General features: G+C 58.6%; 169 protein-coding genes, 2 tRNA genes and 1 riboswitch (2 of these 172 cut by a window edge). Of the genes, 83 read left to right on the forward strand and 88 right to left on the reverse strand.

Annotation, left to right across the window (positions count from 1 at the left end):
• From IT444_00445 to sucB, 3 genes are all read left to right on the forward strand, one after another.
• A protein-coding gene (locus IT444_00445; protein MCC7191222.1) for a VWA domain-containing protein crosses the window boundary here: on the forward strand, positions 1-311 show its end. The gene continues 1,939 nt to the left of window position 1, outside the view; the window shows 311 of its 2,250 coding nt (coding positions 1,940-2,250); its start codon lies beyond the left edge, outside the window; the stop codon is at positions 309-311.
• Between the two features lie 146 nt (positions 312-457).
• Entirely contained in the window at positions 458-3,304 is a 2,847-nt protein-coding gene (locus IT444_00450; protein ID MCC7191223.1) for a 2-oxoglutarate dehydrogenase E1 component, read from the forward strand.
• 112 nt (positions 3,305-3,416) lie between these two features.
• Positions 3,417-4,532 (forward strand): dihydrolipoyllysine-residue succinyltransferase, encoded by a 1,116-nt coding sequence (sucB, locus tag IT444_00455; GenBank protein ID MCC7191224.1) that lies wholly within the window; start codon positions 3,417-3,419, stop codon positions 4,530-4,532.
• 43 nt (positions 4,533-4,575) lie between these two features.
• Here sucB and IT444_00460 read toward each other — a convergent pair whose 3' ends face one another.
• From IT444_00460 to IT444_00500, 9 genes are all read right to left on the reverse strand, one after another.
• Entirely contained in the window at positions 4,576-5,865 is a 1,290-nt protein-coding gene (locus IT444_00460) for an NPCBM/NEW2 domain-containing protein (protein MCC7191225.1), read from the reverse strand.
• A 69-nt stretch (positions 5,866-5,934) separates the two neighbouring features.
• Positions 5,935-6,549, reverse strand: coding sequence for a hypothetical protein (locus IT444_00465; GenBank protein MCC7191226.1), 615 nt, complete (start codon positions 6,547-6,549; stop codon positions 5,935-5,937).
• 87 nt (positions 6,550-6,636) lie between these two features.
• On the reverse strand, positions 6,637-8,088 hold the full coding sequence (locus IT444_00470; GenBank protein MCC7191227.1) for a hypothetical protein: 1,452 nt from the start codon (positions 8,086-8,088) through the stop codon (positions 6,637-6,639).
• A 65-nt stretch (positions 8,089-8,153) separates the two neighbouring features.
• A complete protein-coding gene (locus IT444_00475; GenBank protein ID MCC7191228.1) occupies positions 8,154-10,382 on the reverse strand; it encodes a hypothetical protein in 2,229 nt (742 codons plus the stop codon).
• Between the two features lie 2 nt (positions 10,383-10,384).
• A complete protein-coding gene (locus IT444_00480; GenBank protein ID MCC7191229.1) occupies positions 10,385-12,841 on the reverse strand; it encodes a hypothetical protein in 2,457 nt (818 codons plus the stop codon).
• Positions 12,842-12,902: 61 nt separating this feature from the next.
• Positions 12,903-15,044, reverse strand: a complete 2,142-nt coding sequence (locus IT444_00485; GenBank protein MCC7191230.1) for a BatA domain-containing protein — start codon at positions 15,042-15,044, stop codon at positions 12,903-12,905.
• Between the two features lie 4 nt (positions 15,045-15,048).
• The gene (locus IT444_00490) at positions 15,049-16,071 is read right to left on the reverse strand and encodes a DUF58 domain-containing protein (protein MCC7191231.1); all 1,023 of its coding nucleotides are present in this window, start codon (positions 16,069-16,071) and stop codon (positions 15,049-15,051) included.
• The gene (locus IT444_00495) at positions 16,040-17,110 is read right to left on the reverse strand and encodes a MoxR family ATPase (GenBank protein MCC7191232.1); all 1,071 of its coding nucleotides are present in this window, start codon (positions 17,108-17,110) and stop codon (positions 16,040-16,042) included. Before IT444_00495 ends, IT444_00490 begins: the two co-directional genes overlap by 32 nt.
• 45 nt (positions 17,111-17,155) lie before the next feature.
• The gene (locus IT444_00500; protein ID MCC7191233.1) at positions 17,156-18,217 is read right to left on the reverse strand and encodes a terpene cyclase/mutase family protein; all 1,062 of its coding nucleotides are present in this window, start codon (positions 18,215-18,217) and stop codon (positions 17,156-17,158) included.
• Positions 18,218-18,478: 261 nt separating this feature from the next.
• On the opposite strand from IT444_00500, the gene IT444_00505 reads away from it, so the two are divergent.
• Positions 18,479-19,672 (forward strand): hypothetical protein, encoded by a 1,194-nt coding sequence (locus tag IT444_00505; GenBank protein ID MCC7191234.1) that lies wholly within the window; start codon positions 18,479-18,481, stop codon positions 19,670-19,672.
• A 71-nt stretch (positions 19,673-19,743) separates the two neighbouring features.
• Here IT444_00505 and IT444_00510 read toward each other — a convergent pair whose 3' ends face one another.
• Positions 19,744-20,661: a type II secretion system protein gene (locus IT444_00510; GenBank protein ID MCC7191235.1), complete on the reverse strand. Its 918-nt coding sequence runs from the start codon at positions 20,659-20,661 to the stop codon at positions 19,744-19,746.
• 87 nt (positions 20,662-20,748) lie between these two features.
• On the reverse strand, positions 20,749-21,450 hold the full coding sequence (locus IT444_00515; GenBank protein MCC7191236.1) for a GntR family transcriptional regulator: 702 nt from the start codon (positions 21,448-21,450) through the stop codon (positions 20,749-20,751).
• Between the two features lie 306 nt (positions 21,451-21,756).
• On the opposite strand from IT444_00515, the gene IT444_00520 reads away from it, so the two are divergent.
• Positions 21,757-22,830, forward strand: a complete 1,074-nt coding sequence (locus IT444_00520) for a hypothetical protein (GenBank protein ID MCC7191237.1) — start codon at positions 21,757-21,759, stop codon at positions 22,828-22,830.
• A gap of 30 nt (positions 22,831-22,860) precedes the next feature.
• Here IT444_00520 and IT444_00525 read toward each other — a convergent pair whose 3' ends face one another.
• Positions 22,861-24,228, reverse strand: coding sequence for a serine/threonine protein kinase (locus tag IT444_00525; GenBank protein ID MCC7191238.1), 1,368 nt, complete (start codon positions 24,226-24,228; stop codon positions 22,861-22,863).
• 213 nt (positions 24,229-24,441) lie between these two features.
• Between IT444_00525 and IT444_00530 the strand changes: the two genes are divergently transcribed.
• The gene (locus tag IT444_00530) at positions 24,442-25,254 is read left to right on the forward strand and encodes a creatininase family protein (protein MCC7191239.1); all 813 of its coding nucleotides are present in this window, start codon (positions 24,442-24,444) and stop codon (positions 25,252-25,254) included.
• Between the two features lie 12 nt (positions 25,255-25,266).
• Positions 25,267-26,727, forward strand: a complete 1,461-nt coding sequence (locus IT444_00535; GenBank protein ID MCC7191240.1) for a hypothetical protein — start codon at positions 25,267-25,269, stop codon at positions 26,725-26,727.
• Between the two features lie 42 nt (positions 26,728-26,769).
• On the opposite strand, the gene IT444_00540 is transcribed toward IT444_00535, so the two are convergent.
• The 10 genes from IT444_00540 to IT444_00585 all read right to left on the reverse strand — a co-directional run bounded on the left by IT444_00540 (position 26,770) and on the right by IT444_00585 (position 44,596).
• Positions 26,770-29,826, reverse strand: a complete 3,057-nt coding sequence (locus IT444_00540) for a discoidin domain-containing protein (GenBank protein MCC7191241.1) — start codon at positions 29,824-29,826, stop codon at positions 26,770-26,772.
• Between the two features lie 90 nt (positions 29,827-29,916).
• On the reverse strand, positions 29,917-30,792 hold the full coding sequence (locus tag IT444_00545) for a hypothetical protein (GenBank protein MCC7191242.1): 876 nt from the start codon (positions 30,790-30,792) through the stop codon (positions 29,917-29,919).
• Between the two features lie 118 nt (positions 30,793-30,910).
• A complete protein-coding gene (locus IT444_00550) occupies positions 30,911-33,178 on the reverse strand; it encodes a hypothetical protein (protein MCC7191243.1) in 2,268 nt (755 codons plus the stop codon).
• Positions 33,175-35,547, reverse strand: a complete 2,373-nt coding sequence (locus IT444_00555) for a BatA and WFA domain-containing protein (protein MCC7191244.1) — start codon at positions 35,545-35,547, stop codon at positions 33,175-33,177. The genes IT444_00550 and IT444_00555 overlap by 4 nt, the downstream gene beginning before the upstream one ends.
• A gap of 58 nt (positions 35,548-35,605) precedes the next feature.
• The gene (locus IT444_00560; GenBank protein MCC7191245.1) at positions 35,606-36,517 is read right to left on the reverse strand and encodes a DUF58 domain-containing protein; all 912 of its coding nucleotides are present in this window, start codon (positions 36,515-36,517) and stop codon (positions 35,606-35,608) included.
• A 14-nt stretch (positions 36,518-36,531) separates the two neighbouring features.
• Complete coding sequence (locus IT444_00565) at positions 36,532-37,356, reverse strand: hypothetical protein (protein ID MCC7191246.1); 825 nt, start codon at positions 37,354-37,356, stop codon at positions 36,532-36,534.
• Between the two features lie 2 nt (positions 37,357-37,358).
• Positions 37,359-38,930, reverse strand: a complete 1,572-nt coding sequence (locus IT444_00570; GenBank protein ID MCC7191247.1) for a DUF4159 domain-containing protein — start codon at positions 38,928-38,930, stop codon at positions 37,359-37,361.
• Between the two features lie 75 nt (positions 38,931-39,005).
• A complete protein-coding gene (locus IT444_00575; protein ID MCC7191248.1) occupies positions 39,006-41,423 on the reverse strand; it encodes a MoxR family ATPase in 2,418 nt (805 codons plus the stop codon).
• A gap of 202 nt (positions 41,424-41,625) precedes the next feature.
• Complete coding sequence (locus tag IT444_00580; protein ID MCC7191249.1) at positions 41,626-42,372, reverse strand: carboxypeptidase regulatory-like domain-containing protein; 747 nt, start codon at positions 42,370-42,372, stop codon at positions 41,626-41,628.
• Positions 42,373-42,454: 82 nt separating this feature from the next.
• Positions 42,455-44,596, reverse strand: a complete 2,142-nt coding sequence (locus tag IT444_00585; GenBank protein ID MCC7191250.1) for a tetratricopeptide repeat protein — start codon at positions 44,594-44,596, stop codon at positions 42,455-42,457.
• Positions 44,597-44,793: 197 nt separating this feature from the next.
• On the opposite strand from IT444_00585, the gene IT444_00590 reads away from it, so the two are divergent.
• Entirely contained in the window at positions 44,794-45,630 is an 837-nt protein-coding gene (locus tag IT444_00590; protein ID MCC7191251.1) for a prepilin-type N-terminal cleavage/methylation domain-containing protein, read from the forward strand.
• A 42-nt stretch (positions 45,631-45,672) separates the two neighbouring features.
• Here IT444_00590 and IT444_00595 read toward each other — a convergent pair whose 3' ends face one another.
• Complete coding sequence (locus IT444_00595; protein MCC7191252.1) at positions 45,673-46,515, reverse strand: M48 family metallopeptidase; 843 nt, start codon at positions 46,513-46,515, stop codon at positions 45,673-45,675.
• 146 nt (positions 46,516-46,661) lie between these two features.
• Entirely contained in the window at positions 46,662-50,405 is a 3,744-nt protein-coding gene (locus tag IT444_00600) for a hypothetical protein (protein MCC7191253.1), read from the reverse strand.
• Positions 50,406-50,609: 204 nt separating this feature from the next.
• Here IT444_00600 and IT444_00605 point away from each other — a divergent pair, with 204 nt between their 5' ends.
• Positions 50,610-51,206 carry a nitroreductase family protein gene (locus tag IT444_00605; protein MCC7191254.1) on the forward strand — a complete coding sequence of 199 codons (597 nt, stop codon included), beginning with the start codon at positions 50,610-50,612 and terminating at the stop codon, positions 51,204-51,206.
• Positions 51,207-51,212: 6 nt separating this feature from the next.
• A complete protein-coding gene (locus IT444_00610; protein ID MCC7191255.1) occupies positions 51,213-53,663 on the forward strand; it encodes a DUF4838 domain-containing protein in 2,451 nt (816 codons plus the stop codon).
• A 146-nt stretch (positions 53,664-53,809) separates the two neighbouring features.
• Here IT444_00610 and IT444_00615 read toward each other — a convergent pair whose 3' ends face one another.
• The 7 genes from IT444_00615 to IT444_00645 form a co-directional block, all read right to left on the reverse strand.
• The gene (locus IT444_00615) at positions 53,810-54,460 is read right to left on the reverse strand and encodes a hypothetical protein (protein ID MCC7191256.1); all 651 of its coding nucleotides are present in this window, start codon (positions 54,458-54,460) and stop codon (positions 53,810-53,812) included.
• A 27-nt stretch (positions 54,461-54,487) separates the two neighbouring features.
• Positions 54,488-55,567, reverse strand: coding sequence for a Gfo/Idh/MocA family oxidoreductase (locus tag IT444_00620; GenBank protein MCC7191257.1), 1,080 nt, complete (start codon positions 55,565-55,567; stop codon positions 54,488-54,490).
• A gap of 150 nt (positions 55,568-55,717) precedes the next feature.
• On the reverse strand, positions 55,718-56,278 hold the full coding sequence (locus tag IT444_00625) for a DnaJ domain-containing protein (protein ID MCC7191258.1): 561 nt from the start codon (positions 56,276-56,278) through the stop codon (positions 55,718-55,720).
• 127 nt (positions 56,279-56,405) lie between these two features.
• Positions 56,406-57,395: a thioredoxin-disulfide reductase gene (gene trxB, locus IT444_00630; GenBank protein MCC7191259.1), complete on the reverse strand. Its 990-nt coding sequence runs from the start codon at positions 57,393-57,395 to the stop codon at positions 56,406-56,408.
• A 180-nt stretch (positions 57,396-57,575) separates the two neighbouring features.
• Positions 57,576-57,995: a PEP-CTERM sorting domain-containing protein gene (locus tag IT444_00635; GenBank protein ID MCC7191260.1), complete on the reverse strand. Its 420-nt coding sequence runs from the start codon at positions 57,993-57,995 to the stop codon at positions 57,576-57,578.
• Positions 57,996-58,426: 431 nt separating this feature from the next.
• Positions 58,427-59,221 (reverse strand): prepilin-type N-terminal cleavage/methylation domain-containing protein, encoded by a 795-nt coding sequence (locus IT444_00640; protein MCC7191261.1) that lies wholly within the window; start codon positions 59,219-59,221, stop codon positions 58,427-58,429.
• Positions 59,222-59,238: 17 nt separating this feature from the next.
• Positions 59,239-60,324, reverse strand: coding sequence for a PEP-CTERM sorting domain-containing protein (locus IT444_00645; protein MCC7191262.1), 1,086 nt, complete (start codon positions 60,322-60,324; stop codon positions 59,239-59,241).
• 146 nt (positions 60,325-60,470) lie between these two features.
• A riboswitch (cobalamin riboswitch) is annotated at positions 60,471-60,714 on the reverse strand.
• Positions 60,715-60,840: 126 nt separating this feature from the next.
• On the opposite strand from IT444_00645, the gene IT444_00650 reads away from it, so the two are divergent.
• From IT444_00650 to IT444_00660, 3 genes are read left to right on the forward strand one after another with little or no spacing between them, the layout of a single operon-like run.
• Positions 60,841-61,554: an NAD(P)-dependent oxidoreductase gene (locus IT444_00650; protein MCC7191263.1), complete on the forward strand. Its 714-nt coding sequence runs from the start codon at positions 60,841-60,843 to the stop codon at positions 61,552-61,554.
• On the forward strand, positions 61,551-62,282 hold the full coding sequence (locus IT444_00655) for an NAD(P)-dependent oxidoreductase (GenBank protein ID MCC7191264.1): 732 nt from the start codon (positions 61,551-61,553) through the stop codon (positions 62,280-62,282). The genes IT444_00650 and IT444_00655 overlap by 4 nt, the downstream gene beginning before the upstream one ends.
• Entirely contained in the window at positions 62,279-63,013 is a 735-nt protein-coding gene (locus IT444_00660) for an NAD(P)-dependent oxidoreductase (GenBank protein ID MCC7191265.1), read from the forward strand. Before IT444_00655 ends, IT444_00660 begins: the two co-directional genes overlap by 4 nt.
• An 80-nt stretch (positions 63,014-63,093) precedes the next feature.
• On the opposite strand, the gene IT444_00665 is transcribed toward IT444_00660, so the two are convergent.
• Complete coding sequence (locus IT444_00665; protein ID MCC7191266.1) at positions 63,094-65,427, reverse strand: glycoside hydrolase family 127 protein; 2,334 nt, start codon at positions 65,425-65,427, stop codon at positions 63,094-63,096.
• 107 nt (positions 65,428-65,534) lie between these two features.
• On the opposite strand from IT444_00665, the gene IT444_00670 reads away from it, so the two are divergent.
• The 8 genes from IT444_00670 (at position 65,535) to IT444_00705 (ending at position 74,729) form a co-directional block, all read left to right on the forward strand.
• Positions 65,535-66,416: an NAD(P)-dependent oxidoreductase gene (locus tag IT444_00670; GenBank protein ID MCC7191267.1), complete on the forward strand. Its 882-nt coding sequence runs from the start codon at positions 65,535-65,537 to the stop codon at positions 66,414-66,416.
• A gap of 184 nt (positions 66,417-66,600) precedes the next feature.
• Positions 66,601-67,488 (forward strand): sugar phosphate isomerase/epimerase, encoded by an 888-nt coding sequence (locus tag IT444_00675; GenBank protein ID MCC7191268.1) that lies wholly within the window; start codon positions 66,601-66,603, stop codon positions 67,486-67,488.
• 280 nt (positions 67,489-67,768) lie between these two features.
• Positions 67,769-67,840, forward strand: a tRNA-Gly gene (locus IT444_00680).
• 206 nt (positions 67,841-68,046) lie between these two features.
• Entirely contained in the window at positions 68,047-69,045 is a 999-nt protein-coding gene (locus IT444_00685; protein MCC7191269.1) for a type II secretion system protein, read from the forward strand.
• A gap of 132 nt (positions 69,046-69,177) precedes the next feature.
• Entirely contained in the window at positions 69,178-70,515 is a 1,338-nt protein-coding gene (locus IT444_00690; protein MCC7191270.1) for a PepSY domain-containing protein, read from the forward strand.
• A 107-nt stretch (positions 70,516-70,622) separates the two neighbouring features.
• A complete protein-coding gene (locus IT444_00695) occupies positions 70,623-71,969 on the forward strand; it encodes an alpha-glucosidase/alpha-galactosidase (GenBank protein ID MCC7191271.1) in 1,347 nt (448 codons plus the stop codon).
• 25 nt (positions 71,970-71,994) lie between these two features.
• Complete coding sequence (locus IT444_00700; protein MCC7191272.1) at positions 71,995-73,776, forward strand: hypothetical protein; 1,782 nt, start codon at positions 71,995-71,997, stop codon at positions 73,774-73,776.
• A 257-nt stretch (positions 73,777-74,033) separates the two neighbouring features.
• Positions 74,034-74,729 (forward strand): MgtC/SapB family protein, encoded by a 696-nt coding sequence (locus IT444_00705; protein MCC7191273.1) that lies wholly within the window; start codon positions 74,034-74,036, stop codon positions 74,727-74,729.
• A 53-nt stretch (positions 74,730-74,782) separates the two neighbouring features.
• On the opposite strand, the gene IT444_00710 is transcribed toward IT444_00705, so the two are convergent.
• From IT444_00710 to IT444_00720, 3 genes are read right to left on the reverse strand one after another with little or no spacing between them, the layout of a single operon-like run.
• Positions 74,783-76,693, reverse strand: coding sequence for a type IIA DNA topoisomerase subunit B (locus tag IT444_00710; protein ID MCC7191274.1), 1,911 nt, complete (start codon positions 76,691-76,693; stop codon positions 74,783-74,785).
• A 59-nt stretch (positions 76,694-76,752) separates the two neighbouring features.
• A complete protein-coding gene (locus tag IT444_00715) occupies positions 76,753-77,094 on the reverse strand; it encodes a hypothetical protein (GenBank protein ID MCC7191275.1) in 342 nt (113 codons plus the stop codon).
• A gap of 11 nt (positions 77,095-77,105) precedes the next feature.
• On the reverse strand, positions 77,106-79,502 hold the full coding sequence (locus IT444_00720; GenBank protein ID MCC7191276.1) for a DNA topoisomerase IV subunit A: 2,397 nt from the start codon (positions 79,500-79,502) through the stop codon (positions 77,106-77,108).
• Positions 79,503-79,883: 381 nt separating this feature from the next.
• Here IT444_00720 and IT444_00725 point away from each other — a divergent pair, with 381 nt between their 5' ends.
• Positions 79,884-80,639, forward strand: coding sequence for a hypothetical protein (locus tag IT444_00725; protein ID MCC7191277.1), 756 nt, complete (start codon positions 79,884-79,886; stop codon positions 80,637-80,639).
• A gap of 63 nt (positions 80,640-80,702) precedes the next feature.
• Here the strand turns inward: IT444_00725 and IT444_00730 are convergent, their stop codons facing one another.
• Positions 80,703-82,889 carry a hypothetical protein gene (locus IT444_00730; protein ID MCC7191278.1) on the reverse strand — a complete coding sequence of 729 codons (2,187 nt, stop codon included), beginning with the start codon at positions 82,887-82,889 and terminating at the stop codon, positions 80,703-80,705.
• 151 nt (positions 82,890-83,040) lie between these two features.
• On the opposite strand from IT444_00730, the gene IT444_00735 reads away from it, so the two are divergent.
• Both IT444_00735 and thrS read left to right on the forward strand, forming a co-directional pair.
• A complete protein-coding gene (locus tag IT444_00735) occupies positions 83,041-83,889 on the forward strand; it encodes a phytanoyl-CoA dioxygenase family protein (GenBank protein MCC7191279.1) in 849 nt (282 codons plus the stop codon).
• Positions 83,890-84,015: 126 nt separating this feature from the next.
• Positions 84,016-86,091, forward strand: coding sequence for a threonine--tRNA ligase (gene thrS, locus IT444_00740; protein MCC7191280.1), 2,076 nt, complete (start codon positions 84,016-84,018; stop codon positions 86,089-86,091).
• Positions 86,092-86,150: 59 nt separating this feature from the next.
• On the opposite strand, the gene IT444_00745 is transcribed toward thrS, so the two are convergent.
• Positions 86,151-86,972 (reverse strand): phosphodiester glycosidase family protein, encoded by an 822-nt coding sequence (locus IT444_00745; GenBank protein MCC7191281.1) that lies wholly within the window; start codon positions 86,970-86,972, stop codon positions 86,151-86,153.
• On the opposite strand from IT444_00745, the gene IT444_00750 reads away from it, so the two are divergent.
• From IT444_00750 to lpxI, 3 genes are all read left to right on the forward strand, one after another.
• Entirely contained in the window at positions 86,956-87,162 is a 207-nt protein-coding gene (locus IT444_00750; GenBank protein MCC7191282.1) for a hypothetical protein, read from the forward strand. The two genes, IT444_00745 and IT444_00750, sit on opposite strands and share 17 nt — an antisense overlap.
• A gap of 168 nt (positions 87,163-87,330) precedes the next feature.
• A complete protein-coding gene (locus tag IT444_00755) occupies positions 87,331-88,038 on the forward strand; it encodes a transglutaminase family protein (protein ID MCC7191283.1) in 708 nt (235 codons plus the stop codon).
• A gap of 65 nt (positions 88,039-88,103) precedes the next feature.
• Positions 88,104-88,934 (forward strand): UDP-2,3-diacylglucosamine diphosphatase LpxI, encoded by an 831-nt coding sequence (gene lpxI / locus IT444_00760; protein MCC7191284.1) that lies wholly within the window; start codon positions 88,104-88,106, stop codon positions 88,932-88,934.
• A 37-nt stretch (positions 88,935-88,971) separates the two neighbouring features.
• On the opposite strand, the gene IT444_00765 is transcribed toward lpxI, so the two are convergent.
• The 10 genes from IT444_00765 to IT444_00810 form a co-directional block, all read right to left on the reverse strand.
• Positions 88,972-90,609 carry an FHA domain-containing protein gene (locus IT444_00765; GenBank protein MCC7191285.1) on the reverse strand — a complete coding sequence of 546 codons (1,638 nt, stop codon included), beginning with the start codon at positions 90,607-90,609 and terminating at the stop codon, positions 88,972-88,974.
• A 61-nt stretch (positions 90,610-90,670) separates the two neighbouring features.
• Entirely contained in the window at positions 90,671-92,242 is a 1,572-nt protein-coding gene (locus tag IT444_00770; GenBank protein ID MCC7191286.1) for an argininosuccinate lyase, read from the reverse strand.
• Between the two features lie 135 nt (positions 92,243-92,377).
• On the reverse strand, positions 92,378-93,466 hold the full coding sequence (locus IT444_00775; protein MCC7191287.1) for a response regulator: 1,089 nt from the start codon (positions 93,464-93,466) through the stop codon (positions 92,378-92,380).
• Positions 93,467-93,617: 151 nt separating this feature from the next.
• Positions 93,618-95,879 carry an HDOD domain-containing protein gene (locus IT444_00780; protein ID MCC7191288.1) on the reverse strand — a complete coding sequence of 754 codons (2,262 nt, stop codon included), beginning with the start codon at positions 95,877-95,879 and terminating at the stop codon, positions 93,618-93,620.
• A 108-nt stretch (positions 95,880-95,987) separates the two neighbouring features.
• Entirely contained in the window at positions 95,988-96,581 is a 594-nt protein-coding gene (locus IT444_00785; protein MCC7191289.1) for a response regulator, read from the reverse strand.
• 214 nt (positions 96,582-96,795) lie between these two features.
• On the reverse strand, positions 96,796-97,869 hold the full coding sequence (locus tag IT444_00790; GenBank protein ID MCC7191290.1) for a hypothetical protein: 1,074 nt from the start codon (positions 97,867-97,869) through the stop codon (positions 96,796-96,798).
• 113 nt (positions 97,870-97,982) lie between these two features.
• Positions 97,983-98,231 carry a hypothetical protein gene (locus IT444_00795; GenBank protein ID MCC7191291.1) on the reverse strand — a complete coding sequence of 83 codons (249 nt, stop codon included), beginning with the start codon at positions 98,229-98,231 and terminating at the stop codon, positions 97,983-97,985.
• Between the two features lie 99 nt (positions 98,232-98,330).
• Entirely contained in the window at positions 98,331-99,158 is an 828-nt protein-coding gene (locus tag IT444_00800; GenBank protein ID MCC7191292.1) for a phytanoyl-CoA dioxygenase family protein, read from the reverse strand.
• 68 nt (positions 99,159-99,226) lie between these two features.
• A complete protein-coding gene (locus IT444_00805; protein MCC7191293.1) occupies positions 99,227-100,051 on the reverse strand; it encodes a phytanoyl-CoA dioxygenase family protein in 825 nt (274 codons plus the stop codon).
• Between the two features lie 36 nt (positions 100,052-100,087).
• Positions 100,088-100,399 (reverse strand): hypothetical protein, encoded by a 312-nt coding sequence (locus IT444_00810; protein ID MCC7191294.1) that lies wholly within the window; start codon positions 100,397-100,399, stop codon positions 100,088-100,090.
• Positions 100,400-101,172: 773 nt separating this feature from the next.
• Here IT444_00810 and IT444_00815 point away from each other — a divergent pair.
• Positions 101,173-104,046 carry a glycosyltransferase gene (locus IT444_00815; protein MCC7191295.1) on the forward strand — a complete coding sequence of 958 codons (2,874 nt, stop codon included), beginning with the start codon at positions 101,173-101,175 and terminating at the stop codon, positions 104,044-104,046.
• Between the two features lie 74 nt (positions 104,047-104,120).
• Here IT444_00815 and dacB read toward each other — a convergent pair whose 3' ends face one another.
• From dacB to IT444_00835, 4 genes are all read right to left on the reverse strand, one after another.
• Entirely contained in the window at positions 104,121-105,683 is a 1,563-nt protein-coding gene (dacB, locus tag IT444_00820; protein ID MCC7191296.1) for a D-alanyl-D-alanine carboxypeptidase/D-alanyl-D-alanine-endopeptidase, read from the reverse strand.
• Positions 105,684-105,899: 216 nt separating this feature from the next.
• Positions 105,900-107,039 carry a glycosyltransferase gene (locus IT444_00825; protein ID MCC7191297.1) on the reverse strand — a complete coding sequence of 380 codons (1,140 nt, stop codon included), beginning with the start codon at positions 107,037-107,039 and terminating at the stop codon, positions 105,900-105,902.
• Positions 107,040-107,104: 65 nt separating this feature from the next.
• Positions 107,105-108,433, reverse strand: a complete 1,329-nt coding sequence (locus IT444_00830; GenBank protein ID MCC7191298.1) for an O-antigen ligase family protein — start codon at positions 108,431-108,433, stop codon at positions 107,105-107,107.
• Positions 108,434-108,436: 3 nt separating this feature from the next.
• Positions 108,437-109,660, reverse strand: a complete 1,224-nt coding sequence (locus tag IT444_00835) for a glycosyltransferase family 4 protein (protein MCC7191299.1) — start codon at positions 109,658-109,660, stop codon at positions 108,437-108,439.
• A gap of 360 nt (positions 109,661-110,020) precedes the next feature.
• On the opposite strand from IT444_00835, the gene IT444_00840 reads away from it, so the two are divergent.
• Genes IT444_00840 through IT444_00885 form a run of 10 tightly spaced genes read left to right on the forward strand, consistent with a single transcriptional unit; the run spans position 110,021 to position 120,839 of the window.
• Positions 110,021-110,905, forward strand: coding sequence for an ABC transporter permease (locus tag IT444_00840; protein ID MCC7191300.1), 885 nt, complete (start codon positions 110,021-110,023; stop codon positions 110,903-110,905).
• A 41-nt stretch (positions 110,906-110,946) separates the two neighbouring features.
• Positions 110,947-112,206, forward strand: coding sequence for an ABC transporter ATP-binding protein (locus IT444_00845; GenBank protein MCC7191301.1), 1,260 nt, complete (start codon positions 110,947-110,949; stop codon positions 112,204-112,206).
• Between the two features lie 16 nt (positions 112,207-112,222).
• Positions 112,223-113,392: a polysaccharide pyruvyl transferase family protein gene (locus IT444_00850; protein ID MCC7191302.1), complete on the forward strand. Its 1,170-nt coding sequence runs from the start codon at positions 112,223-112,225 to the stop codon at positions 113,390-113,392.
• Entirely contained in the window at positions 113,382-114,452 is a 1,071-nt protein-coding gene (locus tag IT444_00855; protein ID MCC7191303.1) for a glycosyltransferase, read from the forward strand. Before IT444_00850 ends, IT444_00855 begins: the two co-directional genes overlap by 11 nt.
• Positions 114,453-114,454: 2 nt before the next feature.
• A complete protein-coding gene (locus IT444_00860; GenBank protein MCC7191304.1) occupies positions 114,455-115,405 on the forward strand; it encodes a hypothetical protein in 951 nt (316 codons plus the stop codon).
• Positions 115,402-116,361, forward strand: coding sequence for a hypothetical protein (locus tag IT444_00865; GenBank protein MCC7191305.1), 960 nt, complete (start codon positions 115,402-115,404; stop codon positions 116,359-116,361). The genes IT444_00860 and IT444_00865 overlap by 4 nt, the downstream gene beginning before the upstream one ends.
• The gene (locus IT444_00870; protein MCC7191306.1) at positions 116,358-117,644 is read left to right on the forward strand and encodes a polysaccharide pyruvyl transferase family protein; all 1,287 of its coding nucleotides are present in this window, start codon (positions 116,358-116,360) and stop codon (positions 117,642-117,644) included. The genes IT444_00865 and IT444_00870 overlap by 4 nt, the downstream gene beginning before the upstream one ends.
• Complete coding sequence (locus IT444_00875; GenBank protein ID MCC7191307.1) at positions 117,641-118,663, forward strand: glycosyltransferase family 2 protein; 1,023 nt, start codon at positions 117,641-117,643, stop codon at positions 118,661-118,663. Before IT444_00870 ends, IT444_00875 begins: the two co-directional genes overlap by 4 nt.
• Positions 118,664-118,680: 17 nt before the next feature.
• Positions 118,681-119,808, forward strand: coding sequence for a glycosyltransferase family 4 protein (locus IT444_00880; GenBank protein ID MCC7191308.1), 1,128 nt, complete (start codon positions 118,681-118,683; stop codon positions 119,806-119,808).
• 23 nt (positions 119,809-119,831) lie between these two features.
• Positions 119,832-120,839, forward strand: a complete 1,008-nt coding sequence (locus tag IT444_00885; protein MCC7191309.1) for a glycosyltransferase — start codon at positions 119,832-119,834, stop codon at positions 120,837-120,839.
• Between the two features lie 34 nt (positions 120,840-120,873).
• Here IT444_00885 and IT444_00890 read toward each other — a convergent pair.
• Positions 120,874-120,956: transfer RNA gene (locus IT444_00890), tRNA-Tyr, on the reverse strand.
• A gap of 317 nt (positions 120,957-121,273) precedes the next feature.
• Here IT444_00890 and IT444_00895 point away from each other — a divergent pair.
• The 4 genes from IT444_00895 to xylB all read left to right on the forward strand — a co-directional run bounded on the left by IT444_00895 (position 121,274) and on the right by xylB (position 125,609).
• On the forward strand, positions 121,274-121,906 hold the full coding sequence (locus IT444_00895) for an HNH endonuclease (protein MCC7191310.1): 633 nt from the start codon (positions 121,274-121,276) through the stop codon (positions 121,904-121,906).
• A 49-nt stretch (positions 121,907-121,955) separates the two neighbouring features.
• A complete protein-coding gene (locus IT444_00900; GenBank protein MCC7191311.1) occupies positions 121,956-122,450 on the forward strand; it encodes a crossover junction endodeoxyribonuclease RuvC in 495 nt (164 codons plus the stop codon).
• A 182-nt stretch (positions 122,451-122,632) separates the two neighbouring features.
• Complete coding sequence (locus tag IT444_00905) at positions 122,633-123,829, forward strand: TIM barrel protein (protein MCC7191312.1); 1,197 nt, start codon at positions 122,633-122,635, stop codon at positions 123,827-123,829.
• A 253-nt stretch (positions 123,830-124,082) separates the two neighbouring features.
• Positions 124,083-125,609, forward strand: a complete 1,527-nt coding sequence (gene xylB, locus IT444_00910) for a xylulokinase (GenBank protein ID MCC7191313.1) — start codon at positions 124,083-124,085, stop codon at positions 125,607-125,609.
• Between the two features lie 94 nt (positions 125,610-125,703).
• Here the strand turns inward: xylB and IT444_00915 are convergent, their stop codons facing one another.
• The 3 genes from IT444_00915 to IT444_00925 are packed head-to-tail and all read right to left on the reverse strand — an operon-like array spanning position 125,704 to position 127,599.
• Entirely contained in the window at positions 125,704-126,408 is a 705-nt protein-coding gene (locus IT444_00915; GenBank protein ID MCC7191314.1) for a hypothetical protein, read from the reverse strand.
• A 59-nt stretch (positions 126,409-126,467) separates the two neighbouring features.
• Positions 126,468-126,932, reverse strand: a complete 465-nt coding sequence (locus IT444_00920) for a hypothetical protein (protein ID MCC7191315.1) — start codon at positions 126,930-126,932, stop codon at positions 126,468-126,470.
• 49 nt (positions 126,933-126,981) lie between these two features.
• Complete coding sequence (locus tag IT444_00925) at positions 126,982-127,599, reverse strand: sigma-70 family RNA polymerase sigma factor (GenBank protein MCC7191316.1); 618 nt, start codon at positions 127,597-127,599, stop codon at positions 126,982-126,984.
• A gap of 164 nt (positions 127,600-127,763) precedes the next feature.
• Here IT444_00925 and IT444_00930 point away from each other — a divergent pair, with 164 nt between their 5' ends.
• Positions 127,764-128,663: a metallophosphoesterase gene (locus tag IT444_00930; protein MCC7191317.1), complete on the forward strand. Its 900-nt coding sequence runs from the start codon at positions 127,764-127,766 to the stop codon at positions 128,661-128,663.
• Positions 128,664-128,826: 163 nt separating this feature from the next.
• Complete coding sequence (locus tag IT444_00935) at positions 128,827-129,495, forward strand: superoxide dismutase family protein (GenBank protein ID MCC7191318.1); 669 nt, start codon at positions 128,827-128,829, stop codon at positions 129,493-129,495.
• Here the strand turns inward: IT444_00935 and IT444_00940 are convergent, their stop codons facing one another.
• Positions 129,496-130,035, reverse strand: coding sequence for a TlpA family protein disulfide reductase (locus IT444_00940; GenBank protein MCC7191319.1), 540 nt, complete (start codon positions 130,033-130,035; stop codon positions 129,496-129,498). It abuts the gene before it with no gap.
• Positions 130,036-130,048: 13 nt separating this feature from the next.
• Here IT444_00940 and IT444_00945 point away from each other — a divergent pair, with 13 nt between their 5' ends.
• The gene (locus IT444_00945; GenBank protein ID MCC7191320.1) at positions 130,049-130,198 is read left to right on the forward strand and encodes a hypothetical protein; all 150 of its coding nucleotides are present in this window, start codon (positions 130,049-130,051) and stop codon (positions 130,196-130,198) included.
• Between the two features lie 15 nt (positions 130,199-130,213).
• Here the strand turns inward: IT444_00945 and IT444_00950 are convergent, their stop codons facing one another.
• Both IT444_00950 and IT444_00955 read right to left on the reverse strand, forming a co-directional pair.
• Positions 130,214-130,399: a hypothetical protein gene (locus tag IT444_00950; GenBank protein MCC7191321.1), complete on the reverse strand. Its 186-nt coding sequence runs from the start codon at positions 130,397-130,399 to the stop codon at positions 130,214-130,216.
• A 95-nt stretch (positions 130,400-130,494) separates the two neighbouring features.
• Positions 130,495-134,190, reverse strand: coding sequence for an SWIM zinc finger family protein (locus tag IT444_00955; protein ID MCC7191322.1), 3,696 nt, complete (start codon positions 134,188-134,190; stop codon positions 130,495-130,497).
• A 178-nt stretch (positions 134,191-134,368) separates the two neighbouring features.
• Between IT444_00955 and IT444_00960 the strand changes: the two genes are divergently transcribed.
• From IT444_00960 to IT444_00985, 6 genes are all read left to right on the forward strand, one after another.
• Positions 134,369-135,226: a CPBP family intramembrane metalloprotease gene (locus IT444_00960; protein MCC7191323.1), complete on the forward strand. Its 858-nt coding sequence runs from the start codon at positions 134,369-134,371 to the stop codon at positions 135,224-135,226.
• Positions 135,227-135,286: 60 nt separating this feature from the next.
• On the forward strand, positions 135,287-136,333 hold the full coding sequence (mtnA, locus tag IT444_00965) for an S-methyl-5-thioribose-1-phosphate isomerase (GenBank protein ID MCC7191324.1): 1,047 nt from the start codon (positions 135,287-135,289) through the stop codon (positions 136,331-136,333).
• Positions 136,334-136,342: 9 nt separating this feature from the next.
• Complete coding sequence (locus tag IT444_00970) at positions 136,343-137,524, forward strand: redoxin domain-containing protein (protein MCC7191325.1); 1,182 nt, start codon at positions 136,343-136,345, stop codon at positions 137,522-137,524.
• Positions 137,525-137,612: 88 nt separating this feature from the next.
• On the forward strand, positions 137,613-138,650 hold the full coding sequence (locus tag IT444_00975) for an NAD(P)-dependent alcohol dehydrogenase (protein MCC7191326.1): 1,038 nt from the start codon (positions 137,613-137,615) through the stop codon (positions 138,648-138,650).
• A gap of 64 nt (positions 138,651-138,714) precedes the next feature.
• Positions 138,715-138,897: a PLDc N-terminal domain-containing protein gene (locus IT444_00980; GenBank protein MCC7191327.1), complete on the forward strand. Its 183-nt coding sequence runs from the start codon at positions 138,715-138,717 to the stop codon at positions 138,895-138,897.
• A 75-nt stretch (positions 138,898-138,972) separates the two neighbouring features.
• Positions 138,973-139,728 (forward strand): glucose 1-dehydrogenase, encoded by a 756-nt coding sequence (locus tag IT444_00985; protein MCC7191328.1) that lies wholly within the window; start codon positions 138,973-138,975, stop codon positions 139,726-139,728.
• Positions 139,729-139,761: 33 nt separating this feature from the next.
• Here IT444_00985 and IT444_00990 read toward each other — a convergent pair whose 3' ends face one another.
• The 4 genes from IT444_00990 to trxA form a co-directional block, all read right to left on the reverse strand.
• The gene (locus IT444_00990) at positions 139,762-140,985 is read right to left on the reverse strand and encodes a YkgJ family cysteine cluster protein (protein ID MCC7191329.1); all 1,224 of its coding nucleotides are present in this window, start codon (positions 140,983-140,985) and stop codon (positions 139,762-139,764) included.
• A 102-nt stretch (positions 140,986-141,087) separates the two neighbouring features.
• The gene (gene ribB, locus IT444_00995; GenBank protein MCC7191330.1) at positions 141,088-142,284 is read right to left on the reverse strand and encodes a 3,4-dihydroxy-2-butanone-4-phosphate synthase; all 1,197 of its coding nucleotides are present in this window, start codon (positions 142,282-142,284) and stop codon (positions 141,088-141,090) included.
• A gap of 152 nt (positions 142,285-142,436) precedes the next feature.
• Positions 142,437-143,654, reverse strand: coding sequence for an insulinase family protein (locus IT444_01000; protein MCC7191331.1), 1,218 nt, complete (start codon positions 143,652-143,654; stop codon positions 142,437-142,439).
• Between the two features lie 184 nt (positions 143,655-143,838).
• Entirely contained in the window at positions 143,839-144,171 is a 333-nt protein-coding gene (gene trxA, locus IT444_01005) for a thioredoxin (GenBank protein ID MCC7191332.1), read from the reverse strand.
• A gap of 231 nt (positions 144,172-144,402) precedes the next feature.
• On the opposite strand from trxA, the gene IT444_01010 reads away from it, so the two are divergent.
• A complete protein-coding gene (locus IT444_01010; protein MCC7191333.1) occupies positions 144,403-145,749 on the forward strand; it encodes a nucleotide sugar dehydrogenase in 1,347 nt (448 codons plus the stop codon).
• A gap of 68 nt (positions 145,750-145,817) precedes the next feature.
• Here IT444_01010 and IT444_01015 read toward each other — a convergent pair whose 3' ends face one another.
• From IT444_01015 to IT444_01025, 3 genes are read right to left on the reverse strand one after another with little or no spacing between them, the layout of a single operon-like run.
• Entirely contained in the window at positions 145,818-147,215 is a 1,398-nt protein-coding gene (locus IT444_01015; protein ID MCC7191334.1) for an MBL fold metallo-hydrolase, read from the reverse strand.
• Between the two features lie 30 nt (positions 147,216-147,245).
• Positions 147,246-147,668, reverse strand: coding sequence for a DUF393 domain-containing protein (locus IT444_01020; GenBank protein ID MCC7191335.1), 423 nt, complete (start codon positions 147,666-147,668; stop codon positions 147,246-147,248).
• 51 nt (positions 147,669-147,719) lie between these two features.
• Positions 147,720-148,382, reverse strand: a complete 663-nt coding sequence (locus IT444_01025) for a metal-dependent transcriptional regulator (protein ID MCC7191336.1) — start codon at positions 148,380-148,382, stop codon at positions 147,720-147,722.
• Between the two features lie 208 nt (positions 148,383-148,590).
• Between IT444_01025 and IT444_01030 the strand changes: the two genes are divergently transcribed.
• Both IT444_01030 and IT444_01035 read left to right on the forward strand, forming a co-directional pair.
• On the forward strand, positions 148,591-149,985 hold the full coding sequence (locus tag IT444_01030) for an Nramp family divalent metal transporter (protein MCC7191337.1): 1,395 nt from the start codon (positions 148,591-148,593) through the stop codon (positions 149,983-149,985).
• Positions 149,986-149,990: 5 nt separating this feature from the next.
• Positions 149,991-150,410 carry a universal stress protein gene (locus tag IT444_01035; protein MCC7191338.1) on the forward strand — a complete coding sequence of 140 codons (420 nt, stop codon included), beginning with the start codon at positions 149,991-149,993 and terminating at the stop codon, positions 150,408-150,410.
• 61 nt (positions 150,411-150,471) lie between these two features.
• Here IT444_01035 and IT444_01040 read toward each other — a convergent pair whose 3' ends face one another.
• Both IT444_01040 and IT444_01045 read right to left on the reverse strand, forming a co-directional pair.
• Positions 150,472-151,590 (reverse strand): NAD(P)/FAD-dependent oxidoreductase, encoded by a 1,119-nt coding sequence (locus IT444_01040; GenBank protein MCC7191339.1) that lies wholly within the window; start codon positions 151,588-151,590, stop codon positions 150,472-150,474.
• A 2-nt stretch (positions 151,591-151,592) separates the two neighbouring features.
• A complete protein-coding gene (locus IT444_01045; protein ID MCC7191340.1) occupies positions 151,593-152,867 on the reverse strand; it encodes a class I SAM-dependent methyltransferase in 1,275 nt (424 codons plus the stop codon).
• 295 nt (positions 152,868-153,162) lie between these two features.
• Between IT444_01045 and IT444_01050 the strand changes: the two genes are divergently transcribed.
• Entirely contained in the window at positions 153,163-154,572 is a 1,410-nt protein-coding gene (locus IT444_01050) for a toll/interleukin-1 receptor domain-containing protein (protein ID MCC7191341.1), read from the forward strand.
• Positions 154,569-160,610 carry a hypothetical protein gene (locus IT444_01055; protein MCC7191342.1) on the forward strand — a complete coding sequence of 2,014 codons (6,042 nt, stop codon included), beginning with the start codon at positions 154,569-154,571 and terminating at the stop codon, positions 160,608-160,610. Before IT444_01050 ends, IT444_01055 begins: the two co-directional genes overlap by 4 nt.
• Here the strand turns inward: IT444_01055 and IT444_01060 are convergent.
• Positions 160,591-163,164 carry a patatin-like phospholipase family protein gene (locus tag IT444_01060; GenBank protein ID MCC7191343.1) on the reverse strand — a complete coding sequence of 858 codons (2,574 nt, stop codon included), beginning with the start codon at positions 163,162-163,164 and terminating at the stop codon, positions 160,591-160,593. The two genes, IT444_01055 and IT444_01060, sit on opposite strands and share 20 nt — an antisense overlap.
• 63 nt (positions 163,165-163,227) lie before the next feature.
• Here IT444_01060 and IT444_01065 point away from each other — a divergent pair, with 63 nt between their 5' ends.
• Together IT444_01065 and IT444_01070 are read left to right on the forward strand one after the other, a co-directional pair.
• Positions 163,228-165,162, forward strand: coding sequence for a hypothetical protein (locus IT444_01065; protein MCC7191344.1), 1,935 nt, complete (start codon positions 163,228-163,230; stop codon positions 165,160-165,162).
• A 135-nt stretch (positions 165,163-165,297) separates the two neighbouring features.
• Complete coding sequence (locus IT444_01070; protein MCC7191345.1) at positions 165,298-171,606, forward strand: hypothetical protein; 6,309 nt, start codon at positions 165,298-165,300, stop codon at positions 171,604-171,606.
• A 29-nt stretch (positions 171,607-171,635) separates the two neighbouring features.
• On the opposite strand, the gene murQ is transcribed toward IT444_01070, so the two are convergent.
• Together murQ and IT444_01080 are read right to left on the reverse strand one after the other, a co-directional pair.
• Complete coding sequence (gene murQ, locus IT444_01075; GenBank protein MCC7191346.1) at positions 171,636-172,568, reverse strand: N-acetylmuramic acid 6-phosphate etherase; 933 nt, start codon at positions 172,566-172,568, stop codon at positions 171,636-171,638.
• 82 nt (positions 172,569-172,650) lie between these two features.
• Positions 172,651-173,796 (reverse strand): anhydro-N-acetylmuramic acid kinase, encoded by a 1,146-nt coding sequence (locus IT444_01080; protein ID MCC7191347.1) that lies wholly within the window; start codon positions 173,794-173,796, stop codon positions 172,651-172,653.
• Between the two features lie 56 nt (positions 173,797-173,852).
• Here IT444_01080 and IT444_01085 point away from each other — a divergent pair, with 56 nt between their 5' ends.
• The 3 genes from IT444_01085 to IT444_01095 all read left to right on the forward strand — a co-directional run bounded on the left by IT444_01085 (position 173,853) and on the right by IT444_01095 (position 177,143).
• Positions 173,853-174,956 carry a Gfo/Idh/MocA family oxidoreductase gene (locus IT444_01085; protein MCC7191348.1) on the forward strand — a complete coding sequence of 368 codons (1,104 nt, stop codon included), beginning with the start codon at positions 173,853-173,855 and terminating at the stop codon, positions 174,954-174,956.
• A complete protein-coding gene (locus IT444_01090) occupies positions 174,953-175,789 on the forward strand; it encodes a sugar phosphate isomerase/epimerase (protein ID MCC7191349.1) in 837 nt (278 codons plus the stop codon). Before IT444_01085 ends, IT444_01090 begins: the two co-directional genes overlap by 4 nt.
• 82 nt (positions 175,790-175,871) lie before the next feature.
• A complete protein-coding gene (locus IT444_01095) occupies positions 175,872-177,143 on the forward strand; it encodes an MFS transporter (GenBank protein ID MCC7191350.1) in 1,272 nt (423 codons plus the stop codon).
• A gap of 67 nt (positions 177,144-177,210) precedes the next feature.
• On the opposite strand, the gene IT444_01100 is transcribed toward IT444_01095, so the two are convergent.
• A complete protein-coding gene (locus tag IT444_01100; protein MCC7191351.1) occupies positions 177,211-178,227 on the reverse strand; it encodes a tyrosine recombinase XerD in 1,017 nt (338 codons plus the stop codon).
• 247 nt (positions 178,228-178,474) lie between these two features.
• On the opposite strand from IT444_01100, the gene IT444_01105 reads away from it, so the two are divergent.
• Complete coding sequence (locus IT444_01105) at positions 178,475-179,254, forward strand: prepilin-type N-terminal cleavage/methylation domain-containing protein (GenBank protein ID MCC7191352.1); 780 nt, start codon at positions 178,475-178,477, stop codon at positions 179,252-179,254.
• A gap of 166 nt (positions 179,255-179,420) precedes the next feature.
• Positions 179,421-180,866, forward strand: a complete 1,446-nt coding sequence (locus IT444_01110) for a hypothetical protein (GenBank protein MCC7191353.1) — start codon at positions 179,421-179,423, stop codon at positions 180,864-180,866.
• Between the two features lie 43 nt (positions 180,867-180,909).
• Here IT444_01110 and IT444_01115 read toward each other — a convergent pair whose 3' ends face one another.
• The 8 genes from IT444_01115 to trmB form a co-directional block, all read right to left on the reverse strand.
• On the reverse strand, positions 180,910-182,193 hold the full coding sequence (locus IT444_01115; protein ID MCC7191354.1) for a TIGR03087 family PEP-CTERM/XrtA system glycosyltransferase: 1,284 nt from the start codon (positions 182,191-182,193) through the stop codon (positions 180,910-180,912).
• Between the two features lie 89 nt (positions 182,194-182,282).
• Positions 182,283-183,239, reverse strand: a complete 957-nt coding sequence (locus tag IT444_01120) for a CpsD/CapB family tyrosine-protein kinase (GenBank protein MCC7191355.1) — start codon at positions 183,237-183,239, stop codon at positions 182,283-182,285.
• Positions 183,220-184,149: a Flp pilus assembly complex ATPase component TadA gene (tadA, locus tag IT444_01125; GenBank protein ID MCC7191356.1), complete on the reverse strand. Its 930-nt coding sequence runs from the start codon at positions 184,147-184,149 to the stop codon at positions 183,220-183,222. The genes IT444_01120 and tadA overlap by 20 nt, the downstream gene beginning before the upstream one ends.
• A gap of 3 nt (positions 184,150-184,152) precedes the next feature.
• A complete protein-coding gene (locus tag IT444_01130) occupies positions 184,153-185,796 on the reverse strand; it encodes a hypothetical protein (protein MCC7191357.1) in 1,644 nt (547 codons plus the stop codon).
• Positions 185,797-185,888: 92 nt separating this feature from the next.
• Positions 185,889-186,623, reverse strand: coding sequence for a polysaccharide biosynthesis/export family protein (locus IT444_01135; GenBank protein MCC7191358.1), 735 nt, complete (start codon positions 186,621-186,623; stop codon positions 185,889-185,891).
• Between the two features lie 189 nt (positions 186,624-186,812).
• Entirely contained in the window at positions 186,813-187,472 is a 660-nt protein-coding gene (locus tag IT444_01140; GenBank protein MCC7191359.1) for a sugar transferase, read from the reverse strand.
• 582 nt (positions 187,473-188,054) lie between these two features.
• Positions 188,055-188,621 carry a protease complex subunit PrcB family protein gene (locus IT444_01145; GenBank protein MCC7191360.1) on the reverse strand — a complete coding sequence of 189 codons (567 nt, stop codon included), beginning with the start codon at positions 188,619-188,621 and terminating at the stop codon, positions 188,055-188,057.
• Positions 188,622-188,679: 58 nt separating this feature from the next.
• Positions 188,680-189,354 (reverse strand): tRNA (guanosine(46)-N7)-methyltransferase TrmB, encoded by a 675-nt coding sequence (gene trmB / locus IT444_01150; GenBank protein MCC7191361.1) that lies wholly within the window; start codon positions 189,352-189,354, stop codon positions 188,680-188,682.
• Positions 189,355-189,482: 128 nt separating this feature from the next.
• On the opposite strand from trmB, the gene IT444_01155 reads away from it, so the two are divergent.
• Entirely contained in the window at positions 189,483-191,366 is a 1,884-nt protein-coding gene (locus IT444_01155; GenBank protein ID MCC7191362.1) for a hypothetical protein, read from the forward strand.
• Positions 191,367-191,395: 29 nt separating this feature from the next.
• Here IT444_01155 and IT444_01160 read toward each other — a convergent pair whose 3' ends face one another.
• On the reverse strand, positions 191,396-192,295 hold the full coding sequence (locus IT444_01160) for a DUF3473 domain-containing protein (protein MCC7191363.1): 900 nt from the start codon (positions 192,293-192,295) through the stop codon (positions 191,396-191,398).
• Positions 192,296-192,460: 165 nt separating this feature from the next.
• Between IT444_01160 and pyk the strand changes: the two genes are divergently transcribed.
• Positions 192,461-193,975 (forward strand): pyruvate kinase, encoded by a 1,515-nt coding sequence (gene pyk / locus IT444_01165; GenBank protein ID MCC7191364.1) that lies wholly within the window; start codon positions 192,461-192,463, stop codon positions 193,973-193,975.
• Between the two features lie 78 nt (positions 193,976-194,053).
• Here the strand turns inward: pyk and IT444_01170 are convergent, their stop codons facing one another.
• Positions 194,054-195,655 carry an FAD-binding oxidoreductase gene (locus IT444_01170; protein MCC7191365.1) on the reverse strand — a complete coding sequence of 534 codons (1,602 nt, stop codon included), beginning with the start codon at positions 195,653-195,655 and terminating at the stop codon, positions 194,054-194,056.
• 50 nt (positions 195,656-195,705) lie between these two features.
• A complete protein-coding gene (locus IT444_01175; GenBank protein MCC7191366.1) occupies positions 195,706-198,108 on the reverse strand; it encodes an aminotransferase class III-fold pyridoxal phosphate-dependent enzyme in 2,403 nt (800 codons plus the stop codon).
• 174 nt (positions 198,109-198,282) lie between these two features.
• Here IT444_01175 and IT444_01180 point away from each other — a divergent pair, with 174 nt between their 5' ends.
• A complete protein-coding gene (locus tag IT444_01180) occupies positions 198,283-199,074 on the forward strand; it encodes an SDR family oxidoreductase (protein ID MCC7191367.1) in 792 nt (263 codons plus the stop codon).
• 39 nt (positions 199,075-199,113) lie between these two features.
• Here the strand turns inward: IT444_01180 and IT444_01185 are convergent, their stop codons facing one another.
• From IT444_01185 to IT444_01200, 4 genes are all read right to left on the reverse strand, one after another.
• Entirely contained in the window at positions 199,114-199,587 is a 474-nt protein-coding gene (locus IT444_01185; GenBank protein ID MCC7191368.1) for a hypothetical protein, read from the reverse strand.
• Between the two features lie 46 nt (positions 199,588-199,633).
• Entirely contained in the window at positions 199,634-200,470 is an 837-nt protein-coding gene (locus tag IT444_01190; protein MCC7191369.1) for a dienelactone hydrolase family protein, read from the reverse strand.
• Between the two features lie 83 nt (positions 200,471-200,553).
• Positions 200,554-202,056, reverse strand: a complete 1,503-nt coding sequence (lpdA, locus tag IT444_01195) for a dihydrolipoyl dehydrogenase (protein MCC7191370.1) — start codon at positions 202,054-202,056, stop codon at positions 200,554-200,556.
• Positions 202,057-202,189: 133 nt separating this feature from the next.
• Complete coding sequence (locus tag IT444_01200) at positions 202,190-203,407, reverse strand: hypothetical protein (protein MCC7191371.1); 1,218 nt, start codon at positions 203,405-203,407, stop codon at positions 202,190-202,192.
• 314 nt (positions 203,408-203,721) lie between these two features.
• On the opposite strand from IT444_01200, the gene dnaA reads away from it, so the two are divergent.
• The 3 genes from dnaA to can all read left to right on the forward strand — a co-directional run bounded on the left by dnaA (position 203,722) and on the right by can (position 207,041).
• Positions 203,722-205,236, forward strand: coding sequence for a chromosomal replication initiator protein DnaA (gene dnaA / locus IT444_01205; protein ID MCC7191372.1), 1,515 nt, complete (start codon positions 203,722-203,724; stop codon positions 205,234-205,236).
• A 123-nt stretch (positions 205,237-205,359) separates the two neighbouring features.
• Positions 205,360-205,941 carry a DUF2585 family protein gene (locus IT444_01210; GenBank protein ID MCC7191373.1) on the forward strand — a complete coding sequence of 194 codons (582 nt, stop codon included), beginning with the start codon at positions 205,360-205,362 and terminating at the stop codon, positions 205,939-205,941.
• 455 nt (positions 205,942-206,396) lie between these two features.
• Positions 206,397-207,041 (forward strand): carbonate dehydratase, encoded by a 645-nt coding sequence (gene can / locus IT444_01215; GenBank protein MCC7191374.1) that lies wholly within the window; start codon positions 206,397-206,399, stop codon positions 207,039-207,041.
• Between the two features lie 75 nt (positions 207,042-207,116).
• Here can and mutM read toward each other — a convergent pair whose 3' ends face one another.
• Complete coding sequence (gene mutM, locus IT444_01220) at positions 207,117-208,010, reverse strand: bifunctional DNA-formamidopyrimidine glycosylase/DNA-(apurinic or apyrimidinic site) lyase (protein MCC7191375.1); 894 nt, start codon at positions 208,008-208,010, stop codon at positions 207,117-207,119.
• Positions 208,011-208,380: 370 nt separating this feature from the next.
• Here mutM and IT444_01225 point away from each other — a divergent pair, with 370 nt between their 5' ends.
• The 10 genes from IT444_01225 to ppk1 all read left to right on the forward strand — a co-directional run bounded on the left by IT444_01225 (position 208,381) and on the right by ppk1 (position 225,236).
• Entirely contained in the window at positions 208,381-209,457 is a 1,077-nt protein-coding gene (locus tag IT444_01225; protein ID MCC7191376.1) for a MoxR family ATPase, read from the forward strand.
• Between the two features lie 59 nt (positions 209,458-209,516).
• Positions 209,517-210,551, forward strand: a complete 1,035-nt coding sequence (locus tag IT444_01230) for a DUF58 domain-containing protein (protein MCC7191377.1) — start codon at positions 209,517-209,519, stop codon at positions 210,549-210,551.
• Positions 210,552-210,575: 24 nt separating this feature from the next.
• On the forward strand, positions 210,576-212,807 hold the full coding sequence (locus tag IT444_01235; GenBank protein ID MCC7191378.1) for a BatA domain-containing protein: 2,232 nt from the start codon (positions 210,576-210,578) through the stop codon (positions 212,805-212,807).
• A gap of 74 nt (positions 212,808-212,881) precedes the next feature.
• Positions 212,882-215,371 (forward strand): hypothetical protein, encoded by a 2,490-nt coding sequence (locus IT444_01240; GenBank protein ID MCC7191379.1) that lies wholly within the window; start codon positions 212,882-212,884, stop codon positions 215,369-215,371.
• A gap of 52 nt (positions 215,372-215,423) precedes the next feature.
• A complete protein-coding gene (locus IT444_01245) occupies positions 215,424-218,927 on the forward strand; it encodes a hypothetical protein (protein ID MCC7191380.1) in 3,504 nt (1,167 codons plus the stop codon).
• Entirely contained in the window at positions 218,924-219,661 is a 738-nt protein-coding gene (locus tag IT444_01250) for a hypothetical protein (GenBank protein MCC7191381.1), read from the forward strand. The genes IT444_01245 and IT444_01250 overlap by 4 nt, the downstream gene beginning before the upstream one ends.
• Positions 219,658-220,755, forward strand: a complete 1,098-nt coding sequence (locus tag IT444_01255) for a terpene cyclase/mutase family protein (protein ID MCC7191382.1) — start codon at positions 219,658-219,660, stop codon at positions 220,753-220,755. Before IT444_01250 ends, IT444_01255 begins: the two co-directional genes overlap by 4 nt.
• 15 nt (positions 220,756-220,770) lie before the next feature.
• Positions 220,771-222,015, forward strand: a complete 1,245-nt coding sequence (locus IT444_01260) for a hypothetical protein (protein MCC7191383.1) — start codon at positions 220,771-220,773, stop codon at positions 222,013-222,015.
• A 52-nt stretch (positions 222,016-222,067) separates the two neighbouring features.
• Complete coding sequence (locus IT444_01265; protein ID MCC7191384.1) at positions 222,068-222,859, forward strand: class I SAM-dependent methyltransferase; 792 nt, start codon at positions 222,068-222,070, stop codon at positions 222,857-222,859.
• A gap of 190 nt (positions 222,860-223,049) precedes the next feature.
• Entirely contained in the window at positions 223,050-225,236 is a 2,187-nt protein-coding gene (gene ppk1, locus IT444_01270; GenBank protein MCC7191385.1) for a polyphosphate kinase 1, read from the forward strand.
• Positions 225,237-225,283: 47 nt separating this feature from the next.
• On the opposite strand, the gene IT444_01275 is transcribed toward ppk1, so the two are convergent.
• Positions 225,284-226,039: a 7-cyano-7-deazaguanine synthase gene (locus IT444_01275; protein MCC7191386.1), complete on the reverse strand. Its 756-nt coding sequence runs from the start codon at positions 226,037-226,039 to the stop codon at positions 225,284-225,286.
• A gap of 69 nt (positions 226,040-226,108) precedes the next feature.
• Between IT444_01275 and IT444_01280 the strand changes: the two genes are divergently transcribed.
• The 4 genes from IT444_01280 to IT444_01295 form a co-directional block, all read left to right on the forward strand.
• On the forward strand, positions 226,109-226,825 hold the full coding sequence (locus IT444_01280; GenBank protein ID MCC7191387.1) for a type 1 glutamine amidotransferase: 717 nt from the start codon (positions 226,109-226,111) through the stop codon (positions 226,823-226,825).
• A 117-nt stretch (positions 226,826-226,942) separates the two neighbouring features.
• Positions 226,943-227,917 (forward strand): aldo/keto reductase, encoded by a 975-nt coding sequence (locus tag IT444_01285; protein MCC7191388.1) that lies wholly within the window; start codon positions 226,943-226,945, stop codon positions 227,915-227,917.
• Positions 227,918-228,082: 165 nt separating this feature from the next.
• On the forward strand, positions 228,083-229,564 hold the full coding sequence (locus IT444_01290) for a DUF1800 domain-containing protein (GenBank protein MCC7191389.1): 1,482 nt from the start codon (positions 228,083-228,085) through the stop codon (positions 229,562-229,564).
• A 66-nt stretch (positions 229,565-229,630) separates the two neighbouring features.
• Positions 229,631-230,686 carry the 5' portion of a DUF1501 domain-containing protein gene (locus tag IT444_01295; protein MCC7191390.1) on the forward strand. It continues 249 nt past the right edge of the window, so 1,056 of the gene's 1,305 nt are visible here — the first part of the coding sequence; its start codon is at positions 229,631-229,633; its stop codon lies beyond the right edge, outside the window.

Genomic DNA, 230,686 nt, shown 5'->3' on the forward strand with positions numbered 1-230,686 from the left:
CCGCATCCGTAAACAGCGAAGGCAAACTGCTGGCGGAAGTGGTCACCCCCATCGACATCGAAGAGCCGCGAGGCGAAGCGTCCGGCACGGATGTGGACGCTGCTAATCTCGCCCGCATCGCCTCCGCCACCGGCGGAAAGGCGATCAACCTCGACGATGCGAAAACCTGGCCGACTTCCGTTACCACGGATCGTGTCACACTCGATAAGCGGCACGACTGGGATCTATGGAACAACTTCACGCTGCTGGTCGTGCTGTGCCTGCTGCTGGGAACGGACTGGTTGCTGCGTCTGCTGCGCGGGTATGTTTGACCGACACATCCATCGCGAAGTTCACGAGACACTAAAAGGCTGGAGATTTACGGGAATAACAGCCATTTCCCGCCATGAAGCGGAAGTCTGACGCTGTCGTCGATATCATTCTCATAACGACAAGCGATTTAATCAGGCATCCCGCCATGAGTAATTCCAACCCTGCCTCTGAACCGTCCATACCCGGAGCCAACGGAACCGACATTCTGAGCCTTCCGTTTGCCGAGGGGCTGTATGAAGACTTCCTCCGCGACCCGTCATCGGTTCCTGAAGATTGGCGAAGGTATTTCGTTCAGATCACCCCGGCGAATGGTCGGTCGATGCGGGTGCGGCCATCAATGCGTCCCGCGAGCCTGTTTAATCCGACCGGGGCGAATGGCCACGGCCCAGCCGGCTCCACGTCGGCCCCTGCTGTTCCCGCTGCTGCTGCGCAATACCTTCAGGATCGCGTCGATCAACTCGTCCGCCACTACCGCGTCCGCGGCCACATGATCGCACAGATCGACCCGCTGGGTATCCCGCGTCCCGACATGCCTGAGCTTGACTACCGCTATGTCAAACTCACGGAGGAAGACCTCGACAGGACATTCTCCACCGTCACCCTCGGCGGAGCGGATGTGCAGACGCTGCGTGCCCTGCTCCAGCGATTGAAAAACACCTACTGCCGATCGATCGGTGCGCAGTTCATGCACATCGACGATGAGGAGGTCCGGCAGTGGCTGCAAAATCGGATGGAGGGCACGGAAAACCGCATCGAGCTGACACGCAAGGAGCAGCTGCGCATTCTCACCCGCCTGACTGATGCGGTGATCTTCGAGGAGTTCATCCAGAAAAAATTTGTCGGGGCCAAGAGTTTCAGCCTCGAAGGAGGCGAGAGCTTGATTCCCCTGCTCGATCTGGCCATCGAAAAGGCGGGGGAACAGCAGATCGATGAGATCGTGCTGGGCATGGCGCACCGCGGCCGCCTGAATGTGCTGGCGAATATCATGGGCAAAAGCCCGGAGATGATCTTCCGGGAGTTTCAGGACGCCACCAGCGGCAATCAGCCCCCACGCGGCGACGTGAAATATCATCTGGGCTACAGCACCGACTGGACCACGCAAACCGGTCACAAGATTCATCTTTCTCTGGCGTTCAATCCCAGCCACCTCGAATATGTAAACTCCGTGGCACTGGGCCGTATGCGCGCCAAAATGGATCGCGTTGGCGACTGCGACCGCGTGAAGGGCATGACGCTGCTGATTCACGGCGACGCGGCGTTTGCCGGTGAAGGTGTCGTGCAGGAGACGCTTAATCTCAGCGAGCTTGACCCCTACAGCACCGGCGGCACGCTGCACGTGATCGTCAACAACCAGGTCGGGTTCACCACACCTCCCGAACAGGCACGCTCCAGCACTTACGCGACGGACATCGCCAAGATGCTCCAAAGCCCGATCTTCCACGTCAACGGCGAGGACTGCGAGGCTGTGGCGCAGGTGGTGCGGCTGGCGATGGATTTCCGCAAAGTGTTCAAGCGTGACGTGGTAATCGACATGTACTGCTTCCGCCGCCGTGGGCATAACGAAGGCGACGAGCCGAGCTTCACACAGCCGTTGATGTATGCGGCCATGGATCTGCGTAAAAACACGCGCGAGGGATATCTCGAACATCTCCTGAAGCTGGGCGGCGTGACGCGACAGGAAGCGGATCGCATCGCCGCCGATCGTCACGAGGCACTTGAGCGGGAGCTGGCTGAAGCGCGTGAACCGGAGGAAGGAGCCGGTGAGCCAAGCGATCGATCGCGCATCTGGATCGGGTATCGAGGCGGGCGAGAGAAAGAGGTGGCGGACGTGCCGACAGGCGTGCCGCGTGCCCGGTTGACACAGTTACTCGAAAAGCTCGCGGAGCTTCCGGAAGATTTCATTCTTCATCCAAAGCTGGCGCGGTTCATCAAGGGGCGGCGTGACATGGCTGCGGGTGTTCGACCCATCGACTGGTCCGCTGGTGAGGCACTGGCGATGGCGTCACTGGCGACCGATGGAGTACGGGTGCGGATGACGGGGCAGGACTGCGAGCGCGGCACATTCAGCCACCGCCACGCCGTGCTGCACGACGTGGAGGACGGTCACCGCCACATGCCGCTTCAGCACCTGACGCCCGATCAGGCCCAGGTCGAGATTTACAACAGCCCGCTCTCCGAGGCAGGCGTGCTGGGATTCGAGTACGGCTACAGCCTCGATTTCCCAAGCGCACTGGTGATATGGGAAGCACAATTCGGAGACTTCATCAACGCGGCACAGGTCATCGTCGATCAATTCATCGTCAGCGCGGAACAGAAATGGCGTCGTCTGAGCGGACTGGTCCTGCTCCTGCCGCATGGCTTTGAAGGTCAAGGCCCGGAGCACTCCAGCGCCAGACTCGAACGCTTTCTGGCACTAGCGAGCGAGGACAACATTCAGGTCTGCAACGCGACCACTCCCGCACAGTATTTTCACCTGTTGCGAAGGCAGGTACTCAGGCCGTGGCGCAAACCGCTGATTGTCATGTCACCCAAGAGTCTGCTGCGACATCCTGAGGTCGTCTCGCCGCTGGATGATTTCGAGTCCGGAACCTTCCAGCGAGTGATCGACGATGCCCAGATCAGTGAACCCGGCAAGGTCAAACAGATTCTGCTCTGTTCGGGCAAGATTTTTTACGAGTTGAAAAAGCGACGTGATGAGATCGCGCGGACGGACACCGCCATCGTGCGAGTTGAGCAGTATTATCCCGTACCGGAAGCGGAGCTTCGAGCGATCGTGAAGCGTTACTCCAACGCTGATCGAGCGATCTGGGTACAGGAGGAAGGCCGAAACCACGGAGCGTGGCGGTTTTTCCATTTCGAGTTTGGTGACAAACTGTTCGACAAGCTGCCGTTTACGGGTATTTATCGCCCGCCGTCTGCCAGCCCGGCGACGGGATCGAGCAACCAGCACAAGATCGAGCAGGAAGCGATTTTGAAGGAAGCACTGGGATAACCACCCGTGCGGCACGGGTCAGGCGGTTTCACTGTGCCGCGAACTCACTGCCTCGTTGAGTCGCGGACTCAAAGGGGTATCCTGATACGAGACAAGCACGGAAGGAAAGTTCATGGCTCTTGAGCTGAAAGTGCCGACTGTCGGCGAATCGATTACCGAGGTACAGATCGGACGCTGGCATAAGTCCGAAGGCGACAGCGTCGCCAAAGACGAGACGATTGTTGAGATTGAGACCGACAAGGTCACCGTTGAGCTGCCCGCGCCCGTCGCTGGAACCATCGGCAAAATCATCAAAAAGACCGGCGAGGCGGCTGCGGTGGGTGATGTCATCGGCATGCTCGACGCCAACGGCTCCGCATCCACACCCGCACAAGCACCGCCGAAATCCGTACCTGCACCGTCACCGACAAAACCTGCGCCGACGGCGAAGGAAGCGCCTCCCTCCGCGCCGGTTAAGCCCGCCGCTGCAGCGCCAACAACCGCAGCACCCATCAAACCGCAAGTCGCCGTCGAGCGCACACCGCCCGCCGGGGATGAAGAAATCATTCCGATGACGCCGCTGCGCCGCCGCATCGCTGAGCGGCTCGTCGAAGCGCAGCACAGCGCCGCGTTGCTGACCACCTTCAACGAAGTCGATATGTCGGCTGTCATGGCACTGAGGGCACAGCTCCAGGAAGCATTTCAGGCGGCGCATCAGGTGAAGCTCGGCTTCATGTCGTTCTTCGTCAAGGCGGCAATCCATGCGCTGAAACTAGTCCCGCAAGTCAACTCCGAAATCCGCGGCACGGATGTGATCTACAAAAATCACTACGACATCGGCATCGCCATCGGCGGGGGCAAGGGGCTGGTCGTCCCCGTGCTCCGCCGCGCAGAGCGCATGAGCTTTGCGGAAATCGAAAAATCCATCGCCGAGTTCGCCGCCCGCGCCAAGGAAAACAAAATCGCGCTCGAGGAGCTTCAGGGCGGCACCTTCACCATCAGCAACGGCGGCGTGTACGGGTCACTGCTCTCGACACCGATCGTCAATCCTCCGCAAAGCGGCATCCTCGGCCTGCATGCGATTCAGGATCGTCCCATCGCCAAAGATAAACAGGTCGTGATCCGCCCGATGATGTACATGGCGCTGACCTATGACCACCGCGTAATTGACGGCCGTGAGGCGGTGACGTTCCTCAAGAGTATCAAAGAAGTGATCGAGGAGCCTGCGCGGATGCTGGTGGAAGTGTGAATGACCGTGCGACCGAACAGCACCAAGCGGGGAATTGAGCAGATCATTTCATCGCAGGGCGCAGCAGCTTTACGTCCGCCCAGCCGACCTGATCGCCGACATCCTGGCCGTGTCCGTAATCAACCTCCAGCGTGAGACGGCGGACGCCCGTGAGGTTTACTCCGAGGTCAACGGGCTTCTGATCGCCGCGCAGGTCAGGGTTTTCATAGAGCGGTTTGCCGTCACCAAGGACACGCACCGCTGCTCGACCAAGCTTGCCGTCGGGCTGGAGCATGCCGACCCTGGCGCGGAAAAACTCAAACTTTCCTCCGATGTCATAGTGCAGCAGACTGCGGGAATGCATCGCGATACCTTTGGCGTAAGTGCCGTCCGTCAAAGTCAGCCCTTTACCGCCCCGCAGTGATGAGTCGATGCGATAGGGCAAAATCCGGTCGAAGTAGGGAACCTGCTCGACCTTGATCGGCGTCAGCTCTGACAGGTACGTCAATCGACCGTTGATGACGTTGATCTTTGACACCCGCGCCAGCGGCAGGAGCACGTCAGCTGCCCAAATGGTCCTGACAGCCGCGGCATCATTCTTCAGGCTTGTCCATTCGCCGGAAATCATGTCGCCTGAAACAAGCGTGAAGCTCATCTGGAGCTTGTCGGACGGCGTGTATTGGTGCGTTGCGAGTACGATTCCAACAAGCCTTGCCGGATCAATCTGTCGTTCCTCGCCGCCGTAGCGGAAGATCAGGGCATCGTTGGTCAAGCCCACCACCGTGCCCCGCACACCCTGGATGCGGTCATCAGAATGAGATTTGACCAGAGCGATATCTTCAAGACCGCCATTGAGTGCCACCGATTCTGGAACATCATCGCGTAATGAGCCGGCTTGCCATATCTCCTTCACGTCTTGAAGTGGAATCGGGATTGGTTTTCCCAAATCTGAACTGGAAAGCGTGATCGTCGTAGCGGACCAGCCATCAATGAAGCCGGTAAGCTGATCGCCGCACAGGAGCACGAGTCGCCACGAGATCGCATCTGCGGGGCGGCCAGCCGCCGGTTGTGTAGTGGATGGTGAGCCGGGCTGTGTCGTACTCGACGGTTCGACCACAGCGGGGTTGACGGGAACAAATCCCGCCATGTCGATCGATACGATTTCATCCAGCCGGACGCTCTGACGCTTTTCCTTATTGCCGTCTCGGACAGCAACGGTCAGCGTGCCGGCATCGAGAGAGACAAGCTGACCGCTGAAATCCTTTCCATCAATGGTGCGCACCGTGACGCCTTGAGCGACTGATCCGACAACCAGCATGAACAGGACGGCCAGTAACTTTATTCGCTGTAACACGGAAATATTCCCCGAGAGAAATGTTGGAGAGGCTGATGGCGGCATGGAAAATATAGACTCCTGACCTCATCAGGGCACGGACGGCTGGGTAGTCGCGGATTCGTCGCGCTCCACCTGTTCCTGCGCCAGCCGACGATAGTAACTCTGAAGCACCGCCTCGAAACCGGGTGGGAAGCCCTCGCTCGTGGCTTGAAGAATCCGCTCACGCTGCTTGGGAGAAAGTTCCGCCCAGTTTTTTCGACTGGCTTTGGGTGCGTGCAGATCGCCGATCCCACCCGGCCCGCTGGCGATATTCGAGTCTCTCATCGGACTGTTTGGGTTCGCAGGGGACATTCCCTTCCCCCCGCCGCTGCCCTTGCCGCCGCCTCCTCCGCCGGTCTGTTTTTCCAGTTCGCGGATGATCGAATCGAGATCCTTGATGATTTTGTTCTGCCTATCCTGCACGAGTTTGTCGGTCTGCTCTTTGGATAGGTCCGTTACCACCGCGTCCATTGCCTGAGTGATCTTTCCGATCCGATCGCCCTGATCTGCATCGCGTGATCCGCGCAGTCCCATATCGCCGGGCTTGATTTTGGGTTGCGGGAGACGGGGCAGGAGTTGATCGCCTCCGTCGAGGCCGCGAGCAAAGGCGGGCAACGTGAACAGCACCACGACCAGTAAGACACTCGAAGCAATTCGCATCATCACACCCTTTCGTGGTCTGCGAAGAAGCTGCCCCGCGCTTCATGCAGGAGCGGAAGACGAGGAAACGGCCTGTGTTCCTCAGCCGCCCTACTCCTTGACGCGACGCTGGATCATCTCAAGCGTGTTGCGCACCTGCGATTGATGCTCGCGCACGCTGCCGACTTTCTCTTTGAGTTCCGGAGGCAGGTCGGCTTCCGCACGCGCTCGGCGGCCATCCACGTCCAGCGTCTCTTCGTTGACCCGGACCTGAAGCAGTCGCACGATGCGCAGCTCCGAGAGCATCTTGTTTCTGCCGTCGTTCTGTCCCTGACCGCCCGGCTGGTTTCCGTTTTCCTGATTTTCGCCGTCTTCAGGCGGGGCGGAATCTTTCACCGCATCGATCAACTCCTGGAGATCCTTCTCGATCTCTTTCAGTATGGCGATAACGGTGTCGTTAGCGCGGCCGGTCTTAAGATCACCTGACACATAAATCATCCGCCTCTGAATGGATTGCAAGGCTGGCGGCAGCGCAATACTGAACTCCGTCTCCTGAATCAGCCGAATCGCCTGGTCAGTCATCTGCACGATGCGATCCTCTGACGCAGCCAGCCTCTGCGTGCTCAACACAGCCTCGCGTTCACCGGCCAGCACCTTAGGTGCCAGTGCCTGCGTGGTCTGGCGCACCTTCACCTGGCGCTCCAGAATCTGCGTGAGATTGGCCATGATCTGTTCGCGGACCTGTTTCTGAATGTCGTTGACGAGCTGATCCCGCTCTTTCTTGAGTTTGTCACGGGCGTCCTGAAGCTTTTTCGCAGCATTGCCCTGCTGGCCTCCCGCAGCACCGGCTTTCTGCTTGCCAAGGTTGCCTTCGGCACTCTTCATCTCCTTGCCCGCATCACCCAGATCACCGGCGGCATCGCGGGACTCCGGGCCAAGATCCTTCACCTCCTGCTCGATGGCTTCGGTCTTTTCGCGGTTTCGCTCCTGCTCACCTTTGAGATTCTCGAAGTCACCAGGCTCGACAGCCTCACCTTTGCCCTGCTTGTCCGCAAGCTCATCGCTGAACTTTGCCTCTCGAAGCTGCTCCTTGATCGCAGGGTCCAGCTTGGTGAGGATTGCTTCGATCTTCCTGATGCGGTCGAGCTTGATCGCCAGGTCCAGATCATTCGAGAGCAGGAGCGTGCGCAGCTCCTCAAGTTTGCGGATCACATCACGCTGCTGCTCGACGGCGGCGGCAAGCTCACGCTTGTCGATCAGCAGCCGCACGTCCTTCATCTGCTCGACAATGAGTTCCTCACGCGCCTTCTGCACAGCCAGAAGCAACCGCGCAGAGTCCTGCGGCTCAAGGTCACGGGTCAGCTCCGCGAGCTTGAACATCCGCTCCTGAAGCTCCCGCATGTAGGCCTCAGCTTTTTGTTGATCAAACTCGATCTGCTCCGCCAGATCGATCGACTTCTTCGCCGTCACCGCATCGGCAGCGCGAGCCGGCGACACCAAGCAGGACAACAACATCGCGAGAATCGCAACCATCAGCGACAGGCGAGTGTTTCCTTTAATCATTTTGTGACCTTGATTTGCAGCAACGGACGGTCTCTCATGGTACGCCGTTGATGCACCTCCTTCAATCATTTCTGGCCAGGCGGCACCGGTGCGGGCTGCGTCGAAGACGCCGGCCGGGAAGCTGGATGATCCTTGAACAGACCCTCCACCTCCTTTTGACGAATGGCATCGGTACTTTGTTTCACCTGATTCTGCAGTTTGATGACCTCGTTGAGTTGATTCAGAACATCCACAAAACTATCCCAATCAGCCATCTGTTTGAGAATGTCCCGCATCTGGACCACGATCCGCTCCTGACGGGTGATCGCTGAAGTCAAACCCTGACTGATTTTGTTGGCATCCCGGTTACCGAGCATGGCATCAAGTGCTTCACGTTGCTGAGTCATCAATCCTGCATCAAGCTGTCGGAGCGGTTCGAGAATCTTCTTCTCCATGAGATCAAACGCTTCAGGACCGCCGAGCCCGTTGAGCCGCATTTCGGTCATGGTCTCAGCCATGCTCACCGCGACACGGGCTGCGTCACGCTGCACCGCGCGGTGCTGCCGTGCGATTGCGTCCAGAGCATCGTTCGACAAGAGCGCTTCGAGTTGCTCACGGACTTTATCTGCTTCTTCCAGTGCTTTACGGAACCGCGAACGGTCGCCCTGCTGTCGGATGAGGATGTCACGGAACAATTCCTCCGGCGAGACGATGCGGAAACTCACCAGCCGCGACTGGCCGGTCTGCGCGCCGATGTATCGCTCGTCACTGGCCGTCGCCAGCAGTGTCAGCAGCGAACCCACTGCAGGTTTGAGCGGTGTCAGTTCCAGCACACGCTGATCCTGGACTTCGAGTTGAGTCGCTGGCTTTACTGGACCGTAGATCTTTTCAATCGTCTGCGTGCCAGCATTGACATCCGTTGCGTCGGGCGGGGTGAGCCGACTGACCAACTGCACGTCGGCGAGACCAAAGTCATCTCTGGCGAGCACCGTCAGCGGGATTTTTGCGATCGGCGTGACTCGCGATTTCACTCCGTTGTAAGTCAGTGTCAGTTTCGGAACCGCATCAGCTTTGAGGCCGATCATGATCGGTACAGGGAGTGAAGACAGTCCGGCCTGTGCGGAAATCAGCTCGATCTGAAGTGCGACCGGCTGCTCGTGAATCCATTCGGCCCGGTAGTGCGTCGGATCGACCCGCTCCAGTCCGGCAGGCTGCGTCGTCGCATGCTTGAGCCTGGCGTCAGAGAGCGGCACATTCGATGTGACCGTCAACGTCAGCTTCGTCCTGGGTAGAAAAGCCAAATCCGATTCACCAGCACTGAACGTATGCGTCTGCGGCTCACGATTCGTCGGATGTTTGGAAATCAGTTCGATGTGCGTGATGCGCGGGCGATCGACGGGAAACAGCATAAAGGAGTCAGGCGCATCATCACCGCCACCCAACTGCACCTCCACCTCCTGCTGCACGGGGGCGAAGTCGTGTCGGAAATCTCCATCAGCAAATCGCGTCATCGTGCTGGCGACCAGCGGTGTATCACCGCCGCGCACGCGGATCCAAACGGAGTCCGGCGAAGTGCTCTGCTGACCATTGAGGACACGCAGCACATAAGGCTCGCCGCGAGGCACGACAATCCGTCCATCCTCAAGGCCAACGATGACCAGATGCGTCTTCTGCGGCCAGGGTTGACGGGAGCCGGCGAACCACCTTCGCGCCCAGAGTCCAGCCGTCGCCGGCCAGATCACTGCCCAGCACACCGGCAGCAGCAGCAGGCCCAGGATGATCGCAAGATGCAGTCGCTGACGGTTGCGATCAAGAGGTTGAAGGAAGTCGATGTCCGCAAGAGATTCGTGGCTGCGCTGCACAGCAGCGAGCACCATCGCCGAAGACGGCGGTGAGCCGCCTTCAAGCAGATCAGGCAACTGAAGCACGGTCGCGACGCGCTGGGAGATGGGGACGCGGGTTTCGGTCGTTTGGCTGTTGCGGGCGGATTCACGCTGTGCCGCCTCGATCGCCACCGCCAGCGTAATCATGTCGAGCGGATCGCGCAGCGGACGGATGAGCCACCGCCACACCGCATAGCCTGCGATCACCAGTGCGACTGTCAGAAATATGATGCGGGTGACGACATTATTGAGATGAAATTCGTAATCGATTACGAAGCTCAACAGCGCCAGCACCAGCACCACGCCGAACACTCGCGCCAGACCGCTGATGGCGAGGTGCAATTTTACCGCCCGACGGAAGCGCGCGAGTCGCCGCGCCAGCCCGCGTTGCAGGTCGGTGAGGTCAACGGATTGGAGGTCGAGCGTCGTCATATTCAGATCAGCCGATATTTTTTACGAAGCAGCCATTCGGCGACGATAGCCGCCAGAATCGACACCCACAGCAACGGCGCGTGCCAGACTTCCTGCCGGTCTTCCAGCACGCGGGCTACTCGTTTGACCTTGAAGGCGTTCGCCAGTTCGTCAATCTGCTCGAAGTTGTAAACCGCCCCGCCGGAAGCTTTGGCGATCGCGTCCAAAGTCGCCCGGTCCTGTGTTGGGCGGTCGTATTCAAGGCTGGGTAATTCCACCGGAAACTGGAGCGTGGCTGCACGAGGTGTCGCGCCGGTCGCACCGTCAGCGGCGGACGGACGATCGCCCGTCCAAACACGCACCAAGTGCGGGCCGGGACGCGAAACGCTGAAGGTCGATTCAAACGTACTCCGGTCGTCTCCCCTGGGAGCCAGCGTCAGGGAAAGCGGCGGTTGGTTGGCAAACTCCACTTCTCCGTGCAGCACATCAATTCCTGCGTCGAGGTCGTTCGGATTCACAAAGTGGGCGGACAACGTGACCTGACTGCCGGGGCGATAGGTCGCGCGGTCGGTCGTCAGCGTGTATGGATAGCGTCCGCCGAGCTGTTTGCTCCGTCCGGCACGGTCGATCATGCGTGCCCAGAAGCCGTCGAAGTATTGATCATCGAGGTAGCGCCAGCGGTACGTGCTGTCGAACCCGACAAAGAAAGTCCGACCGGGGCCGACCAGTTGTGTCGCCAGCAGGACGTGCGGACCGTACTGATTTCGCATACGCGGATCGCCATGACGCGCTAATACGGTGGCACCGGGCTTGGCGCGGGTCACCGGGAAATGCCAATACATTCCCGGAAGGCTGGCGAGGATTTTTTCGTTTTCTTCCGGGGTCGCTCCGAATTGAAAAATCGGATCGCTGCGTCCTTCGGGGGTGATGTCCAGCCGCCACGGTTCGCGCGAGCTGATCTTGACCGAAACTTCGCTGTGAAAAAGTCCAGGCTCAACAACCACGGGCAGAATCGACGCCCATGCCGTCGAAGGATCACCCTGACGCTCCCAGAGATGCCGCGTCATGCGCTCACCCGCGACATAGATCAGCCCGCCGCCTGCCTGACCGACGAAATCTTCCAGCATCGAGGGAAAGTTCTGCGGCCAACCTTCGGGGTCGGGATCGTAGAGCACGACGCAGTCGTAGTCGTTCAGCTCGGCTGGGGTGCGCGGGAGTCGGCGAATCGGCGAGGTACCGGGCTGCTCGTAGTCAGCGTCGGCAGACTGGAGCCAGCTCGACAGGTCGATGCCCTTGTCGCGCATCAGCGCGTTGCGGATGAACTGCACTTCCGGGAAGGTGCTGCCGGCTATCAGAAGCACACGAATTTTCTGCCGAATCACCCGCACCTCCGCCAGCGCGGTGTTGTCATCAACGGTCAACTCCGGGCCTACATCCACCACCGACACGCGGAAATCAAGGCGGGTCGGCAATTGCTCGCTGAAGTCAAAGACGACCGTTTGCAGCGAACCGGTTTCACCAAGTGTGATCGACTGGCGTGAGACTTCTTCCCATGTATCAGCGTCACGGCGACGTTCGAGCAGGACCGTAGCCGTGCTGCCATTCATGCCGCGCGACTCGACAATGGCTTTGAGCTGGTTCGTGTCGCGTACAAACACCACCGGGTCAACATCGAGCTTCGACAGCTTGATGTTGCGCGGTCCCTCGGCGGTACCTGCGGCCATCGTCACGATCGGCACACCTTCGCTGCCGGCGTATTCGGCTGCCTTGACAGCAGGTTCGCCGGTATTGGATTGACCGTCCGTGATGAGCAGAACACCCGCGATGGGCTGACCGCGATAAGCGTTAATCATCTCGCGGATCGTGGTTCCAATACCGGTTGATGTGCGATCAATGCCATCAAGCGATGCCTGTTCCGCCGGCTGTGTCGCCGCGACCGCGATCGGCCGCCCGGTAAAAAGCGTCTCGCGCCAAAGCCTGTCTCCGCCGGACTCCAGTCGCTGCTTGAGTGTCGCAGCCAACGCACGGTCCACGAGCGCGGACCGTGGAGTGTCCCGTACCTGTGTTGAACCGCCTGAAAGATTCAACACCGCAGCAATATGATCCGCACGCGAGCTGTCCTGATATGCATCCTTGAGGTCCATGCTCTCGGACACGTCTTTGAGCACGAGTAGATTCGACGGCTGCCACTCGTTGCGGGTAAACACGACTACCGGTTCGAGAAGCATCACCACCACACCCAGCAATGCGAGGATGCGCAAACTCGTGAGCATGCCACGGACTGCAAGCGTGAGGTTGCGGCCTTCCTTTTTATAAAGCCATGCTGTACCCCACGTCGCAACCGCGAGCAGCACAAGGATGGCCAGTACCCAGTCACCCGATGGCCGTGAAAGCCATTCGAGATGCCACGAACCGCTGTCACCCTGGGTCCAGGGTGCGCTGTCGGTACCGAGGAGAATTTCAAACAGCTTGCGAAGCACGATTCCTCACTGAGCGGACAGAGTCCGCCACGGTTGGTTTTCCAGAGGCGGCATCGCCCGCCTATCGTTCACGCCCGACCCACACCGCCAGCATCGACTCGATCACAAGCAACGCCAGCAGGGCGGTTGCCAGAGTGCGCCATACTTCTTTTCCCGACTGTTGAGCTTTTTCCGCAGTAACACCCTTGGTATGCACAATCTGGGGTTGAAGACGACCCATAAGCCCGGCGAGTTGTCCGTCGGCGATTGGCTCAAGCTCGCTTTCACCTGCATCGATATTCACCGCGAACAGATGGCTGTGCGGCTTGCCCTGAATGTCTTTCCAACTCATCAGATAAATGCCCGCGCGACGGGTATCAAGATAGCGCAACACAAATCCGCCCTCCGCGGGTTCAACGAGCAGCGGTTGCACCGAATCACGGTGAGGCACAGCGATGTTCGGTTCAAGCGGGCGATCCGGGCCGTGAAACGCATACACCAGCGGTTGACCGACGCTGACATTGTCCTGCTGGCTGCTGCCTCGTGTGAGATTGAGTGCTGCTGCCCGAACCGCGAGCACATAGGTCGGTTCGATAGGCCAGTCGCTCCACTGTCGATCGGCTGTGGTAGTCAGGAGAATGACACGGCCAAGTCCCACCATTTTTTCCACCACGGCCGGTCGGCCGTCAGGCCCATTCCACCGCGCAAGGATGCGCACGCCCTCGACACCCTTATCCGGCACGGTGATACCCATGTATTTCCGCGCCTTGATCCGCGAGAGCGAAGCGGTGCTGATCCTCCGCAGCAACTCCAGCGGCGATGTCTCCACTGGCTCAACGACCAGACCGGTGACCGCCTCATCGACTACACCATCGAGCTGTGCGGGCAGCAGCCCCTTGCCGCCGGCGAATAAGCGATCATTCCATGCGAGCGGTTCGACCTGCTCACCCATGAAGATCATGGCACCCGTGCCGGCACGGACGAGACGATCCAGCGCGCCGGCCTGCTGCGGTGTCAAAGATGCGACATTCGCCAGCACGATTACATCAGGCGGCGCCTCCTGACGCGGCGCGGTGAGCCACGCGGGATCGGTGACATGCTCAACGTGCCAGGAGTCGTTGGCAGCGGTGAACGCGAGCGACAGAAAATCGGTTTCACTCTCGAACGGGTTGGCACCGGGTTCACCATCAATGAGCACCAGGTCGAGTTTTTCCCGCACCACACTGGCCACATATCGCGTGTTGTCCTCCGTCAGCGGATCACCCGCACCGGGTAATGCGAGCGTGATGGGAAAGTTTCCCGGTTTATCAAACCGAACAGAGAGCGGCAGCACGCTGGTTTCCGCAGGCGGCAGCTCAGGCAGCATCGTCGGCCGCTGCTGTGAACCGACGGTCAACGTCGCCTGCTCCGACGGTGCGGCGGCGGCGTTGTCATTACGTACCTGTGCCCGCAGATTGACCGCTGAACCCGGCAGTGCGATTGCATCTTCCTGACGCAACTCCGTCAGTGCCACGTTCCCGGTCTGCCGACTACCAACATCCAAGATCCGCAGCGCAACTCCCTCGGCTGCCCATCGCTCCGCGAATGCGGTCACGCCGGAGTCCCAACCTTTTTTTCGCAAGTCGGTGATGATCGTGACTTCTTTTGAAGGGAACGTCGCGGTGCGCAGGTCCTCGTCGATCTTTTCGAAGACCGCGCCCCAGTTACTCAGCGTGTCCGACAGCTCGAGGCTGTTGATGTTTTTCTGAAGCTGGGCGAAGGCCTGCTTGTGCGATTCCCTGGCCAACGTGGCCTGCGGCATGGAAGTAACACGGACAGTCAGCGTGTCCTGAGAGCCGACGGATTCGACATATTTCGCTGCGACTTGGATCGCCTGAGTAAATGCGGATTGCGGCTCAGCGCGATAGCCCATGCTCAGTGAATCGTCGATCACCAGCACACGTGATGTCCGTCCGCGCCCGCCCAACATGCCCGAAAGACCTGCTGCCGAAACCATCGGCCGCGCCACAGCCAATATCAAGACTGCAATGACGAGCATCCGCACGAGGAGCAGAAGCCACTGTTCGAGTTTTAGACGCCGCCGGTTTGTGCGCAGCGTGAGCTTGAGATACTGCATCGGCGCCCAGTCCACGACCTGAAACCGTCGCCGATTAAGCAGATGGATAATCAGCGGGATACCGGCGAGCACCAGGCCGCCCAGAAGCAAGGGACTGAGGAACTGCATGCGCCTATTCTCCCGTTTCCGTCTGAGGCGCAGTAGCAGGCGGGGACGTTGTCGGCGTGGCCGGCGGGGCAAAACGCTGGTCGCTGGTCATGCTCCCGCCGCGACGAAGCCCGGCAAATCGCTGACGCTGATGCAGGTAGAAACTCATCGCTTTGCCCAGGTCTTCGTTGGTCTTGATTAGCAGATGATCGATCCCGCCAAACCGGCATCGTTTGCCGACTTCACCAATGAACTCCTCCATTGCATGTTTGTAGGCTTTACGAAATGCCCAAGGCTCCGCGAAGATTTCCTCAGAACCTTCGATATCCTTGAATAACACCGAGTCATTGAATGGCAGCTCGATCTCGTCGGCATCGAGCACCTGGATCACGATGATTTCATGACCCTGATACTGGAGCCTGCCGAGTCCTTTATAGAACGAGTCGAGGTCCGTCAGCAGGTCGGAGATCATCACAACCAAGCCGCGATTGCGGATCTGATCGGCGACTTTGCTGATAGCCGACGCCAGACTCGTCTGTCGCTGAGGTCGAGTCTTTTCGATCACATCGACGAGCTTGGCCATCTGCGAAGGGGTGGCCGCGGCACGGAGGAATGCCCGCTCCTCTTCGTCGAAGATCGCCAGCCCCACCGCATCACGCTGACGAATGAGCATCGTGGCGATGGAACAGGCGATTGTCGCGGCGTAGTCCCACTTGGTCCACGAGGTTCCCGCTGCGGCAGCGGCACTTTTGCCGCCATAACGCATTGATGCACTGGCGTCGAGCAAAATGGTGCATCGGAGGTTGCTTTCTTCTTCGTATCGCTTGATGAAGTAGCGGTTCGACCGGGCGTAAGCGCGCCAGTCGAGGCGTTTAAGGTCATCACCCGGCGCGTACTCACGGTAATCGGCAAACTCCACGGAGACACCGTGCAGCGGGCTGCGATGCAGACCGGAGATCGAGCCCTCGACGACGTGCTGGGCGCGCAATCCCAGCCGCGTGATCTGTGCGAGGACTTCAGGCTTTAAGTACGCCGGCGACTCGGGCATGGCTTTCCTCGCCGCTCTTCTGAAGCGGGGTGACGCGGATGAGTTGTTCAATCACGGTGTCGGGCGTCTGGCCTTGCGCTTCGGCGTGATAGTTGAGCACCATTCGGTGACGGAGTACCGGCTTGGCCATTGCACGGAGATCCTCGATGTCCACTTCCGGACGGCCATCGAGTGCTGCTCGTGCCTTGGCAGCCAGAATCAGCGACTGCCCGCCGCGCGGCCCGACACCCCAGAGCACCCACTCCTTCACAAAGCTCGGAATACCCGGCTCACCCGGACGGGTCGAACGGATCATGTTCATCGCGTAATCAAGGCAGAAATCACTGATCGGCACACGCCTGACGATGTCCTGAAGCTGGAGCATTTCCGCGCCGCTCATCACCGGCGAAGGTTCGACCGGTGTCCCGCCGGTCATCAGACGGTAAATCTTTCGCTCGTCGTCCGCGTCGGGATATTTCACAAATACCTTGATGAGAAATCGATCCAGTTGAGCTTCGGGTAACGGATAGGTGCCCTCCTGCTCAATCGGATTCTGCGTCGCGAGCACAAAGAACGGATCAGGCAGCGGATAACGCTTACCCCCCGCGGTGACCTGTCGCTCCTGCATTCCTTCGAGCAATGCGGCCTGAGTCTTCGGAGGCGTGCGGTTGATTTCATCAGCCAACAGCACATTGGTGAACACCGGGCCATGAAGAAAACGGAACGACCGCTCACCCGTGCCGCCTGCGGAAGCTCGATCCTCGTACATCACCTCGGTGCCGGTGATGTCGGTCGGCATCAGATCGGGAGTGAATTGAATGCGGTTGAACTCAAGCGACAAGCTCTGCGCCAGCGTGCGCACCAGCAATGTCTTCGCCAGGCCGGGTACACCCTCCAGGATGCAGTGTCCGCGAGCGAAAAGACAGACCAGGAGTTGATCGACGACCTCCGTCTGGCCGACGATCACACCGCTGATCTGCTCGCGGATTCGGTCGCGCCCGGCACGGAGGCGATTCAGCGCGTCAAGGTCGGCATCGTATTGCGCTTGCGTCAAGGTTATCTCCTGATTAGCTGCCCAAAGCTGATTCACTGCATCCCATTCCGATCAGCGCTGATAAATCGGTAGAAACTTGTAGGGCAACTGAAGGATGGTTAGCGCAACGCTCGTACCGTAAATCTGACCGATCCCGTCACCGCTCCATGATCCATCCGGTTTTTGCAGGGCGATTAACTGATCTCGTGTTGCCGGGAAGTAATTGTCCCAGTGCTTATCACCAGCCTGATAAAACGCCTGTGCCGCATACAGATGGGTGTAGTAATCGTGACCTTCACCCTTGCTCCAGCCGGTTTTGATTTTGAACTGTTTCTCGACGTATTCCATGCAGTCGTTGGCGAGCTTGGAATCGTATTCGCCGGCGTTGTAGAGCGTTGCGATGGCAGCCGCGGAAATCGGCAGGCGTGTTTGCCCGCCGCCGCGGCCGCCGCTGTAAGAATACTCGATGCCGCCTTCCGCAGTGCGGCATCGTTCGAGGTATCGCACCGCTTCCTCAATGGTCCCCTTGGGCACGGTAAATCCCGCATTGTGGGCTGCGCGGAGTGCCTGCATCTGCGTCACGGTGACGGATCCTTCATCGCCACCGCCCGGCGTATAAGTCCAGCCTCCGATGGGACTCTGTCCCTTGGCGGTCAGATCAATCGCTCGGATGATGATTTTTTTCAACCGCTCGCGCACGCGATCATCGTTTTCCATCCCGTGTACGGAAGCAAGAAACATCAGTGCAAACCCGTGACCGTACATCGGCCGGCCTTGCTCCTGAGTAGGTCCGGTGATCAGACCCGACTCCGTGGTGTTGCGTGAAAGAAACTCCACGATTCGTCGGACGTTGTCCGCGTAGGGGCCGCGAGTGGGCGTGTTGCCGTTTGCCAGAAATGCCATCCCCGCCAGCGATGCCATGCTCACCGGATAGGCAGAGCCGTCATTTCCGTTCGACCAGTAGCCGTCTTGATTCTGCGTTTTGGCGAGGTATTCCAACCCGGCATTTACAGCCTTGAGCGTGCGCGGCGTGATATGACGCGGATAGAGGTCATCCGCCCGCGTCTGCTGGGTAAACAGCATCGCTGTCAGCAGCCACGTCAACACGAGCGTCACACCTTGTCGCCGCATCATGCTTATCCGTTACCCGCTCGACAGACGCGCCGCCGAAAAACCAATCCGCGCAACCGTCGTCGTTACTTACGACCAGCCAGCATCAGAGTTCCTCAGAGTGGCATTCCACCCCGATTGGGAAAGCTGATTCTATCCGAATATTGGACGCTCCGATGCTCTCCGGGTTCCACGGTTTTGAGCATCTGAAGCACTCTTATCGCACTAACAAAGTACTCCGCATCATGATTCCCGGCGTGCCAGCCGAATCGCTAAAATTCTGTCATGTCTGCAACCTCTGTTTGGCCAGCCGAAAATCTTCGTGAAGTGCAATCGCTGGTGAGTGAGATGGAATCACGCGATGGGCTGGCTCCGCTGGACCTCGATCGCTTCTGGGCGGATGACCAGATCGCCAGCAAGGATCCGTTTGGAAAGGCCATTCCACAGTGTGCGTTTGGTGCGACACTGACGCGCGAGTGCGTGTTTGATGAGCTGGGGCTGGAAGAAGACCATTGGAAACTGGACCACGACCCGCAGTGGCGCAACCGTGTTTTCAAGGAATACAACGACAAGGCGGAGCGTATCGTTGGCCGGCGCATTCTGGATGAGTCACCCTACGATCCGGATTTGGCTTATCCACCCGTCAAAGGTCTGCATGATGTATTCGAAGCTCAGAACGTCTGGCACGGCAATTCGTGGTGGCTTCATTCATCCGCTCACAGTGAAGACGAGTTGAAAGCTCTGCTTGATCGCGTGGATGCTCGCGATATCCGCCAATTGATCCTGCCGGAAAACTGGGAGAGTCATAAAGCAAGGCTGCGAGCACGAGGAATTCGAAACGGACTTTATCGCAGTCAACGTGGTCCGGTGACCTTTGCCACCTCGATTTACGGTGCGGAGGAATTGCTCTATCTGATTTTGGATCGACCAGCACTGGCGGAACGACTGCGCGACACGATCCTGCGTGTCATGCTGGAAATCGCCCGTATCTTGGACGACGAAGCAGGCTATACGCCGGTGACGGCACCTCGTGGATTTTCTTTCTTTGACGATAACTCCTGCCTGCTATCACCGGAGATGTACCGCTTCTTCGGCTGGCCGATCCTCAAAGGTATCTTTGACCGCTATGCACCCAATCCGGGTGACCTGCGCTATCAACACTCCGATTCCGACATGGGACACCTGCTGCCGCTGCTCGGCGAGTTGCGGCTGACGGGGGTCAACTTCGGACCGCGTGTCATGGTCGAAGACATCCGTGCCCATCTGCCCGAAGCAATCATCTATGGCGAGATGGCACCATTCACCTACAGTCGAAATGAACACGTCAACATCGTCTGTGAGTTTCTGCGCGACTTCCGAATGGCGGGAGATTCTCGAGGACTCGTCTTCGCCACCGCAGGTTCGATCAATAACGGCACACGACTCACAAGCATGCGACTGGCGATGGCTGCTGTCCAAAGATTCGGAAGGTACGGTTGAAGTGATCAACCACGAACCGGAAGAAGCCGCCTTCCGTTCTCTTCACAAACATGGCATGACGTCGAACTCGGTCATCGACCGGGTCGGGTGCGATATGCATTGATGCTGCCAAAGGTTTCCCACGTCCAATGCTCGGTGGTGTAACCAGATCGACGAGTGGCGACCTCACGATATTCAGGAAGGGATGTTGACGCCAGATCGAGTCCAGACCAGATCACGCTGCCGTCAATCCACAAGGTGTTTCCGCCATCGGGCAGAATCATTCCTTCCGCGGTGAGCGTTTTACAGACACCGAAGCGATTGTGTGCTGAAATCCAACCGTAGGGCAGGCGTCCGATCATGTCCGCTGCCATGGGCTTGGTGAGTGAAGGATCCCAAGTCAGACCATAGTAAACCTGTGTCGCTCCATAACGATCCTGCGCCAGACCGCGTACTTCGGGGCGTACATAATCGCGCAGCGGCTGGACCGAGTAAGTATCACCCTGATGGGCTGGATACTCGGAATAGAGTCTGCCGTCACCATCCCTGCCGAGGATCGGCATGGTCCAGCCGTTGAGCATTGGTCGTGTGTATCCGCTCCAGAAATATAGCTGCGACCAGTTACGGCCGTAGGGGTCAGTGACCAGCGGTCCAAAGTAATGCGCTGTATCCGGCTTGACTACGTTAATGTCACCCAGCAAAGCTGGACACCAGCGGATGCTGTCAGCCCAGACATCGCGCCAATATGGAATAGGTGTGCCGTAAATGTCCAGCGCGTTGGGGGAAAAGCCATACCAGTCTTTGTAACCCAGCAGCCACCGATTGAAGTCGGACATGTAGATTTCGTTGCCCAGGCCCATCTGCCGCAGGTTGCTGGCGCATTTGACGCGCAACACCGTAGCGCGTGCTCTCTGCAATGCCGGCAGGAGCATGGCCACAAGCATCGCAATAATCGAAATCACGACCAGAAGTTCGATTAAGGTAAACGCCGCTGGTGTTCGTTTTTTCATCGGTCGTCACCCTGTATCACCGCAGCCGCCTGATCAACCGTGCATCCGTCTTGAATCTGACCGTCTGCCGTTCGGTAATCTTTTCCATCAACGACCGGACTGGGCGTCCATGAACCGAGTCCAATCCTGCAAAGCCCTTTCGAGATGATCGCTCATCGATTGGGCTGCCCGCGTCGTATCGCCAGCGGCAATCGCACGCATGATTTTGTAGTGTTCTCTGCACATGCGGGCGATGTGTTTGACTGCGTTTGCTCCGGTGATCGGAGGCACAGCCATGCCGCTGAAGAATTGATGAAGGAGTTGCATCTCGCTGACAATGCGAAGCATTTGCTGATTGTCCGCGGCCTGCAACACAAACTGATGGAACCGCTCGTCAAGCTCGTGGAACTGCTGCCGATGGGTGGCGGATATGTCACAACCACCCGCATCGCGAATAACTCGTGCAACTTGACGCATCTGACGAACAACAAACTGAAGTTCCGCCAGCAGTCCGGGCGTGATACGACGGGCTGCGTAAGCAGCTGACGCCCGCTCCAGAGCCAACCGCGTTTCCATAGCCTGACGCATTTCCTGAGCACTAGGCTCCTTGATAAATGCTCCCAGACCAGGCACCTGCACAACTAAGCCTTCGCGCTCAAGTCGGCGAATCGCCTGACGCATCGGCGTCCGACTTACACCAACTTCCTTACCCAATACTGCTTCGCGCAAAGCGACACCCGGAGCCAAGGAACGACTGAGCAGCTTTTGTCGCAAATGAGTGTAAGCGCGATGTTCAAGGGTAACCGACATGATTTCGGAAGAAAGTATACGTCGTATACCATCACTGTCAATAATTTTTACCGTTGACGTGAATAGTTCATATCCACTTGTTAATTATCGTGTTTTGATCGTCATAACCTTCGGGCATTACCGTACTTTTTCAGGGTTGGTGGCTGGTTGTTCGTGATATAAAAGTCTCTTTTCGATGCGGCAAAAATTCACATCCATGCCAGTTGAATCCACCAACTGCTAAAAAATGCTTGCGGTACGCTGTTGACGGGTTACCCGCAATTAACCTGAGGCGGTCACCCGTGAAAACTCTGGTGGAAATGAATCATGACCAGCGCGCGTCAACGAGTGGAAGCAGCACTTCGAGGCGGACACTCAGAATGCGTCCCCTTCTCCATCTACGAATCCATGATTCCGCAGTGTGTCGATGAGCGAAAAATGCGCAATCGCGGGTTGTGCATCGTTGATCGCTCCGTGCCGGTGGTGCGGACCCATCGGCCTAACGTCAAAGCGAGGCAAGAGGTTTATTGGGAGGGCAGCCGGCAATTTACGCGAACGTGGTACGAAACACCTGTGGGAACTTTGACGTCTCTATCCGAGGCAGGCGGTTTCACTTCCTGGCTGCATGAGAAGCCCTTCAAGAGTCCGGACGATTATCGTGCCTTGCGATTCTTCATTGAGGATGAGCAGTACGAGCCTTGTTACGACATATTTCAGCGCCGACAGGAGGAACTGGGTAACGATTTCATTCTCAGGCCGAATCTCGGCCTCGAACCCATGCAGTTGCTCATCACCGGCGGATTAATCGACATGGAGGAATACTGCGTGCAGTGGTTTGAGAATCGTGATGAGATTCTCAAACTCTATGAGGCTGTAGTCGCCCAACGCCGAAAGCTCTATCCGCTGGTGGCCGCCTCTCCGGCTGGGCACACGAACTACGGCGGAAACGTGGTACCCGATATCGTCGGCCTGGAGAACTTCAAGAAATACTGGGTGCCCCACTACAACGAAGCCGCGGAGGTATTTCATCGTCACGGCAAACTGCTGGGCTGTCACTTCGATGATGATTGCAAGTTACTTTCCGGTGCCATTGCCGAGTGCGACCTCGATTATGTGGAAGCTTTCACTCCCGCGCCAGATTCGGATATGACGCTGGCGCAGGCGCGGGAGGTTTGGCCGAATAAGGTTCTGTGGCTGAACTTCCCCTCGTCGCAACACCTGTGTTCGGATGAACAGGTCCGAAAAATCGCATTTGATCTGGTGGATTCGCTTGCGAGCGTGGATGGTCTGCTCGTGGGTGTGACGGAGAACATGCCGCCGGAACGCTGGCGTAACAGTTGCACGTCCATCATGGACGGCTTGGAAGACCACGCCAAGGCACATCCTGAACGGTACCGCTGATGATCTTTCGCGGATCGCAGCGACCGTCGATCACGTACTCGAGTTGGCTAGTTTCCGCTCAATTTTCTCGATCGCTGCGACCATATCTTTGGCGGAAGCAAAAGGCGGATGTTCGGGGTCGTCGGGCTTGAGCACCTCGGCCGTCAGTGCCGCCAGTGCCTTGGCTTCCCGGCTATCCGGTCGGTATGCCACCAGGCCCTCAAAATCCGGGTTACTGTGCGGGTCGTTCATCTGGAGAGCCAGATAAAAAATATCCACGCCTTTGTCCACCTTCTGATGGCTATCTACGATCATGCGTGAGGTGACTTTGCCGCGGCGCATCATCTTGCCCAGATCGCGTTGAATCTGCGAGGTGGTCATCATTTCGTCAAAGAGCGTGCGAAGCATTGGATTTTCGGAAAGGTTTTCATCCACCCGCACTGCCGAGCCAAAATCGATGAATCCAACCCCTCTGGGGGTGATGACGAAGTTATCAAGTCGCAAATCGAGATGGATTACGCGAGCCTGATCGTGGAGAACGCTCAGAAGCTCCGCGCTCTGCCGGGCAAACTCAAGCTGTGTAAGCGGCGCGCTGCCGTTGCGCAACCACTCAAGATAGAGTTTGCGTACAAAGCCGTTGGAGTCTTTTTGCAAGTCGATAATCTGCGGTACACGCGCGTTGTACGGAGCAGGCAGGTCGCGGCGGAGGATCGACAAAAATGCAGCTTCGCGGGTCAGAAACACCGGAAATATTTTTTCGACCAGCTTGCGGGCACCTTTGACGATCGTGTCCATCGACGCCTCAGGCAGCCGCTCGCGCAACCGACCGATGACATTATCCAGCTCTGGAATCTGCTTAAGTACCGCATAGCCGGTGCGCGGCGGAGGGCATTTCACCAGACGGACGTCATAGGTAAACCGCTCCGTCGTCTGCCCCGGCTGAATGAGCAGAATCTTCCGCGCAGCAAAATAATGCAGCACTTTACCCAGACCGGGAATAGGTAAACCGAGAAACCGCATGCGCATCGAGGCTGGCTCACGCTCGACAATAAAGCCGCGCCGGTCACGATATTTCGTAGCCAGCTCAACTACCTCCTGCTCGCTGCGCGATACAAAGACGAATTGACCGCCCCAGCGCAAGCGGTTGAAAACATCCTGCGGCAGCGATGGCTGCCCGGTGCTGGCGAACACGTAATCCAGCGGGGCTGATGACGTGGATTCCGCGTGACTCGCATGACCCGATACATCACCTGGAAAAAGCGGCGGTAAAAAGCGGCTACGGTCCCGGAACTCAGGATCATGCTCAAATACACCCGCCCGTACTGCACGGATATAGCTATCGCCTTTCGAGGGGCGAGGATCACCCGCGGCCCCGACGCTGCCGCTGGAAATCGAACTGGTTGTGCTGCTTCCCGCCAAGACTAATCATCCATGCCGCGACCTAATCGACGCGGCGGGGACATCTTAACGGAGGTGGCTCAACATGTTCGCAACCACTCCATGCGGGTGAGTGCTTTGATATCTCATACCCTGTCCTAAAAATCTGCTTGGTTATACTGCCCAGTTCATCTCCGTGAAGTCTGGAGTTCTCCACCCTCACGGAAACCTACTTTTCGGAACCCTCTCATGTATATGGATCGACTCTCAGCAGCACAGGTCATGGCTCTTTCCCGTGACACGATTGTTGTCCTGCCGCTTGCCAGCATCGAGCAACACGGACCGCACCTACCCGTGGGTACCGACTCGTTTATTGGTCAGGGCATCGTGGATCTGCTCGAAGCGGAGTGCCCGGAAACACTGCTGATGCTGCCCATGTTGAAGTTCGGATGCAGCGAACATCACATGTTTTTCGGTGGGACGCTGACGCTCACACACGAGACTTTTAAGCAGGTAGCTCTCGAAGTCATTGAGTCGATGTACCGCCACGGTTTCAAGCGATTTCTCATTACGAACTCGCACGGCGGAAACCGCTCCGTCGGCGGAGTCATCGCAGAAAAAGCTTCCATTCACTGGCCCGACGCTCAGACCATCTTCGTCAGTTGGTTTCAGCTTGCTGCGGCAAAGCTCAAACCGTTGGTCGAAGGGGCTTATCCCAGCGTCGGTCACGCATGTGAGTTCGAGACCAGCGTGATGATGGTTCTTCACCCCGACCTCGTGAACATGAAGAAAGCCCAGGACGACGGCCCCGCCAGCGATGTCTCGCCATTTAAGGGCGATTTACTCGGCGGGTCGAGCGCAGCGTGGGCGCGACCGTTCCATGTCATGACGAAGCGCGGTGTCTTTGGCCGTCCGACACTGGCGACGCCGCGCAAAGGACAGCGCATTTTGGATGTGACCATCGGTGAATACAAAGTGATGCTCGAAGCAGCGTGGCCGGGATCGACAAAACGTCATTCCGCTTCAACTGCTGCTTCCGACCGACGTACCAAAAAATCCCGCAGATAAAGTCAACCGCATATGAGCAACCGCAAGAAGCCAACTACGAAGAGTATTGAATACGGCGTCGCCGGTCAGACACCCCTGATTCCCGGCATGAATACCGGATCGTGGGGAAATGAATCGCCGCGACCAACGCCGGTGCGCCCAAAGGCGTCTGGAGGTTCACGATTACAGGGAGTGGGTATGCGAATCAAAGATATTGAAATCTTCTGGCTTGATGTGCCGTTCCATCCCATACCGCAGCGAAACATGCAACGTCAGCAACACGGCTGGCGCATCTGTGAAATGTGCCGTGTCACGGGGGAAAACGGCATGGTCGGCATGGGTGAGACGCTGCCCAATTACACCTGGGGCAAAGTCTCGCAGGCTGCGATCGAGCGTGCCAAAGGCGGCAACGTATTCGAACTTATGTGGGACGACTCGCTCGGAGCCGGCCTGCAAATGGCACTGTTTGATCTGGCGGGTAAGGCAGCCGGCGTGCCGGTTCATCGCTTGCTCGGCCAGAAACACCGCGATCACTGCCCGATCTCCTGGTGGGGAATCGACATGTCGCCGGAGGACTACGCCAGCGAGACGCGCGCCGCGGTCAAAAACGGTTACACCAGTTTCAAACAGAAGGCTCGCCCCTGGTGGGATGTATTCGAGCAGATTCGCCTCTCTGCTGCGGAGGTCGATGATAATTTCAAGTTCGATTACGACTTCAACGAACACCTCGTCAATGCGTCACACGCGCTGCCCGTGCTCCGAGAGCTAGACACCTGGAAGAATGTCGCCATTTTTGAAGAGCCGATCCCACGCGGGGACATCGAGGGTAATAAGCGTATCCGTGCCCAGCTACGCAGTTCCATTGCTTTGCACTATGTCGGTCGCGACGTGGTCTGCAATCTTCACCACGATATGTGCGACGGCTACGTGGTCGGCGGCGGAGCTTCCACCGTCACCCGCGCCGGTCATCTTTGTCAGGAAGCCAACAAGATGTTCTGGCTCCAGCTTGTGGGTACCGCGTGGACTACCACGATGGCGATGCACCTGGGAGCTGTGCTCCAGAACGCACAATGGCCGGCTGTCACCTGCATGAACATGTACGTCGATCAACTGGTGAAAAATCCGCTCAAGGTCGAGGGTGGATTTATCACTGTGCCCGACAAACCGGGTCTTGGTATCGAGTTCGACGAGCGAGCGATGAAGTATCAGGTCAAGGGACCGGAAAAGGCACAGGCCGACGCGATCTACGCCATTGTTCGCCCCAGCGGTCAAAAAATCTGGTACCCCGGTGAGTATGGACCCTATGGATTCTGGACACAGTGCTGGGCTGGCAACGTGCCGATCTGTGAACGCGGTGTGCGTCTCGACACGTGGGCCAATGACGAATCGAAAGAGTGGAAGGCCATGAAAGAGCGGATACTTTCCAACGGGCCGGTATGGGAGTCACCCACACACGGCCCCTCGCGAGCGATCAAGCCTCGCAAAAAGCGCTAGGCAGTCGGGCTTCCAATCTCACGGAAAAACCCGACCGCTCTCCTATTTCACGTAAACCTCCGCAAGGTGGGCGGTCTCTTTTTCAGGGGCTGTGATCCACACGCGCACCGCCCGGGTACTGATCGGCGCATCAAGTGACATATCCGACCGAACAGCCGTATTACCCTTGACGCTGCGTGCTGTTTGCCACGATTTGCCGTCCCAGGTTTGTATGGCGAAATCTTTTCCGATATTGCCTTCAGTCCAGAGCAAGGAAACAGTGGTAACGGTCTGCTGGTCGTCAAACCTCACAGCCCACCAAGCTGGAAATTCGGGCTTGCGGCCTTCGTTGGGGTCGGTTTGATCGGGCATCCATGCGCTCAAGGCAAAACCGTCGCATGCCTCGGCTGCGCCTTCCCAGTAATTCGGATACGAAAAAGGCATGCCTGTATGTGCCAGATTATCTGAGTCAGTGAACGGTTTCAGATCAGGCTGTTGCTCCGCACGCGGAGGTGTTGCGGAAATGGCGGGACAATCCCCGGACACCGCAACCGGAGATGCGCCTGCGCCAGCCTGGTACCAGAAGGATTCCGGCTTTGACCACGGAGTTGAGTTGCCATCTTCGTCAATCGCGCGCACCCGCCAGTGGTAGCGCTGATTCGGAACAAGGCTGGCAGCCACCTTCCAATGAGTGTCAGCGCAATCACCTTGCGTCAACACCATATCCTGCGAACGAAAGAGCATCTCTCGCGCCAGTTGAATCTCATACCTTACCGAGCCGTCTTTCACACCTGCTGTCTCGTTGCTGTTGCTCCATTTGAGTTCAACAGCCTGGCTCGTCACATTTTGATTACCCCAGGGTGAGGCTGGGTGCGGCGTCGCAAGCCGGGTAAATGCGGTACCCGCTTCACCTGCCGGAGGATAAATGAACATCGCATAGGGCGAGCCGGCGGGCAGTTTCGCCTTCACCTGCAGCACGGATGTTCCCGCATCCCACTTTATTTCCCGTGCGTCAGCCCAATCAGCAGCCTTCTCGTCGAAGACCTGCGCTACTGTCACACCGGCCCAGGCAGTCGGCAGTGAAATATCGAGTTGATGCGGCTGACCGTGAAAATTCACCGCATAAATCGCGATCACGTCACGTCCCGCCTGTTTGATCAACAGCGTCTTGACAAAAAGATTCTGCGTGTCGGCATCATTCACAATCGCGGGATACACACGATCGGCGGTGACGAACGCATAACAGGTCCGCCGTACCAGATTCCATGCGTCAGCACCGGATTTACGATGATGTCGCTCCTTGATACCGCTGAGCCAGATGTAGTCGCCGGTGGTCGCCTGCTCGAAACCGGTGTAGCCGAACATATCACCATAAAGAGGATCTCTGGTCTTGAGCCGGTGTGTTCCTGCCGCACCCACTACCCAATCGCCGTATTTATTAATGGGTATCTGGACTTCGGAAAATATGTCGTCCGTCGGTTTCGCCTCCGGTGTCAGCGGGAGAGTGCGGGTGATTGCAAATTCTTTCGACTCGCCGGCACCGCTCGGTAACAGCGAATAGCTGAACATTGCGTAAAGAAACTGGTACGGTGCCGGCGCGCTGTAGTTACGGTCGTAAACACAGGTCTCATTGTTATATGCCTGTTCGTCACCATCGAAACCGGCGGTAAACGTGAACGGCCGACCATCACGCCAGCGATGCGTCGTCTTATCGATCGACGGCAACAAATCTTTCTCCGTTCGGCTCAAGCGATAACGATTCCAGTCGATTGCGATCTCAGGAATCAGCACGTTCGTTCCCATGTAAGGCCGCGACCTTTCCCAGTCCGGCGTCTCAAACTTGCCTCCGGGGTATTGCAGTTCCGGCTGTGCGACGGCCGGACGCGACTTGTCATCATCCATCACCGGTTTGCCTTCCTTTGTGTAGCCGGCAAAAGGAAAGCTGTAATAGTGCGTCATCATGCCGTCGGTCATATCACGCATCGGCATGTTGCGGGCGATTGCCGTGTCGTAAAGCAGGAATCGGATGTCGGGAATCCACCAGTGCGGAGCCCACACCGGAGAGGCAGGATTTTTTTCGTGAGCATAACCGGTCACCTTGCTGAACTCGGTCTGGTAATTATCCGCCCACTTCTTCGCGTCGTAGCCCTGAGCGGCAAGGTTGTCCCCCCACCACCGGCCGAAGCCCTGTCCGCGCGGCCCCCACTGCTCGCAGGTGAAGTTGTAGTCGCTCGAGTATGCCTGCAGCCCATCAATGCCCGGCTTAAGCGCGTCCAGATAGCCATTGGGTTTGATCAGCGCGATCTCGGTGCCGGCTGGAACTTCCGGCGGATTGGCAAACTGAACGTGGATCTTTCCCGTCGTAGTCAGTTCCTTGCCGTCAGGTGCATAGATCACGGGTGTCGCGGGATTGTGGTCAACGTCAATAAACTGCCCCCACGCCTTGGCTCCGTTGGCGAGGTGCCAGATGGAATAAAACGTGGAACGCTTAAACCCCCAGTTCACACGGGCGTCCTCGGCGGCGAGCTTAAGTTGATTGATCGACTCAGGCCCGCTGTAGTTCATGATCTGCGTACCGCCCCCTGGAATGACCCCAAGGAGCATTGAATCGAGATACCAGTTGATGCCCGGGTGCATCACGCTCGCCTGACGCCAAACGTCGAAGTCGAAATAGATGGAGTTTTCGTAACGCGGCAAGTCATGTGCGGAGCAAGGTACAAGCGTGATCTCGCTGATGGTGACGTGACCTGGGCCAGCGTTGGTGATGACAATCGTGTTCTCCGCTTGCGTCCACTCTTTGATAAGCGAATAGTTGGCTTCGATCCGGGCTGTCGGCGGGTGGAGGCCGGGCTTACCTTTCACGTTGTCGTACCGTGTGTCACCACCAAAGGCGTGATAGGGAACCAGGTCCTTACCGTTGAAGCGCACTTGGAGCGAGGCCCCGCCAAAGTCGGCCTCGGAAATATGAATCCTCAGCGCCGCGGAGTGTGCGGACGGTAACGGCAGCTTGATCTCGTGCGTTTCACCGGCGGCGAGCCTGAGCGGTTCGGCAGAGATGGAACAGGTCATACAGAAAAATACGATCACAAATACAGAAACCGTGCGGCGCAGGGTGGACATGGCAACCTCTTTGTCAGAGCTATAGTGGAAGTGACAATACCGACGGATTAACGGTCATGTGATCGCGCGAATAATCTGCCGCGGCGATCTTTACTTTCCTGATCGTGAACTCTTTTTGGGTGTTCCGTAATAGCGGAAGCGGTCTTCTTTAACCGGGTTTTCTTTCTTGTACGCTGCGACCTCAGCAGCGGTCAGCTTGCGGACAAAGGCATTGTCGAAGCTCACCTCACCCGCTTTGCCGTAGCCGTACAAGGTCACGTACATCACGTCGAACTGTTTTTCCTCGCGCATGACATCGCGATCGACATAGTGCGTCCACTTACTGCCGTCCACGTTGGGATAAATGTGGAGTCGCGCGGTGCGTTTCAGCTTCATCGTATGTTTGAATGGATTGACTTTTTCGGGCAGACCGGAGACCCATTCGGACGCGACCTTGTCCTCGGGCATGAACTGAAAACATTCGAGAAACACCTGGGTGGAAAGCTCGCCTTTGATATCCACGCCGATTTCATATCCGGCTCCTTTTTCAGCCTTCATGAAATCACTGCATACGCGTACGCCTTGGTTTTCACCGACAAATGTATCCATCTTGAGTAGAACACCCTGTCCGGTTTTTCCTTCGCCAAGAGAGACTCTCTTGTAATTTTCGACATACCAATCCGCGCTTTCTTCGGTTGTAATCATCTGCCCGCATTGTGGGCAGAAGAGACCCGGCCAAGGCCGAATCCTTCCCCAGTCGTAACCGCAACCATCGCGGAAGTGCTTGTAAAGCAATCCCTTTTTCTTATCAGGATCCTTATATTCGGAGAGGGTAATCACGCCGGTGATCCGCGAGTGCCACCCGACCGGCTCTCCCTGATCATTGGTGCCCTTTTCAAAGTTACCGTTGACGAGCAGGTTTTGTGCGAAGATCGATGAGGCACTTGTCAGAAGAATGACAGCGGTGATCCAGAAGCTGTTGCGCATCCTTGATCTCCCGTCAGGTGAGTATCGCCCACCCATGAGTTCGAGTCCTGTGTTCCACGATCGGGCGGGTAACGCTCCGCCTGTGTTTCCATTCATCCATTAAAGCAGGTGGACCCGTTCACACCCACTGATTTTTCTTTCTCAGAAACCACTCGCCGCTCATGATCGCCAGCAGAGCCACGGCGAAGTACCACTTGTCCCATGCGGGCACTGAATCTTTCTCCGCATTCGGCTGGACTTCAATCTTTCGTGGCTCCAGATGAGCAATTTCGATGATATTCCCCAGATCTGAAGGCTCCAACACCTTGCCTCGTGTGATTTTTGCCAGGTCTTGAAGCAACGGCTTGTCCGGATCGGTTTGCGTAAACTCAATCACGGGTTGAATGACACTAAGCGTAATCTGATCCGTGCCGATGGTCTGCTCGCCGACGCGCGCGACTGCCTGTACGTCGTACTGACCTGCGGTCGGAACATCAAAGACCGTTGAAAACGTCTCCCCGCTGACGCTTGATGACTCGTTGTTTTCCAGTTTTGCCTGCCGCTTAATAGGCCGTCCGTCGGGGGTCGCCACCAGAAAGTCCACGACCGCATCACGGATCACGCTGCCGTCTGATCCTCGCACGGTAGCCATGAGCGTCACACGGTCATTGATTTCGTACTCCACGCGATCAGCGATGACTTGAACCTGTGAGGTATCCGCTGTCTGCTCGTGCATGTCGGGCAATAACCAGTCAATGAGCTGACGCCAGAATACTGCATGTTCCGACTGAGAAGGGTCAACCCCCTTGCCCGCATCAAAACCTAACTGCCAACGCCAGGTGGAGTCGGTGAGCACCATCGCCACACGTCCGTGTCCGACTGTCTGACTGACCACGATCGGGTAATGATTCACATCCGCCGTCGCCAGCAGAACTGTTGCGGCAGGTTTTACGCCTTGCACTTCAAAACGTGAGAGCAGTGGTGCGGCTTTATCCCAGCGACTCTTAACCTTCTGAAAAGCGGGATGGGCGGCACCGTCGGGAGTCAATTCGACCTTGAATTCCTGTTCGATATATCGCGCACCGGGCACAACATTCACCGGCATTACTTGCAACAGTGGCGTCGTGGCGAAACCTTTTGGCCCCATGCTTGCCGGTCCGGCCAGCAGGAGCAGCGCACCGCCTTTATCTACCCAATCCTTAAGTGACGCAACCTGTTGCGGGGTTAACGCTGCCGCGGGCAGATCACCAATAATCACCGCTTTGACACCGGCAAGTTGTTCCGCACTGAAGTTGGCTGCCTCCTTTTTCATCGCCGCGTCGTTGCCATCCACCATGACGCGCTTGTCATCCTGTTGCACGATAGCTGTGAAGCGCAGACTCCGGCGCGACTCCAGCATCGGTTTGATAAATTTGCGCTCCGACCTCAGGCGGTCAAGGTAAATGAGACGATTCACCGGATCTACAACCTCTACCTTGAAGCTTGAAAGGTTGTTTGCAGGGTTCGCCTCGCCGTCTTCCGGCGAGATTCGGACTTGGTATTTATGCTCACCGACCGTAGCTGGCCGGACTGAGAACAACGCCTGACGCTTGGTCTGCTGCGGACTGATCGCCACCGCCGACGTGCTGACGACATGACCGTCTTCGATCAACTCGATCGTCACCTGTCGTGCGTCGTATCCGATACCGACCACAGAGACAACAACCTGTGCGGTGCGGCCGACGATGATTCGAGGATCCGCCGAAACGGAATCGATCATGAGGTCTTTGATTCGCTGTGACGGCTCATCCGTCGCCTTCGCCGCATCACCCAGAGCAAGCGTGTAAAGAGGTACTTTGAGCTTTTCCGCGACTGTGCGCGGGTCCACTCCCTGCGTATTTCGACCGTCGGTCATCATGACGATACCTGCCAGGTCATCACCCTCATGCAAACGAACTGTTTTTTCGAGCGTCGAACCCAGATCCGTTTCTCTTCCCTCCGCTTTCAGCGAGGCGAGCGCGTCGAGCTTGATGGGTGTCGGCTGGTCGTCAAACGAATAGACCGCGAGTTTCGCGTCTTTTGCGACGGTTGCGAACATTTTGCTTCCGGTCAGCAGGCGACGAGCTTCATCGAGGCGTGTGGGTGCATCGGGACTTGATTTTTTCGACATGCTGCCGGAGGTATCAATGAGCACCGCAAGCGTGCGCTGTGTTGATATTTCCGTGGGTTTGGGCAGGCGCATCGGCTGGAGAAGGAAGAAAAGCAGAAGGAAGAACGCAAGCAGCCGCAGTCCGATCGTCGCCAGCGCAGCAGGGGCAAGCGGATTAAGCTGTCGGCGTGCCCACACATAGCTCGCCGCCATCGCCGCCAGACCCGCTAGGACGAGGATCGTGATCACTGCACTGGAAAGAGGCGGATGCCAGTTCATGCGACGCGCACCTCATCGTCTTCTGGCGAAGTGACGCCAATCCCCGCCAGTGTATTTTCATTTCGGCGCGTACCCAGATATTCAGTGCCGGGCGTGGCCTCGACTCGACGGCGGCGAGTGAAGAAGTTTGCCAGTGCCGTCTCACCGATGAAAACCAGAAACGCCGCCAGCAGCAGCCACGGCCAGTATTCCGTACGTTTCACGGTCAGCTCTGAAGATGCGTTGGGATTCCACTCCGGCGTTCCCGGTGCTGCATCATGGAAAATCCGCAGCGGATGTGTACCCCAGACTTTTTTGATTTCATCATTTTTGATGGGTAACAGGATGGATTCGCTGGTGTTGAGGTTTACCGCAAACGCGCCGCCGGTCGCAAAACCTTCATCAGCTTCGACTCGATAGACACCGACACTTTGCGTGTCGCGGTATTCGGCAACCGCAGCACCCTGAGCATCGCGCTGAGCGGTGATCGTGGCGGTCTCGCCATCAGGCGTCGTAATCGTAATTGCGTGTCGGTCAAGCGTACCCGGACCGACGAATCGTACAGGTTGACCCAGCATCACTACGCGAGAACTCAGCCGTTGCCGAGTCATGTAGGCTGTAACACGATCAACCAATGGCACGAACGCGCGACGATAAGGCAGGTTAGACCCGTCGGCATCAAGAGCACCCGTGAATAGTAACACTCGGCCGGCCGCGCCCGCGACGCCTTTCTCCTCTCCACCGCCGCCGAATGTCCCCTCAACAATGTAGGGTGAGCTGTTGGAAAACGACGCGAGCACTTTCCCGCCGGGCTTGAGTGTCGTCGGATCGGCACCCACGAACGTGAAATAGCGAGTGGCGGAAAGATCGACACCCGCGAAGATCGGGTGATCTGCAGCTTCGATCAGCACGCTGTACGCACGAGAGCGTGCTGCATCACCCATCATTCGATCAAGTCGCAGCGGAAGAAACGGCCAGTCCTTGTTGTAGTGCGCGATATCAACCTTATCACCCAACGCGACGACGACACTGCCGCCCGAACGCAGAAAATTTTCGACATTCGTCAGCGCGGAGCCATCCAGACGGCTGACGTTCGCAAGGATCAGGCACCCTCCCTTGCTCAAGGGGGTAGCCGAAAGCTGCACCGGCGTGATCTTGTCCATGGTCAGTCCGGTCGAGCGCGATCGCGCAAAGCCAAGGGCGGTATCCAGAAAATAGGTTTCGGATTGTGAAGGAATGTCGGATGGATCACCATCGACGACGGTTACATGTGTTCCGCCAGTGATGTTCACAGAAAAATAGGCTCGGTCATCAACCGAAAGACGATCTTCCTGAAGCGAGACCATACAGGTATGAACACCCGGCGAGGGCAGCGGAGCGCGAAGCGTAACTTTGTTGGACCCCAGCGGAACCGTTTCCGGGGCGGTAGCTTTTTGCCCATCGACCCACAGAGTCGCCTGCTGACCGCTGGCGGTGCCGTCCTGACTTGCGACTTCAGCCTCTACGGCGAGGAACCCGCCGGCTGTTTCATCACGCACAACCACATTGCGAATAAAGCGATTCCCCGCGCCGCCGGTCGAACCAAGATCGACGATGGTCAAGGGTATCGGCGAAGCGATTTTGTCCACAAATTTTTCTTCCACCACGCGCCGCCAGCCCGACTCCTGCATGTCGGAGTAGAGCATCACCTGCCGCCAGGCATCGCGCTTTTTACTTGACGGCTGCGTACCGGCGGGGCTGCGGGCAGGATGACTGTTTTGATCGTTCGATTCGGAATTCGCCCCGGTCTCCGCATCAAGATTTCCAATTGCAAACGCCAAGGTCAGTGCCGGCGTGACACTCGTACCAAAATCGCTGAGCCTCGCGTCTTTGATCAGCTTTCGCACCAGATCATGATCGCGCGTTGGACGTTCGGTCATTGCTCTTGCCTGCTCGTTAAACACGACCAGTGCGACTTCATCTTCCTGTGAGAGCGATGCGATCTGTTTAAGAGCCAGATCTTTGGCGCGGGCGAAACGGGAACCGACCTCGTTGGCATCAGTTGTGCCGCTCCCGCTTCCGGTCCCGCCGTCTCGGTATCCCATGCTGTAGGAGTTATCCAGGGCGATGACCAGCGTCGTCGGCAAGTTAGGCGGACGAATCCATTCCTCCTCCGTCTGATACGGCTTGGCAAATGCCGCCGCGAGCAGCGCGAGAATCAGACAGCGCGCCAAAAGAACCAGGATATTTTTAAGCCGTGTCCGACGCGCGGACTGCTGCCGGGCGATTTTGAGAAATCGCAGCGTCGGCCAATCGACCGCGGCACTCTTCGAGCGATCCATCAGATGGATCACTACCGGCACCGCGATCGCGGCGAGACCGGCCAACATGATGGGGGCTAGAAAAAGCATGCTTATCGTGAGGTAATTCGCATCGCAGGGAGACCAGAGAAACGGAATGCCCTATGAATTATTTTTTCCTCCGTGTCAGCAGTGCCGTCAGCAATGAGTCGTACGGGGTGGCGGTACTCGCCAGAACGTAGTCAAAGTTGTGTTCAAAACAGCTCTTCTTATACCGCTCGATAAAGGCTGTAATCTGTCGTGCGTACTCCGCAGCCACTTCGCCGCCGTCGAGTGAGACCTGCTCGCGTGTCTCCATGTCGCGGAGCGTCACCATTTTTTCAAAGGGGAATACCAGCTCATCCTGATCGAGCACCTGGATCACGATCGCGTCATGGCCGCGATGACGAAATTGCGCCAGCGCGCTGACAATCTTGTCCGGCTCGTCGAGCAGGTCGCTGATAATCAGCAGTAATCCGCGCCGTTTTAGTCGGCTGGCCACCGCGGTCAGAGCCTTGCCTGACTCCGTGCGTGATGACGGCTGCACCTCGTCCATCGTCCGCAGCATTCGCCGCAGGTGTGAAAGAGAGCGCATCGCGGGAATCTCAGCCACAAGATCGTCGTTAAACATGAACAGCCCGACCGGATCCTGTTGGCGGATCAGTACGTATGATAACCCCGCAGCAAGACGACAGGCATATTCATATTTGGTGATCTGTCCTGCCTTGGGCTTGCGCGGAAACGCCATCGAATTTGAGCAATCAAGCACGATGTAGCCGCGAAGATTCGTGTTTTCCTCGTAGCGCTTGATGTAGTACCGCTCAGTACGGGAAAACACTTTCCAGTCAAGGTGACGGAGATCATCGCCCCGCACATAACCACGGTGATCGGCAAACTCGGTACTGAATCCCTTGAAAGGTGAACGATGCGACCCGACCATCGCGCCTTCGACAACACGCCGCGACATCAATGGCAGCCGCGCCAAAGCGCGAAGCAATTTGGGTTCAAGGAATCGGTCAATTGTCGATGAGTCAAGCTTCAATCAATTACCTGTTCCTATTTTGGTTCCTTGACGACCACCGTTGGAAATCCTTTCCACCCGAGTACGACATAGTTATCCGTAACCACAAGCAGCGTAGCATCGCCTACCGTCTCGCCGACTGACACGCGCTGGGCTGCACCGAGTGCGCCATCCGGACGGGGCCGCTTCAGGAAAGCTTTACCTTCGGCTGGTTCCGTGCTGCTGAGCACAATGCCCTGGAGCGGCGCAGCAGCTTTTTCCAGCGTGGCGGCAAGATCGGCATTTGTCGCGCTGATGGTATCGCACTTTAACGTGAACACCTGCCGTTGAATGTCCGGCATGATCCGGCGCGATTTGGCTTCATAGGAAAATCGTCTTCCATACGGATCCGTTACGTCCTCCGCTTTCGCGTACTTAGCGGCAACCAGCTCGTCGAGTGTCGCAGGGTATTCAACCTTGCTCGCGTAATACTCTTTGAGCTTTTCAGCCAGCACCGCCATTTTGGCGCGGGCGACCAGAGGTTTAGCGGACTCCGCCAGCGCCTGCCGTGAAGCGTCGGCCTTGTCGGGCAAAGTCATTACCGCGGTGAACTCCTGCAAGGCTTCGGTGTTTTGTGCGGTCTTGAGTAATTCCGTCCCGTAGCGGAGTCGAGCGGCAGCGGCCAGATCATGACCCTTATGCTTCTCCGCAAAATCGCGCCAAAGATCCGCTGCATCGCCGGGACGATCAATCGCGTCTTTCCAGGTGTTAAGGAATGTGTCGGTGACAGCATCAGCGCGAACACTGGAGGCAGCGCACAGCAAGGTGCCGATCACCGCCGCGGCTGCGATGCGCCTTGTCAGATTGAAAAACCGCATCATCGTCACTGGCTCACCGCGTACATCACGGTGTTAACGCCCAAGTCGAGCGCGCTCTTGGGTTGGTAGGCGACAGCGTATGGCACCGAGCGAAGACGCCAGCCGACGTTAAGCGAAATCGGGCTGTAAACCACCGCCAGCCGTCCGCCGATCGAAGCCCCTTCGAGTCGCGGCAGGTCGCCGACTTTGCCGTTGTAGCGTGCGGCAGTCGCCTCGGTGTAACCGACGGTTTTGATCTTGTTCTGGATCTGGTACAGCGGATGATTTCCCGGCAGTGCCGCCAGACCCGCTTCACCTTTGAGAACTTTGGCCATCTCTCGGCGGAAGGCGAAGTCGAACTTCTGCCGACCGCAGCAGGCGTCAGCGAACAGGAAACCGCCGTTTTGCAGGTATTGCCGCATCGCTGCGACCTGCCCATCGCTCCAGACGAAATCTTCGTGGCCGGTCATATAGACGAAGGGGAACTTGCTGAGTTTGTCCGCATCTACGGTGACCGGTTCCGTGGCGAAGCTGATTTTCAAAGCGGTGGTCTGGCCGACGGTGTCGAGCAGATTCTGAAGCCCGACAGGATCAGGATTCCAGTCCCCCTCGTGAACGATCTGACCGACGCGGAACTTATCCGTCTTGGCAGCATCGACATCGACAAAGCCTTTCGCCGCAGCCGTTGAGACGCTCATATCACGAGTCGCGGTGGCGTAGGCCATGAAGTTCGCGCCGATTTTCAGGCCGTCTTCACTTTCGATGTAGGTATTGCCTTCGATGGTGTGCGTGTGCATGTCCCAGCCGCAGGAAAGGTCGTGCGGAGAGAACACCAGAGCCATGCGGCAGGCGATCTCGATGCCTTCGATACCGCTGGGGCCCGGACTGCTCAGGTGGGAGATTGGTGTGAAGTGGACGACGCCGGCGTTCTGGTAGTAGCAGTTAAAGATCGGATGGTCAGCACCGATAGGCTTGAGTTTGTGGTCGGGAAAAATCTGCGCGATTTCTGCACGGGCGCTCTTGGCGAACTCCGGTCGGCCGCAGCAGGCGTCGAAGATCATCATTCCGCCCCGGAGCATGTATTCACGCAGGCGGCGACGCTCATCGCTGGTGAACTCAAACGCATGGTGCCCCGTGCGGTAGAGCACCGGAACCTCGGCAGCTTCGAGATCAACCTCGCTGAGCATCTTTTCGTCGTAGGTGAAATTCACCCCAAGGCTGGACTTCATCCAGATGAGCAGGTTGTTGAGGTCATTCAGGTCGGTCGCCCAGTCCTGCTCGGTGCCTGTCTTGATCTTGACCGCGATGACGGGAGGGCGAGGCGGGTTCTTTTTCTCGGTACGACGCTGAGGTGTAGCCGGCAGCGGCAGCGGCGGGATGCCTTCGGCGGCAGATGCCTGAGCGGGCTTGGGCGGCGGCGGTGCGCCGCACGGGCCTGCGTCCCTTACCGCGGCGAGAAGCTTGGGGGCGACCAACGTCGAACCCAGAATTGCCCCAAGGAAGCTGCGCCGACGCCACACCGGAAAAATCGATGCAGCTCCGGGCAACTCGATGCGATTCTCACGTGTGCAACAGGAGTCGGAGTGTTCAGTTTTCATGGGTAGCTCCAATCCCTTTATTGTAGGTCGTCCGCCTCGCGGAACCTCACATAAAACACGAGATATCCAGCATTTTTATTCCGTCAAGGCGAATACCGTTCCGCACTCTTTACACTTGGCACGACGCCCCAGCGCGGAGCGGTTGAACTGGATTTCATTGCCGCAACTAGGGCAATTCGTGGCCAATACATCCGGTGCGGGTTCGACTGCCGGCTCTGCTTCGACCTCCACCTCCGTAACAGGTTCCGGTTCGGCGGCTGGAGCGGCGGCAACCTTCGCGGGTGGTTCGGGGCGACGCTTGCGCTCGGATGGCGGCACGGCTGAAGTTACTGTGGAAGCGGATACTTCAGCGGCAGGCGACGGCCGCTCACCGGCAAGTGCTTTCTGCTCGTCAATCCGCGGCTCAGGGACTGCTTTAATGAGCTGCTCGACAATCGACATCGGCGTCATGCCTTCGGCGTCGGCGGCGAAGTTTGTGAACACTCGATGACGCAGCACCGGCACCGCCACCGCCTTGACATCCGCGATTGAAACATTGGCGCGACCATGCATCACCGCGCGGGCCTTTGCGCCCAGTACGAGATTCTGCGCGGCCCGCGGGCCGGCTCCGCAGTGAACGTATTTTGTGATGACTTCAGGAGCACCCTTGGTCTGCGGGCGGGTCGCGCGGACAAGTGTCGTGACATACGTCAGCACATGCCGCGAAATCGGAACCTGCCGCACCACCTGTTGCAGACGCACGATCTCCGCGGCACCGATCACCTTTTTGGGTTTCCGGCCACCCTTGCCGGTCGTCCGGTCAATGATGATCGGCTCCTCTTTCTCGGCGGGGTAGTCGAGATGAATGTTGAACATAAAGCGATCGAGCTGCGCTTCGGGCAGCGGATACGTGCCCTCCTGCTCCAGCGGATTCTGCGTAGCCAACACGAAGAACGGCGGCTTGAGCTGGTAGGTTGTATTACCCGACGTCACCGACAATTCCTGCATGGCTTCGAGCAGTGAAGCCTGCGTTTTGGGCGGCGTGCGGTTGATTTCGTCCGCCAGCAGAAGGTTCGTGAAAACCGGGCCGGGTACGAAGCGGAACTGCCTTTGCCGCGTCGCTTCATCCACTTCCATGATGTCGGTGCCGGTGATATCGCTGGGCATCAGGTCAGGCGTGAATTGCACTCGTTTGAAGTCCAGCTCAAGCACTTCAGCGAGAGTGGAGACCAGCGTAGTCTTGGCCAGACCAGGCACGCCGACGAGCAAACAGTGACCGCCCGCGAGCAGCGCGGTCAGAATCAGATCCACGACATCAGCCTGCCCGATGATGGTCTGCTGCACCTCAGCACGGATGCGCTGCGTGACGGCCTTCATTTCACGGATGATTTCCAGCGGCGTCGAAGCATCGGTCAACTGAACGGGCGGCGTGTCCGACGCGGAAGGCGGGGAATAGACGATCGGTTTGACGTCACCCGGATCGGGAACCGTTTTTACAAGTCGCTGTACAAGTTCATCACTTGAAATATTTTCTGATAACGCGGTGAAGTTCGTGAACATGCGGTGCCGGAGGACGGGTACCGCTGCGGCACGAACGTCGTCGATCTCCGCCGTATGCCGACCACTCAGAATGGCCCGTGCCTTGGCAGCGAGTACCAGATACTGCCCGGCACGAGGACCGGCACCCGTATCCACATAGCTCTTGATGAAGTCCGGCGCGGACGGATCGCCCGGTCGGGTCGCGCGTGCCAGATTCACTGCGTATTGCACGATCTTTGGCGGCGTCGGCGCTTCACGCACGATCTTCTGCATTCTTACCACGTCGGCGGCGGTAAGAATCTTCGTCAGCGTCGTCCGCTTACGCTCGGTCGTCGCTGCGACAATCGCATTTTCTTCCGCGTGACTTGGATAAGTCACAATCACGCTGAACATGAAGCGGTCGAGCTGCGCTTCAGGCAGCGGATACGTACCTTCCTGCTCCAGGGGGTTTTGTGTGGCGAGAACAAAGAACGGCTGCGGCAACGCGCGAATCTCTCCTCCCGAAGTGACGCGGTGTTCCTGCATCGCCTCGAGCAGAGACGCCTGTGTCTTGGGCGGTGTACGGTTGATCTCATCCGCCAGCAGCACATTGGTAAACACCGGTCCCTGCAGAAACGAGAATGTCTTTTTCCCTGTCGTCGGGTCTTCCTGAAGGACGTTGGTGCCTGTGATGTCGCTGGGCATCAGGTCAGGAGTAAACTGCACGCGCTTGAACTGCATTTCCAACGCATCAGCCAGCGCCTTGGCCATCACCGTCTTGGCGAGACCGGGCACACCGATGAGCAGACAGTGGCCGCGGGAGATCAGTGCTGTGAGCATCTGATCAATGACAACCGATTGCCCAATGACGATTTTGCCCACTTCCTGGCGCAGTCGATCAATGGACTTGGCGGTGGACCCCAGATCAAGCTCGGCCGAACTTGGCGCGAGACTCTGACGGGTGTGTGCGCCGGACGATGCAGAGGCTTCACTCATGAAATCAGGCCGTGAATACGGGTTGTGGTGGGAGGCGGGAGCCGATTCAGTTTACGCGCAGTGACAGATGCAGGCAAAACGCGGTTGATGAGGTTGTATTGCAGGTAATCGGGTTCGCAGCCGCAATTTTGCAATGAACGTCGTTACCAGCCGGTAACGAAAACAGTCGCAATCGGACAGACGATCGAACTCGGCAACACTTTTACTTGGCCGTGTAATCCGCGGAGGGATAGCCTTCCAGATCACCTTTCTTGAGTTTTTTTAACTTCAAAATACCCAGATCCTTGACGCTTTCTCCGATCAAAATCTTCGATAAATCGGGGCTGTAGTGAATCTGGATAACGTTATCGGGGTCGTTGAAAGGCACTTCCTGACGAAGAAGGTGGCGACTATTGGTCGTCTGCCAGGCTTTGCGCGAGTTGGTCATTTCCACCAGGTCGAATCTCCGGATATTGGCGTGGATCAAATTACCGAGCGGATCGACCACCGGCCTCGTGCGGACCTGAACCACGAACATACGAGCCTTCCCTGCATTGCCGGTCATCCGTGAGATTTTTTTGATATTGAAATAATCTTCGGTGATGAAAAACGCCTTTGCCACTTCATCACGGAGCTTTAGCAGCTCTTTACCTTTGAGTAATTCATCATCTTCGGTTGCGAGTGTGATTCCTTCGTAAACATTGCCGACCGTCTTGATGAGCAGATCGTATTCGCCGGCAGGTAAGCCCTCGAATGAAAACTTTCCCGTAGTTGCATCGACCTGAGCTTCGTATGCCGTGTTGGCGGTGGGTTCAACTGCCACAACGGTCTGCAATCCTTCTGCCGGCTCGATGATGCCGGTAAGCCCACCGGACGAGTTGGGATCAGGCGTGTTGTGATATGTCCCTGCAAACGCCAGCACGACGAGCGAAACGATCAAAATCGCAGCGATAGTGATGTGTCGAAGCATCTCGGTATTGTAGGTCGCAGAAGCAGAAAACGCGCACTGCCTGAGTAGCACTTCGCCAACCAAGAGGCGGCGGAAACTCCTATCAATCCTCCCCAAACTCGTAAGCTGTCTCGTGCTTGGCTTCGTCGGCAAACGGGCTGTTGGGGTATTCCTTTATCACGATGTCGAACTGCTTTCTTGCTTCATCTTTCTTACCCATGCGTTTCAAACTCTGCGCCAGACGGAAGGTGATCTCTGGCCGGGCTGGATGCAGCGGATTAAGGTCCAGCAGAGAGGCGAATTCCTTGGCTGCACGCGGGTCATCACCGATCTCCTGAAAATATCGGCCGCGCAATAATGGCAACTCTCCGCCCAGATTCGCCAGCGGAAAGTCCGCTTCCCACTGGAAAAGCTGGTCGCGCAATGCTGGGTATCGCTTCTGCTGGAGGTACGCCATCGCCGTCTCACGGTAGGCCCGCTCCAGGACCGCAGCTTTTTTGGGGTCCATCTGTTTGATCGTGTCCTGCTGAGCCTCGCGATAAGCCTCCGCAGCCAGATCGGGTTTACCTGTAATCCGATATGCATCACCCAGCCGTGCGCGGAGCAACGCACGTTCGCGTGGCGGACGATCGCGATACATCGGAATCAAAATCGCATTGAGCTCATCTTTCTGCGTCTTACCCAGCCGGAAAATCATGAGGTCCGCTTGCTCCGCAGCGGCACAGGTTGCGGCCCAGGAGTCCTTGGCGGTCTTGCTCAATTCCCCGAAAAGCTTTGCCGCCCGTGCGGGATCATCGCGAGCTACATTCACCGCCAGAGCGTGTTTCATTTCCCAGATTTTCGGCCCGCCGCGTTCTCCAAATCGTTTCACAAATGGTTCCGCAATGGGAGCCATCAGTGCCGGCCGTTCGGTAACCGCCATGAGGTCAAAGTAGGCGGTCATCTCCGCAGGATCAGCTTTTGTGTAATCCGCCTGGGCGATGGCTTTTGCGTAGGCTGCGAGGATTTCGCTGTTTCCCGTGCTGATCAGATCCTTCAACACCGTTGGTCGGACGACACTGGTAGCGGTGCTGACGACGAGACCCTTGGAATCAAGCAGATCGAGCGTGACTTTCCATGTGGGGAATGCCGCCGCCGGCGCTACGTAAACATGCTCGATGACATTGGGGTCGGTTTCTTGAGAATCGTACGTCATGACACTTTCGTTCGACGCTTCGTTCGACGCCGAGGCCGGCTTGGTCTCCCAGACGGTGCCATCGCCGAAAGTCCATCGCCAACGCTGGCCCACCTGAACAGGCATCGCGGCTGTGAATGTAAATCGTGTGAAGGTCCAGTCCGCAAAGGCCATCTGTTCCCTTTGTTGAGCATCAAAGACAGCCGGGGCCTTCTGACCGGGGCTTGTCGTCACCGTCGCACTGCCCAGCGTCGCCCAATCACTGTGCTTGAACATGCCCGCCGGAACATTGAACGCGCCTCCGCTGGTTACGTAGCCAAGTACCGCGAGCGTGCGCCCGTCGGTTTGAATGTGGATATAACGGATCGGGTGGTCGCCAGCCTCCAGCGTCACTTCTTTAGCCATCCGCGCCAACCGGAGTGCGTCGGATTCGAGCTGCGGACCGGTATTGGCGATCACGGTTTTGCCGTCGATTTCCACAAAAGCCGCATCGTCATTGGCGGCTATAAGCCGGAGCGTTTTGGTCTCATCAAGGTGAAGCACGCCGGTGAAGATCGTGGCGAAGTTAACACTCGGCCCGAAGGGATTATGAGCGAAGTTGATCTCCTCGATCAGAGCTGCACCCATCGATTTGCTAGCGCCCAGTGATTCGGCAAGATCGCCTGCATTCCGAAACGCGCGGCGGGTAAACGGGTACGTCTGCATCAACAGACTCGGCGTGATCTCCGCGCCGGGTTTGGCGACGGTGAGCGGCTTGGAACTGTATTGCACGGAAAGAGGCACGGACTGATCCTTGAAATCCACCGCGATCAGTGTCGTACCGTCGGGATCATGACTCATCAGTCGATACGGAACAGCCTTACCCGCTGAGTCAATCACCGCGATGTTTTTGCCGAGCTTGTCCGCGAGGCCGCCGGTGTAAAACTGCACCAGCACGACACCGGTCCCGGATGCCTGGATCTCGCGTGTGACGACCTGCGCGAAAGCTGATACGGAAAAAATCGCTACCAGCACGATGGTCAGGAGAATGGAGCGGCGCACGAAGTATTCCGGAGGGTTGGGGGATTTCAAGGCCGACAATGGAACTCTAACGGACTTAAGTCGCCGGGCAAGCTCCAGGAAAGAAACAGCCACAAAATACCGATTATTCTGATAGATGGCTGACTGCATTACTTTTAGTCTTGTATCAGCAGAAATCGTACTTACACTTAATCAGTACTCCAATCGTCCCCGGCTGAGATTGCCGCAGCAATCATCTGAGAATCTTTATGAAAGTTCGCAGAATCAACTTGGCTCGTCCGGCATTCACACTCGTGGAAGTGCTCGTGGTGATCGCGATCATTGCATTACTGATCGCGTTGTTGCTGCCATCACTCTCCAAGGCACGCGAGACCTCCCGACGCATTCTTTGTGGAAACGGTTTGCGGCAAATTTATGCCGGCATCAGGCAATACGCGGATCACAATAAAGGCTGGATGTTCACACACTGGGGTTCGTACCAGGATCCCGGCAACGCTCGCTATACCGAAGGATCACCCACCTACCTGCCTCCCGAAAAACGAACCCCCTTCCCGGCAGCGAATAGCACTATGCCTGCCCCAGGCGGTGAATGGGACTCGCTGGGCGGCCCCAAAGGCGGTGGCGGCTTCTATGACGGCCTGTATCCGTACTACATCTCAACAGGAAAAGTTTTTGATTGTCCGAGTGCCCCCTTTTATTCGTGGATTGACTTCGGCTATTACAACGGCTGGCAATCTGCGACCAAGTTTGAGACCTCAATGGGTCGCTACCTTCGCGGCGAGGTAGCAGGGGTGCAGTATTGGAATCACTACCTCGGCGCGGTGTACGGACGCATCGATGCGCCATACAAGTCATATGGTCAGGCCTTCTGGGATTCCTACTTCATTCAGGGTTACTACCCCTACGCATCCTCGTATATGTCACCGGTTGGCGCGCTGATGTGGGACGTAGGCAGCCGCGGATTCTGGCTTGGTGCGACAGGTACTGTCACACAGGGCAATCACCGGGTGGGCGGGAATGACCTGTACGTTGATGGTCACGTCCAATGGCGGAATTACCCGTGGATGGTCAATGTCCCCTGGTAGCCGTGTCAGCGGGCTTTTAGGACAAATCGATCACAACCGTGATCAGGGTCGCAGTCCTGCTGGTAAACCCTGAGGAAATTGTTTGGCAATTTCCTCCTTGATCCGCTCAATGCGATTACCCGGGTCAGGGTGCGTACTCATGAACTCCGGTTGACGCCCGCCGCCTCCTGCGGATTCCAACACGTGCATGACCTCGATCATTGCATGCGGATCGTAGCCGGCACTGGCAGTTAGTTTCACACCCCATCCATCAGACTCAAGTTCATCTGCCCGGCCGTATTTCATGGTGATAAGTTTGCCGATCATCGCCGCGACTGCTGCCGTATTCGCACCTCCAGGATTATTCGGATCGTAGGTGGCGATGACTGCTGCGCCGGTTAATCCCTGCGTGAGTTGTGCCTGTGCGATCTGCTCTGCGGAATGTCTCTCGATGACATGGCCGATCTCATGTCCCAGCACGCCCGCAAGCTGGCCGTCGGTTCCAAGTTTTTCGTACAAAGCCTCGGTGATAAAGACCTGTCCGCCGGGCAACGCAAACGCATTGATCGTCTGGCGGTCACCCAGCAGGTGAAACTGAAACTGGTAAGGCGTATCCTTGCCCAGCGCGTGCAACAACTCACGACCGATACGTTCCACTTGTTCCTGTCCTGCAACATCCGACGACAACCCGCCGAACTGAGCCTCCATCTCCGGCCGCGCAGCCATGCCCATGGAGATCTCCTGCTCCGGAGTGATCGACACATGCTGGCTTTCGCCGGTGACGGGATTGGTGCTGCGTGTCGAGAGATATGAAATGATCGACACCGCTGCGATGATGATCGCGATGATCACTCGCGGCCCGCACCCGCGCCCCGGCTGTGAACCTTGATTTCCAAATAGCCCCATACTCGCCCCCCTTCAATAAACGCTTGAATTTCTGAATGGATGTAATGCGGATCGAACTATCGCCGCCCCCTGCTGGCATTGTGAAATGCGCTGATCCGAGATATTGGGCGGCGGCGTTGCATAGCCAGGCATCATCCGGTCAATATCTATTCTGAGATTTTCTTCATATATTCCGCAACCGCGTCCTCGTACTGCTTGGGTACCGGTTCGTTGGTCGCTCCGGTAGTGGTGGTCTCATTTCGTTGACCGCCTGCGACGCCTTCGACGATTTGCCGGCCGCTGAGCTTGGCCTGCGTTTCACGCAATGCTCGGATGACATTCTGCTGCGCCTTCGCAAAACCCTCTATGTCGCCGCTCTTGCCGCGACGGGCGGCAGCATCCATTTCAAGAATCGCCCGATCAAGCTCCCCGGTGGGAAGTTTGAGCAACTTGGCTTTTGAGTAAACCGTCTCGGCATCGCGCTTCACCTGCATCTGCTGACGCGCCATATCACGGTACCGCAATTCGTCACGGGGCGGCGCATCGCCGGACATACCTTCAGTGTCGCTGGTGCCCGCCAGCTTGCCGCCACCGGTCGCCTTCACGTCCATCTTCTCTCCGCCCTCTTCCTCCTTAAGCTCGCCAGCCTGAAAGCCGTCATTGGTTCTGCGGGCTTCGACATCAGCACCCTTGAGATTTTTAACCGTATCACCAACGATCTCGCCGCTGCTCTTGCCTTGCCTGCCCGATCCGCTGCGACCGGTCTGCTCATTGGAGTTGGGCTTGTCGTTACCGCTCTTGCCTTTGGCCGCCCACGAAGGCATCGGTCCATCAGCAATGTCCCAGCCCACCAGAGGATCGGGCAGGGCGACGTTACTCACCGAGTCCTCTGCCTTTTGACTCAACTCCTCCTGTTGATCGAGCAAATCGCCAATGATGTCCTCAAGCTGGTCCTGAAGATCACCCAGGGGAATCTTGCCCAGCTCATTCTTGTCATAACTTTCCAGGTTCCACTTGGTGGAGTCGGGAGCTTTCGCGAGCCACATCTCCAGATCTCCGATGCGCTCGCCCATTTTTTTCTGCATCGCCCTCAGTGCTGCCAGAGTGGCCTCATCACGGTCCACCGCGACCTCGGATACCTGCTGGTTTTCACTGCCAGCCTCCTGCTTGACCTTCTCAAAAACCTCACTAAGTTCCTCCAGCAGGTCATTGCTGGCGGACATGTCCGGCAGGAGGTGCATGTCCTTGATGAGTTGCTCCATGACATCCTCAAGGGCCTTGCGCGCTTCCGCGAGGTCTTTGAGATCCTGAGCGTCCATCTCCTTGCCTTCCGACAGGTCCTGCGTTTTCTGGAGCTGTTTTGAAACCTCAGTGATTTTCTGTTGAATATCGGTGAGTTTGTCCACCTTCTCCTTGGCACCCTTGAGTCCGGCGATGGCGTCCTTCGATTCCTCTTTGGCTTCCGCCAAAGCGGGACCTTTGAGAAGTTGCTGAATGGCCTTGAGATCAGCGATCACCTGATCCTGTTTCTTGATCGACTCGTTTCGGGCAGCGGAAGCAACCGCAGCCTCCGGCGTGGTGCTCGCATCAAGCCGTTCCGCGGAAATGATCATGTTGCCGCGAACCTTCTTGCTCTCCAGAGCCTCTGCGATGGCGGTATATGCGGACGCCAATTCCGGGTTGCCCCCCGCTCCGCTGTTTCCCTGCGCCGCTACGCTTTTCTGCAAGCGCGAGACATCCCGCGCCAGCGCACTTTGTCGCGCTGACAGCGCCTTGCCGCTCTCTTTCTCTGTCGCAGTATCCGACCTGATCGCAGACTGCTTGATAATCAACTCCGCCAGCAACTCCGCGATTTCGCGCTGCGCACGCTCAGCCAGATCTGCGTCCTGTCGGACCTGTGCGATCACCAGCGCAGCCAGGATCGCTTTTTCAGAATCGATCGCCGCTGCCAGCTTGGCTTTGGGGTCGCCGGTTCCCGCAGCAGCGCGAAGTTGTTCGATCGCTACGACCATCAGTGTCTCTGCGAGATTCGACAACTTTCGCTGAGTATCTGACTGGGTAAGAGGCGCGGGAGTGTTGGCGGATTTCCCGCCAGCCTGAGACTCGCCGGGCGGTGTCGTTCCGTAAACCAGAGCAAGCGCGTCCTTACGGATATCCTCCTGCCTGCCGACCAGAGGTGAGATGCGTTCATTTGTGCCGGTTTGCGGCTTGGAATCCTGCGCTGCCGCGACCGTCGCTGCGAGATTTGCTTTTTGCTTGGCGATCAAAGCGTCGAGTGAAATCCTTGCGACCTTTGCACCGCCGATCAGGTCGTCAGCCCCCGACGGCCGAAGCCTGATCGTCAGGATTCCTGATGTCGCCAGAGGCGCATCGGGGCGTTGGTCGATCGCCACCGCCTGCAACAGGATCGGAATCTGTTCCGTCAGTCCCAGTTCAGCAACATTCACAGTCGCGGTGAGAGTCGCCTTGGTGTCTTTGCGTGTAGCGGAAGTCCACGTACCCAGCACCTTGGTTGATCCGGTCGTGGTGTCGCTGGATGCGCTGGCTGCTGGATCGAGCTTGACCAGACGTAACTCTTTGAGTCCATAGTCATCGTTCGCCCGCACCTCAACCGTAACCTTGTCATCGATTTTTACGCTCAACTCGCCGGTGGGCTTGATGATTTCGACCTGAGGGAGTTTGTCTTCGAGAACGGAGATGTCATAGCTCGAGGGGTCGCCAGCAAAACCGTAAAGACTCGTGAGATTAACCGTATATCGCTCGCCGCGTGTCACGGTGATTGAGCCAAGACCGGTAATCGACTGGTTGGATCCGGGGACCTTCTCCAGTACCAGCGGCGTCTCTTTCCCGTCGCCAAGCACGATGCCGCCGGCCTTCAACGGCTCGTTCGACTGAATCCTCAGAGAAACTTTCGATCCCGGCAGTGCCTGGATCGAACCGCTGATAACCTCGGTCGGAGCCGCTTCGATGTAGTCCGGCGGGGTGATCGTCTGTGTGATCTGTTGTACGGTCGGCTTCTGGTGCGCCCTGAGCGTGAAGCGATCCGATTTATCATCGCCCGCGACAACGTAATAGGTCGTGTCCGCCTCGACTCGATCCAGCCGTCCGGTGAGACGGTCGGGAACTGCGGGGTTGGCGAGCATCGGCACGGTTAACTTACGGCCATCGGACAGGACGCAGACTAACTGCGCCTGAGTGGGCACGCGACCTTCGAGGCGGGTCGTCACATCGACCTGTGAGTTCACCAGTACGTCAGCATCACCAGGCGTTACTTCCCGGATGTGCGTGAGGGTGTTGTCTCCCAGCGGAATAAACACACGGCCAAGTCCGCTCTTGAGCGCATCGCCGTTGATCGCCGCATAAGCAAGGAAAATCACCCCGCCGATACCCGCAGCCAGACCGGCTATCGCAAGCATTCGCTTGGGAATTGCCTGACTGGGATTGATCGAGTGAATAGCTGCGCCGGCGTCATCGGCTACCGAGGCGATCAATTCCTCTGATCCGATACCCGCGCCGTACCGAGTCTCTGCCTGAGAAAGCTGGAGCGTGTTGATCAGGACGTTATTGAGTTCGGGATAACGACCTTCGACCAGCAGCGCAAGCTCTTCGGGTGAACCGCCGGGCTTGGTCTTAAGTGCGCGCCAGATGACCAGCGCGGGTCCAGCGATCACCACTAAAAGAAGCACGGTACGTATCGCCGCCGGTAAGCCGCCGAGTATCTGATCCAGAAATACCGCCAGCAGCAACAGGATCACCAGTGCGCCGAGAGTGCCAAGGATGGTGGTGCTCCACCACACATGCGAGGCATGGGCGCGCACTCCGTCAAGCAAATCACGGAGTTGCCGAACCTTCACCGCCGCAGATGGCGGAGCGTCAGTCGAGTCCGGCCGCAGATCAGCGGATGCGCTCATAAAATGCTCACGGGTGCCAGGAGATCGCGGGAAGCATCTATATTATGTCAGCCGGGGTACTCTTGAAAACTTTTTTGCGGGAGGAAACCGACCGCCAGACCCCTTGAAATCGCTCGAACCGAGCGATTATCAACCCGATTCCCGCTTTCGATTTCGCCAGATAACTGATTTGACGCGACATTCACTCACGAGGTTCCCTGTCCTATGGCCAAATTGCCCAACCCATCCGACCATCGCAAAGCGGACCACCCCATTGATCCGATATTTATCCATCGATGGTCACCCCGCGCCATGACCGGTGAGCCGATCACCCCTGCTGAGCTGAACACGCTGTTTGAAGCAGCCCGGTGGGCGCCGTCAGCCTTTAATGAACAACCGTGGCGGCTCCTCTTTGCCCGACGCGATACTCCGCATTGGCGAACCTTTTTAGAGTTGCTCGTGGAGTCCAACCAGTCGTGGTGCGTCAATGCTGCTGCTCTCGTGTTGTTCATTTCAAGCAAAACTTTTTCCCGTAATGGCAAACCGAACCCCGTAAATATTTTCGACACGGGATCGTGCTGGGAAAATCTCGCGCTTCAAGGCTCAAAGATGGGCTTGGTCGTCCACGGGATGGCCGGCTTTGATAGGGACAAAGCCCGATCGATACTTGGTGTGCCTGAGAGTTACGACATCTGTGCGATGGCTGCCATCGGCTGGCCGGGCGATCCTGACAAGCTGCCCCCGACATTGCGGGATAAGGAAATTCCGTCAGGTCGTAAACCAGTTGCTCAGATTGTGATGGAAGGCGGATTCAAGGAATAACATATCGTGACTGCCATACTTCTCATTGAAGGCAACGTACCGCGAGCGCAGCTCGTCTTAAACCCCCATGCAGCACCGGCTGAGATGTTCGCCGCACGGGAACTGCAAACCCACCTTGAGCGCGTTGGTGGAACCCGCCTGCCGGAGGTTGTACCGGATGCCCGGAAGCCCGATGCCTATCCCGTTTATGTAGGCCGCAGCACCGCTGCCGACAGACTCGTCGGCGATTTTGACTGGTCTTCTCTCAAGGAAGATGGCGTGCTCATTCATGCTGACGAGCGCGGCCTGGTGCTGAGCGGCAACTCGCCACGCGGCACACTTTATGCTGTTTACGAATATCTCGAACGTGAGCTGGGCTGCCGCTGGCTGACTCCCCACGCGGATCTGATTCCCAGACGCGAAAGCATTGCCTTGCGTCCGTTGCGGCATGTTTATGTTCCGCCCTTTCGCTATCGCGAGCCGTACTTTCTTCATCAACGTGATCCTGACTGGTCCTCACGCAGCCGGATCAACTGCTCAATGTATGAGTTGGATGATGCGCATGGCGGCCGCATGGCGTACGCCGGCTTTGTCCATACTTTTTACCCGCTGCTGCCGCCGGATGAGTTTTTTGAGACACATCCCGAATATTTTTCAGAAGTAGACGGCCAACGTATCCGCGATCAGGGGCAGCTTTGTCTGACCAATCCCGATGTCGTTGACCTGCTCAGCCAGCGTTTACGGAAGTTGTTACTGGCTAATCCTGAGACCCGAATTGCTTCCGTATCGCAAAACGACTGGTACGGTTACTGCCGCTGTGTGAATTGTGCCGCAGTAGATGCCCGCGAAGGAAGCGCCTCGGGCACGATGGTCAGTTTTGTCAACGCAGTGGCAGAGCGGCTGGAGGGCGAATTCCCTCACGTCCTTTTCGACACGCTCGCCTACACCTACACACTCAAAGCTCCGCGTCATGTTCGACCGCGGCATAACGTCGTCATTCGTCTCTGCCACATCACTCCCTGCTGCGATGGTCACCCGCTGGATCGTTGCGCGATCAACACACCTTTCCTCGACCACCTCACCGCATGGGGCGCGATCTCACACGAATTATTTATCTGGGACTACTTCACGAACTTCTGGTACTACTTCATGCCGTTCCCGAACATTGACGCGCTGGGAGCTGACTTGGCGCGGTTCGCCGATGCCGGTGTCACCGGAATGTTCTGTCAGATGGACGGCAATCCGCCCAAGGGTTGCGGCGAGCTGGGTGAACTCAAGGCTTATCTCTTTACCAAACTTCTCTGGAACCCCAGACAGGATGTCTGGCGGCTGGTTGATGAATTTTTGACGGGATATTACGGATCGGCTGCACCGCTGATCCGCGAATACCTCGACATGATGCACGCCATCGCGAAGCGGCCGGACGTACACTTCAGCCTCTACTCGCCGCCGATGAATCTGGCGTTTCTGGAAGATGGCGTGATTGAAAAGGCCGCGGAGATTTTCGACCGTGCCGCCGCAGCTGTACGGGGCGACGAAGTGATGGAGGATCGTGTGGCTGCTGCCCGCCTGTCCATCGACTACATGCGATGGAAGCCGCGGCTTGGCTACGCACGCGACGGCAATCGCTACCTTCCGTCAAACGCGCAGACTGCCGGGATTGCTAAACGATTTTTTGAGGTCGCCATCAAACACGGTGCCCAGGCATTGCGCGAGGGTGGGCGGCCGATCAGTGAGGAAGCTCACAATCTCAAGGGTTTTGATGCTGTCGTCTTGAAAGCTCAAGGCATTGAGGCGGTCATTGTGCCCAAGCTAGGTGCAAGAATTACCTCGCTGACTACGGGCGGCGCGGAATGGCTCCATATCGCCCATCCGACCGAGCAGGACTATCCTTTTGCCGGCGGATATGAGGAATACAGTCAGTCACGCTGGCGCAGCCCCGGCTGGGGTGAGACTTACACAGCCAATGCTCAAGAGGATTCGGCGGTCTTCACCGCGACGCTGGAAAACGGCCTGACCATGCAGCGTCAATGCGCCATCGAGCCGTGGACCACTGGACCATCTCTGGTGATCCGAACGACTCTGACCAACCACAGCGCAAAGACAGTGACGACGATGATCCGGCCGCACCCGGAGTTTGATCCGGGTGATCTCTGCACATCTTCCATTCGTATTCGGCAGGCTGACGGTTCATGGCGCGACTGGTCCGAATGGCGCGAAGCGAATCGGTCAACGGGCGATGTCTGGCTGCACGGGGTCGATGCGCCGCAGGGAGCGTGGGCAATCCGTCGCAGCAACGATGAGCTGATCGTTGAGTTTAATGCGTCGGATCTCAGCCATGCACTGCTTAGCTGGGATGGTCCGCAACGTATCGCACGTCTTGAGCTATTCTCGCGGTTGATCGATCTTAGTCCCGAACAATCGCGGACTTTTGAGCAACGATGGATACCCGGCAAAACGAACTTGCGTCGTTCGTGAGCACGTGCGCGGCCTGTGTTACCCGAAAAACCACACAGCCCGATTTGCAGTTGTTTCGGTCTCGCTCAAGTCGCAGCGGCGACTGATGCGAACACGCATTCATGAATCATTCCGAATCTGCTGCCAAATTCTTTTCTCTGTGCAGGCTATCTCGCTTTAATCCGGTAAACCTTCGCGATCAGATCCTGAACATCACTGGGTCGATCTTCGCTGCGGAGTACCTCATCGATCCACGCGAGGGCCTGTGCGCGATTTTCGCCGAGTTGGAGGAGTACTTCGAGGGCCTCTCTCGCCATCGTCCGCGATCCGCCGGGCGCGGATTCATCCTTTCCGCGCGATGCTGCATTTTGGTCGAAGGCAGCGGCACTGACGAACTTGTCCACCTTGCCGTGCAGCGTGGCGACGACGGTTTCCGCCGTTCGCTTGCCGATCTCCGGCAGGCTCTGGAGCAGCGTCAGGTCTCGATCGGCGATGGCGGCGGCGATCTGATCGGTGGCGAGCGTCATCGCACGAAGTGCCCGCTTGTTGCCGATCCCTTTGGTCGTTGTGAACAGCTCAAAAAAACGACGGTCCTGAGCGGTGAGAAATCCCGCGAGTCGGGGCAGCAGCGTCGCGCCCTGGTTCTGACTCTCCACAAAGTGAAGCGTCTCAAGCGTCACCGGCTGGCCGATCGACCCGCCCAGTCGTGCTGCCGTGTACGCGGAGACGAGGACTTCATAGGTGAGTCCTCCGGGCGTGCGGATGTAGGCAATGCCGCCTTCAACGGATTCGAGTTGACCTTCAAGCCTCGCAATCATGCAGGGATGATACGGTTTAGCTGCGTTTCAAACCAAAACCGCTTCGCCGGTATCGGCGGAACGATAGGCGGCGTCGGTGATGCGCTGGATCAGCAGCGATTCCTCGAGGCCGGTACGCGGCGGGCGCCCTCCGACGATGGCGTCGGCGAAGTCTCGAATCGGATCGTTGAGGAACGGCGTCCAGTCCTGTGGGCCTTCCCACAAGGTACGTGAGACAACACCCTCGCGCGTGCTTGCATCATCAAAGATCACACTCTGCTTGTCGCCGACACCCATCGACAGACGGAGCGAGCCTTTTTCACCGATGATCTGCCACGCGCTGTCGGCTGCGGTGGACACCTGCTCGCCGCGTTCCATCGTGATGACCGAGCCGTCCCCGCAACGGATGAGGATGGCGTAATGCGTTTCGCCGTCGGACCCAGCCGCGACTCGGTGCGAAAATTGCGGCGCGATCTGCCACATCTGCGCCAGAGCGAGGCGTGGATCAACCCGCCATCCGAGGATGCCGAAGACGTAATCCATGTCATAGCATCCCCAGTTAACGAGGAACCCTCCGCCATTCTGTGACCTGCTGACCCGCCAGGGAGGCGGCGGATCGCTTTGCGTCGCGGGATCGCCGCCGGCGGGAATAATCGCGCGAATGCGGACTACACGAATCGGTCCCAGCGCACCCGTGGCGAGAAATTGCGTCGCGGTGTCTGCGCCGGATTGAAACCGCAGACGGGACGAACAGCAGGCGACCACCGGCCGGTGCGCTCCATGCGCATCACGCGCAGCGATCATCTCCCGTACCTCGGCAGCATTCATCGCTACGGGTTTTTCCAGCAGAACGTGCTTACCCCGTCGTAACGCCCGAAGTGCCAGGGCGGTGCGCACACAGGTCGGCATTGCGAGGACCACCGCGTCAACTTCCGGATCATCAATCAGGTCCTGACCCTCCGCATGAGTACGCCTCACGCCAAACTCATCGGCGGTTTTCTTCCGCACATCAGGACGCAAATCCGCAATCGCGGCCAGATCAATGCTCGGCCAGGGCTTGGCGGCACGAATATGAATTTGCCCAATGACGCCACAGCCAATGACACCCAGACGGATACGTTGAGTCATGAAAGGAAGTATCGGAAGCAAGTGGAAAAATGCAAGGATGCCACTGGTCAAATCGTGATGCTATCCGCTGTGTTGCCGAACGACTTCCGTTCAGGCAGTGGGAGATTGCGGCCGGATCGGTAATGAAACGCAGGAACGCAGGCGCAGGCTTTATCTGATTTCCTGATGTGCTTCCATGAGCACCTTGTAGGCATGATGGGCTGCCTGAAACTGTCGCGCGGTATCGCCGCTGTGTGTGGCGTCGGGGTGATAACGCAATGCCATCTTGCGGAATGCCTCGCGGATGGTTTCAGGTGGTGCGTCAAGGCTGACACCGAGTATCTCGTGCGGATCGACGATCGATTCCGCAGTATCTGATTTTTTAGTTTCGGTCGATACGCTCGCCTGCGTCCAGACGCTCAGGGTACGACGTTGCCAGACGGTAAGGCCGACAAACTCCAGCCCCAGTTGATAACGACGAAAACCCAAAGGCTCGACACGCACCATCCGCGCGGAGAAGCGGTCGGTCTGATCTCCAAACCCAAGCTGGAACTCAATGAGCAGGCCCGGCCGGGACGGGACTTTTCCTCGGCACGCCACGGCAAGGCCGGTCATCGAGGCGTTAATGACCTGCCCCAGCGAGCAGGTGACGCCGCGCAATCGCACGCGAGGCGCGGTGCGCTGGTCTTTATTGGAAGTGAAGAGTGATTCGAAGCGGTCAAGCCAGGACATCGGGAAAATGATCGGCACGGGTAAGCCGGCACTGAACCCGAATGAGCGATTCTCCACTGTCCGTGACGGATTAAAATTGGGCCGTAACACCTGCGCGGACTGGCTGATCACGGCCGGAATAAACGGGTCAGTGTACGCCCTTATCCGCCAACCATCGCTCGGCATCAATCGCTGCTTTGCATCCCATGCCCGCGGCGGTTATCGCCTGACGGTAAATCTGGTCCGATACGTCACCGGCAGCAAAGACGCCTTCGATATTCGTATAGGTGCGGTAACCATCGATGAGCTTGAGATAACCCTTGCTGTCGAAGTCGAGGCCGGTGCCTTTGAGAAATTGCGTATTGGGAGTGTGACCGATTGCGATGAATAATCCGCTGACGTCAAGCGTGCTGACCGCGCCGGTCATGACGTTTTTAAGGCTCAAACCGCTGATTTTTTCCGCACCGAGTACATCCTGGACGGTGGTGTTCCAGATCACTTCGGCTTTGGGATTTTCGAGGATCCGCTTCTGCATGACTTTGCTGGCGCGGAATTCGCCGCGACGGTGAATGACATAAACCTTGCTGGCGAACTTCGTGAGGTACGAAGCCTCTTCCATGGCTGTGTCCCCGCCGCCGACGACCGCCAGCGGCCGGTTGCGAAAGACCGGCAAAGCTCCGTCACACACCGCGCATGCGGAGACTCCGCCGCCGGACCTGGCCAGCCGCATCTCATTATCCAGCCCGATCCAGTTGGCACTGGCACCAGTGGCGATGATGACGGCGTGCGATTTGACGATGGTGTCTTCCGAGGTGTGCAGTTCAAAGGGACGCTTGGAGAAATCACACTTGGTAATGTCGAGCGATGCGATGCGGGTGTGAAATCGCTGCGCCTGTTTTTTGAAGTGCTCCATCATCTCCGGGCCGGTAATGCCCTCAGGAAATCCGGGATAGTTTTCGACCTCCGTGGTGAGCATGAGCTGACCGCCGGGGAGCTGTATCGTCGGCGTCTGTTTGGGTACGCCTTCGTAAACAATCGGGTTGAGGTTGGCGCGGGCGGCGTAAATCGCTGCGGTCCAGCCCGCCGGGCCGGAACCGATGATCGTTACTTTTTCGACGTTGGAATCTGTGTTACTCATGGGCGGGATTGTAGTGCCAAAGATGAGCCGCGACGAGGAACCGGAGCAGAGAGAATTTTTTCGCAGTTAATGATTTCGCGCGTGCTGCGTCATTCCGCATTGCTCAGTCAGTAACGCAACGCGGCCGGCACTCGTTTGAGCACCGGCCGCGGTGATTGAACAGGAGATGAATAACCGGACTCAGCGGCGACGACGAAGATAGACCGTCATTGCGCCGGCTCCGAGAAGCCCCAGGGAAACGGTAAGGGGTTCGGGAGTTGCTTGCGGATCAGTCGGCGGGCCGCTTGCGACTCCGACACCTCCGCCGGAGCCACCTGAACCACCGGACCCGCTACCTGCGCCTCCACCCTCACCGGGCGGAGTCGGGTCACCACCGGGATCGATCACGTTATCGCCATAGCCGCCACCACCGGGCGGGGGTTCTTCAATATCGCCTGCAGCGCCGACGCCGCCTCCCCCTCCACCACCGGGAGCGCCGCCACCACCACCGGCCGCAGCCAAGGCACCACCGCCCCCGCCGCCGCCACCACTATCACAGCCGACGAGTGCCAAAGCCATCGTCAAAGCCACCAATAACGCAATTCGCTGAAGGTTCATCATAAGTTTAAATCCGATACGGCTACCCTTTTCCCTCGTCAGCAAGCAACCTTACCCCCATTTCAAGGCGAGGCAACCACGAGCAACAACTTCATCTGCAATCTTTGCTTAACGCGCCCCTACAGACGGTAATACCCGTTTATCTGCGTTAAAATCGCAAATTTTGCAGGCTAGGGCAGGTGACTAAACCCGCTAAATGAGTAAAAACCAGAAAATATGGCTACGTCAGATCTGTAATTTAAATCTTTTCAAATTACCTGCTCAATAGAACTAGTCCGGATGGATTAAACCGTCGTTGTCTGTGGCGAACCAACTTCGATGTGTTGCTGCTTACAGGAGTTGGCGTCTGAAATTTTCTACCAAATGACACAACGATTGGCTGAGGGCTTGAGTGCCCCAGCCAGCTCACAAAAATTTTCTATCTATAGGTCTTGTTAGGGCAACTGAAGCTTGACGTTAGCAGGCGGCAGGCCAATCGGTGCTTCGGGGAATCGGGGATCGTAGCCAAATTGCGGAAACACCGTCTCCACATGCCCGTCGAACATGACCGCATTGGCGCGATGGTTATGAAGGTAGGCCACTGTCCGTTCGCTGGGGGCTACATAAAACCATTGCTCGAACATGGGATTGCTCGGCGTGGCGGGAAACTGAAACGCATTGATCTGGGCGGAATCGACAAACATCAACATTCGGGATGGCTCGATGATTTGTCGTAACTGAATCGGATACCCCGGCTCGCTCAGTCCGCGAGGCAGGCCATAGGTGGACCAGTTTGTGATGAACTTTTTCTTGTAGCGTGAGCTCCAATTGGGAAACGACGGGCAGATCTCGATGCTGTCGGACCTCTCGTAGTAAGGCCAGAGCCGCCCACGGGTGCGATCGACGATCCGTGAACCTTCCGCCTGCGCAGGCAGCGCCTCGTAACCAAACCAATACAGGGTGTGGTCGGCAAAGTTTTCACGCCAGGGAAAGATCGTCTCTCGATTGTCATGGAGGTAGATCGACATCGCCACCCCCATCTGTCGCAGACCCGATCCACAGACGCTGGTGCGCGCCGTGTCTCTCGCCCGACCCAGAGCGGGAAGCATGATCGAAATCAACAAGGCGATGATCGCAACAACGACAAGCAACTCAATGAGGGTAAAACCCTCTCCCAGACCCGGTGAGGCTGGTCTCCCGAAAACAGCGCAGCAACGGCTCCACCGCTGGGAGAGGGTTCCGGACGGCACTAATCGCGATCTCCGTTTCACCGTCCGCGTCTCCGCATCACCCCTGCCACCCCGATTACCAGCAGCAGCGCACTCGTCGGCTCAGGAACCATCAGGAACGCCAATTCATGACCGCCGAGCGATTGGTTGTATTGACCGAACGCCAGACTGTTCGTCGCGGGATCGTAAGCAAGGCCCTCGACAGCGTTGACCGGCGGAAAACCATTGAAAAGCACATCACCTACGACACTCGTAATCACGCCGTTACGAAAGCGACCGATACCGGTCGAGGTGCTGAAATACAAGTTTCCTTCCAAGTCCACGACCAGCGAACCGTTGCCGTTGGAGGGTGCCCCGCCAAGGTAGTGAACCGCTGAGCCTGGCAGAGTGCCTGTGGATTCAAACGTATCGAGGTCTGCGGCATCGATGCGGAAAAAGCCGGCGGTGCCGATCGGAAAACTCTGACCGGTGAGATAGCTAAAGACCCCGACGTAAAGATTTCCCGCCGTATCAAATGTCATCGAGCCGCTGTAATCAGCGGTGCTGTTGGGGATCGGTGAAGCCACTGGAGGATCAACGACAAAACTGGCCGGCGTCGGATCACCCGGATTCAGAAAATAGACCGAGGTAAAGGTGGAATAATCCGGCGCGACATAGGTCGCGTAGTACTTGCCGTCCGCTCGGCTGGCTGCGGAGAAGAGGTTGTCGTCGGTGCCGGTGTCTCCCGGTCCTGAGTCAATGTTGGGTGCCAGCACACGAGTACCCGTGCTCAGGTTTACGAGCAAGGCCCCGCCTGCCTGCCCCATCATCACCATCGCTTCGCCGTCTGGACCTGGGGCAAAGCCCATATCCGAGATGCGGGCCGGCCCACCAAATGAGCTGCGCAATCCGCTGATCTGATCGGTAAACGAGTCCGTGTCGGCGTCGTAACGCCAGATCGAATCTCCCGTATGCACGAACAGCTCGTGTGAACTGTTGACGGTGCTGTAGCCCAGGGCATACGTCGCATACGCATTGCCGCTGTCTTTGGTCGGTAACAGCGCGCCCGCCTGCGCTGTCAGAGTCACCGCCAACTGTCCCAGAACCACCAGACCCGCCATCCGACCCAAACGAACATGAAACATGATCCGCTCCCAGCCCCGATTCGCGCGGGGCATCCCCTACGTGAAAAAAATAATTCCGTCCTGGCGAGCGGTTTTTCAGATCCGGGGCGGGGCCGTCCAAGGGGAAGTGGACAGGTCGAGCCCGCGGCGTCCCATCTCGCGAGGACACACAACGGCACTCGACAGGCAGGTCTTCCGGCTTCGAGCTGAGAAGATTACTTCTCTTCACGCCGCTGGCCTTCCCACCGCGATCATTGCAATCGCAGCAGTGGCTTGTCAGCGGCCGTGGTCGCCTCAATATCGGCGACAACTCGTCACGGCGGCGCGTCCGCAGGGGCTTTGCACCCCACTTCCCTTTTCACCCGCCGCCGGATTCTCCGACGAACGGGCACCTGTCGAACCAAGGCCTCATTAAACACACTCGATCAGGAAAATGCAAGTGTCCACTCTTACTGCCGACGGCGAGTCGCGCAACCTCTTGACCATCACAATCTCTCGTCGTAATCTTCCTCGAACCCCGCCTTGGACCCCCTCATCATGAACGTGCTTATTGTCGGAGGTGCCGGCAATGTCGGCAGAATCCTCCGCCCCGCACTCGAGGCGCGGTACAACTGTTATCACCTCGACCTTCAACCCGTACCGGGTGCTGAATCACGGACAACCGTGGGCAGCGTCAACGATCCCGACATCACCCGCGCCGCTTTACAGGGAATGCAGGCGGCGGTGTTTCTTGCGATGGGTGTCGGTCCGAATACCTACATCTATGACGTGGACGCCACCTTTGATGTCAATGCCAAGGGAGCTTACCGGTTCTACTCCGCCGCACTGCAAGCCGGAGTGCGGAGGTTCGTGCACGCAAGCTCACTGAGTGTTTACGGGGATCTGATCCAAAGACGCGAGCCGCGCGACGAATCCTCGCCGCCTAATGCGTGGAATACCTATGGGTTCACCAAACGGGTGGGCGAAATGGTCTGCGAAACCGCAGCGTTGCGATATCCTGATGCGGGTATCGTTGCGCTGCGGCTCATGTCGCCCATGGATGAAAAATCCTTCAAAGGCAACGAGTACCGTGCAGACGCAGGCTGGCATGCGATGGGGCCAAACGATACGTGTCGGCTGTTTATCGCTGCTCTGGAATACACAAGTAAACCCGGCTACCTCGTCGTGCAGGCGACCGGCGATCTCGGCCAGCAACGCTGGCCTTATGCCAAGGCGGAACAAATACTGGGCTGGAGGCCCGAAGGAAAATGAAGCTGCTGATCATCGGAGGCGCGGGATACGTCGGTTCCATCCTGCGACCCACGCTCGAGGCGGCATACGACTGCTATCACCTCGACCTTGTACCCTTCGAGGGCGTCGCGGATAACCGTCAGTTCGTCGCTGATCTCAACGACGAACACGCGCTCCGTTCCGCGGCCTATCAGAAAGACGCTCTGCTCTTTCTGGCTATGGGCAAGGCACCCACCCAGCCGGCAGACGGGCCGCATCCGACACGCGACACCGACTTCGCCTTCGATGTCAACGCCAAAGGCTACTACCGCGCTGTCAGCACCGCACTGCAGGAAGGAGTGCGCCGCATCGTCTATGCCAGCAGCCTGAGCGTGTACCGTCTGTCCGCACACAGATGCGGAACGCTCGACGAATCGATGTCACCCGATTCAACTGATCCCTACGGCATGACCAAACGTCTGGGCGAGGAAATCAATAATGTCTTCGCCAGTGCGTTCAAAGACGCGACTCTGACATCCCTGCGGCTGATGTGGCCTCGCAACGAAAAAGACTGGCCGGGAAACGAATTCAAACCCGGCCAGTATTGGTATCCAACCGGCCCCTCCGACCTGCGGCGGCTGTTTCTGGCTGCTCTGGAGTGTCGGATACCCGGCTCACATATTCTCCAAGCGACCGGCGACCTGGAGGAAAAAGCGTTCAGTCACACTCGCGTGCATCAGCTTCTAGGCTGGAAACCGGAGGGGCGATGAAAATTCTTATTGTCGGCGGAGCCGGATACGTCGGTTCGATTGTGCGAGACGGCCTCGAAGCTCAACACGACTGCTGGTACTACGACCTCAAGCCGGTCGTCGGCCGAGAGTCGCGCACCATCCTTGCGGATGTCTGTGATGCAAAGCAGATTCAACGTGCGGTTGTCTCGATGCAGGCAATCGTGTACATGGCGATGGGGGTGACATCACTCACCACAAGCCCCACCGGACACCGCGAGGATGTTCACGAACTAAACTTCGCCTTTTCCGTCAATACCGGCGGGTGGCTGGGATTTGCCACTTACGGCCTGCTCGCAGGCGTCCGGCGGTTTGTCTATACCAGCTCGCTGAGCGTTTTCGCCGATGAAATGCCCGACTATCAACTCACCGAGGACCATCCCGCATCGGCGTGGCATCCCTACGGCATGAGCAAGCGGTGCGGTGAATTCATCTGCGAAGAAGCGGCGAAGCGACAACCCGACGCCACGTTTCTCACGCTTCGTGTCATGGCTCCGCGCAACCGAGAACATTTCGCCACCCGACAGCGCTACAAGCCGGATCGTGAGCCGCCGCACCTGGGGCCCAATGACGCGACGCGCCTCTATCTCGCAGCGATCGCCTGTGAACACCCCGGCTATCACATCATCCACGCCACCGGGGACGTAAAGGAACAATGGTACCGTCACCGGAATGCCCGCGACCTTCTGGGGTGGGAAGCGCGCGGAAACTGACGCGGATTCCTACGGCAATCAGCGTGCAGCTTCTCGCTGGGGCACGCAAACTCGTGTATGAGTTTGCGTAATCGTCCGCATCAGATCACTCCGCCGCGGGAGCCGACGATCCTCTCGTCGATCAAGCCGCGCTCATCGAGTTCCTTGAGGAAGTGGAGCCGCCGCGTCGGATGTCCGCCGCGTTTGAGGAGCATCGGGATGATCATGCCCAGGCGGTTGATCACATCCGTATCGCCGGTGAGCTTCATGTAGATCCAGACGGTGAAGAAATCCATGGCCCGTGCGTCATTGACGCTGAAGCTTTCGGGTTGCACCGCCACTTTGAGCAGATTGATGAGCAGTTCCTTGAGCTTCTCATCGTGAGACTGCTCCCAGAGGCGATAGAGTCCTGAATAGCTCGACCAGTCGCCGTAGCCGCGGATATTTTTCTGCCACGAACCGCCTTCAAGGTTGCCGTATTGCGGATAGGGATATTTGAGTTCGCCGTGCTCCTCATAGTGCTTGCGATGGAAGGCATCGACGATCTTGAATGCCGCGTCGAGATACTTTTTATCCCCCGTCAGACGGTACACCGCTGCGAGGTTCACCAGCGGCATGCCGGCCTCGCGTCCATCGACCGCGATGGTGGACATGAGGTTGTTCGCCCACCAGATGTAATGATCGCCGACACGGATGACCGTCCTCTTGGCGCGGGGATCACCGGTGAGGTAGTAGTAGGCGAGAATGCCCTCGACCCACTCATGGCTTGGGTAAGCCATACCCTCGAAGTGATTGACCGTGTGGGCGATGAGTCCGCCGTTCTGCCGCGCATTGGTGCTGAACTCGCAGAAGTCCACTTCCATATAGTGCTTGGCCGTCTCGACACCGTAGTCATAGCAATACACATTTCCCGTACGGAGATAATCCACCAGCGGGAAGAGGACCAGCCCGTCGTCTTCGTTGTTGTTGAATCCGCCTTCGCCGCCAAGATCACCGAAGTGCCACATGCCCGCACCGGGCAGGCGATAGTACGTCCAGCGACCCGGATTGCCCGCGGCCGGCGAGACTTCGATGAGGTTTTCCAGGAACGGATATTTCTTGGGTTGATATTTGAAAAGGTGCTGCTGATCGAGCACTTCGCAGTGTGCCGGCCATGCAGGGTCAAACGAGATCGCCACCGGGTCCAGACCCATCATCTCCCAGCGATTGAATCGTCGCTCAACTTCGTTGATGTTGATCGAACGCGGATCACTGGTGATATGGAAGACGTGCGTCTTGCTCGCACCCTGCGTCATGCGGCAAGGCGTCGCCCACTCCGGCCAGATCGAAATCGTCATCCGGTTTTCATCCAGTGCGATCGACTTGGGATGCAGCTTGTCCCATCGCAGGAAGCTGAACGACAGCGAGAGATCGTTTGAGGTCCAGCCGAGATATTCAAAAATCTGCCGAAATGCGCCGACGCCATAATCCTCGCGAAACTTACTCGGTGAGTCGGGTCGCATGTGGTAGGGATACTTGGAGCTGTCTTCCTTCAGGCTGTTGAAATTACGGATAAACACCGTGCCCATCTTGAACGGCTTGAAGTCACGCTCGTAATGGTCCAGATCACTGACACTGCTGGAAACAACTTCGACGTTTTCCTCCAGAGACATCGGCCGGTGGAAATACTCCTGCGTGTGGTGTTTCTGGCGAATGAGCTTCCGGGCGGCCGGGTCCATGCGCGTCGTCGTCACCAGACGGATCGCCCGTGCATGCACCAACTCCGCTTTCTCACGGCAGAGAAACGTGTGCTCAAACCGCACATCCGGCAAGTTGGCGGTCAGCACAAAACGAAGCTGGAAATCCAGGAATGTGCTCTTGTCCCGCGCGGTGTGTTTGCCTTCCACGAGAACCACTGCACGAAGCGGATTGGCATGCTCGACGCTGACCGACAACGGCCCCGACAGCGATGCACGGTAAATCTTCGTGCCTGTATCCATCGTCTCAAGATCAAACAGGTCCTGCGGCCCGACGATCTGACGGCCCTGGCTGGACCATTCGCGGACAATGGACCCGCCCTTTCTGGAGATGACCAGTGTCGTGATGCCATTGGTGAGCGTGACTGAGTCGGCGGATTCGCTGACCTGTACGGGATTCTTCACCGCCGGCGCATCGCCGGGGCGAAGCTCAATAAACAACGACTTCTCCTCCTCAGCCGCCAGATCAATCGAGTAATCGACCAGCAGCCATTCGATACTGCCATCGGGACGTCTTTGGAGTACCTTCGCACCGAAGGGAATCGACTTGCCATCCTTATCGCGGATGGAAATTTCACTGGGATCCTTCACCGCACCGGGCGGCAATGGGATGCCGCGGCTGACGGCGTAACTGGGGAATGGCGTGATGGTCTCGTTATAGATGCGGATTTCACCGCGAGTCGGAGCAGCAGTCGTCATGTCATTTCTCTCATGGTAGGTACTGGGAAGGTCAAACAGGATACCGAATTACTCCCCGTCAAGGGACCCTGCACCACGTTTTTTGGATTTCGATATCCTTTTTTCCTATGAAGACAATCCTCATCACCGGCGCGAGTGGTTTCATCGGTACCCATGCGGCAAAAGAGTTTGCCCGCGACCATCATCCAATCCTGCTGAGTCGCAAGCAGCCCGACGCTCCAGGCAAGTGGTACAAGGGATCATTCGAGCTTTTTGAAGACCTGCGCCAGCTCGACGCACATCAAATCGACGCCTTGGTACATCTGGGTGCGGTGACCGGCGGCTGTTCAGAAGAAGACGGCCTGGCGGTCAACGTGCAGGGCACGCGTCGACTTCTGCGCTACCTCATTGATCGCGGCACGCGCCGATTCGTCCTGGCGAGTTCCATCGCCACCGTCGGACTGCTCGACAACCGCTTTCTGCCTCTGCAACTACCCATCCCCGATGACCACCCCTGTCTTGCCTTCGACTTCTACGGCCTGTCGAAGTATCTGATGGAAGAGGAGACCCGATACTTCGCCCGCAGATACACAGATGCGGATTTCGTGAATTTCCGAATCGGAGCGGTCGTGCCCGTGGATTGGAGCCCCAAGGATGTAACCGCGCAGACTCCGCCGACGTGGTCGCCGCCATGCCTGCTTTCCAATGTCTGCGTGGTGGATGTCGTGGCTGCGATCCGTGCTGCGCTGACCGGCAGTCCTAAGCCGGGAGTCCGCGTGCTCAACCTCGTCGCGCCGACCGCCACAGCCGACGACCCTGTGCCGGCCATCCTCCGCGCCAGCTTCGACCCGCGATGGAAAAGCTACGACCTGTCCCACTATGAAAAGCCCGGACATGAATATGCCCCGATCTTTTCCATCGCAAACCTGAAAAAAGAGCTGGGCTTTACGCCGCAGATTCCGGTGCGGCCGCGCGAGTTCCGCGCCTGGAAGGCAAAGCAAACCTCCTGACGCACTTTTGTCTCCGAGGCGGAAGCAGTAGATCGCCGACTGATCCGGCAGAGATGTCGATCGCGCCCTCGTTTGTTTTGGATACCGCAAGCCGGTGACGCACACCACGTACGGCTCTGTTTGCCGCTATTTCACGCGCTCTCTATACTCGCCGCCCCACACTCACACCACTGGGAGCACTACCTTGAAACTTTGCGTCAGCACCTACAGCCTCGCGCGATGGCGGAATGAAAATAACAAGACACTCGAAGACTCCATCGACTGGATCGCTGAGAACGGCGTGAAGGCAATCGAGTTTTCCGGCCTCGACAAGCAGGCTGAAGCCAATCCCCTGAAGCGCGCCGCGGCGCTCCGCAAGCGTTGCGAAAAACGCGGCCTGCATGTTGCCGGCTTCAGCGTCGGCGCCAACCTGCTGCTCAACCCGACTGAACAACGCAAGGTCATCGAAAAGGTGAAACGCGATGTGGACATCGCGGCGGAACTCGGCGCCCGAAACATGCGCCACGATGTGGCCTACGGCTTCAACGATGCGAATAAGGACCTCAAAGGGCCTAAGACATTCGCACACGCACTGACAGTCGTCGTTCCCGCTGTCCGCGAGATCACCGAACACGGCGTCAAATGCGGCGTGAAAACTTCCCTCGAAAATCATGGCTTTTTCATGCAGGCCTCCGAGCGTGTCGAGAAGCTCATCAAAACTGTCGGCCATAAAAACTTCGGCCTGACTCTGGACATGGGTAACTTCCTCTGCGTGAACGAAGACCCGGTCAAGGCGGTCGCCCGTGTCGCCAAGTATGCGATCATGGTCCACACCAAAGACTTCCATGTGAAGCTCAAGAAGCTGCGCCCGCCTACCGGCTGGTTCGACACGCCGACGGAAATCTCGCTCCGCGGTGCAATCGTCGGCCATGGCATCATTGACATCCCCAAACAACTCGCACTGATCAAAAAGTCGGGCTACAAAGGCTACCTGTCGCTGGAGTTCGAGGGCATTGAAGAACCCGCGATGGCGATCAAGACGGGGTTGGACTACCTGACGCAGGAACTCAAAGCGATCAAAGCTCTGGGTTGAAAAAAGGAAGACGCGGGTACGGACGCCTCTGCTCACAACTTCTAAACATGCGCACGATGTTGAGAGCGGGTGTTATCCCGTCGTGTGAGTCGGGATGTCTTCGCCCCCTGCGTGTAAGGAACTGATGTGAAAAGCGTCGCTCGATAAGCTGTGCTGCGAGTAGCTGCGCTCAACTTGGGTGCTCGATCAACAAGCGTCTACTTTTTCGAAAATACTCCAGGACGTCTCGTTGTTGAGATGGCTTTGTCCGCGTAGAATCCGACGTTCATCAACCTCGTCTGCGGGTGTAACTCAACGGTAGAGTGTCAGCCTTCCAAGCTGAATGCTGCGGGTTCGAGTCCCGTCACCCGCTTTTCCGATCCTGCCCTCGCGGCAACTATGTCCTCTCTCGTTTCGCATGATCAAGACCAAACCCTGTTCTCTCTCCACAAATTGTCAACAATCTAACTGATTATTTTACAAAACATTAAAGATTACACATTTTCCAAATTTGACTTGAGACTTGTTCTCAATCATCCTTGAGAATCAGTCGCATTTACTTTTATGGAGATGATTCTCATGGTTTGTTCGTGTCTGTCGTTCGGCGTTGTCCCGTCGTCCCTGCTTTCCCGTCGCGTTGCAACGCGCGATGTACGAGTGCGGTTGTCGGGGTTTACGCTCGTTGAATTACTGGTGGTCATCGCGATCATCGGATTGCTGGTAGGCATCACGCTGCCGGTGCTCAGTCGGGCGCGCATGGCGGGGGCTGCGTCGGTCAGTCTCAGCAACATGAGGCAGATGGGTATAGCCGTCGGATGCTACGCCACGGAAAGCAACCAGTACCTGCCCAAGCACGAGGGCTGGTTCAACGCACCGGGGGTATTCTCCGAGATCAGAAACACCGACACCTCGTTGACTTTTCCTTCTGACGGCAAGACGGCTCGTCGGACGCACTGGCCGGACCACCTGTTCCGTTATGTCGAGATTCCGTCGATCTACATCAGCCCCCTGCTCACCGAGCAGGAACGGGCAGACTTCACCACCAAGTTTGTCTCCGAACAATACATCAACGACCCGAAAGCCATGTATGGCGGGTACGGATGGAACTACCAATATCTGGGCAGCGATCGTCGCGCGTTTACCGGCGCGCCGGCCTTCTATGTGCGTGTGGATGAGATCAAAGCTCCTACGAACACCGTCGCCATCGCCGACACCGCCGGTTCGCGCAAAGGCATCGCGACAAACCGTCCCGGCGAAGGCAACTCGGCGGTGTACGTTGTCGATCCGCCCCTGGGATCGGTGACACTGGGCTCCCAGGGTGCCCGCCGCACCGCCCCAGCCGCGGGTAACTCCTACTACACACAGCCGGCCGGCACGGGCGGTGACCAGCCCGATGGCACAGCCGAAACCTATCTCTACCGCGCCTTCCCCGCGGAACGAAACAACGGTGCTGCCCACTTCAGCTTCCTCGACGGCCACGCCAAAGCGATGAAGCTGGCGGAGATCGACGACTTCAACAAAGACGGTGTTAAAGACAACGGGTATTGGAACGGCAAGGGAGACCCGTTTGTCCAGTAATGGATCGGAGGAGGCCGCCCCCCTCTCCCAGCGTGTTGTTTTTCCCGCGCTGGAGAGAGGCCTGGGGTGCGGACACTTGCCGCCTGATCCCGTTTCACCGATCGTTCTTTACATCCCACGAGTGAAAGCATCGTGACCGCAGCGCCATCTCTACAGACAGCTCCCGCCCTGGCTGCGCTTTCCTCACGCACGCGCAGCCGTGATCTCTATCGCATCGTGTGGCGGTGGCATTTTTATGCGGGCCTGCTCATCGCGCCGTTCCTGCTGATATCTGCGGCGACAGGAGTGCTGCTCGTTTACGCGCCAGAGCTGCGCGTCATGAGTTACCCGGATCGCTACCTGAGCAGCGGTTCAACCTCCGCGGCTGCACTGACACTCGATGAGCAATACCTCATCGCCCGTGCAGCACAGCCGGAAGCAAAGATCGAAACCATCCTCGTGGATGGGCCTGAGCGCACGACGCTTTTTACGATGAAACGCGGAGACGGCCCGCCGCGAATGCTGGCGGTGGATCCTTACGAAAAATCACGCACCGTCAGCTTCAAGGCAAAGGACGACTGGCTCGGCGACATCGAAAACTTCCATCGCCGTCTGTTTATGGGGACCACCGGCCGCATCATCACCGAACTGGTCACCGGGTGGGCGATGATCATGGCGATCACCGGCATCTTTCTCTGGTGGCCTCGTGGAAAATTCTGGCGTGAGTCCGCATTAAAAATCCGCTTTCGACAGGGTGCCTATCTTGCCCTGCGCGACTCGCACGCGGTGATCGGTGCGCTCGTGGCTCTGCTGGTGATCGCGCAGGCGTTCAGCGGATTAACCATGTCGCTGGTCGAGGGAGGACTGATCAAGTCGTACCTCCTCCGTGTTCCGCCGCGTACCGCACCGGCTGAACGGCGTGGAGGAGTTGATGTGAACAACCACGAATCACACGACAACGGACCGGCTCTTTCGTGGGAAGCTGCCCGACTCATCGCGGTGAAGACTGGATTCACCGACGTGCCGCTGAGCCTTCGTCGTGCGGCACGGGGAGCGGTTGTCGTGACGGAAAGGCCGCGCTTCGGCGCCGCCGCTCCGCGCAGCGTTGAGATCGATGCCGCCGGCCAGATTGTCCGCCGATTCACCGATCCTCGCACCGCTCCGCTGTTTTCCCGTGTCGCCAAGAGCGTGCATCTGGGAACGATCGGCGGAGGATGGAGCCTGATGCTGTCGCTGGTAGTTGCGGTGATCCTCGCGGGGCTGTGTGTCACCGGCTGCATCATGTGGTGGATTCGTCGCCCGCCCGGCCGATGGGGCATGCCCGCTCGCGTCAAAGATGCGCGACTGAGCTGGGGTGTGCTGACAGCGATTTTGCTGGTCGCTTTGCTCGTGCCGGTGGCGGGAGCTTCCATGCTGGTGGCGTGGGCGGCGGATCGCCTCTGGCAGAGATTTACGCTCAGAGCTGCTCAGTCGTCAGGCGCAGCTGAATAGCATTAGTCGTCCGGTACAACGAATGAACGGTTTGCACATTCCGCTTTCATCCCCCTAAACTCTCGCCTGCGCATGAGGGGTACTCTCACCGTACATTGGGAATTCTTATGGCCAAGATCACCTTCATCGGGGCTGGTTCATCCGTATTCGCAAAGAACATTCTTGGTGACAGCATGCTCGTGCCGGCACTGCACGATTCGCACATCGCGCTGTACGACATCGATCCGCAGCGGCTGCGTGAGTCGCAGTTGATGCTCGAAACGCTCAACAGGAACATCAATCAGGGCCGGGCGACCATCACGACCCACTTAGGCACGCGCAACCGCAAAGCTGCGCTCAAGGGCGCCAGCTACGTCGTCAATGCCATCCAGGTCGGCGGGTACAAGCCTTCCACCGTCATCGACTTCGAGGTTCCCAAAAAGTACGGCCTGCGACAGACCATCGCGGACACGCTGGGCATCGGCGGCATCTTCCGCACGCTGCGCACGCTTCCGGTCATGTGGGACTTCGCCCGCGAGATGGAAGACGTCTGCCCTGGCGCATGGCTGCTCAACTACACCAACCCCATGTGCATGCTCGTCATGGGCATGACCCTGTACACCGGGGTCAAGACCGTCGGTCTCTGCCACAGCGTGCAGGCGTGTGTACCCGGACTTCTGGGTGAATGGGGCACCAACCATCCCAGCCAGAACAGCAAGGATCTGCGCTGGAAAATCGCGGGCATCAATCACCAGGCGTGGCTGCTCGAACTGACCGACAAGGGACGCGACATCTACCCGGAAGTGAAAAAACTTGCGTTCGCCAAAAACGACGCTGCACGAAAATCCAATGGTAAAAAACACTGGGATATGGTCCGCTACGAGTTCATGCGGCACTTTGGCTACTACATCACCGAGTCGAGCGAACACACCAGCGAATACATGCCCTACTGGATCAAGAGCACGCACCCGGAGCTGATCAAAGAACTCAACATTCCGATTGATGAATATCTCCGCCGCTGCATCAACCAGATCGCCGGCTGGAAAAAACAGCGGGACGAGATCGTGAAAAACCCGACCCTTTCCCACACTCGCGGACACGAGTACGGCTCGTACATCATGGAAGCGATCGAAACCGGCAATCCGACACGCATCCACGGCAACGTGCTCAACAACGACCTGATCACCAACCTCCCGCGCAACGCCAGCGTGGAAGTCGCCTGCCTGGTGGACAAAAACGGCGTCCAACCGATCCACGTCGGACGCCTGCCCGAACATCTGGCGGCAGTCAACCGCACCAACATCAACGTGCAGATCATGACCGTCGAAGCTGCTTACACTCGCAAACGCGAGCACATTTACCACGCAGCGTATCTCGATCCGCACACCAGCTCAGAACTGTCGCTCGACCAGATTCGTGACCTGTGCGACGACCTGATCGACGCCCACGGGAAAATGCTGCCCAAGTATCGGTGAGCCATGCCGGCGGTAAGATTCCGCCATGCGCCACCGTCTCGACCTCTCAGGCTACTGGCAGGGTCGGCTGGAGTTGAATCCCGCCATCGACGTATCCGCGCCTGCTGTCATCGAGCAAGACTTCTACATTCCCCTGCCGTGGAATAAGCAGATCGACCACCTGCGCTGGCCGAGCGAGACGCAGGAGCTTTCCGGCATTGTCCGACCGACACAGAATCAGAACTTCCGTGACGTGATGCGGAAATTCAACGAGGGGACGATCACCTATCGCAAAATGGTGTACGTACCCGACGGCGCGGATCGCCGCCCGCCGTCACGAGTATTTCTGGTGTTCGAGGGGAGTAACTACCGCACCACCGCGCGGGTCAACGGTCAGGAAGTCGGCACACACGAAGGCGGACACCTGGGATTTGAGTTTGAGGTGACTGACGCCATCGCGATTGGCGGCGAAAATCATCTGGAAATCACCGTGGACAACCTGCGAAGCCCAGACGCTGCGCCGCAGGAGCAGTTCAACTGGCAGAACTACGGCGGGATCTACCGGCCGGTCTGCCTCGAATGGCGGCCGGAGGTTTATGTCGATGCGGCCTGGGTGACCACCGGCCGTGACGGCACGAGTTGGTTTGCCGATGTCACCGCACAGATCGTCGGTGCGCCTCGCGGACCGGTGACGGTGCAGATCAGCTCCGGCCGGGAACGACAAACCGCCACACTCGAAGGCGGCCTCACCCGGACAGCGAGAGTGCGCTTCGTCGCGCCCGTCGTGTGGGAGCTGGGAAGAGGCGGCCTGAGCCAGTGGACCATCACCTGTCCGTCAGTGTCCGGCGTGACCGACAAAGTCACGGGATTGACCGGCTTCCGCAACGCGGATTTCGCGTCCGGACACTTCATCCTCAACGGTAAACCCACCCGCATCCTCGGCGCATCATGGCATGAACAGCATCCGACCTTCGGCAACAGCGTGCCCGGCTGGCAGGTGACACGTGATATTCAGCTCATGAAACAGGTCGGCCTCAATGCCGTCCGTCCCGCGCACTACCCGCATGCGCAGGCGTTCTATGACGCATGTGACCGCGAGGGAATGCTCGTCATTGCCGAGATGCCCTGCTGGCAATTCCACCCGCATCAGTTTGCCAGTACCAAAGTCCGTGACCTCTGCTGCGAAATGGCGCGTCAGATGGTTCGGCAACTCGGCCATCATCCGTGCATCGTAGGTTGGGTGATTCAAAATGAATCGAAGACCTTTGAACCCGGCGCAGCCGAGTTTTTCAAAGCCATCCACGACACGTTCAAGCAGGCTGATCCGACGCGGTTCACGATCACCGCAGAGAGTCCCGCTCCGCCGGAACACCTGACGGTGGTTAAAAAAGTAAGCGGTGAGCCGACCGGCGGCTTACCGCCGACGAGTGCGTATGTCGATGTACTGGGATTGAATTGCTACGCGGGCTGGTATGCGGACAAAGCGGAATTTCTCCCGAAGCTGCTCGATCATGTGAAGTCGCTTTGGGGAAACAAGCCGCTGATGGTGACCGAGTTCGGAGCGGAGGGCATCCTCGGCCAGCGATCGCTGGAGATGCATCCCTGGACAGAGGATTACCAGAGCGAACTGCTCTGCCGACATATCCGTGCGATCCTTGATCGTGAATGGGTCGCTGGGTTTTTTCTGTGGCTTTTCATCGACTATGAAGCTGCATCAATCTCGATCCGCGGGATCAACGCCAAGGGACTGGTGGACGAGTACCGACGCCCGAAGCTGGCGTTTGATACGGTCAAGGCGTTGCTCGCATCGCGAAATGATCTCGGCTGATTTGCTTGTACGATTAAACCCGCCCTTATAAACAGAAACTTGTCGATCAACTCACCGTCTCATTCAGCGCAGCCGCTTACGGTATGCGGTTTGTCGAACTGCTCTGACCTGTCACTTTCTCGCCTGCTCATGGCGGAAATGCCCCGACTCACTCACGCTCCTGTTCGGATAGGCTCTCGGTCGGATCATCAGCACAACAAACAACGTGGAAGTCCACGTTAAGATTGGGTGAATACCCCTGCTTGCGGAAAGCGAACATGCCCGAATTCCAAGGCACTTTTCCGTCGGAAGCTGAAGTCCTGCTGCGGCTTGGGCTGGCGGTACTCATGGGCCTGGTCGTCGGCTATGAGCGGGAATCACGCGGCCGCGCCGCCGGGTTGCGCACCACCATGCTCGCCTGTGTCGCTGCCTGTGTGGCGATGCTTCTTTCCACACATCTGCATCAATACACCCCCGGTAACGGCTGGAGACCCGACCCTGCACGACTCGGTGCGAGTGTTCTGGCGGGAATGGGATTCCTCGGTGCCGGTGCCATCCTCCGCGAAGGCAACACCATCCGCGGCGTCACCACGGCCGCTGTTCTCTGGTACGTCACCATTCTGGGCTTGTGCTTCGGCGCGGGCTTTTACCTTCTGGGGATCCTCGCCTCCGGCATCGCCTTCATCGCGCTCTTCATCATCCCGCCGCTGGGTGGATTGATCGCCAACGATTGGTATGGCGTGGTCACGGTCGTTCTCGACGCCACCGGCCCAAGCGATGCCGCCATCCGCGACACCATCAATGCCACCGGCGTGCGGGTGAAAAAGACCGACCTCCACTACCAGTTGCTCGATGGTCGGCGAACGCTGCGCTTCGACGTGAAATACAAAAAGACCGACCTGTTCGAAGTTTCCCAGCGCGTCGCTGCTGCTCTCAAAGCCCATCCGGGCATCATCGAGCTAAGCTGGGCTTGATCAGCGGCATCACGCAGCAGTTTTCATCAAAGCTGCGTCTGCTTCAGGACGGTTCACACGTCCAGCTCCTGCGCTTCTTCCGCACGCTCCATGATGAACTTGAACCGTGCTGATGCGTCCTTACCCATCAGATCCGCAATCACGCGATCCGACAGCAGCGGGTCGGCGATCTCCACGCGAAGCAGGCGGCGCTTCTTCGGGTCCAGCGTCGTATCCCACAACACCTTGGGCATCATCTCGCCCAGCCCCTTGAATCGCGTGATCTCCGGCTTGGCGCGCCCGCCGTGTTTCTTCACCAGTTCATCGCGCTGGGTGTCATCGGCAGCCCAGTATGTTTCCTTGCCGATGTCCACGCGGAAAAGCGGCGGTTGGGCCAGAAACACCTTGCCCGCTTCCAGCAAACCGCGCATGTGACGGAAAATAAAGGTCAGCAGCAGCGTCGTGATGTGATGGCCGTCCGAGTCGGCATCGGCCAACAGGATGATTTTCCCGTAGCGCAGCCGACTGATATCGAAATCCTTGCCGATCGAGCAGCCCAGCGCGACCACCAGGTCCGCCAGCTCTTTGTTTTCCAGCACCTTGCCCAGTGCCGCCTGCTCGGTGTTGAGCACCTTGCCGCGCAGAGGCAGGATCGCCTGTGTACCGCGATCACGGCCCTGCTTGGCGGAACCACCGGCTGAGTCACCCTCGACAATGAACAGCTCGCTTTCATCGGCGCGGCGACAGGTGCAGTCGCTGAGCTTGCCCGGCAATGTCGCCCGACCGGAAGTCGCACCGCGACGGGTAATCGCCTGGCTCGCGGCGCGCGATGCCTCACGAGCTCGCGCCGCCAGAATGATCCGCGCCACGATGCCTTCTGCCGTCGTCTTGTTATGGTTGAGCCAGTGTTCGAGCACCGGCCGCACCGCGCCGTCGATGTGAGCCTGCACTTCGGGGTTGTTCAGTCGATCCTTCGTCTGTCCCTGGAACTGCGGCTCGGTGACGAAAGTCGAAAGTACGCAGACCATGCCCTCGCGTATGTCCTCCGCGGTGATCGTGACGCCCTTGGGCGTCAGGTTGTGAGTCTCGATGAAATTACGAAACGCCTTGCCGATCCCGGCCCGCAGACCCAGCTCGTGAGTCCCGCCTGACCCGGTCGGAATGCCGTTGACGTAACTGCGCACGTGCTCATCGGTAGCTTCGGTCCACTGGAGCGCAAGCTCGACCTTCACGCCGTTCTCACGACTGAGCGTGAACGGCGGATCGTGGATCGGTTTGGCGTTTCGTTCCGTCAAAATCTTTTTGAGAAACGCGACGAGGCCTTCTTCGTGCTGGAAGGTGTATTTCTGCTTGTTCACCTCATCGTTGAACGCGACCTTGATCCCCTTGTGGATGTAGCTGGTGATCTCCAGTCGATCGCGGATGAGCAGAGGATCAAACTCCGTCTTGGGAAAGATGGTCGGGTCAGGATGAAAATAGATCGTGGTGCCCGACCCGCGCGCCGGACCGAGTTTTTTAAGCGGTCCCTGGGGCTTTCCAGCCTTGAACCGCATCTCGTACTCGTGACCGTCACGGCGCACGGTGGCGATGAGTTCCTTGGAGAGCGCGTTGACGACCGACGCGCCGACGCCGTGAAGCCCGCCGGAGGTCTTGTAATTCTGGTGTTCAAACTTACCGCCGGCGTGAAGCTGACAGAGGACGACTTCGAGGCCGGACTTTTTGGTTTTGGGGTGAATATCGACGGGGATCCCGCGGCCGTTATCGCTGACGGTGATGCTGGTGCCGTCGGCATCGAGTGTGACTTCGATGGCGGTGGCGTGGCCGTTCATGGCTTCATCGACGGAGTTGTCGAGGATTTCCCAGACAAGGTGGTGAAGGCCCGCGCTGCCGACGCCGCCGATGTACATACCGGGACGTTTGCGGACTGGCTCAAGGCCTTCGAGCACCTGGAGATCTTTGGCGGTGTAAGCGGTGGTACTGGTCATCCGTGATCCTTCATGCCGGCAACCGGCTGGCACTTTCCTTCCTCATCAATCCACTATGCTCAGCGATACATCTTTTCTTCTAACTGCCGTTTCATGTACGCGATGTACGACTCATGCGAGCCGGGGCGTGCCTCGTACATGCCCGGGTGACGGCCCAATATCGCATCATGGTGCTCCACGCATTCAAACCCGTGTTCTGCGCCATCGTGTTTACCGAGAAAACTGCTCACCCGTACGCATGAAGCAAACGCAAATCGTTTCTGCAACGCCTCCGTGTCAAACACCACATCGAAGTAAATCCGCTCATGCGTGCCGCCGCTCGACGACGGGCTGCGGTAATCGACCTTATGCCCACGGGTGATCAGTTCTTCTTCCAACGCTCGCAGGTGTTCACAGACCACGACATCCTCCGTCAATCCCCTTCATCGAGCATCACCGGCGGAGCGGGATCGTCATAAATCACGCGCGACAACTCGCCGCGCTGCAGGATCGCGCGTCCCTTGCCGCCCCGACTGGTCAACTCGTACTTGGCGGTGCTGATCGTCTGCTGGCCGCCGCGCGCCGACTCGACATTCATCAGGTCGCGGTCGCCCGTGCTGGCGATGAAACCCAGCACGCCGTCATCCTTGTCCGTAATCTTGATGAGAATCACGCCGCGACCGGGTCCGGTGAGAAAGTTCACCTCTTTTGCACGGCAGAGCAGTGCGTGGCCGTGACGTGTCGCGGTGATGATGACCTCGCTGCCGTGAATGATTGCCACGCCGACGACGTGCGCTCCCTCCGCAGTTCGAGCGAATTTTCTCCCCGCACGAGTGCTGACTTCCACGAACGGCTCGATCCCAAAACGCAGCGCATAGCCGTCACTGGTGACCGCGATGGCGTGGGTGGGCGGCTCGTCGCCTTCTTTGCGGGCCTTGATGTCGGTCGTGACGCGCGGGTCCATTGACGCAGCCGCTACGACTTTCTCTCCGTCCTTGAACTTGAACAGGCTCTGGATCGGCTCGCCGTAACCCGTCGTCGCGGGGATGTCGATGAGTCGGCAGGTGTAACAGGTTCCGAAGTTCGTGAAAAACGCCGCCGTCGCGCGCGTGCTGCCTCGGAACCACGCCATTACACTGTCCCCCTCGCGCAGCCGGGTGGTGGCCAGGTCCTTGACCTCCTTCTGACGTTTCACCCAGCCATCGCGGGAGATGATGACGTCATTGTCCTCCTCGATGATGAAGTCCTCCGCCGAGTATTCCTTTTCCTCGCCGACATCTTCAATCAGCGTGCGGCGTTTGTTGAGCGGATCCTTGCCGTACTTCTCGCCGATCTCCGACAACTCAGCGCGGACGAGTTTCCATCGGCTGTCCTCATCCTTGAGCAGGCCCTTGATCTCACGCGAACGCTTGCGCTTCTCCTCAAGCTCCTTCTGGATGATGAGGATTTCCAGCCGCGCCAGCCGGTACAGCTTCAATTCGAGAATCGCGTCGGTCTGTTCGGCGTCCAACTCGAAACGCTTCATGATCTTTTCGGCGGCGTCGGCTTTGCCTTCGCTCTTGCGAATGATCCGAATGATTTCATCCAGCGCGTCGAAGACCTTTTCAAACCCTTCCAGGATGTGAATCCGTTTGCCCAGCTGCGCCAACTCATGCTCAAGCCGGCGGGTCACGACCTCCAGACGGAACTTCAGGAAGTGCATCAGCACCTCGCGCAGCTCCAGCCGCTCAGGGCGGCCAACCTCAGGATTTTCCGTCGGTATCAGACAGGTCATGTTGACGGCAAAATTGCTCTGCAAGCCGGTGTGCTTGAAGAGATAAGCCATCACCATCTGTTCATCCGCCTCACGCTTTAGCTCCAGCTCGATGCGCACATCGTCGGTCGAAATATCCTTGATATCGACCAGCGGCGGAAGCTTGCGCTGGAGCACAATCTGCGCGATCTCCTCGACCAGCGTCGCCTTATTCACGCCGTAGGGAATGCTGTTGACGATGATCGTCTTGCCGCTGCGCGTGACCGGTCCGGGCTTCCATGTGGCGCGGATGCGGAAGCCGCCCTGTCCTTCCTTGTAAATGCGCTTGATCTCGCTCCGCGGGTTGAGAACCTGTGCTCCGGTTGGAAAATCCGGGCCTTTGATGTAATTGCAGAGCTGATGCGTGGAAAGCTCCGGGTCGTCGATGAGCTTGATCAGCGCATTGCAGACTTCGCCAAGGTTGTGCGGCGGGATATTGGTCGCCATACCGACGGCAATGCCTGACGCGCCGTTGACGAGCATGTTGGGGTATCGCGCGGGCAGGACGACCGGCTCGGACTTTGTGCCGTCGTAGTTGGGACGAAAATGCACGGTCTGCTGATCTAGCTCGGTGAGCAGTTCGTCGGAGATGCGGGTGAGACGACACTCGGTGTAGCGATAGGCTGCGGCGTTGTCGCCATCCATCGACCCGAAATTGCCCGACCCATCGACGAGCGTCGCGCGCATGACCCAGGGCTGGGCCATACGAACCAGGGCGTCATAGACGGAGCTGTCGCCATGCGGGTGATAGCTGCCAAGAACGGTACCGACGACATCGGCACACTTACGATGCTTGGAATCGGCGGTCAACCCACGCTGCCACATGGTGTAAAGAATACGCCGCTGAACAGGCTTCAGCCCGTCGCGTACGTCAGGCAGGGCTCGAGCGGTAACTACTGATAGCGCATAGTTTAAGTATCCAGTCTGGGCGGCTTCGTGCAGTGCTACCGCACCAGTTCCGTCGCCGTTTCCGCCTCCGACTGAACGTTTTTCACCGCCTCGTCCGCTTCCGTTTCCGGATGAAGAAACGTTGTTCACTTCGGCGCCTGTACCGTCTCGCTCGGACGAGTCGAACAGACTTCCGCCCTGCTGCTTGGATGTGGATTTATTGGGCCTGATCAATGGCCTTGTCCTCCATGACAACTACCAAACTATACCGATTCCTTAACCGATTCCTTAGACCGGCGATCACGTCTTCCGGTCGTTCACCATAGTGGGCATCGGCGGATGATACAAATCAACTGTTGGATTCTTCATCGCCTCGCAGCCGTCAGACTGACGAAAAAATCGTAACCGGCAGATCGCAGGGAATATCCGGTGAACTGCCGCGTTACTCTCGCGTCTGAGTTACCGGCTGAACAATATCGAGCCGACTCTACAATGCGCGGCTTGAACTATTACTGAAAGCGGGTATCCGTCATGTTGATGCGCGCGATTGTTTTCTGTGCCGCTACGTTTATCGCTTCGTCACTCTCAGCCGCCCCGGCGAGCTCTCCTGCCGCGACCACCCGGACGCCCGCCACTCAACCCGCAGACGAGCCGCCCGATTTATCACAATACGACCTGCCCACGCTGCGCGCGATAACAGAGCGGTTATTCGGCACGCTGACCGAAGCGAAGCAACGACTTGCCGCCAATGATGCGGAGATTGCAAAGCTGAAAAAGGAAAACGCTGCGCTGACTCAAAAGCTGGACGAACTCGCCGCCGAAGTAAACGGCCAGAAGGAGCTGATTACCGACCTGCGTAACCGCCTTGAAACCGCGGCGACAGAGACGAAGAAATCTGACGAGCCGACCCGCACCGTTGCGGCAGCAGAGAACGACGCCGTCGCCCGGCAGATCCGCGACCAGCCGGTTAACTTCGCTGAATTGAATGAAAATCCCGCGTCGCATCTGGGTAAGGTGTTCAAGCTGCTGGGCTATGCTTCGCCGACGCAGTATTCGAGTCAGGCCATGTTCAATGACCAGGACTCACCCCGTCAGTATCTGGCGCTGACCAATGCTGCCGGCGATGAAATCTATCTTTCCTATTCCAAAAGCGGCAACGAAAAGCTGACCGCCCTGCTCAACGGTGATCGGTCGCGCGTACCGCTGCGGCTGGAAGTCATTGCCACCGGCACCAAGCCCGACGCCCTGTTCGAAGGCGCCATTCAGAAGTGGGAAGTGCTCAAGTAGCCGCCCAGCCAGCGCGACGACTACGCGCACGATCCACACGAGATGAACCTCAACGCACGCTGATCAACCGATCGCAGCCTCTCGCTGTGCAGAGGCTACGAAGATCGGACTCGACGGTTGTGCGCCGGAGCGTACGTTGACCTTCAACTCACCCCACGGCGTAGCCACGGTCAGCACAGACGGCCCGGTACTCAGATCGCCGACAGGTGAAAGTTCGACACCGTGACCCTTGATGGTCGCACCCAGACGCAGGGCGTCGTGATAAAGCGGGTTGAGCATGTTATCCCCCAGTCGGCCTCGCGGAGCCCACCGCTGAACATCGACGGACGGTTGCTCCGCCATCTTTCGGAACCCCGCCTCGGCCATCGCTTTGACCGCACCGGCCAGTGCGCCGCAGCGCGGAGCGAGTCGGGCCGCCAGGGAATACACGCGACCGCTGACCACCACCCACATCTGCTGGCCGACTTCTCCCCACTTGTCGCGTCCGCCGGCACCGTAACTGCTCGGGAAAAGCTCCACGTCGTCACGCATCCAGCGTTCGTGCAGCTTGAGTATCAGGCGATACGCTGCGGCCACTCCCTCATCACAGCCTTCTTCAAACTCAGCTTCGGCGATATCGCTGAGACTGTTCATGCACACGCCGGTCATGTAGATCGAGGAGATGTATCCCGGATGGGGGCCGGCGCCTAGCTGCCCACCGACCATCCCGCGCGTGTCCAGCACCACGCCGATCATGCGGACAAACTCGCGTGTGCGCTCCCGCGCACGCTCACTCCGCAGATACCGCCGCAGCAAACCCCAGCCGCCGACCTCGAACGCATCCCGCCCGATCGTGTTGCGCGGCCAGTTTGAGCGGAACCACATCCAGTACGCATCAGCGGCATTTTCAACGGCGTCGAGAAAGTAAGGATCGCCCGTTTCGAGATAACCAAACAGCACGTCACGAAACTTCGAGTATGCGCAGGTTTTCCACGGCCAGCCGCCGATCCACTGATGCACGGAAAAATCGGTGTGGTCCACCGCGATATCCGCCCAGTAGTGGCAGTAGTCGAGGCCGGCCTGAAAAAAGTCGGGATCGCCGGACTGGTAGTAATGCTGTAACAGACCGATGCCCGCGAAGCCGTCGTTGCCCAGTCCCGCATTGCCTGCGTCGAACTGATTGCGGCGCATCAGTGAGCGGACGTATTCAGCGGTTACTGACGCGACGCTCTGGAGCTTACCCTTGACGGGCAGGTAACCGCCCGACCACGGTTCACCCGCGACTGCGTACCACCACGAGGGCGCACGGTAGCGCGCGATTTTCGGAGCTGCATCGCTGAGGCTCAAGTCAAACCGCACCGTGCGGGCAAAGCCGGCCGGCCACTCATTTACCGGGGCTGTCTCCACCTGCGGATTAAATGTCCGACTCACCGGGCGCCAGACAACGTCATCCGCGCCCGCGTCGAGTCGGCTCGGATATTCCGCGCCGGAGAGTTGCATCGCCTCGGCGAGGTTGAGCCTGGCGTTTCCCAGGTCGAAGTCAGGCCCGTGCGTCGAGAGTATCGCGCTGACGGGCTTGATTCCCTTGCCGGCGAAGCGGATCAGCGGCAGGCCCTGAAAGTCGTAACCCTCGATGTGAAGTTTGGTGTTGACGAAATGGGCGGCTGCGCGTGCGACGCCGTTGGCGAAGAGCATGAGAAACACATCCGCCCAGAGGTAGGTGTCGCCGTTGTAGATCACGCCGCCGACGCGCACCGCCTGTGCCGCAGCGTTGTTCCAGAGGCGATCGACCTGCACGTTCTGCCAGAAATAATTTCGCTCCCGACCGGTCGGATCGGTCGCGCCACACTGGAGCCGCAGCTCACGCTGGCCGTACTGGAGGACAACCTCAAACTCAACGGTCGTGCAATCCTCAGCAGGCACGCCCCGGAGCGAGGCAATGTCGTAAAACTTTGGCGGCTTGAAGTCGAGCTTTTCCCGGACGAGGTGAGTCGAGACCGTCCATGCGGAGGACGCGGGCGCCGTATGCGAGCCGGCGGAAGAAACCAGCCGCAGCGTGTCGGGCAGACGATGACGGTCAACGATCATCGCCAGCGCACGGCGGGGTGTCCGGTGACGCTCCCACCAGGCGACCGGCTCCATCGCTGCGAGCGGATGATCGATCGCAAGAGCGCCCGCTGACTCGCGCGGCAGAGGCAGAGAAATTAATCCGACGGAGGCGTCGGCCGGGCCGGTGCGTTCGAGTACGAGCTGATCGAGGAGCGACGTCATGGGAACTCCTTGGTGGGATTTTGAGCGGGCTATGATAGTGAATGGTCATGGAGTTGAAACCCGCAAGATGAATATCTCTGCCGGTGATTCTGTGTGATCAGCGGGCGATGGGCGTTTCGATTTTCGTCATCTATCTTTCTCTGGACTCTGCATGTCTGTTCTGACTTCAACCGACCATGCTTTTTTTGCCGAGAACGGTTATCTCCACGTTCCGCACGCTGTACCGAAAAAGCAGTGCGCTGCGGTAGTGTCAGCGATATATGAGTTTCTCGACTTCGACCGGCGCCGCCCCGACACGTGGTATCGCCCCCCGCTCAAGCCGGGCAACGGCGGCATGATCGAGCTTTATCACCACCAGGCGCTCTGGGACAACCGCCAGCATCCGCATCTGCACAAAATTTTCGCGGAGTTATTGCACGAGAAAAATCTCCATTGCAGTCTCGACCGCGTCAGCATGAAGCTGCCGGCAAACTCCCGATACCCCGATTGGGTGGACAAGGGATTTCTGCACATCGACGTACCCCTGCCTGCTGCGAATGACGTGTTACCCGCCAATGCACCGATCAGACTTCAGGGCGTGATCTATCTCACCGACACCACGGAAAACCAGGGCGGGTTCCACTGTGTGCCGGGGTTTAACCATCGACTGCGTAGCTGGGCACAGACCCCGCCATCGGAACGCGCACCCGCGCCGCCCGATTTCTCCGCGATCACGCCGACACCCATTGCGGGCAGCGCGGGTGATCTGATCGTGTGGGATGTTTTTCTGCCCCACGGCAATGGGCTGAACACCACGACCCGGCCGCGTTTCGCCCAGTACGTCCTGATGTACCCGGCCAAAGATGCCTCGGATCAGGATCGCGCTGACCGCGTGCACCGCTGGCGTGGAAGTCTGCCGACGTTCTCAGGCGATCCGCGAAAGATCGAGGAAACGTCCGGCAAGACCGCGACGCTGACTCTGCTGGGACGACGATTGCTGGGGCTGGATGCCTGGGATTAAATGAGCCTTGGCACTCCGCATCCGACTGCCTCTCCCTAATGCTCGCGCAGGATGCAGGCAGACCAAACGCTACCCGCTTGCTGCAATCTGACGATAAACTTCTCCGTTTCCTGCAGTGGAGGTTTTATGCGCATCACCCTGCCCGACGGCAGCATCAAGGAATATGACTCCCAAGCTGGTCCCGTCACCCCTGCGCGCGTAGCCGCGGACATTGGTGCCGGTCTGGCGAAAGCCGCCATCGGCGCGAAGGTCGATGGCCAGCTCTGGGATCTCAACCGGCCGATCGACCATGACGCCAGCCTCGCCATCATCACCAAGCCGCGCACCGACAAGGACGGGAAAACCAAGGGCGAACACAGCCCCGACGCGCTCTACCTGCTGCGCCACTCCACCGCGCACGTGATGGCCGAAGCCATCGAGCGCGTGTACGGCAAAGACAAGGTCAAGCTCGCCTACGGCCCGCCTCTCGACAACGGGTTTTACTACGACATCGCGCTCGATACGCCGATCAGCAGCGAGGACTTCCCAAAGATCGAAGCGGAGATGAAAAACATCGTCGCGGAAAACCGATTGTTCACTCGCTATGAACTGCCTCCATCCGAGGGTATGAAACGACTTGAGATCGAGGGAAACAAGTACAAGATCGACAACGCGAAGCGTGCGATTGACGGCGGCGCGAGATCGCTCTCTTGGTACGCGACCGGAGAGATCAATAAAAACTGGGAAGACCTCTGCATGGGGCCGCACGTGCCTTCCACCGGCGCGATCGGCGCGTTCAAGGTCACCAGCGTCGCCTCGTCGAACTGGCACGGCGATGTCAACTCCGACCGTTTCCAGCGTGTTTACGGCACGGCGTTTTTTTCGCAGGCGGACCTCGATGCCTACCTCGCACAGGTCGAGGAGGCCCGGCAGCGCGACCATCGCGTCATCGGACAGAAGCTCGGCCTGTTCACCATCGACGAACAGGTCGGCCAGGGACTGATCCTGTGGAAGCCCAAAGGCGCGGTCGTGCGCGGCGAGCTGCAGAAGTTCATCAGCGAACATCTGCGCCGCCAGGGTTACAGCCACGTGTTTACTCCGCACATCGGACGGCTTGATCTTTTCAAGACTTCCGGGCACTTCCCCTATTACCGCGAGAGCCAGTACCCGCCGATGATCGACCACGAGCAGATGAAATCGCTGGCCGATGAAAAGTGCGGCTGCGCCGAGCTGGCCAGCCGGATGGGCAGCGGCGACATCGACGGCTACCTGCTCAAGCCGATGAACTGCCCCTTCCACATCAAAATCTACGCCAGCGAAAAACGCTCTTACCGCGACCTGCCGATCCGACTCGCGGAATTCGGCACGGTGTATCGCTGGGAAAAGAGCGGTGAGATCGGCGGGATGACCCGTGTCCGCGGCTTCACCCAGGACGACGCCCATCTTTTCGTCACCGAGGAACAACTCGACTCGGAACTGCTCGGCTGCCTCGAGCTGGTCAAGATCATCTTCGGCACGCTCGGACTCCATGAGTACCGCGTGCGTGTCGGCGTGCGCGACCCGGACTCGAAAAAATATGTCGGCAGTGCGGATCAGTGGGACAAGGCTGAAACCGCCTGTAAACGTGCTGCGCAGACGCTGGGCGTGCCCTTCAGCGCCGAGCCGGGCGAAGCCGCGTTTTACGGACCCAAGATCGACTTCGTGGTCAAGGATGTCATCGGCCGCGAGTGGCAACTCGGCACGGTGCAGGTGGATTACCAGCTCCCCAACCGCTTCGACCTCTCCTACACCGGCGCGGACAACCAGCCGCACCGACCGGTGATGATCCATCGTGCGCCGTTCGGCTCGATGGAACGGTTCGTCGGATTGCTCATCGAGCATTTCGCCGGCGCGTTTCCGCTCTGGCTTGCGCCGGAACAGATCCGCGTGCTGACGATCTCGGATAAGTTCGCCGCCTATGGCAGAAAAGTTCTCGACGCACTGCTGGCGGAAGGATTCCGCGCGACGCTCGACCAGAGCGGCGAGCGCGTGCAGGCGAAAATCAAGATCGCCCAGGACGACAAGGTGCCCTACATGCTGATCGTCGGCGGCAAGGATGAAGCGTCCGGCTCAGTGAGTGTCCGCGATCGGGTCAAGGGCGACGTAGGCGCGGTGAAGCTCGAAGAATTCATTGAGAAGGCAAAGGCGGAAGCGAATCGTCGCGGCGATGCTGCTGCGACGTGATCGACTTTCGTAAGTGCGCCGATTTTCGCAGGTTGAACGCGGGCAAACCATCGAGGCGGCTATGGGCGGAAAGGTTGCGCACGAATACCAAAGTGCGTGGCGTTGGGTATCCATGTCCGCATGATCGCGCCGGGACGCACCTGCCGAGCATCCGCGCCCAGAACCATCTCCGTTGACGACCCGCCATCGAGCGGAATCGCTTCGGTTGCACCCAGGCGGTTCATTTCCACCGCAGCGCGGCGCTCGGTCACGTCATCAAAGACAGCCATCCAGAGCAGCTTCCCGTGCGGATCAAGACCCAACCAGGTCCGGCTGTCACGACGACTCGTGCCGACGTATGGCGTCACCGCGCCATCGTGGACACCCATGACATTGCCGCCGATTCCAAACCGTGCCCGCCGTAAAACCGACTCCCCAGGGGGGCGCGTCGCTTCCATGTGCGGCGTCATGTCATCCTCAAACCAGAGCAAGAACGAACTGCGATCCACATGATTCACGACGTGTTCGGAGACGACCGTCTCCGCGCTGCGGGCGGGCCGGCCGGGAAGCGGAAAATCACCCGCACGATAGAGCGTGCCGTTGACCGCGGCGGCCAGGTCGTGCTCCTTGACGGCTGTGCTCGTGTAACGGAGGCGGTACTCCATTTCCGAAGGTGACGGATAATCCAGAGGCGTGGTGAAGATTTCGATACCGGGTGTTTTCAGATCGACGCGAATCCAGTGCATCAGGCCGCTGCCCTGTTCGTCGGGCGTCAGGCGTTCACAGGCGTAGGTCACGCCGTGATAAATCTCGGTGGCCGGCAGCGGGCCACGGGCAGTCCACCAGCGGAAGCTCAGCCAACCGATGACGATCAGCAGGAGCAGGATGCCGGCGTTCCGCAACCTTACCCACCACCGTGGACGACGCGGCGGCAGCACGGGTGTGACAGGCTCTGATGTCGAGGTGGATTCCGTGCTGCTCAAGTCGATCTCCGGGAGTCACGGCAGGCTAACCGGCAGACTGCCGGACGGAAAGACTCGGCAAACCTATGGCCTGCCTGCGCTGTCACGCAAGACCGTCGCCCAGAAGTGACAAACGGTCGGGATTGGCCGCGATTCAATAACCAAGGGGCTGACGCCTCCGCCTGTCTTTTGTGGAAATTTCCATCGGGTAACGGGCGGAAAAACTCAAAAAAGGCTGTAGGTTTTTGAGGTTTGTTCCTACAATAAACTAGTCGGTTTGATCCAGCGGGAACCTCTCGTGTCGGACGCAGCAAAGCCTATCCATTGTCGGCCGGCGGCTTTTTCGTTCTTCGCGAATCAGTTGCCGAATCTTGAAACGCCCGGCTCGCTGGAGCGCGGTGCGGTCGCCATCGCCATGCACGCGATGCCGGAAATCGATCCTCTCCGAGTCGAGGCGGAAATCAACTCGCTGGCGGAGACGATCCGCTCACGAGTCCGCAGCGGACAGGTGAAGGCAATCCTCGCCCACGCGCACGAAGTGCTCTTTGAGGAGGAAGGCTTCACCGGATCGACTCCGGAACACTACTACTCGCCCGACAACAGTTACATCCCCATCGTCCTGCGACACAAGCGCGGCCTGCCCATCACGCTTACGCTGATTTACAAAGCGGTGCTGGGGCGGCTCGGTCTGCGCGTTTACGGCATTAATGCGCCGTCGCATTTTCTGGCTGGTGTGCAGATTGATTCCGACAATGCCGCACCGCTGATGCTCGTCGATCCCTTCTCCGGCGGAAACGTGCTCAGCCGCGACGAGGCTTTTGAGATGATCGAGCAGGCCGGCCAGCCTACCGTGACGCGATCCGACTCGCTGCTGCAGCCGGCGACACACCGACAGTGGCTCGGTCGGATGCTCATGAACCTTCAGCACATTTTCTACATGCACGACCGGAGACATGATCTGGCGGCTGTTTCGGAATTACAGGGGCTGCTGGGCGCAGGGGCGTAATCGCCGGACGCAGCGCGATCCGCACCCGTGGCATCGAGGCGGCAAACTTCGATACGATAAAACGCATGTCGTCAGAACCCATCGGACTCATCGCCGGCCAGGGACGCCTGCCCGTGCTGACCGCGCAGGGCATCCGTGCGGCGGGGCGACGGGTCGCGTGTGTCGGTCTAACCGATCAGTACGCGCCGGAATTACCCGGACTGTGTGACGACTTCGCTAAAGCGGGCATCATCCGCATCGGTCGGTGGATCCGCCTGCTGCGACGCTGGGGAGTGCGCGAGGCGGTGATGATCGGCCGGGTAAAAAAAGCCCGCATCTTTGAACCCATGCGGCTGTTTCGACAGATGCCCGACTGGCGTGCCGCCAAGCTGTGGTATCGTGTCCTGCGTCACGACCGACGAAACGAAGCACTCCTCGGAGCCGTCGCCTCGGAACTCCTCGCAGGCGGCATCACCTTGGTCGATTCCACCCGTTACATTCCTGACTCACTGGCGACACCGGGCACACTGACCCGCTGCGCTCCGACCGCTGAACAACTGGCCGATATCGACTTTGCCTGGCCGTTGCTGCTGCAGATGAACAACCTCGATGTCGGTCAGGCTATCGCTGTGCGCGAGCGCGAGGTCATCGCTGTCGAAGCGATCGAAGGCACCGACGCAATGATCCGTCGGGCCGGCGAACTCTGCCGCATCGGCGGATGGACGCTGCTCAAGGCAGGCAAGCACACGCAGGACATGCGCTTCGACGTGCCCACCGTGGGTCTGCAAACCATCGAAAACCTCAAACGCTGCAGCGCCAGATGCCTCGTCGTCCAGTCGGGAAAAGTGATCCTGGCGGACAAACTCGAATTGCTCGCTGCGGCGGACAGGGCGGGTATCGCCGTCGTTGGACGATGACAGCGCTGAGATTTGGCGACATGCGCCGCGACTTGAATCACTTACCCGTGTGCGTCTCCGCGCTGGCACTCGTACCCTTGGTGGGCAGCCAAACCGTCACGGTCGTTCCCTCGCCGGGCTTGCTCTCGATGGTCACGCGGCCGCCGTGTTCCTCGACGATTTTCCGTGTCACGACCAGCCCCAGCCCCGTGCCGCGCAGTCCTTTGGTGGAATAGAAAGGAACGAACAGCCGACGCCGTACTTCCTCCGGGATTCCGGGGCCGTTGTCGATCACGCGGATCGTCACTTCCTGCGTTTCCTCGTGATATTCACACGCCAGCGTCACCGCGCCCAATTCCGGCTCGACGGCCTCCAGCGCATTACGCAGCAGATTCAGCACCGCCTGATGGATCCCCGCGCTGTCGATAGGTATCGGCGGCATGTCGGAATCGAAGTCGGCGATCAACGCTGCTTTCTTCGCGTCGAACTGGCTTTGCACCAGCACCACGATCTCATCGAGCAGCTTGGGCAGGTTGGTCATCTCCAGCTCGGGCTTGCGCTCCTTCGAATAGGCGAGCATGTTGAGCATCAGGTGCGAGATGCGTTCGAGGTTGCGTGAGACGATGTCCCACCCGCCCTTGACGACCTTCATGTTCTCTTTCTTAAGCCCCAGCTCGACGAGGTCCGCTCCGCCGCGCATGCCTTGCAGGATGTTTTTGATCGAATGAGAAAGCGACGCGACGGTCTGCCCCACCGCCGCGAGCCGTTCGCGGTTAAGCCGCTGCACGTAAACACCTGCGTTCGCCAGTGCCAGTCCGGTCTGCAAGCCGATGGCAGTCAGCAGGCGAAGCTGATCTTCGGTGTAGGTGTAATTCGCCACCTGGCTGTCCACGTGGATCACGCCGTAGAGCTGCTGGCGAAACCGGATGGGGACGCACATCGCCGAGCGGATGCCGTAATACTGCACACTCTCACCGCTGGCGAAGCGTTTGTCGGTCATCGCGTTGGACGAAAGCACGCCCTCGCCATGCCGCAGCACGTGCTGCACGATGGTGCGGCTGACCGTGATGCGCTGGTCGGTTTTGCTTTCCGGCTTGACGCGGTGCCAGACAACGACCGGCTCAGGTCGCTGGTCCGGTGCTTCCTGGAGCAGGACAAATCCGCGATCGACACGGATGTATTCGGTGATCAGGTGCATCACCTTTTCGAGCAGTTGCTCCATGTCGGTCGTCTGGGCGGTCAACTGCACCATGTCGTAGATGACTTTGAGCTGGAGTGCCGCCGCTTCGTTGGCGTCGGGAACAGCCATGATCATGGACTCGTCGTTGGCGGCAACCGTCATCTCAACGACGGTGTCGATCTCCCCCGCCTTGGCGACACGCACGCCATGGGCGCGCTTGCCCAGACTCTCCTGGCCGAAAAGAAACAGCGTCGAGCCGCATTTGATCTGATCGCCCGGATGCAGCACGGTCGGCTTTTCCACACGGCGGCCATTCACCAGCGTGCCGTTGGAACTCTGCAAATCATTGATGATCCACTTACCCTCGTCGGGTGTCAGCTCCGCATGCCGACGCGAAATGTTGCGATCCGTCAGCGGTAACGACTCGCCGGAGCGACCGATGAGCTGCGGCTCGTTGTCCGGCAAGCGCCAGCGGCGACCTTTATCCGGGCCCTGAATGACGGTGAGGATGAGCATAGGGTCATGCGTTGCAAAACGAGGCTGTCAACACTTCATCGTGATCCGGGGGGCGAGCGATTTAACACATCCCGCCTTTGATTCGTTCCTTCCACGCCTTGAGCTGCGCCTGAAAGCCGCTGACACCCGCGTTGCCGTACGTCTGATAGCGCTTGACGACGTTTTCCGCACCGAGCCAGTCGTAAACGTCTCGATTTACCGTGCCCTTTTTCGCGCCTGCCGTGTCGCAGGCCGTTTCAAAATCCTTCACCGCCAATTGCGATAGCTGGACCAGCCCACGCTCCTCACAGGTCCGCACCAGCGAGCCGACCACCTGGTGAGCCGTGCGGAACGGCACGCCTCGGGTCACGAGATATTCCGCGAGCGAGGTCGCATCGAGGAAGCCGCGGTCGAGCGTGGCCTTGATTTTCTCCTCGTTGAACTTCGTCGTCGCGACGATCCTCGCTGCCATCTCCAGACAATCGGACACCACATCGTAGGCTGCGAAAACATGCCGCTTGTCTTCCTGAAGGTCGCGGTTGTATCCGACGGGAATCCCTTTGAGGATCGTCAAGAGCGCGACGAGGTGGCCGTACACGTTGCCGCACCGGCCACGAATAAGCTCAAGCATGTCGGGGTTGCGCTTCTGCGGCATCATCGACGAACCGGTGGTGTATTTAGCGTCGAGCGTGATAAAGGAAAACTCGGTTGAACAGTAGATGATCCACTGCTCCGCCCAGCGGGAGAGCCAGTTGGCGATGGTGGTCAAGCAGTAGATGAAATCCAGTGCCGCATCTCGGGAGGCCGTGGCGAAAATGCTGTTCTCCTCAACGGTGGTCGTCATGTCGATGCTTTTCGCCATCGCGTCGGACAATCCCAGAGCGTTGGACAGGAGATTTGCGATGTCGCCAGGAATGTTTTGATCCAGCAATTCTCCTGCGACCGCCATGCGATCCAGCGGCAGCGACGAGCCGGCAATGGCACCGGAACCCAGCGGCGATCGATCGAGCACGCGCAATGATTCGATCCGTTGGATACATACCCCGAACGCCCGCGCCCAGGCCATCAACTCCGCGCCCGCTACGATCGGCTGGGCGCGCTGAAGATGCGTGTAAGCGGGCATGACGATGTCGCCCTGCTTGTCAGCCAGTGCAACCAGCGCCTTGAGCAGATCAACAATCCGTTCGCGCAGATGCTCCGACTCCTTGCGGACCCAGAGCAACAGATCAAGAGCCACCTGATCGTTGCGGCTGCGCCCCGTGTGGAGCTTGCGCCCCGCGTCACCGACTTTTTCAATCAGTGCCGCCTCGATGCACATGTGGACGTCTTCAAGCTCGATTTTCCAGCCCGGCCAGCTCGCGCCGTAATCCGCTCCGGCAGCTTCGATTTCTTTTTCGATCTCCTTGAGGCCGCGCTTGATCTCACTCAACTCCTGCTTAGTGATGAGGCCGACCTTTTCGAGCATGGTCGCGTGGGCGATCGAACCGGCAATGTCGTGCTTATACAGCCGGCGGTCGTAGGAGAGCGACTCGACAAACCGTGACGCCAGCGGATCACCGCCGCTGCCGGACTTGCCGCCCTTGGCGTGTTCCCAGGGTTTGACGACGGGCTTGGCGGAGCGGACGGATGCGTTTTTCGGAGATTTAGAGGCCATCCGTGTAGTTTAACGGGTCCCGTCTCAACGACGAGATTGCGACAGGCCGCCAATCGCATGAACTGAGATCACGCGGCACTCCATACCGGAGGCGGAACGCTGCGGCTGACAGCGGTTGAACCGCAGCCGAATCGCTTATGCCGCTTCGCGTGATTGCGAGTCATCACCATGATGGCGGTGATGAATACGGATGATTTTTGCAAGGAAGCCAGCGAGCATCGGCGCAATGGTGTTACATGCCTCGACGAAGCTGGACTCAAACGGCTGCGCTCCGTCGCGGAACAGCGCGATCGAGGCGAGCACTTCGCCGTCGTGACGGCAAGGGAAGGCCACGATGTGCGCATCTTCGAGGTAGGCCGCATCGTCGCCGATCCACTCGACGAGCGTCGTGTTGTCGGTGATGTGCAGAATGTTCGACCGGCGCGCCAGTCGCGGAGCCAGCACGTCAGCCAGATGCTGCAACAGGATATCCGCCGACTCGGAGGTGCAGTCGTAATTCACATAGCCGCCCAGTGAATACTCATCGGAGGTCGAGGGCAGAAAGATCGCTGCGTTGGTGGGGCCGGCCTTGTGGAGGAGATGTTCGAGCGTCTTGCGCAGGAGCGATTCGAGATCAAGCTCGTTACCCACCACGCCGGCAAACTCGCTGGTCTGCACCGCCTGATGCATCTGGGTCGCCAGTTCCTGATAGGCAGCCACCAGGTCGCTGCACAGCACGTCCACCTGCTGAGTAATCTCATCGCGCGAAGCGTTCAGTTTTTTGCAGATGCGGCGAAGACGCTGAACGCGCTGCTGCACCGCGCGATGGGTATGCTGTCGTTCAAGAGCGCGGCTGAGCGTGGCGCGGACCTGATCAGCCTTCAATGGCTTGACGATTACGTCAGCCGCCCCGGCGCGCATCGCTTCAACCGCGAGAGCAAAGTCAGCGTGATCGGTCATGACGACTGTTTGCGTGGCGAGCCTGCCGCGTTGCAGTTCTTCCGCCAGCGCGATGCCCGATCCATCAGAGAGTTTTTCGTCGATCAGTGCCAGGTCGATGCACGCGGAGGCGATCCGCTCTCGAGCTTCGGCGGTATTAGCGGCTTCAATCACCATCGTGGGAGTGCCGCGCAGGCTGCGCAGGATCGCACGGCGACTCTGCGCCTGACCATCCACGATCAACACCCGCACTGCAGGGGGCGTTTTCGAGGAGCTTTGGGGCACTTCCACACTTCGACGGGTCACACCAATCTCCCTGGTCCGGTTCGACAATCCGTGCCGACGGTGAGCGGCAAAACGCAGTCGCTCCGTTTGGGTATCGGCGTTCGGCGCGGGTCAGTTTGGTGACCGGAAGTGTTATTCGATGTGAAATTTCACAGCCGCCGACGATAACTGCTCACGCGGCTGTCGTGTCCGCCGTCTCAAAATCCACCTCATCCAGCGGCAGGAACAGCGACGCGGTGGTGCCCTCGCCCACCTTGCTCCGCAACTCGATCCACCCGCCATGCGCCGCGGCCAACTGCTGCGCTCGGGGCAGTCCCATGCCTACGCGACGGCCCGCCGTCTTGTTGCTGAAAAACGGATCCATCGCATGCGCGAGCGTGTGACCATCCATCCCCACGCCGTCATCATTCACCTGCACGATCAGATGCCGCTCGACCGGCTCAACCCGCACGGTGACATGAACCCCGGTTCGCGGTGAGGCCTGCAAACCGTTCTCGATCAACTCCGTAATCGCGGACTGAATCTGACTCGCATCGAGCGAAACCGAAGGCAGCTTCGTCTTGATCTGGAGATTCACCGGCTTGTCATTCGCGCCCTGCTCTTTGCGTACCCGCTTGATCGTTTCCTGAAGCAGCGCACCGATGTCGGTCGGCTTCGGATCGGCGCGGGGCGGATCGGCGAACATCCGCAGCGAGGTGATCAGGTCGCTGAGTCGATGCGCCTGTTCGAAAATCGTCTGGGCTGCTTTCTGTTCTTTGGTTCCCGGCGGGAGCGAGATCGAGAGCAGTTGGCTGCGGCCGGAGATCACAGCCAGAGGATTATTCATCTCGTGGGCGGCACCGGCAGCCATCTCGCCCAGACGAGCCATCGATTCCGTGTGGAGCAGCTTGTCCTGTGCCTCAGCCAGGGCGCGATTCGCCTCGGCGAGTTCCTCACCCATGCGACGGGCACCGTCATGCTGACCGGCGGCGGCAATCGCAGAGCCCCAGGTGCTCAGCAACGCTGAGAGCTGCGGCCACGGCGGAAGCTGGGTCTGGTTGTGCAGCAGCACCGCTGCGGTGCCCCAACCGCAGGACAGCGGCAGAAGTTTCACCTCGCGAAGGTCCGGTGCTTCGAGCAGATAGTCTGCGATCCACGGAAGAATCTGCGTCAGGTTCATCGACACCGGCTCACCCTCACCCAGCCGCGTCAGGTCCGGCGCCAGCGGCGGAGGCTCGATGTATTGCGACCGCAACGGCTGCCCCTGCGTGCCGTACTGCGCAATGAACCACGGCTGGCCTTCCTGCTCCGACTGCTGGAGCAGCGCGTAAAACCCCTCACCCAGTGCTGTGCCCGCATTACTGACAACGAGGTTCATCACGTCGAGCATGCTTCGGCCCGGCTGTGCTGCAGCGTGAAACGCTCCGATCGCGTCGAGCACCTGCGACTGCTTCGACAAGCCCCGACTGCGCCGCTCCAGCGCACTGTTAAGCCGGCCGAGCACTTGATTGGCCTGCTCGATGGACTGGAGATAGAGGTCGCGCGACGGCCGATCTTCCAGTCCCAGCGCGCGGGCGCGTTTTTCCACTTCTTCGTGAAGTCGCTGCGCGACGCGCTCAATGCGGTCGGGATCGAGTGCGAGTTTCTGTGCCAGCTCGCGCGGCGTCTGTTTGATCTGGAAGTTCCCGCTGTATCCGAGGTGCTGCTGTCGGACGATCAGGTCCGCCAGCCCCACGAGTCCGATGAGTCGGCGATGATCCAGCCGCGGCAGCGACTCGTAGGATGAGCCGTGCAGCCAGATGCAGTCCTGGAGTCGGTGCGGGAGCTGCCACTGCTCGGCGATGCGTTTGCCGGCGGTGTGATGGTCGAGTCCGATGATGCGTCGTTCAAACTCGGCGATATTCCCCTGATTGAGATCCGTCAGCTCGATGACGCGAGCAAAACTCTTGGGCAGGACGTGATCCAGCGCAACCTTGCCGATGTCATGAAGCAGACCGGCGACGAAGGCTTCGGCGGGCGGCAGGTCCGCGGGCGAGCCGTGTGCGGCGGCGATAAGCTCGGCGGCGATTCCCACCGCCAGACTGTGCCGCCAGAAATCCACACGATCGAAGCTGTCGGGCTTTTCCTCCTTGCGCGACTCGTGCGGATCAAACGTCTCGAAAATCTTGATCGACAGCACTGCGTTGCGCACCTCGGTGAAGCCCAGCAGCACCACCGCCTTGTCAATGGTCATGACATCCGTGCGCACCCCGCGATCAGCCTGACGGCAGAGCGAGAGGATTTTGGCGGTCAGCGACTGATCGCCCATGATCAGGTCGGTGACCTGTCGGGCGTTGGACTCATCGCTGGCGGTCAGAGAAAGCAACCGCGTCGCCACCACGGGAAGCGTCGGCAGAGAATCAATCTGCCGGAGAATCAGTTCGAGGCGTCGAGTCTTGGAAAGGTCGGTGGGCATGGGTCGCAAAAGTGCTGGAGTAGTGGCCGGTGGCCCGGTGAACTCGACGATTCGTTATGAAGCTCGCGGTACGACCTTTTTCGGAGCGCGGCTGGCCGGGTCTGGATTTCACAGCACCAGCAATTCGCCCACGCGCGCCAGAAGTTTTTCGATGTTGAAGGGCTTCTTGACGAATTCATCGGCACCAGCCTTGAGCAGCTCGTCAATTTCGTCCTGATTTACCACGCCGGAGACAATGATGATTTTCATTCCCGCCAGATCAGGGTTGGAGCGGACGGTTTTGCAGACGACGTTGCCGTTGATATCAGGAAGCATGAAGTCGAGGATCATGAGGTCCGGCCGAAATTGTTCGGTCAGCACACCAGCGTCGTAGCCGGTCGCCGCAGTCTTGACCTCGAACCGATCGTCCCGCGAAAGGACGTCAACGAACAGCTCGACAATCTGCTCGTCGTCATCGACGATGAGAATCCGACGTTTGCCGCCTTCGAGGCTGTCGGTTGGAATGTTGTTTTCCCGCATGAAACGGATCAATTCCTCGCGGGGGATCCGTCGAAACTTGCTGCCCGGTACGCGGAAACCACGCAGCCGTCCGCTGTCGAAACAACGGATGATGGTCTGCTGAGAAATCTTGCAAACCTCGGCAGCTTCGCCGGTTGTAAAAATCTGCTTGTTGACGAGGTCGGTGGTTTCAGGCGTTGACATAGCCAGAATCTCCCTTTTAGGGCAACTATCAAATATTCCAAACTACCCAAAATCTCCACTTTTACAATCGGCATGGGAGCAATAAGACTTGACGGAGATACCGGGTAGGGAATGGGTAGCTGCGACAAACAACCGTTAATTAAGAGTTGCCAACTCCGCGTTTAACGCGAAACACGGAGTCAGCGTCAGTTTCGACACGTGACGGGGGCGAGGCTCAGTAACGCGGATAGGTGTAAAGCGTGCGCGACAGTGACTCGCGGCGGGCTCGGAGGTAAGCCAGCTCCCGATTCACACGATCCATCTCGTCATCGATTCGATCTCGTCGGCCCTCGGCGGCGGCCATGTCTTTGGTCGCTCGATTGGCGTCGGCAGAGAGCCGTTTGTAGTCGCCTTCGATCTGCTCGCGTTCGGACGTGGCTGTCTTGTAGGCCTCCTCCGCCTGGGTCCATTCCATCCGCGCTTCAGCGCGATCACGGCTGGCCTTCACATAGCGCGGGTCGGCATATACCGCCATGACCAACTCACCGCGAACCGCAATCGAATCGAGAACCGCAAGGCTGAGCGTGAGCTGTGCCTTGCCGAAGGCAGGCTCCATCCCAAGTGCGCGCTGCTCCATCCGGGTGGTGACTCCCTGAAGCTGGAGCAGATCGTTGGCGGCGGCGGTTTTGGTCTGCCGCGTGGCATCACGCGAATCTTCGATCTCGTCGAAGTGCCGCTGGGCAGCGTCCACCTCGTCCTGTGCCCGGCGAAATTCCTCCGACTGTTTCAACGGCTTGAGAATCTCATTGCGCACGGCCAGATATTCCGCGCGGGCTTCCTTGAATTCACGAGTCACTTCGAGCCACGCCGGTGATGTGTCGATCGCACCCATCAACCGCTTGTGCAGAACGCGGAATTGCGTATCGGTTTTTTTCGCGTTGGCTTTTGCAGCGTTGAATCTCTTTTCGGCAGCCTGGTGTTGCTTGACGATCGCCTGGCCGTCCTTACGCATCTGTTTGAGTCGGGGCGTGAGCTGATTGAGTCGATCCTCCATGTCCCGCGCTTCGTCCCGCGCGTCACGGTAGTCACGCCGAAGTTGTTCGAGATAGAGTTGCAGCGAATAGATCTGTTGGTCGATGGCTGTGATCTGGGCTGCGGGATCGGTCTGCTGAATGATCTGTGCGGCTGCGGGAGTGAGGATAAATCCCAGCGAGGCCAAAGGCACCACCAGCCGCGACAGGAACAACAAACCCAGCGTATCGAGACGATCACGGATTGGTTTACGAGTCCATGTCACGGGGATCCCCATGATTCATCATAAGGCGGCTGCGGTGATCTCTTGCACAAAAAAGCGTGAGCGGTGATCGAGGTAGTGCCGCGTCATCAACATCATGCTCACGAATCGCGGCGTGGAGAGGCTCATCAGCCAGCCTCAAAGAAGCGGTGATCTGTCCCGCCCGGTCCAACCCTTGCCCGGACGGGTGTGCCGCACTTGGGGCATCGGCCTTCGTAGGCTGAGCCATCGGCGTTGCGGTAGATTCGTGAGTAGGTAGCGCAGCAGCGCCATTTCACCGCCAGCCAAGGCCGTCCGCGCATGGGTGCGGGCGTCGCCTCCGCCGGCGCGGGAGGTTTCAAACCCTGGATGTCGAGGATGTAATCCGGGCTGGACATTCCGATGTCATCGGCATTTTCACAGCTCCCGTTTGAGGGCCGCTGCAAAACGGGATTCTCCGCAGGCCATCACCGTGAGGCTTCCGCGGCGTGACGGGTTCAGACGGCCGCAGGCTGATTCCGCGGTTTGTTCTCGATCCTTCCCAGCCACATCGACAAATCCCATTTCGGATCGCCGGTGAGGAAGCGCCAGAGTTTGACGCGCTGCACGTACTCAATGCGCACTTCGTTGCCGTACCAACGGTGGTTGGTGCTGAGGATCTGTCGAATCTCCGGATCGTCGATGTCCTCTGTGTTCCACAAGCGGAGCTGGCGCACGGTCGGATTGACGCGGAGCTTGAGCATGTGCCGCGTGCGGTCGGTGAGATTGGGCTGGGCACAGTGCCAGATGCCGTGATGCGTGGCGATGACGGTGCCGGCCTTGCAAACGATGCAATGCTGACCGAGGAAGTTTTGATAGCGGTTGATGTCGAACGTGTTGACTTGTCGGAAGTGGCTTCCGGGTACGACCATGGTGCCGCCCATCTCACGCGGCGTGTCGTGCGGGAAGTAATAGAACTGCACGTCGAAGTGCGTGCGCGTGTCGATGATGGCGTCGGCGTGCAGAGCCTGCGCTTCGTGGCGGCCGGGGGGAACGGTGTGGTTCGCGTGATGGTCGTACAACGGGTCAGGCCCCACGAGCGAGTGCATGATTCCCTGAAAGCGCGGGTGGTCGAACACCGCACGCACACCGGGCATGTTTTCAAACATCCGCGACAACGGCGTGCCCGACTTCGCGTAGCCATACCAACCGCCGGTCTCCTTCGACTGAAGCTCGGCAAGAGCCTTGGTATTAAGCTCGGCAGGGATGAGACTGTCGAACTGAAGAAAACCATCCGCGACAAAGCGCGCCATCTGCTTACTGGTCAGGAGGAGTGATTTATCCATGTGCGTGATCCCTGGAGCTTCGGAACAATTTCTTCCGGTGCGGCGAAACGAAGCGCGAGGCTTCATCGTCACGTCGCAGCGGGCACGTTCTCCGGTTTGTTTTCCAATCGTCCCAGCCAATAGCCTGCGTCGAATTTCTCGTTGCCGGTGATAAATCGCCAGAGTTTGATGCGCTGCACGATTTCGATGCGGTCGTCGTTGCCGTACCAGCCGTGGCTGCGACCAAGGATGCCGTCGATTTCCGGGTTATCCAGATCGTCGGTGTTCCAGAGTCGGAGCTGCCTGACCATCGGGTTGAGTCGGACCTTGAACATGTAGCGTGTCTGCTCGGTGTGATTGGACTGCGCACAATGCCAGACGCCGTGGTGACCGACCACGATCGTGCCGGCCTTGCACACGATGGGGTGCTGGCCGAGGAAGTTCTGATGGCGGGCGATATCGCTTTCGTTGACCTGCCGGAAATGACTGCCGGGCAGAAACATCGTGCCGCCCATTTCGCGCGGCGTGTCATGCGCGAAGTAGAAAATCTGGATGTCAAAGTCCAGCCGGGTGTCGATGATGGCGTCGGCGTGCCACAGGTGCCTCTGCTGCGCACGCGGCGGAACAATGTGGACGTGGTGATGGTCGTAGCGCGGCTCCGGGCCAACGAGCGAGTGAATGATCGCACGCACCTTCGGCAGCGCGAGCATGGCACCGACGCCCGATGAATCCCGCCACTTGCTCGACAACGGCTCACCTCGATAGCCGCCGCTGTGTGGCCAGGGCTGCTCCTCAAACTCCCGGATCGCAGCTCGATTGATCTCCGGCGGCACCAGTTGGTCGAAACGGAGAAAGCCATCCGTCACAAAGTTGGCCATCTGCCGGGTGGTGAGAAGATTCTTTGAGTCAGACATGGCTTGATCCGTTACCAATGCTTCCGCTGCCAATCATCAGACGGACGACTGCTGCTTTTGCGGCACAGGCAAATCCACGTCCACCATCTTTTCGAGTACGTACTCGAACTTCAGATAACTGGTGGTGTATTCCATACCCGGATAGGCGGGGATCTGTTGTGGAAGCTGAATGACGCGCCAACCGTCCTTCATCGCTTCGAGAACAGAGTCATACGGCGGACGGTCGCTGTCACCCGTGGTGTGCGTTTCCCGGCCGGTGCCGTCGTAGATGGTCCAGGCTCCGACACTCGAACCTAGGTCGGGAGTGCTCAGGTAGAGAATCATGAGTTGCTGACGAAAAGTTGGCATGTCATATCCGCATCAAGATCAGGAATCGAAAAAGCGAAACTGCTGCAGAGGTCATTTTCGCAGCGCGCGACGCGGGCATTTTAACGAAGGCCGACCGGATCACGCACCGCCACGGACGGCGACGGATCACATCATCCGCAACTCCGATCCAAGCCACCCCATCCGCCCCGAATGGAGCGGAAAGAAATTTGCAAAATAAAAAGTTCACTATGCAATAAACTATCCCACTTAGACGTTGTACTGTTGTATTTTTATTTTACCGAAGGTCGAGAGACACCCGGCTGCGACAATCGACTCGTGAATCACATCAAAGCTCTGCTGCGAACCGCAAAACCAAAGGACCACGATTGACAGGTTTAACACGTCCAACGAGCTTGGTAATTTTCCATATCTCTTTTATTTGAAGTGTATTAGATAAAAATTGCGCCTTTTGGTTCTGGAATCAGCGTCGGGATTGGTCGGCGGGTCTGCCGTGCTCCGCAGGCCGGGTAAAGGCTCTTAACATGTGGACTTTTCTAACCTTGTCTGCTATTTTTATGCTCCTGCGGGCAGATTCCGCAGTCGTGGGAATTGTGCGTAGTGGTCGTTCGCTCGGGCGCTGCGGGCAAACCCCATGGGTTCAGGGCTTCTTGTCTTCATGGACCGTCCTGGTCCTACCCTGCCCCATTTTTAAGCCAATCAGAGCGCGTTTCGGTTGTCCGGCCCAATGTCAGGCCGGGCGATGGCCGACACGAAAGAGTGGGTACGGCGAAAGCCGTCAAGGCTGTCCTTCTATGAACAGGTCCACGTCTATCGCATTGATTCTCGCGCTGGTGATGTTCCTCAACTTTGTCGCCTGGGGCCTCTCCCCTCGCGGCACGGGTGACATCGAGGCCCATGCCTTTTCGCACCTCCCGGGTATCACCTACTCGCCCTACCGTGAAGGACAGGATCCCACCAAAGGGAGCATTCCCAACCCACGGCTGATTGATGAAGACTTCGCCATCCTCAGCGGCAAGGTACAGGCGATTCGTACCTACGGCTCAACAAAAGGTCTGGAAGTCATCCCCGCGCTGGCAGCCAAACACGGGCTGCGGGTAATCCAGACCGCATGGCTCGACGGCAACCGCCAAACCAACGAGGCGGAAATCAATGAGTTGATCGCCAGCACGCACCGCAATCCCAATGTCGAAGCCGTTCTGGTCGGCAACGAAGTGGTGTACCGCGGTGATCTGGCGGACCCCAACGATCCGCAGAACAACTGGGTGACCTATCTGCCCGCAGGCGTCAAGCCGACCAGCGCAGCCAAGGCGGATGAAAACAACCCGATCGAATGGGAAGCCGCAAAACGAGCCAACACCCATCGTCAAAAGCAGACGGTCGAAGAACTCATCAAGCACCTTGATCGCGTGAAGAAAGAGAGCCGCTTCGGCGTGCCTGTCAGCGCCAGCGAGCAGTACCACGTTTATCTGGAGCACCCAAAGCTCGCCGAGGCTGTGGACTTCATCGCCATCCACGTCTTCCCCTACTGGGAAGGCAAGACGGTGGACGAAGCGGTGACTTTTGCCGAGCAGAACATCGAAGCGGTTCGCAAAGCCTATCCGAACAAGGAGGTCGTCGTCACTGAAATCGGCTGGCCCAGCGGCGGGGAGTTCCGCCTCGGCGCAGTACCCAGCGCGTGGAATCAGGAGCAGTTTGTCCGCGAGTTTGTCAGCCGGACGATGCAGCGGCGCTATTTCATCTTCCAAGCGTTTGACGAGCCATGGAAAGGTGTCGGCGACGCGCAGTTAGGCGACAGCGAAGGCAGCGTCGGCGCACACTGGGGTCTCTGGGATAAGAACCGTCACGCCAAGTTCGACTGGGAAAAGCCTTCATACGCGGGTGTGCCGTGGATGACGCAATGGCTGGCCGCCACCGCCGCTGGCATGATCCTCAGCGCCGTCTTCATCTTCCGCTATCACGAGAAATTCCGCTTTGAAGGACTGGCTTTCTTCTGCGTCATGCTTCAGGCAGCCGTCTCGGTCCTCACCTATGTGGGGCTGGTGCCGACGATGGCGTGGCTGACGCCTTCCGCCAAGCTGCTCTGGATTCTCCTTTTCCCTGCGCAGCTTGTGATGATGGGGATCGTCATCATTCAAGCGCAGGAGGTCAGCGAGATGCTCTGGGTCAAGCGGTGGCGTCGCCGGTTTGAACCCCACGTCCACCCGCTGCCGGCGAATCGTTACCCGATGGTTTCACTGCACATCGCCTGCTGCAACGAGCCGCCGCACATGGTGATCCGTTCGCTCGAATCACTCGCGGCGCTGGACTATCCGAATCTTGAAGTGCTGGTCATCGACAACAACACGAGCGATGAATCCAAATGGAGACCGCTCGAAGCCTGGTGTGCCCAGTCGGGCGTCGCGGGACAGAATCGGTTCCGCTTTTTCCATCTGGAAAAATGGCCCGGCTACAAGGCCGGCGCGTTGAACTTTGCCCTCACGCAGACCGCACCTGAGGCGCAGGTCGTCGGCGTGCTCGATGCTGACTACATCGTCAAGCCCGAATGGCTGCGCGAGGTCATGCCCTACTTCAACGATCCGAAAGTCGGCCTGGTGCAGGGACCGCAGGACCATCGCTCCTGGAAGAAAAACGCCTTCAAGGAAATGATGAACTGGGAGTATCGCGGATTCTTCCACATCGGCATGGTTCATCGCAACGAATACGATGCGATCATCCAGCACGGCACGATGTGTCTGATCCGCAAGTCGGCTCTGGAACAGGTCGGCCGCTGGGGTGAATGGTGCATTTGCGAGGACGCGGAGCTTGGTCTGCGTCTCATGCAGCACGACTACGAAACCGTGTACATGGAAGAGTCGTACGGCTTTGGCGTCGTACCCGACACGCTGGCAGCCTATAAGAAACAGCGGTTCCGCTGGGCCTACGGAGCGATCCAGATTCTCCGCGGGCACTGGAAGAGCCTGCTCCCCTGGTCGCGCAACGGCCTGTCGCTGTCGCAGAAGTACCACTTCATCGCCGGCTGGCTCCCGTGGCTGGGTGACGCGCTGCACCTGGTTTTCACCCTGCTGCTTTTGCTGGGTACGGCTGCGCTGGTCTTTCTGCCGCGTCACTTCATGATGCCGATCGTTGCGTTCCTCATCCCGCCGATGGCGCTGGCGGTGTTCAACATCGTGCGCTCGGTGTGGCTGTATAAGGAGCGGGTCGCGTGCACCTGGCCGCAGCGCATCGGGGCGTGCATCGCCGGGCTGGGATTGACCTACACCATCGGTCGGGCGTGTCTGACGGGGCTGGTGTATTCCGGGCGTCCGTTCTATCGCACGCCCAAGTGCGAGAAGATGTCCGCCCTGTGGCGCAGCCTTGCCATGGCGCGTGATGAAATGGTGCTGCTGACGCTTCTCTGGTCGGGTATCGCGGGCATCGTCTATATTCGAGGAAGCTGGCAAAACCCGCAGACGCTGGTGTGGATGACGAGCCTGGCGCTCCAGTCGATCCCGTACCTCGCGGCCGTGGTGACTGCGGTGGTGGCAGGCACGAACCTGCAATCGCTCTCAGTCTTCGCCGGGCCTTTGGCGCAGCGCGGTCGATGGACGCAGCTCGAAGCCCGTCGCGCCCGCCGGATGCGCTCGGTGGTGTCGGCTCCAGCCAACAGTTCCGCCGCCACGACGTAAAAATATCGACATTCGCACGGTGACCGCCGTGTCAACCCTGTGCGATGCGGTTGACGGACGATCGGGAAATCGTGTTATCGCTTTTTCTGGGCGTCCACAGCCGCCTCAGGTGCGGGCGTGCCCTGTTGATCCAGCAACAGGATGATGCGGTCCTGAAGATCCTGAATGTGCCCGATCGTAATGGGTGCTCTGAAATTATTGAAAAGCAGGGAAAAGGCGAAGGTCCGCTCGCCTGTGCCGTCGGGTACCACGATGTAACCGCTGATCGTCACCACGCCGGCGATGTAGCCGGTCTTGGGATACAGCCGCCCGGTGAGTTGGCGTTTGAGGTCTTTGAAACGATGCTTGAGGTTGTCCTCGACATCGTTGATGGAAAGGCTGTCACGGAAGATCGGCCAGAGACGGGCGTCCTTCCTCATCGCGGCGAGCAGACCGACCATCACACCAGCAGTCACGCGATTGTCCCGGCTCATTCCGCTTCCATCGGCGATGGAAACGGACGCTGACTGCGTCTGAAGCTCCTCGCTGAGAAACCGGCGGACGGCGGCGGCGCCGTTATCCCAACTGCCGGGCGCGCCCGTCAAAGCGCGACCCATTCGCTTGAAAAGCGACTCGGCGAACAGATTCTGTGAATCCTTGTTGCAACGCTGAAGCACCAGCGGGAGCGTGGTCTCGACAGCGTAAATCGCTCGACCTGCGGGTAGAGACTCCTCCGCATCCGGACGGGCGATCGCATCGACCTTGATCCCCGCCTGGCCAAGCCGATCGGCCAGAATCTGCGCGAAGAAAATCGGCGGATCGTGGATCGTCACCGTGGTCGCCTGCGTACGTCGTGTCTTGACCTGGCCGGAAAAGGTGATTTCGTTCGTGTCGGTTTTGCGATTGACGATGAAGCGGTCATTGTTCCCGGTGACGACGCGGTTAGTCGTCGGCAGAAACGGAGCGGAGGGAATGAGCCGGACCTTCGCACCCTGCCCTCGCGTCGTCGGCTCCGCGTACACATCAATGCAGTTGTCGTAGAAGTTCACCCCGCCCACCTGAGCACAATACCACGCGCTGAGCTGACCCTGCGGCCAGGAGGGATGAACAAAGTCGCGGTCGAACACGCGATCATCCACCACCAGTCTCGCAACGCGCTGGAGGCCCGCTGATTTGGCCGCCTTGACGAAACCGTTGAGCTGATCTTCGACATCAAGGTTATGGAGTCGCAGCAGGTCGGGGTCACCCAGCGCCGGATCGCCGTCACCGTGAATGATGAGCACCGGTCCTGACGCCGGCGCTGATGCGGTGCCGGCCAACGGCCGATTCGCCTGTGCTTTCCAATCCTCCGGCTGGACCAGCCGCATCTCGGTACGGAAGACAAAATCCGGCCCAAGTGTTTTCAAGGCTGCGGCTGTGGTCACAACCTTCATGTTGCTGGCGGGCATGAGCGGATCGTCAGGATTGATCTGCGCGACGCGCTTGCCGGTGTTGAGATCAACGATGCAAATGCCGATGTCCGTCTGCCGCAGGTCGGCGGCATTCACCAGTGCCCGTACCTGACTCTGAAGATCCGCCGCCTGTGCCGGTGCAGAAATCAGCAGACCCAGCGCAAACAGCGCTGCCAGACGACCCGAATGGTACACCCCTTTGAACATTTCGCCGCCGCTCCTCGAACCGTATCTCAGGATTCGTGTGTTGATTGCTCATTCCATCGACCCGCGACTCCCCGAGCCGCCGGGCCGGCACCCTGCTGTGCCGTGACAGAAATTATCGGCCTCTCGATAACCACCGCTCGACTTTACGCAGGCTCCCTTCGCAGACCGTAGCGATGACTGCGAGAAAACAGCATCTCACCCCTCGCGGGCCGGGAATTATACGGCGGTCATCTCGCTGTAAATCGAGGCGTACCGTGCGTGCATTTGCGCTTGCGTGAAATGTTCAAGCAGCCGCTTCCGTCCCGCGGAACCCATGCGGCGACGCAACTCGCTGTCACGCAGAAGCGTGACGAGATTCGCACTCAGCTTTGTTGCATCACTGCGCGGCGAAAGCAGACCGGTCTGATGGTCCGCGACAACCTCGCCGTTACCTCCGACATCGGTGGCGGCAATGGGTAGCTCGCAGCCCATCGCTTCGAGCAGTGTGACGGAGATGCCTTCACTGAGACTGGAAAGGATGAACACATCCGCGGCAGCCATGAGACGGGGCACATCGCGCCGCACGCCGAGGAAGCGGACGCTGGACGCGATGCCCAGTTGCGCTGCCTGTGCTTCGAGTGCTGATCGCAGTTCGCCGTCACCGGCCAGGATGAACAGGGCATCGGGCAGAGATTTGAGCGTTTCTGCCATGGCGCGCAGGGCGGTGGCGTGATCTTTGACCGGATGAAAGCGTGCAACCTGAAGCACCACGGGTTGATTGTCGCGTATGCCAAGCTCAGCACGGACTTCCCGTCGCACGGTCGGAGAGACAGCCTCGAAAAGAGCGGGATCGATGCCATTGCGTACCACTTCGATCCGCGGTGCGGGGATGCCTTCGTTATTCACCAGAGCAGTTTTGACGAACTGACCGACCGCTGTGACGCGATCGTGTCGGCGCAGCAGAAACCGATTCGCCAGCACACGCTTCCAGCTTCGATGATCGGGATAGTGCCGTCCGTGTTCGGTGAAAAGAATGGGGGCATCCGCGCGGGAAGACAGCAATCCGCGTGACAAGGCTGCGTAGAAAAACGGCGTGTATTGGTGAGCGTGGAACAGTGCGACGCGGTGTTCTTTCGCCATCGCCCGCATGCGACGGCCCACCGCACGGTCGATGCCCGGCTTGCGCGCCAGATCAAAGACATCGAAGCCCTCAGACCTGAGAAGCTCGCCCATCGGCCCGACGCTGTCGAGGCAGAAAAAGACGAAGCGAAACTGTCCGCGCAGCCGGCGGGCCAGGTCGGCAGCCAGTACCTCCGCGCCGGCGAAATACAGCCGGTGCAGGACATGCGCGATGGTCGGGAGTGCGTGTTCGTTCATGAACGGAATCGCGCAGGTATCCGCGCCCCGATGTTTTCCGGTTTACGACAAAACTTCTCGATGGATCAAGTCGTCCTGGCGTAAGCCAGATCGACTTCCGCAAGCTCGGGCAGGACTTCCCTGCGTTTGCGGGCACTGACCGCTTCACGATCCACGAAGGCGGCAGTGGTAAGTCCCAGCAGCGAAACCATGAACGCGATTTCCACTGATTCAAGCCCGATGAATTGACTACACGTCAGAAACCCGATCAGCGAGATGCTGACCATAGAGCCGTAGTAGCGAGGCCAACCGAGTCGTCGGGCGGTCGGATGGATCGAGAGCTTGATCGCCTGCCACGCTGAGCTGAAGTAGAAGATCGCCAGTCCGATCATTCCCGCGACGCCGTAGTCAGCACCGGTCTGGAGGAACAGGTTGTGCACGGACTTGCCTTCGCCCAAGCCGTATTCGGTCGCATAGCGACCAAAGGCGCGTGGTCCGACGCCGATGGGGTGATCTTTCATGCAGTTGTACGCGGCGCGCCAGGTATCGAACCGGCTCGCCGCCGATTTATCGCGGACTTCCGCGTTAACAAAGGTGCTGAAGAATCGTTCCCGAACTTCGACACCCGCCAGGCGGAGGGTGATAGCCACCATGACGATACCGATGGCGATGGTGACGCCTTTTTTGGGCAGGGTCGCCAGCGCGACGGTAAAGAGGGACGCACCGACGATGCACAGGCCGAGCATCCCGCCGCGAGAGAAGCTGAACAGGATGACATGGATCATGCATGCGAGGGCGAAGAAACACAGCCCCTTGATCCACCATTTACGGGAGTGGATACCCAGGAAGAACGCCAGCGGCGCGCTGGCGACCATGGTCATCGCCACGCCGTTGTTGTCGATGCCGCCAAAGCCGCGGCTGACGATGATGTTCCAATTGCTGAAGACGTAGTAGTTGTTGAAGTTGTACGCCAGATAGCCGACGCTCAGGAGAATAACCCAGGCGAGAGTCTTGACGTGCTTAGGCTCGCGGACGACCGTGAGGGTAACCAGAGCCATGATCCCGATCTTGGTCTGGATGATCAGTGCTTCCCACGCATAGGCTGAGCCGCGTTCGCAGAATGATGCCGCCACCGCCCCGGAGAGGAGGTAGAGGATCAGGCCGGCCATCGGTAAGGCGGCCTTGCGCAGGCCGTCCCATTTGCCCAGCCCCAGCATAAACCAGCCGATGAGCGTGGAAATACCGACATAGAAGCTGAATCGTGTTGCGTTTCGCTGGTCAAACGCCCAGAACCAAAGCGCGGTCGGCCTGAGGCTGGCGAAGGCGTAGTACACCATCAACCCGAAAACCGGGTCGAGCCAACCTTTCAGGACGCCGGCCGCCGCCAGCAGATGGGTGAAGATGTAACCCCACATGTCTTAGAGTATTTCTTCGACCAGTTTGACCGTCCGCTGCACCACTGCCGGCCAATCAAACTGTTGTGCGTGAATTCTTCCCGCCTGACCCATTCGGCGGCGCAGAGCCGAATCGGCCACCAGTCGTTCCAACGCCGCCGTGACCGCCGCTGGGTTATCGCCCTCGACGATCAACCCGGTTTGTCCGTCGGCGACCGCGTCAGGCTGGCCGCCCTCCCGACCGGCGATCGTCGGCTTACCGCAGGCGGCAGCTTCCAGAAAGACCATGCCGAAGCCTTCCACATCCGGCCCGTCGCGTACCGCGGGCATGGCAAAAATGTCGCATCCGCCAAAAATCGCCAGCTTCAGCGCGGAGCTGACCGCTCCGGGAAACACAATTTTATCCTCAACCCCCCGCGAACGAGCCAGAGCCTTGAGCTGGTCGCTCGTCCGTCCCGCACCGGCGACAACATAAACCAACTGCGGAAAACGCGGCGCAAGATCGGCGACGGCATTGATGACCGCCGCCTGATTTTTACGCGGATCGAGCCGTCCGACGGTCGCAACCACGATCCGGTCTTCATATTTTTCGTCACGACGCCAGCGCAATCCGGCATCTTCCGCGCTGGCGAACACGCTCAGGTCCACTCCCGGATTGATGACACGCACCCGTTCGTCAGCCACGTAGCGGTTGACGATCCGGGCGGTGTACCGGCTGTTGGCGATCATCCTATCGACGATGCCGCACGATTTTCCCAGCAGAAAACGCAACTGTCGGCTCGACTCGCAGGCGTTGAGTTCTTCGCCGTGTGCGTAACAGACAATGCGAAGACGCTGGCCATAACGCCATTTGAGCGGAACAAGGCAAGCGACCTCCGGTACAGCGTGGATGGCGTGGACGACCAGCCGTTGTCCCCGCTTGAGTGATCGCAACTGTTGATGCACAGCGCGCATCATCCTCCAGTAGCGCAACGCGCGACGCGGACTTTCCAGGCCCCAGTCGTTAATAAAAATATCGCGGCGATCCATGCGCAGGTTGGCATCGGTGACGTGGTCGCCCGCAGCGGGACGCTGAGGCGCATCGGGAAACTCAGGCGTGCGCGGCGGATGCGCGTAGTAGTCGTGCGTGACGACCCGGACCGTCGTCGGCCAGCGGCGATAGACCTCGTGCATCCAGTGGATCGATCCGCCGTGCTCAGGCAGGAATCGCTGACAAAGCAGCAGATGTTGGGCGTCGGCTATGGGCATGTTTGGAGGTTGGCCAGCGGCACAGACCAGCCTCTGCGACCGGTGCCATCGGCAATACTATCGGCCTACCTGAGGGGATTACCCAAGATCGAATTACACGATCGGCGGCTATACTTATTGCGGTCTGGATCAGGGGACATCACGCATCGGTCGAACCGCATCCGGCGACGGCTGCTGGAATTGCGTTCCGCATGCGGCAAATCTTTTGGCCGCATCCGAGACTCCGCGGCATCAAGTGTCCGGACGGTCCTGCCGATCCTTTTGGCGTGCGGTACTCCACGCCGGCTATCTCTGTGGTCCCCGGCTGAGTCCGAGGGCGCGCCGGGAAACGGCGGGTCCGATAGAAAAGGTGTTTTGACGATGTCGGCATTGACTGACCGCTCCATGCCTGCGACGGCCACGCCGCGCAAGCCAACCATTCTCATCTACCCTCATAAAGGGTGGCAGGCGATTCGTCTGGGTGAAATCTGGACCAACCGTGACCTGCTCGCCCTCATGTGCCTCCGCGATGTGACGATCCGTTACAAGCAGGCCGCCCTGGGCGTCCTCTGGGCAATCATTCAGCCATTGACGCAGATGGTCGTGCTGAACCTGGTTTTCGGTCGCTTCGGCGGCATGTCCGACCGCGTGAAGGAAACCATCGGCATCGATGTCCCTTACCCGATCTTTCTTTTCTCCGGTCTTATTTCCTGGCAGTTCTTCGCCAGCGCGGTCAATGCCGGCAGCAACAGCCTCGTGTCCAACGCCAACATGCTCCGAAAGGTTTACATCCCTCGGCTCATCCTCCCTCTCTCGTCACAGGGCGCTCCGATGGCGGATTACGCGCTGTCGATGGTCGTGCTGGCGGGCATGATGGTCTATTACGGCACGACGTTTTCCATCACTCTCCTGCTGTTGCCCCTGCTGGTCATCTCCACGATCCTCGCTTCGCTGAGCGTGGGGTTGATTCTCGCGGCATTGTCAGTGAGCTATCGAGACTTCAAGTTTGTCGTGCCGTTCCTGATCCAGGTGTGGTTCTATCTGACGCCGGTGATCTATCCGATCAAGATGTTTCCGGAGCGGTATCGGTGGCTGCTGAAGCTCAATCCGATGGCCGGACCGGTCGAGGGATTCCGAGCGGTGATTCTGGGCACGCCGGTTCCCTGGAGTTCGTGGGCGATATCGACAGGGGTCGCCTCGGTGCTGGTGGTGTTGGGTCTTATGTATTTCAGCCGGGTGGAGCGTCGCTTCGCCGATTTAATCTGAGCGTGGCGCAGGCTGCGTGCGGTCTGGAGGATTGATATTCCATGAGTGATCTGGCGATACGGGCAACCGGCCTCTCCAAGCGCTACCGCATCGGGCAGGGCGCGCCAGGCCACCTGCGCGAATTGATCTACGACAAGGTCGGTGCCGCGGCACGATGGCTTACGGGAAATCGAAACGGCACGCCGCAAAGCTCCGAGTTCTGGGCGGTGCGCGATGTGAGCTTCGAGGTTAATCGCGGCGATGTCGTGGGCATCATCGGGCGCAACGGTGCCGGCAAAAGCACGCTGCTCAAAATCCTTTCGCGGATCACCGACCCCACCGATGGCCGGGCGGAAATCTACGGCCGCGTCGGCAGCCTGCTTGAGGTCGGCACGGGCTTCCACCCGGAGCTGACCGGTCGCGAAAACATCTATCTCAACGGCACCATCCTTGGCATGAGCCGTGCAGAGATCAAAAAGAAGTTTGACGAGATCGTGGATTTTTCCGAAGTGGAAAAATTTCTCGACATGCCCGTCAAGCGTTACTCCTCCGGCATGTATGTCCGCCTCGCTTTCGCGGTGGCGGCCCACCTGGAACCGGAAATTCTGATTGTCGATGAAGTGCTGGCTGTGGGCGACGTGTCCTTTCAGACCAAGTGCCTGGGAAAAATGGGACAGGTCGCGCAAACTGGTCGCACCGTGCTGTTCGTATCGCACAACATGGGCGCGGTGCAGACGCTCTGCAATCGCGGCATCGTGATCGATCAGGGGCGGATGGTGATTGACGACACCTCTGAGCGTGCCGTGCGCGAGTACCTGGCGCAGTTTGAAGAAAAAGCGACGGAGCAGCTCGAAACCCGACAGGAACGGGGCGGAACAGGGCGCGTCCGGGTGAGCCGGGTGGAGGTCGCCAGCTTTGACGAAGCGGGCACGACCGCTGCAGCCACCGGACGACCGGCGCGGATCACACTCGATCTCAACGGATGGCTGCCCAACCTGCGCTGCGTCGTCAAGATTCTGGATCACATGGGCCAGCCGCTCAGCGAGCTGCGCAGCGAGATGCACGGGTCAGCGGATACGACCATCTCCGGGCCTCAGCCGCGTTTTGTCTGCGAATTGCCTGAGCTTTTGATCGCCCCCGGCCGCTACCGGATCGATTTGGCGCTTTACAGCACCGAAGGCCTCGAAGACCACCTGAATGCCGCGACGTTTTTCGACATATCACCGGGTCAGGTCAATGGGCGTCCGATTCCCAAACGCCTGAAAAGCACCGCCGTCTGTATGCCGCATCGCTGGTCAATCGTGGTTCCCTCAAGCTCGTGAGGCCGTGAATCGCCGCATGGTTACCCATCGCCACAACAAACCCTACCGGATCGCCTACATCGGGTGGCTGGGACACGACAACATCGGCGACGAGCTGGGGCCGGAGGTCTTTCGTCGCTGTTTTGCGGAAGAAGCACCCGACCTCAGCGCGCAGTGCGAACTGGTGACGCAACGGGAACGCTGGCCGGAATGCGAGGCATCCGTTGTCGGCTTGGGCACGCTGATCTCGCCGGGAGATTACCGCACCGAGTGGATGCGGGAGTTTCGTCTCGCCAGCCTTCGCGGTCCGCTCGTGGGTCTGGGGCTGGGTGTCGTTCCGCCGCCGACGTGGGAACGCTGGCCGGTAGCGCCAAGCCGCAAGTACCGCGTTCGCGACTGGTTTGATTACCTCTGCCTGCGGGGAAAGATGAGCGCACAGATGCTGGGCGCGCCGGAGAGCATCATCAGCGGCGACACTGTTTTTGGCATCCGGTGGACCGCGCCGCGGCCGTCACCCAACCGCCGCCGTCCCCTGCTCATGGTGAATCTGGGCGAAGGTCGTCACCCGCTGATGATCCGACCCGGCCAAAGTCTTTGCGCCGCCGTTGCCCAGGCGTGCCGTCAACTTGAATCTCGGTTTGAGATCGCTTTTTTTTCGATGGGTCGTCGCGACGACGAACCGATTCGTGAAGCCGCATCTCTGCTGACGACTCCGCCGCGCATCGTTACGGAACGCGATCCGTTTACCCTCGCACAGATACTGGCGGAGGCTGATCTGGGGCTGACGGTGAAGTGTCACGCCTCCGGCCTTCTTTACGCGGTGGGCGTGCCGACCGTCAACGTCGCCTATCGCTCCAAGTGCGCAGATCTGGCGGGCGAGGTGACGGACGATCGCTACGTGGTCGCGGCCGCAGAGGCGGAGACAGCGCATCTGGTCGAGAAGGTGGACGCACTGGCGAGCGAACGGGCAGCCGTCCGGACTGATCTGCAAAACGCAACGGACCGTGCGCTGCATCGCTATCGCAGCCACTTTCGACTGGCTATGGAACCGATCCGGGCTGGAGTCGAGGGGCATTATCAAAACTCAGCGCGCTCCGTGATGCTCCGCGATCGAGTCGGAGCGTTGCTGGCCTACCCGCACGCCGTCACCGCGCGGGCCGCCAGATGGATCGACAATCGGAGAAAGCGGACCGGCCATGAGATTTGAATACTTTCCGCGATCCACAGAGAACCGCTACCAGGAAGACTTCGCTGCTGCGATGCGGCAACACGGCATCGTTATGGAGCCGACGGAGCGCCTTGAAAACAGCTACCTGATCGCCCGTGCCAGCTCCCTCGACGGTGTTCACTTCCACTGGATCGAGTCGATCATCGGCGAAGGCTCGACGATGCAGCGTGCCCGCGCGACCCTCGGACTGTACACGTATCTGCGTTGTCTCAAGCGACTCAATAAACGCCTGATCTGGACTGTCCACAACCATGCCCGCCACGACAAAGGCATGCGCGTTGACGCGCTGGCTTATCGCGTCGTTGCCAGGGCAGCCGATCTGATCATTGTGCACAGCCGGTGGTCGGGCGATTACATCCAGCGAAAGTACAACCCGGCCGGCCGCATCGTTGTGATGCCACACGGCAACTACGACGACTTTTACCACCCCCGGCAGTCCGTCGCCCAGACACGCCGCGCCGCAGGACTGCGCGAGGATCGACCGGTCTGCGGCGTGATCGGCTCGGTCAGACCCTATCGCGGTCATGAGTTGGCGATTCAGGCTGCGGCGACGTGGGGTGACGAATGCCAGTTGTTCATCAGCGGAAAACCATACAACGCCGACTACGGCAGACAGATTGAATCCGCCGCCGGAAAACACGCCAATATCCGCTGCCGCCTGTCACGTTTGACCAACGATGAATATGCCGAGGCTGTGCAAGCATGCGATATCGTGCTGCTGCCCTACAACGAAGTGACCAGCAGCGGCGCGCTTCTTTCCGCGTGGTCGCTCAGTCGTCCCGTCATCGCAACCGCATTGCCTCTTTTCTGTGATTTCGAGCGCGATCAGTTGACACGGGGAGCCATCAAAACCACCAAGCCGGCACCCGAAGCGATGACCGATGCGGTGCGGGAGCTGCTCGCGATCAATTCCGCCGAACGTATTGCCGCCGCACGCGGTGAGGCGGACCGCTTTCCCTGGAAAAGCGTTGTCCAGCCCGTGGCGCAGGTGGTTCAAAGCTGGAATGGTGCAGCGAAAAGCTCAGGAGGATCGACCTGAACATGGGGCGTCCGCTCCAAATCTGTTACGTCCTGGCTGGGTCGGGTGACGATGTTTACGCCGACATGCTTTACATTTCGGCGTCGATGTCGCGGCGGCTCTATGCCGATGCCCGCATCCGGCTGTTGTGCGACGAAGTGACTGCACCCGCACTTGAGCAGCATCACTCTCCGGTGCTGGATGTCGTCGATGAAGTGGTCCGTGTCGAGACCGGGATGACAACGGTCGCATCGCGCAGCCGCTTTGTAAAAACGTCGATGCGTCAGGTGGTTCAGGGCGATTTTATTTTTCTTGATGCTGACGCGCTGCCTGTCCAGCCGTTTCATCAGATGGCTCTGGTGAAAGAAGACTTCGCAGCGGTGCGCGATTGTCTGGTGGTCCCCGCCGGACAGTGGTACCAGTTGAAATTACTCTGGCGCCACTGGACGGAAAGCCCGCCCATCCCCGCACCCGTCAAGCCGGTTTATGACTCGATGGCGTGGAATTATCCGCCGCGCTATTACTTCAACACCGGCGTCATGTTCATGCGCGACACGCCCGAAGCGCGACGCCTGGGGCAGGAGTGGCATAACCGCTGGCGTCAACAGTTCGACAAGCTCGGCATCCATCAGGATCAGTTTTCCTTCAATAGCGCGATCCACGACCTGACGACTCCCATCCGCGTGCTGCCGACGCGGTACAACGCCATGGTCCGTACCTCACCCTGGTACGCCCACCGCGCGAAGATTTTTCACTTCTTCACGACCGGAAAAAGTCCCGAACCCGGCACCGTGCTGGCGCGGCTGGTTGAGACTTTGCAGAAGACCCGCAAGCTCGACACGGAAATGATTGAGCGATTCTGCCGCTCAGGTTATCCCTGGCTCACCGATTCGCTGCTCCTGCGTGCCGCTGCGGGAAATTACGGTGTTCTTGCACAACGGCTGATCCCCGGCCGGAGGAGGCAGACCGCTTGAACCCCGCCGCCTCCGCTCCCGACGCATCGCGTGCCGCCAACCCCAAGGTGGTCTTGATCCTTTCCAGTCAGGAAAAGGATTACTACGCGGAAATGGCCGCGATCTGCGCGTGGATGATCCGGTCTATCCATCCTTCGCTGCCCATCTGGCTGCTGGTGGATGAGCAGACCCGCCCATCGCTTGAACAGCGGCGTGCGGAGGTACTCAACTATTGCGATCACGTGGAGGTCGTCCCCACCGGCCTGCCTAAACCGCGCGAACGCGCCTGGTGCATCAAGTCGATGATGCGGCAAGTGGTACCGGGCGATTTTCTTTTTATGGATGCCGATGCGCTGGCCATCCGACCGTTTGATTCGATCTTTCGGCTCGACTGCGATTTCGCAGCGGTGCTAGATCGCCACGACCCGCCGCAGAAATATCAGCCGATGAAAGCAGAGATCGCGCTTTATAAGGAAGTCGGCTGGCGCTTCCCGCCGCGCTACTACAACAGCGGGGTCGTCCTTTTCCGTGACACTCCCGGAGCACACCGGCTGGGTGCGGAATGGCAGCGGCGCTGGCGCATCGCGTGGCAGGCCGGTCAGATCGCCGACCAGTTCTCCCTCAACAGCGCGCTGGCGGACCTTGAGGTGAAGATCGCAACGCTCCCCGCCAGATACAACGCCCAGATCATGATGAAACGCTCGACGTTGCGCGGGGCGGCGATCGTCCACATTTTCAGCGTCGCAGTCGGGCCGGACTCCGACACCGCCCTGGGTCAGATCGCCCATCGCATGAAACAAACAGGAAAGCTCGACACCGACGCGCTGCGACGAATGCAGCAAACCGGCTACCCGTGGGCGGATGAAGGCTGGATTTCCGGCCAGCTCGCCGCTGGGCGTTACGGTGCAGCGATGCTTGCAGCGGGAAAAAAGTTGATCGGACGGCGACACAGGACAACACTCGGCAACACCCCATGAAACGAGCGATTCGACAATTCGTACTCAACAACCGCATCGCCTCGGCGCGACGAACCCATAGCGCGCCGGCAACCGAGATTGTCGTCTGCTGTGCCCCGGTACCCGAAGGAAATCGCGGCGATCAGGCGCTGCTCGCGGCTGTCGTGGACACTCTGCGCCGGGGGCCATGGAAAAAAATCCATCTCGTGCAGACCGCGTACCATCCGATCCTCGCCATCCGGGAAGATGAGCGAATCCGCATCCATGCGGGGTATTACCCGGTGTTCACCTCGCTGGAATGCTTCCGGGAACAACTCGCCTGGGTGCGCTTCCTGCGCAGCAAGGGTGAGGTGATCCTCATCGGGGCCGATGTTCTCGACGAGCATTACAGCGTGGCGCGCAGCGAAGGCTCGTTCTACGCGATGCACCTTGCAGCGCGTTGCAGTTGCCCCACACGGATCATCGGCTTCAGCGTCAACGGTGCGCCGTCCGACGCGCTGCGCAGTCGCTTCCAACAAGCTCAGAACGACGGCACTCGGCTGTTCGTCCGGGATGCGCTGTCATTCCAACGGCTGCATGATGCGGGTATCAAGTCCGCTGAACTGGTCGGCGATCTGGCACTGCTCATGCGGCCAGCACGGGTTGAGGATCTCGATCCGGCGTTGCGGCAATTCATCCAGACCGCGCCCGGGCCGGTGGTTGGGTTGAACTTCACCGAGGTCGTCATGGGCCGGGGACCGGAAACCGACGCCTTGCTTGATCGTGTCATGGATGCCTGCGCCCACCTCGCGCGGGAAGGCGGCTGCCGATTCATCTGCATCCCTCATGATGAGCAAGGCGGCATCGAGTACCTCGGTGCATTTCACGCGAGAATGAACCAGCGACATCCGGGAATAGCGACACTCGTATCGCCGATGCCCAGCGCACAACAGCTCAAGTGCATTGCCGGCCAGTGCGCCCACGTATTCACCTGTCGGCTGCATTTGGGAATTGCGACGCTCGGTATGGGCCGGCCGGTGACGGGATTCCCGTATCAGGGAAAGTTTGAAGGACAGTTTGAACACTTCGGGCTGACAGATGGGTTGGTTTATAAGGATCACTTACCTGGAACGGTTGACGGCATGACAGAGCTTTTCCGTCGGCGCATTCAGGCCAGCAGCGAGCTGGCGCAGCGCGTGCGGGACCGCCTGCCCGCGGTGCTGGCGTTGTCGATGAAAAACTTCGCAGGATTGCCCTGCGATGCTGCTGACAAAACCGCCGATGCTGCGCCAATCGGTGCGGTCGGAGGGATTGCCCGCACATGAGCGAGCCGTGTGTCAGCATCGTGTTACCCACTTACAACCGCGCCGCATTTATCCCCGGTGCGTGTGCCTCCATCGCTGCGCAGACATTTAAGGACTGGGAACTCATCGTGGTGGATGACGGCTCCACGGATGACACGCGCCGAGTCGTGGAAGAATGCGCCGCGGCGTCAGCGCGGCCGATACGCTACGTCTCACGACCCAACGGCGGTCCGGCGGCGGCGCGTAACACCGGCATCGCCCGCGCGTCAGGACGATACGTCGCCTTTTTCGACAGCGACGACCTCTGGGTGGAACATCATCTCGCCGAGTGCGTCGAAGCACTGAATGCTAATCAAGAGGTCAGCTGGGTTTTTGGTGCCGGTCGGCGTGTAGAAATACCCAGCGGTAAGGTAGTCGTGGAGCATTCGTATTATCGCGACGGCCAGTTACGTCCTTACATGCGGCTTCACTCGCGCAGGAGCGGCAAGCTCTCCATCGTGGACGATCCCGAACTGGTCGAGTGTGTCATCAACCGCGATCACACGGGCGGGCTTCAAGCCTCGGTGATTCGCAAAGAGGTTCTCGCGCGAACGCCCATCCCCGACTTCCGCGTGGGTGAAGACTGGGCGTTGACGGTTCAATATCTCGCCGCTGGGGGCAAGATCGGCTACTTTGATTCCGTGCATGCGATCTACCAGATTCACGGCGACCAAATTTCTTCTGCGGGGGCGTCGCAGCAGGATGTCGAGCGACGGCTGCGGGTGCAGCGGGAATACATCCGTGCTGCCGAGTACGTACTGGCAATCCCCGCGCTTACGCCGCGCCAGCGTCGTGCGGCTCACTCCCGGCTGGCGCGTGAGTATTTCTGGCGACTCGGTTACGCCATTCTGTGGATGAGCGGACGCCGCCGGGAAGCACTCGACGCTTTCCGCTCCGGTCTGCGCCACCAGCGCAGCGACTGGCGCATGTGGAAGACGTGGCTGGCCTGCCGTCTCCGCTTCGTATTCCAAGGCTCACTCCGGGGCGCGGCTTCGGCATAACCTTCGCGGCGATCATCATGCGGGTTCTGTACCTGACCATTAATCGCAAGCTTTTCGGCACGACACGGATTCTCCGTGACTGGCTGACACTTGGTCGTGCATGCGGGATCGACGGTTGTGTCGCCACTGTTGCCGATGACGACCTCGCCACGTGGTGTCGTGAGAACAATGTGCCCGTGCGCTGCGGACCGCTGCCGTGGATCAGCAAGGCCAATCCGATTCCCGGACTCTGGCATGCGTGGCGTGTCGCGGCCTTTGCCCGCAAGCATCACGTCGATCTGATTCATTGCAACGAGCACAACTGTCACCCGTTCGCCACACAGGTGCAGCGTCACTACCCCGTGCCGATTGTCTGCCACGTGCGCTTCAAGCTGGAGCGCGGCTTTGTGGAATGGGGGATGACGGGGTCGAAACGCCCCGCAGCGGTGCTCTGGACCAGCACCCAGCAAAAAGAGGATTCACTTCCCGCGACGCGGGATCTGCTGCCCGAGGATTTGCAGCATGTGGTGAGTCTGGGACTGGACCTGGAAAAGTTCGGCAACATGACGCAGAGCCGCGCAACCCTGCGAACTCAGTGGGGCTTTTCCGACGAAGACGTCGTGATCGGCTACGCGACGGTTCCGCAGCCGCGCAAACGGTTGTTTGATTTTGTGGAGGCGGTGGCGGAACTAGCCAAGCGTGATCCGCGCGTTTGCGGCGTGCTGGCCGGCCATGTTTATCCTCAGTGGGAAAAGCATCGCGATGAGGTGATCGCGCGGATCGCAGCGACGGGCATGGGCAAGCGGTTTCAGTGGCTCGGACGGCTCGATCCTGTCGAGCCTTTCGATCACGCGATCGACATCTGCATGCACACGAGTGAATACGAGACCTTCGGCATGAGCGTGTTGGAGGCGATGGCCTGCCGCCGTCCGGTCGTCGCTTACCGCGGCGGCTCCGTGGGCGAGGTGGTGGATGACGGCGGAGTGATCGTGGAAAATGGCGATGTGTCCGGCCTGATCGAAGCGGCCCTGCCGCTGGTGCGCGATCCGGCTCGTCGTGCGGAAATGGGTGAACGTGGCCGCCGGCGGGTAGCTGAACATTTCAGCCCCCGGCGAGCTGTGCGTCAGTTGGCGGACATTTACCAGTCGGTAAAGGGTAAATCGTGACTCCCGGGCACTGTTCGATCATCATGCCCTGCTTCAACCGTGCGGCGTTTCTGGCCGACGCCTTGGCGTCGATCCGCGCACAGTCGTTTCAGGCATGGGAGTTGATCGTCGTTGATGATGGATCAACCGATGACACCAAAGCCACGCTCGAACGCCTCCTCCGCGCGGACAAGCCCTCGCAGAGTGTGCGCTACGTCCATCAGGAAAATGCAGGAGCCTATGCCGCTCGCAACGCTGGGCTGAATCATGCGCACGGCGAATACATCGCATTTTTCGACAGCGATGATGTCTGGCTGCCTCACCATCTGGCGGACGGCGTTGCAGCCCTGCGCGACCATCCTGATCTGGATTGGGTGTACGCTGACGCCCGAAAAATCGATCACGATACGGGGCGCGTCGTGGTCGAGCGCGGTTTTTACGAAGGCGGCAAGCCGCACCCGATGCTCTCGCTGCGCACGAAACAATTCGGAAAACTGCACATCTACGACGATCCCGCTGCAGTCGCCTGCGAACTGCGACACAACCTGAACGTGCTTTTACAGACATCCGTGATCCGGCACCGCGTCTTTGCGGGCCGACGCTTCGTGGACCACTATCGCAACGAAGGCGAGGATGAACTCTTTCCGATTCGGGCGATGAAGGCGGGGTTTCGCCTGGGGTATCTCGACGATGTTCATTTGATCTATCACATGCACGGCGACAATGCGTCATCCGCCGCGGTGGGAATGTCCGCCGATAAGCGGTTGCGCGTCTATGCCGCCGCCGTGCGCGGGTATGAAGAACTGGGGCGTGAGGTGCCCTTGACGAGCCAGGAGCGACGCGCGCTCCGCGAGCGATTGGCGAATGATTATTTCTGGAAGCGTGGTTATGCGGTGCTGTGGCAGAGCGGTCGGACGAAAGAGGCGTGGGCGGAGTTTCACCGGGGCCTCAAATACCGGCCGACCGATGGGCGGTTGTGGAAGACCTACTGGGCCTGTCGATTGAAGGCGATGCTTGGCCGTGCCCCGCGTCCTGCCTCTGTGACGACGTGAGGCCGGAATGACGCCAAGGCTTCCGCAGCGCGAATGGGCGCGGTTGGATTTGAACCAACGAAGACGTAAGTCAGCAGATTTACAGTCTGCCCCGTTTGGCCGCTTCGGTACACGCCCGCGAGTCCCAAAGCGTATCTTCGGCCCGATCTCAAATCAACTTCACGGTTCCGATGAACACGCGGATTAACACGTCGAATTCATCGTCGGCGATGACTTCAAGACGGTGCTGCCTATGATTCCCCTGACCAACTTCCGCTGATTTTTTGCAGCACAGCCCGCCACCCGTTAACATTTTTCCCTGTTTGTTCTGCAGGGTTGCCGGCTTGGTCGCTTGTGGACCAGTTCGAAAACCGGTCCAGCGGTCGGTCGCTGTCTCCCTTGCCCTCCGAAGGCATCGCCTCCGGGACGGGCAAGCGTGGATTGGTGGTGAATCGATGGATGCCGCAGCCTCCAGCCTGAACGCTCACGTCCTGGTGCTGAACAAGCTCTGGATGGCTATCCGTGTCACGGACGCCCGCCGGGCATTCTCACTTCTAGCGCGAGACCTGGCGGAAGTCATCCACGTCAACGACGGGGCCTACACCTCGCACGACTTCGAGTCGTGGACCGAGCTAAGCCTGGCGCGGGCGACATTCAAATCCTCACACGAATATGAGTGGGTGCGTACCGTTCGCATGCATCTGGCGGTGCCGAAAGTGATCCGCCTGTTCGGCTACGACCGGCTGCCCAAGCAGGATGTAAAGCTGAACCGGCGAAATATCTTCGCGCGCGATCGCAATCTTTGTCAGTATTGCGGACGGCATTTTCCCACCAGCGAGTTGAGTCTGGACCACATCCTGCCGCGCAGTCAGGGCGGGATCAGCACCTGGGAAAACCTTGTTTGCTCCTGTGTGCATTGCAACGCCCGCAAAGGCGGCCGCACACCCGAACAGGCCCACATGAAACTAGTGCGCAAGCCGATTAAACCGCGGCGAAATCCGGTGATCAGCCTGCGGATGGGTTCGGATAAATACGCCAGTTGGCGGGCGTTCCTTGATAACGCTTACTGGTCCGTCGAGCTCAAGTAGCGCGTCGCGGATTCTGGCGACAGACTCCTTTCACCAGTAAAACTCATTCATGCTCCGAGTGCTCGGCATTGATCCCGGTCTGCGCATCACCGGCTACGGCGCGGTTGAGTTACCCGATGACGCAATGGAGCCGCGTCTCGTTGACGGCGGGTATATCAAACTCAACCCGCGCGACTCCATCGAAAAACGTCTCGAACAACTCCACCGTGAACTGGGGGAAATCGTTGACGAGATCAAGCCGGCTCAGCTCGCGGTTGAAAAACTTTATGCCCATTATGCTCACCCGCGCACAGCCATCCTTATGGCCCACGCTCGCGGAGTCATCCTGCTCTGCGCACAACAGCGCGGCGTGCCCCTGGAGCACCTGCCGTCCACGGAAGTGAAAAAGGCGGTCACCGGCCACGGTCACGCTTCTAAAGAGCAGGTCCAGCGTGCGGTGATGAGTCAGTGCCGCCTAAAAGAGCTTCCGAACCCGCCCGATGTCGCCGACGCCATCGCCATCGCGCTCTGTCACGCCCGACGGATTGCAATGGGACGGCTCTAAAACGACAGAACTCTTCATTCGCCGTAAATGATGATTTTCCGGCTTTCGCTGTAGTTCACGGCTGGACAGACAGCCACGATTGCGGGCAAGATAAACGGTTGTCGAGCGCGCAGGTCGCCCCGCTTGGAGGGATCGGCATGCGATAATGAACTTTTCACCCCTTTAGCACGCTTGGAGAAAACATGGATCGTCAAGCACAGGTTTCCAAAGCTCTGGACAATTTCAAAATTGAACTCCCTTCCTGGGGCTTTGCCGATACGGGTACGCGATTCGGTAAGTTTTTTCAGGACGCGGCTGCTTCGACTCTCGAACAAAAGCTGCACGATGCCGGCCTGGTACACAAACTCACCGGCGCCTGTCCGACTGTCGCGGTACATGTACTCTGGGACTTTGCGCCGGGTACTGACCCGAACCAGACTGCGAAGATCGCCGCCAAGCACGGCGTCAAGATCGGGGCCATCAATCCCAACGTCTTTCAGGATCAGCAATACAAGCTCGGATCGTTTTGTTCACCTGTAAAGGCTGCCCGGGAGATGGCACTGGAACACACGATGGAGTCGATCGAGATCGGTAAGGCGGTCGGCTCGACGCTGCTGTCGATGTGGATCGCTGACGGCACGAACTACCCCGGCCAGGACAGCATCCGTCGCCGCTGGCACGACTTGATTAACGCCTATCAGAAGATTCACGACGCGATGCCTGCGAACATGACGATGCTCGTGGAATACAAGCCGTTCGAGCCGAGCTTTTATCACACGGACATCCAGGACTGGGGTACCGCATACCTGCTCGCCAAGCACTCAGGTAAACGCGCCAGGGTGCTCGTGGACACCGGTCACCACCTGCAGGGTTGCAACATCGAGCACATCGTCGCCACGCTGCTCGATGAGCAGATGCTCGGCGGATTCCACTTCAATGATCGCAAGTATGCTGACGACGACCTGACCATCAGCTCGATTGATCCCTACGCGGTCTTCCGCATCTTTGATCAGATCGAGGCGTACATTTTCGATACGGGCAAAGATCCAAAGCTCGCGTACATGGTGGACCAGTGCCACAACCTCAAACCCAAGCTTGAAGCGATGGTACAGACGGTCATGATGGCGCAGGATCTCTACGCCAAAGCAGCGATTGTCGATCGCAAAACACTCGCAGCCACACAAGCCAAGGGTGATATCGTCAAAGCGGAGCGCACGCTCCGTGACGCATACGAAACGGATGTCCGCCCCATGGTCGCCGAGTGGCGCAAGAGCAAGAAGGTTGCTGCGGATCCGCTGGAGGAACTGCGGAACAGCGGGATCATCGCCAAACTGGGGAAAGAGCGCAAAGCGGCCCGTGAAGCGTCCGGGCAAAAGCAAAGCTCGGTCAAGACGTTCTGAGATAATTTTTATTGAATCGGTTTCCGTGTTCAGACCCGGCGAAGTTGTCAGAACACAGTGACGATCGCACCGTTGACGGACCATCGCGGAACGATGTATTCGCCGCATGGATGATCGCATGGCGGATCGGACGCGATCCGTATTGAGATCACAATTGCAATGGTTTTCGATATTGAGACGCAAATGAATTGGAAGATGCTTGCTGCTTTGTGTGGGGCGGAGCTGTCTTCCCCGGATTCACGGAGAGCTTTTCATGTCCTATCTGCTCGGCATTGATATCGGTACGTCGGGGACCAAGACACTCATCTGCGACTACCGGGGCAAAGTCCTCGCGACCGCGGTGGCAGAACACGACATCTATTCACCAAAGCCCGGATGGTCGGAGCAGAATCCGCTCCAGTGGTGGGAGGCGACCTGCAAGGCGACACGCGACGTGCTCCGCAAGGCAAAGGTCAAGGGAAACCAGATCACCGCGATCGGCCTGTCGGGACAGATGCACGGATCAGTTTTTTTGGGTGACGGCCACACACCTCTCCGCCACGCGCTGCTCTGGAACGACCAGCGAACCGCGGCGGAGTGCGCGGAAATCGAAAAAATCGCCGGCGGCAGAGGAAAGCTGATTAACATGGTAGGCAATCCCGCGCTGACGGGGTTTACCGCACCCAAGATTCTCTGGGTGCGGCGGCATGAGCCAAAGGTTTACGCCAAGACGAAACACATCCTTCTCCCCAAGGATTACATCCGGTATTGCATGACTGGTGAATATGCGACCGAGGTAGGCGATGCGTCGGGCACGCTGTTGCTGGATGTCAAGAAACGCGCATGGAACGACAAGCTGATTTCGATGTTGAAGATCGACCGCGCGCTGCTGCCAAAATGTTTCGAGTCACATGTTGTGTCGGGTGAATTGAACCGAACGGCGGCAGCGTTGATGGGGCTGGCGGAGGGCACACCGGTCGTCGGAGGCAGCGGTGACCAACCGGCAGGCGCGGTGGGTAACGGCATCGTGAACAGCGGAATCGTCAGCGCGACGCTGGGTACCAGCGGCGTGATGTTTGCTCATGCAGATAAACCCACTTACGACCCGTTAGGTCGAGTCCACACCATGTGCAGTGCTGTCGAGGGCAGATGGTGCGTCTTCGGCTGCATGCTCTCCGCAGGCGGCAGCTTTCAGTGGTTCCGAAACCACCTGGCTTTGGCGGAACGTCAAGCTGCGGCGAGCAAAGGCGTTGATCCTTACGAATTACTCGTTGACGAAGCATCCAAGGCTGCGCCGGGAAGTGAAGGACTGTTTTTCCTGCCCTATCTCACCGGCGAGCGATGCCCCTATCCGAATCCCAACGCACGCGGCGGATGGATCGGCCTGACGGCACGCCATAACCGCGCGTCGATGATTCGCAGCTTGCTGGAGGGCGTGACCTACGGCATGGCTGATGCGCTTCGGATCATGGAGGGTATGGGGATCCGCATCAATACCGTGCGACTCAGCGGCGGCGGCGCACGCAGCCGTTTCTGGCGTCAGCTCCAGGCGAACATCTACAACAAGCAGGTCGCAACGATCAACGCACAGGAAGGACCGGCCTACGGCGTCGCCCTGCTCGCGGGCGTCGGCACCGGTATTTGGAAAAGCGTTCCCGAAGCGTGCAATGCGTCGATACGAGAGACCGAAAAACTTAAACCAAACGCCAAAGCTGCGAAACAGTATGAACAAGGGCACGCACAGTATCAGCGGTTATATGCAGCACTGGTCGAGGAGTTTGATCAGATCGCAAAGTTGTAACAAATCGGCGCGCCGTTCCATGCACCCCGCAGCATGGTGTCGTTTGCGCTGTGGATTTCCCGGAGAATCACCTCATCAAGAATGCCGGTGATTTTCACCACTCCGGCTTGGTGCCCTTGCTGGTCAGATCATTCAGACGATCCTGAATGAGCGAGTCTTCCGCCGCGGCGGTGGCCTCTAGCTTGGCCTTGGTGTCAGCAAGCTGCTTCTCAAGCCGTGCCACTTCCAGTTGGCGCATCTGCTGGCGGACTTTGAACTGCTCCTTGAGCTTGGCGAGGAGTTGGTCGTGCAGATCTTTGGCTTTCGCTTCGTCCTTGGCTTCGACAGCATCACGATATTCCCGCGCCAAGTTTTCGCTCTCGCGATTCAGGCGGTAGTCTGCCACACGAACCTTGTAGATTTCCGGGGCGCGCCGCTTAAGAAACGCCAACTCTCCGAGACGACCCATGTTTTCCCGGACAAGCTCCGCCGCCTTCTCAGGATTGGCTTCGCGGATTTTTTTGAGTTCCTCGGCACGCTGCGGACTCACGTCATTCAAAATGGTGATGATTTCTTCAAACTGCTCGTCGGTCAGCATCCGCATCAACGGCCCCGGTCGATTCTCCGGGTTAAATCGTTTGCGCAATGTTTCCTCATCCCAACGGCTTGGCCGGTCGGCGCCCGCCTTGTCGATCTGTTGTTCCGATTCGGGCGGACCAGGCGGCGGGTCGGCCAGGAGTTTCGTACATGGCGTGCCGACAACAGCTGCGAGCACCAGAACACTCGACCAGGTTGAGAATCGCTCCGTAATTTTTTTCATAGCGCGTCCTTCATGTCCGAGCCGCGCTGCGCGATCAACCGCAGCGCTGACTTCTCAAATCAAAACAGGGGGTTGGAAAACGAGGTTGTGGCAATTTCGTCCAGATTCTCAAAGGGGTCGTTGATATCCGCATCGCTGCGGTGCGCATGATCGACGCGGATCGCCAGCTCGGCCAACTCGTGATCGACGGGTTCGCTCGGACCGGCATACGCGGTGAGATCCTGAAGTGCAGCTTTGACGCGGGCGATTTCAATATCTCCAGACGCAGCCTTCCCGTTGTCCGGGGCAAGACGCAGCCAGAGGGCTGCGCCGGTAATGAGCAGGATAATCGCCGCGACCGCCATCAACCGTGACGGCCCGATGCGCGCCAGCACGCCGCGACCGCGAGCTTCTACCGCGCTTTGTGTGGCTGCGCAAATACGATCCGCCAGTCCGGCGGGTACATCCACCGTCTCAATCGCCAACACTTCGTCAAGAAGCGATTCAAGCTGGGCGTCGATAGGTTTTTCGTTTCGGTTTGTCATACTCACCTCTATCAACTGTTTTTCATCTGTCGCGTAGCCGGGTCGTCTCTCATGATTCGTCTTCTTCCAGCAGTTTTCTCAGCTTCCCTAAAGCTCGATGTCCTCTGGCGAGCACTGTGCCCAGCGGTTCCTCAAGCGCCTGGGCGATCTCCGCAAAACTCAAGCCGGCGGTGTGGCGGAGATTCAGAATCTCCCGGTCATCCTCGCTGAGCATCGCGATCGCTGCTTTCAGCCGATCAATCTGCTCCGCACGGCTGACGGACTCATACGGCTCTTCGCTCTCGCCGCGCGAGCTTGCGCCATTCACGAGTTCGCCTTCCACCGCAGCCCATGGTCGATCCTCGTCACCCGCTGCGCCCGTCATGTCCATCGGACGCGCCTGCCGCTTGCGACGCCGCATCTCGTCGCGGAGCTGATTCATGGCGATGCGGAAAAGCCAAGGCTCAAACCGTCCACGCTCGCTGTACTTACCCAACTGTCCGACCAGCTTCACAAACGTGGCCTGGGTGATTTCTTCCGCCAGCTCGCGATCGCCGCATTGCTTGACCACGAGCGCGAAGACCCGCTTGGAATAACCCTCAACCAAGACACGCCAAGCCGCACTGTCGCCTCCAGCCGCCTGCGCAAGCGTCACATCCAATGGTGGTGGCGATGCCGCGTCGGCCATGAGACAAAGGATAAACGAAGACGGGTTAAGGGTTATTGCCTGCCAGCCGAAACGACCCGACATAGAGTGCAAATGCCTCGAAAACAGGCTGATTCCGCCTTTTGGCGGCAAAATATCCCGGCCGTCACGTCGCCAAACAGGGCTTCGCGTCCCATAATGACCTGATGGATTCTCCCTCCAACGCCATGACTGACCATACCGGCGCCGACCTGCAAAGCGCCACCGTGGTTTCGTTCCTTTTTTCCAGAGCGGCGGCTGCCAACCTCGACTGTACCTACCGCAAGGGATCGACCGTCCACCTGCCACGGAAGGGGCGAGTGCTCATTACCGGCGATCTGCACGACAATGGCCGGAACCTCCAGCGCATCATCAAACTTGCCGCACTCCACGAAAGTCCCGACCACCATCTCATCCTGCATGAAATTATCCATGGTCCGCACCTGATCAATGGCCGCGACCTCTCCGTGCGGACGCTGGCGCGTGTGGCGGAGCTCAAGCTCAAGTATCCCAATCAGGTTCATGTGTTGCTCGCCAATCATGAACTTTCCCAAATCGTCGGCTCGAGCATCAGCAAAGACGGCATCAACGTGTGTGATGCGTTTAATGCGGGAATTGATTTCATCTATGCCGATGCTGCGGAAAAAATCCGAGCAGGTGTAAACCGCTGGGTGCGGAGCCTGAATCTCGCGGTTAAATGCGAGAACGGCCTCTTCGTCAGCCACAGCCTCCCCGGTGCCCGGAAGCTGGAAAAATTTGATCCTCAGGTGATTGATCGTGAACTGACCGATGCTGACCTGCATAGCGGCGGCTCGGCGTATGACATGGTCTGGGGACGACATCATCCGCAGGATTTGGCGGACCATCTCGCCAAGGTTTGGAATGTCCGCCTCTTTGTCCTCGGTCATCAGCCCACCGACATGGGCTATCAGGTTCAGGGCACATCAATGCTGGTCCTCGCCTGCGATCACAATCACGCCCAGGTCGTACCTGTAGATCTGTCGAAGCGATACACTCTGGATAATCTGCTTGAAGTAATGACCCCGCTTGCTGGGGTAACCGTGTAATACCTGACCGGATCACAGCACCGACGGGCGAGGGTTGATGATCCCCGATTAAATCCGTGGCCAACTGCTCGTTTTCCGGTTGCGGCGCGCTACGATGTGACGGGGTTGCCCCTCTGTCGGGGCAAACAGCGTTAACCACCCATAGATAGAAAGTGAGGCTTTCGTGAACCGTGTAAACGTCATCGTCTGGGGTCTGATTGCCGGCGCTGTATTACTGATCGCCTCGTATGAAACGCGCTCAGAGGAAAAAGCCAACGCTCTTGAGCGGGTGCAATCCACCGTGCAAGCCGTCACCGGCCACGACCATGAACACGGCATGTCTGCCGACATGGCGCATCAAAACATGTGGGCGTCCGTGACCGATGCTGTCTGCGTACTGCACCCTACCAAAGACAACAAGGCGCATGGCTGGGTTCGTTTTTCACAATCGGGTGACAAGGTCGTTGTCACCGCGCAAATCGAAGGACTGAATCCCAACTCCGAGCACGGTTTTCATATTCACGAGTACGGCGATTGCTCCGCTCCTGATGCCACCAGTGCCGGCTCGCACTACAACCCCGAAGGCCACAAGCACGGCGCCCCCGATGCTTCAAACCGTCACGCGGGTGATCTGGGAAATATCAAGGCGGACGAAAATGGCGTTGCACGACTCAATGTGACCGTGGACAACATCACCATTGCAGGCACCAAAGCGCCGATCGTCGGCCGAGCGGTGATCGTTCACGCCAAGGCGGACGACCTCAAAACACAACCCACGGGTGACGCGGGGGGCCGCATCGCTTGCGGCGTGATCGGTATCGCCAAGAGCACCGCACCAGAGCCTGCCAAGTGATTAACTCGCCGCGGCTGAGGCAGACGCCACGGCACGCTTCAGGATAGGTTCGACTTCGCCGGGGTGACCGATCCACATGACCTTGCCCTCGCGCGACAGAACGACGGTAAGCGGAATGTAGCTGACTCCCCATCGCTTCGCGTGGGGCGAAGAGTTGCCCTCAAACACCTGCGGCCAGGAAAGCTCTTTACTCTTGACGACGCGAAGCATGTCGTTACGGTCATTGTCCAGGCTGATGCTGACGAATTCGACACCTTGACCTTTGTAATCGGAGTAAAGCTGCTTCATGGCGGGTAGTTCAGCCATACACGGACCGCACCAGGTCGCCCAGAAATCAAGCATCACAACTTTTCCTGCATACGTCGTCGGAGTGATCGTCCGGCCTTCAACCGTGGTGAAGGAAAATGTCGGCTTTTCTCCCAGCGCAAGGCCGGGAAGTGATCCGGATGAGGCTGGTGCCCCGGCCCCACTCTCGCCCCGATAGCAGCCAGTAAGAAAAACGAAAACAATACAGAGAAGAAAAGCTGGAGTACTTCGCATACGGAATCCCTTCGTGGATGACCGCATCATAGTCACGAATATCGAGAGTAAACCAGAACCAACCCGCTTCTCTGCAAAACGTCAGCGTGATGCTGAGAAGACGGTGATTTCAACAAGTGCCCTCCGCCCGATGGAGAACCATGGCTTGTTCCTGTTTTGCTGAAAGATCCGAAAGGACTCACCGATTGCCACGGTATCCGACGCCACCGGGGCCATTCGATGTGCGCGGACGCGCTTTATTAACCGTCAGCGAGCGACCGCTGAAGTCCTGACCATTGAGTGCCGTGATCGCCTTTTTGCCTTCCGTGTCGTTCATCATCTCCACAAAACCAAATCCCTTTGAGTGCCCCGGCGAGCGGTCCATGCTGCAACCTACGGTTTTTTGTGGAGCCGGAGATAAGGCCGCGATGATTGAAGACTGGTGGTCGCGGTCGTGTCAACAGGTAATTGCTGGATAGACTAACTCAGCAGTTGTTCGAGGTCCGCGCGGGTGAGGCTGCTGAGCAGGCTCTCCTGTCCGCCGACGATCGCATCCGCAAGTTTCTTTTTCTTTTCCTGAAGTTGCGCGATGCGCTGCTCAACCGTGTCTTCACAGATCAGGCGATACGCAAAGACGTGTCGCGTCTGTCCGATGCGGTGAATGCGATCGATCGCCTGAGCCTCCACCGCAGGGTTCCACCACGGATCGAGGATAAAGACATACTCCGCAGCGGTGAGGTTCAGCCCCAGGCCGCCAGCCTTGAGACTGATGAGGAAGAGCGGGCAGGCAGGATCGGTCTGGAATCGCTGCACATGTTTCTTGCGGTGGCGAGTCTGGCCGTCGAGATACTCGTAAACAATTTTTCGCTCGTCGAGACGGCGGCGTACCAGCGCAAGCATGCTTGTAAACTGGCTGAACACCAGCGCCTTGTGCCCTTCTTCGATGATGTCCGCGAGACGATCAAGCAACACCTCGAGCTTGGCACTCGGTTCATCAGCTCGTTTCGGATCGATGAGGCCCGGATGACACGCAGCCTGGCGCAGGCGCAGCAACGCCTCAAGCACCATCATGGTCGAGCCGCCCAGTGAAGCGGTCATTCCGCTTTCAAGTTTGTTAAGCAGCGTACCCCGGTAGTGCTGGCGCAGTTGCTCGTAAAGCTTTTTCTGTTCCGGCTCGAGTTGACAGACGATCGTCTGCTCCGTCTTTTCGGGCAGTTCGCTGAGCACCTGCTTTTTGGTGCGACGGAGGATAAACGGCCGAAGCGCTCTGGCGATCTGCGCAGCGGCTTTGGGGTCCATTGTGATGCGCGGATCGCCCGCAGCCGACTGAGCAACAGGCGCGGCAGACTTGGCGGGTGATTCAATCTCGACTTTTTCTTCCGGTTCACCGCGCACCAGCAGGCCGAACTTTGTGTTGCTGCCGAGCATGCCGGGGTTGAGAAACTCAAAGATTGACCACAGATCGCCCAGATGATTTTCAACCGGCGTGCCGGTCAGCGCCAGACGATGGTTGGCCTCAAGAAGCCTTGCTGCCTTGGCGGATTGTGATGTCGGATTCTTAATCGCCTGAGCCTCGTCGAGGACGACGTAATCAAACGCATGTTTGCGCAGCTCGTTGATGTCGCGGCGCATGAGGCCGTAACTCGTGACGATCACATCGTGATCAACAAACGCCTCACGCAATGTGTTGCGCTCCGTGCCTGTGTATGCCTGCACCCGGAGGTTGGGGGCGAAATGTTGCGCTTCGTCAATCCAGTTAAAGACCACAGATCGAGGAACGATAATCAGCGATGGCTTGTGCTGTCCCGGGTCCGCTGCTCCGTGTTCCGACGACGTGCTGTTAGCAGCGGAAGTCCGGCCCTTCCGCGCTGTCGCTCGCTCGCCATACCGGGCGTCGAGCATCGCCAGTACCTGGATCGTTTTCCCAAGCCCCATGTCGTCAGCCAGCACGCCTCCCATGCCGAACCAGCGGAGAAACGCCAGCCAGCCAAGCCCTTCGCACTGGTAGGGACGAAGCGTTCCTTTGAAGGTGGCCGCGGGTTCAATCGGCTGGATGCCGGAAAACTGACGGAGCTTGCGGCGAGCTTCCTGGAACTTTTCATCCGCCTCGATGAAATCTTTTTCGCCCAGTAGCGTGTCGAGCAGTGCTGCCTGCGTCTTCTTAAACCGGATGTGATCGCCTTCGACTTTACCGATGGCGGCAAGCAGGCCCTGCTGCTCCAGCCACTCTTCGGGGAGCAGGCCCTCGCTGCCATCGCCGAGCGTGATCATTTTTTTCCCGGATCGCATGGCCGCAAGAACTTCAGGCAAGCCGACGATCTGTTCACCGTTTGCGGTGTCGAATTTCACGCTGCCGTGCATCTCGAACCAATCGACGCCGCTGGTGATAGAGATGCGTGGCGGCGCGGCGTAACGAATCACGCGCTGATCCGCCGACACCACCCAGCCTTTCCGCAGCAACTCGGAAACCACCGACACCATCTGCCTGGCGGGAAGCAGCATGGTGTCGAAGCCGTTATTCGGATGATGGCGAAACCCCAGCCCGGCAAGAATCGTCACCGCTTCGTTTTCTCGTGCCGGATCGCGCCGGATCAGCACGCGCTGCGCCGGTGAGCGAGGGATCGGGAAAGAGTCGTCTAAGCCCTCATCACCAGAGTCTTCGCCGCCATCATCCAGATCGGCACCGGGATCATTGAGGTCGTCTCGTTTCGTTTCTTCGCCGATGGAGTCATCGGACTGATCAGACGGCTCTGTTGTAATACCTTCTTCCGAACCAAGCTCTTCGGTCGCCAAGATGTCATCAGTTTCAGCGGCATCGCCATGTTCGCGCTGCGGCACGTATCGTCCCGGCAGTCCCGGTCGGACACGTGAGTCCTCGTATGCGAATGACAACCTCGCCACCAGTTGACTCCGCGGCGTCCCGCCACCCAAGGCGGCGGCATGCGCATCAGGACCAAATATTTCCAGATGTGGAATGGGGGCGACATGCTGTTCGCGACGACCGACACCATCGGGCAGCTCAATTTCCGGCAGGTTTGTCAGGCGGTAGAGACGATCGAGAAATCGCGGCACGTCGGCGGCGGGGACGCGGATCGGCGCAGAGCGGCCGCCATGTCGGTAATCATCACGGAATTGCCCCGCCCAGCGTGCAGCACCACGGTCGTCAAAAGGCGCGACTTGGCCATCGTAGATCACAACGCCGTCAGCACCACTGACGATCAGGTCCGGGTCTTCAATGCTCGACCGCTCCTCGCCCGCGGGGCCGGTCCTTCGCAGCTCGGTTGTGACGACCAGCTCGTTCACTCCTTCAATGCCGATCATCCAAAGCACCCACGGCTCATCGCCCCCCCAGCGGAGAGGCTCCGGTTCGCTCAAATCGCCGTCGAGAAAACACCGACCGGTATCGACCATGCGCTTGAGCAATGCTCGACCTGCGCCGCGAGGCAAGCGGAAGGCATCGCGCATTGATTCGTTGCCGAAGTTTACGCGGATGTCTTCGGACTCAATCGGTGTAGCCCCCCAAACCAGCGCGCAGAGTTCGCGATCCGTTGAATCCTGTATTTCCTCAACACTGCCGCCAGTGATTTTGAGTCGTTTAAGGCGGCTCCAGCCGGTCTGAGTTGGGTCACGTTGTCGCAGCAGGACGACAAGCCCGTTATAGCGAGAGGAAAGCTCGCTACTGAGTGAATAGCAGACCTGTGAGTGCATGATCGTCGGCGGTGCTGGAATCACGCCCTGGGATGCACCGGAAACCGGCATGCGAAGCAGGCTGAGACGCCCAACCCATTCCGGTTCGCTGGCCGAGCTTGTCTTGGCTCCGCCGTCGCGTTTACGCGCCTTGGGCACACGCAGGCTTGGCTGGTCTTCCTCATTGGCCAGCGTGCGTTGTTCGGAGACCGCAGCCTCCAGCGGGTTGTAATTCGCGTCAAGAATCGTCGCCCAAATATGTTTGCAGTACGACCCGCCAGCAAAGAACGCACAATTACACTCGGCTGTAGCTGTGGACCCCTCTCCACGAATCACCACGGTATAGGTCTGTTTTCCTCGGACCTCGGCGCGGATCAACTCACCCTCTTGAGGAGGCATCCGCTTGACGCGACCCTCCGCCTGATATGCGCGGCCTCGCATACGAATGCCGCTTTGAAAATGAGGTGCCCAGATCTTGATTAACGACATCCCGCACTCCGCGCATGCAATAGGCCGAATTACTTAGCTTAGCGTGTTTGCTTTTTGAGGCAATCTCTAAGCAGAAATAACATCGTGTGCCGCCATACTGCTGGCCTTCACATGCAAATAATCCAGCCGTTGCTGTCGCGGTTCACCCCTGATCCATTTGCACCGTTACCATGCCCTCATGTCCCGCGAGCTGATCGTCCTCTGTCTGCTTGCTCTGACGTCATTGACCCTCATGCGGGTCAATGGCGTCCTTTCGCCACACGCCTTTGATCATTCTCCGCGGCGACAGACGAGGCTCGGACTGATCGATCTGTTCATCGGACTGTTGCTTGTTTTTGTTGGTATCTATCTCGCGCAGGGACTATTGCAATGGTTTGCGCCGCACCTCCTGGCCGGGGCTGAGACCTCAACCCTCTCGTCGGATGATCGAGTACGTCAGATGATTGTGATCCAGTTTTGTTCACAGGGCATCATTCTGCCTTGGTTGATAAGCCGAGCCGCCGCCCTGCCCGACGGCTTTCACGAATTGGGGCTTCTGCCCCGTCGCCCGCTGCGCGACATACGTTACGGTCTCGTTGCGATGATCGCCGTATTGCCGCTCGTTGGCCTGTCACAATTTTCAATGCAGGTGATTGGCCGGCTCTTCAACCAACCCGCGCCGACGATCAATCATGAAATGTTGCGGCTGATCGGCGACTCGTCTTCAACAACCACAGTTGTGCTCCTGACGCTTTCAGCAGCGGTACTGGCACCGATTTTTGAGGAAGCCCTGTTTCGCGGACTCTTTCAGTCGGTTCTTGTGGGACTCTTTGGCGGAAGGCGGTGGCCAGCGGTACTAACCGCTGCTCTGGTGTTTTCGCTGCTTCATTTTGGACAGGTTACCTGGCATGCGCTGCCGGCACTTTTTATTTTGGGAGTCACGTTTGGGTGGGCCTATGAACGGACAGGAAGTCTGCTGACCGGAATCGTAGCGCACATGGGATTTAATGCCTTGAACCTAATCGTCGCGACGCAGATACAGCACCTGTCATCGTGATTTCATCGACCGGATGTATTTGCGGCAGCCCGGAGCACTCATCTCGCTACCATGTCTGCCATGCTTGCTCTCAAAACTCTTGAATGGATCGGTGACGCCCGCTCCGGTTTTCTGCGACTGCTGGACCAGACACGGCTGCCGACGGAAGTGACTTATCTGGATTGCCATGACGTGCAAAGCGTGTGGGATGCGATCAAGCGTCTCAGCGTCCGCGGTGCGCCGGCTATTGGTGTCGCGGCGGCGTATGGCTGCGTCATCGGTTCTCAACATGGAAACCTCGTTTCCGCTGCCGATCACCTTGCCGCCTCACGGCCGACGGCCGTCAATCTCTTCTGGGCCGTAGATCGCATGAAGCGTGCCGCAGCACAACCGGGTACCACGCCAGAATCTCTCCTCGCAGAAGCAAAGCTGATTCACCATGAAGACGTCGAGATGTGCAAGCGCATTGGAGGGTATGGCCTGCCGCTCATCAAAGAACTATCCGGTCGCTTGAAAAACGCATCAGCCGTTCCTGGAGTTCTCACTCACTGCAATGCGGGTGCGCTGGCGACAGCGGGCATCGGCACCGCCACCGCGCCGATGTATCTGGCAAAGCAGGCGGGAATACCTTTTGCCGTCTTTGCCGACGAGACCCGACCTCTGCTCCAGGGTGCCCGACTCACCGCATTTGAGTTACAGGCCGCAGACATCGACGTGACCCTCATCTGCGATGACATGGCGGCACACACGATGCGAAATGGACGGATTCAGATGGTTATCACGGGAGCGGACCGCATAGCTGCTAACGGTGATGCTGCCAACAAAATCGGCACCTATAATCTGGCCGTCCTCGCCCATCACCACAGCATCCCGTTTTACGTCGCAGCCCCGACTTCCACTTTTGATCTTGCCACTCCCGACGGCAGCCACATCCCGATCGAAGAACGCGCCGCTGAGGAAATTACGGAAGGCTTTGGCAAACGCACAGCACCGATTGGAATCAAGACGTTCAGCCCGGCATTTGACGTGACGCCCAGCGAACTGATCACCGCCTTGATTACCGATCGCGGATTGATTCAACCGGTAAACACTCAAAATGTTGCGCGAGTTTTAACCTTGCGCGGTTAAACTACTCTTGTGAATCGCATCCTGCTCTATTACGTCGCTGTCATTGTGTTTGTCCTGGGCGTTGCTTTACCTGCCCTGGCTTATGAGGTTGGCGACACGCCGAAGTTCGAGTTCAAATCCCTCGACGACAAGACGATTTCACCCGAAACTCTCAAGGGTTATGTTGTCGTCATCAACTTCTGGGACAGCACGGACGACTACACCGACCATCAAGCAGAGAACTTCGTCCCTCAATATGAAGCGTTGATACGACAGGGAGTTTATTTTGTCGGCTACAACATTGATCGAGACGTAAAGAACTGCAACGCAGTGCGGCGAGAGAAGAAATTCACCTGGCCACAGATCTCTGATACCCGCGGATTTCAGAGTCCGGTCATAAGTCAATGGGGCATCATCAAGCCGCCGCCATATTCGTTCGTCCTTTCGCCCAAGGGTGAAGTCGTCTGGCACGGCCACACGTCCGCGCTGACAGGCAATGTTGAAGCCGCCCTGAAAAAGACGCCGCCGCAACTCGACCGAAAAATGTGGATTGAGTTGAGCGTCCGGCAACTCAAGGAAATCCATCGTCTGCTTGATGCAAATAAGGAAAAACAGGACTACCGCCAGCCGCTGGCGTTGCTGGGCACGATCCAGCAGCCGGTCTGGGATGATCCTGCGGTGCAGGCTCTTTCCAGAAAAATCCTGCCTTTTTTTGACTCGAAAAAGCAGGATGACCAGTGGTCGCTGGCTACCTACCTCGACGCCTATGCGGGAGGGAAAAAATCGCTCGAGGCGATGCGGGCTTCACTGACCAAGGCACCATCCAGCCAACCCGCGTCTAAGACCTCCGCAGCAGACAAGCGAGAAGACTATGCGAATCAGCGTCTCGCCGCGGCAGACCGATACCGCGAAACTGAAAAACATCCACAGGCATATCGCGCTTACAAACAAATCGTCAAGATTTACGCTGGCACCGCTGCAAGCAAAGCCGCTGCTGAACAGGTCAAAAAATATGAGGCTGATGAAAAATTCATGGCCGACCTGAAACAGCTTGAGATGGAACAGGACGCCAAGGCCATGCTCAGTGAAGCAGCCGGCTACCGCAGCGCGAAGCGTGAAGACCTGGCGATAGAAACCTACAAAAAAGTCATCGAAACGTATCCGGACACGGAATGGGCGAAGGAGGCCAAAAAAGCACTGGAAGAAAAGTAGTCCGCCAGTTTTTACCGTCCATCCTGCTCTACCGTTACCGTGCCGAGTGTTGCAGCCTCACTCAATTTAGTCTTGTGAAAGATTAGATATGGAAGCTCTCGTCCTCGAAGAAACGAAAAAACTCACACTGCGTGACATACGACTTGCTGAGCCGCTCGGCCCGCGCGACGTGAGGATCAAGATTCACACCGTCGGCATCTGCGGCAGCGATGTCCACTACTACCAGCACGGTCGAATCGGCCCGTTTGTTGTACGAGAGCCGATGATCCTGGGACATGAAGCCGCGGGCACGATCACAGAGGTCGGCCATGATGTGAAACACCTCAAGGAAGGCGATCGTGTCTGCATGGAGCCGGGTATTCCCGATCCCGCATCAAAAGCATCGCGGCTGGGCATGTACAACCTCGACCCTGCGGTACGATTCTGGGCGACGCCGCCGGTGCATGGCGTTCTCCGGCCGTCGGTTGTTCATCCCGCGGATTTCACCTTCAAATTGCCGGACAACGTCAGCTTTGCCGAGGGCGCAATGGTCGAACCGCTGGCGGTCGGCATGCACGCGGCTAATAAAGCGCAGATTAAGCCCGGCGATATCGCCGTGGTGATCGGCGCGGGGCCTATCGGCATGGTGACGACTCTGGCGGCTCTTGCGGCAGGATGCAGCCGCATTTACATCGCTGATGTGCAACAACCCAAGCTCGCGCTGGCGCAATCACTGGTGCCAGGCGCGGTGATCCCGGTCAACGTCAAGTCACAGAATCTCACGCAGATTCTGCGAGAAGCTACCGACGGCTGGGGTGCAGATATCGTGTTTGAAGCCAGCGGCAACGCCAAAGCAGCCAGCGGCGTCTTCGATCCGCTGGCGCCGGGCGGAAAGGTTGTTTTCATCGGCATGCCCGGCGAGCCGGTCGCGCTCGACGTGGTTGCCGCTCAAGTAAAGGAAGCAAGGATCGAAACCATCTTCCGATACGCCCATGTCTATCCGCGAGCACTGGCACTCATGGGTAGCGGAAAAATCAATCTCAAGCCGCTGATCACGAATCGTTTTCGCTTTGATGAGAGCGTGAAGGCGTTTGACTTCGCCTGCCACATGCCGGCAGATGCTGTGAAGGCGCAGATCGAGCTGTAGATCAACCGACGCATGCGGTTCCGGGCTTGGTGCGCCGACCGCATGCGATTTCACAGAGGTTTTTATGCCATTTGGATACGGTATTGGCGCGCTAGCCGTCCTGATTCTCGACATTTATTGCATCTATCTCCTTATCACCAGCGGAGGCGATCCGGCCAAAAGACTTATTTGGATCCTCGTGATACTGCTTCTGCCGCTGTTGGGTGCCGTCCTGTATTTGCTGATCGGGCGGCGCACGGGAGCTTGATAACACGCTTGCCCTGATGGGTACGTGTAAGGTCGCATCAAACCGTACCCTGCGGTAATCGGTGATAATAGTTTTATGGACATTAACTTCTCAGGCAAAACCATCATCGTCACCGGGGCAGGTAAAGGCATCGGACGCGAGATCACGCAGTTTCTCACTAAGTGCGGCGGGAAGGTAGTCGCGGTCAGCCGCACGCAGGACGATCTTGACTCGCTTAGAAAAGAGTGCGGTTGCGAGGTGATCCAGGCCGATCTCGCCGATGCATCACAGACAAAATCGGCAGCCGCAAAGGCGGTCGGCAGGGCTGGTGGCGTGGATCTGCTCGTGAATAATGCGGGGATCTCCCTGCCGCAAGCCTTTCTTGAGACAACGCCGGATGCCTTCGACAAGACGATGGCGGTGAATGTTCGCGCAGCCATGATCTTTGCGCAAGCCTACGCCAAACATGTCATCGAATCAGGCAAAGCCAAGTCGCGAACCTGCGCAATCGTGAATCTTTCCAGCCAAGCCTCCAAGGCCGCGTTGGCTGACCATGCCGCTTACTGCGCGAGCAAAGGCGCGCTCGACATGCTCAGCGCCGTGATGGCTCTGGAACTGGGAAAGCACCAGATCCGTGTGAACTGCGTGAATCCGACCGTGACTCTCACGCCGATGGGTGAAATGGCCTGGGGTGATCCTCAGAAATCCGGTCCGATGCTTGCAAAGATCCCGCTCGGCAGGTTTGCTTATCCCAAAGATGTCGCCCATGCGGTGGCGTATCTGCTCAGTGAACATGCGGACATGATTCACGGCGTGACGCTGCCGATTGATGGCGGATTTTTGGCGACGTAATACACGAACCCGTAGCCGGCTCATCAATCGAAATTAGACGGTTCGCACTAGTCGCACAAAGGACTCCGGCTCCATCAACCTGGTTTCCAGAAACTTCGCCAGCGGCTGATTCAGAATCGGCAGTTTGCCGTAACTGTGTTCGATCGCCATCACCGCGTAATCCACGTCGTCTTCGTTGACTTCGCTACTGCCGCGATTACCCGCGCTGTATTTGGCGACGGCAACAACAAGCGGATAAAGCAGTGCCAGCGAGCGCAGGCCCGCGAGGAAGTCGCGGCCGCCATTCGCTGGGCCCATGAACTGCATCGAACCGAGCTTCGCACGGACCATGCGCCAGTGCAGCAACATCACGGCAGAATCGGTAAGTCTGATTTCGTCACGAAAAAGGCGAGCTTTTACCAACTTTCCCTCGCGGTGACCTGCGCCCAGATCACGCAAGCTGCCGCGTCCAAGGATTACTTTGGTCGTTCCAATCGCTCGACTCAATCGAGAAGCGTGTCCCTTCATAATGTCTTCATCTCGTCGCAAGGTCATCGCCAATAATGCGCGGAATGCGAGATGTCCTCCCGCGCCAAGCCGCCGTGCTGCGCCGGACGACAGTAATTCGACCCGTTCTTTCAACATCGGAAAAGCGTTACCCAGTACGGCGCGATCCAGTTCGTTGACTTTCAAACTCGGTAGCCAGCCAGCCAGAAGAAATAGAAAGATTGCGCGCTGGTCGTCACGTTCAAAGGCGCCGAGCAACATGCCGGCAAATTCTGTAATCGCTTCGATTTGCTCCCTGTGTAGATAGCTGCGTGTCTTCTCGTCGAATCCCTCCTGCGGCAAATTGAGTTCTCGTGCGTAGCGTTCCAATTCACCGCGTCGCTCCTCCAGGGATATGCCGCGATTTTTTCTCACGCTGGGGCAGTAAAACCGTGTCGTGACGGATGCTTCATTGCGGAATGTTGGCGTGATGTGAAACGGAAACAGCCGACATCCCAGCGGTTTGGCGGATTCGCCGAACTTTTCATGAATTCGGCAGCGATTGGTGGCTTCATCGAGGAATACACACGCCCCGCTTACACGATGGGCGAGCACCGTCTTGCCTGCAAATTGATCGAGTACGTCCGCACCGTGTAACGCATCATTCGCCGGCCAGGACATTGCACGTATTTTTTCGAGGTCGGCTGGTAGTAGCTCAACATGCCATCCCCGGCAGCAGTTACCGCAGGAATGACACGAAAACCGTTCGGTCGCCAGAACGCGAAGCTTCATTGGATGGAGATTTTAGACACAGGGCAATCCATAGAGGCATGAACATCGACGCAACTTTGCAGTGAATAATACTCTTGCTGAGAGTACGCCCTGACGGCTAATTTACGCTTCCTCTACTTTGACAAACTCGCAAATCTCCAAACCAAATCCTTCCAACGATGCCAGATGGAATGGGTGGTTGGTTATCAACCTCATCCGACGAATCCCCAGGTCGCGGAGAATCTGTGAGCCGATTCCATAATCGCTTTTATTTGATGGCGGCTTGATCCCCGGCTCATCCTGCGACCGGCCAACACGGACGCGCTCCGGGCCGCCAGCCCGCTCCTCTTGCTCGGCGGAGAGATGCAAAGTCTGTAGCCGTTTGAGCAACCCGCGGCCCATGCCCTCATGTCTCAAATACACCAGCGCTCCGGAACCCGCATTCTGGATCATCCGAAGTGATGCGCGGAGAGTCCGCGCAGACGGCTGCTGAATGTCACCAAAGACATCCCCAAGCAGATTCTGACTGTGCATACGCACAAGGACGGGCTGCGTGATTTCCAGCGGCAACCCCGCACCATCAAGCTGTCCCACATCACCGCATGTCAAAGCAACATGCGGAAACGGATCAACCACGCTGCGATAGGCGTGCAACGTGAATTGTCCGTGCTCACAGGTAAAGGGCACGCTGTCGATGCGATGAATCAGCTTCTCCCGCCGCATGCGGTACTCGATGACATCCGCCACGGAACAGATTTTGAGATTGTGTCTCCGGCAGAGCTCCTGGAGGTCCGGCAGCCGCGACATGGAGCCGTCCTCATTCATCACTTCAATGATGACTGCGGCGGGCTTGAGTCCAGCCAACTTGCACAGATCAACACTCCCTTCGGTCTGGCCGGGACGCACGAGTACCCCTCCATCACGGGCACGGAGCGGCTGAATGTGTCCGGGACGAGCAAGATCATTCGGTCGCGTCTGTGGATCAATGGCAACACGAATGGTCGCGGCGCGGTCGGCAGCACTGACGCCCGTGGTCAGGCCGAATCGTTCGTGGGCGTCAATGGTGACGGTAAACGCGGTGCCTCGCTGGGTGGTGTTGACGGAAGACTGCGGCGTTAGTTCCAGACGATCACATACCTGGCCGGTGAGCGACAGACACAACACCCCTCGACCTTCACGGATCATGAAATTGATCACCTGAGGTGTGGCAAACTCGGCGGCACAGACAAGGTCGCCCTCGTTTTCACGCTGTTCATCATCCGCCAGGACGATCATTTTGCCAGCACGGAGGTCGGCGAGGATTTCGGGGATCGAATGCATCAACTCTCATCATACGGAACGAGACGCTTCTCCATGTCATCCACATGCAACTCACCCTGATCTCAGTGGACAACGTATCCTGACGAAAACTCGAAAATTGTGCTAAATCACCGACGTGAAAGTTACGGCGATTTTGATTCGCCGTAATTTTTCTATTTCGGCCCCAGCCTTACGACCGTCCGAGGTTTGAACGGCCAATCGGCGATCAGTGCCTTGATGTCTGCTTCGCTTACCGCTTTGATCCGCTGGAGTTCCTCCGCCAACGGCAAATACTCACCCAGATAAGTCCACTGGCTGCCCAGCCCTCGCATCCGGCCGGCAGGATTTTCACCTTCGAGGGTGGCCTGCGTGGCCAGTTTGTTTTTAGCGCGCTCGATCTCCGCGGAATCAATCGAATTCACATAGTTATCAATCGTTTCCAGCAGGATTTTCTCGACCTGCTCAACCCGTTCGGGATCACAGGTCGCCGACGCCAGATAAATGCCGCAGCAGTCCTGCGGTCCGAAATAAAAATCCGCCTCGTCCGCCAACCCCGGATCAACTAATGCCCAATACAGCCGCGATCCTTCGCTATCGCCGACTACGTCGGAGAGCACCTTCGCGGCATAGCGACGCAAATCTTGCGCGCTGGGTCCCGGACAAATCATCGCGAGGTACTGTCGCTTCACCTTTGTATCTGCGATGACCTTGATGTGCGTGTCGCAGCAGGGATCCGAATAGGATCTCTTTGCTCCGGTTGGGGTCCAGCTCCCTGCAACTTTCGAAACGTCGTCCACGAATTTCTCAAAATCGACCTTGCCCGCAGCCGCCACCACGATGTTGTCCGGGCTGTACCGCGTCTGGAAATAACGCTCCATCTGATCGCGCGTCAGCGCTTTGATCGAATCCGAGGTTCCCAGCACCCGATAGGCAAGCGGATGCTCACCGAAGTGCGTCTCCATCAGCGTATCTTGAAGCCGCCACTGCGGACGATCTTCATACATCCCGATCTCTTCGAGAATGACGTTTTTTTCCATGAGAAAATCTTCGGATCGCAGCGCGGGCCGAAGCATATCACCCAGAAGATCGATCGCGCGTGGGAGAAACTCGGGCAGCACCTGCGCGTAATAAACAGTGGTTTCCTGTGAGGTGTAGGCGTTGTAGTTGGCTCCGATTTCATCAAACTCGCGGTTAACGTCATCCGCAGTCCGCCGTGCAGAGCCTTTGAACATCATGTGCTCAAGAAAGTGCGATACCCCCATGAGCGGCTTCTCTTCATCGCGCGTGCCGGCTTTGACGAAGAAACCGACCGCAGAGGTATGTGCCGCTGAGTTTGTCTCGGCGATCACGGTCAGGCCGTTAGAAAGCTTGCGGTGGTGGAAGTTAAGCATTGTTGTTTTTCGCCGGTCAAATCCGAACACTCGACGTAACTTTCATGCGCCGTTATTTCGCCTGTCACGTTCACACGATGGAGCATTCTACGGTTGTCGTTGATTGTTGAACGCATAAAAAAGGACAGCCGCACGGGCCGTCCTTTTCATGGGTAAATAACTACCGATTAACGCCTGTCGGTAATCAGCCCGAAATCTTCTGGAGCTCTTCCGCAAACATTTTCTTGGGATTCAGGCCAATAAACTTACGCACAATCTGACCATTCTTGAACAGAATGACAGTCGGAATCGCGGTAACGTCGAACTTCATCGATACGTTGCGGTTGTGGTCGGTATCAACCTTGCCAACCTTGACCTTGCCGGTGAATTCCTTGGCAAGCTCATCAATGGTTGGCGCAAGCATGCGGCAGGGCTGGCACCACTCCGCCCAAAAGTCCACGAGGACGGGCTTATCGCTGTTGAGGACTTCCTGCTCAAAGTTGCTGTCTGTCAGTTCCAATACGCCTTCACCAGCCATGATCGGCTCCTGTTTCTATTGATTCCAGAGGGTCTTGATCGATTCACAAATTAATGTGGCGGATTCTATGCGCGGGATTTACGGACAGCAACCAGTCGCGTGCAAATGACCTCAGATGACTACATGTGTATAGGAAACCAAGCCCGCCAATACTCCCGCCGACACCAGCAAACCAACCCCGCGTCGCTTCCGCGTTAAAATCGCTCATACCCCGTTGTCCCGGAGCTATTTGTGACGCTTTCATCCAAGATCGAAAATCACACTGCCGTCATTGGTGTGATCGGCCTGGGCTATGTCGGCTTGCCGCTGTTGCGCACTTTCTGGGATGCGGGATTTCCCGTGATCGGCTTCGATATCGATCCCGGAAAGATCGACAAACTTCTCCGGGGCGAGAGCTATCTCAAGCATCTGGGTGAAAACCTCGTGCGCGACATGGCTGTTGCCGCCACCCGGGGAAACACCTCCGTACCAAAAAAGTTTGACGCGACAGCCGACTTTACGCGCCTTGGTGAAGCTGATGCGGTGATTGTTTGCGTGCCTACCCCGCTGGGTAAGCATCTTGAACCCGATCTCTCTTATATTGAACAAACCTCGGATGCGATCGCTCGGACGCTGCGATCCGGTCAACTTATCGTTCTCGAATCCACAACCTACCCGCGCACAACCCGCGAGATCATGCTGCCCCGCTTTGAGAAGGCAGCAGGCGGCAAATTGAAATGCGGTATTGATTTTTTCCTCGCCTTTTCACCCGAACGCGAGGATCCCGGCCGCAAGGACCACAATACGCAGACGATCCCGAAACTCGTCGGCGGAATCGACCCGGAGTCCGGCCGGGTGGCGACGGAGCTGTATTCAAAGGCCATCCGAAAAGTGGTGGCCGTCTCCTCAGCCGAAGTCGCGGAAGCCGCCAAACTGCTGGAGAACATCTACCGAGCGGTGAACATCGCGCTGGTGAACGAAATGAAGGTTCTTCTTACCGCGATGGGTATCGATGTGTGGGAGGTCATTGAAGCCGCCTCCACGAAACCTTTCGGGTTTCAGGCTTTTTATCCCGGTCCGGGACTAGGCGGGCACTGCATCCCCATTGACCCTTATTACCTTACGTGGAAGGCCCGCGAAGTCGGCTTGCCTACACGATTCATCGAACTTGCGGGAGAAGTGAATCGGGGAATGCCCGATTATGTCGTCCAGCGAACCCTGCTGGCGCTCAATGACCGTCAGATCGCGGTGAAGGGTGCGAAAATTCTCGTGCTTGGTTTGGCATACAAGCCGGATGTGGACGATGTACGCGAAAGCCCGAGTTTTGAGTTGATAGAAAAGTTACAGGCTCTGGGCGCAATGGTGGATTTCAATGATCCGCACGTTCCCGCCACACACAAGATGCGGTTCCATGATCTGCAAAAATCGAGCGTGCCTCTCTCCGCCTCTATGCTGCAAGGCTATGACGCAGTGATTATCGCAACCCATCACAAGGCATATGATTGGGCCTTCGTCGTCAAAAACGCACGGCTAATCGTTGATACGCGCAACGCAACCGCAAAAATAGCAGGTAAACGCAATCACATCGTCAGTGCGTAGGAATTCGCTTATCTACGGCGGAGCGACGGGTGATTCACTTTGGCACATCAACGGTCAACTGCCGCGACCTAGAACAGCTCCACCGCTTGCATGTACCCCGGCACATCAACCGGATACTTCGCCCGCCTGCGGATGATTTCCGCCAGCGTGTTTGCGGCTCTTTCTTCGCCATGCGTCAGGAATAATCGTTTCGGGGTCGCACCCATCGCATCGAGCCAGTGTAAAAGCCCCTTCTGATCAGCGTGGGCGGAAAGGCCGCTGATCTCCGCGATCTGTGCCTGTACGGGATATTGCTTGCCCAGAATGCGAACCTCTTTCTGGCCATCCACCAGCTCGCGCCCGAGCGTGCCTTCCGCCTGGTAGCCGACGAAAAGGACGGTTGTTTCCGGCTTGCCGATGTTCTGAATGAGATGGTGCTTGATGCGTCCCGCATTACACATACCCGAGCCGGCCATGATGACTACGCCGCTGCGTCCGTTGATCTCTTTCGATTCCTCGACGCTGCGTGTGAAGTGCAATCCCGGAAAGCGAAACGGCGACTCGTTGGATCGAAGCATGGCCCGCGCTTCTTCGTCAAGACACTCCGGATGGTGAGCCATTACATCCGTCGCCTCAACAGCCATCGGACTGTCAAGAAATACGCGCACATCGCGCAGCTTCCCGCTACGAACCAGGCGGCTGAAATAATACATCAACTCCTGTGCCCGTTCGATGGCGAACGTGGGTATCAGCACGTTCCCGCCGCGCTTAATGGTCTGGTTGACGACCGCAGCAAGCTGTTCTTCGATTCCTCCGTTAACTGCATGGTTCCGGTCACCATACGTGGACTCCATCACCACATAATCCGCGGAATGAATAAGCGAAGGGTCACGGATGAGGGGCTTATCCCACTGGCCGATGTCGCCCGAAAAAACGATCCGCCTCTCAACACCAGCCTCGCGGACAACGATTTCCAGCAGAGATGAGCCGAGGATGTGGCCGGCATCGCGCCAGGTGACGCTGACGCGATCATTCAGCCGCAGCGTCTCTTCATATTTCACCGGGCGGAGCAGCCGCAGCGAAGCGTGAGCGTCGTCCTCGGTGTAGAGCGGTTCAATGGGGTTTTCATCGACACGGTTTTCCTCTTCGTGTCGTTTGATCTTGTTTCGGACATCTTCCTGCTGGATGCCTGCCGCATCGAGCAGCACGATCCGGGTCAGATCGAGCGTTGCGGGAGTGGAATAAATGGGTGAGTTGAACCCGCGCTTTACAAATCGCGGTATCAGGCCGGTGTGATCCAGATGAGCATGGGTCAGAAGCAGCGCGTCAATCTTCGCCGGATCGATCGGCGTCGTCCCCCAGTTGCGGCCGAGGTACGCCCGTTCCTGAAACATGCCGCAATCAATAAGAAGTTGCAGCCCGCCAGCATCAAGAAAGTAACGCGATCCGGTGACTTGCCGGGTGGCGCCGAGAAATTGAAGTTTCACGTTGTTTGTTCTCTCGGAAGGGGTGTGAATTTATAAAAATCGCTCGGATGTTTCCGACGTAAGCAGGTTGCACGCTTCGGTATTGCCTAGCCAGCGGTGACGATGCTTCGCAATAAAGCTGTATATCACATCTCGGATCAAGGGTGGCACGATCATGAAAACAACCAACGCCTTCCAAAAGCCGCAGAGATGCGACGCGATACGAACCGCAGCGCTGGATCGAATGTAGGTCTTGCCATTCTGGATCAACACCATGCTGTTAATCGTGCCCTCCTCCAGTTGGTATTCGCGGAGCAATGATCTTCCTGTATCAGATTGGAGTGCTGCAAATCGGAAGTAATCCGCAGGATCGCGTTTAATAATGAAGTTCACTGAAGCACTGCACAGGTTGCAGATGCCGTCAAAAAGAACGATGCCATGATTCCGCGTGACGGTGGAATTAGCGTGTTTCACAAAAGTTCCCCGTCTATGTTAGGCGTGGATCACAGCGGAAATAATCGTGACTCAGGTTGCGACGAGGATTTTTCCCGCGGCAGCCGTACCCAGCGTAATCAGCTTGCCCTCTTTGAGACGAATCGAAATCGCATCCGCCAGAGTGTCGCGAGTTTCGATGGTAATGCGCGCGCCGGGCTTGAGTCCCTGTCGCTCAACAAACTTGAGGAATCGTTCATCCTGATCCACCACTCTGGCAATTCGGACGTGTTGGCCGGACTCGACATCCGCGAGGCGCAGGACGTCGCGATGCGTGACTTTGCCGTCGGCAGAGGGAATCGGGTCGCCATGCGGATCGAATGCCGGACGGCCAAGGTATTCATCAATTTTTTCCAGCAGCCGTTCGGAGATGGAATGTTCCAGTTCCTCCGCTTCATCATGGACTTCAGACCAGTCGAGATGCAGCACGGTGACGAGAAACAGCTCAACTAATCGGTGACGACGCAGGACATGGAGCGCGAGTTTCTCACCTTTCGTCGTCAGTCGTACCCCGCCCCGCGGCTGATAGGCGACGAGTCCCGCGTCGGACAACATCTTGATCATCGTTGTCGCAGTACCCGCGGTGACTCCGACTGCGGCAGCGAGCCTGCCCATGGGTACCAGTTTTCGCGGCGACGAGGCCTGATGCTCCAGGTAGATCTGCTTAACGTAGTTTTCAACGGTTATGCTGGGCATCGGCTTGGAAGACTCGCTTCTGTTTTTGCCTCTGAAACTCAAAAAGAGTTTAACCGATCAACACGGCCGGATCGTCAACGTAACCCAACCACACGGCGACAATAACAACGCATCCTGATTTCCAGATGGGCCGTTACTTGATTTGTATATTCCAATCTTGTATTTTGATTACTCAAAGTTAGTGGTTGCGATCCAGTGGATCATCTTCATGGACTCCGATAAACCATCCTCCGCCTCTCCCGCCGATGCCGCCCCGCTACCCGTGGACGAAGGCTGGCGGCGGAACCGTCACACACCAAGCCTCCCCGAAGTGCATCGCTCCGTGCTGGTCCCTCAAGGCGCCGGCTTCGGACGAAAACTGCTCGCATTTGCCGGCCCGGGTTTCATGGTGGCTGTCGGATACATGGACCCGGGCAACTGGGCGACCGATCTGGCTGGCGGGGCCAAGTTTGGCTACACGCTGCTCTGCGTCATTCTCATCTCCAATTTCATGGCGATTCTTCTCCAGCACCTTTGCGTGCGTCTGGGGGTCGCCACCGGCCGCGATCTGGCGCAGGCGTGCAGTGACCACTATCACCCGGTGGTGAGCTTCGTCCTGTGGGTGCTCTGCGAGCTGGCGATCTGTGCCTGCGATCTGGCGGAAGTGCTCGGAACCGCCATCGCGCTCAACCTCCTGTTTGGCATACCCATGACCGTGGGGGTCTGTCTGACCGCCTTGGACATCATGCTCATCCTGCTGCTTCAGCACAAAGGCTTCCGCTATCTCGAAGCTATGGTCATCTCGCTGATCAGCATCATCGGAGCCTGCTTCCTCCTCGAAATTATTTTCTCGCGTCCCGACCTGCCCTCCGTGCTGCGCGGCTTTGTGCCCAGCCGTGATGTTGTCGTCAACAAGGACATGCTCTACGTAGCCATCGGCATCCTCGGCGCGACCGTTATGCCGCATAATCTTTATCTGCACTCTTCGATCGTGCAGACACGAAAATACGAACAGACGGCCAGTGGAAAGCGCGAAGCCATCAAGTTCGCCACGATCGATTCGACCGTGGCGCTGATGTTCGCACTCTTCATCAATGCCGCGATCCTGATCGTTGCCGCCGCCACATTCCACGGCACCGAACATCAGAACGTCGCGGAGATTCAGGACGCATACCTGCTGTTGACCGACGTGCTCAATGTTCCCGTGGCCAGTGCCCTTTTCGCCGTCGCACTGCTGGCCTCCGGGCAGAACTCCACACTCACCGGCACGCTGGCTGGACAGATCGTGATGGAAGGATTTCTTCACATCCGTCTGCGGCCTTGGTTGCGCCGTCTCATTACTCGATTGCTGGCGATCGTACCCGCGCTGGTCGTCACTTGGCTCTACGGCCACAAAGGTACAAATACTCTGCTGGTCCTCAGCCAGGTGATCCTGAGCATGCAACTGCCTTTTGCGGTTATCCCGCTGGTGATGTTCACCGCGGAAAGAAAAAAGATGGGCGAGTTTACGGCACCGCGCTGGATCCTTGCGCTGGCGTGGATCACCGCAACCATCATCGTTACGCTTAACATCAAATATCTCATCGACTGGACCGTCAGCCTCCTGGCTGGCGGCGGGGGCTGAGCGGCATGTATAAAAAAATTCTTGTCGCGCTGGAAAATTCCAAAACCGACCGGCGTCTGCTCGCACACGTCGGAGAGTTGGCTGTGTTGCTCAAGTCCAGCCTGCTTCTGTTGCACGTCGCGGACGGCTTCGCAGCACGGAACTTCAAGCAACTCAAGCTCGCCGAGTCCGAGGAAATGAAAGAGGATCAACGATACCTCGATAAAACCGCGCAATCATTGACCAAGCATGGCCTGAAGGTCGAAACACGGCTTGAATTGGGCAATCCGCCGGAAGGCATCATCAAAGTCAGCAAAGAATGTCACTGCGATCTGATCGCAATGTGTTCACATGGCCATCGGCTTATCGGCGACCTGGTATTCGGCAGCACCATCGAGCCGGTGCGTCATCGCACCAAGATTCCTGTCTTGATCGTTCGCGGTTGATTCTTCTGTCAAGTAATGATTAAGCCCGTTCACGGTGCCGCAATGGGGTACAGGCTCCTTCTCAACCGGTCATGGCCGGTACGTGCGAATGCAGAAACCAGCGATCGAGCACAACGCTCCGGGTGAACCAACTGTTCGTCAGCAACTTCGACGCTAACGGGAGCATGATTGCCGACGGCAGAAACCCTGACGCGCTAGTAGCTTTGGGTTGACCAAATCGTGATCTGATTTTTTCCCGGTATGGATCAAGTGCCGCTGACGAATAATTTCCTCGTGCAGCAATGATCGTTTCTGCGGCCAGAAGCGCGGACTCGACCGCTGGCCGAATTCCTTCGCCGCTTTGGGGGTATGCCAAGCCAGCCGAGTCGCCGATGAGCAGTATCCCGTCATCCACAAGTGTGCGCTGGGTGTGGCCATAAAGGATGTAAGCGTGACCGTGGAACTTCCCGGCAGCCGGGGTGTCCTGAGGGATCCGGCCCTCCTCGATCATCCAGGCACGAAAATCCGCAACGTGTTCGCCGACGCGGACGCTGTCCTCGCGGCCTAGCCCGATGTTCAGATAGTCCCCTTTGCGGAAGCACCATGCGTAGCCGGCCAGATCGTTGCAGAAATAAAGCTCCGGCGATTCTGAATCGACTTTGCAATGGCGCTTCTGCCTCTCGCTCAATGGAAATTCGATCTCCTGGGCTGCCACGATCGGCTCTTTGACCTGACCGCCTAGCTGTCGAGCGATGGGACAGAAATGGCCGCCCGCACCGACGACCAGCCGGGCGCGGATTACGTCGTTGATGATCCACCATGAACCGTCGCGCGTAAGCGACTCGAACTTTTCACCCAGTCGCAGCCGCGCACCACAGCGTTTGAGCAGGTAATCATCGAACTCATACCGGCGGATGCCATAGCTTACGGGCGCGTCATAACACGTCTCAACCGCCTCGCCCCTAATCATGCCGGTGCGAAATCGTGTAATAGGCTGAAACACACGAGATGCGGCGTATTCGTTGATGTCCAGCTCAAGTTCCGCGACAACAGCGGGCGTGATCCATCCCGCACAGGTCTTGTCACGCGGAAAAACGCGCTTGTCGAGTACGATCACATCCAAGCCGGCGGCGAGGAGCTTTCGTGCACAGGTGGACCCACCCGGACCGCCACCGACAACAAGAACATCACATGATTCCATGATCACCTCGCGCGGTAGAGATGCTCGCGCGTCAGCGGTACATCGTTGCACCTCGTGCGGTTGAACGTGACCTGGAATAATTGCATCCATCCGGTGGAGAATGCCGCAAGCGATCCCGCGAGATACAGCCGCCACATGCGAACAAAGCGATCGTCGAACATCTGACGAACTTGATCCGCCGATCGCTCAAAACGTTCGAGCCAGTGTCGCAGTGTTAGAGCGTAATGCAGCCGCAAATTTTCAACGTCGAGAATTGAAAAAGCGTATGGCTCGAAGATCCGGGTCATTTCGGAAAGGGCCGGCGTATAGCCTCCAGGGAAGATTCTTTCGGCTATCCAGGCGTTCATCCGGATTGGTCGGTTGCGTCCGATCGAATGGATCAGCCCGCGGCCATCTGGTCCAAGACAACGGTCGATGACCGCGCCGAGTGCTTCATAATTTCCCGGCCCCACGTGCTCAAGCATGCCCACAGAGACGAAGGCGTCGTATTTCCCCGCAATATTGCGATAGTCATCCTCAACAAACTCGACGCGCGATTTCAGGTCAAGGGCTTTGGCGCGTTCTCTTGCGTACACGATCTGTTCATGTGAGATGTTGAAAGCGCGTACTTTGACGCCGTGATGTTGAGCCATGTACAGGGCGAGTGAACCCCAGCCGCAGCCAGCCTCCACGACGTTTTCGTTTTCTCGCAATCTTAATTTGCGGCAGGTGTGTTCGAGTTTTGCCTGTTGTGCCGCTTCAAGCGTTGTCGTTTCCGTCGGAAAGTAAGCGCAGGTATAGACCATCGCGTCATCCAGCCAGAGACGATAGAAGTCGTTGCCGATGTCGTAATGATGATGAATGTTGGTTTTCGCACGACGGAGTGAGGCGGCATGTGGTCGATACCGCCACGAGGTGAGGTGCTCGCGGAATGTCCCGTCTGAGGAGCTGCCTCGATAGGACAACTCAAGCAGCGCAACAAGGTCGCCATATACCTGAAGCCGTCCCTGGCTGTAAAGCTCACCAAACTGATATTCCGGATCGCTGGCGAGCTTCCACAAAGCAGCACGATCCGTAAGAACAATGCGGGCAATATGCGGGGCGGCGGCACCTTCTACCACTTCGCCGCTCCAAAGCTGAATGTTGATCGGCGGATCACCAAGCGAACGAAGCATGCGACGCGCCAGCCATCGCTCTACCGCCAAAGAATGGCCAGTTAGATTGGGTGCGCCGGTGAGAGGATAGCCACCCTGGTTATCAGGATTAAGATCGAATGCGCCACTTTTATTTTCGTTCACGCAAACCCCCTTGCGCGACGGCTGGACTTGAAATCCTGCGTAATTCGATGCTGTCATAATTGTATGAACGGTTCGGGGTAGAAGCGAGAGATAATGCAGCTTCTTCAATCCGCGATTATGACACTACAATCTTAACTGGCGACAAGATTCGGGGGCCTTGGTCGAAAGCTGTCTGCTTGATTCATATACGCAGCAAATATCACAAATACGATTGCCGTGACGCCACAAGAATGAGGAAGGCGTCTTAAATAACAGCCGTTGCCGCCCCGACTTGTGATAAAAGACGGATTGGCTGATGAAAACCTTGGATACCATCACGTTTTGGGATGATCTGGTCGAGTACATCGACGACCGGCGCGTGGTGCCCATCGTAGGCGGTGAGCTTTCCCGCGTGCTCTACAACGGAAAATCCGAGCTGGTGGAGCGGATCGTTGCAGAACGGCTGGCGCAGCGGTTGGGGGTGGCCGTACCGGGGGACTCCGAGACCGAACCGATCAATACCGTTGCGGTCGAATACCTTGTCAATGGTGGACGGCGGGAAGATCTTTACCCGCGCGTACGCAACATCATGCGCGATCTCGCCTTGCCCGTGCCCGACTCTCTGCGCAAGCTCGCAGGTATCCGTCAGTTCAATCTCTTTGTTACCACAACTTTTGATTCGCTCCTCGAACACGCGATTGACCTGGAACGATTCGGCGGCGCACAAAAAACGCTCTCTATCGGCTACTCCCCGAATGGCGCAGGTGATCTCCCTGCCAACGCTGGTACCGAAGATCGGCCAGTGGTGTTTCATCTCCTCGGCAAGGTTTCGTCGCTGCCCGATTACGTCGTAACCGACGAAGACACTCTTGAGTTTCTTTACGCGCTGCAATCGGAACGCGGTCGCCCCGAACGATTGTTCGACGCTCTGCGGTCCCACCACCTGCTGCTCATGGGCACAGGGTTTCCCGATTGGCTCGCACGGTTTTTTCTCCGGTTAGCCAAAGGCTCACGGCTTTCCGGACAGCGCGACTCGCTTGAGGTCGTCGCGGATAAACTCGCCTGCGCGGATCGTAACCTCATCCTGTTTCTCCAGAATTTCAGCTACCGCACTCGTATTTTTCAGGATGGCGGAGCGTCAGAATTCGTAGATCAACTCTGCAACCGGTTAAGCGGACGCAAGAGTGTCCCGCCTCCAGCCGCGGAAAATACCACTATCCACGCGCAGGCCGCCACCAAGCCGGCCTCCGACGCCGCGGATAACGACGAAATGCCGCCCGGCGCGGTTTTCCTTAGTTACGCCAGCGAAGACCGTCCCGTGGTCAAAGCCATTCACGATGCCCTCGATGCCGCGGATGTTGAGGTGTGGTTTGATCAGGGACAGCTCGCTGGTGGAGATGATTTCGACAAACTTATTCGTCGGCACATCAAAAACTGTTCCCTGTTTCTTCCCATCGTGTCGAAACAGACCGAGGCACGGCTGGAGGGCTACTTCCGACTCGAATGGCGTCTCGCGGCGGAGCGGGCGCTCCAGATCGCGGAGGGGGTGCCTTTCATTGTGCCTATCTGCATCGATAACACAGACGCCTATGCCGCTTCGGTCCCCGGAAAGTTTCGTGAAGTGCAATGGATAAAACTGGAGGGAGGCAGGCCCACCAACGATCTCTGTGAACGTGTGCGAGAGCTGGTACGCGAATACCACCGACGGAAGCGGGGTGGCGCATGACCGCAAGCGCTCTCAACACCGACAACCTGAGCGTTGATCGGCAGAATCCGTGGCCGGGGCTGGAGGCATTCTCCGAGGATTACCGGGATTATTTCTTCGGTCGCTCTCACGAAACCAGTGAGATTCAGCGGCTGGTCACGCGCGAGACACTGACCGTACTCTTTGGTCAATCGGGACTGGGTAAAACCTCCTTGCTGCAGGCCGGTCTCTTTCCACTGCTGCGTGAACAAGACTACCTTCCCATTTATATCCGCCTCGACCATGGTGACACCCCGCCGACCCTGATCGAACAGGTAAAGCTCGCGATTACCAAAGCGGCTCGTGAATCCGGCACCGATGCGCCGTCGGCTACAGCCGAGATCACGCTCTGGCAGTACTTTCAGGATCGCTCTGTCGAGTTCTGGAGCAAGCGCAATCGCTTGCTGACGCCGGTGTTGGTTTTCGATCAGTTCGAGGAGATCTTTACTCTTGGAGCGCGCAATGACTCCACACGCGCTCGCGGACAATCGTTTCTCCGAGAGCTGGCGGACCTTGTCGAAAATCGTCCGTCGGAGTCAGTGCGCCGCCAGATTGAAGAAGGAAAACTGGACGCGGGAAAATATCTCTTTGACGAGCCTTGCGTCAAGGTCATTCTGAGTCTTCGTGAGGATTTCCTGGCGAATCTCGAAGGACTCAGGCCGTTGATGCGGAGCATCAACCAAAATCGCATGCGGCTGCTGCCGATGACGATTCGACAAGGCCTTGAAGTTATCCAGCGAGCTGGAGGGAATCTAGTTGAGCCGGAGGTTGCGCAGCAGATTGTAAATTTCGTCGCGGGGCGTGCTGGGGCACCGAATGTCGAAAAAGAAGAAGCCGACGACGAAATGCTCGAACAGCATGCCGTGCAGCCGGCACTGTTGAGCCTTTTCTGCCGAGAACTGAACAACCGGCGGCTGGCGCGAGGCCAATCACGCATCACCGCCGACCTGTTGGCGGACTCGCGCGATGAAATCATCGCCGCGTTTTACGAACGGGCCATGAGCCAGGTGTCTGAGGCCACGAGAGTCTTTGTCGAAGATCATCTGCTCACCCGCTCCGGGTTTCGTGACAACATCGCACTCGAAAGCGCGCTCGATGAGCCTGGCGTGACGCGCGATGCGCTTGATGCCCTGGTTCGCCAGCGGCTGCTGCGTGTTGAGGAGAGGTTGGGGGTCCAGCGGATCGAATTAACGCACGACGTGCTCGTGGCTCCCGTCCGTGCCAGCCGTCTGCGCCGCCAACAGCGTGAAGAACTCGCACGTGCCAAAGCAAGGGAGGCGGAGTCATCACACCGGCTCGCCAAGGCACGAAAACGCACGATCCGTTATGTGGCGCTGACGGGCCTTTCTTTAATCATCCTCGTATGTTTCACGCTGGTGCCGTGGCTCTTTGAAAGCAACCGGAAGATCAAAAAACAGAACGAGCAGATCAAAACAGAGATCAAGCGCGCCGAGCAGGAGGAGGCTGCCGCCAAGAAAGCCCGTCAAATTGCAGAGGAGAAGACCCAGGAAGCAAGGGTTAATCTCGCCAAGTATTACCGCCGCGTGCTCGAAGAGATGATAGGAGCTTCGCCCGCTCAACCCGCAGCCGCAGGTCAGATTCTCGCACAAGCAGTTCTCAATAGTAATTTTTCCGCGCCGGAGGCGGTCCGCCGCCTTGTACGCACCCCGCCGATGCGGATTGAAAGAATGGTTGAGCTTCCGGGTGTTGTACGACATCTCTGCGGCAGTCGTGACGGCCGCTGGCTCGCCGCGGTGGACGAAAACAAAAAGCTCTGGCTCATTGACTGGTTTTCCGGTGCGCCTCAAGCCTGGCCCAACCCCGCGGCTCAAGCAGTCGTGCAGTCCGTAGCTTTTTCTCCCAACGACGACCTGCTCTATATCCGACTCGAGGACGACACCCTGGTACGGTGGGATTACAAACGCAATGCTGAACGCGGACGACGATTGCTCCTTTCATTACCCGGCGGTGAAACGTCCGGTCGTGTCGAACATGCCGCCGTGGTGAACGATGTCTCGAACGAATCCTTGCCGATTGCTGTTTCGTTTGACGGAAGCACTGTGGCAGCGGCGCGAGCTGATGGGGGCGTTGTCGCCCTTTTCTTCGCCGGTCGCGAAGAACCTACGCGACTCGATATGTTTCTCCCTCGCGGGGGGACATCGCATGAAAAACGATCCGATGATCGATCGGACCAGGACAATGTCGCATTAGACGACACTCGCGATCACGCCTCTACACAAATCCGAGTGACTCCGACGCTGGGCTTTGTGGGTGTCGGACGGCGGATTGTTCTCTCTTCGCCGCTTGGCCCGATGGTGTGGGATCCGCCGACGCCGCCGGTCGGCTCCTCAGGCGGGGTAAGCGCGGGAATCAGCCGGCCGTGGCTGATCAAGGGACTGGCTCCGGGCGCCACCATCATGGACACCTCTGCTACGAGTCTCCTCGTGCAGCAACTTGACGGTTGTGTGGAAGTCTCCGCAACGGACCTGCGCAATCCGGACTATTCCGTTGCTCTCAACACACATCCGCCGATCGGTTCCCGTCGGATCGTCGGACCTTTCGTCAATGATTCACTCACCGCCAAGGGTAATCGCGTAGAAGTTGCCCGCAGCGGCAGTGTAAACCAAATTATTCTGACGCCCGGACCTGTGACCGCCATGCGATGGCGCGCCGACGGTCGCGGAGTCGCGATAGCCACGGCGGATGTTTCTGGTGCCAGACCGGGTGCAGGTGTCATTCGGTTATTCGTCGCAGATGAGGATCTACCGATCAATCCGGGGATGGATTGGGGGCAACCGATTGGATCAGATGCTGCTGGTCAGATCATCACACTCCGCCCCGGCCCCAGCGTGGTGGTGTATGACGCAGCACGTCGCTTTGCCAATCAGGCATATCGAGTTTCCGGAAGTGGTTTGATCGTTGCGGCTGGCATTCATGGAGACGAGGTGCTGATTGCGCGGGCGGACAACGCTTCGGTAAGCGTCGGTCCATTGCCCTGGAAGCAACCGCGCTTTGTCATTCCGGGCACCGGCCGGATGGACGCCGTCTTCAATGCCAAGGGCAATATGGTCGCCATCGCCAATGAAGGCAGGATTACCATTTATGAAACCACAGCAGGGCTATCAATGGCGGCGATCAAGCCGCCAGCATCAGCACCAGCTCCCGAAGGCTATGAATCGCGAAATCCCAATCTGTCTCGGGCGGAGTCCATAGCGTGGGCCGGTTCCATCATGGCATTTAATCCGGAAGGGACCTTGATCGCGTGGGCCTCGCCCACATCCACGGAGGGCGTGATCGCGGATACGACATCGGGAAGGATTCTGACTTCCTTCTTCACCCGTTCGCCTGCTCGTGCGATGGGGTTTGGGCCGCGAAACGAATCGCTGCTCATCACAACCAATCAGGGCCTTACCGTTGTAGATGTTGCATCAGGTCGAACGGTCCTCACGGATTTGTCCCGTGATCCGCAAGCGATATATCAGGCCGCCGACGCACTCGTGCTCATTCCCAACGCAGAAAATCCATCGCATCTCTGGGAGTTACTTCCCGACCGCCCCGCCTGGCAGCAACTCGACAAAGACCCTCGCGGCTTTTTTGAAATGCTGCAGCGCGACAGCGGAGTCCAATTACAGGGAGAGGGTGACAATGTGGTCGCCCTGTCTGACGAAGCGCAGGAAAAGCTGTTGAAAACCGCCGTTGTTTCCGCCATCGATCCCGATGTCGCGCAGATGCTTCGGCTGCACGCGGAAACGGTCGCTGCGTTTGAAGCCCTTGAAGCAAATCCCCCCGCTGAAATCAGCACCCTGCCGCAACAGGCTCGGGATATCGTCAAAAACTTCATGGCATTTTCAAATGCCCATCCGATGCTCACTACGCCCCTGCTGGACCTTTATCGCCGTCGATGGGATCTGTTCTCCATCGCCAAACCCACGGTTTCAACTGCTCAATTCGTGGCCTGGCGCGATGCCGTCGCCAGCGCGGCCCCTGTGCAGCGGGTAGCCCTGCTGGAAAACGCTCTTGCCTCGTTTGTATTGAGCGAGGACGACAGAGCAGACCTCGCCTCTCAACTGGGCCTCGGACTCTTGACCTGGCCCAACGCCAGTGAAGCTGTTCTCACCCGTGGCGTTGAAGTGTTGAGATTGGCACGAAATCTCGGGTATCAAAATTTTTATGCGATGGAAGCTGTGCCGGCAGCAGTCAAAAAGCGGCCCGACTACCTCGCGCTGTTCACGGCTGACTATCTGGAAAATAAATCACGGCCGCTTTGGGACAACCCCAAACCCGGCGAGGAAGACCTGCCCGGTGCGCTGGAACTCCTGAATCTTGCCGTCAATAACGAGCCGACAAATTACGTCGCGTGGCTGCATCGCGGCATCGTGCTGCGGCGCATGCAGCGCTATAAAGAATCGATTCAGAGTTACAACGAGGCTGCGACCTGTCCGGGCATCGACGCCACGGAGCGTGCCCGCGCTTATGCAAATATGGGAATCGCTTACAAAGTTCAAGGCCTGCCGTTCTACGACAAAGCACTGCAGAGTTTTGATAAAGCCATCGCCATTGCGCCGGATTTTGAATTCACCTATCAGGTGCGCTACGACCTTTTTGTGGCTATGGGCGAGTACGGCAAGGCGGCGGAAGACATCAAAAAGCGGATCGAACTCAAAGCTCCCGACGAGGCAAGCCTTCGCTTCACCCGCGCAAAGATGCTCTATCTGGCTCGAACACCCGACGACGCCGACGCGGAAATGGATCGCGCCATGTCGCTGGTTGGTCGAGATACCTACACCGCATGGGCACGTAAAGCCCGAACGCTGCGTGAAACATTTCTCGTCAATTATCGACCCGCAGCAGCCGAAGCCTACGACAAAGCGATCAGTCTGTTTCCTGCCCCGACAACTGACGCCCAAAGGCAAGCCTTGGCATTACTCTTGGCGGAGCGCGGCTCGGTCAGACGAACATTGCTGCGCTTTTCAGATGCCGAGGCTGATTTCAAACAAGCACTCGGTCTTGATCCTAAATCCCATTGGGCCATGGCTGAACTGGGCGGCATTCTTTACGACTTTGCTGCGTTTTCAGAAGCCGCGGCCCAACTGAAATCCGCGGTCGCCGGCCCCGGAGCCAATGATGATTGGGCGTGGAATCGGCTTGCCCGCGCCACAGAGAAATTAGGAAAAGCAGCCACCGCGACTGAATATTTTCTGCGTGCAACAGAACTGCATGCCGGCTGGCTACTCGATCTGGCGAGTCATTACCGTCGGATGGGTGATGCAGAAGCCGCGGAACGCACACTCAACGAAGCAATGAAATATCCTCGCTGGCGTGCCCTAGCCCTGATCATGTTGGGGCAGATGCCGCAACGAACGGACCCGCGCACGCCCGAAACTTTGTTTGCCGAAGCCGAAAAAGCAGCGGCCGCAGAAAACTCCCGCGCTAATCGCGCCCTGGCAAGAGCGCTTCTTGGCCGTTTCGATGAGGCCGAAGCCGATTTACTTTCCGTGGAAAAAAAATATCCGGGAGATTATTCCCTACTGTTTACCCGGGCGTTGGTGGAGTCAATTCGAGCGGGTGCAGCTAGTCCGCAGACACGCCCTCGGTTAATAGCGGTCGCGCTTGTGCGTCTGGCGCGGGCGGTGGAAGTTTTCAGCGCGGACTCGTTAGCTCTTGTCTCGAGTCTTGAGCTTAAACCCCTTGCTGACGATGCGGAATTCAAACTGCTGGTCCGGGCGACCTTAACACCCTATGCCAAAGGTGAGCGACTGATCCTGCTGGCTCGCTTCCATGCGTTGCTGGCTGCGCGTCTTTCTAAACTTGGAGGACTGGAAGCGGACACCGCAACAGAAATCACCCGTGCCGTTAACTGCCTGCGCGACGCACAGCAAATGGGCTATCCCAATACGGATCAAGTCCTGGCCGAAGACGCCTTCGAAATCGTGCGCCATCCGCCAAATCCCCCGCAGCCGACTACCGCCCCCGCAACGATGCCTGCTGCGACCTCACCCGCTACGCATCGCGCGGAGTAACGTGTTTCTGCTGGCTTTTCCCTGGATCTATTCCAAAGGCCTTGAGTGATCCCTTGGCGAGATAAACGCGCTCCAGCGTGAGCAGGTGCAGCGTCGCAGGAATCCATCCGAAAAGGCAGACAACCACGTCCAGCACGATCTGCACCACGGATGTACGGATCAAAAATCGCCTCATCACTCTGGTTGCGGTAAACGTCAGAATCAAAAACACAAGAAAGCACACAAGCGCAATCTGGAGTCCAAGCGTAAGCGTTTGAGAGGTCGGCATGTATCGCCCCGACCAGACAGCCGCGACCAGCATTGCGCCAAGAACAATCATCGTGACAATCAATGCGATGCGCAATGGTAGTGACAGCGCGACCGCTCGCAGCCCCCGCCGGGAGCCAACCTTCAGAAATTGTTCGAGTCTCCGCAGCCGTTTCGGGTCGTCAAACACTTCCGCCACGCGAAGAAACGGCCAGTCTTCCTGCCTGGTATCGCTTTCGCCCGGCGACGGAGAGTAATACCGCGCCGTCATTTGATATCCGCAATACATCAGCGTGTAGGCTTCAATGTCAGCAAATGAGTCAAGATCAGTCCGCAGGAGCGGCAGCAACCGCTGAACGCTCGCGGGTAGTCCGCTATCCGATTCGCCTGCGGGAATACTTGCTTGTTGTGGTGGCGCCTCCTTGGAGCCTTTATGAGCAATACTCGGCGATTCGATTCCGCGCTTAAGGTGAACAAACATCAGCCGTCGTTGCGCAGACGCTCTCTGCCGTGAAATGATTTCGCGGAACTGTGCAATACGCACCCGATTGAGCAGGATATGTGTAACCCGACCGAGCAGGCCCAGCGGATCCGTTCGGGGAATCGGCACATCCGCCAACTGTGAGCCCGCATCGCTGACGAGCAATCCGGTGCAATCCTGTTCAATGAGGCTGGCGGTGCCCTGATTATCGTGGACGCCGCCATCTACGAGGGTGACCGCTGTATCAGGATACAGCCCCATAAGTAAGACTGGCGGGAAAATACCGGGCACACACGCCGAAGCGGCAACCGCTTTGCCCAGACGTACCCGCCGATGACGCTGAGGGGCGTCGGCATAAAGCATCGGCTGGAGCCTCGCGTTGCTCTCCACCATTCGCACAAAGTGCGTACTCGCCTCGCCCATTGATGTGGGAGTGAATTGCCAGTTGTGGCCGGTGTTGATGCTTGTCGAGTTGAGGATCAGCGTCGGCACCTTGGCGCGACGTCGCCAGTTCTGATCGTCCGGATGAAATTCCTTTTCTCCCGCGGGTTTAATGGTCAACTCGTTGAGCCATCGAGGGCCGTTATCGCAGCCGTCGCGCACACGGCTGTAGATTTCACTTTCAATCAATTCACCAATGTGATCCGCAAGGGTGTACGCGGGTTTTACAAGCACCTTGAGGTTGATCCATAGCGAAGCCAAGGCACGCGTGCGTACGTTGCGTTGGACTCCGGCAAGAAAGTCTTCGTGTAATCGATGAACAATATCGATGTAGTCCTGTCGCGTGATCTCGTGATCACTTTTAGTCTGAAGCAAGTGTCGGATTTCAAGATAAAGCTGGGCACCGAGAATCGAGCCGCCTGAGACGCACGAGAGCACCTCGATGGAGCGCAGCGCATCCAGCTCCGCCAGGCGGGCGAGGACTCCAATATGAAAAAGAGAGGCGCGGAATCCCCCGCCGGAGAGTGCAAGTCCCGTCTTGCCCCGGAGCGTTGAACGGAGTGCTTCGACCTGATCAGGCAGATAATCCGCAAGAAATCGCCACTCCGGCGTCGCGCTGATCGCCTGTTCGGTTTGGTCGGACGCTCGAAGCAACGCCAGTGACGCCAATTGCGATAGCGTTGATTCGCGCTGCCACTCCGTGGCGTCGAGCTGATCCGCCAACCCCAGCCATCGACCTGCTGCGTCAAAATCACCAAGCCCAAAATAGGCTTCCACAAGTGTCGCCACTGTCCACCATTGCTTTCGCAGTTGTTCGCCGCCCGGTTCGTTTATCCGCTGCGTCAGGGTTTCGACAACTTGCTGCCGCAGCTTTCGTGATTCCTTGCGACGCAGATGCGAAGGATCGGGGATCAATCCGCGCTGGTATGAACTGCTTTCAATCTGCGACAAAACATCGAGGACAAAAGCCGCATTGATGGCGGTATAGCCAAGATCCCGGGCAATGCCCTCCCGCGCGCCTCGCAAATAAAGCGCAGCGGCGGCCTCGAGGTCCTGCTTGCGGCCGGTCAGAAACCACTTGCGCTTGTAAATGCCGCCCGCGACTCCGAGCGTCTCCTGATCGCGTGTGGTGGCTATGTCGGGGATCAGGTCCAGCGCTTCGTCATACCGTTCGTTGATTGGACGGTGTTTATCTTTTGCCGTGTAAAGAGCGGCGGCGGCAGCCATTTTGACCCGCATCGTTTCCGGCAACCCCTGCAGACGCGCTGCGCCATCCAGTAATGCTCTGGCGCGATCGAATTGCTGCTGCTGCGCCAAGGCGCGAGCCTCTTTGAGCAGCGATGCCGCCGCCAGCGAAGGGTCGCAGTTATCCTGCACCGTACTCATAGCTGCCCCGAAGTGAGGCCTTCAGAATAGCACGATAAGGAAAGGCTCTGTTAAACTCGACGCATGGCAAAGCCGGAAGATCAAACCGGACCCCTGCCGCTGGTGATCGGGGTGACGGGTCACCGCGATCTGGTTGAAACCGATCACGCCTCTCTTGTTACCGCTGTCGAAAAAGCCTTTACCGACTTGCGTCGCGCCTTGCCCCGCTGTCCGCTGGTTGTGCTATCCGCCTTGGCGGAGGGTGCCGATCGGCTCGTAGCCGAGGTGGCACTCAAACAGGGGGCTTTGCTCGTCGCCGTGCTTCCCATGCCACAGGCCGAGTACGAAAAAGATTTTACAACCTCGAAATCGATCGAAGATTTTCGTCGGCTGCTGGTCGCTTCGACCTCGGTAATCACGGTTGACGGCCACGGCCTGGTCCCCGGTGAGCCGCGCAGCGCCAGCTATGCGCGTGTCGGCGTGTACCTGGCCCGCTACTGTCAGGTGCTGTTGGCGCTCTGGGACGGCGATCCCACGGAAACGCAGGGCGGCACGTCACAGGTCGTTCGCTTCAAGCTTCGTGGTGCGCCGCCCTTGTCCAACCTGCTTGACCAGTCGCTCGACGTGCCCGAAACCGGTCCGGTATATCACATCGTCACTCCGCGCGTTCGAGGTTCGGAGATACGAGGCAAGCCGTTTGAGCTTATCAAGCTGTTTCCGCCCACACCGGCCGGCCAGCCCGAATCCTCCACAGATCTGAGCAATGGCTTCGACCTCATCGCACGATTCAACCGTGATGCGATCAAGCACGGCATCGATGCCGGCCTGGACGCCACTCCGTTTTCTCCAATCCCCGACACGTTGCCGCCGGACACCCAGGCAAGACTTCATAACATCGACGCCTATCACTCGCTCGCGGGTGGTCTCTCCACGCGATTTCAACGCCGCACACGAGTGGCGTTGCGCGGCGTGGCTATCCTGAGCCTGCTCGCGTTGGCGGCCCATCAATTTCATATCCGCGGATGGACCCCGCATAACTTCTGGCTGGGCACCTTTATCGCCTGCCTCGCCGTCGCCTATGGATGGTATTGGTTCACGATCAAGCAGCGAAATTATCAGAATCTCTATCAGGACTACCGCGCACTGGCCGAGGCGATGCGTGTGCAATATTTCTGGCTCCTCGCAGGAATTCAGGACAGCGTCCGCGACCATTACCTCCGCAAGCATCGCGGTGAAATGCGCTGGATCAGAGCTGCCATCTCCAACTGGTCCCTCGGCGCGTCAACAGCCGTCACGTCGATGACAGGTCGATCCAAAGCTCTTGAGCTCGTACTCACCCATTGGGTGCGTCATCAGTTGGACTATTACACAAGCCGCATCGTGCCGCAGGAGCGACAACATCACGCGCTTGAGTCCTGGACGAGATCGCTGATCATCGTCAGCGTGCTTAGCTTTATCACGATTACCGCCTTTGGTGTCACGGGTCACGTCAACGAGAAGCCGCCGTATCTGAACCCCTGGGGAGCAGCCGTTGTTCTGGCCTTGACTATCCTGGGATGCGGCTACGCCATTTTGCGCAGCCGAAATATCAGCCATACCCCCTCTCCGCCCGGTGCCTCCGCGGGGCGTGGTTCCGTCACACCGTGGCCGCTGGCATTTGCGATGACCGGCTATGCGGCGCTGACGGCTCTGGCGCTCTACCTTGCCTGGACCGCAACCGACGCACACGTACCGGATCGAATCAGCGACGCCCTGGCGGTCGCGGGCATCCTCGCTGCGGTGACGGCTACCATCGTCCACTTTTACGCGGAACGACTTGGTTTTGGTGACCACTTGCGGCTGTACACACGGATGCGCGACAGCTACGCCCGTGCCGACATGCTGCTCACGGAAATGATCGCTCAAGGCCGCGAACAGGAAGCGAGATCCGTGCTTCTGGAACTTGGTAAAGAGGCCTTGGCGGAGAATGCAGACTGGCTCCTGCTCCACCGAGGTCGTCCGGTTAACATCCCGCATTGACCCAAAAGCTTCCGGGAAAGAATCAGCCCAAGAGCGTTGGAACCCGGCAGCTTCGTACTGCGTCCAAGGTCTCAACGGGTCACGCCGGCATATTCCGCCAGGTTTCCCCTGTGTCTTTTCACGATCGGAGCACCCATGCTTCACTCCTTTTTCCGGATCTGGCTTCCCACTTTGTTGCTCATTGTTGCAACCGCCGCTCTTATTGTTCAGGCTCAACCTGAACCCGCAGCCATGACGCCGGAGTCGTTACGAAAGAAGGCGACGAAAGCAATGAACGACGGCAACTGCAACATTGCCTACGAGACTTATCGCAAGCTGGTGCTCGATCCCGCGGCCGATCCCGCTCGTGTCAGCGCGGACCTGAATGAGTCGGTACAGGCCCTGCGAAACCTGGGGCGGCCAAACGAAGTGGATGCGTATGTCGAAGATGCCGTCGCGCTGCACAAGGGCAACTGGCGTTTGTTGGTGCAGGCCGCAACCATCTATCTCTACAGCGAGCACCAGGGCTTCATCGTGGCGGGGAAATTCGAGCGCGGACCGCACCGCGGAGGAGTCGGCGGCAGGCGCGTCTGGTCCGATGAACGAGATCGCGTGCGCGCTCTACAACTCATGCAGCAGGCTATGCCGCTGGTTCTAAAAGACGGCGACAAGGCGGAAGCGGCGCAGTTTCATCTCAGTCTTGCACAGTTCGTTCTTGGTCAGCGCGGCGATTCCGACGCGTGGCGGTTGCAATACCTGACCGACCTGACAAAGCTGCCCGACTACGACGAGAACTATCCATACCACTATTACAACGGCAATTCCAAAGGCGCACCGGTTAACGCTGACGGCTCTCCGGTTCTGCATCACATTCCCAAAAGCTGGAACAACGCACAGTCTGATGGTGAGCGGTGGCGCTGGTGCCTGATGCAGGCAATGGAGCTGGACGTCACGCGCAAATATGAAGTGCAGTTCAACTACGCTAATTTTCTTCATCAGCAATTCGGCGTCCAGACCATGACCTATGCCTATTCAGGCATGCGCGGCTTTGGCCGTGACGACGAAGACGATGACACAAGAAAAAACGAGTCAGGAGTTTACGAGGTCAAAACTCTCGACGAGAGCGAAACCATCGCCCGGCTGGCAAACGGCATCAAACGGTTCAAGCTCGCTGACGAGTTCAACCCCATCCACGTACTCCGTGAATTGTTGTCGTCAAAAGACGTCAACTATGCGTGGCGTGCTGCTGAAATGCTTGCTCAGATTTTTGAAGATCGCCAGCAGTACGACAAAGCCGCCGACCTCTGGCGGCAACTCGTCGCCAATTACGGGAACAACGACCAGAAAGCGAACTGGCAGCGCCGGCTCGATCAAATCGTCAAGAATTGGGGCCAGTTCGAGCCTATCGGCACACAAGCTGCGAATGAAGCGGCAAAGGTCGGCTTTCGTTTCCGTAACGGCGACCATGTTTCCTTTGAAGCGTTCCAGATCGACGTCAAAACGCTCCTCAACGACCTGAAAGACTACATCCGAAACAAGCCGAAAGAGGTCGATTGGAATCGGTTTGATGTTAATAATCTCGGCTACAACCTCCTTGAGCGCGACCAGAAATACGTTGGCGAGAAGGTCGACGCCTGGGAGCAGGATCTCAAGCCGCGTGCCGGACATTTCGATCGACTGATTGAGATCGAGACGCCGTTGAAAAAGGCAGGGGCGTATCTGGTCACGGCCAAAATGAAGGATGGCAACGTCAGCCGGATCGTCTTATGGATCGCTGACACCGCCCTGATTAAAAAGCCGCTGGACGGCGGGATGTTCTACTTCGCCGCCGATGCGGTTTCGGGTAAACCCATCGCCAAAGCGAACCTCGAATTCTTCGGCTACCGCACGCGATGGGTGCCCAATGACGCCAAAGATCGGGGTGGCGGGCACTATGTCATTGATACGCAGAATTTTGCCGAGTTCACGGATGCCGACGGTCAATTTCTCAGCAAGCTGCCCAACGACAACGACCGCAACTCCTACCAGTGGCTGATTACCGCGACAACACCCGAAGGTCGGCTCGCATATCTGGGCTTCACCAACATTTGGGCGGGGCGGTATTACGACTATCAATACAACCAAACCAAGACGTTTGTCATCACCGATCGGCCGGTCTATCGCCCCGACCAGACGGTGAAGTTCAAAGCCTGGATTAATCACGCCCAGTATGACCAGAAGAACAAGTCCGCCTTCGCCGGCCAGAAATTCGCCGTTGAAATTTATGATCCTCGTCACGAAAAAGTCTGGGCCGGAACCCTCACCGCAGATGAGTATGGCGGCGTGGATGGCGAACTATCGCTTCCGAAAGACGCGGCGCTCGGCGTGTATCAGATTCTGTTTATCAATCACGGCGGAGTCGGCACCTTCCGTGTCGAGGAATACAAGAAGCCGGAGTTCGAAGTCAGCGTCGAAGCGCCGACGGAGCCGGTCATGCTTGGCGACAAGGTGACCGCCACGATCAAGGCCAACTACCTCTTCGGCGCGCCGGTTACCGAAGGCAAGGTGAAGTACAAAGTTCTCCGCACTGGGTTTGAAAGCACGTGGTACCCGCTCGCTTCGTGGGACTGGTTCTATGAGCCGGGCTACTGGTGGTTTGCCTGTGACTATCCGTGGTATCCCGGCTGGGGGTATTGGGGTTGCAAGCGGCCGTGGTTCCCCTGGTGGGGTTGGCGTCCCCCTCAACAGCCGGAGTTGGTCGCCGAAGCCGAGGCGCCATTAACCGCCGACGGCACGGTGAAGGTTGAGATCGATACCGCGCTGGCCAAAGCCATCCACGCCGACGAGGATCACCGCTACGAGATTACTGCTGAGGTCACAGACGCATCGCGCCGCGTGATTGCCGGCAAGGGAACGGTGCTGGTCTCACGTAAACCTTTCAAGGTTTATGCCTGGGTAACCCGCGGCTATTACCGAACCGGTGACGTGGTGGAGGCGTCCTTCTCCGCGCAGACACTCGACAACAAGCCGGTCAAGGGCACAGGGGTGCTGCACCTCTACAGCGTGACTTACGGCAAAGACATGAAGCCGGTCGAAAAGGAAGTCCAGCGCTGGGAGCTGCCTACCGATGAGTCCGGACATGCTGCTGTCAAAATCAAAGCTGCGGCCGGCGGACAGTACCGCCTCAGCTATAAGGTCACCGATGCTGCGAAACACGAGATTGAAGGCGGGTACGTCTTCACCGTGGTCGGCGGAGATTTTGGAGATGGCGCCCAGTTTCGGTTCAACGATCTTGAGTTGATTACCGACAAGCGCGAGTATGCGCCGGGCGAGAAAGTCCAACTCCAGATCAATACCAATCACGCAGACTCGACCGTGCTGCTTTTTGTCCGCGCTTCCAATTCGACATACCTCGCGCCGAAGCTGATCGCGCTCAAAGGCAAGAGTGCGCAGGAGGCGATCGAGATTGTGCAAAAGGATATGCCTAACTTTTTTATCGAAGCTCTGACCATCTCAGATGGCAAAGTCTATTCCGAGGTGCGCGAGATCGTCGTGCCTCCTGCCAGCCGGGTGTTAAACGTGGAAATCACCCCGTCGGCACAACGATACAAGCCCGGCGAAAAGGCAAAGATCAAGATCAAACTCACTGGTCCGGACGGCAAACCATTCATCGGCAGCACCGCACTGACAATCTATGACAAGGCGGTCGAATACATCAGCGGCGGGTCAAATGTGCCGGAAATCAAGGCGTTTTTCTGGAAATGGCGACGTTCACACAGCGTTTCCACGGAGAGCAGTCTCAACAAGATGGGAGACAACCTCGTCAACCGCGGCGAGGTTGCAATGAATGCGCTGGGGGTGTTTGGCCAGATGGTGGCTTCGCTTGAGGAGCGTCAAGAAGGCGCCCAGGTGGCACCGCTCGCAAGACTACGCCGCGGCAAGGGTGGCGTCGCGATGGCTGATGCTGCCGAACCCATGAATGCCATGAAGGCCAGCCGTGAAATGCCTATGGCCTCCGCCGCACCAGCAGAGAACGAGAAAGATGCACTTGGAGCAGTCAATCTGGGTGATGACGACTCCAGTGCCGCAGTAGTAGTACAGCCCACCGTCCGGTCCAACTTCGCAGACACCGCGCTCTGGGTGGCGAGCCTCACCACCAACGATGCCGGCGAAGGCGAGGTGGAGCTGACCATGCCCGAAAATCTGACAACATGGAAAACCCGAGTCTGGGCGATGGGACCGGGCACACAGGTCGGCCAAGGTGAAACGGAGGTCATCACCAGCAAAAACCTGATCGTCCGCCTTCAGGCCCCGCGCTTCTTCGTTGAGAAGGACGAAGTCGTGCTCTCCGCCAACGTACACAACTATCTCAAGGACAAGAAGCGCGTCAAAGTTGTGCTGGAGGTCGATCAGACGGGCGGCGGGAGGATCGCGCCTAAAGACATAGCGATCCATCGCATGGACCCGGATCATTGGTCGCTGCCGGAAATCGTGGACGTCCCCGCCAACGGCGAGGCCCGAGTGGATTGGCGCGTGAAAGTCGAACACGAGGGGCAGATTCTCGTCCGCATGAAAGCCCTCACCGACGAAGAATCCGACGCCATGGAAATGAAGTTTCCCGTCTATGTCCACGGCATGCTCAAGATGGACTCTTTCTCAGGCGTGATCCGGCCCGACAAGGACTCCGCCTCCGTAACGATGAAGGTGCCTACGGAACGACGCCCCGAGCAAAGCCGCATCGAGGTCCGTTACTCCCCGACCCTCGCCGGGGCCATGGTCGACGCGCTGCCTTATCTCGTTGATTTCCCCTATGGCTGCACCGAGCAGACGCTCAACCGTTTCCTCCCCACCGTCATCACGCAGCAAACGCTGATGAAAATGGGGCTGGATCTCAAAGATATTCAGAAGAAGCGAACCAACCTCAACGCACAGGAGATCGGCGACGATCAGGCTCGCGCCAACGACTGGAAACGGGTCAAACAGGCGCGACATGGTGACGACGATAACCCCGTCTTTGACTCCGATCGGGTCAACGAAATGGTCAAAGCCGGCGTCAATCGCCTGACTTCCATGCAATGCTCCGACGGCGGTTGGGGATGGTTCAGCGGCTGGGGCGAGCAAAGCTACCCGCACACGACAGCGCTGGTCGTCCATGGCTTCCAGGTTGCCCGCGCTAATGATGTCGCCATCGTGCCGGGTGTGTATGAGCGCGGCTTCGAATGGCTTAAACGCTACCAATCCGAGCAGGTCCGCCTGCTCAAAAACGCTGCAAACAAAGAGCTGCATCGCAACGATTACAAGGATTCCGCCGACAACCTCGACGCCTTCGTTTACATGGTGCTCGTCGATGGTGGAACCAATGACAAGGACATGCAGGACTTCCTCTACCGCGATCGCAACAACCTTGCGGTGTACGCCAAGGCCATGCTTGGCCTGGCGCTGAACACGCTCAAGGTCAATGATCGCCGCGACATGATTATCCAGAACATTGAACAGTTCCTCGTTCAGGACGATGAAAACCAAACCGCCTATCTCAAGCTGCCCGAAAACAACTGGTGGTGGTGCTGGTACGGCAGCGAGAACGAGGCACAGGCCTATTACCTCAAGCTGCTCGCCGCGAGTGATCCAAAGAGCGAAAAGTCATCGCGGCTCGTGAAGTACCTCATCAACAATCGCCGACACGCTACCTACTGGAACAGCACGCGCGATACTGCGATCGTCGTCGAAGCCTTTGCCGATTACATCAAGGCTTCCGGTGAGGATCAGCCGGATATGACGGTCGAGCTGTGGCTCGACGGGAAAAAGCAGAAAGAAGTCACGATCAACAAGGAAAACATCTTCTCCTTCGACAATAAACTCGTACTCGAAGGCAAAGATGTAACCGCTGGTGAACACAAGCTGGAGTTGCGGCGTCGCGGCAAAGGCTCGGTTTACTTTAATGCCTACCTGACGAACTTCACGCTCGAAGATCCGATCAGCAAGGCTGGTCTGGAGATCAAGGTTAACCGCAAATACTACAAGCTCGTACGCGAAGACAAGACCATCAAAGCCCAGGGCGATCGCGGGCAGGCGGTGGATCAGAAGGTGGAGAAGTATCGTCGGGAGTTGATCCCCGGACCGTTTGATCCGAAGGCAGGCAAAGCAACTCCGCTCAAGTCCGGCGACCTCATCGAAATCGAGCTGGAGGTCGATTCAAAGAACGACTACGAATACATCATGCTCGAAGATATGAAGGCTGCGGGCCTTGAACCCATGGAAGTACGCAGCGGTTACAACGGCAACGAACTGGGCGCATACATGGAATTGCGTGACGAGCGCGTGACGCTTTTCTGCCGCACCCTCCCACGAGGCAAGAGCAGCGTGACGTATCGCATGCGGGCGGAAATCCCCGGTGTCTTCAGTGCCCTGCCAACCAGAGCCAGCGCGATGTACGCGCCGGAACTGCGGGCAAACTCAGACGAGATGAAGGTGACGGTGGAGGATTAACGCGGATGGTGATTGGATAAGGATCGCCGTCAGCGCGGCGGGCCGAGAATCTTCCGTAATTGTCCGTCGTTTGCCGACAGTAATTGCTCTGCGGCGGCGCGATCGACCTCGCGCCTTGCCATGACCAGCGCGAGCTTCACGCTGCCGCCGGCTTTTTCGAGAAGCGTCAGTGCGTCTTCCCGCGTGAGGCTGGTTTGTCCGGCAATAATTCGCGCCGCGCGGTCAACGAGCTTGGCGTTGGTCGCACGGAGATCCACCATCAGGTTGCCCCATACCTTGCCCAATCGAACCATCGCGACCGTGGTGATCATGTTGAGTGCGAGCTTTGTCGCGGTGCCCGCCTTCATCCGGGTCGAACCGGTGACCGCTTCGGGGCCGACCAGCAGCTCAACGACATGGTGGGGATGTGTGTCCGCAACTCGGCCCGATATTTCGCCGTCCAGCTTTACGCAGCAAATCATCCCCGTCCGCGCGCCGCGTCCCTTCGCCAGCCGAATCGCCCCCCACACATAAGGCGTCGTTCCGCCCGCCGCGATACCGACGACCACGTCGTCAGGGCCTATCTTCAGCTTCTCGATCTCCGCACGCGCGCCGTTAGGATCATCTTCCGCCCCCTCGCTGCTGTTGCGCAAGGCGGAGTCGCCTCCCGCAATGATGCCGACCACCATCGAGGGATCCGTGTGAAACGTAGGCGGACACTCGGAAGCGTCGAGCACTCCCAGGCGGCCGGAAGTACCCGCACCGAAATAAATGAGCCTTCCGCCGCGCTCAAATGCAGCAACGACATCCTCGACGAGCCTTGCGATTGCAGGGATCGCTGCGCCGACCGCAGCGGGAATCATCGCGTCTTGATTGTTGAGCAGCCGCAGCGCGTCGCCGATCGACACCGCATCGAGCGCAGCTGACTGCGTGTTGCGCTGCTCGGTGGCGAGGTGGCCGCGATTGGGAAGGTCGGTACTCATTGCTTCATCTCACAGCGGTTGCTGTTGTTTGACTCGATTCTTGACCAGGGCTGGAGAATGTTTCTCCTCTGTTCTATCTCCTTCACGGATACGCCCACGCCCCCGCGCGGCCGGGAGCTGTTGCCCCCGTCACCTGCGGCAGCGTGATCGGCACGCCATCCTGTGAAAGCGCGCCAAGCACCGCGAACCCCATCGCTTCACGGGCATCAATCGGAATTCCTACCTCGTCGGAGAGAACGACTTTGTCGGTCTCCGAGATTCGGGCCTTCATTTCGTTGACCAGTGTCGGATTTCGGGCACCGCCTCCCGCGAGGATCACACGGTCGGGGCGCATTGTTCTGCTGACCGCCGCGATCCGATTCACAATTTCGACGACGGCGGCGGCCAGCACCTCACGAGGTCGAAGTTTCGCGCCGGTGACTCGTATCAGTTCATCAAACCACGCATCATCAAACTGCTCGCGGCCATGAGAGCGAACACGATCAATCCGCTCCGACACCATGCGCCCGATCGTGCCAATCATCGACTCATCCGGCTTCGCCCCGGTTGAAAATCGCCCGTCGGCATCAAATTGATGAGGCGGAAACAGTCGTGATACCAAGCCGTCCAACAGCAAATTACATGGACCGATGTCGGCTCCCCGGATGGACCGCCGCGGCTCTTTTAGATCGGTCCAATAGGTGACATTGCAGATGCCGCCAAGGTTGACTACCAGATCGCGCGGCCCTCGATACATCACCCAGTCACTCAGGGGTGTGATCGGCGCGCCCTGACCGCCGGCGACCAGATCCGCCTGTCGCAGGTCGTAGCACGTCGGCACTTTCAACCGTCGCACGATCGGCCAGGGATCAAAGAGTTGCCACGACATCCCCGCATTTCCGCTTGCTTCGCGGTTGTCGGGTGCATGCCAGATCGTCTGACCGTGGGCAACGACAAAATCCAGCTGCCCGCAACCTTCCTGTTTGCAAAGCTGCTCAACCACCTCCGCGTGGAGTTCGCCGAGCCTGCGTGACGCCCGCATGAATCGGATCGGCTCTGCCGCGCCGCCGCTTGCAAAGTGGCGTAACTCATCACGCAGGCTGTCCAGCGGTGCGCTCACCATGCCGACATACTTCGTCTTCATCTCCAAGCCATGACCGGAGATGACGACCAGAGCAGCGTCGAGACCATCGAGGCTCGTGCCGGTCATGCAGCCGGCGACCAGACGAATGTCGAGTTGGTTGCTCATCCGGCTGATTAGCTTATCCTTTTCGTTCCCCGAATCGCCTTACAAGAGATTTAATCATGGCTGACAACCCTTCACCCAAACCTGTTCGCCTCGGCTTCGTCGGTGCGGGCTACATGGGACAACTCGCCCACATCGAAAACTACTGGAAACTACCCGGCGTCGAGCTGGTTGCACTCGCGGAAGGACGCCCAAAGACCGCAGCACTGGTCGCCAGAACTTATGGCATCGGCGAGGTCTATGGCCACCACAGTGAAATGCTCGCCAAGGCAAAGCTCGATGCGGTTGTGGCGATCACGCCGTTTCAACTCAACGCAGAACTGGTCGAAGACGCGCTCAATGCCGGCAAACACGTCATCACTGAAAAACCGCAGGTCAATACCTCGAAAAAGGGGCACGAGCTGATCGAGCTGGCAAAAAGAAAAAACCTGATTTATCAGGTCGGGTACATGAAACGGTTCGACCCCGGCGTACGCTGGGCCAAGGCGCGCATCGCCGCCTGGAAAGAAAGCAACGAATACGGGCCGATGATCTCGATGCGCCTCTGGTGCTCGCACGGAGCCTGGAACTGGTTCCGGGAGCCAGCCCTCAATGCGGGTGACGAGCCGGCTGTCTATCCATCAAAAATCGAACCCAAACCCGACTGGATGACGGAAGAAACCTGGGGCTGGCGCGGCCATATGGGCTGGACCAACTACTACTCACACCAAACGAACCTCGCGCGATACGTAGCTGGTGAAGACTACACCCTTGAGTACGCCAAGCAGCTCGACCTGCCGTCAGGACGAAGTCACCTGATTTTCTGCGGCTTTGAGAAAAGCCGGGCAAATCTGCTGCTGGAGTTCACCGGCCATTCACATAACCACTGGGACGAGGGCGTTGAAGTCCGCTTTGCGCGGGCGACCCTACATATCAAAATGCCTGCTCCGCTTGCTTCGCGGCAGATCGCGGAGGTGCGGGCGTATGAATTTCCGCAAAAAGGTGAAGCGCGGGAGACGAGACCGTTCCTCGAGCCTATCGACGGATTTGCTGCCCAGGCGCGGCAATTTGTCGCCTGTGTCCGGGGCGAAGAGTCTCCCCTCTCACCCGCAGCGGAGGCTGTCAAAGAAATCGAGTTCTCTGAATCGTTAATGCGTGTTTATCAGGATCGCAACAAACCATGAAAACCAACCAAATTGCTATCAACTCAATTTCGACCCGGCACAAAGACCTTGACGAGGCGCTTGCTTCGTATGCCGCGGCGGGATTTCGGCATGTCGAGTTTGCGATCCCACAGGTCAAACAGTGGATGAATACTCCCTCCGCCAACGCGCGATCAGCAGCCGACTTGAAGACGCTGCTCGCAAAACACGGGCTGGACTGCATTGGCGGATTTGAGACTTCCCTGACCGCCTTTGGTGACGCGGAAGCGAGAAAAAAGAACCACGCGCTCCACATCGCCAACGCGACGCTCATGAGCGAGCTGTCAGGCGGTGCGCCGGTCACCCTGGTGATGGGAACCGATGGCGACTCGGTGAACAACCTCGACACCCTCAAGGCCATCGGCCGGACCGCGCGGGAGCTGGCTCGTGAATTTCCACGAGGTGCGAAGATCGGGCTGGAGTTCAACTGGTCGCCCGTGATGAAGTCGCTCCGAAGCGCCTCCGTCGTGGTCGAAGAGGCAAACGATGACCGCGTTGGCATCCTTTTTGACCCCGCCCACTATCACTGCACTCCGAGCAAGTTTGATGACCTGACACCCAAGGTTGTAAAGCAAATCGTACACGTGCACGTGGACGACATGCGCGACAAGCCAGGCGACCGCAGTGACTGCAACGCGGATCGCGTATTGCCGGGGGAAGGCGTCGTTGGGATCAAAAAGTTGATTAACCACCTTGAAGCACTGGGTTATCGCGGGTTGTTTTCGATTGAGATGTTCAGTGAGGAACTCTGGGCGATGCCCTCGCAGGTCGCGGCGAAAAAAATGTACGACGCCATGACAAGGCTCGCGTCATAACGCAACGGCGTTTGATTGCGTAAATGCTCCTTCCTTTGCATAAGCTGCAAGCGATCGGGAGATACTCGCCGATAAACCCCGGATGGCCCTGCGGCGCGAAACACTCACGGAGGTTTATCTCAATCGGCGGATGGCAGCACTTGTTCTGCTTGGGTTTTCCTCCGGCCTGCCGCTGCTGCTGACTCAGGACACGATGGTCGCCTGGCTCAAGGATGCCAAGGTGTCCATCGAGGGGATCGGCGTGTTCGCGCTAGTTGGCCTGCCTTATTCCCTCAAATTTCTCTGGGCACCGGCGATGGACCGATTTTCGCCGCGCCTTGGCCGGCTCGGACGGCGAAGAAGCTGGCTCGTGATCGCGCAGGTGCTGCTCATCATCGCGATCGCTGCAATGGGATTGATCGATCCCGGCCAGAAGGTGTTTCTCTTCGGCGCGATGGCGATGACGGTCGCCTTCTGTTCAGCTAGCCAGGACATCGTTTCCGACGCCTACCGTACGGACATTCTGCCCCACCAGGAGTTGGGAGTCGGCGCTGCTTTTCACGTGAACGGCTACCGCATCGCGATGATTGTCGCTGGAGGCGCAGCCCTGATCCTTGCCGACTACATCGGCTGGAAAAGCGTCTATCTCTTCATGGCGGTGGGATTGTCTGTCGGGCTGCTGGGCACCCTGCTGGCGCCGGAACCGCCATCACAGGCGCAACCTGAAAGTTTCGCAGCCGCTGTGGTCGAGCCGTTCCGCGATTTCTTTATCCGCAACGGCAATGCTGCGTGGTTCGTCCTGATTTTCGTCTTTTGCTTCAAGCTGCCCGATCCCATGGCTTCGTGGCAGACCAACACTTTTCTCAAAACACTCCAATTTTCCAATTCTGACATCGGCATCGCTCGCCAATGGTTTGGGCTGGTCGTCACGATCGTCGGAGCCTTGATCGGCGGCGGGATCGTGGCGCGGCTCGGACTGATCCGCTCACTCTGGATCATCGGCGCACTCCAGGCGGCAAGCAACGCAGGGTTTCTCCTGCTGGCTCTCAGCACCAAGTCCTACCCGCTCATGATTTCCGTCATAGGCTTCGAAGCGTTCTGCGCGGGACTGGTGACGGCAGGATTCGTGGCTTATCTCATGAGTCAATGCTCCACCCGCTACTCAGCAACACAGTACGCCCTGCTGACCAGTCTGATGGCGCTGGCGGGCGTGCTGATCAAGACGCCGACGGGCTATCTGGCCCAGGCGGTGGGCTGGCCGTGGTTTTTCACGATCACCATTCTCGCGGGATTACCCGGAATGATCATGCTGCTGTTCTTGCGCGAACCGGTAACCTCTCAGGCTCTCGACGTGTTGCTGTCTTCCGACACTTAATAAAACATGACCGCGTGACACTGCTGCCTGCGAGTGGCGTACCACAGACCTCTTTTCGCTGCGTCATTCAGCCGCGCGGGTGAAACTTTTCGATGACCTGCTTGAGTCGTCCCGCATCCACGTGAGTGTAGATCTGAGTCGTCTTGATATTTGAGTGGCCGAGCAGTTCCTGAACCACACGAAGGTCCGCCCCGCCCGCGAGCAGGTGGGTCGCAAACGAATGGCGGAGCGTGTGCGGATGGACATTGCGCAAGCCCGCACGATGGGCGTGCTTCACCACGATCTGCCAGACAACGATGCGTGTAATGGGCGCACCGCTGCGCGATAGAAGCAAATGATCCGTCGGCCGCGCTTCCCGAAGCAGTCGGGGGCGCAGTTCGTCGAGGTATTTCCGGGTCGCGGCCAGTGCGGGTTTACCCAGGGGTACGATCCGTTCTTTGTTGCCTTTACCGATAACCCGCACCACGCCAAGATCCGCATGAAGACCCGGCACGGTAAGGTCTGCGATTTCGCTGGCGCGCAGGCCGCCAGCGTAGAGAAGTTCGAGCAGCGCCACATCGCGCAGGTACAACGCGTCGCTCGGCTGCGGGCCGGCGAGTAAGGCTTTGATCTGCTCCTTCCCCAGCACAGAGGGAATCGTCTGCCAGTTACTCGGCTGAGTCAGCAGCTCCGCCGGGTCCGTTTTGGTAAAGCCCGCGGAACAGAGGTACCGCCCAAAAACCCGGATCGTCGCCACGTGCCGTGAAATAGACGATGTTGACAGTCCCTTGCCGTCAAGAAATCGCAGATGGTCTGCGATGGTTTCGAGCTTCAGTGATGACCAGTCGCCGAGATTTTTCGACTCCATCCACGCCTGAAGGTCACGGAGGTCGCCGCCATAGGCCTCGATGGTCGCATTGGAAAAGCCGCACTCAATGCGACAGTAGCCGAGAAATTCCTGGATCGGCCGGACAAAGGCGCTGGCGCGAAGCGTGGCGTCCGGATTGCGCGACCGCGCGACCAGCCGCACGGGTGTGCCCGGGGGCAGAGGCTTGCCGCCTTTGGTCGAGGCGTGTGTCGGCGGGATGGGGGTGTTTGCACTCATGGGCATGAAAGCGTGCCCGCAGGAGACCTGCGGCTCGGCGCGCCAGAGTGCTATCGGCAGTGGTATTGGGTCGGCGTGAATCTGCCTCAAATAACGGCTGGTAAATCAGGAAAATGATTGCACTATTTCAGGCGCTATATTGGAAATGATCGTTGAATACTGGCTATGGACGATAGTACAATAGCTTATGCGGTTGGATGTCGATCGCCGTTTCTCTGGCCCTTATCAAGTCTTGCGAATTTTTCTAATGGCTGACTCAACGGGCACAGTTCGCTTGGTAAAACCACGACATCAAGGCGCGTTTACGCTCGTCGAACTGCTCGTGGTTATTTCGATCATCGCACTGATGATCGCGTTGCTCCTGCCTTCGCTTGCTGCGGCGCGGGAGTCGGGAAGATCCGTGCAGTGCCTCTCAAATTTACGCCAGCTCTCTCCGGGATTTGAGCTTTATTACCAGTCGGAAAAAGAATGGATGCCCGTTGGCAGCGCATACGATCCCTTTCTTGGTAATCACAAGATCAGTTGGGGGCGTGTGGTATCCAAAATGCTGGGGCTGCGGATAACCTTTGAGGCCCCGTGGGCCTACGACTTCGACCCCGCCAACCAGAGCTTCACCTATAACACGAAGAAAACTAACGGCATCCTTCAGTGTCCGACTGAAAACTTCAAGAATTACTGGGGGGGGTACAACTACACCTCGTATCTCCATAACAGCGGTTGGGCGTATTGGTACGGCCTTGGTATCTCCGAGGGCTACGATGAATATGCTGTTACCTCTGGATATACGTATTACAGCACTTATTGGGGACGGGTACGGCTGCCCTGGGTTAAGGCGCCGTCCCGAACCGTGCTCATCGGCGAAGCCATCATGAGCGATGGGCACTATGAATACTCCATCGCCCAGTTCGCCTACACCACCTCCCTCTCCACTTATCACAATGGATCGGGAAATCTGCTGTTCGTGGATGGACACGCCTCGTCATACCGACGCGAAAACCTCAAGATCGAAAACTTCTCTCGGAATTAACGCTGCTGCCTTCATCCCGTTTTCACGCCAACCCGCCCCCGGCCGATGGGCAAACACGCGAACCAATCATGACTCTGCGCCATCTGTCATGTGGAGGCGGAAAATGAACAGTGCCCGACCATCCTGTATTCCCCGACTGTTAAACGCCTAATTTCCTGGGGCCATCATGTTTGAAGACCTGACTCCCGGCAAACATTTGCTCTTTGATAACACCAACATTGCGGACACCTATCAGCTTACGCGCATCGTCCACCAGCCGACACGCGATCCCGCTTCCCCCGTATTCATCCCGGAGGAAGATTGGGAAGGGCAGTATGTAACCCCGCTAAACGTGACGTTTGATACTGTATTAAACAAGTATCGTATGTGGTATCAAGCACACGATATGCGTGTCGAAAAAGAACGAAAAGAGTTAAATAATAGTCCGCATGGCAATGTCGGACCGCCACAGCCGATCTATCTGTGCTACGCGGAGAGTACCGACGGCCTCAAGTGGAATCGACCGGCTCTGGATATCTACAGGTATAAAGACGGCCGGGCAACTAATATCGTCTTCAAAGGACACTCCTATGCGGCGGGTAACACCTTCGTGTATCAGCCGGATGCTCCCGCTGATCGACGCTACCTGATGGTGAATTGTGACTGGCAATCGACTCAATCCGGCGGTATCTACATCGCAGCCAGCCCTGACGGTCTGCATTGGAGCTATATCAACGACAAGCCTTTGATACACGGCGAAAGCGACACTTGGAATTGTCTGATCTGGAATGCACAGCGCAAGGTTTACATGCTCTATATGCGGGCGTGGCATTCGGCAGCGTGGGGTTGGACCAAAGACACCCTTCCGGGCAAACATGATGTCGGGCCGTGGAAGGGCAACCCCCGCAGGCGCGTGTCTTATTCCGAGAGTCCGGATCTCCTCTCGTGGAGCGAGCCTCAGATTATCTACTCTCCCGACGAACTGGATACCAACGATTTCTACTGCATGCAGGTCTTCCGCTATGAGGACTACTTCCTGGGCATGCTCTGGCTCTACGATGACGATCAACGAGAGACCATTGACGTGGAATTGGCGTGGAGCCGCGACGGCATCCACTGGCGACGGCACCCGCAACGACCGAAGTTTCTCCCCTGCAGCAGGGCGGGCGAGCGTCCCGAATACATGGTCATTCCCGCCCAGCAGCCGACGGCGGTGGGTGACGATCTTTTTCTCTACCACGTTTCACACCGGTCGCCGCACAGTCAGGAAAAAACGGATGCTGTCTCCTACCGCACGCGCCTGCGACGCGATGGGTTTGTATCGCTTGAAGCCAGCCGGTTGCCGGGCACGCTGATCACTCGGCCGTTTGTCCTTCAAAACGACCACATCACGATCAATGCCCGTGCGGATCAGGGCGAGATCGTGGCGGAACTGGTCGAGCCTTGGTGGTATGACCCCAGCGGTAAAGCGATCGAGGGTTTCGCGGCAAAGGATTTCGACATCATCCGAGAGAACAAGGTGTCGCATCGGTTGAGTTGGCGCGGCAAGAGCAATCTATCAACGCTCATAGGTCGGCGTATCATGCTGCGCCTCGCGTTGTACCATGCGGGTATTTATAGCGTGACGGTGTAACCGATTTCGTTTTCTGGTTACCGGGATGGTATGTATGTTCGTTCTACTCGCCTCGTATCAACTTCACCATTGGAGCGAGTTGTTCTTCCCATGAGTAGGACTGCTCGACGCGCTGGCGCGCCTCGCGACCAAGTGCTACTCGATAGGGAGAGTCGTTGAACACTCGTGAGATGTGATCCACCCACTGCTCCGGCGAGTGTGCGACGAGCAGATGTCGGCCGTCCTCGGCGTGAATGCCTTCCGCGGCACCGTTTGAAACCACCACCGCTTTGCGGCAGGACATCGCTTCCAGAACCTTGTTTTGCACGCCACGGGCAATTTGCAGCGGCGCGATGATGGCAGCACTCTGCTCCATGAACGGTCGCACATCCGGCACGGACCCAACGACCTCGACGCCCGGCTGCTGATTAAGCGCAAGGATCGCGGGGGTCGGGTGGCGGCCAACAATCGTCAGCTTCGCCTCCGGCTCGCGTTCTCGCAGCTTCGGCATGACGTGATTCACAAACCAGGTGATGCCGTCGGCATTGGGCTTGTAGTTAAGCACGCCGACGAAACAGAGGGTCTTGCTCGGACTGTCGGGCAGAGGCGAAAAGTATTCGAGATCAACGCCATTACCCACGACCGCCAATCCGGGATGTTCACCGACATGCTCACGGTATGCGTCTGCTTCGGCGGGACTGACGACGGTGATGGCGTCAAAATGGTCGAACTCGCCCGCTTCGATGCGGCGCAGTCGGCGGCACTCGGCAGCGTAAACCCATTTCAGCGGCGGCCAGTGGTTGCGGGCATAGCTCTCCCACTTGACGCTATCGACATCCACCAAGTCGAGCACATGTCGCGGCGCAGGGGCGCTGCCCCGATGTCCCTCCGCGGTGAGCAGGCGTGCGTAGCGGATCATGCCTGTGCAGAAGGTAAGCACCGCATCAAAGGGCGATTCCTCATGCCACTGCATGATCTGCTCAGCAAGTCCGGTTCGGTAAAAGCTCGCCGGTGTGACCGCGCCGCCGACAGCAAGCGCCGCGACGCCGCGCACTTTGCTGAACCCCTGTGAAATCGGCTGAATCGTCACCTGCTTGGCCATCGTCCGCAGGAGTTGATGGTGCTGAAGCCAGACCGGCTCGTCGCTGGTGCATGCGACGGAGAGATCAAAGTGACGGGAAAGAAGTTTCAGAAGGTTGAAGCTGCGAATGCGATCGCCGCGGTCGGGCGGATAGGGCAGACGGTGAGTGAGCATCAGAACACGGCGGACCGCTTTGCGCTTCGGCGCGTCAGCCTGTGATTCGCGGTTTGAACTACCGGCTTCAAGTTGAGTGGCGGCGGCATTCATCGTGAGTCGAAATCACTCCACAATTCCAATCGACAATTACTCGCGCATCCTTCAACGCGATTCACTCAAAGCTGAAACCAATCACCCGATCAGGTGTACCGATACGCGTACTGGTTGGAAAGTTGCTGTGCGTGGGTGAGGATCACGCCGGCAAGGTCGCAATTCGCAGCCTTGAGCAGACGCTTGGCGCGATCCACCACCTCCGACGGCGTGCGGTGCAGGCGCACAACCAGTAGCGTCTCATCACACAACGCGCCCAGAATGGCGGCGTCAGTCACGGTCACCACCGGCGGGGTGTCGATGAAAATGTGTTCAAACCGATCCTTCAATCGATCGAGAACCTGCGCCATTCGCGGGCTGGAAAGCAATTCCGTGCTGCCGGTCTGATCTCGATCACCGGCGGGAATGTAAAAGAGGTTGTCATAAACCGTGGGGTGAATGACCTTGTCGAGTTCGTCCACCTCACCGCGAAGGAGTTGAAGCAGGCCGGGAGAGGACGTTCGGTTAAACAACCGGCCGAAACTCGGCTTGCGCAGATCGCCTTCGATGAGTAATGTTTTCTGGTTGCGCAGCTCGCTGAAGGCCATCCCCAGGTTGATCGTGGTCACGCTCTTGCCCTCTTCGGGTGTGGCACTGGTGACGACGTGAGTCTGGAGCCTGCGGTTGCGGGCGCGGGCGAGGATCTGTGTACGGATCGCGCGATACTGCTCCGTGATGACGCTGCCGCGATCGTGATGCACAATCACTTCGCTGGCGTAACCGTTGAGCGAAGGATCCTTCCGCACCACGCTCTGTGGCGTCAACGCAGAGGTGAGGCGACCCTGATCCGCCTTGGTCATTGCGTCTGACACGGTGCGCTGCACCACGGGGGCGGCGGCGAGACGGACAGAATTCGGCTCCTCGGCGGCAAGGCTCTTGGCCTCCACCTGCGGCAGTGCGGGCGCAACGTCATCGGCATTGCTCGACGACGCGACCCTTTCCGTCGCAGGCTGTTTGCCGCGCTCCTTCTGAGAGCGGTTCATGGCATCAAATACGTCGCCCATCATCAACCTCCTGCGGCGAGGGCGTCGCGGGGCCGGGATTGACCGACTCGTCCGCGGAATCATCGCCGCCTTCACCTAATAGATCGGCTGGAGGACCATCGAAGTTGGGCAACATCTGCGAAACCGCCCGCTTCACAATCCTGGAATCAATCAGCCTGGAATCACTGGAATACCCCACCAGAAGGGCATTGTCACAAATCAGATTGACCAACCGGGGAACCCCGTGGGAATTTTCGTAAATCGTCTCCAACGCATTGCGCGAAAAGTCCACGTTCGGCTTGTCCTTGCTGGCGCGAACCAACCTGAACGCGATGTATCGCGTCATGTCATCAAAACTCATCGGCGTCAGGTGGCAATACATCGCGATGCGTTGAATCAGCGGCTTGAGCCGCGGATGTTTCAGCGTCGCCCGTAGCTCCGGCTGGCCCAGAATCAATAGCTGGATCAGCTTGTCGGTCTCGCTCTCCAGATTGGTGAGCAGACGGATTTCCTCAAACTCGTCGATACCCAGGCACTGGCCCTCATCAATGATGAGCACCACCGTGCGACCCACCGAGTGCTGGTACTCGATGAACTTGCGAAGCGCATTAACGATCGCGCCTTTGTCGGCGGTGGCGTTCACCTGAATCTGAAACTCGGACGCGATGAGCTTGAGCAGTTGAGCGGCTGTAACGCGGGTGTTGTTGATCACCGCGATTCGCGCGTCGGAGCCGATGCGCTTAATCAGCGTGCGGGTGAGTGTGGTTTTTCCGGAGCCGATATCGCCGGTGACCAGCGCGAATCCGCGACGATTGCGCACGGTGTATTCGAGCTTGGCCAGCGCTTCCTTGTGCTGGTCGGACTCAAAGAAAAAGCGCGAGTTCGGCGTGTTCTGGAACGGCGCGCAGGCGAGGTTGTAATAGTTTTCGTACATGACTTAGCTGGTCTTGACCATCGGATCGACGGAGCTTGCTGCGGCAAATCGACTGAACAATTGCTGGAATTGCTGCGGCTTTTCCAGGCTCAGATAGACCATCCAGATGGAGACCAGCAGCACCATCAGCATCGCGGCACCGATCGCAGGCATCACCGCCCAGGCGAATATTTTTTCCTTCATGGCCCGCGCGGGAGTGCTGATCTCGGCGATCGCACCCAAGACCGGGAGCTTCAGCTCGTCCACCGCCTGATCGATCGACCGGAAAGAGTGGTCGAGCAGTTCCGCCAGCAGGATCATGAGCACGCCGACACCAAGGCCGGCGCCCAGTGCCACGACAAGCACCCCGATAAGCGTAGGCTTGCTCGAAGGCGCAATCTCCGCCCTCTGAATCACGGTAAACCGCTGCCCCCGCGCGCTGACTTCCGTCTTCAAAGCGATCGAGGCGCGGCTGAGATTTTCTTCCCACACCTTGAGCTGGGAAGTGGCTTCATCAAGATCGCGGGTCATCCGTACCCACTCGGCGCGGAGCGCCAGGAATTGACGATCCATGTTCTCGTAGTGGACAACCTCTTCATCCTTGGCGGCTTTCTGCGCCACCTTGGCCTCGATCGTGCCCTCCATGGTTTTGATCTTTTCCATCGCCTGGATGCGGTTGTTGTTGGGGCTGGTCTGCTCGCCCAGCTTGGTCTCGGGCGGAGTGGCTGCCAGCTTCGCATTCAGCTCCGCGATCCGTGCACGAGCTTTCTTGACCAGAGGATGCTCCTCGGTGCGGCCAAAATTGATGTGGTCGCTGAGTTCTTTTTCCGCTTCGCCTTTTTGGGTAAGAATCTGGTCGTAAACCGGATTGCGGCCGACGTTTTCCGTCGTGATGTTTTCCGGCTGACCGCGGACAAATTCTTCAAGCCGTGACAACTCCGCTTTCTTAACTTCGATTTCCTGCGCCAGCGCGTTGCGCTGTGCGATCAGTTCGTTCTTGCGATTCTGCACCGCCAGCGCATCGTCAGGGCGCAGGCCGACGTTTTCGGTTTCGAAGCGTATTTTTTTCCGTTCGAGTTCCTGCACATCAGCCCGGTAGCGGTCCACTTCCTTCTTGAGGAATATCTCCGCGTTGGCGAGCGTGCCTTCGAGTTTTTCGCGGGTCTTGCGGACGTAGTTGTCCACGAGTCGGTTGGCGACTTCGGGGGCGACGCGCGAGTCCTTGTCGGTGTACAGCACGGTCACCACGTCGATCAGGTCCGACCGTGTCTGAAACTTCACCGCCAGGCGGGACTGGTAGTCCTCGATCATCTGCGCTTTCATGCGCATACCTTCGTCGGTGAGTGTGCTGTCCTCCCGACGAGGCAGATTTTTATCAAAGCCCATATCGCTGATGAGTTGTTCGATCGCGGGCTTGCCGGCAAGGTCTTCGATCAGCAGGCGGCGGAGCGTTTCCTGCATGACGTTCTGGATCTTGCCCTTTTCGGTGGTCATGACGTTTTCGTTGCGGCGTTCAAACTTGGTTTCCGCGCGATATTCCCGTTGCAGGGCAAAGCTGCCCAGAACGATCGCCGTCGTCACACCCAGCGCGGGGAAGATGAATTTCTTTTTATGGGTGAGCAGGATGTTGACCCACTCACGAAGATTGCCGGGCTTTCTCCATGCCATCGCGCAGACTCCCTGATCAATTGCGATTTTTCAAACCAAACCCCAGACTGCCGGACACCCGGAGGCGACTTCGCCGCGGGGCCGCCTCTTGCTTACGGAATGCCGGATACCGCAGCCCCCGCTTTTGCGGGCATCGAGACACCTGTGATGATCGGCTGGACAGGCGCCAACAGGTTCTGCACCGCCACGCCGACCGCCGCGAGCGGGTTAATCGGCATGAAAATGATGTCGCCTTCTTCCAACACTGCGTTGTAGCGCAGGTCGCCCTTTTCGATCATGTCACGGAAGTTCAGGCTCATCCGCTTGATGAGCTGCTCCTCCTCGTTCGGACGCAGCACCACGAGCTTTTCCGGCCAGGCCGAGCGGGGTATTCCCGCGCGAAGCACCGCATCCAGCACCGTATCCTTGCCTGTGTACGGCTTGGGCCCCATGGAGGTTTCCCCAGCCATGTAATAAAATTTCGAGTTAAACCCGACGACCTCGACCTGAACGGTCGCGTCCACGTAGTACTTGAGGATTTTTTCCTCGATTTCGCTGGCGAGCTGGGTCGGCGTCTTGCCGGCGGCAAACACGTCTCCGAGGAGGTAGATCGTCACCACGCCATCGGGACGGAGCGTCACCTGGGCGTTATTCACCTCCGGCGCGTTGGGAGCAATGATGCGGATGGTGTCGGGTGGCTCGATGACGTACGGCTTGCCCCCGACGATCGGCCGAGGCTTCTTGATAAAGGCGTCATGATCGGTGTAGCGTGGCGGGGAACAACCCGCAGACGCAACAAGGAGCGCGACGAGGGACAATCCGAATAAACGCTTTAGGCAAAGCAGCATGTATCGCTCCCACATAGACGTTTAGGGATAAACCAAACCGCCTATCGTAACTTATGGTCGGTCCGATCGGGTAGTCGCCTCAAGTCAGATCGAGCAAAGTTTCACGCGCAGCAATGAATTTCAGCCAAAGAATAGCGCGGGGCGGGCCAGAAAAATAGCTGCGGAGGAAAGCCGGGCCGCCATCAGGCCTTATCGAGCACCGGTATCCCGGAACTTGCTGATGGTGGCGAATAAGAGCTTGAACTCCAGACTCAGACTCATGTTCTGAATGTAATGGAGGTCATATTCCAGCTTGCGACGGACGGAAGCGATGTCCGTATCGTAGCCATTCTTGATTTGCGCCAAGCCAGTCAAGCCGGGCTTTACTGCGAGGCGTTTATCAAAGTCCGGTAACTCACGGCTGAGTTCTTCAAACATTTCCGGACGCTCTGGTCGCGGGCCGACGAGGCTCATTTCGCCACGGATAATGTTCACCAGCTGCGGCAGCTCGTCCACATGGCTTTTGCGCATCCACTTGCAGATGGGGATGATACGAGGGTCATCCTGTCCGGCACGCTGAGCCTTGCCGTGCTTTTCCGCATCGACGTACATGGAGCGCAGCTTGTAGATCGTGAATAAGCGACCATTAAGGCCGACTCGAACCTGACGGTAGAGCACGGGGCCTTCGGGGTCGGAGATCTTGATCATCGCGGCACAAAGGCCCATGACCGGCAGAAACACCATCAGGGCGATGGTTCCGCCTACCAAGTCCATAAGCTCTTTGAAAAGCCTGAATTGACGACGGGCAACCTCCAGGAGGACGCCCCCACCACCGGCACCAACCATCACCATTGTCAACGGCTCAGGCATAATTCCTTCATCCCCTGCGTCTGCATTCGATCATGGTGGCGGCAACCCATCACGATCGCACGGCATCGAATGCGACTTCTTGCATTTCTCTGCTTAACTTCGGCCGCCCCACGCGGCCCCTTCAACCCAAGTCAAAGAATCGCACAAACTTCCCTGACATCCTCCGTCCGAGTAGCAGCACCACCCGGCTGCTTAACTCCTGACTGATTTTCACCAAAAAACGGGCAAACTAGCTATTCTCGCAAACCAGCCATCCTGGCTGATTACGACCTTTATCGCCTTCACGGAGTTTTGGTCCCCGACGGTCCGCCGTCGAAAATGACTTCCGCGTACGTCTATTAACGTACCCCATAGACTCTCGTTGTCAAAACAAACTACCCTGTTTTTAGTGATATTTTTTCATCCGATCAGCTCTAAATCCTTCATACAAGCCTTTACCAATTCATGATCAACGTTCAAAGATTCCCCATTTTCACAACCGCTGGGTGATCTCGATGACCTATCGCCGAACTTTCTCAACCAGACTTTCGACACCCTTTAACCCAGATCAACTAAATCCGGATTACTGCTCCGCTTAGGTGTTTATGGCGTCGCTGGTTTCGTAGCCGCGGGAGTTGTTGTCGAGGTTTGCGCTTGAGAGCGAGGTGCGACCAGAAATGGATCGCCTTGCTTCTGGTCTGTGACCGACTCGATTTCCGAGAGTACCTGTTTGATGCCCTCCTGTCGGGTGATGACGACCGCTTCGTATGGATACGACGCAGCCTTCTTCGCTGTCGCATCCTGGCTTGGTCGGTTCGCCCTTCCCTGCACATAAAGGCGGTCGCCCTTGCGTTGAATATTGTCAATACGCACCCAGTAGCCGTGGATCGGTTGTTCTCCAAGGGCTACGACCACCAGAGTCTGATTGGCAAAATCAACCGGAGCTTGCGCGAGAGACGATGCTCCCGTCCTGAGAAGTTCCTCTTCGCTGGTAATAAGTGTCACGAGCGGCACGTTCAGGGCTGCATCTTCACCGGCCATGCGACTCAGGATGCGCACGCGCTCGCCGCTCTGGTCGTCATGTTCGGGCAGCATCCCGGACGGATTTTTCTGACAAGCCGCCGTCGCAAACAGCAGCACCAGACCAATTGCCGAGAACACTTTTTTCATCACTACCCCTTGTTTGGCGTGACCGCAGGCGGCGCGATCCCGCCCTGTCACCTGTGTTCTACCGTTTCCGCAAGATCATGCCGTGGAACGGCCGGCCCTCGCGGCGATACTTCCGCTCAAAGTTTGTTCCCACCAGCTCGCCCTCACCCGCAGATTCAGGACTCTCGAACGGCAACGAGTCGAATAGCTCCGTAACCTTGCTCGCATGGTCAACCATCCACGCAAAATAGTCGCTGTGATCGGTCGCGATGCGCAACAGACCCTGCGGCTCAAGTACGCGATGCGCTTGACGCAGGAACGGCACCTGCACCAAGCGTCGTTTGTTGTGCCTGGCTTTAGGCCACGGATCGGGAAAGTAGATGTGCATCTGTCGCAGGCACGCATCGGCTAGACGATCACGGACAAACGCTCCCGCCTCCGTCCGCAGCAGACGGACGTTTTCCAGTCCGTGACGACGACATCGGTCAGCTGCGAATTTCCAGTATTGCATCGCCCACTCGATGCCGACGTAATTCACCTCCGGCGTCTTCTTTGCCTGATTCAGCAAAAACGTCCCCTTGCCGGACCCTATCTCCAACTCCAGCGGAAGCTGCGCTCGCGCTGGACCAAACCATGCTTTGAGATCGACAGGAGAAGGCCCCTGCCCGGAAGCGGGCGTCGGGGGCAGTTGATCTTGAAGGATGCCGATGTGCCCGACATCGAGCGTCTTGCCGTGAGAAAGCGAAAACCCCATGAACGAAAGAATATCGCAACGCCTCGGTCCCGCGAAATCAACCGCGCCGCGGGCGGAACCAGACGGTTGACTCGCTGATTGGTCCTTCCAGCTAAACTTTCCCGCTTCGCCCCACCGGAAATCATGCCATGACCGCCATCGTCCACGAGCTTGGTATTCCTGTGAAGTCTGCCAACTGGGTTCGACTGCTGCCTGGACAAAACGCCAAAGGAGAACCGATCCTGCTCGCCACCATGGGGCAGGACAATGGCGGGTTTTTCGTCTGCGACATCGACCTGAAAACCGGCCATTGCACGCAGTACGCTTCCAATGTTCCCTCCTCAAACTTCCCGACCGCGGCTTACATGAACCCCTCGACGGGCGTGCTTTATGTCGGAGGCGCATATTCCGGCCACCTTCATCGTTACGACCCCAACGCACCCCGCCAGTCTCGACAACTCGAAGACCTGGGACCCATCGACCCGGAACTGTGCAGCTTTCCCTGCCGAATCGACGAAGCGACCGACGGCTCCATCTACATCGGCGGCTATGGAGGAGCGTCACTGACGCGCTTTGATCCGGCGACCAAACAATTCACCCGACACGGCAGGCTCGATCAGACCGATCAATACCTTTATCCGTTCTGCGGTAAGGATGGCACCGTTGCTGCGGTCGTGCGCGTCTGCTTTGTCCATGTCGTCGTCTTCAACCCGCGAACCGGTGAGCATAAAACCGTCGGGCCGACCATCAACGTCAATGACGCTGGCAAAGGCTCACTGGATGGATCCAAACTCGATCTGATCCGAGGCGTCGATGGCTTGCTTTACATCAAATCCAGCTCTGGAAACTTTCGTCTGAGCGGAATGGATGCGGTTCCGGTTGAGCAGGTGCCCGATGCTGAACCCGCCCCAGCGCTGCCCGACGGCACGCGCGCGGAGTTTCTCGACGCACAGGCCCAGGTTTATCGCCGCGTGCAGATCACTCCTCCAAACAGCTCACCGCGCCAACTAATGCTGGACTGGGAAGGTCTGGGCACCTCGATCTACATGGTTCATGCTGGGTTTGACGGAAAGCTCTACGGGTCGAGCATCCTGCCTGAGCACTTCTTCCGTTGTAATCCTGACGGCTCCGACATGATCGATCTGGGACAGTGCAGCGTTTCGACGGGCGAAGCCTACTCCATGGGTAATCTCGACGGAAAGATTTACATCGCCTCGTATCCCGGAGCACGGCTGTCGATTTATGACCCTTCCAAGCCGTACAACTTCGGCGAAGAGCCTGGCTCCAATCCGCGCGATATCGGCCGAATCGATCAGGTCGCCTTTCGTCCACGCGCAATGCTGACCGGGCCAGCAGGCAAGGTGTGGATCGGCTCCGTGCCCGATTATGGAATGTGGGGCGGCACGCTCGTCCATTTCGACCCCAAGACCGAAAAAATTGTCAGCCATCGCAACATCGTGCAGGACGCCAGCGTGATCGCTCTAACGTGGCTGCCCAAGCTCGGCCAGATACTCGTCGGCCTGGGCATTCAGGGCGGCAGCGGCACCACCCCGCGCATCAATTCCGTGCCCTTCGTGTGGTGGGATCCCTTTGCGGATCGCGCGACAGCCAGTGACACACTGGGCTTTGAACATCTCGAAGGCGTCTCCGCACTCTTGACCGCTGATGATGGCAACGTCTATGCAACCGTCCGCGCGAGGAATAAAACCGAAGCCGGCGCAGCTACGTTCACCTGGGAACTCCTCCTGATTGATCCTGCTGCTCGGCGCATCATCAGCCGCAATCCGTTTCAGCCGGAAGATCGCTCGCCCGTCGAGTGCGGCTTGCTCCACGGCCCCAACGGAGCAATCTACGGAGCGACAACCATGTGTATTTACCGGATTCCGCGGGGCACGACTGAGCGTCAAGTGATCTGGCGCGCCACGAATGAAAACACCGACGAGCACCTCTATGCGATTCCGGCTGTAATCGGTAATCGCTATTACTTCAACGCCAAGCACCGACTGAGATATCTCGAATTACCCTCGAAGTAACCGTGCGGTCAGGCGGCTTTATTTCGCGATTACGACGACAGCGTAAAGACGCTTGAGCGGGCGGCGATGGCGCGTAGCTCCGGCAGGGCGTCGGCAATCGCGCTCCAGCGTGCGGGCTGCGACATGATGCTGTCGAGCTTTCGAGCTGCGCCGGACAGCCCCGTATAGGTACGAATTTTTCCTGTTCGGGACAGAGGCATCTTCGGCATCTGCGGGTCAAACTCCCACGGATGGAAATAGAGCACCGCCGGCCGATTGGCACCGCGGGCCTGTGACAAGCCTCGGTTCATGAACCACAGCGGCAGAAGTCGAAAATACCCGCCGCCCGCAACGGCGAGCTTGCGCTTTCCAATCATCCACGTCAGCGGGGGCACTTCGAGAATCTCCGCCCCGCCGGTGCGACCGCGCACGAGAAACGGCTGCTCCGGCGCGGATGGCACGCCATAGGCAGGATGCACCACGGGAAAAATCGAAGCGTCATAGGCAAACCCCGACTCCACCAGCACATCAATCGCCCACGCGGTCTGAGGTACGACGCTGAATGTCGGCGCGCGGTATCCGATGACCTGTCTACCTGTCTGGTCCTCTAGCAATCGCTTGCTGGTCAGCAGATCCTCTCGAAACGAGGCTGCGTCGAGCCGGTGCAACCGATCATGACCGGTGCCATGGCTGGCGATCTCGTGCCCGGACGCGGCGATTTTTTTAGCGATGGTCGGATTGCGCCTCGCGACGTCTCCGAGAATAAACCATGTGCCCTTCTGGTTGTGTTTCGCGTAAAGCTCAAGCAACAAGTCCACGTTTCGTTCAACGCGCGACGGCCACTCTCCCCACGATGACCGAGGCACCGCGCGATACGCAGCCTCGATGTGGAAGTATTCCTCCACATCAATCGTCACGCTGCGCAGGGGTAGATTCTGGCTTGCGGTCATATGGGGAAACCTTAGCTGCCGAAAAGCTCACAAGAGTCTAAATCGTTCCGCGATCCCTCTCTGCCGGGGTATTCAGGCCTTCCGGGAATGCCGCTTTGGAGGCAATCCCGCAACGAAAAGTCTCACTCATCTTCGGCAGACCGGCCCGTTCACTACAATGATCGCGTGGCGGATCACCCGGAATTCATCCTCACCAAAATCATCGCCACGGTCGGCCCCGCCTGTGCGACGCCTGCCATCATTATTCGACTCATCGAAGAAGGCGCCCGCGTCTTTCGCATCAATTTTTCGCACGGCACGCTGGACGACTTCGCCCGCTCTCTGGCGACGGTGCGCGAGGCGGCAAAACGCACCGGCTCGCATGCAGCGGTGCTCGGCGACCTGTCCGGACCCAAAATCCGCATCGGGAAAGTCGTGGAGGCCGGCATCGAGCTGACGGTCGGCGACCGTGTTGAATTTCAGCGCGATCCCGTGGTCGCCACGGCTGCTGCAGCCGATCAGGCGGTCGTCTTTTCCACCACCTATCCCTCGCTCGTGGATGATGTGCAGCCGGGGGAACGACTGCTCATCGACGACGGTAACATACGGCTGCTGGTGATCGACAAAATCGGCGAAGGCCCCGCGGCGCGTCTGGTGGCTAATGTCACCGGCGGCGGGCGCGTCACCTCCGCGAAAGGCCTGAACCTTCCCGATAACGCATCACTTTCCGTCCCTTCCCTGACCGAGCGCGATCGCCGTTGCGTCGAATGGGCGGTTACCAACGAGCTGGATTTTCTCGCCCTGAGTTTTGTGCGCAAGGCCGATGACGTGCGCCTGCTCAAATCACTGCTGCCGGTGCGCACGCCTAATCGCGCCTCGTGGATTCCCGTCATCGCCAAGATTGAAAAGCCGCAGGCACTGGATGATCTGCCCGCCATCATCAACGAAGCGGACGGCGTGATGGTCGCCCGCGGTGATCTGGGCGTCGAAATGGATCTGGCTGAAGTACCCGGCATTCAGAAGCGCGTCATTGCACTGGCGCATGACTACGGCAAGCCGGTGATCGTCGCCACCCAGATGCTCCAAAGCATGATCGAGTCATCCAGCCCGACCCGCGCGGAGGTCAGCGATGTCGCCAACGCGATCTACGAAGGCGCTGACGCGGTGATGCTCAGCGGGGAGACGGCTGTCGGCAGGTATCCCGTGCAGGCGGTACACACGATGGCGCGTGTCGCACTGGCGACGCAGCGACTCATCCATAGCGAGTGCCGGCCGTCACGACCGCCGGTGAAACTCCAGGAAACCCGCTACCGCACCGCAGCGTTAGCACATGGCGTCAGTGTCGTCGTCCGCGATCTGGACGCGAAACTGGTGCTCACCTGGTCTGAACTGGGAGGCGGAGCGCGCTATCTCTCACAAAACCGGCTGGGGGTTCCCATCCTGGCAGCGGGTTCCAATCCGGAAAGTCTGCGCAAAATGAGCCTGCTCTTTGGTGTCACCCCGATCGCCATGCCGCGCCCCGCCAGCAGCAATGAGTTCATCCTCAAAATGGACAGCCTCATCCGCGAAAAAGGTTGGGCAAAGACAGGCGACGCCATCATCATCGTCAAGGGTGAACCGATCGGGACGCCCGGCGTGACCAATCAAATCCTGATCCACTACCTTGGCGATGTCGCGCGGGTGCAATGGCATCTCAAATAGTACCAGGATGAACAGCGTCGGAACCGCGGCGTTGAACACCTCATCCCGCTGTGCGGAGCGGAATCGTCTCGACTCTAATCACGGCACATATCGTCCCGGCGCGATGATGCCCTGCGGGTCCAGCGCGGATCGGAGCTTCGCACAGGTGTCGAAAAAATCCGGCGCTGCTTCGTGAAGTTTGGCGTACCCTCCGGGACCGGTGCGGTATGGCGGATACCCTTCCTTCAACAGCGCAGCCATCAGCTCGCTGTAGCAGTCCTGTGCCCGTTGCGTCTGCGCCGCGTCGTTGCGGTCAAACGTAAAGTTGCTCACACAACACAATGCGCGACTGGTCACGAGCGTCATCGTGATTAAAAAGTCGAACCCGTGTTTGTGATAGATCGGCTCCATGATGTCCCTGATGCGGCAGGCGTGCTCACCGGTGGCGGGAGCTGTGGGCGAGGCCCAGACCAGGCCGACCTGATGATCCAGCGGATCGAGCGAAGCACTAGCGCGATTCGACTTCATCCAGAGGACGCCCTTGAGAAACTCATCAGAGGGGACGCCCTTGAGCAGGCCATAGGCCGGCTCGATGATCGGCAGAAGCTCCGCGGCCTTGGCTGCGAAGCCGAGCTTTTTAAGACGGGGGAGCGCACGCTGCGCGGTGGCGAGCATGCGGTCACCCAGAAAGATAACGCGGTAGCCGCGCATTGCCGTGCGGATTGCTCGCTTGATCGCCGCAACGGTGCCGCCTGCGCCGCCGGTTCCGTAAATTCCGCCGCTGACATTCCACGCCCCGATGTCCAGCTCGCGCACGATGGCGCTTCGGACCTCCGGCGGGATGGGTGTGCGGCCGCCGGTACGATCGTAGGGATAAGCGATGCGCGATGAAAACACCCGTACATCGTTGGCGATATGCACAGCGCTGCGGAGCAGACCCTGAAGACGCAGCGGCGTGAGACGATCCACCAGGTCCGCCAGTTTCGAGGCATCGGGTGTCGAAACGAAAAAGGCAGAGAACGACTCCGGCCGCGGCATCAAGCCTACGGTCGCCCGCGTCACGATGCCGAAGTTCGACTGAGAAAACAATCCGTCGAGCACCGGCCCCACGCCATAGGGATACGCATGAGTCGCCTGCGCACCGGCAAATGCGCCATAGCCGGTGCGCAGAATCCGACCGTCGGCCAGCACCGCTTCCAGCGCGCCGGTCTGGTGGTAATGATCGCCCACAGGCGTGTGACCAAAGCCGCGATCCAGCGCATTTCCCAACACGCTCGACTCCGGGCCGGCACCGGTCGCATCCATCCAGAGGTTGGGAAAATTCTGGCGCAGGTATTGATAAAGCTGCGCCTGTGTGACACCAGGCTCGATGACGGCATAGCACAAGGTTTCATTGACTTCGTAAATCTGATTCATCCGCGCCAGGTCCACGACGATTTGGCCGTCGCTCGGCGCGGTGCGGTCGCCATAGCCCCAGTTTCTTCCGCGCGAAATCGGATACAGCGACAGACCGCATCGCTTCGCGATCCGCACGACCTGCTGTACCTGCGCCGTATCGAAGGGATACACGATGCTGCGGGGCGTCGTCGTCGCGGGCAGCGTGGTTCGCGCATAGCGCGCGATTGTCTCGGCATCATCGCGCACATGCTCTGCGCCCAGAGCAGCAATCAACTCGGATTTTGCGGTTGCCCAGTCCAGCATGTGGGAAAGGATAAAGGATCGACCGCCTGATCGGATAGCCAGCCTCCCGATCAGGTCAACCGTGCGAACCCGCTGTGCTTCACCGGCCCGCCGATCTGTTCTTTGACGCAGCCGTCCGCCAGTGCTTTGGCCAGCTCGCCAAACACCTCGTTAACAGCAGCCAGATACGCCTGAGCATGCCGCATCTCGTGCGCAAGCATGGGGTTGAAATAGGTGCTCGCCAGAAATCCCCGCCTGAGCATGCGGACGGTAAAAAACGTCGCGGCGGCGGCGGCGTCCGGTGCTGGCAGGTCAAAGGAAAACGCCGTCAACTCACTGCGGGAGCCGACCTTCACCGGCAGGCGGTGCCGTTTCCCCGCCTCCTCCCAGCCGGCAAGAACCGCTCCGCCGATTTGTCGCAAGTGCGAGGGCACGTCGATTTGCATCATCTTCTTGATGGCCGCAACAGCAGCAGCCGGGCCGACACCTTCGGTCCAATAGGCGCTGGAGATAAATGACTCCTGCGCCGCCTGCATGGTTTCCCGTGTGCCGATGACCGCGCCCATCGCAAACCCGTTGCTGATCGTCTTGGCGTACACCGCCAGGTCGGGATTCACGCCGTACTTCAGGTGCGCGCCGCCCAGACACAGACGCCAGCCGATCGAAATCTCATCAAACAGGAGTTTCGCACCGATGCGGTCTGCGCGTTGGCGCACGCCTTCAAGGAACCCCGGCTCCGGCTCCGCCTGCCGCGTAGTCTCCATGACGATGGCCGCGATCTCTTTGCCCTGCTTGGCGATGATCTGATCAAGCTCCGCCAACTGGTTGTAGCGGAAGGTAACCGCCGTGCCCGCCAGACTTCGCGGAACGCCGCGAGGCTCAAGCCCCGGCAGGAGGTGGCCGTCGAGCGTGCGCTTGCCCGCATCATCCACTCCGCCGAGATTGGCGGACAGATACCAGTCGTGCCAGCCGTGGTAGCCGCAGATGGTGACCTTATCACGTCCGGTGGCTGCCCGCGCGATACGCACCGCCACCGCCATCGCTTCACCTCCCGATCGCGTGAAGCGGGCCATGTGCGCCCAGGGATGAATCTGCGTTAACAATCGGGCGACCTCGATTTCGTCTGCGGTCTGAAGCGTGCTCATCGTGCCCAGGTTGACCCGGCGGATCACCGCGGCGTTCACGTCCGGGTCTGCGTAGCCGAGAATGCACGCGAGGATGCCGCCGCTGCTCATGTCGATGAATTTTCGCCCGTCGGTATCGACGACTTCGCAGCCGATCGCCTGCTCGTAATAGGCCGGCCACTGCTCCGGGGCGAACATTTCCGGCCGCTTGGAAAGAAGCTGCGTGCCGCCGGGGATCAACGTCTTAGCCTGGCGGTACTGTGCCTGAACCTTTGCGCCGGTGGGTGCGGGGGTAATGTTCAGAAGGCGGCGGGCGTTGGTCGAAAAAAGCCGCTCGAGATCACCGCTGGTCAGGTGCATCGTGCGCGAAGCCTGCCTCAATGCGAACAGCGACTCGATGCCGACGAGCGTGTGACCGCCGAGCGTCCAGCCGTCCCACTGAGTGTTGTGGTCGAAAAGCCAGAAGAACCCGTCGCCGGCACTGATCGATCTGCCTCGCATGGCGGAAATTGGAAAATCGCTGCCGTACATCAACCGCGTGGTTCCAAACTCCCGAAGGATCGCCTCGAATGCACCAGCTTCACAGACTGCTGAGGTGTCGAAGAAAACATTGTCCAATCGTCGCAGACTCGAAATCCCCTCGATGGTGTGAGATGCGCTGAAGCCGCGCGCCGCGTGGGCCAGCACATATTTCGCGCCCGGATAGCGGAGACAGTGCTCACGGATGTAACGCTGATTCCGCGCGTCCGCCAGGGCACGGTTCAACACCAGGTGCATGGTGATCCATAGGCTGCGGCGGTCGGCTATTTCCCACGCCCACTCCGGGAGAAACTCTCCCTGTTCCGCGTTCATGGTGTCCGGCCGGTCTGCGTAAACGTGATAAACCTTCAGCCCGACTATGCACGGATTGCGCTTGATGAAGTCCTCGACATATGCGGGATCATCCTTGGGTGAAACCATCATCAGCCCGCGCGAGTCGGGATGGTGCGCCAGCTCGTTGACGAGAAAAGCATTGCTCTGCACGGAATCAATGAACTTGCCGGGAAACGGAAAAGCCAACCCCGCGCGAGGCGTCCGATCACCCATCCATTGCTCGGTGTGCGCGATCATCGCGTCGTAGCCGATATCCAGCCGGGGCTTTAACGCATCGGGTGGCGTACCCGGACTCAGATGCGAAAGGTTGAACCAGTGCAGGTGCGCATCGAAGGTGTCAGGCGGGACAAAGCTGCGCAGCTCCCGATCAAACAACTCCCGATCCGCCGGTGTCACGCCATAGTTGAATGGATTGCACGCTTTGGCAAGGCTGGAAATCTCCTGCGCCGCAGTCGAGGCTGTGGAAGTGGTGGCCATTGCGACATTGTAGATGACTTGCCCCGGCCTACGGACATTCGCTGTGAATCGCTAGAATTCCCGCTGCAACGTCTCTGCCCGGGTGGTTCGTGTTCTGTTGTCAGCAAATGTCGATCTGGATGGCGGCTGAGCTGGTGACATTCATAGCTGTCGTCCAGAAAGGTGGTCACAAGAATGAGCAAACGCGCAACAGCAGCCCGCGAAGGAATGGAGCTTCACGGCAAGGTGGCACTGGTTACCGGCGGCGCAAAGCGCGTCGGACGGGCAATCGCGCTGAAGTTGGCTGCTTCGGGGATGGACGTGGCTATTACCTATCACCGCAGCGATTGTGAAGCGCGCAACACGCTCACGGAAATACGAGCAATGGGACGACAGGCTGCGGGAATTCGCGTGGACCTCGCCCACCCGCAGGCTGCGATGACTGTTCACCGCGCCTTCCGCAAGACCTTTAACCGGCTCGACGCCCTGGTGAACAACGCCAGCATCTTCGCGCCATCCCCGCTGGCGACCATCACGAGTAAAGATTTTTCGCGCAACATGGCTGTCAATGCGCTGGCACCGCTCCTGCTCATTCAGAAATTCGCGCCGATGCTGGCAGCACGCGCTGATGTGAATGATCCCGCATCGCTTGGCCGCGTCGTGAACTTCATTGATATTCACGTCATGGGCCAGCCGCTCAAAGGATACGTCGCCTACAACGCCTCCAAGGCAGCGCTGGAGGAAATCACCATGACACTGGCGATGGAGTTGGCCCCGCATGTCACCGTCAATGCGCTGGCACCGGGCGTTGTCGCCTGGGCGGACTCCTACACGCCGCGCCAACGCGCTGCCTACCTGCGGCGCGTGCCGCTGGCGCGGCCGGGTACTCCTGATGATGCGGCGACGGCAGCACTCTTTCTCATCCGCGACGCCCACTACTGCACCGGACAGATCATCCGACTCGACGGCGGCCGATTCCTCACCTGAAAATCCGAAATGCGGGACAGGCTCTTTTACGACAGCGAGTCAATCCTTTGTTCCCGATGATTGCCGCATGATGCACCGGCTGGTTCCTGCACACACATCGCATTCCTTCGCCTCGCCTGCCGCAAACGCCATGCAATGTTCCATCCGTGACTTGATGATCTCCGCGATCAACGGGTGCAGTCCCAGCGGCGCACCCACCAGGTAATCAATGCCGGGGTGCTTGGCGGCGGCTTCGGCGGTGAGACGGGGAATGTCCTCCTCCCAGTGTCGGCCGGGCAAAAGAAAATAAGGCATCACCACCACGCGCTGCGCACCGCGACTGACGCAGCGATCAAAAGCTGTCGCAATCGATGGCTCAGCCAGCTCCATGTGTGCCGGCTCGACGATGCTGTGCTTATCCCTCACCCGGTTGCGGAACATCTCCACCAGCTCAAGCAGCATGTCGTTCGATGCCGCCTTGCGCGATCCATGATCGACGATGATGATGCCGGTGATGTCGTTGGGCGATGACATGCTGATTCAAACCCGCAGGTGATGCGGTTCCGGTGAAATCGCGAGTTTATTTTTTCTCCACGCTGGACCCTGCGTGCGGCGGGGTGCCGACGACCTCCGCGAGAAAATTCTGAAGATGCACCCAGGACCGATGGTCCGCTTTCTCGTTGTAAGCCACGCCCTTGATGCCGGCCTTATCCGCCGCGGGATTGGAAAAGCCGTGTACCGCACCGCCATAAGAGATCACCTGATAATCCGCCTTGCGCGTGCGCATTTCATTCTCAAACGCCGCGATTTGCGCGGGCGGCACCATGGGATCGTCAACCCCGGTGAGTACGAGCACCTTGGCGGAGATTTGGCCTTCCTCGGCGGGCTTGCGGATCTCAAGATCACCGTGAATGCTCACGACGCCGACGATGGGCAAACCGCTCCGCGCCGCTTCGAGTGATGACGTACCGCCGAAGCAATACCCTATGACCACGATCTTGTCCGCGTCCACAAAGCTCTTTGCATGGGCCGCCGTAGTAACCGCCGCTTTGAGCCGTTCACGCAGCAGGTCGGGCTTGCTCTTGAACTGTCCCGCCAACTGACCGGCTTCCTCAGTGCTTTGTGTCACCCGGCCATTGCCGTAAATATCCGCAGCAAAGGCGACGTAGCCCAGCTCCGCAAGCTGGCGGGCGCGTTCCCTGGGGTAGTCGTTCAGCCCCCACCACTCATGCACCACGACGATGGCGGGACGCTTTTGATCCTTGCTCGCTTCCAGCTCCGCTGGATAGGCGAGATAGCCCACGAGCGTTGTGTCGCCGGATTTGTATTCGACGGCTTGTGTCTTGACTTCCGCACGGACACTCAACGTCAACAACAGAATCAGAACCGTCGAAACATACAGTGATCGCCGCTTCATGGGAGTCTCCTTGGCTGATGAGCTGTTTATTTTACGCAGCTCGCCGACAGAGACACAGCAACTCCGCGATGATCAGCGGCGCATCAGAAGTGAATCATGCGCCCGCGAGTGCCCAGAGCTGCCTCATGCACCGCTTCGCTGAGGGTTGGATGCGCGTGCATCGCAGCGATGACCTCATCTACGGTCAGTTCGCTGGACTTGGCGAGCACCATCTCCGCGATGAGTTCGGTGACGTTGTCGCCGATCATGTGCACACCCAGGATTTCGCCGTGTTTGTCATCCGAGATGATTTTGATGAATCCTTCCGTGTGGCCGAGTGCTTGTGCCTTGCCGCTGGCCATGAAGGGAAACTTGCCGACTTTGTACGCCAGGCCGAGTTCTTTGCACTTGGCTTCGGTGTGGCCGACGCTGGCGACCTGCGGCTGGCAGTAGGTGCAGCCGGGAATGGAGTCGTAATCAATGGGGTGCGGGTGCAGACCGGCCAATTGTTCGACACAGACGATCGCTTCGTCGCTGGCGACGTGCGCCAGCCACGGCGGGCCGTTCACGTCGCCGACCGCGTAGATGCCCTTGACGCTGGTCTGGTAGGCGGGGCGAGTTGCTTTGATGTGATCCTTGAAAATTTCGATGCCGAGCTTTGCGTCAAAGAGACCTTCGTAATTTCCCTTGACGCCGATGGCAACGAGAACCTTATCCGCGGAAAGCGTTTCCCCCGCGGTTGCGGCTGAAGGCGCGGGTTGTCCCGGCTGCGTCGCCGGCGCGATGGCGACTTCGACACCGGTTGCCGATTTTTTCACCGACATGGTTTTCATGCCGGTGCGCACTTCGATGCCCGCTGCCTTGTAGCTTTTTTCCAGAGCCTTGCTCACTTCAGCGTCTTCGATGGGTAGAAGTCGGTCGATCATCTCGATGATCGTGACCTTGGTGCCGAAGGCGTTGTAGAAGTACGCAAACTCCACGCCGATCGCGCCGCCGCCGATGATGATGAGACTGCGGGGTTGTTCTTTGAGTGACATGGCATCCCGGGCGTGCAGCACACGCTCGCCGTCATATTCGACGCCGGGGAGCGTACGCGCGATCGCGCCGGTGGCGATCATGATGTTTTTGCACAGCAGCGTCCGCTCAAGCCCTGCGCCCTTGGCTGCGGCGGAGGCGAGTTTGGGATCCCACGAGCTTTCGCTGCCGGGTACGACCTTCAGCACCTCGACCTTACCCGGCGCAGCAATGCGGGCGCTGCCGGACACGTGCGTGATCTTGTGTTTTTTGAAAAGTCCTGCGATGCCGCGGTTGAGATTTCCCGCCACGCCGCGTGAACGGCTGATGATCCTGTCCCAGTTGTGTTTGACCTCGGATGTCTCGATACCCAGACCGGCTGCGTCGTGTTTGAGACGGTGATAAAACTCCGCGCTGGCCAGCAGCGTCTTGGTCGGGATGCAGCCCCAGTTAAGGCAGACACCGCCGAGCTGACCGCGCTCGACGCAAGCGACCTTCATACCCAGTTGTGCAGCACGGATCGCGCCGACATAGCCGGCCGGCCCGCCGCCAATGACCACCAGATCAAATTGTTCGGATGATTGTTCCGCCATGATGCACGCCTTTCGCTCAAAACGTCGGACCGGCGATTGTAGCGAATGCCGTCCGTGATGACGCGAGACACACCGCGCAGCAGGTATGCGCCGCTTTTTCAGGAGATAAGAATCTCGACGCCATTGTGAACGGTCACGGCTGTTCCGCGTGCAGCGTTCGCAGTCGTGCCTCGTCAGCCGAGGTCAGCTCGCAACCGCGCCGTTTCATCACCGCCCAGGCGGACGCGAGAAACTTTTCTATCTCGTAGCGTTCGTCCGGTTTGCCTTCATCCGTGAGAAACGCGAATCGACGTGTGAACTTGGGAGAAAACCCCGAGCGTGCGAGCATTGTTCCCGTCGAAAAGCATGATCCGGTTTGCAACCGTGAGCTGATCGCGGTGCGCACGAAGTCGCCGACGATTGGCCCCAGCTTATTCTGCCGGCTGTCTTCCGTGGGTGATCCCGCCTCAAGCTGCACCCGCACCGAGCCGTAGGTGTTTTTCAGATTGCTGGCGTTGGTGTCGGCACCGAAGTTAACCCACTCGCCGACGAAACTGTTGCCGAGGTAGCCCGTGTGGGCTTTATTGCTGTAGCCCTGAAAAATCGAGTGGCTGATCTCGCCGGCCACCAGACACTCCGGTCCGATGCTCGTCGTAGCGCGGATGTGCGTGTGCGGCTGAACGATCGTGTGTCGTCCGATGTAACACGGCCCGGCAATGACGCAGAACGAACCAACGATCGCAGCCGAATCAATCGCGATCGGCCCCTTCTCCGCGTTGAGCACCACCATCGGATGAACACGGGCATCCGTCGCAACCTTGATCGCGTAACGGCCAAGCGTGTGCACACGCGGATCGCCGCTCCACCCTGGAAGATGTGTCGCGTCGATGTCGGTTTGGAGAATATGGGCAAGACGCTCCAGAATCTGCCATGGACGATCAATGAGAACCGACGATTGAAGCTGGTGAATCGAGGTAAATCGTTTACGCGGATCAAAGGATGGTAAAAGCAGTTCGGTAGCCGTTACTCCCTCGGAGAGATGAGCCGCGACGAGTTGACCGTCAGGATCAACCACTGCCGCTCCGGCAGGAAGCGTGAGGAACCGATCCGCGTGCGCGAGGTCCACGCAACGGCCGTTGATCGCCAACACATTACCCGATGACGTTTTATCATCGCGGCCGGTGCGCTGAGAAACCAATGCCGCCAGCGCAGGTGCTGCCAGCAGCGTCGTCGCCCGCGCGCCCAATGCGTGCTCGATGCGCTCCAGAGTTGTCATCGCGCCGGTGCGCAACTCGAACACGGCGCGGCGATCACACAGCGGACCCCATCGTCCGCGTGCGTCATCAAACACCATCAGCTTTGGTGAAGCCATGAATTCATTTATCGGTTATTGTTTCGCGTGAGATTGCAGTCGGCTTGCGTCGGGTGAGTTTCTTCGCACCGCGCGATAAAAAACGAATTCCTGATGCAGATCAATTGACAGTGCGGCAAGTGTGGTTTACTTTGCCTACGTCAATGCACGCCATGCGGGTGTGTTGATGAAAACAAAAGACGGTACGGTCGGAATGGTCTGAAGTCGTCCGCAAGCGAGGCACTGTGGTGAGTGTCCAGGGGCGGTGGCCCCAATCGCTGCGGACACGTTCTCTGCGAAGCAAACAACGAGCAAGCGAAGAAAGTTTTAGTTCGATGGCCAAGATCGATCATGCGCTGTGGCGCGACATCATGGACTACCTGCGCCGTCGCCACGCCCCGATATGTCGGCAGTGGTTTGAGGAACTGGCGCCGCTCGAAATGAATTCGGGCCTGCTTAAGGTTCATACCAGCAGCGCCGTTCAGCAGAATTACCTCCAGCGCAAGTGCATCGATCAATTCATCGAGGCGGCCCAGGCTGCCACCGGCGCGCTGGTCTCCGTCCGTTTTGTAACCGAGCCGCTACCGACAACATCGACGCGGGACAACGCCGGCGGTAACGGTAACGGCAACGGACACGACACCATCACCGAAAACCACAGGGGTGGCGGCAGCGCGACCGCGACTTCAACCGCTGCACCCGGCACCCGGGCGATACCCGGCCAGCCGACCATTCCGCAGCGCCTGCCGATCATCCCGCCGCGCCAGACTGCAACCGCGACCGCGGCGATTGATTCGCAGTTCGACCAGATCGTCATCAGCCCCGACTATTCCTTTGAGAACTTCGTAACCGGTCCGGGTAATCAGCTCGCCTGCGCCGCCGCCGTCGCCGTCTCCAAACAACCCGGCACCGCGTACAACCCGCTTTTTATTCACGGCGGAGTAGGCTTGGGTAAGACGCACCTGCTTCAGGCGATCTGTCAGACCATCATGCAGCAGAACCCGCAAACGCGGATTCTCTACCTCTCCTGCGACTCGTTCAGTAACCAGTTTCTCCAGTGCGTGCAGGATGGAAACATGGCGGAGTTCCGCCATCGTTACCGTCACGTGGATGTTCTGGTCATCGACGACATTCACTTCCTGGCCAACAAGGAACGATCGCAGGAGGAGTTCTTTAACACGTTTAACGATCTTTATCTTTCCAACCGGCAGATCGTTCTGTCGAGTGATTCGCCGCCGAGCGAAATCCCGCAGCTTGAGGAACGATTGGTCAGCCGGTTCCAATGGGGGCTGGTGGCGCACGTGTCGAAACCCTGCTACGAAACGCGCGTCGCAATCATTCGTGCCAAGGCAAAGATCCGCGGCTTGGAAATTCCTGACGAAGTCGTTTCCTACATCGCCACCAAGATCGACTCCAACGCGCGCGAGCTGGAAGGCGCGATCACCACGATTCAAGGCCACGCTGCGCTGCAGAACAAGCCGATTGATATGGCATTGGCACAGTCGGCGCTGGGTGAGTCGGTCCTTCATCCCGGCGGATCGCAGATTACGCTGCAGAACATCATCAACGCCGTGACGAGTTTCTACGCCGTCAAGCTCAGCGACCTCCAATCCAAACGCCGCCATAAATCCATCACCGGGCCGCGCCAGGTCTGCATGTGGCTGGCGCGCAAACGAACACGCTTCAGCTTGGAGGAAATCGGCGGTTACTTCGGCGGACGCGATCACACCACGGTCATGCACTCGATTCGCACCGTCGATGATCGAATGAGCATCGACCAGTCCTTCACCGCACAGATCGAAAAGATCGACGAACAGATCACTCGATCAAACAATCAGACGACATCCTGAATCGCGGCGACTGCAAAGAGATTGACCCGTTCATTTCAGACAACCTCGAAATGATGGCTATTACATCCGCGAAACTGCGGATGCCCTTGGCTGGTTTCCCGGCTTGACGATTATGATGAAGCAATGAAATCACTGGCACGTCCGGTCGGGTTGAGACATTACCTGTTCCTGGTTCTGATTGTCATCACGATCACCGTACTGATTCTGGTTGTCATGGGTCGTCACTTCCTGTCGCGCAGCGGAACCATCCAGCTCTGGGTCGGACAGGCCAACGGCCCGGAAAACTCACAGCAGATCTCTGACTGGTACACCTTTTCACACATTATCCACGGGTTTATTTTTTATGGCGTTTTCCGCCTGCTTGGTCGCGGCCGCTGGTCGCTGGGACTTTGTCTCTTGCTTTCCGTTTTTGTTGAGGCATCGTGGGAAATCGTGGAAAACACGCCGGCGATCATTGACCACTACCGAAACACCACCGCTTCTGTGACCTATTACGGCGACAGCATCCTCAACTCGGTGTGCGATATTCTTTTTTGCATCGGCGGCTTCTTCCTCGCAGCACGATTACCCGTATGGACTACCGTGACGCTGGCTCTGCTGATGGAAGTCGGCGTGGGACTGATGATCCGTGATAACCTCACCCTCAACGTGCTGATGTTCCTCTGGCCGATTGAATGGATCAAACGATGGCAGATGGGAGCGTAACGGGGTGAGCTGGGCAACATCCAGGCCTTTGTTTTTCCAACTGTCTTCTCTCTTAAGAAAGAAATGAATTTAGATATTCATATCAGTATTCCGCTGACGGTTGGTGGAAACAGGCAGTCCAAACCAACTCAAAGACGGAAACAAACACGAGTTATGTTGTGCGCATTCGTCGTGAATAACATGTCAGAAGTGCGCCGGAGGCGAACAGCCGCCGCAGCGTTGTCGTCCATTCCGCGTGACAAAGCCGCCGCAGCCGACAATGAATGGCGATCAGGCGGTTGATGCGAGGCCTGATGCGACAGCAGATGAGAGTTTCTCCCCATCATCTCCACAGGGTTGGTGACAGTCGCGGGTCGGAGACGAGCAGGCGGCGAGTCGAAATGATTTGTTGCGATTGAAAAACAATTTTGGAATCAGGGCACATCGCAAAATCATTGCCGCTAAGATCGCGAGCTATGTTAACTCTCCGACATCTTTTCGAAAAAAATCAGGCATGGGCACAGCGGGTGCGGGAGCAGGACCCGGAATTTTTCCTCAAGCTATCCCGCCAGCAGACGCCGCAGTTTCTTTGGATCGGCTGTTCCGACGCCCGGGTGCCTGCCAATCAGATCGTGGATTTGCCGGCAGGCGAGATGTTTGTTCATCGCAACGTCGCCAATATCGTGGTTCATACCGACCTCAACTGTCTCTCCGTGATGCAGTTTGCAGTGGACGTGTTGAAGGTCGGTCACATCATCGTCTGCGGTCACTATGGTTGCAGCGGCGTACGCGCAGCTCTGCGACGTGATCGGATCGGCCTGAGTGATAACTGGCTTCGCCATGTGCAGGACGTGCGGCAAAAGCATGAAAAACGTCTGGCTGCGATGCGCGATGACAATGCAGCACACGACCGGCTGTGTGAACTCAACGTGATCGAGCAGGTCGCCAACGTCTGCCAGACCACGATTGCCCGCGAAGCCTGGGAACGAGGACAAAACCTGTCCGTCCACGGCTGGGTTTACGGCGTCAGCAACGGCTTGCTGCGCGATCTATCGGTAACCGTCACTCAACCGCCAACAGATCAACAGGTTTTCGAGACCGCGATTCAGGGTCTTAAGTGAAAATCAACCGGTAATCCGCACGCCAGTCGAGTTTTTGATTACATGACGGCGAATCGACCAGAGGGCACAGGGCGTTCAAGCTCGGCGTCGTGATGATTGTCGCGCGTTGGTGGGCGGCGGCTGACATCGCGGGCAGTAAACGGTCATCCGCCCTGAGAGCCGGAGAGATTTCAAGACGGTCTGGCATTTTCGACATGGCTGGCCGCTCCTGCCGTAAACCTGATGTTGCTTCTGATATCCGCCCGCTGCACCTTCCGCATCGACATAATCACGCAGCGTTGAGCCTCCAGCTTCGATGGCGCGAGCCAGAATCTCCCGTATCCGTGCGTGCAGTGTTTGCAGAGGCGCTGAAGCAATCTGTCGGCAATTTGTCAGCGGGTGGACACCCGCAGCAAAGAGGGCTTCATCCACGTAGATATTTCCCAGCCCCGCGACGAGCGTTTGATCGAGCAGCGCAGCCTTGATCGGTCGGTTTGTCTCAGCCAAAGCATCAGCCAGTTCCGCAGCCCGGATTTTCAGAGCATCGGGACCAAGAGTTTTCCAACGGACATTCCGCAAGGTATCCATGCGGGGAAACGTCCATACACCGCCGAATCGTCGCGGGTCGCGGAACTCGATCCGCTTGCCGTTGTCCAGCGTCCACGAGAGATGGATGTGAAGTCGTTTAGCGGTTGGTGTTGCTGTGCCGCTGGGAGAGCGATGCTTTTCCTCGCGGCTTTTGTCTGGTGTCACGCAACACAGCGATCCCGTCATACCCAGATGTACGCAGACGCAGGTACCCGCGCGGATGGCCAGTTGTTTGCCGTGTCGGGTGATCTCGACGATCCTCTGACCCTGGAGAAGCGCATGGAGTGATCGATCACCCTCGACCATATCCGGCCGGTGAACTGCGACTGCGACCACCTTCCGTCCAAGCGCATGCCGGGCCAGTGTTCGGCGTACGGTTTCGACCTCAGGCAATTCCGGCATGACTTGTCAGCACACCTTTCCGAAGCGATTGCGGGCGGGCATTTGTCGGCACCAAACGCCTTGCCATCTACGCATAAAAAAGTTGGTCGAAAAATTGGATTTCGCGGTTGACCAAGCCTATAATACGTGAACATTTCTCGCAGGGTGCCCGGCCGTTTTGCAGGGGTGCCGCCCGCCGGGACTCCTAACGGGTCCATTCTGAAAAAGGCGTGGATTCAGGAAACTATACTTGCAGATCGTGCTGGAATGGAGTTGCTGCGTAATCACGGAGCTGCCTGCACGAAACCCTGCGGTTGTCCGCGTCGTCTAAGAGTCAGAGGCTGGCGAACCCGCCCGCCGTTCCCCTTGAACCAAGCCTTGGAGAATCCTGATGTCGGAAGCAAACCCAAGCATCCCTGCGCCGCAACCGGAAGCCTCCCGTGAATTGATTGCCAAGGTCCAGACGACCTCGCGCAAGCTCCATGATGAGGTGGGCAAGATCGTCGTCGGCCAGCAGGAGGTGATCGACCAGCTCTTTGTCTCACTCTTCTGCAAAGGTCACGGCCTGCTGGTCGGCGTGCCGGGTCTGGCCAAGACGCTGCTGATCTCGACGATCGCCCGGACGCTGAGTCTGGCGTTTAATCGCATTCAGTTCACACCCGACCTCATGCCCAGCGATATCACCGGCACAGAGGTGATCGAGGAGGACCGCACGACGGGTAAGCGCGTGATGCGCTTCGTGAAAGGGCCGGTGTTCGCCAACGTGATCCTCGCTGACGAGATCAACCGCACGCCTCCCAAGACACAGGCGGCGCTGCTCGAAGCAATGCAGGAACATCACGTGACAGCCGGCGGAATGCGTCACGCGCTGCCGCAGCCGTTCTTCGTCCTGGCAACCCAGAATCCCATCGAGCAGGAAGGCACCTATCCGCTGCCCGAAGCGCAGCTCGATCGGTTCATGTTCATGATCCAGGTCGGCTATCCAAACGAAGCGGACGAGCTGGAGATCGTCAAGCGCACGACGGCAAGACATGAAGTGAACGTCGAGCACGTCATGAGCGCGGAGGATGTGCTCCAGATTCAGGCACTGGTGCGTGATGTGCCGGTGGCGGACAACGTGATCAAGTTCGCGCTGAAGATCGTGCGCGCGACGCGCAAACCCGGCCGCGGCGAGGCGGATTATCGACCGGATTTCATTCAGCGTTACCTGGCGTGGGGAGCAGGTCCGCGCGCGAGCCAGTATCTGATTCTGGCCGGTAAAGCCCGCGCGATCTTGCAGGGCAGGACACACGTAACGCCTGACGACATCCGCTCAGTGGCACATCCCGTGCTGCGCCATCGCTTGATCACCAACTACAACGCGGAAGCTGACGGCATCACCAGCGATGACCTGGTGGATCGGCTGCTCCGCGCCGTGGCCGAAGGCGCGGGTCAGTCAGACGCACGGATGGCTGCAGTGCTGCGGTAATCCAAACAGGTCCGTGTCCGATCAAGGGCAAACCCAAACCACTCCCCGCACGAGAGATCATGAGTCAACCGGCGATCAACTACCTCTCTCCGCAGACCCTTGCCGCAATCGGCCCGCTGGAGCTGCGCGCCCGCATGATCGTCGAGGGACTGATGACGGGCATGCACCGCTCGCCTTATCAGGGCATCAGTGTCGAGTTCGCCCAGCATCGTCCCTACACGTCAGGCGATGACCTGCGTTATCTCGACTGGAAAGTCTTTGGCCGCACGGACAAGCTCTACCTCAAGCAATATCAGAAGGAGACAAACCTCGACCTGGTGGTGATGGTGGATGCGTCGGGTTCGATGGCATACGGGAGTTCTTCAACATCACAGCAAAAGGCAGCGAGCGATAAACCGTGGCGCAAGTATGACCATGCTGCGAGCCTCGCTGCGGCGATGTGCTATCTCGCGCTGCGGCAACAGGACCGCGCGGGAGTCGTTCTCTTTTCAGGCAAGGTGCTCCAGGCCACGCGCATGTCCAACGCACACGATCACTGGCGGAGCATCGTTGAATTACTGGCGACGACGACACCGGAAACCCCCAGGGCGGAAGACCGCGAGCTGGCGCACGAAAAAAAGCTGGCGGGGTCCGAACGCAGCACCGCGACGCTGACCCAGCCGGCCGCGCCCGCAGGCACGGATCTCGCCCGCGTCTTTGACCAGATGCTCGCCCGTCTGACGCAGCGCAGCTTGATCGTTCTCATCAGCGATCTCTTTGATGCAGCCGAATCACTCGATCGTGCACTGGCGCGTCTGCATCATCGTCGGCATGATCTGATCGTCCTTCAGACTCTTGACCACGCGGAACTGGAGTTTCCGTTTCGGACGCCGGCGGATTTTGAGGGACTTGAAAACGATGGACGACTCGGCCTGGACCCCGCTGCGTTACGCAAGGCTTATCTGGAAGCACTGGGTAACCACCAGCGTCACATCGAGGAAACGACGCGACGATTCCGCTTTGATTATCTGATGCTTGATACCAGCGAGCCTCTGGGTGCGCCGCTGGCGCACTTCCTTGCGCGGCGAGCGAGTGTTGCAGGCAAACGCGGCTGATTCACGCCAGCGGCCAGGGATTGAATGATGATTCTGATCGCGCAAATCACGTCGCTCTTTACGGTCAGCGGTCTCGCCGCTGCGGGCGCGATGACTGTGGCGATTCCAATAGCCATCCATCTGCTGACGCGCCTTCGTCGCCGTCCGCAGCCGTGGGCAGCGATGCGATTTCTTTTTGAGGCGTACAAAAAACAGCGACAGCGGATGCAGATCGAACAATGGCTGCTCCTGCTGGTGCGCTGCCTGATACTGTTGGTGCTGGGGCTGGCGCTGTCGGGTCCGCTGTTAAACGGATGTGCCCGCGCGTTCGGTGCCGACACGACAGGCAGAACCGTATGCATCGTCATTGATGACGCGCTGAGCACACGCGCGGCATTCAGCTCGACGGGTACTCGGTTTGAGGAATTGCGCAGTCAGGCCCTGCGGCTGATCGAACATCTGCGTCCCACTGACCGCATCGCTCTTTTTCGCGCTGCACGACCGGTGCGGGCGGAGATCGCCCCGCCTACGCTCGACCACGATCAAGCCCGGCAAACACTGGCCGCGATGGAGCCTCGTTTCAGTGCCGCCGACTGGCCGGCAGCGTTGGCGTCAGTGGGTGATCTGCTGTCGAAACAGAACGTGACGCAGGACCGCGGATTAGTCGTGATGCTCAGCGACTTTGCCGCAGGCACGATTGATCTGGACCACACGCCGGAAGGTGCTGCGCTGAGCGATCGGGCGCGGATTCTCGTCACCCGGCCAATGAGTGAAGCCAGCAACATGCAGATTGCGTCGCTGGTGCCTCGTCGGCAGATGGTGGTGACCGGAGGCGGTGCTGCGTCGATTCCCGTGGAGTTGAAGCTTCGTCGATTCGCTCCGCAGACCGTCACGGAACTGACCGTGGTGGATGTGGCACTGCTGGCGGATGACGCGGAGAAGCCCATCACGTCACTTCAACGCGAGCACCGCTGGTCCAGCGGGCAGACGGAGGCGACTCTGAGCTTTGATGTACCCGTGCCGCGAATCGACAAGCCCCTGACAGGCGGGACGCAGATGATCCTGCGCGCCCGGATCGCAGCAGGTCAGCAACGTGACGCCATTGACGCAGACGATCAGCGACAGGCTGTTGTGGAGTTGCGATCACAGTTGCATGTCGGAGTGGTGGGTAATGGCCGGTCAGACGTGCGCTCCACAGGCGAATTGGCGCCGGAGGAGTGGCTGGCTCTTGCACTCCAGCCGGGAGGAAAAAAGAATTCCGCTGGCCCCATCGAAACGCAGCAAATCCTCAACGCAAACCTTGATGAGCAAACATTGGCATCGCTGGACGCCGTTTTCGTGCTCAGCCCGGACGCTCTCGACGACCGTGGCTGGACAGCTCTGCACCGCTTTGCGAATGGCGGCGGCCTGGTCTGGATATGTCTGCCGACCAATCAATCACTCACCTGGAGCGGAGAGCTTAAGAAAAACTTTGGCCTTGAGTGGATGCTGGGTGTCGAAGTCACGGAAGCTCCCGAAGCGATGCCATGGACTCTCCGTCTCGATACTCCTGCGCCCGAACCGCTGAGCCTGCTCGCAGCGGACTGGTCCGCACTGCTCAAGCCGGTGCGCATCAAGCGGCGGGTGGACATCAATGGTGTCACGGGCGATTCGAGCTGGGCACAAATCGCCTCGTCAGCCGACGGCAAGACGCCCGCTTCACCGTGGCTGGTGTCAGCTCCCGTGGGTGACGGCCGCGTCATTCTGATTACCACGGCTGTTGATACCGCATGGAGCAACCTGCCCACGCAGCCGATTTTTGTTCCGCTCCTTCACGAAACCTTGCGTGGTGTGCTCGGCTCGTCAGGTGACGCGGTGCGGCTGACGAAACTTACCGCCGGTGATCGACCGCTGTTAGGCAGACGATGGGATGGGGCACAACAACTGGTCGCGGCGGAATCGACGGTGATCGTATTGCGGCGCAACGATGCGGGTCTCGAACCCGCTGAGGTGCTGGAAAAACCCGCCGTTTACACCGCGCAGCCGGGGATCGGATTAAAGCTGGCGGTAAATCCTGCAGCCGAGGCGGGCAACACGCAGGCGCTCGACAGTGATGCGCTGGCGCGGTGGCTTGGCCGTCTGGGATCCTGGTCATGGCTCGAATCCAGCCGTCCGGAAGCCGCCCTGCTCGCTGAAGCGCCGCGCACGGATCTGGGTTGGCCGTTGCTCTGGGCGACGCTGGCTCTGCTGCTCTTTGAAACCGCGTTGGCGAAACGATTCAGCCACGCCGCCGCATGAAAGGACAACAAGGTTCTGACGACAGGTTGTGTGGCTGAATCATCCGAATGGTGTTTTGCCGTTGATAGGATTCCATGCTTTTGACCGTTTCCATCCTTGACTGGCTGCTGGGGCTTCACCGCGTGAGCTGGTCGGACCCGCGCGCGGCCATTGGCTGGCGATATGCGATGCCGCTCTGGGGTTGGCTGCTGATACTGGCGGTCTCAGCACTGATCGCCGGATGGAGCTATCGGCGATTGCTTGGCCCCCGGTGGGCGCGGATCGCGCTGGGAGTCCTCCGTACTGCGTTGATTGTTCTGCTCGTCGCGTTTCTGCTGGGACCGATGCTCGTGGTGAATCAGGAGCTGGTCGAGCAGGACTCGCTGCTGGTGTTGGTGGATGAAAGCGCATCCATGCGGATACGCGACATGGAAGGGACAGCGGGTGACCGCGAAAGTTCGGACGCCAGCTCCCTCATCAGCCGCGAGGAAGCGTTGCGACAAGCCTTGACGCGACACGCGGATCTCTTTGGCGATCAAAAACTCGGCAAGGACCGGCGCATCGTCTGGCTGGGGTTTAACAGCAACACCTTTGAGATCAATCCTCTGGCAGCCCCCACCACTCAGCCGGACGATCAGCGGCAGACTACCGCCTTGCGCACCGCCATCGAGCAGGCACTCCAGCGGGCGGCCGGTCAGCCGGTCAGCGGGTTGATTGTGATGAGCGATGGACGTTCGCCGCAGTCCACGGGCGGCACGCTGGTTCGCCGGCTGCAGCAGCAGGCGGTCAACGTTTTTGCCGTCCCTCTCGGCGCCAATCAGACTCCGCTCGATCTGGCGGTGGGTCAGGTCGATGCGCCGCGAAAAGCATTCATCAACGATCCCGTGCCGGTCACGGTCTATCTCGATCATTACCCGACGGAAGTTCGAGTCGATCCCGCGCGGGTGCGTGTGCGCCTGATTGATGAAGTGACGAACAAGACGCTTGATGAGCAACAGCTGGTTGATGATCTCCTGCGCGAGCCGGTGCGCCTCAGCGCGGTCTCGGCGGTTGTCGGCCCGGTGAAGTGGAAGGTGGAAGTCAGCTACGACGGCCGTACCGCAACGACGGCACCGGTCAACCGCGCGGCATCCGCTTCAAGTCAAATGGAGCCGGCGGCTGGTGTGCGCGACATCTCGCGCGGCGAGTTGATCCTCGAAAACAATCATCGCGAGCTGGCACTGGAGCTGGTCGATCAGCCGCTGGGCGTGCTTTACGTCGAGGGCTACCCGCGCTGGGAATACCGCTATCTCAAGAACATGCTGGTGCGGGAAAAAAGCGTGCGCAGCAGCATGATGCTCATCAGTGCCGACCGCGATTTCGCCCAGGAAGGCCAACTGCCGATCACGAGGCTGCCGGCCACGATGGAGGAGATCAAACCCTATGACGTCATCGTGATCGGCGACGTACCGAGTACCTATTTCAGCCCGGAACAACTGCGGCTCATCGCGGATCACGTTTCCGCCCGTGGCGCGGGGCTGCTGTGGATCGGCGGAGAATACGACACACCGCGCAGCTACGAAGGCACGCCCCTGGCTGCCCTGCTGCCGATGTGCAGTCCGGGATCGGTCTCACGGATCGATCCGAGCCTTGGCCCGATTTCGATGTGCCCGACCAAACTCGCCGAAGCGCTGCAGGTGCTGCGACTCCGATCAAACACAACGGAGCTGTCAGGTCCGACTCCGCCGCAGACCTGGCCCGCCGGTCTGCCGCCGCATTTCTGGGCGCAGAATCTCGGCGAGCTTAAGACCAGTGCGGAAGTGCTGGCGACTTCCAACCCGTTGGCCGGCCGATCATTTCCGCTGGTGACGCGGCTGCGTTACGGTGCGGGTCAGGTGGTGTATGTCGCCACGGATGAATCGTGGCGCTGGCGTGCCGGCCGGGGAGAGCTTTATTTCGAGCAGTTCTGGATGCAGCTTGTGCGGATGCTGGGGCGCGGGCGGCTGCAGCAGGGCGCGGGTCGTGCGGTGCTGACCGCCTCTGACCGCCGCGCGGAACTCGATCAACCAGTGGTCGTGACCGTCCGGTTGCAGGATGAGTTGCTCAGCCAGCGCGAGATGTCGCGCATCCGTGTCGCGGTCATCCGCCAGGAAGACGCAGCCCAACCCGGCGGCGGACGCGACCGCGCTGTCGAGCAATTGGAACTGCTTCCCCTGCCGACATCATCCGAATCGCCGGCAACAGGAGGCAAGGTATTTCAAGCGGTCTGGCACCCTGCTTCCGCGGGGGCGATGATGCTGCGCGTCGTCGAGCCGACGCTTGATGACTTGAATCTCACGCAGGAGGTCGAGGTCATCCGTGCGGATGATGAGCTGCGCCAACCCGCGCCGGATCGTGAGCGGCTGGCGATGCTGGCCGCAGCGACCGGAGGCAAGGTGGTCCCGCTTGATCGGCTGGACGAACTGGAAAACCTCATTCCCAATCGAGCACGCCGCACTCCCAACGATATTCGTGAGCCGTTGTGGAACTCATACCTGGCACTGTTTGCCATCGTGACTCTTATTTCCGCGGAGTGGATCGGACGAAAAATGATCCGGCTGGTGTAACCGCAGGCTGCACCCCGGCGCACCCTATGATCGATTGCTCGACGGACGGTTTATGCAGGATGTGAAGCAACAACTCGAATCAGTACAGCACACAGCACGACGGCTGCTGGTTGCGCAGGTCGTGGCGCGCTGGCTCGCGGTTGTGCTGCTGGTCGCGCTGACGCTGGGTGTAGTTGACTACGTGCTGCGACTGCCTGCGTGGTTTCGCGTCGTGACGGCACTAGTGCTGCTGGCGACGGCGGGCTATTGGCTGTGGACACGACTGATGCAGGCGTTGGATTTTCACCCCGACCTGAGCACACTGGCATTACGCGCGGAAGGGCTGTATCCGCAGCTGGACGGCCTGCTGGCTACGGGAGTCGAGTTCAGCGCGCAGCGTGCAACCTATTCCGACAACCCGCGTGCTGCATCCTTGGTCGATGCGAGCATCTCATCGCTGCGGCCCAGACTTTCCGGCGTGGCGATCAATCGTCTCATCAATCCCAAGCGATCGCTGATTCACGCAGGAACGCTGGCAGCGGTGATTGTCGGATTGAGTGTGGTCATCGTGCTCGCGCCGTGGTCGAGTGCGCTGGCAGCCCGCCGATGGCTTATGCCGTGGAGCGGAGCGGAGTGGCCGCGGCGGACGAATCTCACCAGCATGACACGTCAGGCGGTCTGGCCGAGCGACACGCCTGTCCGCCTGCAGGTCCGCGCGGATGGCGTGATCTGGCCGGGTATGCGGGCGTGGGCGTATTACCGATTACGAGACAGCCGTGGAATCGGTGCGTGGCAGCAGGTGCTGCTCAACGAGCAGGCGACGGAGACAGGTACCGCCGGCCGGATGTTCGAGGGCATCGTCGATCCAACCATCCGTGCGGGCGAGAAGGCGAAGCTCGAATTTTATTTCCAGGCTGGTGATGGAGAAACGCCGGCACAGGAGTTGGCGATCGTCGAGCGACCGGCGGTCATCGCGGCGCGGCTGAACATCGAGCCGCCCGTTTACGCCAGAGGAGTCGTGGCGGAGCAGGCCGTCACGCTTGACGAACTGGCTGGACCACTGGGCACAGCATCAGCACTGGAAGGCTCAACCGTCCGATGGCGGTTCGAGCTTAACAAGCCGATCCCCACCACGCGCAACTTCACGGAAGTTCTGCCCGGTCTCGCGGGAGAGGAGGGCGTGACGTTTTCAACCGTGGAGGCAAATCACGCAGGCGGAGTGCCGGCGATCGAGGCGAGTTTCAAGCTCAAACGCAGCGTGCAGACGCGCGTGCAACTGGTGGACGAGTACGGTCTGGGCAACGTCTCGGAGCGAAACTACCGCATCGAGATGACCGTCGATCAGCCGCCGGTCGCAACGGTTTCTCAGCCGGCTTCAGACGAAGCGGTGCTGGCGACGGCGGTGCTTCAGGCGGAAGGTTTAGCACAGGACGATCTGGCGGTTCAGCGCGTCACTCTCACCGGGCAACGCATCGCCGCAGGTACGCCGTCGGTCACCGCAGTTACGGGTAGCGCAGCTGCTCCGGGAACGGTCGTGTTGCGGGAGGTGACCGGACGCGCCAATCGCCTCACCGCGGGTCGCTCGCTGGAGATCGCTTCACTGGGTGCCAAGCCCAACGACGAAGTGGTGCTGCTCGTGACGGCACAGGATATTTTTGACCTGGACGGAAAACGTCATCAACCCGTCACTTCAACCCCCCGCCGCCTGCGCATCATCGACCCAGCCACACTTTCCGCACAGATCCGCACGGAGCTCGACGCCATCCGCGATCAGGCAATTCATATCAACCAACAACAGCGCGATCTTCTCAACAGCCGGCTGGACCACGCATTGGCAGGTCAGGAGGAAATATCGCGGCGAGTGGAAAACCAGTCGGGCGTGCTCCAGTCGCTTCAGAACCGCATGACACGCAACAGGCTCGGCGATGCGCAGCTCAGCGATCTGATGCAGAAGGCGGAATCGCTTCTGAACAAAGCAAAAACTTTATCTGAAACAGCGAAGGCAAAGCTGGACGACGACCGGAAAGCAACCAAAGACGCCGCGACAGCGAGCAAAAGCGACGAGGCGACAAAGACGCAGGCCCAGGTTGCCGACACGTTGACGGATCTGGTGAGCCTGCTTGACCGCGGTCGTGACACCGCGGGCTTGTTGGCGCAGCTTCAGGCGCTGATGTCCACACAGAGCGCGATCGCAGCGGATACACGCGGCGAGTTACCCAAGACTCTGGGCAAAACTCCCGAACAGCTCACGCCGGCGGAAAAGAAAATGCTCGACGACCTGGCCGGCCGTGAAGCAGCCTTGTCGGCAAAGATTGATGCGCTGTCTCGGCAACTCCATTCAACAGCGGATTCGCTCGCGGAAAATCCGAAAGATCCTGCCGACAAAGAGACAGCCCAGACACTCAAGGATGCAGCGGAGATCGCGGAAAAACAGGGCCTGCTGGATGCGACGAATCGTGCCGGCGACGCACTGAAGGAAAACAAGCTTTCCGAAGCGGGCAACGCCCAGCAACAGGCCCTCACAACCATGCAGGCAATGCTCGACCAGATGAGCAAACCTTCCGCGGACGAGCAGGAAATGTTGCGGCGGAAAATGATGGCTCTGGTCGAATCGATCGAGAAACTCATTGCGCAACAAAAAGCACAGATGAGCCAGTTGGCAGCCGCCCAGGATTTTGGTGCGCTCGAATCGTCGCTGGGAATCCTGCGGCGAAATACGCTTTCGGTGGAAGATGAGGCCCGCCAGTCCAAAGCGACCGGCGTGGCGAAACATCTCGCTGACGCTGCGGGTCATCAGGGCGATGCCGCCGCAGCACTGCGCGAAAGGAAGCGTCAGCCTGCTGCCGAGATCGAAAAACTCGCGCTGGTGAGTCTGGAGGCCGCCCTGGCGGAGGCGAAAAATCTCCGCGACGAGGCCCAGTCAAAAGCCAACCAGAAAGAACGCACACGACTCAAGGAGGAATACGCCAAGCTCGCCAAGGTGCAGGAAGCGATTAACAACAAAACCACCCCGCTGGCGTCGGGACAACTCAATCGCAGACAACGCGCCGAGTTGATCGCTCTGGGCGATCAGCAGGCCGATTTCAAAGAAGCGGCGCGAAAGCTCGGCGAGGAAGTCGAGGACACGCTCCTTTTCAAACACCTGCATGACCAGATCGACAAGGCTGCACAGCGCGTGACGACGCGACTCCGTGGAGCACAGGCGGACGAGGAGGTATTGGACGATCAGGAGGCCATTGTTTCTTCGCTCCAGACGATGATTGCAGCATTGGATCAGGCGCAGAAGGATGATCCGTTTGCCAAACCGCAGGACAACAATGCCGGTAATGGCGGAGGCGGAGGAGGCGGTGAGCCGCCGCTGGTTCCGCCGATTGCCCAGCTCAAAGCCCTGCGCGGGATGCAGGCGACGGTTTATCAGCGAACCAAGCGCGTGTCAGAAGCGTCGAACCTTGATGCTGCGGCCCGGAAACGGCGGGTGCTTCAGATTTCCGCGGAGCAGCGGGCGTTGTCAGGCTTAGGTGAAGACCTGATCGAATCGATGAAATCCCAACCGCCTGTTCGAGGAGGACAGCCATGAAACGATTGCCACAATCCTCAACCCTCATCACAGCAAGCGCGGGGCGGTCGAGTGTTCGAGTCACGCTGAGCCGCAGCGGTCTTTTCTTCACGACGTTTGCGTGGATGCTGACGCTGATGTTCTCGGCGAATGTCCGGGCGGAGTCACAACCGACCATTGATGAGCTGCTCAACCTCAAGCCGCCGACCACGCAGCCCGCTCCGAACAAGCATCGACCTGACGATGCAGGCGTTCCGGTTGATCCTGAAGTGGCGCAGCGGTTGTCGCTTACCGAGGCAGCAGACCTTTTTCATGAAGCCATCGGACAGATGAGCGAAGCCTCAGATCGGCTTGGGCAGGTTGATCCCGGCCTCGATACTCAGCGGATTCAACTGGCGGTGCTTTCCAAACTCGATCAGGTGATCGCCTCCGTTGAGCAAAACAGCAGCCCGCCGCCCTCCTCTTCGTCGAGTCAGCGTCCGCCGGATAACGGGAGTGATCAAAACCAACAAGCGCAGTCGCAATCACCGAGCCAGCAACAGGCGAATCAGCAATCCACCAGCAGCGGCAAGGCGCCGATGGGACAGCGCGACGCCAACCCTGACAAACCAATAGACTCGACTCGTACCGAATGGGGCAACCTTCCGCCTCGTCTGCGCGAGGAGCTTCAGCAGGGACTTGGTGAGCGGTTCAGTCCGGTGTATCAGGAACTGACGGAACAGTATTACAAACGGCTTGCGGAAGAAGAGAGATGACAAAGCAACGATTTCAGACCAGCAGCGAGCAAGCGCAGAAGTCCGCACGGCGGCGGCGAATACTTTGGCTGCGATCAGCCCATTGGTCGCCGGTCGTCGTGTGTGTGTTGATGATTTTGACGGCATTGCAGCCGTCTCCTGTTTTTGCCGCCGACGCCCCGGTCTTCGTCGAGATCACCACCCAGTCGCGTGCCGCGATTGATCGCGGTCTGGCGCGGCTCGCAGCGCTGCAGTCGGCTGACGGCAGCTTCGGCGAGGCGCGGTCCGGGCAGGCGATGGGTGTTACTTCGCTGGCGATGCTGGCGTTTTTAGCGGAGGGGCACTTGCCCAGCCGGGGTAAGTACGGCGCACAGGTGCAGAAGGGGCTTGATTACATCCTCAAAAATGCGCAACCAACCGGTCTGATCGCCGGCGAGGTATCACAGGGACCGATGTACGGCCACGGCTATGCGATGCTTTTTCTGGGTGAGGTGTACGGCATGACCGGCGACAAGCGAGTCCGCGAGGCGCTGATGAAAGCGGTCAAGCTCACGGTCGGCACACAGAATGCTGAGGGCGGGTGGCGCTATCACCCCGTCCCCTTCGATGCGGACATCTCCGTCACCATCACCCAGATCATGGGCCTGCGCTCAGCACGAAACGCGGGCCTGTCCGTACCCAAGGCCACCATCGACCGAGCAATCGTGTATGTCCGCCATTGTCAGAATCCCACGGACGGCGGCTTTCGCTACATGCTCAACTCCGGCGGCTCGGCGTTTCCCCGCTCGGCGGCAGGAGTGGCCAGCCTCTACTATGCCGGCGTGTATGAAGATCAGGCATTGAAGAACGGTCTGGACTACCTGCTGCGACAGAAAAACGAGGCGACGCCGGGCAATGGTCACTACTTCTACGGCCAATACTACGCGGTACAGGCGATGTTCCTGGCCGGCGGGAAATACTGGTCAGAGTGGTACCCGCGCGTGCGCGATGAGATGGTCCGACAGCAACAGGACAGCGGCGGCTGGGCCTCGGAAAACGGTGAGGAATACGGCACCGCGATGGCGCTGATCGTGCTCGAAGCTCCCAATCGTCTCCTGCCGATCTTCCAGCGGTGAACAGGAACAGCGATCTTGATTGATCCACACGTCCGACATCCAAACACAGACACGGGCCGGCACCCGTTACCCGTGCTGTTGTCCGGCAAGTTACTCATCACGATTTCGTGGATGCTCGTGATAGCGATGTTGGCGGGAGATTGCCGGGGCGCGACACCGGTGGTGGTTGTGGATTCATCGTTGAAAGCGCGGCCGGTGCAATTGCAGACGTTTGGAGAGGCGGGAGCCAGTTTCACGGATGAAGAGCGCAAGCTGGCGACGATGCCCGCGGATAAGGTGGTGCAGATCCGTGTGGCTGAGCGTGCGCGTGCCGGGACGGAAGTTGCTGTCTCGCCTTCGATGATCGAACTGACCGACGGCCAGTGTCTGCCGGGTCAGTGGATCGGTGCTGGCGAGGATGGCCAGAGTGTGATCTGGGACAGCACGCGACTGGGGCGGCTGACGCTGAGCCTCGACAGGATTGCGGAAATCGTCTGGAAAAGCGACACCCTCGCGGACAAGGCTGCGAAATTAAACGGTGCAAGCGATCAATTGCTGCTCGTCAATGGCGATACGCTGGACGGATTCATCGTCGGCTTTCAGGTTGACAGCGTGGAGATCAAGCCCGCAGGCGGGGGCGAGGCCATCAAGTTGCCGCTTGAACGGCTGCGCAGCGCGCGTTTTGCAAATCCTGTGACGGCGGCAAAGGGGCAATCGCTGATTTGTCTGGCCGATGGCACGCGGCTGCGTGTGACAAAGCTGGCCATCGCCGACGACTTCATCAAGGCGGATTTGGAGTTGAAGGCTAAGGGCGATGGCGGAGAGAAGGTTCCCGCGATGGCACTGGCGGAGGCTGTGCGGATCGATCTGGCGACCGGCGCGGGTGTGCTGGTGGACCTGGCCTCGCTGCCGCCGGTGATTGTCAGCGGCGGAGAAGTGTTCGGGCTGGCGATTCCGCCACGCAGTACGGGAAGCGATGTCATCCTGCACGCGCCGCTGGTGGTGCGGTACGAGTTGCCCGCCGGCGCGAAGCGATTCTCCGCATTGGCGCAGTGTCCATCCGAAAGCGCCGACGCAGCATGGGTTGACTTCGAGGTGACAGCCAAAGTGGACGGCAAGCCGGTCGGTTCGTGGCACTTCAATGTGTCAAGCCCGCAGGCTGTGATGAACTTTGCGCTTAACGGGAAAGAGATGACGTTTGAGCTGACTTCCGGGCGGAACGGGCCGGTACTCGACCGGCTGCGGCTGCGCGACGCGGTGTTGCTGGCGGAGTCGCAATAGGCGGTTTCCCCAGCGTTGTTTCAACCGAAAAATCATACGTTGATCCGCATCTATGAAGGTTCCGCACAAACTCGATCTTTACCGGCTGGCGGTGCAGCACCCTTGTGCGGAGGTGGCCTTCGTTCACAAGGTATTCACGCATTACCACCCGCGCTGTCGGCCGACGCGCCTGCGGGAGGATTTTGCCGGGACCTGCGCACTGGCGACACAGTGGGTCGCAGAGCACACGGACCACCGCGCGATGGCGATTGATCTGCACGCGCCGGCGTTGCGCTGGGCGTGGGCTCGTGCGAAAAAAGTGCTGGCCACGCGAGCGGATGATCTGCACCTGGTAAACGATGATGTGATGAACATCACGGCTCCGCGCGTGGATGCGGTGATTGCTACGAACTTCAGCACCTATGTCTGGCGTGACCGCGACGCCCTGCGCGCCTACTTTTCGGTTGCCCGCCGATCACTCGACGGGCGGGGTGTTCTGGTCATCGACGCCTACGGCGGCCCGAGCGCGATGCGGATCGGCGTGCAATGCCGCTCCGTGGTGCCGCCCCGCACAGAGAGCATCGCTCCCTTTGAGTATCAATGGGAGCAGCGGAGTTATGACGCGGTTACAGGGAGGATTGATTGCAGAATACACTTCAAGATTCGAGGGAAATTGCTACGTAATGCCTTTGTGTACGACTGGCGACTGTGGACGCTGCCGGAGTTGGTCGAAGTCATGCGGGAGGCGGGTTTCACAGATGCGGAGGTCTGGTGTGACGACGAAAAACGTCCGGGTCACTACCGCTGCATGAGCAGGCTCCCCAATCGCAGCGAATGGGTTGCCTATGTCGTAGGCGTCAAATAGAGCGGTCGTAATTGATGCGGTTGTCTGGCCGGCTCAGTCCAGCCGGGTACTGATGCAGCCGATACGTTGAGTGGGATCCATCTCTGATTAGTTGCCCCAGCGGGTGGGTTTCGCTAGCGTGACTCGTTGGTCCGTTGTTGGGAGGGATCGTTGTGGTGGATTGTCCGGCAGCTACATCAATACACTGCGTATGACCCGAAATCGCGCCTCCATGTCTTTCGCCCCCGGCGAGGAGCCTTCTGCCGGCGAGTTTTTCAACCGCGAGCTGTCGTGGCTGGAGTTTAATCGTCGCGTGCTTCATGAGGCCCTCGATGAGCGCACCCCGCTGCTGGAGAGGGTGGGATTTCTTTCGATCTTCAACTCAAACCTCGATGAGTTTTTCCAGAAACGTGTCGGAGGACTCAAGCGGCAGATCGCGGCAGGCGTCACGACGCGGACACCCGACGGCATGCTGCCTCGTGAGCAACTCATCGCCATCCGGCAATGCGTGCTGGACATGATCCATCAGCAGGCCGATTGCTATCTTCACACGCTCCGGCCTGCGCTGGCGAAGCAAGGCATTTACCTGCTCGAATTCGACCAGCTCACCGAGGAGGAGAGTCGCTTCTGTCAACAATACTTCCGCAGCAACCTGTTCCCGGTGCTCACGCCGCTGACCGTCGATCCGGGGCATCCGTTTCCTTTCATCAGCAATCTGAGCACGTCGCTGGGTGTGACGCTGTGTTCGTCGGCGAGCGAGGACCCCGGCGGGGTCGAGCCGCTGCCGCAGTTCGCGCGGGTTAAGGTGCCGCGTGTGCTGCCGCGTTGGGTGCGGCTGCCGCATCCGGGCGGTGCTGTCACCAACGGGGGGCCGCACCGATTTGTTCTGCTCGACCAGATCATTCGTCAGCACCTGTCGGACTTGTTTGAGGGGATGACGATCACAGAGGTTGAGCCGTTCCGCGTGACGCGCAACGCAGATGTCGAACAGGACGAGGAAGACGCGGAGGATCTGCTGGAGCTTATTGAGCAGCAGCTACGGGAGCGGCGGTTTGGTCAGACGGTGCGGCTGGAGGTGGACGCCCAGCCCAGTCCCGCGATGACGCAGTTTCTCATGGAGGAGCTGGAGCTTGATGAAAGCGACACCTACCTCATGCCGGCCCTTCTGGACTACACGGACCTGCGTCCGATCACGGACTTGCCGCTGCCGGCGTTGAAATATGAGCCATGGACGCCCGTGGTGCCGCCCCGCCTTGCCGATGAGGAAGCGGACATCTTCAGCATCATCCGCAGCGGTGATGTGTTGGTGCACCATCCGTATGAATCCTTCAGTGCGAGCGTGGAGAAGTTCATTCGAGCCGCCGCCCGCGATCCGAAGGTGATCGCAATCAAGCAGACGCTCTATCGCACCAGTGCGGACTCGCCCTTTATCCCTGAACTGATCCGCGCAGCGGAAAGCGGAAAGCAGGTGGTCTGCCTCGTTGAGCTTAAAGCCCGATTTGATGAGGAACGAAACATCCACGTCGCGCAGGCCCTGGAAAAGGCGGGCATTCACGTGGTGTACGGGCTGATCGGCCTCAAGACGCACACCAAGACCTCGCTGGTCGTCCGCCACGAAGCGGACACGATGCGCGTTTACGCGCACATCGGCACGGGTAATTACAACTCAAAAACCGCCAACCTTTACACCGATCTGGGGCTTTTCACCTGTAACCAGGAAATCACCAGCGACCTGGTGGAGATGTTTCACTTTCTCACCGGGCGCAGCCAGATCAAGGACTTCCGAAAACTGCTGATCGCACCGATCAACATGAAGCGGCGGTTTGTCGAATTGATCGACCGCGAAATCGCGCAGACGCAGGCGTGGAAAGCCCGCGGCGGCGAGGCGGATGATCCAGCCCGGCCGCGCATCATCGCCAAGATGAACAGCCTCGAAGACCGCGGCGTCTGCCGGAAACTCTACGACGCCAGCCGCGCAGGGGTGCGCATCCAGCTCATCGTGCGCGGATTCTGCTGCCTGATCCCCGGCGTCCGAGGCATGAGTGAAAACATCACCGTGCAGAGCGTGATCGGACGCTTCCTGGAACACTCACGGATTTACTACTTTCACAACTCCGGCAACGGCGAGTACTACATCGGCAGCGCGGACTGGATGTATCGCAATCTGAACGATCGAGTCGAATGCATCACGCCGATCCTGGAGCCTGCTCTGCAACAGCGGCTGAGGCAGATTCTGGAGGTCATGCTCGAAGATCGCAGACAGGCGTGGGATCTGGGAAGCAACGGCGTTTACGTGCAGCGAAAACCCGACCCCGCCCGTCCGGAGACGCTGCAGGGCACGCATCAGCGATTGATGGAAATAGCGCGAAAAGACGCACAGCCCGCAGCAAAGCAGTGAGAATCAACTCCTCTTTGGTGTCGTTACCTGCGGCGATGGCGGAACAGTCAGGCGGCGGGACGGCGTGAGGTGGGATCGGCGGGATCAACGACGCCCGTTGCCTCGAAAGCGGCGCGCCGGCGACGACAGGCTTCACAGAGGCGGCACGGTTTCTCGCCGTTGAGCATACAGGACCACGCCATCGACCACGGAACATCAAGCTGGCTGCCAAGCTCGATGACTTGTGTATCCGAAAGTTCCAGCAGAGGGGTTTCGATTGTCGGCAGGGCGGCGTGATCAAGCTGGGCCAGATGCTGCACCAGAATCATCTGCTCGGTGACGCGGGCGATGGTGTCATAGTCCGCGTCCACCTGTGCCGGCCAGAGGATCCTTCCGGCATCAAGCTCGACAGCCTGCGCCAGCGCGGTCAGGAGAACCTGGGGCCGGACCAGCGGGGCGGCGTGTTTCACATCGCGTTCACTGGCGAACTCGGCACAGCGAAGGTGCGGTAACTCCAATTCAATCACATCAGCGATATGGAAGTGCTCAGCCTGTCGGCGGAGGTGTTCGAGACGCACCGTGGCGTTGGCGCGGCCGTCTTTGAGGTGCAGAAAAATCATCCGCGCTCGCTCCTGCGCGGAAGCTGCTGCTGCGGTTGCGACCAGACTGCGCAACCCGCCGCTGGCGAGGATGATGACCGGCTTGGCAAGCATCAGGGGATTTATCGGCAGAGTGACGAAGCGAGGATGAGAGCTGTGGTCGAGACCACTCCGATCATTCCGGGAGTTGCTGTCCCGCCCCGACATTTCACACGGTCGGATCATTTTGCGTATTCTTGACACGTTGCGACTTGGCCCGAAAATGCGAAGTCTGCCCCGGATCAAGGAATTTCCATGAGCATTCTGGTATTTCAACATCAAGCCACTGAGCCGGCCGCGGTTCTGGGTGCGGTTCTGCGCGATCATGGCCATCGGCTGCGCGTGATCGAGCTGTTCGCCGGCCAGCCGATTCCGCCGGACCTCGATGATGTGCATGGGATCGTGAGTATGGGCGGCTCGCCGAACGTGGACGAGACAGCCAAGTATCCCTGGCTGGAAGCGGAGATGACTTACATTAAGACGGCCCACGGGCGCGGCGTGCCGATTGTCGGCATCTGTCTCGGCGCGCAAATCATCGCCTCGGCACTGGGCGGCAAGGTTGCGGCGATGGCGTCGCCTGAAGTTGGCTGGGGCAACATCAAGATGGCGTTTCCAGGCACCATCGATCCGATCTATGTCGGCCTCCACTGGGACAGCATGCAGGTTCATCTGCACGGCCAGGAGGTCACCGCGCTGCCCCCCGGCGCGACCCCGCTGTCGGGATCGAAGGCCTGCAAAACACAGGCGTTCAAGGTCGGGTCCACGACGTATGGTTTTCAATACCACTTTGAGTGGACTGATGCGGACATTCGCAATGCGGCCCACGATGAACTGGTTAAGAAGGCAGGCGTCAACCCGGAGACCATCATTCAGGGAATCGCCCAGCACTACGACGGCTATCGCAGGCTGGGGAACCGCCTGTGCGAAACGATCGCACTGATGCTGTTTCCGATTGACATGCGCAGGGATTAGAGATTCGAGATGCTGCACATCACTTGCAGCGAGCAAACGCTGGGGTGAGGTTTTCAAAACGCGAAGAGATGTTGCTGTCTTTGGATAATTTTCCCCTGACTTCTTCAGGAGTATCTCATGCAATTTACCAATCTTGGCCGCACCGGACTTTCCGTCAGCCGCTTTTGTCTGGGCACGATGAACTTCGGGCCGACAACCAGTGAGCCTGACAGCTTCGCCATCATGGACCGTGCGCTGGAGCTGGGGATCAACTTTTTTGACACGGCGGACATCTATGGCTGGAAAATCGGCGAAGGCTGGACGGAGCAGATCATCGGTCGGTGGCTCGCCCATGCTGCGGGTCGCCGGGAAAAGATCGTGCTGGCCACCAAGTGCTACAACAAAATGGGCGAGTGGCCCAACGAGCGCGGGTTGTCGGCGTATCACATCAAGCGCGCCTGCGAGGGCAGCCTGAAGCGCATGCAGACCGACCACATCGACCTGTACCAGATGCACCACATCGAGCGTACAACGCCTTGGGAGGAAATCTGGCAGGCGATGGAACAACTCATGCGTGAGGGCAAGATCACCTATGTCGGCTCGTCCAACTTTGCCGGCTGGGACATCGCCAATGCACAGGGTCACGCACGCCAGCGTCACTTCCTCGGCCTTGTCAGCGAACAGAGCATCTATCACCTCGACAACCGCTGGATCGAGCTGGAAGTGATTCCCGCCTGCCGGCATTTCGGGTTGGGACTCATTCCATGGAGCCCGCTCGGCGGCGGATTGCTCGGCGGCGTACTCGACAAAATCGAGGGCGGTCGTCGCATGAGCGACGGACTCAAAGCTCAGATTGAAAAGAAGCGCAGCTCCCTTGAAAAATGGGAAAAACTTTGCAAAAACCTGGGCGAAAAACCTGCGGATGTCGCGCTGGCGTGGCTCTTGAACAACCCCGTGGTCACCGCGCCGATTATCGGGCCGCGCACGGTGGATCAGCTCAACGGCTCGTTGCGGGCGTTGGAAATCAAGCTCGCCCCGGAGACGCTCAAGGAGCTCGATGAGATTTTCCCCGATCGCCCGCAGGGAGAGGCCCCCAAAGCCTACGCCTGGTGAGGCTGGGGACGACGGTGATTATTTAGAACCCCCACGAAATCACTCGCGGGCGGAGGCGGCGTAACGGATCGTTTTTTGACGATATCGCAATAACCCGCGCGGCTTGATCGTTGATCGCTCAGTGCCCGTGGTCGATTAGATCCTTTTCTTTTCGAGCGAAATCGTATGGCTACCACATCGCTCAAACCGATTCCCGCAGCATCCTTTGATGAAAATAAGGCCCGGCATCTGCTCTCGCGTGCCGGATTCGGCGGCCCGCCGCGACAGGTGGCTTTTCTCGCGGGGCTTGGTCTTAAAAAGGCGGTGGACTTCCTCGTCGATTATGAGTCGATCGACATCTCCGCACTGCCCAAACCGCAATACGACTCCGAGATCGTTCGGCCGCTCCGCGGCGACGTGATGAAGATGCTCGGCGACGGCAAATCCGGCGACGCCAAGGCCATCCGCGAAAAACTCCGCATGGAGTTTCTGCAAAGGCAGGCGGAGGACCGATTGCAGATGGCGGGGATCGAGCAATGGTGGCTCACGCGGATGATCGCCACTCCCCGCCCGCTCGAAGAAAAACTGGTTCTACTCTGGCACGGCCATTTCGCCTCGAATAACCGCACCGTTGACGACAGTTTCCTGATGCTTCAACAGAACGTGCTTTTCCGAAAGCACGCCAACGGAAACTTCGGCGAACTGGTGATGGGTGTGATTCGTGATCCGGCGATACTGAAGTTCCTCAACAATAATTCCAACCGCAAAGGCCACCCCAACGAAAACCTCGCCCGCGAGCTGATGGAGCTTTTTACGCTTGGCGTCGGGGCCTACGGTGAAAATGACATCAAACAAGGCGCGCGCGCATTGACCGGCTACGGTGTCGAAGACAACGATTTTGCTTTTCACCGCAATGCCCACGATGAAGGGCAAAAGGAAATCCTCGGCCGCAAAGGACTATTCGACGGCGAAGACTTCGTTCGCATTCTTCTGGGCAGGCCGCAGTGTCCGCTGTTTATTTCCTACAAGCTCTACCGTCATTTCGTCGGCGACATCGACGAAAAACCCACAGACACGCAGGAAGCCGTCATTCGCGCGATGGCCAAAGTGCTCAGTGACAACAGATATGAACTCAAGCCCGTGCTCAAAACACTCTTTATGAGTGAACACTTTTACGACCCGCAGATCGTCGGCGGAATGGTCAAGAGTCCCGCTCAACTCCTTGTGGGTACGGCACGCATGCTTAACACACCGGCGCGTAACTCCGGCACGCTGGCTGCGGCGATGTCGATGATGGGTCAGCAGCTCTTCGAGCCGCCTTCGGTCGCCGGCTGGGACGGCGGACGCGGCTGGATCAACACATCAACACTCTTCGTGCGGCAAAACATGGCGACTTATCTGATCACCGGAAAGGTTCCGGGTGATCAAAACTGGTCGCAGGACACAGTCGGGTACGACCCGTTGTTTTTACTTGCGGATCTTGCGGACCGGTCGCCCGGAAGCACCGTGAATCTGCTCTCCAATCTATTACTGGGCGAGCACGCCGCTGCCGGCCGGCGTGAGGAACTGACGAAATACCTCGCTGCACGACGGGGCGGCATCACGCAAGGCTCCGTGCTGGCGATGCTGATGCTGGTCACCGCGATGCCTGAATATCAACTGTGCTGATTAGTCAACGATCACCGCGCAGGCGGATGCGATGACGCGCGGAAACGGTATGCGAAAGGATTTTCCATGACGGACAAGCCCGCCTTTACTCGCCGCGAGTTTATCGGCAACGGCGCAATGATCGTCTCGACGATGGCGACCGTACCACTGTTTCTGGAACGCTCCGCCTGGGCACTGACGCCAGCAACGGGAAGCGCTGTCAAAGACCGGCCGGGAGTGCCGGGCGAGCGCATTCTGGTTGTCGTTCAAATGACCGGCGGCAACGATGGGATCAACACCGTAGTGCCTTTCGGCTGGCGTGAGTATTACAAGGCTCGACCGGGCATCGGTATCGCGGAGAAGGACGTGCTCAAGCTCGACAGTAACGCAGGGCTGGGGCTGAATCCGGAAATGGGTGACCTCAAAGCCATGATGGATGCCGGTCTGGCGCTGGGGGTGCTGGGTGTCGGCTATCCGAATCCCAACCGCTCACACTTTTCGAGCATGGATATCTGGCATACAGCGGACCCCACCGGCCGGTCGGGCAAGGGGTTTGGCTGGATCGGTCGCACGCTCGATGAAATGCGCAGCCAGTCCAAGGGAAAGATCGACGCCACCGCCTGCGTGTGTGTGGGAAACGAGTCACCTCTTGCGGCGAATGGTCGGCAGGTCAAGCCGGTTACTTTTCAGGATGCGAATCTTTTCCGCTGGTCGGGCGGTGATCTCCACGCATCGCTGGCGAAAGAGTATGAGGCGATCAACCGGGCGGGCGTGGTCGGCGATGTCGATCCCAACAGCCCGATGGCGTTTGTCATGCGCACAGCGCTGGATGCGCAGATCGCCAGTCAAAAAATTCGTGCTGCGGTGAATAAAGAGCCGGTGACAAAGTTCGGCGAGGGAAAACTGGCCAGCCAGCTCCGCATGGTGGCAGCCATGATCCGCGCGGAGTTGCCAACGCGGGTGTATTACGTCTCCCTAGGCGGGTTCGACACTCACGCCGGCCAACCCAACACCCATGCTCGCAATTTGCGCGAGTTTTCCTCGGCGATCCGCTCTTTCTATGCCGAGCTTAAAGCCATCGGCGCCCAATCCCGCGTGCTGACTCTCGCGTTCAGCGAGTTTGGCAGGCGCGTTGAGCAGAAC

Source organism: Phycisphaeraceae bacterium, from assembly GCA_020851465.1.
Classification (GTDB): Bacteria; Planctomycetota; Phycisphaerae; order Phycisphaerales; family Phycisphaeraceae; genus JADZCR01.

Bases quoted from the DNA above. Each gene is read 5' to 3' on its own strand.
- IT444_00450 (MCC7191223.1), top strand. From the start codon at position 458: ATGAGTAATTCCAACCCTGCCTCTGAACCGTCCATACCCGGAGCCAAC.
- sucB (MCC7191224.1), top strand. From the start codon at position 3,417: ATGGCTCTTGAGCTGAAAGTGCCGACTGTCGGCGAATCGATTACCGAG.
- IT444_00465 (MCC7191226.1), bottom strand. From the start codon at position 6,549: ATGATGCGAATTGCTTCGAGTGTCTTACTGGTCGTGGTGCTGTTCACG.
- IT444_00470 (MCC7191227.1), bottom strand. From the start codon at position 8,088: ATGATTAAAGGAAACACTCGCCTGTCGCTGATGGTTGCGATTCTCGCG.
- IT444_00475 (MCC7191228.1), bottom strand. From the start codon at position 10,382: ATGACGACGCTCGACCTCCAATCCGTTGACCTCACCGACCTGCAACGC.
- IT444_00485 (MCC7191230.1), bottom strand. From the start codon at position 15,044: ATGCAGTTCCTCAGTCCCTTGCTTCTGGGCGGCCTGGTGCTCGCCGGT.
- IT444_00490 (MCC7191231.1), bottom strand. From the start codon at position 16,071: ATGCCCGAGTCGCCGGCGTACTTAAAGCCTGAAGTCCTCGCACAGATC.
- IT444_00500 (MCC7191233.1), bottom strand. From the start codon at position 18,217: ATGATGCGGCGACAAGGTGTGACGCTCGTGTTGACGTGGCTGCTGACA.
- IT444_00505 (MCC7191234.1), top strand. From the start codon at position 18,479: ATGTCTGCAACCTCTGTTTGGCCAGCCGAAAATCTTCGTGAAGTGCAA.
- IT444_00510 (MCC7191235.1), bottom strand. From the start codon at position 20,661: ATGAAAAAACGAACACCAGCGGCGTTTACCTTAATCGAACTTCTGGTC.
- IT444_00515 (MCC7191236.1), bottom strand. From the start codon at position 21,450: ATGTCGGTTACCCTTGAACATCGCGCTTACACTCATTTGCGACAAAAG.
- IT444_00520 (MCC7191237.1), top strand. From the start codon at position 21,757: ATGACCAGCGCGCGTCAACGAGTGGAAGCAGCACTTCGAGGCGGACAC.
- IT444_00530 (MCC7191239.1), top strand. From the start codon at position 24,442: ATGGATCGACTCTCAGCAGCACAGGTCATGGCTCTTTCCCGTGACACG.
- IT444_00535 (MCC7191240.1), top strand. From the start codon at position 25,267: ATGAGCAACCGCAAGAAGCCAACTACGAAGAGTATTGAATACGGCGTC.
- IT444_00540 (MCC7191241.1), bottom strand. From the start codon at position 29,826: ATGTCCACCCTGCGCCGCACGGTTTCTGTATTTGTGATCGTATTTTTC.
- IT444_00545 (MCC7191242.1), bottom strand. From the start codon at position 30,792: ATGCGCAACAGCTTCTGGATCACCGCTGTCATTCTTCTGACAAGTGCC.
- IT444_00550 (MCC7191243.1), bottom strand. From the start codon at position 33,178: ATGAACTGGCATCCGCCTCTTTCCAGTGCAGTGATCACGATCCTCGTC.
- IT444_00555 (MCC7191244.1), bottom strand. From the start codon at position 35,547: ATGCTTTTTCTAGCCCCCATCATGTTGGCCGGTCTCGCCGCGATCGCG.
- IT444_00565 (MCC7191246.1), bottom strand. From the start codon at position 37,356: ATGATGCGGTTTTTCAATCTGACAAGGCGCATCGCAGCCGCGGCGGTG.
- IT444_00570 (MCC7191247.1), bottom strand. From the start codon at position 38,930: ATGAAAACTGAACACTCCGACTCCTGTTGCACACGTGAGAATCGCATC.
- IT444_00575 (MCC7191248.1), bottom strand. From the start codon at position 41,423: ATGAGTGAAGCCTCTGCATCGTCCGGCGCACACACCCGTCAGAGTCTC.
- IT444_00580 (MCC7191249.1), bottom strand. From the start codon at position 42,372: ATGCTTCGACACATCACTATCGCTGCGATTTTGATCGTTTCGCTCGTC.
- IT444_00590 (MCC7191251.1), top strand. From the start codon at position 44,794: ATGAAAGTTCGCAGAATCAACTTGGCTCGTCCGGCATTCACACTCGTG.
- IT444_00595 (MCC7191252.1), bottom strand. From the start codon at position 46,515: ATGGGGCTATTTGGAAATCAAGGTTCACAGCCGGGGCGCGGGTGCGGG.
- IT444_00600 (MCC7191253.1), bottom strand. From the start codon at position 50,405: ATGAGCGCATCCGCTGATCTGCGGCCGGACTCGACTGACGCTCCGCCA.
- IT444_00605 (MCC7191254.1), top strand. From the start codon at position 50,610: ATGGCCAAATTGCCCAACCCATCCGACCATCGCAAAGCGGACCACCCC.
- IT444_00615 (MCC7191256.1), bottom strand. From the start codon at position 54,460: ATGATTGCGAGGCTTGAAGGTCAACTCGAATCCGTTGAAGGCGGCATT.
- IT444_00620 (MCC7191257.1), bottom strand. From the start codon at position 55,567: ATGACTCAACGTATCCGTCTGGGTGTCATTGGCTGTGGCGTCATTGGG.
- IT444_00625 (MCC7191258.1), bottom strand. From the start codon at position 56,278: ATGTCCTGGCTTGACCGCTTCGAATCACTCTTCACTTCCAATAAAGAC.
- trxB (MCC7191259.1), bottom strand. From the start codon at position 57,395: ATGAGTAACACAGATTCCAACGTCGAAAAAGTAACGATCATCGGTTCC.
- IT444_00635 (MCC7191260.1), bottom strand. From the start codon at position 57,995: ATGATGAACCTTCAGCGAATTGCGTTATTGGTGGCTTTGACGATGGCT.
- IT444_00645 (MCC7191262.1), bottom strand. From the start codon at position 60,324: ATGTTTCATGTTCGTTTGGGTCGGATGGCGGGTCTGGTGGTTCTGGGA.
- IT444_00650 (MCC7191263.1), top strand. From the start codon at position 60,841: ATGAACGTGCTTATTGTCGGAGGTGCCGGCAATGTCGGCAGAATCCTC.
- IT444_00655 (MCC7191264.1), top strand. From the start codon at position 61,551: ATGAAGCTGCTGATCATCGGAGGCGCGGGATACGTCGGTTCCATCCTG.
- IT444_00660 (MCC7191265.1), top strand. From the start codon at position 62,279: ATGAAAATTCTTATTGTCGGCGGAGCCGGATACGTCGGTTCGATTGTG.
- IT444_00665 (MCC7191266.1), bottom strand. From the start codon at position 65,427: ATGACGACTGCTGCTCCGACTCGCGGTGAAATCCGCATCTATAACGAG.
- IT444_00670 (MCC7191267.1), top strand. From the start codon at position 65,535: ATGAAGACAATCCTCATCACCGGCGCGAGTGGTTTCATCGGTACCCAT.
- IT444_00685 (MCC7191269.1), top strand. From the start codon at position 68,047: ATGGTTTGTTCGTGTCTGTCGTTCGGCGTTGTCCCGTCGTCCCTGCTT.
- IT444_00695 (MCC7191271.1), top strand. From the start codon at position 70,623: ATGGCCAAGATCACCTTCATCGGGGCTGGTTCATCCGTATTCGCAAAG.
- IT444_00700 (MCC7191272.1), top strand. From the start codon at position 71,995: ATGCGCCACCGTCTCGACCTCTCAGGCTACTGGCAGGGTCGGCTGGAG.
- IT444_00705 (MCC7191273.1), top strand. From the start codon at position 74,034: ATGCCCGAATTCCAAGGCACTTTTCCGTCGGAAGCTGAAGTCCTGCTG.
- IT444_00710 (MCC7191274.1), bottom strand. From the start codon at position 76,693: ATGACCAGTACCACCGCTTACACCGCCAAAGATCTCCAGGTGCTCGAA.
- IT444_00725 (MCC7191277.1), top strand. From the start codon at position 79,884: ATGTTGATGCGCGCGATTGTTTTCTGTGCCGCTACGTTTATCGCTTCG.
- IT444_00730 (MCC7191278.1), bottom strand. From the start codon at position 82,889: ATGACGTCGCTCCTCGATCAGCTCGTACTCGAACGCACCGGCCCGGCC.
- IT444_00735 (MCC7191279.1), top strand. From the start codon at position 83,041: ATGTCTGTTCTGACTTCAACCGACCATGCTTTTTTTGCCGAGAACGGT.
- thrS (MCC7191280.1), top strand. From the start codon at position 84,016: ATGCGCATCACCCTGCCCGACGGCAGCATCAAGGAATATGACTCCCAA.
- IT444_00750 (MCC7191282.1), top strand. From the start codon at position 86,956: ATGCCGGCGTTCCGCAACCTTACCCACCACCGTGGACGACGCGGCGGC.
- lpxI (MCC7191284.1), top strand. From the start codon at position 88,104: ATGTCGTCAGAACCCATCGGACTCATCGCCGGCCAGGGACGCCTGCCC.
- IT444_00765 (MCC7191285.1), bottom strand. From the start codon at position 90,609: ATGCTCATCCTCACCGTCATTCAGGGCCCGGATAAAGGTCGCCGCTGG.
- IT444_00770 (MCC7191286.1), bottom strand. From the start codon at position 92,242: ATGGCCTCTAAATCTCCGAAAAACGCATCCGTCCGCTCCGCCAAGCCC.
- IT444_00780 (MCC7191288.1), bottom strand. From the start codon at position 95,879: ATGCCCACCGACCTTTCCAAGACTCGACGCCTCGAACTGATTCTCCGG.
- IT444_00785 (MCC7191289.1), bottom strand. From the start codon at position 96,581: ATGTCAACGCCTGAAACCACCGACCTCGTCAACAAGCAGATTTTTACA.
- IT444_00790 (MCC7191290.1), bottom strand. From the start codon at position 97,869: ATGGGGATCCCCGTGACATGGACTCGTAAACCAATCCGTGATCGTCTC.
- IT444_00795 (MCC7191291.1), bottom strand. From the start codon at position 98,231: ATGTCCAGCCCGGATTACATCCTCGACATCCAGGGTTTGAAACCTCCC.
- IT444_00800 (MCC7191292.1), bottom strand. From the start codon at position 99,158: ATGGATAAATCACTCCTCCTGACCAGTAAGCAGATGGCGCGCTTTGTC.
- IT444_00805 (MCC7191293.1), bottom strand. From the start codon at position 100,051: ATGTCTGACTCAAAGAATCTTCTCACCACCCGGCAGATGGCCAACTTT.
- IT444_00810 (MCC7191294.1), bottom strand. From the start codon at position 100,399: ATGCCAACTTTTCGTCAGCAACTCATGATTCTCTACCTGAGCACTCCC.
- IT444_00815 (MCC7191295.1), top strand. From the start codon at position 101,173: ATGAACAGGTCCACGTCTATCGCATTGATTCTCGCGCTGGTGATGTTC.
- dacB (MCC7191296.1), bottom strand. From the start codon at position 105,683: ATGTTCAAAGGGGTGTACCATTCGGGTCGTCTGGCAGCGCTGTTTGCG.
- IT444_00825 (MCC7191297.1), bottom strand. From the start codon at position 107,039: ATGAACGAACACGCACTCCCGACCATCGCGCATGTCCTGCACCGGCTG.
- IT444_00830 (MCC7191298.1), bottom strand. From the start codon at position 108,433: ATGTGGGGTTACATCTTCACCCATCTGCTGGCGGCGGCCGGCGTCCTG.
- IT444_00835 (MCC7191299.1), bottom strand. From the start codon at position 109,660: ATGCCCATAGCCGACGCCCAACATCTGCTGCTTTGTCAGCGATTCCTG.
- IT444_00840 (MCC7191300.1), top strand. From the start codon at position 110,021: ATGTCGGCATTGACTGACCGCTCCATGCCTGCGACGGCCACGCCGCGC.
- IT444_00845 (MCC7191301.1), top strand. From the start codon at position 110,947: ATGAGTGATCTGGCGATACGGGCAACCGGCCTCTCCAAGCGCTACCGC.
- IT444_00850 (MCC7191302.1), top strand. From the start codon at position 112,223: ATGGTTACCCATCGCCACAACAAACCCTACCGGATCGCCTACATCGGG.
- IT444_00855 (MCC7191303.1), top strand. From the start codon at position 113,382: ATGAGATTTGAATACTTTCCGCGATCCACAGAGAACCGCTACCAGGAA.
- IT444_00860 (MCC7191304.1), top strand. From the start codon at position 114,455: ATGGGGCGTCCGCTCCAAATCTGTTACGTCCTGGCTGGGTCGGGTGAC.
- IT444_00870 (MCC7191306.1), top strand. From the start codon at position 116,358: ATGAAACGAGCGATTCGACAATTCGTACTCAACAACCGCATCGCCTCG.
- IT444_00875 (MCC7191307.1), top strand. From the start codon at position 117,641: ATGAGCGAGCCGTGTGTCAGCATCGTGTTACCCACTTACAACCGCGCC.
- IT444_00880 (MCC7191308.1), top strand. From the start codon at position 118,681: ATGCGGGTTCTGTACCTGACCATTAATCGCAAGCTTTTCGGCACGACA.
- IT444_00885 (MCC7191309.1), top strand. From the start codon at position 119,832: ATGCCCTGCTTCAACCGTGCGGCGTTTCTGGCCGACGCCTTGGCGTCG.
- IT444_00895 (MCC7191310.1), top strand. From the start codon at position 121,274: ATGGATGCCGCAGCCTCCAGCCTGAACGCTCACGTCCTGGTGCTGAAC.
- IT444_00900 (MCC7191311.1), top strand. From the start codon at position 121,956: ATGCTCCGAGTGCTCGGCATTGATCCCGGTCTGCGCATCACCGGCTAC.
- IT444_00905 (MCC7191312.1), top strand. From the start codon at position 122,633: ATGGATCGTCAAGCACAGGTTTCCAAAGCTCTGGACAATTTCAAAATT.
- xylB (MCC7191313.1), top strand. From the start codon at position 124,083: ATGTCCTATCTGCTCGGCATTGATATCGGTACGTCGGGGACCAAGACA.
- IT444_00915 (MCC7191314.1), bottom strand. From the start codon at position 126,408: ATGAAAAAAATTACGGAGCGATTCTCAACCTGGTCGAGTGTTCTGGTG.
- IT444_00920 (MCC7191315.1), bottom strand. From the start codon at position 126,932: ATGACAAACCGAAACGAAAAACCTATCGACGCCCAGCTTGAATCGCTT.
- IT444_00925 (MCC7191316.1), bottom strand. From the start codon at position 127,599: ATGGCCGACGCGGCATCGCCACCACCATTGGATGTGACGCTTGCGCAG.
- IT444_00930 (MCC7191317.1), top strand. From the start codon at position 127,764: ATGGATTCTCCCTCCAACGCCATGACTGACCATACCGGCGCCGACCTG.
- IT444_00940 (MCC7191319.1), bottom strand. From the start codon at position 130,035: ATGCGAAGTACTCCAGCTTTTCTTCTCTGTATTGTTTTCGTTTTTCTT.
- IT444_00950 (MCC7191321.1), bottom strand. From the start codon at position 130,399: ATGGACCGCTCGCCGGGGCACTCAAAGGGATTTGGTTTTGTGGAGATG.
- IT444_00955 (MCC7191322.1), bottom strand. From the start codon at position 134,190: ATGTCGTTAATCAAGATCTGGGCACCTCATTTTCAAAGCGGCATTCGT.
- IT444_00960 (MCC7191323.1), top strand. From the start codon at position 134,369: ATGTCCCGCGAGCTGATCGTCCTCTGTCTGCTTGCTCTGACGTCATTG.
- mtnA (MCC7191324.1), top strand. From the start codon at position 135,287: ATGCTTGCTCTCAAAACTCTTGAATGGATCGGTGACGCCCGCTCCGGT.
- IT444_00975 (MCC7191326.1), top strand. From the start codon at position 137,613: ATGGAAGCTCTCGTCCTCGAAGAAACGAAAAAACTCACACTGCGTGAC.
- IT444_00980 (MCC7191327.1), top strand. From the start codon at position 138,715: ATGCCATTTGGATACGGTATTGGCGCGCTAGCCGTCCTGATTCTCGAC.
- IT444_00985 (MCC7191328.1), top strand. From the start codon at position 138,973: ATGGACATTAACTTCTCAGGCAAAACCATCATCGTCACCGGGGCAGGT.
- IT444_00990 (MCC7191329.1), bottom strand. From the start codon at position 140,985: ATGAAGCTTCGCGTTCTGGCGACCGAACGGTTTTCGTGTCATTCCTGC.
- ribB (MCC7191330.1), bottom strand. From the start codon at position 142,284: ATGCATTCGATCCCCGAAATCCTCGCCGACCTCCGTGCTGGCAAAATG.
- IT444_01000 (MCC7191331.1), bottom strand. From the start codon at position 143,654: ATGCTTAACTTCCACCACCGCAAGCTTTCTAACGGCCTGACCGTGATC.
- trxA (MCC7191332.1), bottom strand. From the start codon at position 144,171: ATGGCTGGTGAAGGCGTATTGGAACTGACAGACAGCAACTTTGAGCAG.
- IT444_01025 (MCC7191336.1), bottom strand. From the start codon at position 148,382: ATGCCCAGCATAACCGTTGAAAACTACGTTAAGCAGATCTACCTGGAG.
- IT444_01030 (MCC7191337.1), top strand. From the start codon at position 148,591: ATGGACTCCGATAAACCATCCTCCGCCTCTCCCGCCGATGCCGCCCCG.
- IT444_01035 (MCC7191338.1), top strand. From the start codon at position 149,991: ATGTATAAAAAAATTCTTGTCGCGCTGGAAAATTCCAAAACCGACCGG.
- IT444_01040 (MCC7191339.1), bottom strand. From the start codon at position 151,590: ATGGAATCATGTGATGTTCTTGTTGTCGGTGGCGGTCCGGGTGGGTCC.
- IT444_01050 (MCC7191341.1), top strand. From the start codon at position 153,163: ATGAAAACCTTGGATACCATCACGTTTTGGGATGATCTGGTCGAGTAC.
- IT444_01055 (MCC7191342.1), top strand. From the start codon at position 154,569: ATGACCGCAAGCGCTCTCAACACCGACAACCTGAGCGTTGATCGGCAG.
- IT444_01060 (MCC7191343.1), bottom strand. From the start codon at position 163,164: ATGAGTACGGTGCAGGATAACTGCGACCCTTCGCTGGCGGCGGCATCG.
- IT444_01065 (MCC7191344.1), top strand. From the start codon at position 163,228: ATGGCAAAGCCGGAAGATCAAACCGGACCCCTGCCGCTGGTGATCGGG.
- IT444_01070 (MCC7191345.1), top strand. From the start codon at position 165,298: ATGCTTCACTCCTTTTTCCGGATCTGGCTTCCCACTTTGTTGCTCATT.
- murQ (MCC7191346.1), bottom strand. From the start codon at position 172,568: ATGAGTACCGACCTTCCCAATCGCGGCCACCTCGCCACCGAGCAGCGC.
- IT444_01080 (MCC7191347.1), bottom strand. From the start codon at position 173,796: ATGAGCAACCAACTCGACATTCGTCTGGTCGCCGGCTGCATGACCGGC.
- IT444_01085 (MCC7191348.1), top strand. From the start codon at position 173,853: ATGGCTGACAACCCTTCACCCAAACCTGTTCGCCTCGGCTTCGTCGGT.
- IT444_01090 (MCC7191349.1), top strand. From the start codon at position 174,953: ATGAAAACCAACCAAATTGCTATCAACTCAATTTCGACCCGGCACAAA.
- IT444_01095 (MCC7191350.1), top strand. From the start codon at position 175,872: ATGGCCCTGCGGCGCGAAACACTCACGGAGGTTTATCTCAATCGGCGG.
- IT444_01100 (MCC7191351.1), bottom strand. From the start codon at position 178,227: ATGAGTGCAAACACCCCCATCCCGCCGACACACGCCTCGACCAAAGGC.
- IT444_01105 (MCC7191352.1), top strand. From the start codon at position 178,475: ATGGCTGACTCAACGGGCACAGTTCGCTTGGTAAAACCACGACATCAA.
- IT444_01110 (MCC7191353.1), top strand. From the start codon at position 179,421: ATGTTTGAAGACCTGACTCCCGGCAAACATTTGCTCTTTGATAACACC.
- IT444_01115 (MCC7191354.1), bottom strand. From the start codon at position 182,193: ATGAATGCCGCCGCCACTCAACTTGAAGCCGGTAGTTCAAACCGCGAA.
- IT444_01120 (MCC7191355.1), bottom strand. From the start codon at position 183,239: ATGATGGGCGACGTATTTGATGCCATGAACCGCTCTCAGAAGGAGCGC.
- tadA (MCC7191356.1), bottom strand. From the start codon at position 184,149: ATGTACGAAAACTATTACAACCTCGCCTGCGCGCCGTTCCAGAACACG.
- IT444_01130 (MCC7191357.1), bottom strand. From the start codon at position 185,796: ATGGCATGGAGAAAGCCCGGCAATCTTCGTGAGTGGGTCAACATCCTG.
- IT444_01135 (MCC7191358.1), bottom strand. From the start codon at position 186,623: ATGCTGCTTTGCCTAAAGCGTTTATTCGGATTGTCCCTCGTCGCGCTC.
- IT444_01140 (MCC7191359.1), bottom strand. From the start codon at position 187,472: ATGCCTGAGCCGTTGACAATGGTGATGGTTGGTGCCGGTGGTGGGGGC.
- IT444_01145 (MCC7191360.1), bottom strand. From the start codon at position 188,621: ATGAAAAAAGTGTTCTCGGCAATTGGTCTGGTGCTGCTGTTTGCGACG.
- trmB (MCC7191361.1), bottom strand. From the start codon at position 189,354: ATGGGGTTTTCGCTTTCTCACGGCAAGACGCTCGATGTCGGGCACATC.
- IT444_01155 (MCC7191362.1), top strand. From the start codon at position 189,483: ATGACCGCCATCGTCCACGAGCTTGGTATTCCTGTGAAGTCTGCCAAC.
- IT444_01160 (MCC7191363.1), bottom strand. From the start codon at position 192,295: ATGACCGCAAGCCAGAATCTACCCCTGCGCAGCGTGACGATTGATGTG.
- IT444_01170 (MCC7191365.1), bottom strand. From the start codon at position 195,655: ATGCTGGACTGGGCAACCGCAAAATCCGAGTTGATTGCTGCTCTGGGC.
- IT444_01175 (MCC7191366.1), bottom strand. From the start codon at position 198,108: ATGGCCACCACTTCCACAGCCTCGACTGCGGCGCAGGAGATTTCCAGC.
- IT444_01180 (MCC7191367.1), top strand. From the start codon at position 198,283: ATGAGCAAACGCGCAACAGCAGCCCGCGAAGGAATGGAGCTTCACGGC.
- IT444_01185 (MCC7191368.1), bottom strand. From the start codon at position 199,587: ATGTCATCGCCCAACGACATCACCGGCATCATCATCGTCGATCATGGA.
- IT444_01190 (MCC7191369.1), bottom strand. From the start codon at position 200,470: ATGAAGCGGCGATCACTGTATGTTTCGACGGTTCTGATTCTGTTGTTG.
- lpdA (MCC7191370.1), bottom strand. From the start codon at position 202,056: ATGGCGGAACAATCATCCGAACAATTTGATCTGGTGGTCATTGGCGGC.
- IT444_01200 (MCC7191371.1), bottom strand. From the start codon at position 203,407: ATGGCTTCACCAAAGCTGATGGTGTTTGATGACGCACGCGGACGATGG.
- dnaA (MCC7191372.1), top strand. From the start codon at position 203,722: ATGGCCAAGATCGATCATGCGCTGTGGCGCGACATCATGGACTACCTG.
- IT444_01210 (MCC7191373.1), top strand. From the start codon at position 205,360: ATGAAATCACTGGCACGTCCGGTCGGGTTGAGACATTACCTGTTCCTG.
- can (MCC7191374.1), top strand. From the start codon at position 206,397: ATGTTAACTCTCCGACATCTTTTCGAAAAAAATCAGGCATGGGCACAG.
- mutM (MCC7191375.1), bottom strand. From the start codon at position 208,010: ATGCCGGAATTGCCTGAGGTCGAAACCGTACGCCGAACACTGGCCCGG.
- IT444_01225 (MCC7191376.1), top strand. From the start codon at position 208,381: ATGTCGGAAGCAAACCCAAGCATCCCTGCGCCGCAACCGGAAGCCTCC.
- IT444_01230 (MCC7191377.1), top strand. From the start codon at position 209,517: ATGAGTCAACCGGCGATCAACTACCTCTCTCCGCAGACCCTTGCCGCA.
- IT444_01235 (MCC7191378.1), top strand. From the start codon at position 210,576: ATGATGATTCTGATCGCGCAAATCACGTCGCTCTTTACGGTCAGCGGT.
- IT444_01240 (MCC7191379.1), top strand. From the start codon at position 212,882: ATGCTTTTGACCGTTTCCATCCTTGACTGGCTGCTGGGGCTTCACCGC.
- IT444_01245 (MCC7191380.1), top strand. From the start codon at position 215,424: ATGCAGGATGTGAAGCAACAACTCGAATCAGTACAGCACACAGCACGA.
- IT444_01250 (MCC7191381.1), top strand. From the start codon at position 218,924: ATGAAACGATTGCCACAATCCTCAACCCTCATCACAGCAAGCGCGGGG.
- IT444_01255 (MCC7191382.1), top strand. From the start codon at position 219,658: ATGACAAAGCAACGATTTCAGACCAGCAGCGAGCAAGCGCAGAAGTCC.
- IT444_01265 (MCC7191384.1), top strand. From the start codon at position 222,068: ATGAAGGTTCCGCACAAACTCGATCTTTACCGGCTGGCGGTGCAGCAC.
- ppk1 (MCC7191385.1), top strand. From the start codon at position 223,050: ATGACCCGAAATCGCGCCTCCATGTCTTTCGCCCCCGGCGAGGAGCCT.
- IT444_01275 (MCC7191386.1), bottom strand. From the start codon at position 226,039: ATGATCCGACCGTGTGAAATGTCGGGGCGGGACAGCAACTCCCGGAAT.
- IT444_01280 (MCC7191387.1), top strand. From the start codon at position 226,109: ATGAGCATTCTGGTATTTCAACATCAAGCCACTGAGCCGGCCGCGGTT.
- IT444_01285 (MCC7191388.1), top strand. From the start codon at position 226,943: ATGCAATTTACCAATCTTGGCCGCACCGGACTTTCCGTCAGCCGCTTT.
- IT444_01290 (MCC7191389.1), top strand. From the start codon at position 228,083: ATGGCTACCACATCGCTCAAACCGATTCCCGCAGCATCCTTTGATGAA.